Origin of the sequence: Sphingomonas sp. HMP9 (assembly GCF_013374115.1) — a bacterium.
Taxonomy (GTDB): domain Bacteria; phylum Pseudomonadota; class Alphaproteobacteria; order Sphingomonadales; family Sphingomonadaceae; genus Sphingomonas.
The window spans coordinates 3,735,879-3,960,455 of sequence record NZ_AP022673.1; the positions used below are offsets into that span (position 1 = coordinate 3,735,879).

At 65.9% G+C, this 224,577-nt stretch carries 216 protein-coding genes, 4 tRNA genes and 1 pseudogene (1 of these 221 cut by a window edge); 122 read left to right on the forward strand and 99 right to left on the reverse strand.

Annotated features, from left to right (window positions below; genetic code table 11):
- Nucleotides 1–300, reverse strand: the 5' portion of a protein-coding gene (locus HMP09_RS16915; protein WP_176501310.1) for a hypothetical protein. The gene continues 168 nt to the left of window position 1, outside the view; 300 of the gene's 468 nt are visible here — the first part of the coding sequence; it begins with the start codon at nucleotides 298–300; its stop codon lies beyond the left edge, outside the window.
- Nucleotides 301–421: 121 nt separating this feature from the next.
- Here HMP09_RS16915 and HMP09_RS16920 point away from each other — a divergent pair, with 121 nt between their 5' ends.
- From HMP09_RS16920 to zwf, 5 genes are all read left to right on the forward strand, one after another.
- Entirely contained in the window at nucleotides 422–1,822 is a 1,401-nt protein-coding gene (locus tag HMP09_RS16920; RefSeq protein ID WP_176501860.1) for an FAD-binding oxidoreductase, read from the forward strand.
- Nucleotides 1,823–2,073: 251 nt separating this feature from the next.
- Nucleotides 2,074–2,859 carry a SapC family protein gene (locus HMP09_RS16925; RefSeq protein WP_056047545.1) on the forward strand — a complete coding sequence of 262 codons (786 nt, stop codon included), beginning with the start codon at nucleotides 2,074–2,076 and terminating at the stop codon, nucleotides 2,857–2,859.
- Nucleotides 2,860–2,896: 37 nt separating this feature from the next.
- Nucleotides 2,897–3,457 carry a cytochrome b gene (locus HMP09_RS16930; RefSeq protein WP_176501311.1) on the forward strand — a complete coding sequence of 187 codons (561 nt, stop codon included), beginning with the start codon at nucleotides 2,897–2,899 and terminating at the stop codon, nucleotides 3,455–3,457.
- 244 nt (nucleotides 3,458–3,701) lie between these two features.
- Nucleotides 3,702–5,249: a cation:proton antiporter gene (locus HMP09_RS16935; protein WP_176501312.1), complete on the forward strand. Its 1,548-nt coding sequence runs from the start codon at nucleotides 3,702–3,704 to the stop codon at nucleotides 5,247–5,249.
- A gap of 84 nt (nucleotides 5,250–5,333) precedes the next feature.
- Nucleotides 5,334–6,833 carry a glucose-6-phosphate dehydrogenase gene (gene zwf, locus HMP09_RS16940; RefSeq protein WP_176501313.1) on the forward strand — a complete coding sequence of 500 codons (1,500 nt, stop codon included), beginning with the start codon at nucleotides 5,334–5,336 and terminating at the stop codon, nucleotides 6,831–6,833.
- Nucleotides 6,834–6,952: 119 nt separating this feature from the next.
- Here the strand turns inward: zwf and HMP09_RS16945 are convergent, their stop codons facing one another.
- Entirely contained in the window at nucleotides 6,953–7,258 is a 306-nt protein-coding gene (locus HMP09_RS16945; protein ID WP_176501314.1) for a hypothetical protein, read from the reverse strand.
- 28 nt (nucleotides 7,259–7,286) lie between these two features.
- Nucleotides 7,287–7,517 (reverse strand): hypothetical protein, encoded by a 231-nt coding sequence (locus HMP09_RS16950; RefSeq protein WP_176501315.1) that lies wholly within the window; start codon nucleotides 7,515–7,517, stop codon nucleotides 7,287–7,289.
- Between the two features lie 119 nt (nucleotides 7,518–7,636).
- On the opposite strand from HMP09_RS16950, the gene HMP09_RS16955 reads away from it, so the two are divergent.
- Nucleotides 7,637–8,698 carry an SDR family oxidoreductase gene (locus HMP09_RS16955; protein ID WP_176501316.1) on the forward strand — a complete coding sequence of 354 codons (1,062 nt, stop codon included), beginning with the start codon at nucleotides 7,637–7,639 and terminating at the stop codon, nucleotides 8,696–8,698.
- A 175-nt stretch (nucleotides 8,699–8,873) separates the two neighbouring features.
- Here HMP09_RS16955 and HMP09_RS16960 read toward each other — a convergent pair whose 3' ends face one another.
- Nucleotides 8,874–11,258 carry a hypothetical protein gene (locus tag HMP09_RS16960; protein ID WP_197942444.1) on the reverse strand — a complete coding sequence of 795 codons (2,385 nt, stop codon included), beginning with the start codon at nucleotides 11,256–11,258 and terminating at the stop codon, nucleotides 8,874–8,876.
- A 473-nt stretch (nucleotides 11,259–11,731) separates the two neighbouring features.
- Here HMP09_RS16960 and HMP09_RS16965 point away from each other — a divergent pair, with 473 nt between their 5' ends.
- From HMP09_RS16965 to HMP09_RS16980, 4 genes are all read left to right on the forward strand, one after another.
- Entirely contained in the window at nucleotides 11,732–13,084 is a 1,353-nt protein-coding gene (locus tag HMP09_RS16965) for a hypothetical protein (protein ID WP_176501318.1), read from the forward strand.
- Nucleotides 13,085–13,183: 99 nt separating this feature from the next.
- On the forward strand, nucleotides 13,184–13,699 hold the full coding sequence (locus HMP09_RS16970; RefSeq protein WP_176501319.1) for a DUF2975 domain-containing protein: 516 nt from the start codon (nucleotides 13,184–13,186) through the stop codon (nucleotides 13,697–13,699).
- Nucleotides 13,699–13,917 carry a helix-turn-helix domain-containing protein gene (locus HMP09_RS16975; protein WP_176501320.1) on the forward strand — a complete coding sequence of 73 codons (219 nt, stop codon included), beginning with the start codon at nucleotides 13,699–13,701 and terminating at the stop codon, nucleotides 13,915–13,917. The genes HMP09_RS16970 and HMP09_RS16975 overlap by 1 nt, the downstream gene beginning before the upstream one ends.
- The gene (locus HMP09_RS16980) at nucleotides 13,914–14,753 is read left to right on the forward strand and encodes a hypothetical protein (protein WP_176501321.1); all 840 of its coding nucleotides are present in this window, start codon (nucleotides 13,914–13,916) and stop codon (nucleotides 14,751–14,753) included. Before HMP09_RS16975 ends, HMP09_RS16980 begins: the two co-directional genes overlap by 4 nt.
- 161 nt (nucleotides 14,754–14,914) lie before the next feature.
- On the opposite strand, the gene rplL is transcribed toward HMP09_RS16980, so the two are convergent.
- The 9 genes from rplL to HMP09_RS17025 all read right to left on the reverse strand — a co-directional run bounded on the left by rplL (nucleotide 14,915) and on the right by HMP09_RS17025 (nucleotide 21,960).
- A complete protein-coding gene (gene rplL / locus HMP09_RS16985; protein ID WP_031392842.1) occupies nucleotides 14,915–15,289 on the reverse strand; it encodes a 50S ribosomal protein L7/L12 in 375 nt (124 codons plus the stop codon).
- Between the two features lie 64 nt (nucleotides 15,290–15,353).
- Complete coding sequence (gene rplJ / locus HMP09_RS16990) at nucleotides 15,354–15,869, reverse strand: 50S ribosomal protein L10 (RefSeq protein ID WP_055879768.1); 516 nt, start codon at nucleotides 15,867–15,869, stop codon at nucleotides 15,354–15,356.
- Between the two features lie 765 nt (nucleotides 15,870–16,634).
- Nucleotides 16,635–17,327, reverse strand: coding sequence for a 50S ribosomal protein L1 (gene rplA, locus HMP09_RS16995; RefSeq protein WP_176501322.1), 693 nt, complete (start codon nucleotides 17,325–17,327; stop codon nucleotides 16,635–16,637).
- Between the two features lie 4 nt (nucleotides 17,328–17,331).
- A complete protein-coding gene (rplK, locus tag HMP09_RS17000; RefSeq protein WP_031392847.1) occupies nucleotides 17,332–17,763 on the reverse strand; it encodes a 50S ribosomal protein L11 in 432 nt (143 codons plus the stop codon).
- A gap of 203 nt (nucleotides 17,764–17,966) precedes the next feature.
- Nucleotides 17,967–18,251: a hypothetical protein gene (locus tag HMP09_RS17005; protein ID WP_176501323.1), complete on the reverse strand. Its 285-nt coding sequence runs from the start codon at nucleotides 18,249–18,251 to the stop codon at nucleotides 17,967–17,969.
- A complete protein-coding gene (locus HMP09_RS17010) occupies nucleotides 18,241–19,482 on the reverse strand; it encodes an EAL domain-containing protein (RefSeq protein ID WP_176501324.1) in 1,242 nt (413 codons plus the stop codon). The genes HMP09_RS17005 and HMP09_RS17010 overlap by 11 nt, the downstream gene beginning before the upstream one ends.
- A 1,118-nt stretch (nucleotides 19,483–20,600) precedes the next feature.
- Nucleotides 20,601–21,137, reverse strand: coding sequence for a transcription termination/antitermination protein NusG (nusG, locus tag HMP09_RS17015; protein ID WP_055872668.1), 537 nt, complete (start codon nucleotides 21,135–21,137; stop codon nucleotides 20,601–20,603).
- A 13-nt stretch (nucleotides 21,138–21,150) separates the two neighbouring features.
- The gene (secE, locus tag HMP09_RS17020; protein ID WP_056047594.1) at nucleotides 21,151–21,348 is read right to left on the reverse strand and encodes a preprotein translocase subunit SecE; all 198 of its coding nucleotides are present in this window, start codon (nucleotides 21,346–21,348) and stop codon (nucleotides 21,151–21,153) included.
- 535 nt (nucleotides 21,349–21,883) lie between these two features.
- Nucleotides 21,884–21,960: transfer RNA gene (locus HMP09_RS17025), tRNA-Trp, on the reverse strand.
- Between the two features lie 168 nt (nucleotides 21,961–22,128).
- Here HMP09_RS17025 and HMP09_RS17030 point away from each other — a divergent pair.
- The 6 genes from HMP09_RS17030 to HMP09_RS17055 all read left to right on the forward strand — a co-directional run bounded on the left by HMP09_RS17030 (nucleotide 22,129) and on the right by HMP09_RS17055 (nucleotide 28,667).
- A complete protein-coding gene (locus HMP09_RS17030) occupies nucleotides 22,129–23,142 on the forward strand; it encodes an alpha/beta fold hydrolase (protein WP_232090446.1) in 1,014 nt (337 codons plus the stop codon).
- Between the two features lie 417 nt (nucleotides 23,143–23,559).
- Nucleotides 23,560–23,931 carry a 30S ribosomal protein S12 gene (gene rpsL, locus HMP09_RS17035; RefSeq protein WP_176501325.1) on the forward strand — a complete coding sequence of 124 codons (372 nt, stop codon included), beginning with the start codon at nucleotides 23,560–23,562 and terminating at the stop codon, nucleotides 23,929–23,931.
- Nucleotides 23,932–24,065: 134 nt separating this feature from the next.
- A complete protein-coding gene (gene rpsG, locus HMP09_RS17040) occupies nucleotides 24,066–24,536 on the forward strand; it encodes a 30S ribosomal protein S7 (RefSeq protein ID WP_055872660.1) in 471 nt (156 codons plus the stop codon).
- A 123-nt stretch (nucleotides 24,537–24,659) separates the two neighbouring features.
- A complete protein-coding gene (fusA, locus tag HMP09_RS17045; RefSeq protein WP_176501326.1) occupies nucleotides 24,660–26,756 on the forward strand; it encodes an elongation factor G in 2,097 nt (698 codons plus the stop codon).
- Nucleotides 26,757–26,970: 214 nt separating this feature from the next.
- Nucleotides 26,971–28,164: an elongation factor Tu gene (gene tuf, locus HMP09_RS17050; RefSeq protein WP_176501327.1), complete on the forward strand. Its 1,194-nt coding sequence runs from the start codon at nucleotides 26,971–26,973 to the stop codon at nucleotides 28,162–28,164.
- Between the two features lie 167 nt (nucleotides 28,165–28,331).
- The gene (locus tag HMP09_RS17055; protein WP_176501328.1) at nucleotides 28,332–28,667 is read left to right on the forward strand and encodes a hypothetical protein; all 336 of its coding nucleotides are present in this window, start codon (nucleotides 28,332–28,334) and stop codon (nucleotides 28,665–28,667) included.
- Nucleotides 28,668–28,763: 96 nt separating this feature from the next.
- Here the strand turns inward: HMP09_RS17055 and HMP09_RS17060 are convergent, their stop codons facing one another.
- Complete coding sequence (locus HMP09_RS17060; RefSeq protein WP_232090902.1) at nucleotides 28,764–29,081, reverse strand: endonuclease domain-containing protein; 318 nt, start codon at nucleotides 29,079–29,081, stop codon at nucleotides 28,764–28,766.
- A gap of 354 nt (nucleotides 29,082–29,435) precedes the next feature.
- Here HMP09_RS17060 and rpsJ point away from each other — a divergent pair, with 354 nt between their 5' ends.
- The 26 genes from rpsJ (at nucleotide 29,436) to HMP09_RS17190 (ending at nucleotide 46,367) form a co-directional block, all read left to right on the forward strand.
- Nucleotides 29,436–29,744, forward strand: a complete 309-nt coding sequence (gene rpsJ, locus HMP09_RS17065) for a 30S ribosomal protein S10 (protein WP_007406109.1) — start codon at nucleotides 29,436–29,438, stop codon at nucleotides 29,742–29,744.
- A gap of 288 nt (nucleotides 29,745–30,032) precedes the next feature.
- Nucleotides 30,033–30,779, forward strand: coding sequence for a 50S ribosomal protein L3 (rplC, locus tag HMP09_RS17070; protein WP_176501330.1), 747 nt, complete (start codon nucleotides 30,033–30,035; stop codon nucleotides 30,777–30,779).
- 2 nt (nucleotides 30,780–30,781) lie between these two features.
- On the forward strand, nucleotides 30,782–31,408 hold the full coding sequence (gene rplD / locus HMP09_RS17075) for a 50S ribosomal protein L4 (protein ID WP_056411256.1): 627 nt from the start codon (nucleotides 30,782–30,784) through the stop codon (nucleotides 31,406–31,408).
- A complete protein-coding gene (locus HMP09_RS17080) occupies nucleotides 31,401–31,715 on the forward strand; it encodes a 50S ribosomal protein L23 (protein WP_056047618.1) in 315 nt (104 codons plus the stop codon). Before rplD ends, HMP09_RS17080 begins: the two co-directional genes overlap by 8 nt.
- 4 nt (nucleotides 31,716–31,719) lie before the next feature.
- A complete protein-coding gene (gene rplB / locus HMP09_RS17085; protein ID WP_055872649.1) occupies nucleotides 31,720–32,559 on the forward strand; it encodes a 50S ribosomal protein L2 in 840 nt (279 codons plus the stop codon).
- 1 nt (nucleotide 32,560) lies between these two features.
- Nucleotides 32,561–32,836 carry a 30S ribosomal protein S19 gene (gene rpsS, locus HMP09_RS17090; RefSeq protein ID WP_031393761.1) on the forward strand — a complete coding sequence of 92 codons (276 nt, stop codon included), beginning with the start codon at nucleotides 32,561–32,563 and terminating at the stop codon, nucleotides 32,834–32,836.
- Nucleotides 32,836–33,213, forward strand: a complete 378-nt coding sequence (gene rplV / locus HMP09_RS17095) for a 50S ribosomal protein L22 (RefSeq protein WP_037529220.1) — start codon at nucleotides 32,836–32,838, stop codon at nucleotides 33,211–33,213. Before rpsS ends, rplV begins: the two co-directional genes overlap by 1 nt.
- The gene (gene rpsC, locus HMP09_RS17100) at nucleotides 33,213–33,920 is read left to right on the forward strand and encodes a 30S ribosomal protein S3 (protein WP_055872646.1); all 708 of its coding nucleotides are present in this window, start codon (nucleotides 33,213–33,215) and stop codon (nucleotides 33,918–33,920) included. The genes rplV and rpsC overlap by 1 nt, the downstream gene beginning before the upstream one ends.
- A 15-nt stretch (nucleotides 33,921–33,935) precedes the next feature.
- Nucleotides 33,936–34,370: a 50S ribosomal protein L16 gene (gene rplP / locus HMP09_RS17105; RefSeq protein WP_031393758.1), complete on the forward strand. Its 435-nt coding sequence runs from the start codon at nucleotides 33,936–33,938 to the stop codon at nucleotides 34,368–34,370.
- A 4-nt stretch (nucleotides 34,371–34,374) separates the two neighbouring features.
- Nucleotides 34,375–34,581 (forward strand): 50S ribosomal protein L29, encoded by a 207-nt coding sequence (gene rpmC, locus HMP09_RS17110; protein ID WP_176501331.1) that lies wholly within the window; start codon nucleotides 34,375–34,377, stop codon nucleotides 34,579–34,581.
- Between the two features lie 10 nt (nucleotides 34,582–34,591).
- Nucleotides 34,592–34,864, forward strand: coding sequence for a 30S ribosomal protein S17 (gene rpsQ / locus HMP09_RS17115; protein WP_176501332.1), 273 nt, complete (start codon nucleotides 34,592–34,594; stop codon nucleotides 34,862–34,864).
- 231 nt (nucleotides 34,865–35,095) lie between these two features.
- Nucleotides 35,096–35,464, forward strand: coding sequence for a 50S ribosomal protein L14 (gene rplN / locus HMP09_RS17120; RefSeq protein WP_031393755.1), 369 nt, complete (start codon nucleotides 35,096–35,098; stop codon nucleotides 35,462–35,464).
- Nucleotides 35,464–35,781: a 50S ribosomal protein L24 gene (gene rplX / locus HMP09_RS17125; RefSeq protein WP_176501333.1), complete on the forward strand. Its 318-nt coding sequence runs from the start codon at nucleotides 35,464–35,466 to the stop codon at nucleotides 35,779–35,781. The genes rplN and rplX overlap by 1 nt, the downstream gene beginning before the upstream one ends.
- A gap of 52 nt (nucleotides 35,782–35,833) precedes the next feature.
- Nucleotides 35,834–36,397, forward strand: coding sequence for a 50S ribosomal protein L5 (gene rplE, locus HMP09_RS17130; protein WP_082445098.1), 564 nt, complete (start codon nucleotides 35,834–35,836; stop codon nucleotides 36,395–36,397).
- A 199-nt stretch (nucleotides 36,398–36,596) separates the two neighbouring features.
- Nucleotides 36,597–36,902, forward strand: coding sequence for a 30S ribosomal protein S14 (gene rpsN / locus HMP09_RS17135; RefSeq protein WP_056015537.1), 306 nt, complete (start codon nucleotides 36,597–36,599; stop codon nucleotides 36,900–36,902).
- 10 nt (nucleotides 36,903–36,912) lie between these two features.
- A complete protein-coding gene (gene rpsH / locus HMP09_RS17140) occupies nucleotides 36,913–37,308 on the forward strand; it encodes a 30S ribosomal protein S8 (RefSeq protein WP_031393751.1) in 396 nt (131 codons plus the stop codon).
- A complete protein-coding gene (rplF, locus tag HMP09_RS17145; RefSeq protein WP_176501334.1) occupies nucleotides 37,308–37,841 on the forward strand; it encodes a 50S ribosomal protein L6 in 534 nt (177 codons plus the stop codon). The genes rpsH and rplF overlap by 1 nt, the downstream gene beginning before the upstream one ends.
- On the forward strand, nucleotides 37,841–38,197 hold the full coding sequence (rplR, locus tag HMP09_RS17150) for a 50S ribosomal protein L18 (protein WP_131585872.1): 357 nt from the start codon (nucleotides 37,841–37,843) through the stop codon (nucleotides 38,195–38,197). The genes rplF and rplR overlap by 1 nt, the downstream gene beginning before the upstream one ends.
- A 3-nt stretch (nucleotides 38,198–38,200) precedes the next feature.
- Nucleotides 38,201–38,992, forward strand: a complete 792-nt coding sequence (gene rpsE / locus HMP09_RS17155) for a 30S ribosomal protein S5 (RefSeq protein ID WP_232090448.1) — start codon at nucleotides 38,201–38,203, stop codon at nucleotides 38,990–38,992.
- 6 nt (nucleotides 38,993–38,998) lie between these two features.
- On the forward strand, nucleotides 38,999–39,175 hold the full coding sequence (gene rpmD, locus HMP09_RS17160; RefSeq protein ID WP_031393747.1) for a 50S ribosomal protein L30: 177 nt from the start codon (nucleotides 38,999–39,001) through the stop codon (nucleotides 39,173–39,175).
- Nucleotides 39,176–39,294: 119 nt separating this feature from the next.
- Entirely contained in the window at nucleotides 39,295–39,837 is a 543-nt protein-coding gene (gene rplO / locus HMP09_RS17165) for a 50S ribosomal protein L15 (RefSeq protein ID WP_176501335.1), read from the forward strand.
- A gap of 377 nt (nucleotides 39,838–40,214) precedes the next feature.
- Entirely contained in the window at nucleotides 40,215–41,579 is a 1,365-nt protein-coding gene (gene secY / locus HMP09_RS17170; RefSeq protein WP_055872627.1) for a preprotein translocase subunit SecY, read from the forward strand.
- Between the two features lie 52 nt (nucleotides 41,580–41,631).
- Entirely contained in the window at nucleotides 41,632–42,288 is a 657-nt protein-coding gene (locus HMP09_RS17175) for an adenylate kinase (protein WP_176501336.1), read from the forward strand.
- A gap of 598 nt (nucleotides 42,289–42,886) precedes the next feature.
- On the forward strand, nucleotides 42,887–43,579 hold the full coding sequence (locus HMP09_RS17180) for a winged helix-turn-helix domain-containing protein (protein WP_176501337.1): 693 nt from the start codon (nucleotides 42,887–42,889) through the stop codon (nucleotides 43,577–43,579).
- A 6-nt stretch (nucleotides 43,580–43,585) separates the two neighbouring features.
- A complete protein-coding gene (locus HMP09_RS17185; protein WP_232090449.1) occupies nucleotides 43,586–45,076 on the forward strand; it encodes a sensor histidine kinase in 1,491 nt (496 codons plus the stop codon).
- Between the two features lie 31 nt (nucleotides 45,077–45,107).
- Nucleotides 45,108–46,367: an MFS transporter gene (locus HMP09_RS17190; RefSeq protein ID WP_176501338.1), complete on the forward strand. Its 1,260-nt coding sequence runs from the start codon at nucleotides 45,108–45,110 to the stop codon at nucleotides 46,365–46,367.
- Between the two features lie 34 nt (nucleotides 46,368–46,401).
- Here the strand turns inward: HMP09_RS17190 and rsmD are convergent, their stop codons facing one another.
- The gene (gene rsmD / locus HMP09_RS17195; RefSeq protein ID WP_176501339.1) at nucleotides 46,402–46,938 is read right to left on the reverse strand and encodes a 16S rRNA (guanine(966)-N(2))-methyltransferase RsmD; all 537 of its coding nucleotides are present in this window, start codon (nucleotides 46,936–46,938) and stop codon (nucleotides 46,402–46,404) included.
- A complete protein-coding gene (locus HMP09_RS17200) occupies nucleotides 46,938–48,452 on the reverse strand; it encodes a pseudouridine synthase (protein ID WP_176501340.1) in 1,515 nt (504 codons plus the stop codon). The genes rsmD and HMP09_RS17200 overlap by 1 nt, the downstream gene beginning before the upstream one ends.
- A gap of 120 nt (nucleotides 48,453–48,572) precedes the next feature.
- Between HMP09_RS17200 and HMP09_RS17205 the strand changes: the two genes are divergently transcribed.
- Nucleotides 48,573–49,004 carry a response regulator gene (locus HMP09_RS17205; RefSeq protein WP_176501341.1) on the forward strand — a complete coding sequence of 144 codons (432 nt, stop codon included), beginning with the start codon at nucleotides 48,573–48,575 and terminating at the stop codon, nucleotides 49,002–49,004.
- A gap of 67 nt (nucleotides 49,005–49,071) precedes the next feature.
- The gene (locus HMP09_RS17210; RefSeq protein ID WP_176501342.1) at nucleotides 49,072–50,427 is read left to right on the forward strand and encodes an AmpG family muropeptide MFS transporter; all 1,356 of its coding nucleotides are present in this window, start codon (nucleotides 49,072–49,074) and stop codon (nucleotides 50,425–50,427) included.
- Here the strand turns inward: HMP09_RS17210 and HMP09_RS17215 are convergent.
- The 10 genes from HMP09_RS17215 to HMP09_RS17260 form a co-directional block, all read right to left on the reverse strand.
- Entirely contained in the window at nucleotides 50,417–50,881 is a 465-nt protein-coding gene (locus HMP09_RS17215) for a DUF6628 family protein (RefSeq protein WP_176501343.1), read from the reverse strand. The two genes, HMP09_RS17210 and HMP09_RS17215, sit on opposite strands and share 11 nt — an antisense overlap.
- Before the next feature lie 68 nt (nucleotides 50,882–50,949).
- Entirely contained in the window at nucleotides 50,950–52,269 is a 1,320-nt protein-coding gene (locus HMP09_RS17220) for a bifunctional folylpolyglutamate synthase/dihydrofolate synthase (protein ID WP_176501344.1), read from the reverse strand.
- A gap of 117 nt (nucleotides 52,270–52,386) precedes the next feature.
- Nucleotides 52,387–53,238, reverse strand: coding sequence for an acetyl-CoA carboxylase, carboxyltransferase subunit beta (accD, locus tag HMP09_RS17225; RefSeq protein ID WP_176501345.1), 852 nt, complete (start codon nucleotides 53,236–53,238; stop codon nucleotides 52,387–52,389).
- Nucleotides 53,235–54,047, reverse strand: coding sequence for a tryptophan synthase subunit alpha (gene trpA, locus HMP09_RS17230; protein ID WP_176501346.1), 813 nt, complete (start codon nucleotides 54,045–54,047; stop codon nucleotides 53,235–53,237). The genes accD and trpA overlap by 4 nt, the downstream gene beginning before the upstream one ends.
- Nucleotides 54,044–55,282 (reverse strand): tryptophan synthase subunit beta, encoded by a 1,239-nt coding sequence (trpB, locus tag HMP09_RS17235; protein WP_176501347.1) that lies wholly within the window; start codon nucleotides 55,280–55,282, stop codon nucleotides 54,044–54,046. Before trpB ends, trpA begins: the two co-directional genes overlap by 4 nt.
- Before the next feature lie 97 nt (nucleotides 55,283–55,379).
- Nucleotides 55,380–56,012: a phosphoribosylanthranilate isomerase gene (locus HMP09_RS17240; protein ID WP_176501348.1), complete on the reverse strand. Its 633-nt coding sequence runs from the start codon at nucleotides 56,010–56,012 to the stop codon at nucleotides 55,380–55,382.
- A gap of 162 nt (nucleotides 56,013–56,174) precedes the next feature.
- Nucleotides 56,175–56,849, reverse strand: coding sequence for an orotidine-5'-phosphate decarboxylase (gene pyrF, locus HMP09_RS17245; RefSeq protein ID WP_176501349.1), 675 nt, complete (start codon nucleotides 56,847–56,849; stop codon nucleotides 56,175–56,177).
- Entirely contained in the window at nucleotides 56,846–57,217 is a 372-nt protein-coding gene (locus HMP09_RS17250; protein WP_176501350.1) for a lipopolysaccharide assembly protein LapA domain-containing protein, read from the reverse strand. Before HMP09_RS17250 ends, pyrF begins: the two co-directional genes overlap by 4 nt.
- Before the next feature lie 106 nt (nucleotides 57,218–57,323).
- Nucleotides 57,324–59,612 carry a patatin-like protein gene (locus HMP09_RS17255; RefSeq protein WP_176501351.1) on the reverse strand — a complete coding sequence of 763 codons (2,289 nt, stop codon included), beginning with the start codon at nucleotides 59,610–59,612 and terminating at the stop codon, nucleotides 57,324–57,326.
- 35 nt (nucleotides 59,613–59,647) lie between these two features.
- Nucleotides 59,648–60,373, reverse strand: coding sequence for an endonuclease/exonuclease/phosphatase family protein (locus HMP09_RS17260; protein ID WP_176501352.1), 726 nt, complete (start codon nucleotides 60,371–60,373; stop codon nucleotides 59,648–59,650).
- 169 nt (nucleotides 60,374–60,542) lie between these two features.
- On the opposite strand from HMP09_RS17260, the gene HMP09_RS17265 reads away from it, so the two are divergent.
- On the forward strand, nucleotides 60,543–61,994 hold the full coding sequence (locus HMP09_RS17265; RefSeq protein WP_232090450.1) for a L,D-transpeptidase family protein: 1,452 nt from the start codon (nucleotides 60,543–60,545) through the stop codon (nucleotides 61,992–61,994).
- A 131-nt stretch (nucleotides 61,995–62,125) separates the two neighbouring features.
- Here HMP09_RS17265 and HMP09_RS17270 read toward each other — a convergent pair whose 3' ends face one another.
- The 5 genes from HMP09_RS17270 to rpsA form a co-directional block, all read right to left on the reverse strand.
- Complete coding sequence (locus HMP09_RS17270; protein ID WP_176501353.1) at nucleotides 62,126–62,551, reverse strand: DUF4112 domain-containing protein; 426 nt, start codon at nucleotides 62,549–62,551, stop codon at nucleotides 62,126–62,128.
- Nucleotides 62,552–62,556: 5 nt separating this feature from the next.
- Entirely contained in the window at nucleotides 62,557–64,050 is a 1,494-nt protein-coding gene (locus HMP09_RS17275) for an ABC transporter substrate-binding protein (protein ID WP_176501354.1), read from the reverse strand.
- A 47-nt stretch (nucleotides 64,051–64,097) separates the two neighbouring features.
- Nucleotides 64,098–64,181, reverse strand: a tRNA-Leu gene (locus tag HMP09_RS17280).
- Nucleotides 64,182–64,287: 106 nt separating this feature from the next.
- Nucleotides 64,288–64,566 carry an integration host factor subunit beta gene (locus HMP09_RS17285; RefSeq protein ID WP_176501355.1) on the reverse strand — a complete coding sequence of 93 codons (279 nt, stop codon included), beginning with the start codon at nucleotides 64,564–64,566 and terminating at the stop codon, nucleotides 64,288–64,290.
- A 172-nt stretch (nucleotides 64,567–64,738) separates the two neighbouring features.
- Nucleotides 64,739–66,457, reverse strand: coding sequence for a 30S ribosomal protein S1 (gene rpsA, locus HMP09_RS17290; protein WP_176501356.1), 1,719 nt, complete (start codon nucleotides 66,455–66,457; stop codon nucleotides 64,739–64,741).
- A gap of 275 nt (nucleotides 66,458–66,732) precedes the next feature.
- Between rpsA and HMP09_RS17295 the strand changes: the two genes are divergently transcribed.
- Nucleotides 66,733–66,990, forward strand: coding sequence for a SemiSWEET family transporter (locus HMP09_RS17295; protein WP_176501357.1), 258 nt, complete (start codon nucleotides 66,733–66,735; stop codon nucleotides 66,988–66,990).
- Between the two features lie 240 nt (nucleotides 66,991–67,230).
- Here HMP09_RS17295 and cmk read toward each other — a convergent pair whose 3' ends face one another.
- Both cmk and aroA read right to left on the reverse strand, forming a co-directional pair.
- Complete coding sequence (cmk, locus tag HMP09_RS17300; protein ID WP_176501358.1) at nucleotides 67,231–67,866, reverse strand: (d)CMP kinase; 636 nt, start codon at nucleotides 67,864–67,866, stop codon at nucleotides 67,231–67,233.
- A 1-nt stretch (nucleotide 67,867) separates the two neighbouring features.
- A complete protein-coding gene (aroA, locus tag HMP09_RS17305) occupies nucleotides 67,868–69,214 on the reverse strand; it encodes a 3-phosphoshikimate 1-carboxyvinyltransferase (protein ID WP_176501359.1) in 1,347 nt (448 codons plus the stop codon).
- A gap of 99 nt (nucleotides 69,215–69,313) precedes the next feature.
- On the opposite strand from aroA, the gene HMP09_RS17310 reads away from it, so the two are divergent.
- Nucleotides 69,314–69,640 carry a TIGR02300 family protein gene (locus HMP09_RS17310; RefSeq protein WP_176501360.1) on the forward strand — a complete coding sequence of 109 codons (327 nt, stop codon included), beginning with the start codon at nucleotides 69,314–69,316 and terminating at the stop codon, nucleotides 69,638–69,640.
- An 82-nt stretch (nucleotides 69,641–69,722) separates the two neighbouring features.
- Nucleotides 69,723–69,798 (forward strand) — tRNA-Ala (locus tag HMP09_RS17315).
- Nucleotides 69,799–69,842: 44 nt separating this feature from the next.
- On the opposite strand, the gene HMP09_RS17320 is transcribed toward HMP09_RS17315, so the two are convergent.
- A complete protein-coding gene (locus tag HMP09_RS17320) occupies nucleotides 69,843–70,736 on the reverse strand; it encodes a LysR family transcriptional regulator (RefSeq protein ID WP_176501361.1) in 894 nt (297 codons plus the stop codon).
- A gap of 108 nt (nucleotides 70,737–70,844) precedes the next feature.
- Here HMP09_RS17320 and HMP09_RS17325 point away from each other — a divergent pair, with 108 nt between their 5' ends.
- The 5 genes from HMP09_RS17325 to HMP09_RS17345 all read left to right on the forward strand — a co-directional run bounded on the left by HMP09_RS17325 (nucleotide 70,845) and on the right by HMP09_RS17345 (nucleotide 76,808).
- On the forward strand, nucleotides 70,845–72,011 hold the full coding sequence (locus tag HMP09_RS17325; RefSeq protein ID WP_176501362.1) for an isovaleryl-CoA dehydrogenase: 1,167 nt from the start codon (nucleotides 70,845–70,847) through the stop codon (nucleotides 72,009–72,011).
- 153 nt (nucleotides 72,012–72,164) lie between these two features.
- Nucleotides 72,165–73,766 (forward strand): carboxyl transferase domain-containing protein, encoded by a 1,602-nt coding sequence (locus HMP09_RS17330; protein WP_176501363.1) that lies wholly within the window; start codon nucleotides 72,165–72,167, stop codon nucleotides 73,764–73,766.
- A 4-nt stretch (nucleotides 73,767–73,770) separates the two neighbouring features.
- Nucleotides 73,771–74,253: a nuclear transport factor 2 family protein gene (locus tag HMP09_RS17335; RefSeq protein ID WP_176501364.1), complete on the forward strand. Its 483-nt coding sequence runs from the start codon at nucleotides 73,771–73,773 to the stop codon at nucleotides 74,251–74,253.
- A gap of 171 nt (nucleotides 74,254–74,424) precedes the next feature.
- Complete coding sequence (locus HMP09_RS17340; RefSeq protein ID WP_176501365.1) at nucleotides 74,425–76,347, forward strand: acetyl/propionyl/methylcrotonyl-CoA carboxylase subunit alpha; 1,923 nt, start codon at nucleotides 74,425–74,427, stop codon at nucleotides 76,345–76,347.
- Nucleotides 76,347–76,808, forward strand: coding sequence for a MaoC family dehydratase (locus tag HMP09_RS17345; RefSeq protein WP_176501366.1), 462 nt, complete (start codon nucleotides 76,347–76,349; stop codon nucleotides 76,806–76,808). The genes HMP09_RS17340 and HMP09_RS17345 overlap by 1 nt, the downstream gene beginning before the upstream one ends.
- Here HMP09_RS17345 and HMP09_RS17350 read toward each other — a convergent pair.
- Together HMP09_RS17350 and HMP09_RS17355 are read right to left on the reverse strand one after the other, a co-directional pair.
- Nucleotides 76,802–78,604 (reverse strand): IlvD/Edd family dehydratase, encoded by a 1,803-nt coding sequence (locus tag HMP09_RS17350; RefSeq protein WP_443026427.1) that lies wholly within the window; start codon nucleotides 78,602–78,604, stop codon nucleotides 76,802–76,804. The genes HMP09_RS17345 and HMP09_RS17350 overlap by 7 nt on opposite strands.
- A gap of 25 nt (nucleotides 78,605–78,629) precedes the next feature.
- Complete coding sequence (locus HMP09_RS17355; RefSeq protein WP_176501367.1) at nucleotides 78,630–79,775, reverse strand: aldose epimerase family protein; 1,146 nt, start codon at nucleotides 79,773–79,775, stop codon at nucleotides 78,630–78,632.
- Nucleotides 79,776–79,911: 136 nt separating this feature from the next.
- Here HMP09_RS17355 and HMP09_RS17360 point away from each other — a divergent pair, with 136 nt between their 5' ends.
- A complete protein-coding gene (locus HMP09_RS17360) occupies nucleotides 79,912–81,234 on the forward strand; it encodes a sugar MFS transporter (protein ID WP_443026428.1) in 1,323 nt (440 codons plus the stop codon).
- A gap of 161 nt (nucleotides 81,235–81,395) precedes the next feature.
- Complete coding sequence (araD1, locus tag HMP09_RS17365; RefSeq protein WP_176501368.1) at nucleotides 81,396–82,391, forward strand: AraD1 family protein; 996 nt, start codon at nucleotides 81,396–81,398, stop codon at nucleotides 82,389–82,391.
- A 2-nt stretch (nucleotides 82,392–82,393) separates the two neighbouring features.
- On the opposite strand, the gene HMP09_RS17370 is transcribed toward araD1, so the two are convergent.
- Both HMP09_RS17370 and HMP09_RS17375 read right to left on the reverse strand, forming a co-directional pair.
- Nucleotides 82,394–83,800 carry a sensor histidine kinase gene (locus tag HMP09_RS17370; protein WP_176501369.1) on the reverse strand — a complete coding sequence of 469 codons (1,407 nt, stop codon included), beginning with the start codon at nucleotides 83,798–83,800 and terminating at the stop codon, nucleotides 82,394–82,396.
- A 181-nt stretch (nucleotides 83,801–83,981) separates the two neighbouring features.
- Complete coding sequence (locus HMP09_RS17375) at nucleotides 83,982–84,647, reverse strand: response regulator (RefSeq protein ID WP_176501370.1); 666 nt, start codon at nucleotides 84,645–84,647, stop codon at nucleotides 83,982–83,984.
- Between the two features lie 112 nt (nucleotides 84,648–84,759).
- On the opposite strand from HMP09_RS17375, the gene HMP09_RS17380 reads away from it, so the two are divergent.
- Nucleotides 84,760–85,434: a hypothetical protein gene (locus HMP09_RS17380; protein WP_176501371.1), complete on the forward strand. Its 675-nt coding sequence runs from the start codon at nucleotides 84,760–84,762 to the stop codon at nucleotides 85,432–85,434.
- A gap of 63 nt (nucleotides 85,435–85,497) precedes the next feature.
- Here the strand turns inward: HMP09_RS17380 and HMP09_RS17385 are convergent, their stop codons facing one another.
- The 5 genes from HMP09_RS17385 to HMP09_RS17405 all read right to left on the reverse strand — a co-directional run bounded on the left by HMP09_RS17385 (nucleotide 85,498) and on the right by HMP09_RS17405 (nucleotide 90,394).
- Nucleotides 85,498–85,716: a hypothetical protein gene (locus HMP09_RS17385; RefSeq protein ID WP_176501372.1), complete on the reverse strand. Its 219-nt coding sequence runs from the start codon at nucleotides 85,714–85,716 to the stop codon at nucleotides 85,498–85,500.
- Nucleotides 85,713–86,846, reverse strand: a complete 1,134-nt coding sequence (locus HMP09_RS17390; RefSeq protein WP_176501373.1) for a PepSY-associated TM helix domain-containing protein — start codon at nucleotides 86,844–86,846, stop codon at nucleotides 85,713–85,715. The genes HMP09_RS17385 and HMP09_RS17390 overlap by 4 nt, the downstream gene beginning before the upstream one ends.
- Nucleotides 86,847–87,089: 243 nt before the next feature.
- On the reverse strand, nucleotides 87,090–87,983 hold the full coding sequence (locus HMP09_RS17395; RefSeq protein WP_176501374.1) for an SDR family oxidoreductase: 894 nt from the start codon (nucleotides 87,981–87,983) through the stop codon (nucleotides 87,090–87,092).
- Between the two features lie 59 nt (nucleotides 87,984–88,042).
- The gene (locus HMP09_RS17400; protein ID WP_176501375.1) at nucleotides 88,043–89,674 is read right to left on the reverse strand and encodes an OFA family MFS transporter; all 1,632 of its coding nucleotides are present in this window, start codon (nucleotides 89,672–89,674) and stop codon (nucleotides 88,043–88,045) included.
- Between the two features lie 45 nt (nucleotides 89,675–89,719).
- Nucleotides 89,720–90,394: a fumarylacetoacetate hydrolase family protein gene (locus HMP09_RS17405; RefSeq protein WP_176501376.1), complete on the reverse strand. Its 675-nt coding sequence runs from the start codon at nucleotides 90,392–90,394 to the stop codon at nucleotides 89,720–89,722.
- Between the two features lie 127 nt (nucleotides 90,395–90,521).
- Between HMP09_RS17405 and HMP09_RS17410 the strand changes: the two genes are divergently transcribed.
- A complete protein-coding gene (locus HMP09_RS17410) occupies nucleotides 90,522–91,616 on the forward strand; it encodes a catalase family protein (RefSeq protein WP_176501377.1) in 1,095 nt (364 codons plus the stop codon).
- Between the two features lies 1 nt (nucleotide 91,617).
- Complete coding sequence (locus tag HMP09_RS17415) at nucleotides 91,618–92,400, forward strand: metallophosphoesterase family protein (protein WP_232090451.1); 783 nt, start codon at nucleotides 91,618–91,620, stop codon at nucleotides 92,398–92,400.
- Nucleotides 92,401–92,547: 147 nt separating this feature from the next.
- Here HMP09_RS17415 and HMP09_RS17420 read toward each other — a convergent pair whose 3' ends face one another.
- The 4 genes from HMP09_RS17420 to rpoB form a co-directional block, all read right to left on the reverse strand.
- Nucleotides 92,548–93,336 (reverse strand): hypothetical protein, encoded by a 789-nt coding sequence (locus tag HMP09_RS17420; protein ID WP_176501378.1) that lies wholly within the window; start codon nucleotides 93,334–93,336, stop codon nucleotides 92,548–92,550.
- A gap of 90 nt (nucleotides 93,337–93,426) precedes the next feature.
- Nucleotides 93,427–94,710, reverse strand: coding sequence for a glycosyltransferase (locus HMP09_RS17425; protein WP_176501379.1), 1,284 nt, complete (start codon nucleotides 94,708–94,710; stop codon nucleotides 93,427–93,429).
- A 235-nt stretch (nucleotides 94,711–94,945) separates the two neighbouring features.
- Entirely contained in the window at nucleotides 94,946–99,232 is a 4,287-nt protein-coding gene (gene rpoC / locus HMP09_RS17430; protein ID WP_176501380.1) for a DNA-directed RNA polymerase subunit beta', read from the reverse strand.
- 166 nt (nucleotides 99,233–99,398) lie between these two features.
- Nucleotides 99,399–103,553 carry a DNA-directed RNA polymerase subunit beta gene (rpoB, locus tag HMP09_RS17435; RefSeq protein WP_176501381.1) on the reverse strand — a complete coding sequence of 1,385 codons (4,155 nt, stop codon included), beginning with the start codon at nucleotides 103,551–103,553 and terminating at the stop codon, nucleotides 99,399–99,401.
- Nucleotides 103,554–103,930: 377 nt separating this feature from the next.
- Between rpoB and HMP09_RS17440 the strand changes: the two genes are divergently transcribed.
- Nucleotides 103,931–104,413 (forward strand): hemerythrin domain-containing protein, encoded by a 483-nt coding sequence (locus tag HMP09_RS17440; protein WP_176501382.1) that lies wholly within the window; start codon nucleotides 103,931–103,933, stop codon nucleotides 104,411–104,413.
- 142 nt (nucleotides 104,414–104,555) lie between these two features.
- Here HMP09_RS17440 and HMP09_RS17445 read toward each other — a convergent pair whose 3' ends face one another.
- A complete protein-coding gene (locus HMP09_RS17445) occupies nucleotides 104,556–105,302 on the reverse strand; it encodes a M15 family metallopeptidase (RefSeq protein ID WP_232090452.1) in 747 nt (248 codons plus the stop codon).
- Between the two features lie 48 nt (nucleotides 105,303–105,350).
- Here HMP09_RS17445 and HMP09_RS17450 point away from each other — a divergent pair, with 48 nt between their 5' ends.
- The 4 genes from HMP09_RS17450 to HMP09_RS18500 all read left to right on the forward strand — a co-directional run bounded on the left by HMP09_RS17450 (nucleotide 105,351) and on the right by HMP09_RS18500 (nucleotide 108,463).
- Complete coding sequence (locus HMP09_RS17450) at nucleotides 105,351–106,055, forward strand: RluA family pseudouridine synthase (RefSeq protein WP_176501384.1); 705 nt, start codon at nucleotides 105,351–105,353, stop codon at nucleotides 106,053–106,055.
- A 16-nt stretch (nucleotides 106,056–106,071) separates the two neighbouring features.
- Nucleotides 106,072–106,497, forward strand: coding sequence for an alternative ribosome rescue aminoacyl-tRNA hydrolase ArfB (gene arfB, locus HMP09_RS17455; protein ID WP_176501385.1), 426 nt, complete (start codon nucleotides 106,072–106,074; stop codon nucleotides 106,495–106,497).
- 237 nt (nucleotides 106,498–106,734) lie between these two features.
- Nucleotides 106,735–107,217, forward strand: a complete 483-nt coding sequence (locus tag HMP09_RS17460) for a GAF domain-containing protein (protein ID WP_176501386.1) — start codon at nucleotides 106,735–106,737, stop codon at nucleotides 107,215–107,217.
- 127 nt (nucleotides 107,218–107,344) lie between these two features.
- Nucleotides 107,345–108,463: an RcnB family protein gene (locus HMP09_RS18500; protein ID WP_232090453.1), complete on the forward strand. Its 1,119-nt coding sequence runs from the start codon at nucleotides 107,345–107,347 to the stop codon at nucleotides 108,461–108,463.
- A gap of 1 nt (nucleotide 108,464) precedes the next feature.
- On the opposite strand, the gene HMP09_RS17470 is transcribed toward HMP09_RS18500, so the two are convergent.
- The 5 genes from HMP09_RS17470 to HMP09_RS17490 all read right to left on the reverse strand — a co-directional run bounded on the left by HMP09_RS17470 (nucleotide 108,465) and on the right by HMP09_RS17490 (nucleotide 113,827).
- A complete protein-coding gene (locus HMP09_RS17470; protein WP_176501387.1) occupies nucleotides 108,465–109,889 on the reverse strand; it encodes a hypothetical protein in 1,425 nt (474 codons plus the stop codon).
- 442 nt (nucleotides 109,890–110,331) lie between these two features.
- On the reverse strand, nucleotides 110,332–111,726 hold the full coding sequence (gene lpdA / locus HMP09_RS17475; RefSeq protein ID WP_176501388.1) for a dihydrolipoyl dehydrogenase: 1,395 nt from the start codon (nucleotides 111,724–111,726) through the stop codon (nucleotides 110,332–110,334).
- Between the two features lie 16 nt (nucleotides 111,727–111,742).
- Nucleotides 111,743–112,084 carry an acyl-CoA thioesterase gene (locus HMP09_RS17480; protein WP_107952653.1) on the reverse strand — a complete coding sequence of 114 codons (342 nt, stop codon included), beginning with the start codon at nucleotides 112,082–112,084 and terminating at the stop codon, nucleotides 111,743–111,745.
- A 44-nt stretch (nucleotides 112,085–112,128) separates the two neighbouring features.
- Nucleotides 112,129–112,353: a hypothetical protein gene (locus tag HMP09_RS17485; protein WP_176501389.1), complete on the reverse strand. Its 225-nt coding sequence runs from the start codon at nucleotides 112,351–112,353 to the stop codon at nucleotides 112,129–112,131.
- 118 nt (nucleotides 112,354–112,471) lie between these two features.
- Complete coding sequence (locus HMP09_RS17490) at nucleotides 112,472–113,827, reverse strand: pyruvate dehydrogenase complex dihydrolipoamide acetyltransferase (RefSeq protein WP_176501390.1); 1,356 nt, start codon at nucleotides 113,825–113,827, stop codon at nucleotides 112,472–112,474.
- A 122-nt stretch (nucleotides 113,828–113,949) separates the two neighbouring features.
- On the opposite strand from HMP09_RS17490, the gene HMP09_RS17495 reads away from it, so the two are divergent.
- Nucleotides 113,950–114,405: a universal stress protein gene (locus HMP09_RS17495; protein WP_176501391.1), complete on the forward strand. Its 456-nt coding sequence runs from the start codon at nucleotides 113,950–113,952 to the stop codon at nucleotides 114,403–114,405.
- 12 nt (nucleotides 114,406–114,417) lie between these two features.
- Here the strand turns inward: HMP09_RS17495 and HMP09_RS17500 are convergent, their stop codons facing one another.
- On the reverse strand, nucleotides 114,418–115,089 hold the full coding sequence (locus HMP09_RS17500) for a PAS domain-containing protein (protein ID WP_176501392.1): 672 nt from the start codon (nucleotides 115,087–115,089) through the stop codon (nucleotides 114,418–114,420).
- A gap of 169 nt (nucleotides 115,090–115,258) precedes the next feature.
- Here HMP09_RS17500 and HMP09_RS17505 point away from each other — a divergent pair, with 169 nt between their 5' ends.
- Nucleotides 115,259–116,548 (forward strand): M28 family metallopeptidase, encoded by a 1,290-nt coding sequence (locus tag HMP09_RS17505; protein ID WP_176501393.1) that lies wholly within the window; start codon nucleotides 115,259–115,261, stop codon nucleotides 116,546–116,548.
- 54 nt (nucleotides 116,549–116,602) lie between these two features.
- On the opposite strand, the gene HMP09_RS17510 is transcribed toward HMP09_RS17505, so the two are convergent.
- On the reverse strand, nucleotides 116,603–118,930 hold the full coding sequence (locus HMP09_RS17510) for a putative bifunctional diguanylate cyclase/phosphodiesterase (RefSeq protein ID WP_232090454.1): 2,328 nt from the start codon (nucleotides 118,928–118,930) through the stop codon (nucleotides 116,603–116,605).
- Nucleotides 118,931–119,131: 201 nt separating this feature from the next.
- Nucleotides 119,132–120,895, reverse strand: coding sequence for a fatty acyl-AMP ligase (locus tag HMP09_RS17515; RefSeq protein ID WP_176501395.1), 1,764 nt, complete (start codon nucleotides 120,893–120,895; stop codon nucleotides 119,132–119,134).
- 96 nt (nucleotides 120,896–120,991) lie between these two features.
- Here HMP09_RS17515 and HMP09_RS17520 point away from each other — a divergent pair, with 96 nt between their 5' ends.
- From HMP09_RS17520 to HMP09_RS18505, 5 genes and pseudogenes are all read left to right on the forward strand, one after another.
- Entirely contained in the window at nucleotides 120,992–121,705 is a 714-nt protein-coding gene (locus tag HMP09_RS17520) for a regulatory protein RecX (RefSeq protein WP_332103239.1), read from the forward strand.
- A gap of 92 nt (nucleotides 121,706–121,797) precedes the next feature.
- On the forward strand, nucleotides 121,798–122,373 hold the full coding sequence (locus HMP09_RS17525) for a cold-shock protein (RefSeq protein WP_176501396.1): 576 nt from the start codon (nucleotides 121,798–121,800) through the stop codon (nucleotides 122,371–122,373).
- 68 nt (nucleotides 122,374–122,441) lie between these two features.
- Nucleotides 122,442–122,867, forward strand: coding sequence for a DUF192 domain-containing protein (locus tag HMP09_RS17530; protein WP_232090456.1), 426 nt, complete (start codon nucleotides 122,442–122,444; stop codon nucleotides 122,865–122,867).
- A 323-nt stretch (nucleotides 122,868–123,190) separates the two neighbouring features.
- Complete coding sequence (locus HMP09_RS17535) at nucleotides 123,191–123,583, forward strand: NADH:ubiquinone oxidoreductase subunit NDUFA12 (protein WP_176501398.1); 393 nt, start codon at nucleotides 123,191–123,193, stop codon at nucleotides 123,581–123,583.
- A 197-nt stretch (nucleotides 123,584–123,780) separates the two neighbouring features.
- A pseudogene (locus HMP09_RS18505) lies at nucleotides 123,781–124,014 on the forward strand (DUF2155 domain-containing protein); the annotation flags it as partial.
- 35 nt (nucleotides 124,015–124,049) lie between these two features.
- Here the strand turns inward: HMP09_RS18505 and aat are convergent.
- The 4 genes from aat to HMP09_RS18575 all read right to left on the reverse strand — a co-directional run bounded on the left by aat (nucleotide 124,050) and on the right by HMP09_RS18575 (nucleotide 126,254).
- A complete protein-coding gene (aat, locus tag HMP09_RS17545) occupies nucleotides 124,050–124,781 on the reverse strand; it encodes a leucyl/phenylalanyl-tRNA--protein transferase (protein WP_176501399.1) in 732 nt (243 codons plus the stop codon).
- Nucleotides 124,778–125,500 (reverse strand): ParA family protein, encoded by a 723-nt coding sequence (locus HMP09_RS17550; RefSeq protein WP_176501400.1) that lies wholly within the window; start codon nucleotides 125,498–125,500, stop codon nucleotides 124,778–124,780. Before HMP09_RS17550 ends, aat begins: the two co-directional genes overlap by 4 nt.
- Nucleotides 125,501–125,624: 124 nt before the next feature.
- Complete coding sequence (locus HMP09_RS17555; RefSeq protein WP_443026429.1) at nucleotides 125,625–125,993, reverse strand: hypothetical protein; 369 nt, start codon at nucleotides 125,991–125,993, stop codon at nucleotides 125,625–125,627.
- 138 nt (nucleotides 125,994–126,131) lie between these two features.
- Nucleotides 126,132–126,254 carry a hypothetical protein gene (locus HMP09_RS18575; RefSeq protein WP_269473574.1) on the reverse strand — a complete coding sequence of 41 codons (123 nt, stop codon included), beginning with the start codon at nucleotides 126,252–126,254 and terminating at the stop codon, nucleotides 126,132–126,134.
- Between the two features lie 215 nt (nucleotides 126,255–126,469).
- On the opposite strand from HMP09_RS18575, the gene HMP09_RS17560 reads away from it, so the two are divergent.
- From HMP09_RS17560 to HMP09_RS17655, 20 genes are all read left to right on the forward strand, one after another.
- Nucleotides 126,470–127,438, forward strand: a complete 969-nt coding sequence (locus tag HMP09_RS17560; RefSeq protein WP_176501402.1) for a cysteine synthase A — start codon at nucleotides 126,470–126,472, stop codon at nucleotides 127,436–127,438.
- Nucleotides 127,439–127,515: 77 nt separating this feature from the next.
- On the forward strand, nucleotides 127,516–127,785 hold the full coding sequence (locus HMP09_RS17565) for a hypothetical protein (RefSeq protein ID WP_232090458.1): 270 nt from the start codon (nucleotides 127,516–127,518) through the stop codon (nucleotides 127,783–127,785).
- Nucleotides 127,786–128,241: 456 nt separating this feature from the next.
- Nucleotides 128,242–128,742: a division/cell wall cluster transcriptional repressor MraZ gene (locus HMP09_RS17570; RefSeq protein ID WP_176501869.1), complete on the forward strand. Its 501-nt coding sequence runs from the start codon at nucleotides 128,242–128,244 to the stop codon at nucleotides 128,740–128,742.
- Nucleotides 128,739–129,689 (forward strand): 16S rRNA (cytosine(1402)-N(4))-methyltransferase RsmH, encoded by a 951-nt coding sequence (rsmH, locus tag HMP09_RS17575; RefSeq protein WP_176501403.1) that lies wholly within the window; start codon nucleotides 128,739–128,741, stop codon nucleotides 129,687–129,689. Before HMP09_RS17570 ends, rsmH begins: the two co-directional genes overlap by 4 nt.
- The gene (locus HMP09_RS17580) at nucleotides 129,686–130,390 is read left to right on the forward strand and encodes a hypothetical protein (RefSeq protein ID WP_176501404.1); all 705 of its coding nucleotides are present in this window, start codon (nucleotides 129,686–129,688) and stop codon (nucleotides 130,388–130,390) included. Before rsmH ends, HMP09_RS17580 begins: the two co-directional genes overlap by 4 nt.
- On the forward strand, nucleotides 130,387–132,105 hold the full coding sequence (locus HMP09_RS17585) for a peptidoglycan D,D-transpeptidase FtsI family protein (protein WP_176501405.1): 1,719 nt from the start codon (nucleotides 130,387–130,389) through the stop codon (nucleotides 132,103–132,105). Before HMP09_RS17580 ends, HMP09_RS17585 begins: the two co-directional genes overlap by 4 nt.
- 10 nt (nucleotides 132,106–132,115) lie before the next feature.
- Entirely contained in the window at nucleotides 132,116–133,531 is a 1,416-nt protein-coding gene (locus tag HMP09_RS17590) for a UDP-N-acetylmuramoyl-L-alanyl-D-glutamate--2,6-diaminopimelate ligase (protein WP_176501406.1), read from the forward strand.
- 162 nt (nucleotides 133,532–133,693) lie between these two features.
- Nucleotides 133,694–135,073: a UDP-N-acetylmuramoyl-tripeptide--D-alanyl-D-alanine ligase gene (locus tag HMP09_RS17595; RefSeq protein ID WP_232090460.1), complete on the forward strand. Its 1,380-nt coding sequence runs from the start codon at nucleotides 133,694–133,696 to the stop codon at nucleotides 135,071–135,073.
- The gene (gene mraY, locus HMP09_RS17600; RefSeq protein WP_176501408.1) at nucleotides 135,074–136,144 is read left to right on the forward strand and encodes a phospho-N-acetylmuramoyl-pentapeptide-transferase; all 1,071 of its coding nucleotides are present in this window, start codon (nucleotides 135,074–135,076) and stop codon (nucleotides 136,142–136,144) included. It begins immediately after the preceding gene.
- The gene (gene murD, locus HMP09_RS17605; protein ID WP_176501409.1) at nucleotides 136,141–137,517 is read left to right on the forward strand and encodes a UDP-N-acetylmuramoyl-L-alanine--D-glutamate ligase; all 1,377 of its coding nucleotides are present in this window, start codon (nucleotides 136,141–136,143) and stop codon (nucleotides 137,515–137,517) included. Before mraY ends, murD begins: the two co-directional genes overlap by 4 nt.
- A gap of 26 nt (nucleotides 137,518–137,543) precedes the next feature.
- Nucleotides 137,544–138,758, forward strand: a complete 1,215-nt coding sequence (locus HMP09_RS17610) for an FtsW/RodA/SpoVE family cell cycle protein (RefSeq protein ID WP_176501410.1) — start codon at nucleotides 137,544–137,546, stop codon at nucleotides 138,756–138,758.
- The gene (gene murG, locus HMP09_RS17615) at nucleotides 138,755–139,909 is read left to right on the forward strand and encodes an undecaprenyldiphospho-muramoylpentapeptide beta-N-acetylglucosaminyltransferase (protein ID WP_176501411.1); all 1,155 of its coding nucleotides are present in this window, start codon (nucleotides 138,755–138,757) and stop codon (nucleotides 139,907–139,909) included. Before HMP09_RS17610 ends, murG begins: the two co-directional genes overlap by 4 nt.
- On the forward strand, nucleotides 139,906–141,336 hold the full coding sequence (gene murC / locus HMP09_RS17620; RefSeq protein WP_176501412.1) for a UDP-N-acetylmuramate--L-alanine ligase: 1,431 nt from the start codon (nucleotides 139,906–139,908) through the stop codon (nucleotides 141,334–141,336). The genes murG and murC overlap by 4 nt, the downstream gene beginning before the upstream one ends.
- Nucleotides 141,337–141,404: 68 nt before the next feature.
- Nucleotides 141,405–142,367, forward strand: a complete 963-nt coding sequence (gene murB, locus HMP09_RS17625; RefSeq protein ID WP_176501870.1) for a UDP-N-acetylmuramate dehydrogenase — start codon at nucleotides 141,405–141,407, stop codon at nucleotides 142,365–142,367.
- Nucleotides 142,364–143,302, forward strand: a complete 939-nt coding sequence (locus tag HMP09_RS17630) for a D-alanine--D-alanine ligase (protein ID WP_176501413.1) — start codon at nucleotides 142,364–142,366, stop codon at nucleotides 143,300–143,302. The genes murB and HMP09_RS17630 overlap by 4 nt, the downstream gene beginning before the upstream one ends.
- Complete coding sequence (locus tag HMP09_RS17635; RefSeq protein WP_176501414.1) at nucleotides 143,299–144,264, forward strand: cell division protein FtsQ/DivIB; 966 nt, start codon at nucleotides 143,299–143,301, stop codon at nucleotides 144,262–144,264. Before HMP09_RS17630 ends, HMP09_RS17635 begins: the two co-directional genes overlap by 4 nt.
- 1 nt (nucleotide 144,265) lies before the next feature.
- Nucleotides 144,266–145,528 carry a cell division protein FtsA gene (gene ftsA, locus HMP09_RS17640; protein ID WP_151991386.1) on the forward strand — a complete coding sequence of 421 codons (1,263 nt, stop codon included), beginning with the start codon at nucleotides 144,266–144,268 and terminating at the stop codon, nucleotides 145,526–145,528.
- A 113-nt stretch (nucleotides 145,529–145,641) separates the two neighbouring features.
- Complete coding sequence (gene ftsZ / locus HMP09_RS17645; protein ID WP_176501415.1) at nucleotides 145,642–147,219, forward strand: cell division protein FtsZ; 1,578 nt, start codon at nucleotides 145,642–145,644, stop codon at nucleotides 147,217–147,219.
- A 352-nt stretch (nucleotides 147,220–147,571) separates the two neighbouring features.
- Nucleotides 147,572–149,752, forward strand: coding sequence for a tetratricopeptide repeat protein (locus HMP09_RS17650; RefSeq protein ID WP_232090461.1), 2,181 nt, complete (start codon nucleotides 147,572–147,574; stop codon nucleotides 149,750–149,752).
- Complete coding sequence (locus tag HMP09_RS17655; RefSeq protein ID WP_176501416.1) at nucleotides 149,749–150,933, forward strand: deoxyguanosinetriphosphate triphosphohydrolase; 1,185 nt, start codon at nucleotides 149,749–149,751, stop codon at nucleotides 150,931–150,933. Before HMP09_RS17650 ends, HMP09_RS17655 begins: the two co-directional genes overlap by 4 nt.
- Nucleotides 150,934–151,053: 120 nt before the next feature.
- Here the strand turns inward: HMP09_RS17655 and HMP09_RS17660 are convergent, their stop codons facing one another.
- Nucleotides 151,054–151,347 carry a hypothetical protein gene (locus HMP09_RS17660; RefSeq protein ID WP_176501417.1) on the reverse strand — a complete coding sequence of 98 codons (294 nt, stop codon included), beginning with the start codon at nucleotides 151,345–151,347 and terminating at the stop codon, nucleotides 151,054–151,056.
- A 250-nt stretch (nucleotides 151,348–151,597) separates the two neighbouring features.
- Between HMP09_RS17660 and HMP09_RS17665 the strand changes: the two genes are divergently transcribed.
- The 4 genes from HMP09_RS17665 to HMP09_RS17680 all read left to right on the forward strand — a co-directional run bounded on the left by HMP09_RS17665 (nucleotide 151,598) and on the right by HMP09_RS17680 (nucleotide 157,549).
- Complete coding sequence (locus HMP09_RS17665; RefSeq protein WP_176501418.1) at nucleotides 151,598–153,136, forward strand: DUF1800 domain-containing protein; 1,539 nt, start codon at nucleotides 151,598–151,600, stop codon at nucleotides 153,134–153,136.
- Between the two features lie 2 nt (nucleotides 153,137–153,138).
- Nucleotides 153,139–154,293, forward strand: a complete 1,155-nt coding sequence (locus tag HMP09_RS17670; RefSeq protein WP_176501419.1) for a DUF1501 domain-containing protein — start codon at nucleotides 153,139–153,141, stop codon at nucleotides 154,291–154,293.
- A gap of 812 nt (nucleotides 154,294–155,105) precedes the next feature.
- Nucleotides 155,106–156,830 carry an arginine--tRNA ligase gene (gene argS / locus HMP09_RS17675; protein WP_176501420.1) on the forward strand — a complete coding sequence of 575 codons (1,725 nt, stop codon included), beginning with the start codon at nucleotides 155,106–155,108 and terminating at the stop codon, nucleotides 156,828–156,830.
- The gene (locus tag HMP09_RS17680) at nucleotides 156,830–157,549 is read left to right on the forward strand and encodes an SPOR domain-containing protein (RefSeq protein WP_176501421.1); all 720 of its coding nucleotides are present in this window, start codon (nucleotides 156,830–156,832) and stop codon (nucleotides 157,547–157,549) included. Before argS ends, HMP09_RS17680 begins: the two co-directional genes overlap by 1 nt.
- 424 nt (nucleotides 157,550–157,973) lie before the next feature.
- On the opposite strand, the gene HMP09_RS17685 is transcribed toward HMP09_RS17680, so the two are convergent.
- Nucleotides 157,974–158,243, reverse strand: a complete 270-nt coding sequence (locus tag HMP09_RS17685; RefSeq protein WP_176501422.1) for a hypothetical protein — start codon at nucleotides 158,241–158,243, stop codon at nucleotides 157,974–157,976.
- Nucleotides 158,244–158,519: 276 nt separating this feature from the next.
- On the opposite strand from HMP09_RS17685, the gene HMP09_RS17690 reads away from it, so the two are divergent.
- Together HMP09_RS17690 and HMP09_RS17695 are read left to right on the forward strand one after the other, a co-directional pair.
- Nucleotides 158,520–160,832 carry a ribonuclease R family protein gene (locus tag HMP09_RS17690; protein WP_176501423.1) on the forward strand — a complete coding sequence of 771 codons (2,313 nt, stop codon included), beginning with the start codon at nucleotides 158,520–158,522 and terminating at the stop codon, nucleotides 160,830–160,832.
- Between the two features lie 51 nt (nucleotides 160,833–160,883).
- Nucleotides 160,884–161,180, forward strand: a complete 297-nt coding sequence (locus HMP09_RS17695) for a hypothetical protein (RefSeq protein WP_176501424.1) — start codon at nucleotides 160,884–160,886, stop codon at nucleotides 161,178–161,180.
- A gap of 45 nt (nucleotides 161,181–161,225) precedes the next feature.
- On the opposite strand, the gene HMP09_RS17700 is transcribed toward HMP09_RS17695, so the two are convergent.
- Nucleotides 161,226–162,383, reverse strand: a complete 1,158-nt coding sequence (locus HMP09_RS17700; protein ID WP_176501425.1) for a saccharopine dehydrogenase family protein — start codon at nucleotides 162,381–162,383, stop codon at nucleotides 161,226–161,228.
- A 100-nt stretch (nucleotides 162,384–162,483) separates the two neighbouring features.
- Here HMP09_RS17700 and HMP09_RS17705 point away from each other — a divergent pair, with 100 nt between their 5' ends.
- Nucleotides 162,484–162,819 (forward strand): TfoX/Sxy family protein, encoded by a 336-nt coding sequence (locus HMP09_RS17705; RefSeq protein WP_176501426.1) that lies wholly within the window; start codon nucleotides 162,484–162,486, stop codon nucleotides 162,817–162,819.
- Here HMP09_RS17705 and HMP09_RS17710 read toward each other — a convergent pair.
- On the reverse strand, nucleotides 162,803–164,578 hold the full coding sequence (locus HMP09_RS17710) for an ABC transporter transmembrane domain-containing protein (RefSeq protein WP_176501427.1): 1,776 nt from the start codon (nucleotides 164,576–164,578) through the stop codon (nucleotides 162,803–162,805). The two genes, HMP09_RS17705 and HMP09_RS17710, sit on opposite strands and share 17 nt — an antisense overlap.
- 167 nt (nucleotides 164,579–164,745) lie before the next feature.
- Here HMP09_RS17710 and HMP09_RS17715 point away from each other — a divergent pair, with 167 nt between their 5' ends.
- Nucleotides 164,746–165,978 carry a polyhydroxyalkanoate depolymerase gene (locus HMP09_RS17715; protein WP_176501428.1) on the forward strand — a complete coding sequence of 411 codons (1,233 nt, stop codon included), beginning with the start codon at nucleotides 164,746–164,748 and terminating at the stop codon, nucleotides 165,976–165,978.
- 42 nt (nucleotides 165,979–166,020) lie between these two features.
- Here HMP09_RS17715 and HMP09_RS17720 read toward each other — a convergent pair whose 3' ends face one another.
- The 3 genes from HMP09_RS17720 to HMP09_RS17730 form a co-directional block, all read right to left on the reverse strand.
- Entirely contained in the window at nucleotides 166,021–166,503 is a 483-nt protein-coding gene (locus HMP09_RS17720; protein WP_176501429.1) for a pyridoxamine 5'-phosphate oxidase family protein, read from the reverse strand.
- Between the two features lie 412 nt (nucleotides 166,504–166,915).
- A complete protein-coding gene (locus tag HMP09_RS17725) occupies nucleotides 166,916–168,094 on the reverse strand; it encodes an acetyl-CoA C-acyltransferase (RefSeq protein ID WP_176501430.1) in 1,179 nt (392 codons plus the stop codon).
- Nucleotides 168,095–168,145: 51 nt separating this feature from the next.
- Entirely contained in the window at nucleotides 168,146–168,580 is a 435-nt protein-coding gene (locus HMP09_RS17730; RefSeq protein WP_176501872.1) for a MaoC family dehydratase, read from the reverse strand.
- Nucleotides 168,581–168,737: 157 nt separating this feature from the next.
- Between HMP09_RS17730 and putA the strand changes: the two genes are divergently transcribed.
- Entirely contained in the window at nucleotides 168,738–171,803 is a 3,066-nt protein-coding gene (putA, locus tag HMP09_RS17735; protein WP_232090463.1) for a bifunctional proline dehydrogenase/L-glutamate gamma-semialdehyde dehydrogenase PutA, read from the forward strand.
- Between the two features lie 247 nt (nucleotides 171,804–172,050).
- Here the strand turns inward: putA and HMP09_RS17740 are convergent, their stop codons facing one another.
- Both HMP09_RS17740 and HMP09_RS17745 read right to left on the reverse strand, forming a co-directional pair.
- Nucleotides 172,051–173,229, reverse strand: coding sequence for a mechanosensitive ion channel family protein (locus HMP09_RS17740; RefSeq protein ID WP_176501432.1), 1,179 nt, complete (start codon nucleotides 173,227–173,229; stop codon nucleotides 172,051–172,053).
- 11 nt (nucleotides 173,230–173,240) lie between these two features.
- A complete protein-coding gene (locus HMP09_RS17745) occupies nucleotides 173,241–174,209 on the reverse strand; it encodes a DNA topoisomerase IB (protein WP_176501873.1) in 969 nt (322 codons plus the stop codon).
- 194 nt (nucleotides 174,210–174,403) lie between these two features.
- Between HMP09_RS17745 and HMP09_RS17750 the strand changes: the two genes are divergently transcribed.
- The gene (locus tag HMP09_RS17750; RefSeq protein ID WP_176501433.1) at nucleotides 174,404–174,967 is read left to right on the forward strand and encodes a type 1 glutamine amidotransferase domain-containing protein; all 564 of its coding nucleotides are present in this window, start codon (nucleotides 174,404–174,406) and stop codon (nucleotides 174,965–174,967) included.
- A 94-nt stretch (nucleotides 174,968–175,061) separates the two neighbouring features.
- Here the strand turns inward: HMP09_RS17750 and HMP09_RS17755 are convergent, their stop codons facing one another.
- Genes HMP09_RS17755 through HMP09_RS17765 form a run of 3 tightly spaced genes read right to left on the reverse strand, consistent with a single transcriptional unit; the run spans nucleotide 175,062 to nucleotide 177,629 of the window.
- Complete coding sequence (locus HMP09_RS17755) at nucleotides 175,062–176,105, reverse strand: acyltransferase family protein (protein ID WP_232090464.1); 1,044 nt, start codon at nucleotides 176,103–176,105, stop codon at nucleotides 175,062–175,064.
- The gene (locus HMP09_RS17760) at nucleotides 176,102–177,484 is read right to left on the reverse strand and encodes a putative O-glycosylation ligase, exosortase A system-associated (protein WP_176501434.1); all 1,383 of its coding nucleotides are present in this window, start codon (nucleotides 177,482–177,484) and stop codon (nucleotides 176,102–176,104) included. The genes HMP09_RS17755 and HMP09_RS17760 overlap by 4 nt, the downstream gene beginning before the upstream one ends.
- Entirely contained in the window at nucleotides 177,477–177,629 is a 153-nt protein-coding gene (locus tag HMP09_RS17765; protein ID WP_176501435.1) for a hypothetical protein, read from the reverse strand. The genes HMP09_RS17760 and HMP09_RS17765 overlap by 8 nt, the downstream gene beginning before the upstream one ends.
- A 98-nt stretch (nucleotides 177,630–177,727) precedes the next feature.
- Between HMP09_RS17765 and HMP09_RS17770 the strand changes: the two genes are divergently transcribed.
- From HMP09_RS17770 to HMP09_RS17780, 3 genes are all read left to right on the forward strand, one after another.
- Nucleotides 177,728–178,936: a TIGR04063 family PEP-CTERM/XrtA system glycosyltransferase gene (locus HMP09_RS17770; protein ID WP_176501436.1), complete on the forward strand. Its 1,209-nt coding sequence runs from the start codon at nucleotides 177,728–177,730 to the stop codon at nucleotides 178,934–178,936.
- A complete protein-coding gene (locus tag HMP09_RS17775; RefSeq protein ID WP_176501437.1) occupies nucleotides 178,936–179,748 on the forward strand; it encodes a hypothetical protein in 813 nt (270 codons plus the stop codon). The genes HMP09_RS17770 and HMP09_RS17775 overlap by 1 nt, the downstream gene beginning before the upstream one ends.
- Nucleotides 179,749–179,848: 100 nt before the next feature.
- Nucleotides 179,849–181,429: a spinster family MFS transporter gene (locus tag HMP09_RS17780; protein ID WP_176501438.1), complete on the forward strand. Its 1,581-nt coding sequence runs from the start codon at nucleotides 179,849–179,851 to the stop codon at nucleotides 181,427–181,429.
- Between the two features lie 355 nt (nucleotides 181,430–181,784).
- Here the strand turns inward: HMP09_RS17780 and HMP09_RS17785 are convergent, their stop codons facing one another.
- Nucleotides 181,785–182,321: a superoxide dismutase family protein gene (locus HMP09_RS17785; protein ID WP_176501439.1), complete on the reverse strand. Its 537-nt coding sequence runs from the start codon at nucleotides 182,319–182,321 to the stop codon at nucleotides 181,785–181,787.
- Nucleotides 182,322–182,408: 87 nt separating this feature from the next.
- Complete coding sequence (gene thpR / locus HMP09_RS17790; RefSeq protein WP_176501440.1) at nucleotides 182,409–182,966, reverse strand: RNA 2',3'-cyclic phosphodiesterase; 558 nt, start codon at nucleotides 182,964–182,966, stop codon at nucleotides 182,409–182,411.
- Between the two features lie 122 nt (nucleotides 182,967–183,088).
- Between thpR and HMP09_RS17795 the strand changes: the two genes are divergently transcribed.
- The 4 genes from HMP09_RS17795 to HMP09_RS17810 all read left to right on the forward strand — a co-directional run bounded on the left by HMP09_RS17795 (nucleotide 183,089) and on the right by HMP09_RS17810 (nucleotide 185,922).
- Nucleotides 183,089–183,838, forward strand: a complete 750-nt coding sequence (locus HMP09_RS17795; RefSeq protein WP_176501441.1) for a Bax inhibitor-1/YccA family protein — start codon at nucleotides 183,089–183,091, stop codon at nucleotides 183,836–183,838.
- Between the two features lie 88 nt (nucleotides 183,839–183,926).
- On the forward strand, nucleotides 183,927–184,706 hold the full coding sequence (locus HMP09_RS17800; protein WP_176501442.1) for a transglutaminase-like domain-containing protein: 780 nt from the start codon (nucleotides 183,927–183,929) through the stop codon (nucleotides 184,704–184,706).
- Nucleotides 184,707–184,831: 125 nt separating this feature from the next.
- Entirely contained in the window at nucleotides 184,832–185,131 is a 300-nt protein-coding gene (locus HMP09_RS17805; protein WP_176501443.1) for a hypothetical protein, read from the forward strand.
- 236 nt (nucleotides 185,132–185,367) lie between these two features.
- Entirely contained in the window at nucleotides 185,368–185,922 is a 555-nt protein-coding gene (locus HMP09_RS17810) for a hypothetical protein (RefSeq protein ID WP_176501444.1), read from the forward strand.
- A gap of 18 nt (nucleotides 185,923–185,940) precedes the next feature.
- Here the strand turns inward: HMP09_RS17810 and HMP09_RS17815 are convergent, their stop codons facing one another.
- The 7 genes from HMP09_RS17815 to HMP09_RS17845 all read right to left on the reverse strand — a co-directional run bounded on the left by HMP09_RS17815 (nucleotide 185,941) and on the right by HMP09_RS17845 (nucleotide 191,387).
- Entirely contained in the window at nucleotides 185,941–186,660 is a 720-nt protein-coding gene (locus tag HMP09_RS17815; protein WP_443026430.1) for an extensin-like domain-containing protein, read from the reverse strand.
- A gap of 10 nt (nucleotides 186,661–186,670) precedes the next feature.
- A complete protein-coding gene (locus HMP09_RS17820) occupies nucleotides 186,671–187,441 on the reverse strand; it encodes an NUDIX hydrolase (protein WP_176501445.1) in 771 nt (256 codons plus the stop codon).
- Nucleotides 187,442–187,484: 43 nt separating this feature from the next.
- Nucleotides 187,485–188,459 (reverse strand): FAD:protein FMN transferase, encoded by a 975-nt coding sequence (locus HMP09_RS17825; protein WP_232090466.1) that lies wholly within the window; start codon nucleotides 188,457–188,459, stop codon nucleotides 187,485–187,487.
- Between the two features lie 10 nt (nucleotides 188,460–188,469).
- A complete protein-coding gene (locus HMP09_RS17830) occupies nucleotides 188,470–189,324 on the reverse strand; it encodes a DUF4198 domain-containing protein (protein WP_232090467.1) in 855 nt (284 codons plus the stop codon).
- Nucleotides 189,325–189,335: 11 nt separating this feature from the next.
- Nucleotides 189,336–189,845, reverse strand: a complete 510-nt coding sequence (locus HMP09_RS17835) for a DUF2271 domain-containing protein (RefSeq protein ID WP_176501446.1) — start codon at nucleotides 189,843–189,845, stop codon at nucleotides 189,336–189,338.
- An 11-nt stretch (nucleotides 189,846–189,856) separates the two neighbouring features.
- On the reverse strand, nucleotides 189,857–190,513 hold the full coding sequence (locus tag HMP09_RS17840) for a PepSY-associated TM helix domain-containing protein (RefSeq protein WP_232090468.1): 657 nt from the start codon (nucleotides 190,511–190,513) through the stop codon (nucleotides 189,857–189,859).
- Between the two features lie 106 nt (nucleotides 190,514–190,619).
- Nucleotides 190,620–191,387, reverse strand: a complete 768-nt coding sequence (locus HMP09_RS17845) for an SDR family oxidoreductase (RefSeq protein ID WP_176501447.1) — start codon at nucleotides 191,385–191,387, stop codon at nucleotides 190,620–190,622.
- A 241-nt stretch (nucleotides 191,388–191,628) separates the two neighbouring features.
- On the opposite strand from HMP09_RS17845, the gene HMP09_RS17850 reads away from it, so the two are divergent.
- Nucleotides 191,629–192,906, forward strand: coding sequence for a lipopolysaccharide biosynthesis protein (locus HMP09_RS17850; RefSeq protein ID WP_176501448.1), 1,278 nt, complete (start codon nucleotides 191,629–191,631; stop codon nucleotides 192,904–192,906).
- Between the two features lie 13 nt (nucleotides 192,907–192,919).
- Here HMP09_RS17850 and HMP09_RS17855 read toward each other — a convergent pair whose 3' ends face one another.
- Nucleotides 192,920–193,972 (reverse strand): glycosyltransferase family 2 protein, encoded by a 1,053-nt coding sequence (locus tag HMP09_RS17855; protein ID WP_176501449.1) that lies wholly within the window; start codon nucleotides 193,970–193,972, stop codon nucleotides 192,920–192,922.
- A 240-nt stretch (nucleotides 193,973–194,212) separates the two neighbouring features.
- Between HMP09_RS17855 and HMP09_RS17860 the strand changes: the two genes are divergently transcribed.
- Nucleotides 194,213–195,778: an amino acid permease gene (locus HMP09_RS17860; protein WP_176501450.1), complete on the forward strand. Its 1,566-nt coding sequence runs from the start codon at nucleotides 194,213–194,215 to the stop codon at nucleotides 195,776–195,778.
- A gap of 27 nt (nucleotides 195,779–195,805) precedes the next feature.
- Here HMP09_RS17860 and HMP09_RS17865 read toward each other — a convergent pair whose 3' ends face one another.
- Nucleotides 195,806–196,552 carry a hypothetical protein gene (locus HMP09_RS17865; RefSeq protein ID WP_176501451.1) on the reverse strand — a complete coding sequence of 249 codons (747 nt, stop codon included), beginning with the start codon at nucleotides 196,550–196,552 and terminating at the stop codon, nucleotides 195,806–195,808.
- Between the two features lie 129 nt (nucleotides 196,553–196,681).
- Here HMP09_RS17865 and HMP09_RS17870 point away from each other — a divergent pair, with 129 nt between their 5' ends.
- From HMP09_RS17870 to HMP09_RS17895, 6 genes are read left to right on the forward strand one after another with little or no spacing between them, the layout of a single operon-like run.
- A complete protein-coding gene (locus tag HMP09_RS17870; RefSeq protein WP_176501452.1) occupies nucleotides 196,682–197,308 on the forward strand; it encodes a hypothetical protein in 627 nt (208 codons plus the stop codon).
- Complete coding sequence (locus HMP09_RS17875; protein WP_176501453.1) at nucleotides 197,305–198,429, forward strand: hypothetical protein; 1,125 nt, start codon at nucleotides 197,305–197,307, stop codon at nucleotides 198,427–198,429. The genes HMP09_RS17870 and HMP09_RS17875 overlap by 4 nt, the downstream gene beginning before the upstream one ends.
- Nucleotides 198,426–199,382, forward strand: a complete 957-nt coding sequence (locus HMP09_RS17880; RefSeq protein ID WP_176501454.1) for an AAA family ATPase — start codon at nucleotides 198,426–198,428, stop codon at nucleotides 199,380–199,382. Before HMP09_RS17875 ends, HMP09_RS17880 begins: the two co-directional genes overlap by 4 nt.
- Entirely contained in the window at nucleotides 199,379–200,665 is a 1,287-nt protein-coding gene (locus tag HMP09_RS17885; protein WP_176501455.1) for a DUF58 domain-containing protein, read from the forward strand. Before HMP09_RS17880 ends, HMP09_RS17885 begins: the two co-directional genes overlap by 4 nt.
- Nucleotides 200,662–201,663, forward strand: a complete 1,002-nt coding sequence (locus tag HMP09_RS17890; protein WP_176501456.1) for a stage II sporulation protein M — start codon at nucleotides 200,662–200,664, stop codon at nucleotides 201,661–201,663. The genes HMP09_RS17885 and HMP09_RS17890 overlap by 4 nt, the downstream gene beginning before the upstream one ends.
- Nucleotides 201,656–202,528 carry an RDD family protein gene (locus HMP09_RS17895; RefSeq protein ID WP_176501457.1) on the forward strand — a complete coding sequence of 291 codons (873 nt, stop codon included), beginning with the start codon at nucleotides 201,656–201,658 and terminating at the stop codon, nucleotides 202,526–202,528. Before HMP09_RS17890 ends, HMP09_RS17895 begins: the two co-directional genes overlap by 8 nt.
- A gap of 434 nt (nucleotides 202,529–202,962) precedes the next feature.
- On the opposite strand, the gene HMP09_RS17900 is transcribed toward HMP09_RS17895, so the two are convergent.
- Together HMP09_RS17900 and HMP09_RS17905 are read right to left on the reverse strand one after the other, a co-directional pair.
- Nucleotides 202,963–203,037: transfer RNA gene (locus tag HMP09_RS17900), tRNA-Glu, on the reverse strand.
- 83 nt (nucleotides 203,038–203,120) lie between these two features.
- On the reverse strand, nucleotides 203,121–204,494 hold the full coding sequence (locus HMP09_RS17905) for a class II 3-deoxy-7-phosphoheptulonate synthase (RefSeq protein WP_176501458.1): 1,374 nt from the start codon (nucleotides 204,492–204,494) through the stop codon (nucleotides 203,121–203,123).
- Nucleotides 204,495–204,697: 203 nt separating this feature from the next.
- Between HMP09_RS17905 and HMP09_RS17910 the strand changes: the two genes are divergently transcribed.
- Nucleotides 204,698–204,862 (forward strand): hypothetical protein, encoded by a 165-nt coding sequence (locus HMP09_RS17910; RefSeq protein WP_176498642.1) that lies wholly within the window; start codon nucleotides 204,698–204,700, stop codon nucleotides 204,860–204,862.
- On the opposite strand, the gene HMP09_RS17915 is transcribed toward HMP09_RS17910, so the two are convergent.
- Together HMP09_RS17915 and cysS are read right to left on the reverse strand one after the other, a co-directional pair.
- On the reverse strand, nucleotides 204,856–205,794 hold the full coding sequence (locus HMP09_RS17915; RefSeq protein ID WP_176501459.1) for a D-2-hydroxyacid dehydrogenase: 939 nt from the start codon (nucleotides 205,792–205,794) through the stop codon (nucleotides 204,856–204,858). The two genes, HMP09_RS17910 and HMP09_RS17915, sit on opposite strands and share 7 nt — an antisense overlap.
- Before the next feature lie 150 nt (nucleotides 205,795–205,944).
- Complete coding sequence (cysS, locus tag HMP09_RS17920) at nucleotides 205,945–207,375, reverse strand: cysteine--tRNA ligase (RefSeq protein ID WP_176501460.1); 1,431 nt, start codon at nucleotides 207,373–207,375, stop codon at nucleotides 205,945–205,947.
- Nucleotides 207,376–207,551: 176 nt separating this feature from the next.
- Between cysS and rpsU the strand changes: the two genes are divergently transcribed.
- Nucleotides 207,552–207,758 (forward strand): 30S ribosomal protein S21, encoded by a 207-nt coding sequence (gene rpsU / locus HMP09_RS17925; protein ID WP_055878578.1) that lies wholly within the window; start codon nucleotides 207,552–207,554, stop codon nucleotides 207,756–207,758.
- 128 nt (nucleotides 207,759–207,886) lie between these two features.
- The gene (locus HMP09_RS17930; RefSeq protein WP_176501461.1) at nucleotides 207,887–208,483 is read left to right on the forward strand and encodes an FKBP-type peptidyl-prolyl cis-trans isomerase; all 597 of its coding nucleotides are present in this window, start codon (nucleotides 207,887–207,889) and stop codon (nucleotides 208,481–208,483) included.
- Nucleotides 208,484–208,961: 478 nt separating this feature from the next.
- Here HMP09_RS17930 and HMP09_RS17935 read toward each other — a convergent pair whose 3' ends face one another.
- On the reverse strand, nucleotides 208,962–209,195 hold the full coding sequence (locus HMP09_RS17935) for a hypothetical protein (protein ID WP_176501462.1): 234 nt from the start codon (nucleotides 209,193–209,195) through the stop codon (nucleotides 208,962–208,964).
- A gap of 199 nt (nucleotides 209,196–209,394) precedes the next feature.
- Entirely contained in the window at nucleotides 209,395–210,180 is a 786-nt protein-coding gene (locus HMP09_RS17940; protein ID WP_176501463.1) for a metallophosphoesterase family protein, read from the reverse strand.
- A 210-nt stretch (nucleotides 210,181–210,390) separates the two neighbouring features.
- On the opposite strand from HMP09_RS17940, the gene HMP09_RS17945 reads away from it, so the two are divergent.
- Nucleotides 210,391–211,410: a M48 family metallopeptidase gene (locus HMP09_RS17945; RefSeq protein ID WP_232090469.1), complete on the forward strand. Its 1,020-nt coding sequence runs from the start codon at nucleotides 210,391–210,393 to the stop codon at nucleotides 211,408–211,410.
- Here the strand turns inward: HMP09_RS17945 and wecC are convergent.
- Nucleotides 211,367–212,686 (reverse strand): UDP-N-acetyl-D-mannosamine dehydrogenase, encoded by a 1,320-nt coding sequence (wecC, locus tag HMP09_RS17950; protein ID WP_176501464.1) that lies wholly within the window; start codon nucleotides 212,684–212,686, stop codon nucleotides 211,367–211,369. The genes HMP09_RS17945 and wecC overlap by 44 nt on opposite strands.
- Entirely contained in the window at nucleotides 212,670–213,794 is a 1,125-nt protein-coding gene (gene wecB / locus HMP09_RS17955; protein ID WP_176501465.1) for a non-hydrolyzing UDP-N-acetylglucosamine 2-epimerase, read from the reverse strand. Before wecB ends, wecC begins: the two co-directional genes overlap by 17 nt.
- Nucleotides 213,795–213,903: 109 nt before the next feature.
- Here wecB and galU point away from each other — a divergent pair, with 109 nt between their 5' ends.
- Entirely contained in the window at nucleotides 213,904–214,776 is an 873-nt protein-coding gene (gene galU, locus HMP09_RS17960) for a UTP--glucose-1-phosphate uridylyltransferase GalU (protein ID WP_176501466.1), read from the forward strand.
- A 24-nt stretch (nucleotides 214,777–214,800) separates the two neighbouring features.
- Here galU and HMP09_RS17965 read toward each other — a convergent pair whose 3' ends face one another.
- The 8 genes from HMP09_RS17965 to HMP09_RS18000 form a co-directional block, all read right to left on the reverse strand.
- A complete protein-coding gene (locus tag HMP09_RS17965) occupies nucleotides 214,801–216,174 on the reverse strand; it encodes an exopolysaccharide biosynthesis polyprenyl glycosylphosphotransferase (protein ID WP_232090475.1) in 1,374 nt (457 codons plus the stop codon).
- Between the two features lie 181 nt (nucleotides 216,175–216,355).
- Nucleotides 216,356–217,123 carry a HesA/MoeB/ThiF family protein gene (locus HMP09_RS17970; RefSeq protein ID WP_176501467.1) on the reverse strand — a complete coding sequence of 256 codons (768 nt, stop codon included), beginning with the start codon at nucleotides 217,121–217,123 and terminating at the stop codon, nucleotides 216,356–216,358.
- Entirely contained in the window at nucleotides 217,120–217,545 is a 426-nt protein-coding gene (locus HMP09_RS17975; RefSeq protein ID WP_176501468.1) for a hypothetical protein, read from the reverse strand. Before HMP09_RS17975 ends, HMP09_RS17970 begins: the two co-directional genes overlap by 4 nt.
- Nucleotides 217,542–217,979, reverse strand: coding sequence for a dUTP diphosphatase (gene dut / locus HMP09_RS17980; protein ID WP_176501469.1), 438 nt, complete (start codon nucleotides 217,977–217,979; stop codon nucleotides 217,542–217,544). The genes HMP09_RS17975 and dut overlap by 4 nt, the downstream gene beginning before the upstream one ends.
- Entirely contained in the window at nucleotides 217,976–219,163 is a 1,188-nt protein-coding gene (gene coaBC, locus HMP09_RS17985) for a bifunctional phosphopantothenoylcysteine decarboxylase/phosphopantothenate--cysteine ligase CoaBC (RefSeq protein ID WP_176501470.1), read from the reverse strand. Before coaBC ends, dut begins: the two co-directional genes overlap by 4 nt.
- 9 nt (nucleotides 219,164–219,172) lie before the next feature.
- The gene (locus HMP09_RS17990) at nucleotides 219,173–220,318 is read right to left on the reverse strand and encodes a hypothetical protein (protein ID WP_176501471.1); all 1,146 of its coding nucleotides are present in this window, start codon (nucleotides 220,316–220,318) and stop codon (nucleotides 219,173–219,175) included.
- A 4-nt stretch (nucleotides 220,319–220,322) separates the two neighbouring features.
- Nucleotides 220,323–221,855, reverse strand: a complete 1,533-nt coding sequence (gene ubiB, locus HMP09_RS17995) for a 2-polyprenylphenol 6-hydroxylase (RefSeq protein ID WP_176501472.1) — start codon at nucleotides 221,853–221,855, stop codon at nucleotides 220,323–220,325.
- A gap of 265 nt (nucleotides 221,856–222,120) precedes the next feature.
- On the reverse strand, nucleotides 222,121–222,885 hold the full coding sequence (locus HMP09_RS18000) for a class I SAM-dependent methyltransferase (RefSeq protein WP_176501473.1): 765 nt from the start codon (nucleotides 222,883–222,885) through the stop codon (nucleotides 222,121–222,123).
- Between the two features lie 56 nt (nucleotides 222,886–222,941).
- Between HMP09_RS18000 and mutM the strand changes: the two genes are divergently transcribed.
- Both mutM and rpsT read left to right on the forward strand, forming a co-directional pair.
- The gene (gene mutM / locus HMP09_RS18005) at nucleotides 222,942–223,757 is read left to right on the forward strand and encodes a bifunctional DNA-formamidopyrimidine glycosylase/DNA-(apurinic or apyrimidinic site) lyase (RefSeq protein WP_176501474.1); all 816 of its coding nucleotides are present in this window, start codon (nucleotides 222,942–222,944) and stop codon (nucleotides 223,755–223,757) included.
- A gap of 107 nt (nucleotides 223,758–223,864) precedes the next feature.
- Complete coding sequence (gene rpsT / locus HMP09_RS18010) at nucleotides 223,865–224,128, forward strand: 30S ribosomal protein S20 (RefSeq protein ID WP_031394736.1); 264 nt, start codon at nucleotides 223,865–223,867, stop codon at nucleotides 224,126–224,128.
- Nucleotides 224,129–224,577 lie beyond the last annotated feature (449 nt).

Genomic DNA, 224,577 nt, shown 5'->3' on the forward strand with positions numbered 1-224,577 from the left:
CCGTGTCGTGTCGTCCATCACCAGATCCACCGCGCCGTCCTTGGTGAGCATGGCGCCGGCGATCTCGTCGACCGCGATGCATTTTGGTCCCTTATGCTCCTTCCACTCGGTCGACGGCGCGTAGGTGCGGACCGGGGCTCGGCTCATCCGGGGCACGCGGATGATGATGCGTTCGTGGATCGAGACCTGCGCGATCTGCATACCATCGAGCGTGACGCTGGGGGACGGCACATCGCGCATGGCCGCGACAAAAGGCCCCGCGAGCGCAAGCAGGGTGGCGGGAATCGCGGGATGGATCATGCTGGCTGGATCATGCTGACGTAACCGTTAAGGCCAATCGTTGAACGCGCGATGAATTTTGTTTAGCGGTTCGCGCGTGCCCGAAAATCAGACAGCAACCCTGACGCCTTCGCAAGCCGCGATGTTGGCCGCGCTCGCGCCGCATCTCGACGCCAAGGCGATCGTCACCGACCCCGTCGATATCGATCCCTGGCTGCACGATTGGCGCGGCCGCTTCCACGGCGCCGCGCCCGCAATGCTGTCACCCGCCTCGACCGCGGACGTCGCCCTGATCGTCAAGGCGGCAGCCGAGCACTGCGTGCCGTTGGTCGCGCAGGGTGGCAACACCTCGATGGTCGGCGGCGCGACCGCCCCCGCCGACGGCAGCGCGCTGATCCTGTCGCTCCGCCGCCTCAACCGGATTCGCGCGCTCGACACCGAGGCCGGGCTCGCGATCGTCGAGGCCGGCGTAATCCTCGCCGATGTCGACGGCGCCGCGCAAGCGCAGGGGTGGCGCTTCCCGTTGACGCTCGGCGCACGCGGAACGGCGACGATCGGCGGCCTCGTCTCGACCAACGCGGGCGGGACGCAGGTCCTCAAGTTCGGCACGATGCGCGGCCTCGTCGCGGGCGTCGAAGCGGTGCTCGCCGACGGGACCATCCACGACGGCCTGTCCGCCCTCAAGAAGGACAATCGCGGCTACGACCTCGACCAGCTGTTCATCGGCGCGGAGGGAACGCTGGCGATCGTCACCGCCGCCACGCTCCGCCTCGCCCCTGCGGTCGCGGCGCGCGGGACTGCGTGGGTTGGCATCGGCTCGCCTCAGACCGCGCTCAGGCTTTTGCGCACGATGCAGGCGAAGACCGACGCGATCGAAAGCTTCGAGATTCTCCCCGCCGAGTCGCTCGACGCCGCCGTCGCGCACCTCCCGAACGCCCGTGCCCCGCTCGCCGGCCGCCACCCCTGGCACCTCCTGATCGAGGCAACGTCCGCCACGACCGACGGCGAATCTCCCAACACCCTCCTCGAACGCCTGCTCGGAACCGCGTTGGAGGACGGCGCGATCGAAGACGCGACGATCGCCACCAGCGAAGCTCAGTCGGCGGCGTTCTGGCTGCTGCGCGATTCGCTCTCCGCCGCCGAACGCGCGCTTGGTCCGGCGACGCAGCACGACATCTCGATCCCGGTCGAGACGATGCCGCGCTTCATGATCGAAGCGGCGGCGGCGTGCGACACGCACTTTCCCGGCACGCACGCGAGCGGCTTCGGCCATCTCGGCGACGGCAACGTCCATTTCCACGTCCGCGCCGCGCCCGGTACCGATCCCGCGCACTGGTATGCCGAGGACGCGCCGGTCGTGACCCGCTTCGTCGGCGACCTGGTGACGGCGGCAGGGGGCTCGATCTCCGCCGAACACGGTATCGGGCAGATGAAGCGCGACGAACTCGAGCGCCTGTCGTCCCCCGCGCGCATGACCGCACTGCGCGCGATCAAGGCCGCGATGGATCCTCTGGGTATCCTCAACCCAGGCAAGCTCGTCTGAACGATCCTCTCCCGCCAGGGGGAGGTGGCAGGCGCCAGCCTGACGGATGGGGAGGTAAGGGTGAACCTCCCCCTCCGTCACCTTCGGCGACACCCCCCACCCCGACGGGGGAGGATCGAGAATGTTCGACGTCGCTTCCTGCCCCGACGATACTGCACGACACTTGCACCAACCCGCCCCGCACCATAGAGCCTCGCCCCAATCGGTGGCATGAGCCGCCGGCATTTCGACCGACCGATCCGGAGAGTAACATGGCCAGCACCGCGCAGCTTCCGCTTTTCTACAATGGCCTCGAGCCGCTTTCGAGCGACACGCACGCAAACTACAAGGTTCGCCCGCAGGACAGCGCGCCGTTCCTGGTCGGCCAGCACGCGATCCCAATCACCGTCGACGAATTCCCGCTGGTCCAGCGCCACATGCCGATCGTCTTCTCGGTCGGTGACGACGCGATCCCGCTCGCGCTGATGGGCCTGAACGAGGGCGTCAACGTGTTCGTCGGCGAAGACGGCAAGCTGACCGAGAACACCTTCTACGTTCCGGCGTACGTCCGCCGCTACCCATACATGCTCGCACGCCTGCACCCCGACGCGCAGGAGCTGTCGCTTTGCTTCGATCCGACCTCGCAGGCGATCGGCGATTTCGAGGACGGCGACGCGCTGTTCGAGAACGGCCAGCCGACCGAACTGACCAAGAACATCCTCGGCTTCAACGAGTCGTTCGAGCAGGCCGGTGCCCGCACGCAGAACTTCATGAACGAACTGCGCGAACTCGAGCTGCTGATGGACGGCGAAGTCACGATCCAGCCCGACGGCGCCGACCAGCCCTTCGTCTATCGCGGCTTCCAGATGATCAACGAAGAGAAGCTGATCGACCTGCGCGGCGATGCGCTGCGCAAGATGAGCAAGTCTGGCATGCTGCCTTTGCTGTACGCGCACCTGTTCTCGCTGTCGCTGATGCGCGACATCTTCGCGCGCCAGGCACAGCTCGGCATGACGCCGCAGCAGCAGATGCCGGCCCCCGCCCAGTTCAACGTCTGACCAGTTCAACGTCTGACTATGATGCGAGGAAATCAGCATGGCAGCGCAGGATCGTCCGGATCGCTACTCGTCGGATCGCTATTCTAGGGTAGCGATCTGGTTTCACTGGACGATCGCGCTGCTGGTGATCCTCAACCTCGCGGTCGGGCTGTTGCACGATTCGGTGCCGGCGTTGCGGAGTTGGATGGGCGCACACCAGGCGCTCGGCCTCGCGATACTGGCTCTCACCGTGGCCCGGATAGCGTGGCGGCTGGCACATCGTCCGCCGCCGCTTCCCGCCCGGACGGCCGTCTGGGAGCGCGCGCTCGCGCATGGCTCGCATATGGCGTTGTACGTCCTGATGCTCGGCATGCCGTTGACCGGGTGGTTGATGGTGTCGGGTGGCAAGCCGGGTGGCGTCAGCATTTTCGGCCTCTTCGATGTTCCGTATCTGCCGGTGTCGAAGGCGACCGGGCACCTCGGTCACAGTGCGCACGGCGTGCTGGGCTGGGTCATGCTGGCGCTGGTGCTGCTGCATATCGCCGCCGCGATGCGCCATCATCTGCTGCTTCGCGATACCGTGCTGACCCGCATCTCCCCGGTGCTGAACCGTCGTTGAGACGATCATCGCCGCGTCTCTGCGAAAAAATTTGCGGTGCGGTGCAACAAGGGTTGAACCAAAACGGCGCTCACCCATTTAGACCCTGTACGGCATCGTGTCCCCCCCTTTCGCGGCGCCGTACGGGACGCTTGTAGCGTCCCTCCTCCCTGAACCTAGGCCACTCCATGCTCAGCATGGGGTGGTTTTTTTTGGCCTGCGCGATGCAGTGGGCCCGTCCACTCCTCCCACCCGTTGCGTGCCTGTGGAATTATTCGAGAGCCTTGATGCGATCCTGCTCGCCGCGCTGGTCCTGCTGGTCCTCGCGCGCAAGCTGAACGTGCCGTATCCAACTTTGCTGGCGACGGCGGGGCTTGGTTTTGCGATCCTCCCGTTTGCGCCCAAGATCACGGTCGAGCCGCATCTCGCGCTGGCGCTGTTCATCGCCCCGGCGCTGCTCCACGCCGCGTATCACACCAGTCCGCGCGCCCTTCGACGCCACTGGTTCCCGCTGCTGTCGCTCGCCGTGTTCGCCGTGCTCGTCACCGCCGCGACGGTCGCACTGGTCGGCGTGACGCTCGGCGGACTCCCGCTCGCCGCCGCGTTCGCGCTTGGCGCGATCGTGGCGCCGCCAGACGCCGCCGCGTCTGAAGCGGTGCTCGGCGAGGTCGGCATTCCGCGTCGCGGGCTCTTACTGCTCCAAGGCGAGAGCCTGCTCAACGACGCTACGGCGCTGTTGCTGTTCGGACTTGCGGTCGCGTTCGCGACTCATTCCGACACGCCGGTAACACCGCTCGCACTGGCCGCCGCAGTGCCCGGCGGGATTGTGTTCGGCGCCATTGCGTCTTGGCTCTACCTCCGCGTCGTCCCGCTGTTCGCGGGCACGCTGGGCGCGGGCCTCGCCGATTTCGCGGTCACGTTCGGAATATGGCTGCTCGCTGAGCGGCTGCACATCTCGCCGGTGCTCTCGGTCGTTACGTTCGGGATGATCGTGTCGCAGCGCCGCCCGATCGGTCAGCCTGCGCGCGATCGATTGCAAGGCGCTGCGGTATGGTCGGCGGCGGTGCTCGTGCTCAACATCATCGCGTTCGCGCTGATGGGGCTGCAATCGCGCGACGTGCTGGTTGGTCTGCCCGCCGCCGAGCGTTGGCCTGCGATCGGGTTTGCCGCCGCGGTGCTTGCAACGGTACTCGCCACGCGAATTGCGTGGGTCTTCTTCGTGCGGTTCGTCGAGGGCGTGATCGCCGCCCGCTACGCGCCGTCATGGCTGCCCAAGCCGCCCCCGTGGAATGCGTCGATTATCCTGTCCTGGTCGGGCATGCGCGGCCTGTTGACGCTGGCGACCGCGTTCGCCCTGCCGCGGTCGGTGCCGGGACGCGACCTGATCGTGCTGGCGGCGTTCGGCGTGGTGATCGGCACGCTCGTGTTGCAAGGGCTGACGCTCGGCCCGCTGATCCGCCGCCTCGATCTCGGCGCGGACACCGGGCTTGCCGACGAGATCGCGCCGGCGCGCAAACGCCTGCTCGACGCGGGGCTCGCGGTGCTGCCGGCGCGTGAAGGCGAGGCGGCGGACGCGCTGCGCTTTCGCTACGGCGCGGCAGGCAAGGTCACCGCCGAAGCCGAGGATCCGCAGGCGAAATCGGAATTCGACGAGCTTCACCTCGAGATGATCGCCTGCCAGCGCGTCGTGCTCCATGAAATGCGCGACAAGGGCGAAGTGGCCGAGGATGTCTATCGCCGCCTTCAGGAGGAACTCGACTGGGCGGAGGTCGACGCGCGCGCGTTCGGCGACAACATCCTCACCGCGACCTGAAGGCGTGCCGGGAACATCGGTGCACGCTACGCTGTTTGAGGGAACCACCGTAGAAAGGGTCGAACCGATGTCCGAGGCGAATTCGTGAGCAAGTCTGTCAAGCCCGCCCCCCCGACGACGCTCGTGATCTTCGGCGCATTCGGGGATCTGACCCGCCGCCTGCTGATGCCGGCGCTGATCAACATGACCCGGCTGGGGCTGGTCGGTGACGATTTCCACGTACTCGGCGTCGGCATCGATGAAGGGAACGACCAGTCTCTGCGCGAGGCGCTCGGCAGTTTCGATGCGAAAGGCGGCGAGGGGGCGGGTGAGAAGGGCGATGCCTGGGCGCGGCTCAGGGACCGCGTCGGCTATCTCCAGGGCGACTTCACGCATGACGACGTCTACGATCAGCTTAAAGCGCGGGTGAGCGGCAACGTCGCATTCTACTTCGCGGTACCGGCAAAGTTCTTTGGCGACATCGTCGACAAGCTCGCCGACCACGGCCTGATGCGGGAAGCGCCGCACGCCTTCCGCCGGATCGCGATCGAGAAGCCGTTCGGCCACGACCTCGCCTCCGCGCAGGCCCTCAACGCGCGCATCCTGTCGAAGGTCGGTGAGGCGCAGGTCTACCGGATCGACCATTTCCTCGGCAAGGAAACCGTGCAGAACATCATGACCGCGCGGTTCGCGAACATGATGATCGAGCGCGTCTGGAACGCGGACTGCATCGCGCACGTCCAGATCACGGCCGCCGAGACGGTCGATGTCGGCACGCGCGGGAAATTCTACGACGCGACTGGCGCGTTGCGCGACATGGTACCCAACCACCTGTTCCAGTTGCTCGCGATGGTCGCGATGGAGCCGCCCGCGAGCTTCGATGCCGAGGCGATCCGCAACGAGAAGGGCAAGGTCCTCAAAGCCGTCCGCGTCTATTCACCGGGCAAGGCGAAGCGCAACGGCGTCCGCGGTGCGTACACCGCGGGCAAGGTCAAGGGCGTCGACGTTCCCGCCTACGCGGCCAGTCGCGACGTCGCGCCGGATAGCCGGACCGAGACCTATGTCGCGCTCAAGCTGATGGTCGACACATGGCGTTGGGCGGGCGTGCCGTTCTATCTGCGCACCGGCAAGGCGATGACCTGCCGCGACACCGAGATCGCGATCACCTTCAAGCCGGTTCCGTTCGCCTCGTTCCCCGGCGCCGCTGCCGACATGCTGCCCCCAAACCGGCTGATCATCCAGATCCAGCCCGACGAGGGGCTGAGCATGGACATCAACATCAAGCGCCCTGGTCTGGAAGTGGCGACCGCACCGATCGCACTCGATTTCCGCTATGCCGACGCGTTCGATATCGGGCACCTGACCGGATATGAGTCGCTGATCTACGACCTGTTCGTCGGCGACCAGACGCTGTTCCAGCGTGCCGACGCGATCGAGGCGGGCTGGGCGGCAGTGCAGCCGTTCCTCGACCTCTGGGCGCATGATGCGGGCATGCCCGAGCCGTACGCGGCCGGCACGCTGGGCCCGGCCGCCGCGAATGCGCTGTTGGCGCATGACGACCACGAATGGCACGAGCTCGCGCCGGCGGGACAGACGGTGGCGTAACGCATCCCTCACTATTCTCCCGCGAAGGCGGGAGCCCAGGGTCTCAGACGACAGGGCTCGTGACCCTGGACCCCCGCCTCCGCGGGGGAACAGCGATGGTCGGGACGATCAATGAGCGTTCAAACCCGCTCGGTCAGCTCGATCTCGCCCTCGACCTCCATCTCGTCCTCATCGCCCATCTCGTCCTCATCGCCCATCTCGTCCATGTCGGGCATCGTGAATTCGGCCTTCCAGTCGTAGACCTTCTCGACCCCGCCCTGCACCCAGACGCGCACTGCGCCCTCGGTGATCTCGCCGCCCATCGCGCCGACGAAGTCCGCCACCAGCGAATCCGCGGCATCCTCGTGATCGGTCGCGCCGGGGATCGTCGCGGGCGTCATCTCCTCGTCGAGTTCGATGATCTGCGCCCAATATTGCTTCGCCATGTGTCGCTCCTCAGGAATGGAATCGCCGTCAGCCGGCGGTGATAACGGGGTGATCCTCGCGCAGCCGGTCTGCCAGCCGCTCGACCGCGTCGACCTCGCTTGCGCTGCCCGACGGGGTTACCGCCCAGTTGCAATGCGGGTGCGTGGCGAGGCTGTAGACCTTCACGTCGCCGACGATCAGCCGCCACCGCCGCCGGTCGCCGCTATTGTACCGGACGAGGTTGGTGACGAACAGGCTCTGGAGATCCGATGCGGTCATCCGCGCCCCATAGCGACAAGTGCCCGCCCGCCGCCACCGCAAACGGGTGCCGTGGATCCCTTCCAAAATTCGGAGCGTTCGGAACGGAAGCAGATCATCACGGACGAAAGGAAGCGCACATGGCCGGAACGGCACTGATAGCGGGAACGAGCGGGATCGTCGGCAGCGCGACCGCGGCGGCATTGGTCGAGGCGGGCTGGACGGTCCACGGTCTCGCGCGGCGGCCGACCGAACAGGACGGCGTCCAGCCCGTCGCGGCGGACCTGCAGGACCCCGCCAGCCTTGCAAAGGCGCTCGCCGGTATCAGGCCCGACGCAGTCTTCATCGCCACTTGGTCGCGTCAGGACAGCGAAGCGGAGAACATCCGCGTCAACGGCGGTATGGTCCGCAATCTGCTGGGCGCTCTGTCACCCTCCGGCAGCATGCGCCATGTCGCACTCGTCACCGGCCTCAAGCATTATCTCGGACCATTCGAAGCCTATGGTAAGGGCACTCTCCCGCAGACCCCGTTCCGCGAGGAGCAGGGCCGCCTGGACGTCGAGAATTTCTACTACGCGCAGGAAGACGCCGTCTTCGAGGCGGCGGCCCGCGACGGCTTCGGCTGGAGCGTCCACCGTCCGCACACGATCATCGGCAAGGCGGTCGGCAACGCGATGAACATGGGCACCACGCTCGCGGTCTACGCGACCGTGTGCCGCGAGACCGGTCGCCCGTTCCGCTTTCCGGGCTCCGCGGCGCAGTGGAGCGGCCTGACCGACATGACCAGCGCCAGCCTCCTCGCGGACCATCTTTTGTGGGCGGCGACAACGCCCGACGCGCGCAACGAAGCCTTCAACGTGGTCAATGGCGATGTCTTTCGCTGGAGCTGGATGTGGGGCCGCATCGCCGCGTGGTTCGGAATCGAGGCCGCCCCGTTCGACGGCACGGTCCTGACGCTCGATGAACAGATGGCCGATGATGCGGGAATCTGGCGTGAAATCGCCGCCCGCGAGGGCCTCGCCGAAGCCGACCTGTCCCGTCTCGCCTCCCCCTGGCACACCGACGCCGATCTCGGCCGCCCGATCGAGGTCGTGACGGACATGAACAAGAGCCGCCGCTTAGGCTTCAAGGAATACCAGCCAACCGACGACGCATTCTTCGATCTGTTCGAACAACTCCGTGCGGACCGACTGATCCCGTAAGCGTCGGGAGCAAGTGAGATTACGCAGGCTGCGCTAATCCTCCCCCGCCAGGGGGAGGTGGCTGGCGGATGCCAGACGGAGGGGGAGGCAAGCGCAACCGATGTTCCGTGTCCTCCCCCTCCGTCACTTTCAGCGCGAATCCCCCGTGGCGGGGGAGGATCGAAGGACGGGACCTCTAGCTCTTCACTGCCACGGTCGCCGTAACCCCCGGATCGTCCCGCAACCGCAGGTACAGCATCCTCCCGACCGGCTTCGGCACCGCAAACGAGGCTCCGGTAAACCCCTCCGGCACCCGGGCCGCCGCCGCAAACCCCGCATTCGCTGCAACCGACTCGATTAGGAACAGATCCGTCCCCGCCAGCGTACACGCCTCTGCGCACGTCACCCCGGTAACATCCGGAACGCGCACCAAGGTCGTCAACGGTACCCAGTCCCCCGCGACCCCGCCCTGCACGAGCCGCCACTTGAGCGGTCCATGCGCCGACACGCCGAGCGCCTTGCCCGGCTCGACCGTCACCACCGCGATCCGATCGTCCTGCACGGTCAGCCCGCGCCCCGAGGCCACGCTCGTCGCCATCTTGCCATCCGCCGTCGCGATCTCGACGCTGTCGCCTGCGGAGAATCGCGTACCTTCGGCGCGCATGGAAAACGTCAGGCGAGCATCCTGCGTGATCGCCGTATCCCCCGCCAGCACGACTGCAAGCCCGGGGGAGGGGGGCACCGCCACGCTCTTCGCGATCAACGTGGCCTTGGGCCGCGCCGCCGCGACGGTGAACTTTACCGACCGCTTCCGCCCGTCCGTCAACGTCACGAGCGCCGTCTTCGTCTGACCCGCCACGAACGCCGGCGCCGTATCCGCGACTAGTGGCAGCCGATCCGCCTTGTCGGCCCGTACGACCTCGCCCGGCTTGAACGCCACCCCATCGACGCTCATCGACTCCACCAGATCCAGCCGTGTACCCGCCAGCGTCCCCGCGCCATCGCCGGCATATAGGGTAAGGCCGTCGATCCGCCCCGCCTCGGCAAGCGCGGTCAGCGCGATCCTGTCTGGCGCCTCGACCCCGTATTGCTTGATTAGCAGCGACAACTTCCCCGGCGCGGTCTTCGCCAGCGGCAGGGTGAGCCCGATCCGATCCCCCGTGGTCGTCCACGCCAGCGGCACCTGGCCTGCATCGCCGACCAGCGTCACCGCCTCGACGCAACTCGGCGTGGGCCCCGCCAGCGTCACCGCATTGTCGCGGCCCACGACCAGGCTCTCGGGATCGGTGTCGACCATCGTCCACCCACCGCCCCGCGGCACCTGGAGACGAAACCGCGGCCCGTCGAACGGCGTGAAGCCCCAGCGCCCATGCAGCGTCGCGTCGGTCACGCTGCCAAGCCCGGCCGTTCGCATCCCCACCTGATCGAGCACATAGCCGCCACGCTCGGCATCAGCCTCCACCGGCAGTTCCACGACGCCCCCCTGCGGTGTGGTCACCCGCAAGCTCATGTCGTGCGCGAATTTGGTCGCATAGATCAGCGGCGCCCCCTCGACCGGCAGCACCAGGTCCGGCCGCGCGGCACAGACCAGCCGGTCCGCTTCCGCCCGCCGCATCGTCGGGGTCTGCGGCGTACCGGTCTCGATCAGCGGCATCGCGACCACCATCACCGATTTCGGACTCGCGAACGACGGCGCCGCGTTCAGCAGCAGCGCCAGCCGATCGTCACGCGCCCGTGCCAGCGCCGGAATATACCGGAATTGCGTCGACTGGAACGCGCCGAAGATCTTCGCCAGATCGCGCACCACGCCGATATACGGACTGTAATAGCCGAGCCCGCCCTCCGGCGTCGCGCTCAGTTGCAGCGCCAGATCGGTCGGCGCACCCACCAGCGTATCCGCCAGCGTCGAACTCTGTCCGTCCGCCAACACGAGCGAATCGCGGCTTTGTGTGAGGCACGACGCTTGCAGGTCCGCCGCCAGATCGAGACACTCCGCCTTCAGCTTGATCGCCAGACTTCGCGACAACAACGGCGACACCGCCTCGATCCGTTCCGGCCGCGTCCGCTCCAGCGCGTGAATGCCGTCGAGGAAGGCGTCGAGCCGGGCGCGATCCAGTGACGCCTGATCCAGATCCTGCACTGCGCGCACGAACGCGCCCGGCTGCTTGCGCACCGCCGACACCACGGCATCGAACCCGCCGCTTTCGGGCACCAGAAACACCACCAACTGCCGCGCGCCGTCGGGCACGGTCAGCGCCAGCGCGTTCTTCTTCGCCTTCCACGTCTCGGCTTTGAAGAACCATGATTTCGATGGCGGCTCGGTCGCACCCCGGAGGAACGCTGCGACCAGCAGATAGCGCGCGCCATCGTCCTTCTTGCCCGTCGGCAAGTCCGCCGCGATCGACACGCGGTCCCCCGTCGCAAGCCTCGGCACCTGCGCGATCGGCAGCGTCGTCGTCGCATGCGTCACCGAGATCCGCAGGCTCGGACCGGTAAGGTCGAACGGCGCCGGGTCGGCGCACGCGGGCGTCGGCAAAAGCGTCGCGGCCAGCGCGCACAACGGAAGAAGGCGAAGCATCATCACGGGCGCTCTTATCGTCGAAAGTCCCTGCGATGACCGACATCGGTGTCGATAATAGGGCGACATCGTAACATGGATCGCTGCCCAGGGGGCTGAGGCCGAACGATCGCCCACTGGCCGAACAGCAACCTCGCATGCCAACCTGCGCAATCTGAAGGCTAATCTACCCATGCGCGGAAGGCGCGAGCGGACTGCGCTGCTCCGTTGACCCTCGCGCGACTGGTCGTAAGCGAGACCGTCACGTCCGCAAATACCGTCATGGTCACGGCGTTCCATCGGACTAGCTCGGTCGAGGGGAGAGCAGACACGACCATGCTCCGCGTCAGCGTCGTTGGATCGTGGCGGGCAGGCGCTCCCTGCTCCCACGTTTCACCGCTACTCCGGCGCGGCTCGTCGCATCGCGGGTTGCCGTTGGCCCGCGTTCAGCCTTCCCGGCGGACAACGCCGCGACGAACGCGCAGGGAATTTCGACGATGACGACCGATCGCGGGGCGCTTGCTGCCCTGCTTGCCTCCATGACCTTGCTGACGTTTGCCGCCGGCCCGGCCGCGGCGCAGACCGAGCAGGCCGCTCCGGTCCGCGGGCTGGAAGGACTTGCCCGTCCCGATCCACAGACGACGATCCCGATTCCCGAAGCGCCCAAGATCGTCCTGCCCAGCGAGACTCCAGCGCCCCGTCGCACGTCCCGGCCACGTACCACGGCGTCGCGGGACGTCGACAAGGCGGCTGCGGATAAGACAGCCGCGGACAAGACCAGTCCGGCCAAGGCGGGCTCCACGCGTCCCATCACGGACACAGGATCGCAGACGCGGCAAACCCGCACTGCGGTCGAACCGGCGCGTGCAGCGACCACTGGCGAACCCGCTCCGGCAGCGACGACGGCACCCGAGCCCGCACGGCTTCCATCGCCGTCCCAGACTCCCGCCGTTGACACCGCGCCGCAAGCCGCCCCTTCTCCGCAGGACGTTCCACAGCCTGCGCCGACGTCCGTTACGTCCACGGAATCGACCATCGCCGCACCGGAGACGGGCAGGGCGATGCCCCTCTGGCTGTCGCTCGCCGTCATCATCATCGTTCTGGCCGCATTGTGGGCGCTCCGGCGCAAACCTCGCGGTCGTCGGAATGACCAGCGTGATGACGTTGTGGAGCCTATCGAGCCGTCTCCAGAGCCCGTTCTAGCAGAGCCCGTTGCGCGTCCCGCGGCCGATCCCATCCCAGCGCCGCCGACGCCCGCAGCGATCCCGGCAACCCCCGTCGCCCTTGCCGTCGCCGCGCCGAGCTTCCTCGAGCCCCGCGCGAAGGCACCACCGCCGGCGGCTGCTCCGCTCCGGGCGCGGATAACGTGCGATCTTCGTCCGTTGCGCGCGGGGCTCAATCTCCTGAGCGCGACCGTCGAATGCGAGCTCGTCGTCGCCAACACAGGAGCTGTGCCCGCCGAAGCGGTCCGCATCGGCGTCGCCCTCCTTACCGCGCATGCAGGTCAGGATAGCGATCTCGCCCAGTTCAACGCTGCCCCGATCGCACGTCCCGCGACGCCGCCATTCGTGCTCGCCCCTGGCGAGACCCGAACGATCCGCGCCACCGTCGCGGTTGCCCGCGACTTGATCCAGACGATGACCGCCGCCAACCGCCCTATGTTCGTGCCCGTCGTCGCCACCAACATCGTCTACCGCAGCGCCGGCGACGAGGCGCAGATCGCGCGCGCCTGGGTCGTGGGTATCGAGCGTACCGACTCCGCCAAGCTGGCACCGTTCTGGCTCGATGGCCCCGCCAAGATGGTCACGTCCGTCGCCGCCCGGCCGCACGGGGCGATCTTCGAGCGCTAGCCTTCTATCGAGGCGCTTGAACGGGCGCAGACGAGCCGGATTGCCGTTGACGTTTATCGATAAACGATACATATCGTTTATCGATAAACGGAGGGCGTCATGCAGGATCGGTTTCTGGGTATCGCGAGTGGCTTGCTGCGGTTCGCGAACTGGCTGAACTGGACGTCCGCGATCGGTTTCGCCGGCGCGATCGTCCTGTCGTTCGTCTTCGGCGATGCGATCGCCGCGCATCTCGCGCTGAAATATCACGGCCGCCACGTGCCGGAGACGGTCGCGATCGTCCGGCTGCTGGGCGTTCTCTCGATCGTCGGGGCGGTCGCCGTTCGCCAGCTTTTCACCCGCCTGATCGCGATCGTCGAGACCGTGCGGACGGGTGATCCCTTCGTCGTCGCCAACGCCGACCGGCTCCAGCGGATCGGCTGGGCGCTCTTCGCGATCCAGATTCTCGATCTGTGCGTGGGCGGGATCGTGCTCGTGCTCGACCGGCTCGGCGTCGATCACGCGACCTGGGTTCCGGGCTTCACCGGCTGGATCGGCGTGGTGATGATCTTCGTGCTCGCCCGCGTGTTCCGGCTCGGCGCGGCGATGCGCGACGATCTGGCGATGACCGTCTGATGCCCGTCATCGTTACCCTCGACGCGGTGCTCGCGCGCCGCGGCATGACACTGACCGAGCTGTCGCAGGCCGTCGACATCACGATGGCGAACCTCTCGATCCTGAAGACCGGCAAGGCCAAGGCGGTCCGCTTCTCGACGCTCGAGGCGCTGTGCACCGTCCTCGACTGCCAGCCGGGCGAGATACTGAGTTTCATAGCGGAGGGGGAAGAAGCATGACGGACATGGACACGCGCGGCATCTGGGCAAGGACGGGCAGTGGGGTGCGCGGCGTGGGCCGCGCGGTGCTCGAGACCTATCGGCTGGGCGGGCGCATGGTGGTGGTGGCGCCCGCGATCCTGGCGATCGCCGTGTTGCCCGAATTGGTCCAGCATGTCGCCGAGATCCATCTCGGCATGTTCGAGTCCATCGACCGGTTTCGCGCGCTGGCGAACGATCCGGTGCGGTGGGGCTTCGGCTATGTGAAGGTCGCGGGCTTCGTACTCGCCATTCTGGCGACGGCACGGTTCTGGTCGGTCGGATCCGTCCGCCGGACACTGCTGGTGCCGCCGAAGACGCTGATGAAGGTTGTGGCAGGATTGGCCGTGGGCTTCGCGGTCGCGTCGCCATTCAGCTGGCTCGGCAGGCAAGGCCTGTCGCCTGCGATCAGCGGCATTGCCCAGATCGTCTCCGCGGTGCTGCAGGGCGGATTCATGGTCTATATCATCGGCGCGCTGCTGGAAGACAGGACAGTCACGCCGCGGCGCGCGATGACGTCGCTGCTGCCCGCCGCGATCCTGTTGCTCGTACTGGCCGCAGTCGCGTTCGCACCGTCGCAGGCGCTGCACATGGCGAACCACAAGATGGCCATGGGGCAGGCGCTGCCGATCGTCGGGCTGCTGATGCTGTTCGACGCACTCTGGGTGGGGCTGCTGGCCGCGCTGGTCGGGTCGGCAATGTTCGTCGGCACCAGGACCGGGCTGACGTGGCACGGCTGGACCGTCCATCCGCGCGATCTCCAGGAGACGGCGGGGCAGGGCACCGACGACGGCGTGCTTGAACCGCGGATCGCCTAAGCCGCGCAAGAAAAAGGGCGACCCCATCGCTGGGGCCGCCCTTTTTCTTAGCTGCGGCCAGCAGGGGCAGAGCCCCTGCTTCGTCGGTCGGCATAAATGCCGCCGGCCGGCCTTGCTGGAGTGCGATTTAGCCTAGGCCAAATCGTCTCTCCAGCTGCGGCTTACTTAACCTCAACCGTAGCGCCGGCTGCTTCGAGCTGCGCCTTGATCTTGGCGGCCTCGTCCTTCGACACGCCTTCCTTGACGGCCTTGGGAGCCGACTCGACCAGCGTCTTTGCTTCGGTCAGGCCGAGCGACGTGATCGCGCGGACTTCCTTGATGACGTTGATCTTCTTGCCACCGTCGCCGGTCAGGATGACGTCGAATTCGGTCTGCTCTTCTGCTGCAGGAGCAGCTGCGCCGCCGCCTGCTGCCGGTGCTGCAACCGCTGCTGCGGCCGAAACGCCCCACTTCTCTTCGAGCAGCTTCGAAAGCTCAGCTGCTTCGAGAACGGTCAGTTCGCTCAGGCTCTCAACGAGTGCGTTCAGGTCTGCCATGATAAATCTCCATCTCGGGGCATGTGCCCCATCAGTTCAAAAAGGTAACGAAAGCCCTGCAAGATCAGGCGGCTTCCTTCTCCGCGTAGGCGGAAAGCACGCGCGCGAGCTGCGCTGCCGGAGCCTGCGTGATCGTTGCCAGCTTCGTGGCAGGTGCCACGATGAGGCCAACGATCTTGGCACGCAGTTCGTCCAGCGAGGGCAGCGTTGCGAGCGCCTTCACACCGTCGACGTCGAGGGTCGTCGCGCCCATCGCCCCACCCACGATTTCGAACTTGTCGTTCGTCTTCGCGAATTCCACGACCACCTTGGCGGCCGCGACGGGATCGATGGAGCTGGCCAGACCGACCGGACCCGTGAGCATGTCGCCCAGCGAGCTGTAGTCGGTGCCGTCCATTGCGATCTTGGCAAGCTTGTTCTTCGAGACCTTGTAGGTCGCGCCGGCGTCGCGCATCTTGTTCCGCAGCACAGTAGACTGTGCGACGGTCAGGCCGAGGTTGCGCGTCACGACGACGACGCCGACCTCGGAGAAGGTGCGGTTCAGCTCGGCTACGGCCGCGGTCTTTTGATCACGATCCATGCCATTCTCCACGTTTTTGGACCGTTTGCCCAAAGGCAGACGATCCGGTCACTAACCGGAGGCGCGGACATCCCACGCTTCCGGGGTGTCTCATCGATGGGGCATGGGAGAGGGGCGGCGCACAGGGCAGCCGACAAAATCTCATTCCCCGTCTAGGTGGGAGATTAAGCACCGGCAAACCCTGTGCACCCACTGTCTCGGACGGAGTTCGACGCGCAAGCCCGCCGAACGAAGCTGCGCCTTAGCGGAATTTGCGGAGGAGTCAATCGGTGCAGGCGTAGAGATGGCCGGCTCTCCTCCATTCGTCATCCCAGCGAAAGCTGGGATCTCCCCGTGCGGCTCGCGGGGGCTGCCCCGAGGGAGACGCCAGCGTTGGCTGAGGTGACGGGCAGGAATGGGCTTGATGAGCGCTTTTTCGAGAACAGGTCTGGAACGGCGCTCTCCATTGATCGCGCGACCCATGCCGGACCGCCCGTCATACTGACGAAAGTCAGGACCCAGGGTTACGAACGCTAGCCTTTGCGGTTCTGGATCCTGACTTTCGTCAGGATGACGGGAGCGGGGGCAGGGGGTCACGGCAATTTTTATCGAACGGTCGGATTGTCGCACACGCAAAAAGGGCCGGGATCGCTCCCGGCCCTTTTCAATTCCAGCGCGGGGACGGGAATAAATCCCGTCCCCGTCTCTGGCACCGTCGGTCGCGGCTAGGCCGCGCCGGCCGGGCGTTCGCCGTCTCGTGATTAGCGTCCGCTAATCACGTGCGGCTTACGCCCCAGCCACCTCGGCCGTATCGACCTTGATGCCGACGCCCATCGTCGACGACACGGCGACCTTCTGGACGTACTTGCCCTTCGCGCCGGCGGGCTTCGCCTTCACGATGGCGTCGACCAGCGCGTCGAAGTTCGCGCGCAGGTCTTCCGCCGGGAACGACGCCTTGCCGATGCCCGAGTGGATGATGCCGGCCTTCTCGACGCGGTATTCGATCTGGCCGCCCTTGGCTGCCTGGACGGCGGCCGCAACGTTCATCGTCACCGTGCCGAGCTTCGGGTTCGGCATCAGGCCCTTCGGACCCAGCACCTTACCGAGGCGACCGACGATGCCCATCATGTCCGGGGTCGCGATGCAGCGATCGAAATCGATCGTGCCACCCTGGATGATTTCCATCAGGTCTTCGGCGCCGACGACATCTGCGCCTGCTGCGAGCGCCTCTTCAGCCTTCGCGCCGCGCGCGAACACGCCGACGCGGACGGTCTTGCCGGTGCCCTTGGGCAGCGTGACGACGCCGCGGACCATCTGGTCGGCGTGACGCGGATCGACACCCAGGTTCAGCGCGACTTCGATCGTCTCGTCGAACTTCGACGTGGCGCCCGACCGTGCGAGACCGATGGCCTCGTCGATGCCGTGCAGCTTGACGAGGTCGACCGTGACGGCCTTCTGCTTCTTGCTCAGCTTAGCCATGATCTCAGCCCTCCACCACTTCGAGGCCCATTGCGCGGGCGCTGCCTTCGATGATCTTCGTCGCAGCGTCGATATCGTTGGCGTTGAGGTCCTTCATCTTCGTCGTGGCGATCTCGCTCAGCTGCGAGCGCTTGATCTTGCCAGCGACGACCTTGCCCGGCTCCTTCGAACCCGACTTGAGACCGGCGGCCTCCTTGATCAGGTACGATGCCGGCGGGGTCTTGGTCTCGAACGAGAACGAGCGATCCGCATAGACCGTGATGACGGTCGGGATCGGCATGCCCTTCTTCAGTTCGCTCGTGCCGGCGTTGAACGCCTTGCAGAACTCCATGATGTTCACGCCGCGCTGACCCAGCGCAGGCCCGATCGGCGGCGCGGGCTTTGCCTCGCCTGCAGGCACCTGCAGCTTGATGTATCCGGTAATCTTTTTAGCCATGTCACTCTCTTTTCAAGGACGGCCAACGCGTTGGCGAGCCGACCGGTGAGTCTAGCGGTGATGACGGCCACCTCTCGGCAACCTCCCGCAGATTTCCAGCAATTACGGTGGAAGCTGGCGCGCATAGCCCAAAACGGGGGGAGCGGCAACTGGCGTTAACGGTGCATTCTCGAGGCGGCTATTCGAGACCGTTGGGCAGCGCGCTATTCGAAGACGTCGATCGGCCAAGCGATCTGCTTGGCGGCGGCATAACACGCCGCCCGCGTCGCGTAGCCATCGGAATAGGTGATCAGTCCGCCGGCCTCATGGAACAACAACCAGGCCCAGGCCCCCGCGAGAACGAGCGGTGGCGAAAGGTCGAGCCCCTCTACCTCGCACAATTCCACCCGCATCGATCGCCGCTCTCCTTCGACCGGATTTGTCGTGACGGGCTCAACCTCGTTGAGCGTCTGACCGATAAAGCGGCCGAACCGGTTGTCAGGCACCATGGCGGGGTACGATTGATTCGAGAGGCACGGGTTTCCCCCAATAGAAGCCTTGCCCACAATCGGCACCGAGAGTCCTTGCGAGGACCAGGTCGTCGGCGGTTTCGATGCCCTCGATCACGGTGCCGATCGTCCGACTTCGGCAATAATCGATGATTTCCTTCAGCAGCGAAGCGGGGAACTCGCCATCGCGACATTTCTGGAAGATCTTCCTGTCGATCTTGACCTCGGATACCGGCAGGTCGGAGATGCGATCGAAGTTGGTTGCGCCCTTGCCGAAATCGTCGAGGGAGATAGGCACGCCCATCGTACCAAGAACGCGCATGCTTTCCAGCAGGCGACCATCGAGCCCCGAATAGCTTATCTCCGTGAGCTCGATCCCGATCATTCCCGGGGCGACGTTATGGCGACGCAGCAGGATCGGTAGCGCGGCAACAAAATCCGGGTGCGCGAGCACCGCCGCGCTGCAATTCACCGCTATTGGCACGGGCCTGCCATCCGCGACCAGCGCTGCGAGCAACGATGCCGCCGCTTCTACCGCAAGCGATGTTGCCGCGATCTCCAGCGAAAGGATAGTGGACGGCGCGAAGATGTGCTCGGGGTTGATCGACGGCCGATTGCGCAACCGTGTCAGCGTTTCGTAGCCGGCGATCTTCTCGTCGAGCAAGCTGCGTTTCTCGTGAAATTCATGCCTGAGATTGGGCAGCAATCGGCCCTGCTGAATTAGCCACGACAGGAAATGACGGTCGCCGATATCGCCGTCATGCGGTTGCCGTGTAATATGCGGCAGGCGGTCGGCGATGTCCTGCGCGGTAAAGGGGGCGTCGAGCCAATCGACATGATCGAGGCCGGACTGTTCCGCCAAGGCAAGTGCGTCGGCAAAATGGACGCCTGGCCGCAACAGCGCCAGCGTTCCGGCAAACTGTTCTTTGTCCAGTAAGGCGATGAACGCGTGACGATTGCCGATCGAGGCATCCGGGTTCATAACGATCAGGTCCGGCTGAAACGCCAGCCCGGCACGTTCTTCGCTCGCCATGCCGATCCAGGCGATTTTGTTGCCCATCTCTTCGAGCTGCCGATGAACGTCGGTGGCCGCCGCATTCTCGAGGTCGAGGAACAAGATCCGATGGCCGGCCTCGGGGAAGTCCGAGGACGCGCAAGCCCCCGCAATGCCCGAACGCAAGTGATCGCCGTGCACATGCGATGGTTTCAGGGCGGTGATCGTCAGGGGCATCGGTCACTTCCTGTAGGCGGATCGCTGAATACGGGTGCACGAATGTCAAGCTGGTCACTGTGTACATAGCGAGTGTCAAAAACGCCGGACATCGCATTCGATTGGCATAGTGGTAACTACGCATCGTCTTGTACGTGGACTGTCGTACAAATATTAGCGCAATCTCACCGGTTATGGTTAGTTAATCGCAAATGCGATGTGTATTCTTACGGGTGACAGCGGGCGTGCTCGCCAACTCAATGATTAATAACAAATCTATGCAAGATAGGTCGGAAATTACCGCGTTCTACGGACGAAATATATTTCAATCGCCGGGTGATGTTTCGACGCAAGTAAAGCGGTTGACGAAAGCTGGTATCTAGCAGTGCGGAGCTGCAGCGTTGGCGCGCATTTTCGCCAATCTTCTTCATTGAGTAGTCGATCCCCGTCGGTGCGCAGTCGGCGGGTATAATGTAAGGCCGGACACCGAGTGGAGCGACTGGGCAATGGAGACCATTCCTGCAGTACTTGCCAGAGCACCGACAGCCTATCGCTACCTACGGCGTTAGCGCGTGTCGCCTTTTGGACGGCGATGGCAAGATGGGGCTCGTTTCTCGCGCCATGTGACACCTCATCTCCGTCATCCTGACGAAAGTCAGGATCCAGAGCCATGCAGGGCAGCGTTCCGTCACTCTCGATCCTGACTTTCGTCAGGATGATGGAGGAGGTGCGGGTCTGATATAAGGGGGGCACCCAAAGGCGCGCTGCGGGCATGAGTCCCGCGTCGTCAGTCGGACCGTTGGACAGCAGGCTGTTCGGTCGCCGGCGGACCGCCTACGGTTTTAGGTGTGTCGCTCTTTAGTCAGCGACGGCAAGATCCGAGTTCGTTTCTCGCGCCGTGCAACGCTCTCTCTCAGTCATCCTGACGAAAGTCAGAATCCAGGGCCAAGCAGGGCAGCGTCCCGTCACTCTGAATCCTGACTCTCGTCAGGATGACGGAGGAAGTGTAGGTATGATGGGTACCCCAAGGCGCGACGCGGGCGTTAATCCCGCGTCGGTTGGACCGTTAGCTAGTCGTGCGCCATCACGCGACTTGCTTGCGCCAATCGCGTGCCCTCGCAAGTCCAAAAATGCGCGCCTTACTTGCTGCGCTCGACCTGCTCGAATTCCAGCTCGACCGGGGTGGCGCGACCGAAGATCGACACCGACACCTTGACGCGGCTGCGATCGAAATCGAGTTCCTCGACTAGGCCGTTGAAGGTCGCGAACGGACCGTCGAGAACCTTGACCTGATCGCCGATCTCGTAGTCGACCTTGACCTTCTGCTTGGGGGCCGCGGCGGCCTCTTCCTTGCTGTTCAGCATCCGCGTGGCTTCCGCCTCGCTGATCGCCTGCGGCTTGCCCATGCTGCCGAGGAAGCCGGTGACCTTGGGCGTATTCTTGACGAGGTGATACACGTCGTCGTTCATGTTCAGCTTGGCGAGAACGTAGCCCGGCATGAACTTGCGCTCGACCGCGATCTTCTTGCCGCGACGCGCTTCGGTCGTGGTTTCGGTCGGGACTTCGATCTGCTCGACGAGCTGCTCGAGACCCATGCGGGTCGCCTCGGCCATGATCGAGTCGCGGACCTTGCCCTCGAAGCCCGAATAGGCGTGAATGATGTACCAGCGCGCCATGACGGAACCTTGCTTACTGAGCGAGTTTGAGGAGGGCGGAGACGATCGCTTGCAGGATCGAGTCGACGCCCAGAAAGAACAGCGCGAGGATCGTCGTCATGATCACCACCATCACGCCGGTCATGACCGTCTCGCGACGCGTCGGCCACGTGACCTTCGCGGTCTCGTTGCGGACCTGCTGGATGAATTCGAGGGGGGACGTCTTCGCCACGATGTTCTTCGAACCCGCTGATTGAGAAATTGAGATGCGAGACATAGACCCACTAGCCGCTCCCTGTGAAGGGTCGCGGCGACAGGTCCGTTCTCGCTGTCGGAAGCGCGGCAGATAGCTTCCACGTGTCGTGAAAGCAAGTGCGCGGCGGGAGAGGGGCGGAGCGGCGGTCTGCAAGCGTGGCCGCATGGCCGAAGAAGTGGCGGGGGAGAGCGCTTGGGTCACTCGATCCCCCGCACGATCGTCTTGCCGGTGCCGGTTTGACCGGCGGCTCCGCTCCCACGGTTTCTCTTTATCGTTCGGCTTGACGACGGCACGGATGGTGTACGCCGAACGCAGGCGAAAAAAAAGGCCGGTACAAGACCGGCCATGAAAGTTTTTAGGAGAGGATGCCTGAAAGGCCTGAGTGTTGTGCATCGCAGCAGATCATTTCTCAAGTGCGCAATCTGCATCAAGGAATGCAATTTCTGCAATCGTGCCGGACGCGGCAATACGCGGCGGATAATCGCCAAGAATTCCGAGAATTTGATGGGGGTGGCAGGAGTGCTCGGATTCGAACCGAGGGCCTTCGGTTTTGGAGACCGACGCTCTAACCAACTGAGCTACACTCCTACACGGACGCGCCCCTTACCCAGCGTTTTCGCGAAGGGCAAGCGTCTCGCGTGCAAATTGTCCCCCGGAGCTATCCGGGACCATCCTCGTAAGGATGACGCGTTGCGCGCCGCATGGTTTGCCCGTTAACCTTAAGTCTCAGCATAGGATTCAGGAAAGCGTAATCATATGAAGGCCGGATTGATGATGCTGGCGCTGCCGGTGGCGGCTCTGCTCACGGGGGCGGGCCCGGTACCGCAGGTGTCCGACCTCGGGCCGCAACTCGAACGCTTCACCTATCCGTGGCCGGTCCAGACGATGGAGGTCGATATCGTCGGCGTCCCCGCGCAGATGGCCTTCATGGATATCGCGCCGCAACGGCCAAATGGCCGCACGGTGGTCCTGCTCCACGGCAAGAACTTTTGTGGCGCCACCTGGGGCAGCGCCGCGCGGGCGCTCAGCGAGGCCGGCTACCGGGTGATCGTCCCCGACCAGATCGGCTTCTGCAAATCGTCCAAGCCCCGCGCGGCACAGTATAGCTTCGAAATGCTGGCGACGTTCACCAAGCGGCTCCTCGAATCGCGCGGCATCACGCGAGCGACGATCGTCGGGCATTCGATGGGCGGTATGCTCGCGATGCGCTACGCGATCCTCTACCCTGCGTCGGTCGAGAAGCTGGTGCTCGTCAATCCGCTCGGTCTGAAGGATCGCGGCGAGGAGGGCGTGCCCTACACCGATGTCGATACACTCTGGGCGAACGAGAAGAAGACGAGCTACGCGTCGATCAAGGCGTATCAGCTCGAGAATTATTATCACGGCGTGTGGAAGCCGTCCTATGATCGCTGGGTCTGGATGCAGGCGGGCATGTATCAGGGGGCAGGGCGCGATACCGTGGCGCTCGCGCAGGCCAAGACCAGCGAGATGATCAAGACGCAGTCGGTCGCCCATGAGCTCTACCGGATCACGTCGCCGACGACGCTTATTATCGGCACGCTCGACAAGACCGCGTTCGGTCGCGCGCAGGCGCCGGCGAATCTGCGCAAGTTCCTCGAGCCGGTGCCAATGGTCGCGCCGCGGGCGGTGAAGCAGATGCCGAATGCGACCCTCGTTACGCTCGACGGGCTGGGCCATTCACCACAGGTCGAGGACCCCGCGCGATTCGAAAAGACCCTCCTCGCCGTGATCGGCACGCGACCGCGGTAGCCAGAACTCACCGATCCTCCCCGCCAGGGGGAGGTGGCTGGCTCTTGCCAGACGGAGGGGGAGGAAAGGGATAGCACCGGTTGCGTGTCCTCCCCTTCCGTCACCTGCAGTGCCACCTCCCCCTTGTGGGGAAGGATTACAAAGAGGGGCGGTGGACCGTCGTCGCCGGGCTTCACGTCGGCGTTTTTACCCACCCGGAACCAGTCGCAGCCCCAATTCCGACCCGTTGACCCGAGCCGCGTCCTGACCTATAGGCGCGCCCTGTTCTTCGGGAGTCTTTCCCGCCGGGCATGCTTGAACATTGCTGGATGCATTCCAGGACCTGAGGGGCGCCGTGTGCGCGTCGATGGTCCTTTTTGTATTCTCAGGCGCCTCAATGGCTCCAGCAAAGTAACCACTTGAAAGGTGAAGGCTTCAATGCCGACGATTAACCAGCTGGTCCGCAAGGGCCGCGATCCGCAGAAGGCCAAGTCCAAGGTCCCTGCGATGGAAGCCAACCCGCAGAAGCGCGGCGTTTGCACCCGCGTCTACACGACGACCCCGAAGAAGCCGAACTCGGCTCTGCGCAAGGTGGCCAAGGTTCGCCTGACCAACCAGCGCGAAGTCATCAGCTACATCCCGGGCGAGGGCCACAACCTTCAGGAGCATTCGGTTGTCCTGATCCGTGGCGGTCGTGTCCGCGATCTTCCCGGTGTTCGCTATCACGTCCTGCGCGGCGTGCTCGATACACAGGGTGTGAAGAACCGGCGTCAGTCGCGTTCCAAGTACGGCGCCAAGCGTCCGAAGTGATCATGCCGGGGGCATGATCATCCCGGAAAGATCGCTATGAGCGGTCTTACCCGGGATCCACGCCTCGGAAGTTACGAAGCTTAGTAAGCCCCGGACGTGTTCCGGAATCGGCTGAAGTCTACAAGGAAATTGAAATGGCACGTCGTCGTCGTCCCGAAAAGCGGGTCATCCTGCCTGATCCCAAGTTCGGGGATGAGGTTCTGTCGAAGTTCATGAACAGCGTCATGCTGGACGGCAAGAAGTCCGTCGCAGAGCTGATCGTGTACGGTGCATTCGAAACCGTCGAGCAGCGCGCCAAGCGCGACCCGATCGGCGTTTTCCACGATGCACTGAACAACGTGAAGCCGGGCATCGAAGTCCGTTCGCGTCGCGTCGGTGGTGCAACCTACCAGGTTCCCGTCGAAGTGCGTCCCGAGCGTGCACAGGCGCTGGCGATCCGCTGGCTGATCGGTGCGGCACGTTCGCGCAGCGAGAACACGATGGCCGCACGGCTGTCGGGCGAGCTGATGGATGCCGCCAACAACCGTGGCAACGCGGTCAAGAAGCGCGAAGATACGCACCGGATGGCAGAAGCCAACCGTGCCTTCTCGCACTACCGCTGGTAAAAGCGGGCTTCGCAGACTAGCATTGGTAACCGTGTTACGGGCGGTCTTTCGTCCGTAACGCAAACACCTATATATTGGGGAGCCGGCACGTTCGGCTCCCCATATCCTTAAGGAAGCACGATCATGGCCCGCAGCCATCCGCTCGACCGTTACCGCAACATCGGCATCATGGCGCACATCGACGCCGGCAAGACGACGACGACCGAGCGCATCCTCTATTACACCGGCAAGTCCTACAAGATCGGCGAAGTGCATGAAGGCACCGCGACGATGGATTGGATGGAGCAGGAGCAGGAGCGCGGGATCACGATCACCTCGGCTGCAACCACCTGCAAGTGGCGCGCCGAAGAAGGTAAGGGCGAAGAGCACCTTATCAACATCATCGACACCCCGGGGCACGTCGATTTCACGATCGAAGTCGAGCGTTCGCTTCGCGTTCTCGATGGCGCGGTCGCGTGCTTCGACGGCGTTGCCGGCGTCGAGCCGCAGTCCGAGACCGTGTGGCGTCAGGCCGACAAGTACGGCGTGCCGCGCATGTGCTTCGTCAACAAGCTCGACCGCACCGGTGCCGACTTCTATTTCTGCGTCGATTCAATCATCGAGCGTCTCGGCGCGCGTCCGGCTGTGCTGTATCTTCCGATCGGCATGGAAGGCGGCTTCAAGGGCCTCGTCGATCTCGTCGAGAACCGTGCGATCATCTGGCTCGAAGAGAGCCTGGGCGCGAAGTTCGAATATGCCGAGATCCCCGAGGATCTGGTCGAGAAGGCTGCGAAGTATCGCAGCGAGCTGATCGAGATGGCCGTCGAGCAGGACGATGCTCTGATGGAAGCCTATCTTGAGGGTAACGAGCCGAGCGTCGCCGACCTCAAGAAGCTGATCCGCAAGGGTACGCTCAGCATGGCCTTCGTGCCGGTGGTCTGCGGTTCGGCGTTCAAGAACAAGGGCGTTCAGCCCCTGCTCGACGCCGTGGTCGACTATCTGCCTTCGCCGCTCGACGTGCCCGCAATTCAGGGCCTGAAGCTCGACGGCGTGACGCCGGACGAGCGTCCTTCGTCGGACGACGTGCCGTTCTCGGCGCTGGCGTTCAAGATCATGAACGATCCGTTCGTCGGCACGCTGACCTTCGCCCGCATCTATTCGGGCAAGCTGGAGACCGCATCGCAGGTCACCAACTCGGTCAAGGACAAGAAGGAAAAGGTCGGTCGCATGCTGCTTATGCATGCGAACAGCCGTGAGGACATCCAGGAAGCCTTTGCTGGCGACATCGTCGCGCTCGCAGGCCTCAAGGATACCACGACGGGCGACACGCTCTGCGCGATGAACGCACCGATCATCCTCGAGCGGATGGAATTCCCCGAGCCCGTGATCGAGCTGTCGGTGGAGCCGAAGACCAAGGCCGATCAGGAGAAGATGGGCGTCGCGCTCAATCGTCTCGCACGCGAGGATCCGTCGTTCCGCGTGTCGTCGGACCCCGAGTCGGGCCAGACCATCATCAAGGGCATGGGCGAGCTCCATCTCGAGATCCTGGTCGATCGCATGAAGCGTGAGTTCAAGGTCGAGGCCAATGTTGGCGCTCCTCAGGTCGCATACCGCGAGTATCTGAAGAAGCCGGTCGACGTCGACTACACGCACAAGAAGCAGTCGGGCGGCACCGGCCAGTTCGGTCGCGTGAAGGTCAAGGTCACGCCGGGCGAGCGCGGTTCGGGCATCACGTTCAAGGACGAGATCAAGGGCGGCAACATTCCGAAGGAATATCTGCCCGCGATCGAGAAGGGCTTCCGCGAAACCGCTGCGTCGGGTTCGCTGGTCGGCTTCCCGATCATCGATTTCGAGATCGTGCTGTATGACGGCGCGTATCACGACGTCGACTCGTCGGCACTGGCGTTCGAAATCTGTGCTCGTGGCGCAATGCGCGAAGTGGCACAGAAGTCGGGCATCACGCTGCTCGAGCCGGTCATGAAGGTCGAGGTCGTCACCCCGGAGGATTATCTGGGTGACGTCATCGGCGACATGAACAGCCGTCGTGGCCAGATCCAGGGCACCGACAGCCGTGGTAACGCGCAGACGGTCGAAGCGATGGTCCCACTGGCCAACATGTTCGGCTATGTGAACTCGCTGCGTTCGTTCACGCAGGGTCGTGCGAACTACTCGATGCAGTTCTCGCATTACGACGAAGTGCCGCAGAACGTCGCCGACGAAGTGAAGGCTAAGCTGGCGTAAGCCAAAGGCGCACGGAGCTAGGGCAACCTGGCTCCGAGACGCCGCAAGGCCGGCCGGCCTCGGGTTCGCCCGAGGTCCGACGACACGGAATTCACTTCCGTGTCGGCCCCCTTCGTAAGGCAGGGGCTGGCGCAACGCTTTAACAGCCGCTATTGGGCCGCGTTCGCGCGGTTCCCGGGGTGGCACCGGAATACGAATCAGAAGGTAGGAAACAATGGCCAAGGCAAAATTTGAGCGGAACAAGCCGCATCTCAACATCGGCACCATCGGTCACGTCGATCATGGCAAGACGTCGCTCACCGCTGCGATCACGAAGGTTCTGGCAGAGACGACCGGCGGTACCGCTGTCGATTTCGCAAACATCGACAAGGCTCCCGAGGAGCGCGAGCGCGGCATCACGATCTCGACCGCACACGTCGAGTACGAGACGACCGCACGTCACTACGCGCACGTCGATTGCCCGGGCCACGCCGATTATGTGAAGAACATGATCACCGGCGCAGCCCAGATGGACGGCGCGATCCTCGTCGTTTCGGCGACCGATGGCCCGATGCCACAGACCCGTGAGCACATCCTGCTCGCACGCCAGGTCGGCGTGCCTGCGATGGTCGTGTTCATGAACAAGGTCGATCTGGTCGACGATTCCGAGATCCTCGAGCTGGTCGAGATGGAAATCCGCGAGCTGCTCAGCTCGTACGACTTCCCGGGCGACGACATCCCCGTCATTCAGGGCTCGGCTACGGCTGCACTCCAGGACAAGCTGCCTGAGCTCGGCAAGGAAGCCGTTCTCAAGCTGATGGCTGCCGTCGACGAGTACATCCCGCAGCCCGAGCGTCCGCTCGACAAGCCGTTCATGATGCCGATCGAGGACGTGTTCTCGATCTCGGGTCGTGGCACGGTCGTCACCGGCCGCGTCGAGACCGGCATCGTCAAGGTTGGCGAGGAAGTCGAGATCGTCGGTATCCACCCGACCGTCCGCAAGACCACGGTCACGGGCGTCGAGATGTTCCGCAAGCTGCTCGACCAGGGCCAGGCTGGCGATAACGTCGGCGCGCTGATCCGCGGCGTCGCTCGCGACGAAGTCGAGCGTGGCCAGGTGCTCTGCAAGCCAGGCACGATCAAGCCGCACACCGACTTCAACTCGGAAGTGTACGTGCTGTCGAAGGAAGAGGGTGGCCGTCACACGCCGTTCTTCGCCAACTACCGCCCGCAGTTCTACTTCCGTACGACGGACGTGACCGGCACCGTCGAGCTGCCTGAGGGCACCGAGATGGTCATGCCAGGCGACAACGTGTCGCTCGGCATCAAGCTGATCGCACCGATCGCCATGGATGTCGGCCAGCGCTTCACGATCCGCGAAGGCGGCCGTACCGTCGGTGCAGGCGTCGTCAGCCAGATCGACAAGTAAGTATCTTCTCCTTCGGGAGGTGAACGAAAAGAGCCCGGCTTCTCGCGAGAGAGGCCGGGCTTTTTCGTGTTTTGGGTAGGGCGGGCGCTAAGCGGATCGGTCTTCTTGATCGGCGTGGTCCGCTTACGCCCATTTGCAGACATCCAATACGATCGGCAGAGCACCCCATGAGAAACATTTTGATTGTTGATGGCGCAATGAACGCGACCTTCAGCGTCTTCCAAGCCACGGATACGGAGTTCGCAATGCTCTTTCCGAACGGGGAGGAGATCGACGTAATCGAGGATGTCATCAAGCGCGTCGGAAACGCCATTGCCGACCAGATTTTCAGCCAAATATGGGAACGGCCTATTCTGAAAAGCGAGGCACACGGCATCCATGCCACCCTCATCTATAATGACCCGTCCCGGCGTGACCATTTGCCATCTTCACGGCGGGAGATAGATTGGGACGAGAGTTCGATCAACGAGGCACAGCGGCGCTTGTTTCGATCACGTCGATAACGTCCGCTTTCCACCCATACCCGGCCATTCGACTTCTGACCCAATCCTCCCCCGCTAGGGGGAGGTGGCGCCGTAGGCGTAGGAGGGGGAGGGCGATTAGCTCTGTATGGTGGCTCGCCGTTCGACTGCGACGGATGTGATCTGGCGGACGACGTCGTCGAGATTGGCTAGCATTTCGCGGGCTGAGTAGTGGAGGACGTGGATGTTTTGGGCGATTAGCCAGGCGTCGCGCGTTGCGTCTCGTTCGGGACGGTCGCCGTGGTTGTGGGCTTCGCCATCGACTTCAATCGCGAGTCGGGCTGGGGCGCAGTAGAAGTCGAGGACGTAGGGGCCTGCGGCGTGTTGCTTTCGGAAGCGGAGGCCTTCTCCGTTACCGCGTAGTGCTAGCCAGAGGGCTATCTCAGGCGGGGTCATCTGTTTTCGCAGATGCTTGGCGTTGCTGCGCCCGGGTAGGGATCCTTCGAGCCGCACCGCTTGCCTCCCCCTCCGTCGCCTTGGGCGACACCTCCCCCTGGCGGGGGAGGATCAAGTAGCGCCGCGATCTTAGCGGCAGAGCGTCGACATCTACAATCCTCCCCCGCAAGGGGGAGGTGGCGCCGAAGGTGACGGAGGGGGAGGCCAGGGCGCCCTTCGATAGTGCCTTCGCCCGGAAAACCCTCAACCCCCGGTTGCATTTCACCCGACTCTCCCGTAATGGCCCGCCTTCGGTTTAAACATCAACCAGCAAGAGCCCGGAAACGGGCCCGCTCTTTCGCATCGGTAGGGACTATGGACAGCAATATCCGCATTCGTCTGAAGGCGTTCGATCACCGTGTGCTCGATCAGGCCACTGGCGACATCGCCGACACCGCACGCCGCACCGGCGCGCTCATCCGCGGTCCGATTCCCCTCCCGACGCGCATCGAAAAGTTCACCGTGAACCGCGGCCCGCACATCGACAAGAAGTCGCGCGAGCAGTTCGAGGTGCGCACGTACAAGCGTATGCTGGATATCGTCCAGCCGACGCCGCAGACGGTCGATGCGCTGATGAAGCTCGACCTCGCCGCAGGGGTGGACGTAGAGATCAAGTTGGCCTAAGGGCTGGCGCGGCGCGGTCGACCAGCAATGGTCCCGCGCCGCTCTACATTGGGATACCGCCGCTGGTGAAAACCAGCGGGGCAGCGTCCCCCGTCACGCTCCTGCACCAGCAGGAGCACCAGCCCGGGACGGGGGCACGTTTCGTATATACCGGGTTGAACCGACTCCATTCAGGGCATTTGCCGGGGATGGGGTCAGGTGGATGCATCATGGAGCTCGCTCCGGACATGGTCCGCAAGCCCCCGAGGAATAGTCCGACGGGGCCTCTGTCTAGGAAGGGACAAGATCATGCGTACTGGCGTGATCGCGAAGAAAATGGGGATGACCCGCCTGTTCCAGGAAGATGGTCGGCACGTGCCGGTCACCGTTCTGGCACTCGAAGGCAATCAGGTCGTTTCCGTTCGCGAAATGGATCGTGACGGCTACACTGCCGTCCAGCTTGGTGCAGGTGTCGCCAAGTCGAAGAATGTTGCAAAGCCGCAGCGCGGCCATTTCGGCAAGGCCGAAGTGGAGCCCAAGGCTGTCGTCCATGAGTTCCGTGTGAATGCTGACGGCCTGCTCGACGTTGGTGCCGAGATTTCGGCAGACCACTACGTCGCAGGTCAGATCGTCGATATCCAGGGCAAGACCCAGGGTAAGGGCTTCCAGGGCGGTATGAAGCGTTGGGGCTTCGGCGGTCTGCGGGCAACCCACGGCGTGTCGGTCTCGCACCGTTCGCTCGGTTCGACCGGTCAGCGCCAGGATCCGGGCAAGGTCTTCAAGAACAAGAAGATGGCCGGCCACATGGGCGACAAGTATCGCACCCAGCAGAACCTCGAGATCGTATCGACGGACGTCGAGCGTGGTCTCCTGTTCGTCAAGGGTTCGGTTCCTGGCTCCAAGGGTGGCTGGCTCTTCGTCAAGGACTCGGTGAAGGTCGCGCGCCACGCCGACGCACCGTTCCCCGCCGGTCTCAAGGCCACCAACAGCAACACTGCAGCAGACACGCCGGCCGAAACGACCGACGCACCTGCAGCCGACGGCCAGGAGGGCTGAGCGTGAAGATCAAGGTTTCATCTTTCGCCGGTACCGACGCTGCGGACATCGAGCTCAACGACGAGGTCTTCGGCCTCGATCCGCGCGCCGACATCCTGCACCGTGTCGTCACCTGGCAGCTCGAGAAGCGTCGTGAGACGGCTCGCGGCACCCGTGAGCGCGCAGACGTTGCCCGCACCGGCAAGAAGTTCGGTCGCCAGAAGGGCGGCGGTACGGCTCGTCACGGCGATCGTCGCGCACCTGTGTTCATCGGTGGTGGTAAGGCTCACGGCGCCCGCGTCCGTGACTTCAACCCGTCGTTGAACAAGAAGGTTCGCTCGCTCGGTCTGCGCATGGCGCTCAGCAGCCACGCCAAGGCGGGTTCGCTGGTCATCATGGACAGCCTAGCTGTCGAGGGTGGCAAGACCAAGACGCTGCTCGGCGATCTCGCAAAGCTCGGCTTCGGCAAGCGTGCGCTCGTCATCGACGGCGACATGGTCGACACCAGCTTCGCATTCGCTGCGGGCAACCTGTACGAAGTGAACGTGATGCCGGCAGCCGGCGCCAACGTTTACGACATCCTGAAGCATGACACGCTGGTGCTGACGCGCGCCGCTGTCGAAAAGCTGGAGGCGCGCTTCCATGGCTAAGAAGCAGAAGGCGGGCATCGATAATCGTCATTACGACGTTATCCTGGCCCCGCACATCACCGAGAAGACGACGACTCTGTCGGAGTTCAACGCGGTTGTGTTCAAGGTGTCCAACGACGCCACGAAGCCCGAGATCAAGGCGGCCGTCGAGGCGCTGTTCGACGTGAACGTCGTCGGCGTGAACACGCTCGTCCAGAAGGGCAAGACCAAGAAGTGGAAGGGCACGAACTACTCGCGCTCGGACATGAAAAAGGCAATCGTGACGTTGAAGGACGGTCAGTCCATCGACGTGACGACGGGGATCTGAGGCCATGGCACTCAAGCATTATAATCCAACATCGCCGGCACGCCGCGGTCTCATCCTGGTCGACAAGTCGTCGCTCTGGAAGGGTCGCCCCGTCAAGGCGCTGACCGAAGGCAAGCACAAGACCGGCGGTCGTAACAACAAGGGCCATGTGACCTCGCGCGGCATCGCCGGCGGTCACAAGCAGAAGTACCGCTACATCGACTTCAAGCGTCGCAAGTGGGACGTCGAAGGCACCGTCGAGCGGATCGAGTATGATCCCAACCGCACCGCGTTCATTGCCCTGGTCAAGTACCCGGACGAGGAACTCGCCTACATCCTGGCGCCGCAGCGTCTGGCCGTCGGCGACAAGGTTCTCGCGGCCAAGAAGACCGACGTGAAGCCAGGCAATGCCATGGAACTCGGTCAGATGCCGGTCGGCACCATCGTCCACAACGTGGAGATGAAGCCGATGAAGGGTGGCCAGATCGCCCGTTCGGCCGGCACGTACGTGCAGGTCGTCGGTCGCGACAAGGGCATGGTGATGGTCCGCCTGAACTCGGGCGAGCAGCGCTACATCCGCAGCGATTGCATGGCGACGGTTGGCGCGGTCTCGAACCCCGACAACCAGAACCAGAACCTGGGCAAGGCAGGTCGTTCGCGCTGGATGGGTATCCGTCCGCTGACCCGCGGCGTCGCCAAGAACCCGGTCGACCATCCGCACGGCGGTGGTGAAGGCCGTACCTCGGGTGGCCGTCATCCGGTTACGCCTTGGGGCAAGCCGACGAAGGGTGCGCGCACGCGTCATAACAAGTCGACCGACAAGATGATCATCCGGTCGCGTCATTCGACGAAGAGGAAGGGCTAACATGGCTCGTTCAGTCTGGAAGGGCCCCTTCGTGGACCTTCATCTGCTCAAGAAGGCAGAAACCGCCCAGGACACCAACGCGCGTTCGCCGATCAAGACTTGGTCGCGTCGCTCGACGATCCTGCCGTCGTTCGTGGGCCTCACGTTCAACGTGTATAACGGCCGCAAGTTCGTGCCGGTCTCGGTCAACGAGGACATGGTCGGGATGAAGCTGGGCGAGTTCGCGCCTACGCGCTACTTCCCCGGCCACTCCGCCGACAAGAAGGGCAAGCGCTGATGTCTAAGCAAGTCAGCCCGCGCAAGGTCGCGGACAACGAGGCGCTTTCGGTCGGTACGCAGATTCGCGGTTCGGCACAGAAGCTCGGCCTCGTCGCTGCGCTCATCCGTGGCAAGAAGGTCGGCGATGCGATGAACATCCTCGCCTTCTCGACCAAGGGCATGGCGATCGAAGCCCGCAAGGTGCTGGCCTCGGCCATCGCCAATGCGGAGAACAACCACAACCTCGACGTCGACTCGCTGGTCGTCGCCGAGGCATCGGTTGGCAAGTCGATCACGATGAAGCGTTTCGCTACTCGCGGCCGCGGCAAGTCGACCCGCATCCTCAAGCCATTCAGCCGTCTGCGCATCGTCGTGCGCGAGCAGGAAGAAGCATAATGGGTCAGAAGAGCAACCCCATCGGTCTGCGTCTGCAGATCAACCGTACCTGGGATAGCCGCTGGTACGCCGAAGGCGCCGACTATGGTCGGCTCCTGCTCGAGGATCTCAAGATCCGCGCATTCATCATGAAGACGCTGCCGCAGGCCGCGATCTCCAAGGTGGTCATCGAGCGTCCGGCCAAGCTGGCCCGCATCTCCATCTTCGCTGCACGCCCCGGCGTGATCATCGGCAAGAAGGGTGCGGACATCGAGAAGCTGCGTTCGACGATCGGCAAGATGACGTCGTCGACCGTGTCGCTGAACATCGTCGAGATCCGCAAGCCGGAAGTCGATGCGCGTCTCGTCGCGCAGGGCATCGCCGATCAGCTCGAGCGTCGTATCGCTTTCCGTCGCGCTATGAAGCGTGCGGTTCAGTCGGCGATGCGTCTCGGTGCCGAAGGCATCCGGGTGAACTGCGGTGGCCGTCTTGGCGGCGCCGAGATCGCACGGTCGGAGAGCTATCGTGAGGGTCGGGTTCCGTTGCACACTCTGCGCGCGAACATCGATTATGCCGAGGCTACGGCGCACACGTCCTACGGCGTTTGCGGCGTGAAGGTCTGGGTCTTCAAGGGCGAGATTCTCGGCAACGATCCGACGTCGTACGACCGCATCATGATGGAGGCTCAAACCTCCGGCGTGCGGCCGCAGCGCGACGATCGTCGCTAAGGGGCAGGAACAGACATGCTGCAACCAAAAAAGACCAAGTTCCGGAAGGCCTTCAAGGGCAAGATTTCGGGCGACGCCAAGAGTGGCTTCTCGCTCAATTTCGGCTCCTACGGCCTCAAGGCGATGGAACCCGACCGGATCACCGCACGTCAGATCGAGGCGGCCCGCCGCGCGATCACGCGTCACATGAAGCGCCAGGGGCGTTTGTGGATCCGCATTTTCCCAGACCTTCCGGTCTCGGGAAAGCCAGCCGAAGTCCGCATGGGCAAGGGCAAGGGCGCGCCGGAATATTGGGCCGCTCGCGTCAAGCCGGGTCGGATCCTGTTCGAGCTCGACGGCGTCGACGGCAAGATTGCCGCTGAGGCATTCGAGCGGGCGGCCATGAAGCTGCCGATCAAGGTCAAGGTCGTTGCCCGTCTGGGCGACACCTCACATCTGGGAGGCGAGTAAGATCATGGCTCGTATCGATGACATGAAGTCCAAGAGCGCCGACCAGCTGTCGGAGTCGCTCGGCGAACTGAAGCGCGAGCAGTTCAACCTGCGCTTCCAGGCCGCCACGAACCAGCTCGAAAAGCCGAGCCGCGTTCGTGAGGTCCGCCGCGACATCGCTCGCATCAAGACCCTGCAGGCTCAGCGCACCAGCGCTGACGCCGCGAAGTAAGGAACGTATCATGCCGAAGCGCGTGCTGACCGGTCTGGTCGTGTCCGACAAGGGCAACAAGACGGTGGTCGTGAACGTCGAGCGTAAGGTGAAGCACCCGCTCTACGGGAAGATCATCCGTCGCTCGAAGAAGTATCATGCCCATGACGAGGGCAATGAGTTCAAGCAGGGCGAGACGGTTCGGATCGAAGAGACCGCACCGATCTCCAAGCTGAAGACCTGGAAGGTGATCGAGCGGGTCAATACCCACGCGACGCCGGAACGGGCTTCGGCCGAGGGCTGAACGGGGTTCTCGTCATCCTGACGAAAGTCAGGATCCAGAGCCAGGGGCGTAATACGCCATAACTCCGGATCCCAACTTTCGCGGGGATGACGGTTTGCAGTGGAACCTTGTGTTCTATCGAGAGAGCGGCTAAGCGGCCGCTCCTCCCCGTTGCGGTTTTGCCGCGGCGGGGTGATTTTTTAGGCGGGGTTCGGTCGGTATCGACCCCAAAGAGAGAAGGGATACGGATCCATGATCCAGATGCAGTCCAATCTCGACGTCGCTGACAACAGCGGCGCGAAGCGGGTGCAGTGCATCAAGGTGCTTGGGGGTTCCAAGCGTCGTGTTGCAGGCGTTGGCGACATCATCGTCGTCAGCATCAAGGAAGCGCAGCCACGTGGCCGTGTGAAGAAGGGCGACGTTCACCGCGCGGTGATCGTGCGTACCGCCAAGGATATCCGCCGTGCAGACGGTACGGTCATCCGCTTCGACGGCAATGCCGCGGTGCTGGTCAACAAGAACGAGGAGCCGATCGGCACCCGTATCTTCGGTCCAGTCGTTCGCGAGCTGCGCGGCAAGAAGCACATGAAGATCATCAGCCTCGCGCCGGAGGTGCTGTAATGGCTACCCAGCGTATCAAGAAGGGTGACAAGGTCATCATCCTGTCCGGCAAGGACAAGGGCAAGACCGGTGAAGTTACCGTTTCCATGCCAAAGACCGACAAGGTCGTCGTTTCGGGCGTGAACATCGCCGTGCGCCATACCAAGCCGACTCAGGGTGACCCGCAGGGTGGCCTGATCCGCAAGGAAGCACCGATGCACGTCTCGAAGGTCGCGCACGTGACCGCCGACGGCAAGCCGACCCGCGTCCGTTTCGAGACGCAGGATGGCAAGAAGGTCCGCGTGGCCGTCAAGACCGGGGATAAGATCAATGGTTGATCAGAACACTGGCGCTGATAACGCTGGCACCGAGGCCGTCTACGTTGCGCGTATGCGCAAGCTGTACGACGAGACGATCATCAAGGCGATGGTCGAGAAGTTCGGCTACAAGAACGTCATGGAGATCCCGCGGCTCGACAAGATCGTGCTGAACATGGGCGTCGGCGAAGCTACGCAGGACAAGAAGAAGGTCGACCAGGCTGCTTCCGAAATGGAGTTGATCGCCGGCCAGAAGCCTGTCGTGACGAAGGCCAAGAAGTCGATTGCGCAGTTCAAGCTGCGTGAAGGCATGCCGATCGGCGTGAAGGTCACCCTTCGCCGCGAACGGATGTACGAGTTTCTCGACCGTTTCATCACGATCGCTCTTCCCCGCGTCCGCGATTTTCGTGGCCTCAACCCGAAGAGCTTCGATGGCCGTGGCAACTATGCCTGCGGTATCAAGGAGCAGATCGTGTTCCCAGAAATCAGCTATGACCGGGTCGACAAGGTCCGCGGCATGGATGTGATCGTGACGACGACCGCAAAGACCGACGACGAGGCTCGCGAGCTTCTGCGTCTGTTCGGTTTCCCGTTCCCGATCGAAGACGACGCTGCCGACGAGAAGAAGGCAGCGTAAAAGAACTCCCTCTCCCCTGCTGGGTCCCATGAAAGTAATACTTTCATGGGTGCCCGCTCGGGGAGAGGGTTGGGGTGAGGGGGAGTGAGTCTCCCTCATCCCGCCCAAAAACTGGAGGCGTGGTCCTGCTGGGCTGCCCCTCACCCCGACCCTCTCCCCGGAGGGGCGAGGGGGCAGAAGAAAGAAAGAACTTAAGTCGATGGCGAAACTGAGTTCAGTCAACAAGAACGAGCGCCGCAAGCGCATGGTCAAGCAGTATGCCCCGAAGTACGCGGCACTGAAGGCAATCGCAGCGGACAAGACGCTCGACGATGGTGAGCGTTTGATCGCTCGCCTCAAGATGGCGGCACTGCCGCGCAACGCGAACCCGACCCGCATCCGTAACCGGTGCGAGCTAACCGGTCGCCCGCGCGCTTATTACCGCAAGTTCCGGCTCTGCCGTATTCAGCTGCGCGATCTGGCCAACAAGGGCCTGATCCCCGGCGTCACGAAGTCGAGCTGGTAAGGACTAAATCATGGCAGTGACCGATCCCCTGGGTGATTTGCTCACCCGTATCCGCAATGGCCAGCGCGCGAAGAAGGACTCTGTCCTGACGCCGGCGTCGAAGCTGCGCGTCCGCGTGCTCGACGTTCTGCAGCGTGAAGGCTATATCCGTGGCTATAGCGAAGAGCAGATGGGCCCCGCGGCCGGCCTTCGCATCGAGCTGAAGTATTTCGAGGGCCAGCCTGCGATCAAGCATGTCGCACGCGTCTCGAAGCCCGGCCGTCGCGTCTATTCCGGCTCGCAGGAACTCCCGCGCGTCCGTAACGGCCTCGGCATCACCATCGTCTCGACGCCCCGCGGCGTGCTTTCGGATTCCGAAGCACGTGAGCAGAACGTCGGCGGCGAAGTCCTCGCGGAGGTGTTCTGATGAGCCGCATTGGTAAGAAGCCAATCACGGTACCCGCCGGCATCACGCCGTCGATCGCCAACAAGCAGCTGACCGTGAAGGGCCCCAAGGGCACGCTCACGATGCCGCTGCGCGACGAGATCAGCTACACGCTCGAAGACGGCGGCATTTCGGTGCAGCCGGCCAACGACACCAAGCGCGCTCGCGCGTTCTGGGGCATGCAGCGGACCATGGTGCAGAACCTGGTCACCGGCGTGTCGGAGGGCTTCACCAAGAAGCTGCTGATCACCGGCGTCGGCTATCGTGCCGCAGCCCAGGGTCGCAACCTCAAGCTGCAGCTCGGCTACAGCCATGACGTCAACATCGACGTGCCGGAGGGGATCGAAGTCAAGACCCCCGACAACACGACGATCGAGATCTCGGGTTCGGACAAGCAGATGGTCGGCCAGCTGGCCGCGGAGATTCGTCAGTGGCGCAAGCCCGAGCCTTACAAGGGCAAGGGCATCAAGTACGACGGCGAGTTCATCTTCCGCAAGGAAGGGAAGAAGAAGTAATGACCAAGGGACTTTCTCTTTTCGCCAAGCGGCGTCGCCGCAACCGTACCGCGTTGCGTGCGCGCGCTGGCAGCCGTCCGCGGTTGTCGGTGCATCGCTCGGGCAAGCACATCTATGCTCAGGTGATCGACGATGCCGCAGGCACGACGGTCGCTTCGGCCTCGACGCTGGAGAAGGACGTGCGCGGCACGTCCGGCGCCAACATCGACGCGGCGACTTCGGTCGGCAAGCGCGTCGCCGAGGCTGCCAAGGCGGCGGGCGTGACTCAGGTCGTGTTCGATCGCGGCGGCTTCCTCTACCACGGTCGCGTGAAGGCTCTTGCCGATGCCGCGCGCGAAGCCGGATTGGAGTTCTAAGACATGGCTGACGAAAACAACACGCCAGCGGTAATCGCACCCGAGACGACCGCACAGGACGTCACGGCTCAGGCTGTGCCGCAGAGCACGGGCTATCAGGGCAACAACGGCGGTGGCCGTGGTCGTCCTGGTGGCGGCGGCGGTGGCGGTCGTGGTGGCCCCGGTGGCGGTCGCAGCGGTGGCCCGGGCGGCAACCGCGGTGGTCGTGACGGCGGTCGCGGTGGTCGTGACAATCGTGGCGGTCGTCCGGGTTCGGACGATGGCGGCGAAGAGCTGATCGAGAAGCTGGTGCACATCAACCGCGTCTCGAAGACGGTCAAGGGCGGTAAGCGCTTCGGCTTTGCAGCACTCGTCGTCGTCGGCGATGGCAAGGGTCGTGCAGGCTTCGGACATGGCAAGGCACGCGAAGTGCCGGAAGCCATCTCGAAGGCGACGGCTGCTGCCAAGAAGAAGATGGTTCGCGTTCCGCTCAAGGACGGTCGCACGCTGCATCATGACGGCAACGGTCACTTCGGTGCCGGCAAGGTCACGCTGCGGTCGGCGCCTCAGGGTACGGGCATCATCGCCGGTGGCCCGATGCGCGCCGTCTTCGAATCGCTGGGCGTTGCGGACGTTGTGACCAAGTCGGTCGGCACGTCGAACCCCTACAACATGATCCGCGCAACGTTCGAAGCCCTTGGTGAGCAGACCTCGCCCAAGGCCGTCGCACAGCGTCGCGGCAAGAAGATCGCCGACCTGCTCGGCCATGGTGGTTCGAAGACCGCCGAGGCCGATGCAGCTGCGATCACGGAGTAAGCGATCATGGCTACCATCAAGATCACGCAGACCGGTTCGCCGATCCGCCGCGAGAAGGATCAGCGCGCAACGCTGGTCGGTCTCGGCCTGAACAAGATGCACAAGACCCGCGAGCTGGAAGACAGCCCAGAGGTCCGCGGCATGATCCGCAAGGTGCAGCACATGGTATCCGTCGAGGGCTGAGCCTTCACGCTACCTAGTGACAAATACCGGGAAGGGGGCTAACGGCCCCCTTCCTTATTTCCGGATTCGGACCCGGCGATTTCAAACCAGCGCGTAACAAGCGAAAGCGAGTGCATACCATGAAGCTCAACGAACTCCGCGATAACGAAGGTGCCCGTAAGTCCAAGATGCGCGTCGGACGCGGCATCGGCTCGGGCAAGGGCAAGACCGGCGGCCGCGGCCAGAAGGGCCAGAAGAGCCGCGAGGGCGTGTCCATCGCCGGCTTCGAAGGCGGCCAGATGCCGCTCCACATGCGTCTGCCGAAGCGCGGCTTCAACAACATCTTCCGCAAGGACTTCGCAGAGGTCAACCTCGGCGCGATCCAGCTCGCGGTCGATGCCGGCAAGATCGAGGCGAACGCCACGCTCGACCACGACGCAATGAAGGCCGCTGGCCTGGCGCGCGGCGGCAAGGACGGCGTCCGCCTCCTCGCCAAGGGCGAGCTGACCACGGTCCTCTCGTTCACCGTCGACGGCGCGTCGAAGGGCGCGATCGAAGCGGTCGAGAAGATCGGCGGCAAGGTCGAGGTGATCCACTTCGTCCCCGCCGCCGAGAAGGCTGCCGCCAAGAAGGGCGTGAAGTACAAGGAGCGTGCGGCGCACAAGGCGTCGTTCAAGGCCTGACCTTGATGGGGGAGGCGGCGCCGAGTGCGCCTCCTCCCTTTTCTCTTTCGTGTTGCCTCGGGCTCAGCGCGAAGTCCGTTCCTCACTTTTTCCGTTCGTGCCGAGTAGAGGTCGAGCGCAGTCGAGACCTCGTATCGAGGTACAAGACCCAAGCGGGCCAGTCCTTCGATACGCCATCTCGACAAGCTCGACGGCTACTCGGGACGAACGGCACGGGGTGAGGACAACGACGCGGCGGTGGAATTGAAACGATCGGGTGATCCTATACCCGTCCATAACCGCCTTAGGCATTAGACAAGCGCGCTCCTGCGCCTATATGAGCGGCGGGGGCGGTCACAACGCATCCCGCCTTCTTTGTTTCCAGGACGATCACACGCATGGCATCCGCAGCCGACCAGATGGCGCAAAGCATCAGCCTTTCGAAATTCGCGAAGGCGACCGACCTCAAGAAGCGGTTGTGGTTCACGATCGGCGCGCTGATCATTTTCCGCCTGCTCAGCTACGTGCCGCTGCCGGGTGTCGACCCGACCGCGCTCGGCCTGCTCTCGCAGCAGACGCAGGGCGGCGTGCTCGATTTCTTCAACACCTTTTCGGGTGGTTCGCTCAGCCGCATGTCGCTGATCGCGCTCGGCGTGATGCCCTACATCACCGCCTCGATCGTGGTGCAGCTCGCGACCTCGCTGTCGCCGACGCTCGCCGCCATCAAGAAGGACGGAGAATCGGGCCGCAAGCGCCTCAACCAGTACACGCGCTACGGCACCGTCGGCCTGACCGCGGTGCAGGGCTATTTCATCGCCGTCGGCCTTGAAACGCTCGGCGCCGCACAGGGGATCCAGGCGGTCATCGAGCCCGGCATGATGTTCCGCGTCGCGGCCGTCATCTCGCTGATCGGCGGCACGATGTTCCTGATGTGGCTCGGCGAGCAGATCACCAGCCGCGGTATCGGCAACGGTGTCTCGCTGATCATCATGGCCGGCATCGTCGCGCATCTGCCCGTCACGCTCGTCAACCTGCTCGAAGGCGGCCGCTCTGGCTCGCTCGACCCGATCAAGCTGATCGGCATCGTCGTCGCGGTGGTCGTGCTGATCCTCTTCATCTGCTTCATGGAGCGCGCGCAGCGCCGCATCCTGATCCAGTATCCCAAGCGCCAGACGCAGCGCGGCATGCAGGCCGATCGCAGCCATCTGCCGCTGAAGATCAACACGGCCGGCGTCATCCCGCCGATCTTCGCGTCGTCGCTGTTGCTCATGCCGCTGACGATCTCGCAGTTCGCCGGCCAGCGCGTCGCGGGCGAATCGAAGTGGGGCGATTTCATCATCACCCTCAACCAGTATCTGCAGCACGGCAGCCCCGTGTACATGCTGCTCTACGGCGCCGGCATCATCTTCTTCTCGTTCTTCTACACCGCGGTCGTCTTCAACCCCGAGGAAACCGCCGACAATCTGAAGCGCAACGGCGGGTTCATCCCCGGCATCCGCCCGGGCAAGAACACCGAGAACTACTTCGATTACGTGCTGACTCGCATCACCGTGATCGGTGCGGCGTATCTGACGATCATCTGCCTGTTGCCCGAATATCTGGTGACTGCGCTGCAGATCCCGTTCTACCTCGGCGGCACCAGCCTGCTGATCGTCGTCAACGTGACGATGGACACGGTGACGCAGATTCAGTCGCATCTGCTGGCCCACCAGTATGGCGACCTGATCAAGAAGGCGAAGCTCAAGGGCAATCGACTTCGTTAAGTTGCGGGGCTAACCCGGTTTAATTCCTGCACGAACGAGGGGAGTGCGTTTCGTGAATATCATCCTTCTTGGACCGCCTGGCGCGGGCAAGGGCACCCAGGCCGCCACGCTCGTCAGCGAGCGCGGCATGGTGCAACTTTCGACCGGCGACATGCTGCGTGCAGCGGTCGCCGCCGGGACGCCGGTCGGCCTCCAGGCAAAGTCGGTGATGGAATCGGGTGGTCTCGTTTCGGACGAGATCGTGTCGGGCATCATCGGCGAGCGCCTCGACCAGCCGGACACGGCGAACGGCGTGATTTTCGACGGCTATCCGCGGACTGCGGCGCAGGCCGAGGCGCTCGACGGACTCCTCGCCGATCGCGGTCGCACGCTCGACTACGTGATCGAACTCGGCGTCGACGAAGCCGCGCTGATCGACCGCGTGGTCGGCCGCTACACCTGCGCGAAGTGCGGCACGGGCTATCACGATCGTTACAAGAAGCCGGTCGTGGCAGGGGTCTGCGACGTCTGCGGCTCGACCGAGTTCAAGCGCCGCCCCGACGACAATGCGGAAACCGTCCACAACCGCATGGCAGAGTATCGCGCGAAGACGGCACCGATCCTGCCGATCTACGACGCACGAGGCCTGGTCCACCGCGTCGACGGCATGGCGGATATCGCGCATGTCGGCTCGGCAATCGCTGCGATCCTCGACAAGAAGCAAGCGTAGGTAAGCGTCCGAAAGCGTGTTCTCCCGCGAAGGCGGGAGCCCAGCCTGGGCTCCCGCCTTCGCGGGAGAACAAGGCCCCAGACGCGACGATCTAGCCCTGTTTTCTTACCGTTCGGATTAGGGGGGCTCCGTGATCCCGTCCCCCCCCCCCTTTCGTCATCCCGGCGAACGCCGGGACCGATGGATACGGCGGACCAGGCGATAGCGCGCAACCACCACCCAACCCGCTACCATGGGTCCCGGCGTTCGCCGGGATGACGGGGGCGGGGGGTAAAGGGGAGTGGGGCGGAACGACGATAGCGTCGCTTCAATGTATCGTTCGCTCATCACCGGTCGTCCCTCGATGCATCTACGCGCGAGCACGACCGAAACAACATCAACATGACGAAATTGTCACCGCTCGGTCATCGCTCCGACCCCCGGCCGATCCTATAACAACCCCGTAGCCAGCAACGGCGACGCGAGTTTCCAGAGATCGGTGCCCGTCACTCCCGGGGGTACCGTGGGGGCCGGCGGGAAGGGTTCTTTCCGCCGGCCTTTCCGTTTATAAGGGTCGGAGATAGTGACCGAATTCGGTGGCAGGGAAGGTGATACCGCGTTGAGCCGCAAGATCCTGATCGTTGAGGACGACGCCTCGACGTCCGCCTATCTTGCCAAGGGGCTGGCGGAAGCCGGCCATGCCGTCGAGGCCTGTGCCGACGGTCGCGACGGCCTGTTCCTGGCCAGCGAGGGCATTTTCGACCTCATCATCGCGGATCGCATGCTGCCCGGCCTGGATGGCTTGTCGATGGTCAGCGCGATTCGGGCGGCCGGCATCGCAACCCCCGTCCTGATCCTGTCCGCGCTCGCCGCGGTCGACGACCGCGTCGATGGCCTCAAGGCAGGCGCAGACGATTATCTCTGCAAGCCCTTTTCGTTCGCCGAACTGTCCGCGCGTATCGAGGCCTTGGTGCGCCGCTCCGATCGCTCCGCGACCGAACCGCAAAAGACGAAGCTTTCCGTCGGCGACCTCGAGATCGATCTGCTCGCCCGCGCCGTCTCGCGCGCCGGCCGCTCGATCCCGCTTGGCGCGCGCGAATTCAACCTGCTCGAATTCCTCGCGCGCCATGCCGGCCAGGTGGTGACGCGCACGATGATGCTCGAGAAGATCTGGAACTACCATTTCGATCCGGGCTCGAACGTGGTCGACGTCCACATCGGTCGCCTTCGTCGCAAGCTCGAGGACGGCTTCCCCACGCCGATCCTGCACACGGTGCGCGGGGCAGGATACCGGCTCGCCGTCGAAGGCTGATTCTTGGTGGGGATCCGCCTTTCGGTCACCGCGCGGATCGCACTGCTGTCGATCGCGCTTGCGCTGGTGTCCAACCTCGCGCTGGTCGGCTTCGTCTGGAAGACCACCAGCGCCGACGCGATCGATGCGATCCGTCGTGAGACGACCGAGCAATCGGAAAGCTTGCGCGCGGTGTGGCGCAGCGGGGGGCTTCCTGCGGTCCGTCAGGCGATCGACAGTGCGGTCGTGCCGGGCGACGTGTCGCTCGTCCTCGCGGTCGTCGATCCAAAGGGCCGGGCCGTGGTCGGCATCGCCCCCGAACGCCTCGCCGTCCCGCTTCGCGTCACCCAGTTCCGGATTGCGCGATTGGGCGCCGACGAACTCTGGTCCGCGCGGGAGACGGGATATGCACTTCACCCGCTGGGCAGCTACTGGCTCCTGACTGGCCGCAACCTGGACCTGATCGCGGCGGAAGAACGGGCGATCGAACGCGCGCTCGCGGTCGCCGTATTCCTGTCGCTCGCGCTTGGCGTGGTGGGCGGACTGGTCCTTACCCGCTACGTCAGTCGCCGGCTCGACGGCATCGCCAAGGCGATCGAGGCCGCCGGAGAGGGCGATCTCTCCCGTCGTGTCGACATGATCGCAGGCGGCGGCGATGCGTTCGACCGTCTCGCCGCGCGACTGAACGTCATGCTCGGCAAGCTCGAAGGCGTGATGGCCGAACTGCGGATCGTCACCGACAGCCTCGCGCACGATCTGCGCTCGCCGCTCGCCCGCCTGCGCACCAAGACCGAGCAGGCGGTGCTGATCGCCGATCCTGACGCGCGTGAGGCCGCACTTGGCGGGCTGCTGGTCGAGACCGACCTCGTCATGCGGATGCTGACGATGGTGATCGAGATCAGCCGCTCGGGCTCGGTCTCGCGCGATCGCTTCATCGAGGTATCGCCCGCGGACCTTCTGGAAGAGATCGGCGAACTCTACGCGCCCGTCGCGGAGGACGCCGGGCTCGTCTTCATGATCGCGATCGACGACCGCCCGCCGCCGATGAAGCTTCACCGCGAACTGATCAGCCAGGCGATCACCAATCTGATCGACAACGCACTTCGCCACGGCGCGGGTGGTGGCGAGGTCACGCTGCGGATCGTCCACCGCACCGACGGCGTCGCGATCCAGGTCGAGGACCGCGGCCCCGGCATCGCCGCTGCGGACCGCGCGCAGGCGCTCAAGCGCTTCGGTCGCCTCGACAGCGCGCGCTCCACGCCCGGCGCCGGCCTCGGCATGGCGCTGATCGAAGCGGTCGCGCGCCTGCACGACGGTCATTTCGAACTGGCCGACAACGCCCCCGGCCTAGTCGCCCGCATCGTCCTCCCCTCTGATCCTCCCCCGCAAGGGGGAGGTGGCGCGAAGCGACGGAGGGGGAGGACACGGAACGCCAGTCATCGCTTACCGCCCCCTCCGTCTTGCAAGAGCCAGCCACCTCCCCCTGGCGGGGGAGGATCCTGCGCGGCAATCGGTTGACCGGAACCGCCTCCGCGGCGATGCCGTGACCATGACGACGCTAGCCTCCAACCGCCGCATCCTCGCCGCCAGCCTGGTCGGCACCGCGGTCGAGTTCTACGACTTCTACATCTACGCGACCGCCGCGGCGCTCGTCTTCGGGCCGCTGTTCTTCGCCGGACAGTCCGACTCGGCTCAGCTGCTGCTCAGCTATGCGACGTTTGGGCTTGCCTTCGTCGCGCGACCAGTCGGCGCGGTCGTGTTCGGGCATTTCGGCGACCGTGTCGGGCGCAAGTCGACGCTCGTCGCATCGCTATTGCTCATGGGCGGATCGACCGTGGGGATAGCGTTCCTGCCGACCTACGCACAAGTCGGCTGGCTCGCGCCCGCGCTCCTGTGCCTGATGCGGCTGGGGCAGGGGCTCGGGTTAGGCGGCGAATGGGGCGGGGCGGCGTTGCTCGCGGTCGAGAATGCGCCGGCGCACCGCAAGAACACCTGGGGCATGTTCCCCCCGCTCGGCGCGCCGGTGGGCTTCCTTGCGGCAAACGGTCTGTTTCTCGTGATCGGGATGGTGCTGGACGAGGCGCAGTTCCTGGCCTGGGGCTGGCGGATCCCGTTCCTGCTCAGCGCGGTCCTCGTCGGGCTAGGCCTATGGGTGCGTCTGAAACTCACCGAGACGCCGGCGTTCCTGGAAGCGGAAGCAACCGAAGCGCTCCCCAAGGTGCCGATCGCGACGTTGCTCACGCACCACCTCCGCGCGACGCTGGCGGGGACGTTCGGCGTCATCGCCTGCTTCGCGCTGTTCTACCTCGCGACGGCCTTCGCGCTCGGCTACGGTACGAAGACGCTCGGCTATTCGCGCGCGGCGTTCCTTTCGGTCGAACTCGTCGCGATCTGGTTCCTCGCGGGCGGGGTGATCGTCGCGAGCGTGCTGGCAGACCGCCATTCCGCGGCGCGGATGCTGGCGATCGGGTTTGCCGGCTGCATCGGTGTCGGCGCGCTGATGGGGCCGATGCTGGGCTCGGGCTCGCTGTTCACGGTGTGGCTGTGGCTGTCGGGCGCGCTGTTCGTGATGGGGTTCGCCTACGGACCGCTCGGCGGCTGGCTGCCCAGCCTGTTTCCGGCGGGGGTGCGCTACACCGGCGTGTCGATGACGTTCAATCTCGGCGGCGTGCTCGGCGGTGCGCTCGCGCCGATCGTCGCGGAGGCGCTCGCGCCGCGCGGGTTGTGGCTGGTCGGGGGCTATCTGATGGCGGCGGGCGTCTTGAGCCTTGGCGGGCTGCTGATCCTCGGCCGCACACCACACCGCTAGAAATGGTCTCCCGCCTTTGCGGGAGACCACCACATCAGATCGGACGGAGCAGAGTCAGCCGCGCCTTGCCGTGGACGCGCGTCGCGTCGACCTCGAAGCCCGCCAGCTCGACGACCTCGGCCTTTGCCGTCTCCAGGCTGATCCACGTCGCCGGCCCGACCCAACCCAGCCGCGACAGCTTGTCGAGCGCCACCAGCCCGGCCCCGGTATTATACGGCGGATCCATCAGGATCACGTCGAGCGCCACCGGTGCAGGCCCGAGCGCCATCACCGAGGTGGCGCGGACGTCGCCGCGGATCTCCAGCTTGGCGAGGTTCGCCTTCAGCGCGTCGACCGCCAGCTTGTCCGATTCGACGAACATGCACGTCGCCGCGCCGCGCGACAGCGCTTCGATGCCCAGCGCGCCCGAGCCGGCGAACAGGTCGGCGACCGCCAAGCCCTCGAAGCTCCCGACCCGGCTGGTCAGCATCGAGAACAACGTCTCGCGCATCCGGTCCGCGGTCGGGCGCGTAGCGTCACCCTTGGGCGCGACGATCGGGCGTCCGCGCCATTGGCCTGCGATGATCCGCATCAGCGTTTCCCTCCACGTGGGGTACGGGGCGGATGACCGCGCCCTCCCGATGGACCCTTGCCGGGCGCTGCAGGCCGGGTCGGCCGGACAGGCGCATCGGCGCGCGGTGGCCGCGGCTCCGCACCGGGACGTCCCGCCGCACTGCGCGCCGCACGCTTGTCGAGCGAACTCCGGCCGCGCGAGTCGTCAGCCTGCGGACGGAAGCCACGTGGCTGGTCCTGCCGCTGGCCCTGACCCTGACCCTGACCTTGGGACGCATCGGTCCGACGCGGTGTCACCACCCCGCTGGCACCGACACGCGACGGCGCGGCCCGCTCGCGCGGCGGCTTGGCGGCGCGGAAATGCTTGATCTTCGGGCTCGTGCTCAGCGCCTCGCCCCGATCGCGATCCTCGCGACGGTCCGGCCGCGCATTGCCGTCGGTCGGCTTGGCGGCATAGGCCGTGCGCGTGCCGTAGGCGGGCCGCGCATTTTGCTCGGGACGCGTCCAGGGATTGGCGACGTCGCCGCGGGTCTGCGCCGCGGTCGGGCGAATCCGCTCGGGCTTTGCCGACCGCGCGGGGCGCTCGCTGGTGAGCGTCCGGATCGGCGCCCGCGGCGAAGGGCGCACGGTGCGCTCGTCGGGTCGGGCCGCCGTCTTGGGCCGCCCACCGATCCCCGCGCCTGCGCCCGCGCTCGCGCTGATCCCGATATTGGGCCGCGCACCAAGCTCGGCAGGCTTGCCCTTGGCCAGGTCCTTCTGGAACGCGACGACGTCGTGCTGCGTCACTTCGCCGATCTGCCCCGGCATCAGGTCGCCGAGCACGAACGGACCGTAGCGCGTCCGGATCAGCCGCGAGACCTGGAGTTCGAGATGCTCGAGCACGCGGCGCACTTCGCGGTTCTTGCCCTCGGTCAGGATCATCTCGATCCAGACGTTGGCCCCCGTCCGCCGCTCGATATTGGCGTTGATCGATCCGTAGCGCACACCCTCGATCTCGATCCCCTCGATCAGGTCCTCGAGCTGCGGCTGCGTGATCGCCCCATAGGCCCGCGCGCGATAGGCACGCTCGACGCCCGACGCCGGCAGTTCGAGCTGGCGCTTGAGGCCACCATCGGTGGTCATCAGCAGCAGGCCCTCGGTGTTCATGTCGAGCCGCCCCACCGGCACGAGCCGCGGCAGGTCCTTCGGCAGCCGGTCGTAGATCGTCGGCCGTCCCGCGGGATCGCGCTCGGTGACGAGCAGCCCGGTCGGCTTGTGGTACAGGAACAGCCGGGCGGCGCTGGGCGCCTCGACCGGATCGCCGTCGACGGTGACGCCGGCAAGGTTGCGCAGGATCGTCGCAGGCGTGTCGAGGATGGTGCCGTTCAGCGCGACGCGGCCCTCGGCGATCATCCGCTCGATATCGCGGCGCGAGGCGATGCCGGCACGCGCGAGCAGCTTGGCGATCCGGTCGCCCTTGACGGGTGTGGCAGGGGTTGCAGGCGCGTCGGGCGACGGGCTGGCAGTCGGGTTATCGTCTTTTGAAGTCGTCATGGCGCGGCTGATACTATGGATCGGCCGCCAGCGCGAAAATATTTGCGACCGTTCGTGCAGCGGCGCGTTAGGACACGCAAGCGTAACGACGATGTACGCGCGTTCGGGGGCCTGTCGGCGATGTTGTTCGGGAAAAAAAAGCGGCAGATCGTCCGGCTCCTCGTGGTCGAGGACGAGCCATTGGTGGCTTTCGACACCGAATATTTCCTGACCGATGCGAATTTCACGATCGTCGCGACGATCGATCGGGTGGCCGAAGCGCTGCCGATCCTCGCGAGCGATGCGGTGATCGATCTCGTCCTGGTCGACGTCAACCTTGCGGACGGCTCGGGCATCGATGTCGCCCGTGCCGCGCACGCGCGCGGCGTGCCGGTGATGTTCGTCACGGGAAGCTGCCCGGTCGAGGCGACGACGCTCGCCGCAGGCTGCATGGCCAAGCCCTATATGCCGCGGGATCTGATCGCCGCGATCGAGGCGATCGAGGCGATGCTGGGCGGCGGCGAGCCGAAGCGTGTGCCGCAGGGGTTCACCTTGTTTCCGCGGACGGCGTGACGCCGAGCGGTATGACGCTGGGCGGCTAACGTCTTCCCTCGTTCGGACAGCGCGCTATGGTCGCCGCATGTCCACCGATACCGTCGAACGCCGCTCCGTTCTCGCAACGCTCGCACCCTACCTCCGGCCGAGGCCGATCGCCGCGTTGCTGCTCGGCATATCGAGCGGCTTTCCCCTGGCCCTGTTGCTTGGGACGATGGGCTATTGGCTGTCGAAGGTCGGCATCGACAAGAAGACGATCGGCTTCGCGATCGGCCTGACCACGCCGTACACGCTGAAGTTCCTGTGGGCGCCGTTCATCGATCGGTTCGAAATCCCTTTCCTGACCCGCTTGGTCGGACAGCGCCGCGCGTGGCTGTTCGTGGTCCAGGCGCTGTTGTTCGGATCGGTCTGGATGCTCGGGTTCAGCGCGCCGCAGGAGCATCTCGGCGTCTTCGCGTTCTGGGCGATCGTCACCGCGTTTCTCGGCGCGACGCAGGACATCGTCATCGACGCCTATCGTATCGAGATCCTGCCGGAGAACGAACTCCCGCATGGCACGGCCAACAACCAGTTCGGCTACCGCCTGGGCAATCTTGCGGCGGGCGTGGGGACGATCGCGATCGCCTCGTCCGAAGGCCTGGGGTTGGGCTGGGCGCTCGGTTACGGGCTGACCGCATTCTGCGTCATCCCCGGCGCGATCGCCGCACTGTGGGCCGGGCGCGGCCTGCATGACCGCGTCTTGGCCAAGCAACCGCACGAGACCGGCGGACGCTGGCTCGAGGACACGATCATCGGCCCGTTCCGCGAGTTCTTCCAGCGACGCGGCGCGGTACTGATCCTGCTGTTCGTGCTGATCTACAAGCTTGGCGACGCGATGGGGCAGGGGATGCTCAACCCGATGATCGTCGAACTCGGGTTCAGCGATACCGAATTCATCGCGATCAACAAGCTGGTCGGCTTCTGGGGGCTGATCGTCGGCACCGCGCTCGGCGCACCGTTCATGGCATGGCTCGGTCTCGGCCGTGCGCTGTTCGTGTCGGGCGTCCTGATGATGCTCAGCAACTTCACCTTCGTGATCCTGGCATGGCACGGCCACTCGAACACGTGGCTCACGATCGCGGTCGCGACCGAGCAGGTGACCAGCGGGATCGGTCTGACCGTGTTCGTGACCTATCTCTCGGGTCTGTCGAACCTCGCCTATACCGCGACGCAGTTCGCGCTGCTGTCGTCGTTTGCCGCCGTTGGCCGGACGTGGCTGGCGGCACCCGCCGGCTATGCTGCCACCGCGCTCGGATGGCCGGGATTTTGGATGCTGACGATGGTCGTCGCGGTGCCCGGCCTAGGGCTGCTGTGGATATTGTGGCGGCAGGGGTTCGTCGTCGAGAGCGTTCGCCGGGCGCGCGAAGACGAAACGCCGGACAGTCCCGCCGCTACATCGTGATCGGACGGCCCTCGTCGGCAAAGGCGGCAGCGACGGCGGCGGCGCTGGCGAGGACGCCGTCGATGCGACGGACGCCGAGCAGGTCGGCCATCAGGTAGCGCGCGGTTTCGGGCGCGGTCTCGACACGCGCGAGGACCGACAGCATCGCCGATTCGGCCGGCGTCATACGCGCGCAGCAGCACGGCGCGATTGCGATGGTGCCTGCCGAGGTGCCGGCGAGGTCCGCCATCAATGCCCTCAGCAAGACGAGCGGCCGACGAAAGCCTTGCCCGAACGCGGTGAACATCGTGTGCGAGGCGCGGGCGTCGGCAAGGCCATTCGCGCCCATCCGTCGCATCGCGAACAGAGCGATTCGCGCATTTTCACACAGCGGTAGCGCGTGCGGCAGCAACGAGGTCACGCTCGTGATCGTCTGCGTCGAGGCGGACGACGAATTGGGGCGGGTATCGGTCATTCTCGCGACTCCGTGGTGATGCCCACAAGGTCGCCTGTTGGTTATTGATAGTCAATAGCAATAAGAAATCAGTCGGGCGGTTGGTCGTTCGCCGCGAGCACTTCACCGGCGAGATAGAGCGAGCCGGCAATCAGCACGAGGTGCGGGGCGGCGGACTGGCGCGAGATGTTGGCCAACGCCTCGGTCGGCGAGGCGGCCGTCTCTGCGGTCCTGCCGAACGACCGTGCGATCGTCGCCAGGCTCTCTGGCGTGTGATGCGCGTGGCCTGGGACGGGAATAGCGATGACGTGGCCGACCGATGGCGAGAGGATGCGGATCACTGCCTCGGCATCCTTGTTGGCGAGCATGCCGAGCACCAACGTCACTGGGCGACCCTGCGCGAGCGTCCTGAGCGCACGCGCGACCGGTTGCGCGGCATTGGGATTATGCGCGCCGTCGAGCCACAATTCACTGCCGTCGGGCAGGCGCGCGAGAAGCGGTCCGGCGGAGAGGCGCTGCATGCGCGCAGGCCAATGCGCCCAGTCGGCGGCGGCGCGCATCGCGGCTTCGGGGATGTGCAGCACGCCCTGATGCCGCAACATCGCGATCGCCAGCGCAAGGTTGCGCGACTGGTGCGCGCCGACCAGACGCGGGCGATGGGTGACGACCGAAAAGCCGTCGTCCTCATACCGAACGCTCGAGCGTGCCGTCGCGCTGGTCCAGGCCAGACCGCGCGCGAACACCGGCGCGCCGGCGCTGTCGGCAACGGCCGCGATCTTCGCGCGGAGCGCGGCGGGATAGTCCATCGTGACGAGCGGCACGCCCCGCTTGGCGATGCCCGCCTTCTCGCCGGCGATCTCCAGCAGCGTGTCGCCGAGGAAAGACTGGTGGTCGATGCCAAGCGCGGCAATCCCGGTGACGATGGGGTTCGGGATGACGTTCGTCGCATCGAGCCTGCCGCCGAGACCGACTTCGACGATCGTCGCGGCGGCGGGTATGCGCGCGAACGCAAGGAACGCGACGGCGGTCGTGACTTCGAAGAAGCTGGCTTGCAGATCGGCCGCCTGGTCGAGCACCTCTTCCAGCAGAGCGGCAAGCAGCACGTCGTCGATCAGCGATCCGGCGAGACGGATGCGTTCGTTGAAGCGGACGAGATGCGGCGAGGAGTAGACATGGACGCTGTGCCCGGACGCTTCGATCGCCGCGCGGAGGAACGCGCAGGTCGAGCCCTTGCCGTTGGTGCCGGCGACGTGGAACACGGGCGGGAGCGACAGATGCGGGTCGCCGAGGCGGCTCAGCAGCGCGGTGATCCGCTCGAGGCCAAGGATGTCGGCGCCGGGCGACAGCGCGGTCAGCCGGTCGAGCTGCGCCTGAACCGCAGGGGACGAGGAAACGGCATGATCGGGCATTCTAGCTCCCTCTCCCCTCCGGGGAGAGGGCTGGGGGTGAGGGGCTGTTCCAGGCGCAGCACTGCTTGGCTGCCCCTCACCCCGACCCTCTCCCCGGAGGGGAGAGGGAGTAGTAGGTTACGCCGCTTCGCGCGCGCTGAGATACCCGATCACGGTACCGAGCTGCGCGCGCAGGTCCTTGCGGTGGACGACCATGTCGATCATCCCGTGCTCGAGATAATATTCCGACGTCTGGAAATCCTCGGGCAGCTTCTCGCGGATCGTGCTCTCGATCACGCGGCGGCCGGTGAAGGCGAGAGTCGCCTTGGGTTCGGCGATCTGGACGTCGCCGAGCATCGCATAGGCCGCCATCACGCCGCCCGAGGTCGGATCGGTCAGCACGACGATGTAGGGCAGGCCCGCGTCGTGGAGCATCTGGATCGCGACGGTGCTGCGCGGCATCTGCATGAGGCTGAGGATGCCCTCCTGCATGCGCGCGCCGCCCGATGCGGTGAAGATCACGTACGGCACGCGGTCCTCGATCGCCGCCTCGACGCCGCGCACGAACGCCTCGCCCACCGCGAGACCCATCGAGCCGCCCATGAAGCCGAAATCCTGCACGCCGACGACGACGCGGTGGCCGTCGATCGCGCCGCGGGCGTTGATCAGCGCATCCTGCTCGCTATTGTCGGTGCGGGCGGCCTTGAGGCGATCCGTGTAGCGCTTCTGGTCGCGGAACTTGAGCGGATCCTCGGGGACCTTGGGCGCTGGGAGTTCGCTGCAGCTACCCTCGTCGAACAGCTGCGCGAAGCGGACCTTCGGCCCGATGCGATCGTGATGATCGCATTTCGGGCAGACGTAGAGATTGTCCTCGAGCTCCTTGGTGAAGACCATCTGCCCGCAGCCCTTGCACTTGTGCCAGAGATTCTCGGGCGTCTCGCGCTTCGCGACGAAGGGCAGGACGTTGCGGACGCTGTTGAGCCAGCTCATGCGGGAACCTTTCGGGCCGACGCGATGGCATCGGCGAGAGACGTGATATAGGCGCGGACGGGCTCGGCCGCAGCGGCGCCGTGTTGCGCGACCAGTTCGACGATCGCCGATCCGACCACGACGCCGTCGGCGACGCGCGCGACGTTCGCCGCCTGTTCGGGCGTGCGGATGCCGAAGCCGACCGCGACCGGAATGTCGGTCTCCGCCTTCAGCCGCGCGACGGCATCCTCGATCGAGCCTTGCTGCGCCTGCTGGAGCCCCGTGATCCCGGCGACCGAGACGTAATAAAGGAACCCACTCGCGCCATCGAGCACGGTCGGCAGCCGCGCGGCATCGGTCGTCGGCGTGGCGAGGCGGATCAGGTCGATCCCCGCGGCGCGCAACTGCGGCCCGAGCGCATCGTCCTCCTCGGGCGGCACGTCGACGCAGATCACGCCGTCGACGCCGGCGGCGGCGGCGGCCTGCGCGAACCAGTCCGCCCCGCGCCGGAGCATCGGGTTGCCGTATCCCATCAGCACCAGCGGCACGTCCGGATGGCGCGCGCGGAACGCGGAGGCGGTCGCGAGGATGTCCGCGGTGCGCGTGCCCTGCGCCAGGCTGCGGATGTTGGCGGCCTGGATCGCAGGGCCGTCGGCCATCGGATCGGTGAACGGCATGCCGAGCTCGATCGCATCCGCCCCGCCCGCGACGAGCGCGTCGAGGATCGGACCGGTCGCCTCGGTGGTCGGATCACCCGCGGTGACGAACGCGACGAGCGCGGCGCGGCCTTGCGCGGCGGTCCGGGCGAACGTGGCGGCGAGGCGGCTCAAATCGCCACCCCGAGCGCTTCGGCGACGGTGAAGATGTCCTTGTCGCCGCGGCCGCACAGGTTCGCCAGGATGATCTGGTCCTGCCGCATTTCGCGCGCCTTCTTCGTCACGGTGGCGATGGCGTGGCTTGGTTCGAGCGCGGGGATGATGCCCTCGGTCCGGCACAGCAGCTGGAACGCGTCGAGCGCCTCGGTGTCGGTCGCGCTGTCATATTGCACGCGGCCGATATCGCGCAGCCATGCATGCTCGGGGCCGATGCCGGGATAGTCGAGCCCGGCCGAGATCGAGTGCGCCTCGGTGATCTGGCCGTCCTCGTCCTGCAACAGATAGGTCTTGTTGCCGTGGAGCACGCCGGGGAAACCGCCCGCAAGGCTCGCCGCATGCTGCTTGTCGAGCCCATGGCCCGCGGCTTCGACGCCGAGCATCTGCACGTCGGCATCGTCGAGGAACGGGTGGAACAGCCCGATCGCGTTCGACCCGCCACCGATCGCGGCGACGAGCATGTCGGGCAGGCGGCCGGTCCGCGCGAGCATCTGCGCGCGCGCCTCGGTGCCGATCACGCTCTGGAAATCGCGGACCATCTCGGGATACGGATGCGGGCCCGCCGCGGTGCCGATGATGTAGAAGGTATCATGGACGTTCGCCACCCAGTCGCGCATGCCCTCGTTCATCGCGTCCTTCAGCGTGTGCGCGCCCGACGTCACCGGGCGCACTTCGGCGCCGAGCAGCTTCATGCGGAACACGTTGGGCGCCTGCCGCTCGACGTCCTTGGCGCCCATGTAGATCACGCAAGGCAGGCCGAAGCGCGCGCAGACGGTCGCAGTCGCGACGCCGTGCTGGCCCGCGCCGGTCTCGGCGATGATCCGCGTCTTGCCCATCCGGATCGCGAGCAGGATCTGGCCGATGCAGTTGTTGATCTTGTGCGCGCCGGTGTGGTTCAGCTCGTCGCGCTTGAACCAGATCTGTGCGCCCATGCCCTCGGGCGCGGACTCGCGCAGCGCTTCGGTGAGCCGTTCGGCGTAATAGAGCGGGCTCGGGCGGCCGACATAATGTTCGAGCAAATCGTCGAACTGCGCCTTGAACGCAGGGTCGACCTTGGCGGCGCGATACGCCTCGTCGAGTTCGAGGACGAGCGGCATCAGCGTCTCGGCGACGTAGCGTCCGCCGAAGTCGCCGAAATGGCCGCGCTCGTCGGGCTGCGCGCGGTAGGAGTTGGGAGCAAGGGGAGCGTTCATGGGACGCGCTTTAGCACCTCGTGCAACCTCGCCAAGCCCTTGTATCCCCGTGAAGGCGGGGATCCAGTCTGGGCACCCGCCTTCGCGGGTGAACATTTCAGGCGGTGGTCGCCTTTAGGAATGCGGCGATCTTCGTCTCGTCCTTCTTGCCGGGCTCACCCTCGACCCCGGAAGACACGTCGACCAGTTCCGCACCCGTCCGCCGGATCGCTTCCGCGACGTTCGCCGGATCGAGCCCGCCCGACAGCGCCCAAGGCAGCGGGTGTTTGAACCCGTCGAGCAGATCCCAGTCGAACCGGAGCCCCATGCCGCCCGGCAACGCAGCCGAATCGGGGGTCTTCGCGTCGTACAGGATCCGGTCGGCAACCCCGGCAAAGCCATGCGCGGCATCAAGATCGCCGCGTGTGCGAACCGCCACGGCCACCCACGTCTCGATCCCGAACTTCGCGTGGATCGCGGCAGCCCGAGCCGGCGTCACCTTGTGAAGTTGCAGCACGTCGAGTGCAGCGGCCGCAACCGCCTGTTCGAGCATCTCGTCCTCGGGATCGACGAACACGCCGACCTTTGCGACATGACCCGGCACGCGTGCGCCAAGTTCTGCGGCCTTCGCAAACGTCACATGCCGCGGCGAGGCGGGGAAGAACACGAACCCGACATGGCTCGCGCCGTGCCGGATCGCAGCGTCGAGCGTCGTGGGGGTGGAAAGGCCACAGATCTTGGCGGTAGTCATGGTCTTCCTTCAGTGCCGTCGACGGGAATTGTATCGTACAGACAATTCCAACGGCCCCGTCATCCTGACGAAAGTCAGGATCCAGAGCCATGGCCGCCAGCATTCGTTACCCTGGATCCTGACTTTCGTCAGGATGACTTTCGTTAGGATAACGGCGCGCGCTCAGAGCGTGGCGCCGATCGCACGGGCGGCGGTGTCGGGATCTTCGGCCTGCGTGATCGGACGGCCGACCACCAGGATCGAGGCCCCCGCGTCCATCGCCTGGCGCGGCGTAACGACGCGCTTCTGGTCGCCGATCTGCCCGTCGGGCAGGCGCACACCGGGAACGACGAAGAACCCCTTCGGCCAGATCGCCTTTGCCGCCGCAACCTCGGCACCCGAGCAGACGATGCCGTCCACCCCCGCCTGGCACGCCAGTTCGGTCAGCCGCGAAACCTGATCGTGCGCACTGCCGGTGACGCCGGTGGCGGCAAGATCGGCCGCATCGAGGCTGGTCAGCATCGTCACCGCGATCACCTTGGTGCCGACAGGAGCGGCAGCCTTGGCGTCCTCCAGCATCGCCCGACCGCCACTGGCATGCACGGTCAGGATCGCCGGCTTCAGCGCGCCCAACGCCTGCACCGCCTTGGCAACGGTGTTCGGAATGTCGTGGAGCTTCAGGTCGAGGAAGATCGGCAAGCCGAGTTCCGCCATCGCATGCACGCCGGACTGGCCGTGCGCGGAGAAGAATTCGAGACCCAGCTTGATCCCGCCGACATGATGGCGGACGCGCGTCGCCATCGCCTTCGCGCGGGCCAGATCTGGCGTGTCGAGCGCGACGTAGATCCGGTTGCTCATTGCGCGCCCCCCGGCGCGACGGTGGTCGGCACGACGGAAGGGTGCCCGATCGGCGACGGTGTCGCGGGGCGCGTGGCGGACCCATCGATCGGCACTGCAACCACCGGCTCGGGCCGCGGCGTGCGCAGGTCGAGCAGCTCGCGCTCGCATGTCGAGAGCCGCTGGCGCAGCCGCCACCGGATCGCGTGATTGTACAGCATCGTCGGCACGAACCCGATCAGGAACGTCACCAGCAGCAATAGCGGCAGGTTCACGTCGGCGATCAGCCCACCCCAGAGCTGGATCTGGACGGCGTTCCAGTTGCTGATGGTGAAGACTGCGGCGATGAACGCCAGCAAGCACCAGAACAGGATTTTCAGGAACTGCATGCGGCGACCCTTTATCATTCCCCAATCGCGTCGAAACGCCATTGGCAACGCAGAGCTACCGCCCCATCGGCGTTTTGGCCAGTCTTCTACCTGACCAGAGGGGGCGTTAGCCGATTTCGGTCCGCAGCTGCGCGATCAGCGGCAGGATCGCGGTGAGCCTCGGCTCCTCCTCGTCGAGGATGGCGAGGAACGCGGCGCGCTTGATCGCCGCGACCCGGCCCGGCTTCATGCGGACGGTCGACGGCAGCGTCGAGACGGTAATGTCGATCATCCGCTCCGACCCGTGCAGCCGCCCCCACAGATAGTCGTTCTCGCGGTAGGCGCGGCTGAAGAACGCGCCGAACGTCCCGAACTGGATGCCCTTCAACGTCGCCTCCGCGCCACCGGAGCGGATCGCAGTCGCGTCGTCGGGTGCGATCCGGTCGACCTTGATCGGATCGAACTCGTCGAGGCCTTCGCCCTGCAGCAACGGCAAGGTCGCCGTGTCGAAATACGGAAAACCGAGATAGGCCAGCAACAGCGTTCGGCGCGTCGGCTTGGCGAGCGCGGCGAACGCCTCCGCCAGTCGCTGGTCGGTTTCCGCATCGAGGCGCTCGAGATCGAACGTCCGGCCCAGCGTCTCCAGCACCGCCGTCGCATCGCCGCGCATCGCTCGCACCGCATCGTGCAACCCGGTATGCATCTCGCCGCGAAGGCGATCGAGATACGGCGACAGCGACTCGTAGATCGCGTCGCGCATCGGGCCCAGCTCGGGCTCGTCGGCGGCGGTCTCCACTTCGGAGAGGCGCCGTGCCATCAACCGCAGCCGTCGAATCCGGAAGCCGATGTCAAAGGTCCGCAGGAACGCGATCGACGCCGCACTGGCCCCGCCCGGATGGCCCGAGCCAAGCTGATCCGCGCCCGACGCAGCGACATGCGCGACGATCGCCGCCCGGATCTGCGCCAGTCGCCGCGGCCGGTGGTGCAGTCCGGCATCGAACAACAGCAGCGCCAGCGTCTCGATCACCGCACTGCGCTTCAGATGGCCGTACGCGACGAAGCCATAGCCCGAACTCGCCGCGGCGGCCTTTTGCGCCCGTCGCCGCCAGGCGATCAGCCGCGGTGCGGTCGGTCGGTCGAGGAACAGCGTGTGACCGAACAGCGATTCGACATCGGCCTCCACCTCCGGCCGGATCGCGGTTAGAATGCCGCGCATCCGGTCGATCCGCGCGGAGCGTTCGGCGATCGCCTCCAGATTGTCGCGGATCGGCTGCTGGCGCGGAATGTCGCTGATCGCGCCGATGATCGTCTGGAAGAACCCCGGCGTCCCGCCGCCGCGATTGAGCCGCAGCTTGATGTCCGGCGAGGGGTCTATGTAGATGAAACGCCGGTCGATCTGGCGCCGCGCCGGTCGCTCCTTCAACGCATCGAGCGCGGGCCGGAACGGCGCGTTCGCAAGCACCGATCCGTCGATCAGCACCGCGCTCTCCGCCGCGTTCGCCGCAGTATGACGCGGCAGCACGCGCGCCAGGAAGCCGCTGCGCCCCGGCCATGCGATCTTGCGCTGCACCAGAACGCCATCCAGTTCGGCGACCGTGAACGGGGGAAAAGCGCCCGGGAAGCTCGACGTCGCCCGCGCCGCGAACGCCAGTTCCGCGGGCGGCGCGAGCGTATCGCACACACCGCCATTGTCGGTGAAATCGACCACCAGGCGATGCTCCGTCTCCACGACTTCCGCCGGCGAATTGAGCTGCAACCGTTCGGGATGCCCGGAAAAGTCGGTGACCGTCACGAACAGGTCGAGCGGTTGGCCCGGCGGCAACAGGCGCGGGCCGCGCTCGCTGGCCGCCATCGCGTCGAACGCATCGAGCAGCAGATTGGTGAAGGTCTTCCCCCCGAACGGCGGCTCGAACCAGCGCGAGCGGATGAAGTGCGACAGCTTGGTGCGCACCTCCTCGCGGGTCGGATCGTCGAGTGCGTCGACCTTGTCGGTGCTGCGCCCTGCCGCCATCCACGCGAGCGGCATCGCCCAGGCCTTGGAAAACCGCGATTTCGGCGCCGCTTCGGTATCGATCAGTGCCTCGACATCGGCCGACGTCATCCAGAGGTCGGTCAGCGGGTCGAGGCTCTGCCCGGTCGCGATCGCCTGCGCCAGGAAGATGCCGTTTATCCCGCCTGCGCTAGCCCCGGCGATGATGTCGGCGAGGACGCGGACGCGGATCGCGCCATGCGCCTCGATCTCCTGGAGCAGCGCGTGATACACGCCTTCGCTGCCGCTCCTGGGCGTGTCGCCGTCATGGAAGGCGCGACTGGCGCAGACGAGCCGCCAGATTTCCTTGGTGATGCCGTGCATGTAGACCGCAAGGCTGATCCCGCCATAGCAGACGAGCGCCAGTCGCAGTTCCTTCTCGCGCATTCTACATCCTCAATACCGACGGAACCGCTCGGGGCCTATCCGGTGGCCCCGGTCCGGTCCGTCGGTGTCTTCGTTGCCAGAATAGCCCAGATCGGCAAGTGATCCGAGGCTTTCCGCGCCGCCGGGCTCGCGTGTACGCCGCACTCGACCACGTTCAAGTCCGACGACACCATGATCCGGTCGAGTCGAGCGATCGCGCGCCGCGAATGGAAACTCGCCCCCGTCTCGGCGAACGCATAGTCGCGGCCGAAGTCGCGCAGGCACCCGGCGCCCGCGCTCCATTCGTTGAGGTCGCCCATCATCACCGTCGGATGCGCCTGCGCGCAGGTGTCGACATGGTTCATGATCGCGGCGGCCTGCTTGCGCCGCCACAAGCCGGACAGGTCGAGATGCATGCCGAGCACGCGCAACACGCCGCTCGCGAACTGGATATCGGCCATTACCGCCCCGCGCGGTTCGAGCGAGGGGAGGTGGAGCGGTTCGCTGTCGATCACCCGCGCCGACTTGCGGACGAGGATGACGTTGCCGTGCCAACCCATGCTGAGCGCGCGCAACCCGAAGTCGACCGGCTTCCAGTCGCTATGCTCTTCCAGCAGGTGATGCGGCAGCACGCAGGCCTTCGCCCCGAATCGCCGATCCGCTTCCTGCAGTGCGATCACGTCCGCATCGATCTCGCGCAGGACCTCGACCACGCGTTCGGGGTTGCGCCGACGGTCGAGCCCGATGCCCTTGTGGATATTGTAGCTGGCGACCTTGATCATGCGTGTGCCCTATAACGCGACGGGCGCGATCCGGGTTGCAGAATGACGGCACGCGCCATGCAAAAGGCACTGACTGTCGGTCGCCGGGAAGAATTGCGGTGCCGAAGCGCGGTCGTGGAGCGGAGACGCGCGCCGGCGCGTTGTGTGCCTGAATTGTGGGGGAATGCTGGTGCGTCTTGGTTTGATCGGTGCATCGCTGCTGGCGATGACGTGTGCACTCTCGGCCTGCGAAGTGAAGACGACGACGGCCTCCAACACGCAACAGCCGGCAGCGGCAGCGCCCGCGGGCGCCCCGACCGGATGGACCACGACCACCGCCGGCCAGTTGCGCAAGGCGATCGCGGCACGCGGCGCACATGGTCTCGACCGGATGACGTTCGATGCCAGCGCGCAACCGGGTGCCGGTGACGATGCCTTGACCAAGGCTGCGCTCGCATATGGCAAGGCCTTGTCGCAGGGCGCGACCGATCCGACCAAGCTGTTCGACGTCTATACCGTGCCCCGCCCGCAGGTCGATCTCGGCCGTGGCCTCGCGGCGGCGCTTCAGGCCGGCGATGTCGGCACGTGGCTTGCCGGGCTGGCGCCGCAGGATGCTAATTACGCGCGCCTGTCCAAAGCCTATCTCGCGACACCGAAATGGGAGCAGACGCCGGCCTCCGCGATTCCCGATACGGGCAAGCCGATCAAGCCCGGTGAGTCCGATCCCCGCGTGCCTGCGATCGCGCACCAGTTGGTTGCGTTCGATTATCTCGACAAGGCAGCGGCACAGGGCGATCGCCTGACCCCGGCGATGATCCTCGCGATCAAGAAGATGCAGGCGGATTACGGTATCAAGCCCGACGGCATGATCGGCAGCGCGGCGCTGGGCATCCTCAACCTGTCCGACGCGGATCGCGCGCGGGCGATCGCGGTCAATTTGGAGCGACTCCGCTGGCTCGATCGCAACGCGCCGACGACGCGGATCGACGTCAACCTTGCGGCGGCACGGCTGAGCTACTGGCGCGACGGCAAGCTGGTCGACAGTCGCAAGGTGGTGGTCGGCGAGCCCGACAAGGAAACGCCGCAGCTCGGGTCGCCGATCTTCCGGCTCGTCGCCAATCCGACCTGGACGGTGCCGCGTTCGGTCGAGAAGAAGGAGATGGCCGGCAAGGGCGCCGGATATCTGCGCGCCAACAACCTGGCATGGAAGAACGGCTGGCTGGTCCAGCAATCGGGGCCGAAGAACTCGCTTGGCTTGGTGAAGTTCGACATGTCCAACGATCATGCGATCTATCTGCACGACACGCCCGCCAAGCAGTTGTTCGCCGAAATCCAGCGCCAGCGCAGCCACGGCTGCGTGCGCGTCGAGGATGCGCTCGGGTTCGCCGAACTGCTCGCCAAGGACGAGGGCGTGACCGACCAGTGGCACGCCGCCCGCGCGACCGGCAAGGAGACGTTCGTCAAGTTGCCGAAGGAGATACCGGTCCGTCTGCTCTATCAGACCGTGCTGTTCGACGATTCCGGCGAACCCGTCATCCGCGCCGACCCATATGGCTGGAACGACCGCGTCGCGGTCGCGCTGGGGCTGGGGACGAGCGCGAGCTACAAGCCGGCGGCACGTGACGCCGACGTCGGGCCGTAAAGCCTGGTCTAGCGCGCCCTGTCCCAGTCACCCCGCGCAGGCGGGGATCCATTTTGGCGGACACGAGCAAGTTTCGTAGGGTCAGCTAAGACGGGTTCCCGCATGCGCAGGAATGACGGATATGTGGCCCGTTACCCCTCGAGCGTCGTCGTCGAGGGGTAATGCTTATCGAGATGCCGCTTGATGATCCGCAGATTGCGCGTGTTCGAGCGGAAGAAGAAGTCCGGGATCGCCCCCACGAACGGGATCATGCCGAACGCCCAGTCGAGCCCGACATTGCCGAACATCCGCGCCATCTGGATCTTCGACATGCCGATGTTGCGCGCTTCCCATGCCATCCACGCGCCGACCGCCGCCGCGATCGTGCTGCCGGCGAGCGGGATGAGGTCGAGCACGACGTCCAAGCCGACCTTGCGGTTGGTGCGGGGGATGACGAACAACCCCTCCATCACGCGCTCCATCGCCTCGACCCGGCGGCGCACCGACAGCGCGTCCTTGCCGAGCGGCAGCGTGTGTAAGATATTGCCGGGTGTGATGCGGGTGGTGTTCGGGTTCATCGATCCTAGTTGGTATCGGGGCGCAACCGGTTCAACGGGTGCCACGCGCGCGTGTTCGCCTGCCATTGGCTGAGCCGCGCCGTGACAAGCGACCAGCGCAAGGGCCGCGCCAAAGGAATGAACGCCACATCCTCGTTCATCGCGGCATCGGCGGCGGCGATGCGGACGCCGCGCTCGGCCAGCGTCGGCGCCTCGCGCGCCTCCTCGAGCGCGGCGCGGGCCGCATCGCCGCACGCGACGCAGGCCGCCGCCAGATACCAGCGTGCGCTGTCATAGGGCGCCACCGCATCGACCAGCTTCAGCTCGGCCGCGTCGTCGATCCCGACTCGCCGGGGGACGATCCCGATCGCCATCAGCGACGCCGCGACCTGCGCATACAGTAACGTCGCCCCGGGCCCGGCGGGAAGCGCGATGCGCAATTCGATCGGTCCCGGCGTCTGCCGCGTCCACGCCGCCACCCGCTGTCGCGCAGCCGCGCGGCGTTCGTCCTGCGTCAGCAACGTCCATGCCGGCACCTGCGGCAGCGCGGCGGAGTCGAGGATATCCGGCAGGATGCGATCCGCCGCGTCCCAGTTGGGCGCGATCGCCGCCGTGACCGCCGATCGGTCGATCGCGGAGGACACGGCGGCGCGGTTGGCGGCGTCGGCCATGAACCCGTCGCGCCGGACGATCGCCAGTCCGAACAGGCCTACCGCAGGATCCACGCGGATGCTCGCCGGCGTGATGTCAGTCGTGGCCAGCAGCGGCCAGTCGACGAAGCGGCCGCCGCTGACCAGGTCGGAATCGCGATTGGCGAACCGCGCGATCGCCCGCGCCGCGCGTTCGCCGATCAGCCGAACATCTTCCTGGGGCTTCGCCGCGCGCTGGTCGTCGGGATCCGCTTGGCCAGGATCGAACGCAGGACGCAACAGCGGCGCGCGGCCGCTGCGCGCGACACGGAACGGCCCGGTCCCGCCGGTCGGACGTAGTCGCAGCAACGCGAGTTCGGGTTGCGCGAACAGTTTCAGCAGATCGGGGCGCGGCCGCGACAGTCGCACCTCGATCACCTGCGGAGTCATCACGACGATTTCGTCGATCGCGGTGAGGAACGGCGCGAGCGGATTGCGCGCGCGCGCGCCTGCGCGTGCGTCCCCGGAGTCGGAGCCGCGGCCGCCGCCAATCTGTTTCTGGAGCATCGCCACGACCTGCTCGGCGGTCACTGGCGTCCCGTCGCCCCAGTCGCCCTCGCGCAGGCGGAAGATGTAGCTCATCCCGCTATCGATCACGATCCAGCGCTCGGCGATCCCCGGCTCGATCTGCCCCGCGGCATCGAACCGCACCAGCCCTTGAGCGGTCGAGGCCATCAGCAGGCGGGCAGGGGTATCGAGCGCAACGCGGCTCGCATCTGCGACATGCGGAACCCCGCCGATCGCGCTGACCACCACCGCGCCGGTATCCGGCCGTCGATCGCAGGCGGCCAGCAAAGCGCACCCGGCGAGCAGGCCCGCGGTCAACGGCATTTTCAAGCCCCAAGTGCGCAAGCCACGCGTCGGCAAGGCAAGAGAGTTGGTGCGGACGGCGGGACTCGAACCCGCACTCCTAGGGAGGGAGATTTTAAGTCTCCTGCGTCTACCGGTTTCGCCACGTCCGCACACGGCCCCAACAAGACGAGGTCGCGCGCAGGGTCAACCCATCTTGCTCGGTCATCGGCATATTCCTGTGCGTCCTGCGCGCAGGGCAGCTTGGAACGGTAGCGCTCACACGTTTAGGCGAGCGCGCATTTCCTTGCCCGGCTTGAAATAGGGTACACGCTTGGCCTCGACCTCGACCACTTCGCCGGTGCGCGGGTTGCGGCCGGTACGCGCGTCGCGCGCACGCGTGGAAAAGGCACCGAAACCACGCAGTTCGACACGACCGTCGGCGGCAAGTCGCTTCGATATCTCGTCGAAGAACGTGCTGACGATCAGTTCGACTTCGTTAGGCTGCAAGTCCGGATGCGCCTCGGCGATCTTAAGGACTAGTTCAGATCGGATCATTCGAGCCCCCGCTCATATAAGCGCTAAGAAATTGATACAGGTCAATATGCGAGTCATTAGCACCAAACGAGGAACAGTCAAAAACCAAAGTGGCTTGGACAAGAAAAAGCCCGGCATGTTCGAGACATGCCGGGCCGTTTCACCGATAAACCGTTAGGTCTTCGTTAAGGCTTTACTTCTTGTCGGCTTCCGTACGGGCCTTGAGAGCCTCGCCCAGGATGTTGCCGAGGGTCGCGCCGGAATCCGACGAACCATATTGAGCAACGGCCTGCTTCTCTTCGGAGATTTGCATCGCCTTGATCGAGAAGGTGGGCTTCTTCGAACGATCGAAGCCGGTGACCATTGCGTCGAACTTCTGGCCGACCTGGAAACGCTCCGGACGCTGCTCGTCGCGATCGCGACCCAGATCCGTGCGCTTGATGAAGCCGGTCGCGCCATCGTCGCCCTGCTGCACTTCGAGGCCCGCATCGCGGACTTCGAGAACAGTGACCGTGACGATCGCGTTCTTGTTCAGCTTGTCGCCTGCTGCTGCGATGCCGCCGGCCGAAGGCCCGCCACGCTCGAGCTGCTTCATGCCGAGCGAGATACGCTCCTTCTCGGCGTCGATGTCGAGCACGACGGCTTCGACGGTCTCACCCTTGCGATGCAGGTTGAGCGCGTCCTCGCCCGAAACGCCCCAGGCGATGTCGGACATGTGGACCATGCCGTCGACGTCGTTGTCGAGGCCGATGAACAGACCGAATTCGGTCGCGTTCTTGACTTCGCCTTCGACGGTCGAACCGATCGGATGAGCGGCAGCGAATGCCTCCCAAGGATTGGCCTGCGCCTGCTTGAGGCCGAGCGAGATGCGACGCTTCTCGGAATCGACTTCGAGGACCATGACGTCGACTTCCTGCGAGGTCGACACGATCTTGCCCGGATGGACGTTCTTCTTGGTCCAGGACATTTCCGACACGTGGACCAGGCCTTCGATGCCCGCTTCCAGCTCGACGAACGCACCATATTCGGTGATGTTCGTGACGCGGCCGGTGAGCTTTGCGCCGACCGGATACTTGACCATCGCGCCATCCCAGGGATCGCTCTCCAGCTGCTTCATGCCGAGGCTGATGCGCTGGGTGTCCTTGTTGATGCGGATGATCTGCACCTTGACGGTGTCGCCGATGTTCAGGACTTCGCTCGGGTGACCAACGCGCTTGTAGCTGAGATCGGTGACGTGCAGCAGGCCATCGATGCCGCCGAGATCAACGAACGCACCGTAATCGGTGATGTTCTTGACGACGCCGTCGATGATCTGGCCCTCGGCCAGGCTCAGGATCAGGCCCGAACGCTGCTCGGCGCGCGTCTCTTCGAGAACGGCGCGACGCGACACGACGATGTTGCCGCGCTTGCGGTCCATCTTCAGGATCTGGAACGGCTGGGGGATGTCCATCAGCGGGGTGACATCGCGCACGGGGCGGATATCGACCTGCGAACCGGGCAGGAACGCGACGGCGCCGTTCAGGTCGACGGTGAAGCCACCCTTCACGCGACCGAAGATCACGCCTTCGACGCGGGTCGTCTTGGAGAATTCGGTTTCCAGCTTGTCCCATGCGGCTTCGCGACGGGCGCGATCGCGGCTGAGCATCGCTTCGCCGTGGACGTTCTCGACGCGGTCGACATAGACTTCGACTTCGTCGCCGACCTTCAGGTCAGCCTTCTGGCCCGGCGCTGCGAATTCACGAAGCGGCACGCGGCCTTCCGACTTCAGACCGACGTCGATGACGGCCATGTCGTTTTCGATGCCGGTCACGGTGCCATGCACCACGCGGCCCTCGAAGCTATCGGCGTCGCCGAGCGTTTCGTTCAGCATCGCCGCGAAATCGTCGCGGGTCGGCATTACCTGGGTTGCCATAGAATTCAGTAATCCTAGTCTGTTTCCGGCCAAGCGGTTGGGTCCGCTGGTCTTGGCCTTCGTTGCCGCGACGACCGAACGCCGGCGCAGCATCCGGACGGCACGAGGCGCAGAGGACGTAGACGCTGAATGCGAAAACGGCGCGTGAGACTCATAGGTCTCCGCGCCTTCCTCCACGAGCATCGCTCGCCGGACGCCTCCATGTAGCGGAAACCGCGTCTCGGAGCAAGTTGGCTGCTGCTTCGTTAGGGGCCGCTCACAACAGGAGCGAAGATTTGAGCGAACGCGGCATTCTCGTGCTGGGCTGGATCGCCACGGCGACGGCTATCGTGATGTATCTGTCGTATATCGACCAGATCATGCTGAACCTTGGCGGGCAAAAGGGGTCGGTGGTCCAGCCGTTTGCGACAATGGTCAATTGCGGGCTCTGGGTGGCGTATGGCGTGCTGAAGCCAAAGCGCGACTGGCCGATCGCGGTGGCGAATTTTCCGGGTGTGGTGCTGGGGGCGATTACGCTGGCGACCGCTCTGTAGGGGGCGTTGGCTCTCAGCTTCTTTGTTCTCCCGCGAAGGCGGGAGCCCAGTCTGGGTCCCCGCCTTCGCGGGGAAACAATGTTGGTGCATGGGAGTCCACCTAAAGAGCCACCACCCCGGCGGAGGCCGGGGCCCAGTTGGGGGACGTCGCTAACGAGGGCCGGTCCTCCGTTACTGCGACCTTTCCACCTGGGCCCCGGCCTTCGCCGGGGTGGTGCACTCGCCCAGGTGGTCGAAGCCCTAAACCGAAGCCTTCTTCGCCCGCTGCGCCTCGACCAGCGCCACCGCACGCTGCACCGAAGCCTCGATCGACAGAAAACTCGTATCCAGCAAAGCAGCATCCGCCGCCATCACCAACGGCGCCGTAGACCGCCCGCTATCCCGCGCATCCCGCGCCCGAATATCCGCCAGCACGCGGTCCTTGCTCGCGGTCCCACCGCGCGCCTGCAACTCCGCATGCCGCCGCTGCGCGCGAATATTCGGGGTAGCCTTCACGAACAGCTTGGCGTCCGCATCCGGCGCGATCACCGTGCCGATATCGCGCCCATCGAGAATCGCGCCACCCTCCTGCGCCGCGAACCGCTTCTGCCGCTGCATCAGCGCCGCGCGGACCAGCGGATGCGCCGACACGATCGAGGCCAGCGCGCCGATATCGTCGTCGCGAAGTGCCGGATCGGTCATCATCGCATCGTCGAAATCGCACGCAGCGACCGCATCGGCTTCGCTCTCGGGATCGAGCCCCATCCGCGCCACGTTCAACGCGACCGCGCGGTACAACAGCCCGGTATCGAGGTAGGGAAGCTTGTAATGCTTGGCCAAGGCACGCGCGATCGTGCCCTTGCCCGATGCTGCCGGGCCGTCGACTGCGATGATCATCTTAATTCCCCTGGCCGGTAAGCGCATCGAGCGACCGGAAGAACACGGGGTAGCTCGTCGCCACCGGCGATACATCATCGATCGTGATCGGCTCGCGGCTCCCAAGTCCAGCCACCACCATGCTCATTGCGATGCGATGATCGAGTTTCGAGGCCACCCGAGCGCCGCCGCGTATCGCCGCGCCACCCGATCCGGTGATCGCCATGCCGTCCTCAAATTCCTCGCACACCAAGCCGCACGCCTCCAGAGCGATCCGCATCGTCGTGATCCGATCCGATTCCTTGACGCGCAGTTCGTGCGCACCGCGCGCGACCGTCGTGCCGGTCGCGAACGCCGCAGCGACGAACAGCACCGGATATTCGTCGATCATGCTCGGCGCCAGATCGGCCGGCACCTCGATCGCGGTCAGGGGGGCATGCCGCACGCGCAGGTCCGCGACGGGTTCGCCGCCGACGGTCCGCGGGTCGAGCTCGGTGATATCCGCCCCCATCATCCGCAACGCGGTGACGATGCCGATCCGCGTCGGGTTCAGCCCGACATTGCGCACGACGATATCCGACCCCGGCACGATCGACGCAGCAACCAGCCAGAAGGCCGAGGACGACGGATCGCCCGGCACGACGATATCCTGCGGCGTAAGCTCCGCATCGCCGGTGATCGAGATCACGCGGCCCGCGTCAGTCTCTTCGACGGTCAGCTTCGCGCCGAAGCCGGTCAGCATCCGCTCGCTGTGATCGCGCGTCGCGACCGGTTCGATGACCGTCGTAATGCCCGGCGTGTTGAGTCCCGCCAGCAGGATCGCCGACTTCACCTGCGCCGACGCGACCGGCAGCGTGTAGCTGATCGGCACCGCGGGGCAGATCCCGCGCACCATCAGCGGCAGCTTGCCACCGGGCGACGCAGTGATGTCCGCGCCCATCTGCGACAGCGGCTCGATCACGCGGCCCATCGGCCGCCCCGACAGAGATGCGTCGCCGGTAAAGGTGCAAGTGATCGGATGGCTCGACACCAGCCCCATCAGCAACCGCGTCGAGGTGCCCGAATTGCCCATCTCCAGCGCGGTCTCGGGCTGGAGCAGCCCGCCGACGCCGACGCCGTCGACGACCCAGATGCCGTCGTCCTGCCGTTCGATCGTCGCGCCCATCGCGCGCATCGCCGCTGCGGTGGCGAGTACGTCCTCGCCCTCCAACAAGCCGGTGATCCGGCTGGTGCCAACCGCGAGGCTCGCGAACATCAGCGCGCGGTGGCTGATCGACTTGTCGCCGGGAACCGCGATCGAACCGGTCAATGGACCGCGCGCGACCACGTCCAGGGGCTGGGGGAGCGCCGAAGAAGTAGAGTGTGTCATGGACCCGGGCTTTTGACAGTGGCCTTGCGCTATGGCAAGGCGCGCCCACTTTGCGAGGGTATCCCCCCGCAATCCATTCATCCGAAAGGTTCTATCGGCATGATCAAGCCGGAATGGGGCACGAAGCGTTCGTGCCCGAAATGCGCGACGCGTTTCTACGACCTCGAAAAAGCCGACCCCGTGACCTGCATCGAATGCGGGTATGCGTGGGAGCCCGAGGCCATCCTGAAGTCGAAGCAGCCGCTGCCGTTCGAGGTCGCCAAGCCCGACACCAAGAAGCCCGACGCGGATCTCGAGGGTGACGAGGAAGAGGACATCGCCTCGATCACCGGCGAGGACGAAGAGCCGTCCGCGGACGACGAAGTCGATCTCGGCGGCGACGACGACCTCGGCGTCGAGACGCCGCAGGACGAACACGAGCGTTAATTGAAAGAAATTTGGCAGGCGGCATTTACGCCGCTTGCCAACCCGGGCGGGTCCGGTTAGTGACCCGCCTCCCAACGGGAATGGGGCCGTAGCTCAGCTGGGAGAGCGTTCGCATGGCATGCGAAAGGTCAGGGGTTCGATCCCCCTCGGCTCCACCATTTCCGTTGATGACCGGTCCGCCGGGACAGCTTTTCAAATAGCGTCAGAAAATACCGTCCGCGTCGGCTCCCGTCGCGTAGAGGTCCCTGAACGTTTCCTCTATCGCCGTGACCATGACGCTTCCTTCGATGCGTGATGCGGAGTCATTGGCCACCAATATGCCTATGCGTCGGGTCGCATCGAAGCCGGTCAGCGGGATCATCGCGATTCCCTCACGCGCAAAACTCAGCGGCATGACCGTCATCCCGAGCCCCGCGCGGACATACGTCAGTGCGCGATCGTCGCTGACGGTGCGCGCAGCCATGAAGGGCCGCACGCCGCGGGCGGTGAAGAAGCGGCTCGTCTCGGCCAGCGCCTCGCAGTGGCGGCGGACGATCATCGTTTCCTCCGCGACGTCCGCGACTGCCAGCGTCGAGCGTCCCGCGAGCCGGTGGTCGTTCGACACCGCCACCGCGAAGCCCTCCTCGAACAGCACGCGCCCGCGCACATCGTCGCCGATCGCGCCCAGCATCGCGTCGATCCGCCCGCGGTCGAGCAGCGCGACGAGTTCACTGCTCCGTCCCTCGACCACTTCGAGCCGTTCGGTGGTGGACGCCTGCCGCGCCCGGCTGAGCGCGGCCGCGATCCAGGATGGCGGCAGCGTCGTGGCGATCCCGAGTCGGACGAGCTTGGTCGGAACGCTGTCCTGCAAATCCCGTTCGGCGGCGGCGAACTCGGCCTCGATCCGGCGCGCATGCACCGCAAACCGCGTGCCGGAGGGAGTCAGCTCGATCCGCCGGCTCGTCCGCAGGAACAAGGTCTGGCCGAGCGACGCTTCCAGCTTGGCGATGCCGACCGACAATGTCGGCTGCGAGATCCGGCACTGGGCCGCGGCGCGCGTGAAATTGCCCTGGTCGACGACCGCCAGGAAATAGCGCAGCACATAGCGTTCGATCATAGCCGCCTAACCATAGACACCATCTATCGCATGTGTTCGGTCGTATCAATTTCTCTCAGGCGCCGCGACAGGGTAACAAGGGCGCAACACAAGGTCTGGAGAGGCTGCATGATACCCGATTTCGACTTCGCGCTCGGCGAATCCGCGGACATGATCCGCGAGAGCACGCACCGCTTCGCCACCGACAAGATCGCGCCCTTGGCGGCGAAGATCGATGCCGACGACTGGTTCCCGCGCGAGCTCTGGCCCGCAATGGGCGAACTCGGCCTCCACGGCATCACTGTCGAAGAAGACTATGGCGGCCTCGGCCTCGGCTATCTCGAACACGTCGTCGCGGTCGAGGAGGTCTCGCGCGCATCCGCGTCGATCGGCCTGAGCTACGGCGCGCATTCGAACCTGTGCGTCAACCAGATCCGCCGCTGGGGCAATCCCGAGCAAAAGGCCAAGTACCTCCCGAAGCTCGTGTCCGGCGAGCATGTCGGCAGCCTCGCCATGTCCGAAGCCGGCGCGGGCTCCGACGTCGTCTCGATGAAGCTGAAGGCAGTGAAGACCGACACGGGCTACGTCCTCAACGGCACCAAGTTCTGGATCACCAACGCGGCCTATGCAGACACGCTGGTCGTCTACGCCAAGACCGGCGAAGGCTCGCGCGGCATCACCGCGTTCCTGATCGAGAAGGACATGCCGGGCTTTGCGATCGGCCAGAAGATCGACAAGATGGGGATGCGCGGCTCGCCCACGGCGGAGCTCGTGTTCACCGATTGCGAAGTCCCGGCGGAAAACGTCATGGGTCCCGAGAATGGCGGCGTCGGCGTGCTGATGTCGGGCCTCGACTATGAGCGCGCGGTGCTGGCCGGGATCCAGCTCGGCATCATGCAGGCGTGCCTCGACGTGGTGATCCCCTACGTGCGCGAGCGGAAGCAGTTCGGCACGCCGATCGGCCAGTTCCAGCTGATCCAGGCGAAGGTCGCCGACATGTACGTCGCGCTCAGCTCGGCTCGCGCCTACGTCTATGCGGTCGCGAAGTCGTGTGATGCGGGCAAGACCACGCGGTTCGACGCGGCGGGTGCGATCCTGCTGGCGAGCGAAAGCGCGGTGAAGGTGTCGCTCGAATCGATCCAGGCGCTGGGCGGGGCCGGGTACACCAAGGACTGGCCCGTCGAACGCTTCATGCGCGACGCCAAGCTGCTCGACATCGGCGCGGGCACGAACGAGATCCGCCGCATGCTGATCGGCCGCGAACTCATCGGCGCGGCGCCGAAGGTGATGCAGTGATGGCTGCACTAAACCCCTCTCCCTGCAGGGGAGAGGGAGGGGCCCGCACGGCGCAGCCGGGGGGAGGGTGAGGGCACGCGCGTACCTCGAGCGTGCCCTCACCCTCCCGTCGCTGCGCTCCTCCTTCCCTCTCCCCCGAGGGGGGAGGGACAAGTGACCGCCCCCGTCCTGACTTCCGCCCTGTCCCCCGACAGCGAAACCTTCCGCGCGAACGCAGCGCACAATGAAGAGCTGGCCGGGCGCCTGCGGTGCATGGTGGCCGATGCTGCGGTTGGCGGCTCCGACACCTCCCGCGCCCGCCACACGTCGCGCGGCAAGCTCTTGCCCCGCGACCGCGTCGAATGCCTGCTCGACCCTGGCTCGCCGTTCCTCGAAATCGGCCAGCTCGTCGCCAACGGCCTCTACGACGATGAAGTCCCCGGCGCGGGGCTCATAGCCGGAATCGGCCGCGTCTCCGGCCGCCAGTGCATGATCCTGTGCAACGACGCGACCGTGAAGGGCGGCACCTATTTCCCGCTGACCGTGAAGAAACATCTGCGCGCGCAGGAAATCGCACAGGAAAACCGGCTCCCCTGCATCTACCTCGTCGACAGCGGCGGCGCGAACCTGCCGCACCAGGCGGAGGTCTTCCCCGACCGCGATCACTTCGGCCGCATCTTCTTCAACCAGGCGCAGATGTCGTCGCTCGGCATTCCGCAGATCGCCTGCGTCATGGGCAGCTGCACCGCGGGCGGCGCGTACGTGCCCGCCATGTCCGACGAGACGATCATCGTCCGCGGGCAGGGAACCATATTCCTCGCCGGCCCCCCGCTGGTGAAGGCGGCGACCGGCGAAGTCATCTCGGCCGAGGAACTCGGCGGCGCCGACACGCACGGCCGCCGCTCGGGCGTGGTCGATCACGTCGCCGAGAATGACGAGCACGCGCTGACGATCGTCCGCGACATCGTCTCGACGCTGCAACCGCAGGCGCACACCGCGGTGAACCTCCAGCAGCCCAGGCCGCCGAAGTTCGCCCCCGAAGAGCTGTACGGTATCGTCCCCAGCGACGTCCGCGCGCCCTACGACGTCCACGAAGTCATCGCGCGGCTGGTCGACGGCAGCGAGTTCCACGAGTTCAAGGCGCTCTACGGCACCAGCCTCGTCTGCGGTTTCGCGCATATCTGGGGCATCCCCGTCGCGATCCTCGCCAACAACGGCGTACTGTTCAGCGAAAGCGCTCAGAAAGGCGCGCACTTCATCGAACTCGCGTGCCAGCGCCGCATCCCGCTGCTGTTCCTCCAGAACATCTCCGGCTTCATGGTCGGCGGCAAATACGAGGCGGAAGGCATCGCCAAGCATGGCGCAAAGCTCGTCACCGCCGTCGCCACCGCGACTGTGCCGAAGATAACCGTCCTCATCGGCGGCAGCTTCGGCGCGGGCAATTACGGCATGTGCGGCCGCGCCTATTCCCCGCGCTTCCTGTTCACCTGGCCCAACAGCCGGATCAGCGTGATGGGCGGCGAGCAGGCGGCGTCGGTCCTCGCCACCGTCCACCGCGACGCCGACAGCTGGACGCCGGACCAGGTAGAAGCCTTCAAGGCCCCCGTCCGCCAGAAATACGAGGACGAGGGCAACCCGTGGTACGCCACCGCAAGGCTGTGGGACGACGGCATCATCGATCCCGCGCAGACCCGCGACGCGCTCGGCCTCGCTTTCGCCGCAACGCTCAACGCTCCCATCCCCGAACGCCCTGCGTTCGGCGTGTTCAGGATGTAACCCGATGATCCTGCTGTCCCTTCTGCTCGCCGCCGGCCAGATCACGCCGGTCCAGCCGATCGTCCATGGAACTGGCCTGCCGCCCGCGCCAATGACCGAGGACGCCGGCGTCATGGTCCCGATCGACGCGCTGTTCGCCGCGCTCGCGGCCCGTGACGGCCAGGCGATCCTTGCCCAGGTCCGCCCCGACGGCGGCGCCACCGTCGCCGAAGAACGACCCGACGGCACGCGGACCGTCCGCCGCACGAGCTGGCCCGAGTTCGCCGCCGCGCTGAAACCGGGTCCCGAGCGCTACGCCGAACGCCTGACGGATCCCGCGGTCGACATCGACGGCGACATCGCGATGGTCTGGTCTCCCTATGTCTTCACGATCGACGGCACGGTCGCGCATTGCGGCACCGACCATTTCGACATGGTGCGGGAGGCTGGCCGCTGGAAGATCGCCAACATTACCTGGTCGAAACGCACCACCGGATGCGCGGGCTGATATGCGCTGTCCTACAAACCCAGCGACGGGCTATGCCGAGGGCATGACGGCGAATACTCCCCTTCTTTCCGTGTCTAACGGCGCCGAACAGACGTCATCGGGCGAGGAAACGCTACGCGTCCAGCGTCTGCACTTTCTATACTTCACTCTGGATCTCGGGGGTCCGACACGATGATCACGTCGCTCCTGATCGCCAACCGCGGCGAGATTGCCTGCCGCATCATCCGCACCGCGCGGGCACTCGGCATCCGCACGATCGCGGTGTATTCGGACGCCGACGCGACGGCGCTCCACGTCCGCCAGGCCGACGAAGCCGTCCACATCGGCGCCTCCCCGGCGCGCGAGAGCTACCTCGTCGGCGACCGCATCATCGCCGCCGCGCGGGAAACCGGCGCCGAGGCGATCCACCCGGGCTACGGCTTCCTTTCGGAGAATGCCGACTTCGCGCAAGCCGTGCTCGATGCAGGGCTGATCTGGGTCGGCCCCAACCCCGACAGCATCCGCGCGATGGGCCTGAAGGATGCGGCGAAGCAGCGCATGATCGCCGCGGGCGTGCCGGTCACGCCTGGCTATCTCGGCGAAGACCAGTCGCCCGACCGCTTGCAGGCGGAGGCCGACGCGATCGGCTATCCCGTCCTAATCAAGGCAGTCGCGGGTGGCGGCGGCAAGGGCATGCGCCGCGTCGACACCGCTACGGAGTTCGCCGACGCGCTCGTCTCGTGCCAGCGCGAGGCAGCCTCGTCGTTCGGCAACACCGACGTCCTGATCGAGAAATACATCCTCTCGCCCCGTCATATCGAGGTGCAGGTCTTCGGCGACACCCACGGCAACGTCGTCCACCTCTTCGAACGCGACTGCTCGCTCCAGCGCCGCCATCAGAAGGTGATCGAGGAAGCCCCCGCACCCGGCATCGACGCCGCCACCCGCGAAGCAATCTGCGCCGCCGCGGTAAAGGCCGCCAAGGCGGTCGACTATGTCGGCGCCGGCACGATCGAGTTCATCGCCGACGCCAGCGAAGGCCTCCTCGCCGACCGCATCTGGTTCATGGAAATGAACACCCGGTTGCAGGTCGAGCATCCCGTGACCGAGGAGATAACCGGCCAGGACCTCGTCGAATGGCAGCTCCGCGTCGCCAGCGGCGAACCGTTGCCCAAGCGTCAGGACGAACTGGCAATCGATGGCTGGGCGATGGAGGCACGGTTGTATGCCGAAAATCCTGCGACTGGTTTTCTGCCATCGACGGGACCGCTTGATCATCTCGAACTCCCCAGCATGGTCCGTATCGAGACTGGAGTCGAAGAGGGTGGCGAGGTTTCAACTTTTTACGATCCGATGATTGCCAAGATCGTCGTCCACGACGCAACCCGGATTTCCGCCATCCGCCGCCTTCGAACATCGTGCGAAGCTGTGGAATGTAGCCCGGTCCGTACGAACGCGTGGTTCCTCGCGCGACTGCTTTCCGAGCCGGCGTTTGAGCGCGGCGACGTGACAACAGGCTTTATTCAGGACCATGCCGAAATTCTAACCGCGCCGCCCGAGCCGAGTGACGCGCTGCTCGAGATCGCTGCGGATGCGCTGAGCATTTCACCCCCGCTGAGCAACGGTCGCCGCAGCGAAACGCAATTCGAGTTGATGGACGGCCTGCCGGGATTTCGGCTGAATGCGCCGCCGCAGCACAACATTAGGTTGAGTGTCGACGGGCAGCAGGTCGACGTCGCGATGACGATGACGAAAACGGAAAGGCAGGACGTCAGTTGGGATCGCCCGGCGATGCTAGGCGACGACGCTGGGCGTGTTCTAGCGTTCGAAGGCGGCGCTTTCTTTGATATTCGCTTGCCTCGCACCGACGGTGTGACCGCAGGCGCAGCAGCGGACGGTGCGATCCTCTCCCCCATGCCCGGCCGCATCATCGCGGTCGACGTGGCGGCGGGCGATACCGTCACCAAGGGCCAGAAGCTCGTCACGCTCGAGGCGATGAAGATGGAGCATTCGCTGACCGCGCCGTTCGACGGAACGGTCGCCGACCTCACCGCGATCGAGGGCGGGCAGGTGACCGAGGGCACGCTGCTCGTCCGTATCGAGAAGGATAACTGATGGCAGGCCGCTATTACGACGACTGGAGCATCGGCGACCGGATCGAGCACGAGATCCGCCGCACGGTGACCGAGACCGACAATCTCCTGTTCTCGACGATGACGCACAACCCGCAGCCGCTTCACCTCGATATCGAGGCGGCCAAGGCGAGCGAGTTCGGCCGGATCCTCGTCAACGGCACCTTCACCTTCGCGCTGATGGTCGGGCTGTCGGTCGGCGAGACGACGCTAGGCACGCTCGTCGCGAACCTTGGCTATGACAAGCTGGTGCATCCGAAACCCGTGTTCATCGGCGACACGATGCGCTGCGAGACCGAGGTCACCGACCTCAAGCCCAGCAAGTCGCGCCCGAACGCGGGCATCGTCACGTTTACCCACCGCCTGATCAACCAGCGCGACGAGATCGTCTGCCAATGCCTGCGCACCGCCCTCATCGAGCGGCACGCCGTCATGCCTCAGTGATTGTCGCGCGGTAGGCCCATCGTCTGGGCGATGCGCTGGTACTTCTCCGCGCCTTCGAGGATCGCGCCGGTTTCCATCTGGCCGACGGTGGCACGCTGGATTTCCTGCCAGGGCGTCTGCGAGCGCGGGAAGGCATAGCCACCCGCTTCGGTCAGCGCCCGGCGCCGCTCGGCGAGTTCCTCATCGGAGATCAGTACGTTGGCCGAACCCTTGCCGAGATCGATGCGGACCCGGTCGCCGGTGCGGATCAGCGCGAGGCCCCCCATCGCCGCCGCTTCGGGCGAGGCGTTGAGAATCGAAGGCGAGCCCGACGTCCCCGACTGGCGCCCGTCACCGATGCAAGGCAGCGCGTGGACGCCTTCGCGGATCAGATACGCCGGCGGCCGCATGTTCACGACCTCGGCCGCACCCGGATACCCGATCGGCCCCGCGCCACGCATGAACAACAGCGTGTCGGTGGTAATGCCGAGCGACGGATCGTCGATCCGGTGGTGGTAATCCTCCGGGCCGTCGAACACGACCGCAGGGCCCTCGAACGCTTCGAGATCGTCCGGATTGCTGAGATAGCGCGCACGGAACTCCGGCGAAATGACGCTGGTCTTCATGATCGCCGAGTCGAACAGGTTGCCGCGCAACACGATGAAGCCGGCATCCTCCAACAACGGCGTCGCGAACGGGCGGATGACGCGCTCGTCCTCGATCGTCGCGGTCCGGCAATTGTCGCCGATGCTCTTCCCGTTGGCGGTCATCGCGTCTTCGTGGATCAGCCCCTGCTTCATCAGCTCGGCCACGACCGCGGGGACGCCGCCCGCATGATAATAATCCTCGCCGAGATATTCGCCGGCGGGCTGCAGGTTGACCATCAGCGGCACCTTGTGGCCGTGCGTCTGCCAGTCGTCGATCGGCAGGTCGACGCCGATGTGGCGCGCAATCGCGGCGAGATGGATCGGCGCGTTGGTCGATCCGCCGATCGCCGAATTGACGACGATCGCGTTGTGGAACGCCTCCTTGGTCAGGATGTCGGACGGCTTGAGATCCTCGGCGACCATGTCGACGATCCGCTTCCCGGTCTTGTACGCGACCTCCTGGCGGTCGCGGTACGGCGCGGGGATCGCAGCCGATCCGGGCAGCTGCATGCCGAGCGCCTCAGCCAGGCTGTTCATCGTCGTCGCGGTGCCCATCGTGTTGCAATAGCCGGTCGATGGCGCGGACGAGGCGACGAGCTTGATGAAGCCCTCGTCGTCGATCGCGCCGGTCGCGAGCAGCTCGCGCGCCTTCCACACGATCGTGCCCGATCCGGTCCGTTCGCCCTTATGCCAGCCGTTGAGCATCGGCCCGACCGACAGCGCGATCGCCGGGATGTTGACGGTTGCCGCCGCCATCAGGCAGGCGGGCGTCGTCTTGTCACAGCCGATCGTCAGCACGACGCCGTCGAGCGGATAGCCGTAGAGCACCTCAACGAGCGCCAGATAGGCGAGGTTGCGGTCGAGCCCGGCGGTCGGGCGCTTGCCGGTTTCCTGGATCGGATGGACCGGGAATTCGAGCGCGATGCCGCCTGCCTCGCGGATGCCCTCGCGCAGCCGTTCGGCGAGCACGAGGTGGTGGCGATTGCAGGGACTCAGGTCGCTCCCAGTCTGCGCGATACCGATGATCGGCTTGCCCGAGCGCAGTTCCTCCAGGCTCAGCCCGAAGTTCAGATAGCGCTCGAGATAGAGCGCGGTCATGTCGATGTTCTCGGGGTTGTCGAACCACGCGCGGCTTCTGAGCGGCTGGGGGAGCTTGGGCATGTCGGTCATCGGGAAGCTTTCTGGAGATCGGATATCAGCGGGCGACGGAAAGGCGGTAGATCATCGCATGATGGTACGGCTTGCCCGGATCGACCCGTGCGGAGACGAAGTTGGGCTTGTTGGGCGCATCCGGGAATTTCTGGGGTTCCAGCGCGATACCGTCGCCCATCCGGTACATATGGCCCTTCTTGCCGATGAACGTGCCGTCGAGGAAATTGCCGGTGTAGAATTGCACGCCGGGCTCTGTCGTGAGCACTTCGAGCACGCGGCCCGATGCCGGATCCTCGAGCCGCGCCGCCAGTTCGGGCTTGGCGGTCAGCCCCTTGTCGAGGGCGAAATTATGATCATAGCCATGGCCATAGCGGATCTGCTGGTCGCGACCATCGCGAATGCCTTCGCCGACGATACGGCCGTTACGGAAATCGAACACGGTGCCAGCCACGGGTAGCAAGGCACCGGTCGGGATCAGCGTGCCATCGACCGGCGTGATCGCCTTGGCGGGGATTGTCAGTCGGTGGCCGTACGCGCCCATCGGCGAGCCTTCGCCGCCGAGATCGAAGATCGCATGGTTGGTCATGTTGACGATCGTCGGCTTGTCGGTCTTCGCGTCATAGGCGATGCCGAGATTGCCAGCTTCGTCGAGCGTGTAGGTGACGGTGATGTCGAGCGTGCCGGGATAGCCGGAATCACCGTCGGGGCTGCGATAGCCGAGCACGAGCGTCGCGGTCGGGCCGTTCGTCGCCGAGACGATCTTCCAGGCAACCTTGTCGAAGCCCTTTCCGCCGCCATGCAGCGAGTTGACCTTGTCGTTGAGCGGAAGCTGGTACGCCTTGCCGTCGAGCGTGAAGCGGCCACCGGCGATGCGGTTGGCGAAACGGCCGACCGTGACGCCGAAGAAATTGGGGTGATCGACATAGGAGGCGAGGTCGTCATAGCCGAGCATCACGTCGGCGATCTTGCCGCTCCGGTCCGGACCCGACAGCGATTGCAGCGTGGCGCCGTACGATAGGATGCGTGCGGAGACGCCGTGCGCGTTGGTAAGCGTCACTGCCTCGATCGCGGTGCCGTCCTTCAGGGTCCCGGCGGGCGAGCGCTTAGCCTCGGCCGCGTTGGCTGCTTGCGCCGAAAGCGCTGCCAGCAAGGTTGCCACGATGATCCCCGACTTTGTGATTGCACGCATTCCGGTTCCCGTCCTTAATCGCTTGGCGCCGTTGACGCGCCTTGTGTGGCTATATAGTCGGACAATATATTTCTGGGCAAGCCTTGCGGGAAAAGACTGTTGCGGTCACCGACACGGCGCGGAGGATGGAACGACTATGGCGATGCCGATACAGACGCAAAAGCCCGTTGATCTTGGAGCGGCGCATGCTGCGGGAGGCGCGCCGAGCTACCGTTCCGCGCTGACGTTGCTGGCCAGCCTGTTTTTCATGTGGGGCTTCATCACGGTCATCAACAACACGCTTCTGCCGCACCTGCGCAGCGTGTTCGACCTGAGCTATACGCAGACGACGCTGATCGAGAGCGTCTGGTTCATCGCCTATTTCTTCGCGTCGATTCCTTCGGCCAAGCTCATCGAGAGGGTCGGCTATCAGCGCGCGATGGTGTTCGGGCTGGGCCTGATGGCGGTGGGGGCGCTGATGATGGTGCCCGCCGCGCGACTGCCGAGCTACGGCGTCACCTTGGTCGCGCTGTTCGTGATCGCCAGCGGCATTACGCTGCTGCAGGTCGCGGCAAACCCCTATGTGGCCGTCGTCGGTCCGCCTGAGACCGCGTCGTCGCGGCTGAACCTCGTGCAGGCGTTCAACTCGGCCGGTGCGACGCTGGCGCCGTTGTTCGGTGGCTATCTGATCCTGGGTCGTTCGACCTCGGGCACGGCGGCTGCCGGTTCGACCGCGGTGCTGACGCAGGCGGAGCGTGTTGCCGATGCGCAGTCGGTGGTGCTGCCCTATGTGATCGTCGCGGCTGTGCTGGTCGTGCTTGCGATCGTGATCGCGCGTTTCCCGCTGCCGGCGATGGGCTCGGCGACGCAGCGGTCGGCCAAGGCGGATCGCAAGGGGCAGTCGCTCTGGTCACACCGCAACCTCGTCTTCGGCATCCCGGCAATCTTCATTTATCTGATAGCCGAGATCGGCGTCGCCAATTTGTTCATCAATTTCGTCAGCCAGCCGAACATCGGCAACCTGACGCACGAACAGGCATCGCATTATCTGTTCATCCTGTGGGGCGGGATGATGGTCGGCCGCCTGATCGGCAGCGTCGTGATGCGCACGATCCCCGCCGAACGCGTCCTGGCGTTTGCGAGCATCGGCGCCTGTGTGGTCATGCTCATCGCTACCTTCACGACCGGCCACGTCGCGATGTGGGCATTGATCTCGGTCGGTCTGTTCCACTCAATCATGTTCCCGACGATCTTCACGTTAGGCATCAAGGGTCTCGGACCGTTGACCGAAGAGGGCTCCGGCCTCCTGATCATGGCGATCGCAGGCGGCGCGCTGGTCATCGTGCAGGGCTGGCTCGCAGATACCTACGGTTTGCAGAACTCGTTCCTGCTGACCGCGGCGTGCGAACTCTATGTCTTGTTCTACGCCGTTTGGGGGTCGCGTACGACTAATGCGCTCCCTGAGCAGACGGCGCTTTAACCGCAAAATCGGAACCGTGTTCGTGGTCTGACAATTCGGCGTCGATTTAGGGGATAATATTTGTCAAATCGCTTTGTGGATCTCCCGATCATAGTCGTCGACACCATTTTAAGGTCTGAGTAATGGACCTCAATATAATTTGGCCCAATGGAGAAGCGAAAATGACCGGATTGCGGCTTTTGCAGCACCAGGCGGCGGACGGCACACGATCCGTCATCGCCGCTACCGATGACAGCGCGAACTTCGTCTGGGGCGTGAACAGCGTCCGCGATCTGGCGATGCGCGCCATTGCCGTCGGATGCGATCTGCCGACCGCGGTCCGGGCATGCGGAACCGGCGCAGCGGTAGACATCGCGGCTGAACTTGCCGCTGGCCGACTGGTATCGCCGATCGATCACGTCGACCCCGCGCACCTGATCATGACCGGCACGGGCCTCACGCATCTCGGCTCGGCCGAAGGGCGCGACAAGATGCACCGGGCGGCGCAGGCGGCCGAGACGCTCACCGACTCGATGCGAATGTTCCTCGATGGCGTTGCTGGCGGCAAGCCCGAAGCCGGCGAGACCGGGCAGCAGCCCGAATGGTTCTACAAGGGTGACGGGTCGGGTCTGGTCGCGCCGGACGGCGCGCTCACCAGTCCGGCGTTTGCACAGGACGGCGGCGAGGAACCCGAACTTGCCGGCATTTACCTGATCGGTCCGGACGGCACGCCGTTCCGCCTCGGCATTTGCCTTGCCAACGAATTCAGTGACCATGTCACCGAGCGGCACAATTACCTCTGGCTCGCGCATTCGAAGCTGCGTCAGGCGGCGCTCGGTCCCGAACTCCTGACTGGTCCGATCCCCGACCATGTCGAGGGCATGAGCCGCATCCACCGCGACGGCGCGCTGCTCTGGGAAAAGCCGTTCCTGTCGGGTGAGGCGAACATGTCGCACACGATCGCCAACCTCGAGGCGCATCATTTCAAATACGACCTGTTCCGGCGGCCGGGGGACGTCCATGTCCACTTCTTCGGCACGGCAACCTTGTCGTTCAGCGAAGGCGTGACCACGCAGGAGGGCGACGTGTTCGAGATCGAGGCGGCACCGTTCACGCTGCCGCTGCGCAACACGCTGGCCAAGGCGTCTCCGTCGCCCGTCGTCGTCCGCGCGCTGTAAGATCAGCGGCGCTGGGGCAGCGTCAGGCGGACTAGCAGGCCGCCAAGCACGGGGGACCGGTCGAGCGTCACCGTGCCCCCGTTCAGTTCGGCAAGCTCGCGCGTGATCGACAAGCCGAAGCCGTGGCCATCGCCGCGTTCGTCAAGACGACGGCCGGGCAGCACCGCTTGCGCCATCGCGGTGTCGTCGAGGCCTTGGCCGTCGTCGGCGATTTCCAGCGTGACGGCGCCGTCGATCGAGGTGGCGATGATCGAAACTGCGGCGCGCGCGTGACGCCACGCATTATCGAGTAGATTGCCGATCATCTCGTCTAGGTCCTGCGGGTCGATTGCCACTGCAAGCTTGTCGGGAACGACGATATCGAGCGTCATCGGGCGATCGGCGTGGATGCGACGCAACACGGCGACGAGGTCGGCGACAGCGGGGGCAATCGGTGTACGCGTCCGAGCCCCGCCGGTCGCATCGGTCCGGGCGCGGCCCAGGTGATGGCGAACGCGGCGGTCGATCTGGTCGACCATGTCCCGGACATCGGCATCGGCGTTGGCTTCGGCGAGTTTGAGCGACAGCGCGGCGAGGGGGGTCTTCAGGCCGTGCGCCAGATTGGCGACATGCTGGCGGGCGTGGACGAGACCGGCCGCGTTCTGATCGATCAGCGCGTTGAGTTCGGCGACGAGCGGTTGCAGTTCGCCGGGCTGGTCGTCGGGGACGTGCTGTTCGGTGCCGGCGCGCACGGCGGCGAGCGCGGTCCGGAGTTCGCGGAGAGGACGCAGGCCGAAGCGTAGCTGCACGAGCGTGGCCAAAGCGAGACCGGCGCCAAGCAAGGCCAGCGAGCCGAGCAGCGGGATCATTGCCTCGCGAAGGGGCTCCTCGACGATCCGGCGCGGGCCGATCGCTTTGATCGTCACCGTGCCGCGGGGCGTCGTGATGTCCATGGTTCGCGAGTGGAGCCGCTCGCCGCTGTGGTCGCGCGCTTCGCCGGGATGGATTCGGTGATCGTCGGGGCCGAGCGGGCCGGGTGGACGTGGGCGCTCCCCAGCGCGTTGTGGGGTGGGTGCCGGCGGCGGGGAATTGATCGTGGCCGGTCTTACCACGGTCGGAGGCGGTGTCGTGCCGCTGGCGACGCGACCAGCGGGACCGTCGACCTGCCAGGACCATCCCGAATCGGGTTCACCGAACTCGGGCAGGTCGATCGCGCGTGATCGGTCGAGCGAACCATCCGGGCGGACGGCACGCGCCAGCACTGCGACCTGTGCATCAAGCCGCTCGTCGAGCCCGCGCGTGACGAAGCGTTCGAGGACGTGACCGATCGTTATGCCGGCGAACAGCAGTGCGATCCCGGTCGATAGCGCGGCGATCGCGAGCATTCGGCCGAAGAGCGAGCGTCGGATAAGGCGGAAGCGTTTTCTCATCGCAGTCGCGCATCGGAGCAGGCTGATCCGTCCACCGCATACCACTCCGGCGAAGGCTGGGGTCCAAGTGGAAAGGCTTCCATGGCGGCGGGCAGTGCCTCGTTACCAATGCATGCCAACTGGGGCCCGGCCTTCGCCGGGGTGGTCCGGTGGTCGCGGTGGCGGGTTTGCGGGACCGTCATCACGATCCATCCGCCGTCAGCCGATACCCGCGACCCCGGACCGTTTCGATCATCTGCGGGCCGATCTTCCGTCGCAGCCGACCGATGATCACCTCGATCGAATTCGAGTCCACGTCCGCATCGCCTTCGTAGACGCGCTCGATCAGGTCGGCGCGCTCGATCACGATTTCGCGACGCAGCATCAGTGCCGTCAGGACGCGCCATTCGAACGCGGTGAGCTTGAGCGGCAGGCCGTCGCGTTCGAACGTCCCGAGTTGCGCGTCGAATGTCAGCGGTCCGCAAGTGACGCGCGAAGCAGCATGGCCGGCGGCGCGACGGACCAGCGCCCGTAGTCGCATCACGACTTCCTCGACGCGGAACGGCTTCACGACATAATCGTCGGCGCCGGCCTTGAAGCCCTCGACCTTCTCGGACCAGCCATCGCGCGCCGTGAGGATCAGGACGGGCAGGTCGCGTCCCGCTGCGCGCCAGTCGCGCAAGACTGACAGCCCATCGCGCTTGGGCAGACCGAGATCGAGCACGGCTGCGTCGTACAATTCGGTCGCGCCGAGATGGCCGCCGTCCTCTCCGTTGCGCGCGACGTCGACTGCGAAATGCTCCGCGCGCAACGCTCGCGCCAGCGCGTCGGCGATCGCCGCATCGTCCTCGACCAATAATACCCGCATGCGCATGTCCCTATGTCCAAGGGCACAACGGAATCTGAACGGCTTGGTTCAGCGGGCGTCGGCACAGTGCGCCTAGACGGTGATTCGTCAACCAATGAGAGGAACGACGTACGTGACCGAACATTCGCATAGCGCGCCTAGCAAGCGCTTCAATCTCCGCCGCAACCGTCTGGCCCTCGCCGCCGCCGGCCTGCTGGTCGTTGGCGGCGCGGCCGGTGCCGTCACCGTCGCCGCTACCCGCCCCAGCGTGACGATGGCGCCGGCTACCCCGGTCGCGATCCGCTCGCTCCAGTCCGACGGCATCGTCACGATCCGCGGCACCGTCGCCGAAACCTACGGCAACAAGTTCGTGATGGCCGATCGGACCGGTCGAGCGCTGGTCGATCTCGGACGCGAGGGCGACGGCAGCAATCTCGTCGTAGCCGGCCAGCCGGTGACGATCCAGGGCCGGTTCGAGGATGGCTTCGTCCACGCCTCGTTCCTGGTCGCACCCGGCGGCAAGGTGACGGCGCTGGGCCCGGTCGGTGGCCCGCCGCGTGGCCCGCATGGTCCTGGCCCTGATGGCCCCGGTCGCGATGGTCCCGGCCGCCCAGGTGGCCCTGGCGGTCCCGGTGGTCCCGGCGGCCCCAACGCTCCCCCGCCGCCGCCAGCGGGCGTCGCACCGCCTCCGCCAGCCGGCATGGCACCGCCGCCGCCGCTGATGGCTTCCGGTGCAGCCGCCGCCGCGCCCGCTCCCGTCGGTGCACCGCAAAGCGCACCGGCTCGGCAGGCTACGCCGGCAACCTGACGTTCTCCGCCCGAGCGCGGCGTCCTCACACTGATGCGGGGCCGGTATCATGCCGGCTCCGCGTTACCGTGTCGGAGCGGTCTGCAAATGCTGGCGGCGCTGCACCTGTTCGGGCGGGCGCACCCAATAGCGGCCGGTCACGACCAGCGGCAACGTAAGCAGAAGACCTGCGCCGACGTCCCACACGCCGTCGCCGATAAGCCCTGCGCCCAACCCCGCAACGGTCGACACACCCAGCAGGATCGGCAGCGCGAAGATCTGACGGTTGGTCTTGTGGGTCATGCGATTTCTCCCGCCATCACGACTTCGCGGACGCGCTGGTCGCTCGGACCGCCGCGACGACGCAGCCAAAGATACAGCCCGCTGCCGAGCACGATGATCGTCAATATGTCGAAGATCGCCCAGACGATCTTCATCGCGAGGCCGCCGTAATTCCCGAAATGCAGCGGCTGTGCGATCAGCATCGCCTGCATGTACCAGGGCATAGGCACGACCGCGTCGAGCCGTCCGTTCGCGGCATCGACGAAGCCAGGCAGCAGTAGCTTCGACGTCAGCGGCGTCGCGCCCTTGAGGAAGACGGCGTAATGATGCTGGCTGCTGAACACGACGCCGGGGAAGGCGATGAACTGCGGCTTCATATCGGGCGCCTTGCGCTGAACGGCGTCGAGTGCAGCCTGCACCGAGGCGCGCTTACCCCCGAGCGGCGTGCGCGTCTCGCTGGCGATGATCTCGGCAAGGCCGTTCGCCTTCCAGACCGCGGTGATCGGCACGACGAAGGTGTTGATCGTGCCCGTGACGCCGACGACGCTCGCCCAGACGAGCGTCACGATGCCGAGCAAATTGTGGCGATCGAGCCACCCGAGCCGCTTGCTGCGCCCACGCCGCAACGTGCCGAAGTCGAGCTTGGCCATGAACGGTGCATAGAGCACCACGCCCGAGACGATTGCGGCGAAGAAGAGCAGGCCCATCACGCCGAGGAAGATCTCCGCCCAGAAGCCGAGCAGCATGTCGGTGTGGAGCTTGAGGATGAACGCCATCACGCCGGGGACATAGGGCGGCATCTTTGCACCGCTGCGCGCGTCGAACGCCAGGAAGTGCATCGCCGCGGGGGCGGCATCGGGCGTCGGGCCCGTCGTGACGTATACGATCGGGCGTTCGTCGTCGAAGCTGATGTAGAGCGGCAGTTCGCCGGGGGCGACCGTTGCGGCGCGTGCGAGAATCGTATCGAGCGACAGCGAAGGCGTACCCGCGGGCAGAGCCGCCATCGGCGCGGGCGGATTAAACCAGCCGTCTATTTCTTCCTCGAAGATCAGCGGCAGGCCGGTCACGCAGAGCATTAGCAGGAACGCGGTGCAGATCAGGCTCGTCCATTTGTGGACGAGATACCAGGTCTTGATCGTGCCGCGTGTCATGCTCGAGGGGCAAATACGTCATAGGAAAGGTGCTGCCGGCTGGTCACCAGCTCACAGGTACAGATTTGATAACGATGTGCAATAGCGACGTAGGCGCGGGCCCCGTCAACTGATCCTCCCCGCCCAGGGGGAGGTGGCTCGCACTTGCTGGACGGAGGGGGGAGAAAGGGTAACTGCTGTTGCGCGTTCCTCCCCCTCCGTCACCTTCGGCGACACCTCCCCCTTGCGGGGGAGGACTAAGCGCTAGGCCACCCCTGCGCCGCCCGTGACGCCGTAGACTTCACCCGTAATGTAGCTTCCCTCCTGCGAGGCGAGCAGCACGTACACTGGCGCGATCTCCACCGGCTGGCCGGGGCGGCCGAAATGGCTTTTCGACCCGAACGTCACGACCATCTCCTGCGGCTGGCCACCGCTTGGCTGCAGCACCGTCCAGAACGGCCCCGGCGCGACGACGTTGGCGCGGATGCCCTTTTCGATCAGCTGCTTGGCGAGCCCCTTGGTGTACGCGACGATCGCTGCCTTGGTGGTCGCATAGTCGAGCAGATTGTCCGACGGGTCATAGCCCTGCACCGATGCGGTCGTGATCACCGCCGCGCCGACCGGTAGATGCGGGACGGCGGCCTGCACGAACCAGTGGAGCGCATAGACGTTGGTCTTCATCGTCTGGTCGAAATCGTCGGTCGAGATATCGGCGACGGTCGGCCGCGTCTGCTGGCGACCTGCGTTGACTACCAGCACGTCGAGCGCGCCGAACGCATCGACCGTCTGCTGGACGGCCGCGCGACAGAACGCCTCGTCCTTCACGTCGCCAGGAAGTGCGAGCGCCTTGCGCCCCTCGGCCTCGATCAAGGCGACGACTTCCTTGGCGTCCACCTCCTCGGCGGGCAGATAGACGATCGCAACGTCGGCGCCTTCGCGGGCATAGGCGATCGCGGCAGCGCGGCCGATGCCGCTGTCGCCGCCGGTGATGAGCGCCTTCCGCCCTGCCAGCTTGCCCGAGCCCGTGTAGCTGGTCTCGCCGTGATCGGGCTTCGGATCCATCTTCGACGCGATGCCCGGTGCTTCCTGCGGCTGTTGCGGGAAGGGGGGCTGCGGATATTGTGTGCGCGGATCCTGCATGGTGAGCCGGTCGGCCATGGGTTGCTCCTGTGAAGATTGAGCAGGGGCAACCCATGTCGGCACGGATAGGTTGCGTCTTATTTGAACAGGATCAACGCCTTCGACAGCGTCATGTAGATACCCCAGAGGATCGGCAACCCGACCGCCAGCCATGCGAAGACGATGATCGGCGAGGTGCCGACCGCCGTAGCGACCGTATTGCTGGCGACCGTTTCCACCGCGATCGGCCGGTCATCCGCCGCCATGTGGAATTTGGCCGCGACCGGCCGGACGAACAGATTCGCGACGAACCCCGCGATTAGCATCGCCGCCAGCACCCAGAAGATCGGCGGGTAGATATCGCTGCGAGGCACGCCTGCAGCGATCGCGCGATCGCGCATGTTGGCGACGAGCAGCGGCCCGACCACGCCCGCAGTCGACCAGGCGGTCAGCAACCGTCCGTGGATCGCGCCGACATATTTCGTCCCGAACAGGTCGGCGAGATACGCAGGCACGGTCGCGAACCCGCCGCCGTACATCGAGGCGAGGATGCAGAAGACCAGGATGAACAGCCCCAGCGTCGTGCCAGCCAGCGCCGGTGCCGCGAAGCCGTAGAGCACGGCGCCCGCAGCGAGGATCGTCGCGAATAGAGGTTTGCGGCCGATGCGATCGGACAGCCATGCCCAGAAAAACCGCCCACCGATGTTGAACAGGCTGATCGCGCCGACGAACCCTGCGCCGACCGCCGCTGCGGCCTTCTTCTGGTCGTCGTCGAACGCGGTGAACAGCACGCCGGGCGCATCGATCAGGCGTCCGCCGAACAGCTCCTGCAACATCGGCGAGGCAATGCCGATGATGCCGATCGACGCGGACACGTTGAAGAACAGCACCAGCCACACGAGCCAGAATTGCGGCGTCCGGTGCGCGTCCGACAGCGCGACGTTGAAGCGGCTGATCGAGGCCTTGGCGCTGGTCGGTGCGGTCCAGCCCGCGGGTGCCCAGCCCTCGGCGGGGACGCGGTAGCCGATCGCACCTGCCATCATGAACACGAAGTAGACGCAGGCGAGGACGAGGAACGTCTGCCAGACTCCGACGCCCGCCCCTGTGCCAGCTGCGCGCGCGAAATGCTTCATCAAAAGGTCGGCGAGCGGTCCGCCGATCATCGCGCCACCGCCGAAGCCCATGATCGCCATGCCGGTCGCCATGCCACGCCGATCGGGAAACCATTTGATCAGCGTCGAGACGGGCGAGATATACCCGAGTCCCAGCCCGATCCCGCCGATCACTCCCGACCCGAGCCAGATCAGCCAGAGCTGATGCGTCGCGATCCCGATTGCGGCGATACCCATGCCGCCGCACCAGCAGAATGCGGCGACGATGCCGGCCTTCCGGGGTCCCGCCCGTTCGAGCCAGCCGCCCCAGATCGCCGCAGCGGCACCCAGCACGACGAAGAACAACGTGTAGGTCCAGACAAGATCGCTGATCCGCCAGTCGCAGGTCGTGGTGGTCAGCGCGCCGAGCAGCGAGAGGTTGGGGCAGGCGACCGGGTCGGTGATGCCGATGGCGCGCGACAGCGGCAACCAGAACACGCTGAACCCGTACGCCATGCCGATGCACAGATGGATCGCGAGCGCGCAGGGGGGCACGAGCCAGCGGTTGAACCCGGGCGCGGCGACGGTTCGCGCCCTGCTGAGGAAGCCCTCCGCGGCCAAGTCTCTGGTGTCCGGCATGCAACCCCCCTGCTTACTATATTTTATGCGCCGGACGATGAGCGATCACGCAGAGAATGTCACCTCCAGTGTTTCGAACCCGTCGATCGTCGCGCGCACGGTTTGTCCACGCTGGATCGCGCCGACACCGGCGGGCGTGCCGGTGAAGATCAAATCTCCCGGCGCCAGCGCAACGAACGTCGACAGCGTCGCGATGATTTCGGACACGTTCCAGATCATCATCGACATGTCGCCCGACTGACGCGTCTCGCCGTCGATCGCGAGCGCGATTCCGCCCGTGGCCGCGGGGATGCCGGGCGTGAGCGCGCCGACGGGGGCGGAGTGGTCGAAGCCCTTCGCCATGTCCCAAGGCCGCCCGGCCTTCTTCGCTACTGCCTGAAGATCGCGCCGCGTCAGGTCGATGCCGACACCTGCGCCGAAGATCATCGCCGCAGCATCTTCGACGGCGACGTCCTTGCCGCCCGTACCGAGCGCGACGACTAGTTCCACCTCGTGATGGAGGTCTTTGGTTTGTGGCGGGAAGGGCAGGGCACTGCCGTTTTCCACCACCGCGTCGGCGGGCTTCGAGAAGAAAAACGGCTCCTGCCGATCGGGATCCGAGCCCATCTCGCGGGCATGGTCGGCATAGTTCTGACCGACGCAGAAGATCCGGCGGACGGGAAAGCGGTCGGTCGTGCCAGCGATGGCGACGGTCGGGGTGGTGATCGTGGGAATGTGCATGGAGGCTCCTTCCGCGCCGTCATCCCGCGTTGGCGCCCGGTTTGCAACGCAAGCGGCCCGGTTTGCGGCGGATGCGGAACGTCCGTCGGTTCAACGGGTTACCGATGCGTACCCAAAGGAGATACCCATGCCCAGCAGCCAGCCCGTCCGTTTCGATCCCTCGGTCGAAACGATCGCTCCCGATGAGCAGGAGACCTTGCAGGGTATGAAGGACTCATTCCAGGAGATCCTCGAGACGACTTCGCAGGATTACGGTCACGCGGTTCGCTCGGTTCACGCCAAGGCACACGGCATCGCGCGCGGCACGTTCACGATCGCCGACATGCTTCCGCCCGAACTCGCACAGGGCATCTTCGCGACGCCCGGCACGCATGAAGCGATCATCCGCATCTCGACCAATGCCGGCGATATCCTCGACGACAGCATCAGCCTTCCGCGTGGGCTGGCGTTGAAGATCCTCGATGTCGATGGCGCGCGCCTGCCGGGGTCGGAAGGCGACACGACGCAGGACTTCATCATGGTCAACGGTCCCGCGTTTTCGGCGGCGGATCCCAAGGCGTTCGCCAAGAACCTGAAACTCCTGGCGAAGACGACCGATCGGTTCGAAGGCGTCAAGAAGGCCATGTCCGCTACGTTCCGCGTCGTCGAGTCGGCGCTGGAAGCGGTCGGCGGGCAATCGGCGACGTTGACCACGCTTGGCGGCGCCAAGCCCGTCCACCCGCTCGGCGAGACCTATTATTCGCAGACGCCGTTCCGCTTTGGCGAGTATATCGCGAAGGTTGCGTTGTTTCCGGTATCGCCCGAATTGACGCGGCTGACCGGGGATCTGGTCGACATCACCGCGCGCCCTGACGCGCTGCGCGAAGTCGTCCGCGAGGAACTGGTCGAACATGGCGGCAAATGGGAGTTCCGCGTGCAGCTCAATACCGATCTCGACGCAATGCCGATCGAGGACTCGTCCGTGGCCTGGGACGAGACAAAGAGCCCGTTCGTCACGGTCGCCACGCTCGACGTGCCGCCGCAGCTCTCATGGGAACAGGGCGTCACTGATCATACCGACGACGCACTGTCGTACAGCATCTGGCACGGCATCACTGCGCATCAGCCGCTCGGCGGCGTGAACCGCACGCGTAAGGACACGTACAAGCAGTCGGCGGATTTCCGCGGCACGTTCAACGGTTGCCCGATGCACGAGCCGGCCAAGCTGTCCGAACTCGCCTGACATGACCATGGGGGGCGATACACTGAAGCTGTTCCACGTCAGCGACGTCCATTTCGGTGCGGAGGACCCGGCGGCGATCGCCTGGTTCTCCGAACGCGTTGCGGAAGAAAAGCCCGACGCGGTCATCATGACCGGCGACCTGACGATGCGCGCGACCAAGGACGAGTTCCAGCAGGGCGGCGATTGGCTGCGTTCGCTCGGCGTGCCGGTAACGCTGGAAGTCGGCAATCACGACATCCCTTATTACTGGGACCCGTTCCGGCGGCTGTTGGCGCCTTACCAGCGCTACGCGGCCGTGGAACAGATGATCGAGCGACCGCTTCAGCTTCCCGGCGTTACCGTCGTCCCGCTGAAGACGACTGCGCGCGCGCAGTGGCGCTGGAACTGGTCGAAGGGACGCGTGAGCCCTGGCTCGCTCAAGCGCGCGCTGACGATGATCGCGGACGTGCCGAAAGGCAATCTGATCTTCATCGGCGCGCATCATCCGCTGATAGAGGGCGGTACGACCGGGACTGCCAAGACGCGCAACGGCGACGAGGCGCTGACGGCACTGGCTGAAGCCGGCGCCCATGCAGTGCTGTCGGGGCACGTCCATGATCCGTTCGACGTGCCGGTCGACCGCGCAGGCCGGATCATCCGCATGATCGGTGCGGGGACGCTGTCGAAGCGCACCCGCGGCAGTCCGCCGGCATTCAACGAAATCCGCATCGAGGGCGGGCGGTTCGAGACGTTGGCGCGAACGCTATCGGACGAGGCAAAGTATTCGATCACTAGCACAGTGTAAGGCGTTGGATCGCGCCGACCAGCTTCGCGTCTCCGTCATCCGGACGAAAGTCAGGGTCCAGAGCTACGAACGCTGACTTTTGTAACCCTGGGTCCTGACTTCCGTCAGGATGACGACGTGTATTGCGCTACGTCTGCAGACTGCCCCTTAGTCCGGCGCAGTACCGGAATTGAACTCGATATCGATCTCGACCCAGCCACCGAGAATCTGCTTCCCACCAACGCGCGGGGGGCGGACGCGAAATTGCCAAGCGGCCTGACGCATCGCGCGGGCAAGCCCCGAACCGACCGGGGACTCGCTCAGCGCCCGGCAGTTCTCGACCTGGTAATTCGCGATCATGCGACAGGCGATCTTCGCCCAGCTGTTCGGGGGCGGCGCACTCTTCAGATACCCGTTGAGTTCGGCATCGGTCGGGCGGCGATACCATTCGACCTTGTACAGCCGCTCGCCACCCGGGCCTTCGCCAGGGCCATATGCTGAACCGCTGTCCTTCCCCTTGCCCGATCCGCTTCCGCCGTCACCGCCAGCAAGCTGGTCATCAGGATGCGAGGGCATCTTCGAGATATCTGCCGCATCGAACATTTCCATGCCGCCGAGCATTTTGATCGGCAACGGCGGCGGCGATTTCGGCGGGGCAGGGGGCGCCTGTGCCGACGCGACACGCGGCGCGGCGCGCTGCGGCGAACCACCGCTCGCGCGCTTCTCCCGGGTCGCCGACGGCGTGCGCTTCTGCGGCGTCGGCGTGGTCTGGTCCGGTGCGATCTGGAACGTCACGGGATCGCGGCGCTCTTCCGGCTTTACGACGGCGGACGGCGCCAGGCGCAACAGCAGCAGCAGGATCAGGACATGCGCAATGACCGTCAGCACGAACGCGCCACTGCGCCGTCGCGTCGCGCCACGCGTCTCGATCGACGAAGGATGGTACGCCGACCGCATCGGCAGTCCGCCTAGACCCGCGGACGCGCGACGGCAACGCCCCGCGTCGCCGATCTTTTTCGCAATATCCACTGCAGAATGCCTGTCGGTTCAGCCACGCGCAATCAGCAGCGCGGCGATCTCGTCCGCGGCGGCGTCCGCACCATTCTCCAGCGCGACCTGCGCTCCGATTTCCGCGGCCTTCGCTTTTACACGCTCCGTGAGAATTGCGGTGATCGCAGGCCCGGCGCGCGCGGTGGTGAATCGCTTCACCGATAGCGTGCTACCCACGCCGATCTGGTGGATGCGGTGGGCGTTATCGTGCTGATCGCCCATGTGCGGCACCACGAGCTGGGGTTTGCCAGCGCGCAGCGCCTGACCGGTGGATCCCGCGCCGCCATGGTGGACAATCGCGGCCGCCCGCGGGAACAGCAGCGAATGCGGCGCATAGCGGCAGACGTAAATATCCTCGCTCGCTGCGGTGCGATCGTCGCTGCCGGTGAGCAGGACCGCGCGCAGGCCGAGCGCGCGCGCGGTCGCCGCCGCGGTGGCGTAGAAGTCGCCCGGCGCAAACGTGGCGAAGGACCCCAGCGTGAAGACCAAGGGCGGCGCACCCGCGTCGAGGAATGCCTCAAGCGCAGGATCGAGCGTTTCGGGTGTCCCCGTATCGCTATCGAATATCGCAAAGCCGGTGACACGGGCAGTGTCCGCAAGATGAAGCGGGCGTGGCGCGATGGCTGGCGAATAGCAGCACAGCGTCAGGTCGGTCACCGCGGGCGTTTCCAGCAACAAGGCCTGGCGCGAGGGCGGCAGGCCACGCGCTGCGCGAACCACATTGACGTGCCGTCCATGACGGTGACGCAGGACACCGCGCATGACCCGGTATACGGACCGGTTCCACGCACGCCCCATCGGCCCGGTCGGCGCGGGGACCATCATCCGAAAGTCCGGCGTTCTCGGGGGCGCATAGGCGGAAAAAATCGCCATGGGTTGAAGCAGGACGTTGATCAGCGGAACCCCGCGCGCTTCCGCGACGATCGGCGCGGCGAACACGAACAACGAGGCCACAAGCGCGACCGCGCCGTCCATGGCGTCATCCAGGGCCGTCATACTGTCGGCCAGCCACGGCATCAGGATCCTGTTCATCAGATAGGTCTGATCCGCCATGATCCGTCGTGCCGCCTGGTCGGGGGGCAAACCCAGCGCCTCGGCGAGCGTATCGAACCCCCCGGCGATCGCTACGCTGGTCAGTCCGGCGGCGTCGACCTTACCGACATGATCGGCCGGTACCGCCAGCACGACCGCGAACCCGCGGGCCTTGAGCGCAAGGCCGATGGCGATGAAGGGATGGAGGTCGCCGAGCGAGCCGATCGTGGCGAGGACGATCTTTCGCATCGGCTGTGAATGGTCCTTCCCTGCCGCGTGGATCGACGGCTGCTCAGGGCTACGAAATTTTCATGTCGGGAACATTGCAGTCGAGGACTGGGCGTGGACGGGCCGCGGACCGGGGCGGCCGGGGGCATCGATACCGACTAGGCTCTGCAGTTCGCCCAAACGAAGAAGGCCGCCGCCCGGTATCCCGGACGGCGGCCTTTTCCTTGGTCAGCGCCGAAGCGTCTGGCGAAACCGATTACTCGGCTTCGTTCAGATACTCGCCGGCATCCGCATCGGTGCCAGTGCCCGAGGTGACGACCGCTGCGAGCGGATCCTCACCGACGCCGCCGGCGTCACGCGGGCTGCGCGCGAGTTCGGCAGCATGCTCGTCGGCAGCCGACATCGGAGCCACGATCGACACCTCCGCCATCTTGCGCTGCTGGACGCGCATCGCAGCATCGCGGCTGTTCGCCACGACCCGCAGGCGGTTGAGACCTGCGCCGGTGCCTGCCGGGATGAGCCGGCCGACGATGACGTTTTCCTTCAGGCCCATCAGCATGTCCTGCTTACCCTGGACAGCCGCTTCGGTGAGGACGCGGGTGGTCTCCTGGAACGAGGCCGCCGAGATGAAGCTGCGGGTCTGCAAGCTCGCCTTGGTGATCCCGAGCAGGATCGGCTTACCCTGTGCGCGGGTCTGCTTCTTCTCCAGCTTCTCGTTGGTCGCGTCCATTTCCTCGCGATCGACCTGCTCGCCCTTCAGCAGCGTGGTGTCGCCGCCGTCGGTGATCTCGACCTTCTGCAGCATCTGACGAACGATCGTCTCGATGTGCTTATCGTTGATCTTCACGCCCTGGAGACGATAGACCTCCTGGATTTCCGACACGAGATACTCGGCGAGGGGCTCGATACCCATCGTCTCGAGGATGTCGTGCGGATCGGGCGAGCCGCCGATCAAATTGTCGCCGCGCTTGACGTAATCGCCTTCCTGCACGTCGATGACCTTCGACTTCGGCACCAGATACTCGACGACGTCGCCGCCATCCTCGGGCTGGATGCCGATCTTGCGCTTCGCCTTATAGTCCTTGCCGAACACGACGCGGCCCGAGATCTTGGCGATGATCGCCGAGTCCTTGGGAATGCGCGCCTCGAACAGCTCGGCAACGCGCGGCAGACCACCGGTGATGTCGCGCGTCTTGGCGCTCTCGCGGCTGACGCGGGCAACGACGTCGCCGCCGAACACCTGTGCGCCGTCCTCGACCGACAAGGTCGCACCGATCGCCAGCATGTAGCGGCCGGTCTCGCCCGACGTCTCGTCGAGCAGGGTCATGCGCGGACGCAGATCCTCCTTCGACTTGGTCGCCGCACGATATTCGATCACGACGCGCTGGGCGATACCCGTGGCTTCGTCGGTCTGCTCGGTGAGCGTCTTGCCCTCGATCAGGTCGACATACTTGATCGTGCCCGGGTTCTCCGTGATCACCGGCATGGTGAACGGATCCCACTCGGCCATCCGGTCACCGCGCGACACGATGTGGCCATCGTCGAACAGCACGTACGCACCGTAGGGGATGCGGTCGACCGAGAGCTCGCGGCCGTCCATGTCGACGATCGCGATTTCGCCCGAGCGGCTGAGCACCACGCGACGGCCACGCTGGTCGACGATGATACGCAGGTCGCGGAACTGCACCGTACCGTCGGCATGCGCCTCGAGGTTCGACGTCTCGTTGAGCTGCGCTGCACCACCGATGTGGAACGTACGCATCGTCAGCTGCGTGCCCGGCTCACCGATCGACTGCGCGGCGATGACGCCGACAGCTTCACCGATGTTGACCGGCGTACCGCGGGCGAGATCGCGCCCGTAGCACTTGCCGCAGACGCCGATCTTCGATTCGCAGACCAGCGGGCTGCGGATCTTGCACGACTGCGTGCCGAGGCCCTCGATCGTCGTGATCATCGGCTCGTCGAGCAGCGTGCCCGACGGGATGATGACCTTGCCGGTCTTCGGATCGACGATGTCTTCCGCGGTCGTACGACCCAGGATGCGCTCGCCGAGGCTTGCGATCGTCGAACCACCCTGGAGAATGGCCTTCATTTCGAGCGCGCGCGTGGTGCCGCAATCCGGCTCGATGATGACGCAATCCTGCGACACGTCGACCAGACGACGGGTGAGATACCCCGAGTTCGCCGTCTTCAACGCCGTATCCGCGAGGCCCTTACGAGCGCCGTGGGTCGAGTTGAAGTATTCAAGGACGGTCAGGCCTTCCTTGAAGTTCGAGATGATCGGCGTCTCGATGATCTCGCCCGACGGCTTGGCCATCAGGCCGCGCATGCCGGCTAGCTGCTTGATCTGCGCCTGCGAACCACGAGCACCCGAATGGGCCATCATGTAGATCGAGTTGATCGGCTTTTCACGGCCGGTTTCCTCGTCGACCTTCACCGCACGGATCTCGTCCATCATGGCGTTCGCGACCTGGTCGCCGCAACGGCTCCAGGCGTCGATCACCTTGTTGTACTTCTCCTGCTGCGTGATCAGGCCGTCCTGATACTGCTGCTCGAAGTCCTTCACGAGCGCCTTGGTGTCGTCGACCAGACCAATCTTGGCGTCCGGAATGATCATGTCGTCCTTGCCGAACGAGATGCCGGCGCGGAAGGCGTGGCGGAAGCCGAGCGACATGATCGCATCGGCGAACAGCACGGTCTCCTTCTGGCCGGTGTGACGATAGACCTCGTCGATCACGTCGCCCACGTCCTTCTTGGTGAGGAGGCGGTTGACGGTGTCGAACGGCACCTTGTGGCTATGCGGCAGGCACTCGCCCAGCAGCATGCGGCCCGGGGTCGTCTCATACCGCTTGAGGTACTGCTTGCCCTTCTCGTCGGTCTGCGGAACGCGGCTGATGACCTTGGTGTGCAGCGTGACCGCCTGCGCGTTCAGCGCCTGGTGCACTTCGGCCATGTCGCCGAGCAGCATCCCCTGGCCCGGCTCGTTCTCCTTCATCATCGACAGATAATAGAGACCGAGGACCATGTCCTGCGACGGAACGATGATCGGCTTGCCGTTGGCGGGCGACAGGATGTTGTTCGTCGACATCATCAGGACGCGCGCTTCGAGCTGGGCCTCGAGGCTCAGCGGGACGTGCACGGCCATCTGATCGCCATCGAAATCGGCGTTGAACGCGGAGCAGACCAGCGGGTGAAGCTGGATCGCCTTGCCCTCGATCAGCACCGGCTCGAACGCCTGGATGCCGAGACGGTGAAGCGTCGGCGCACGGTTCAGCATGACCGGATGCTCGCGGATCACCTCGTCCAGGATATCCCAGACTTCCTTGCGCTCCTTCTCGACCCACTTCTTGGCCTGCTTCAGGGTCATCGACAGACCCTTCGCATCGAGACGCGCGTAGATGAACGGCTTGAACAGCTCGAGCGCCATCTTCTTCGGCAGGCCGCACTGGTGCAGCTTGAGCTCAGGCCCGGTCACGATGACCGAACGACCCGAATAGTCGACGCGCTTGCCCAGAAGATTCTGGCGGAAGCGGCCCTGCTTGCCCTTGAGCATGTCGGACAGCGACTTCAGCGGACGCTTGTTCGCGCCCGTGATCGTGCGACCGCGGCGACCGTTATCGAACAGTGCGTCGACGGCCTCCTGCAGCATGCGCTTCTCGTTGCGGACGATGATGTCCGGCGCGCGGAGCTCCATCAGGCGCTTCAGGCGGTTGTTGCGGTTGATCACGCGGCGATACAGATCGTTCAGATCCGACGTCGCGAAACGACCACCGTCCAGCGGCACCAGCGGGCGCAGCTCGGGCGGGATGACCGGCACGACCTCGAGGATCATCCACTCGGGGCGGTTGCCCGAATCGATGAAGCTCTCGACGACCTTCAGGCGCTTGATGATCTTCTTGGGCTTCAGCTCGGACTTGGTGACCGCGAGCTCTTCGAGCAGCGCGGTACGCTCACCGACGAGGTCGAGCGATTCGAGCATGATGCGAACCGCCTCGGCACCGATACCGGCCGAGAACGCGTCCTCGCCATACTGGTCCTGCGCGTCGAGGAGCTCGTCCTCGGTCATCAGCTGGTACTTTTCGAGCGGGGTCAGGCCCGGCTCGATGACGATGTACGCCTCGAAGTACAGCACGCGCTCGAGCTGCTTGAGCTGCATGTCGAGCAGCAGGCCGATGCGCGACGGCAGCGACTTCAGGAACCAGATGTGCGCGACCGGTGCGGCCAGCTCGATATGGCCCATCCGCTCGCGGCGAACCTTCGAGACGGTAACCTCGACGCCGCACTTCTCGCAGACGATGCCCTTGTACTTCATACGCTTGTACTTGCCGCACAGGCACTCGTAATCCTTGATCGGACCGAAGATGCGCGCGCAGAACAGGCCGTCACGCTCGGGCTTGAACGTGCGATAGTTGATGGTCTCGGGCTTCTTGATCTCGCCGAACGACCAGCTGCGGATCTTGTCCGGCGATGCGATGCCGATCTGGATCTGGTCGAACGTCTCGGTCTTGGCGACCGGATTGGCGAAGGGGGTCATCTCGTTCATTTTATTCTCCATTCCCCTTCCGCGTCGCGGGAGGGGCTAGGGGAGGGGATGTCGTAGCCTCTTCGGGGTGCGCCTGGATCAGGCCCTCCCCCGACCCCTCCCGGTAGGGCCCCGTCAAAGTACTACTTTGATGGGAACCCAACGCGGGAGGGGAGGAAGTAGAGGCCTACTCCGCCGCGATCTGGATGCCGTCGCTGTCGTAGCCGGGCTCCGACTGCTTCAGGTCCACATTCAGGCCGAGCGAGCGCATTTCCTTGACGAGCACGTTGAAGCTCTCCGGGATGCCGGCCTCGAACGTGTCGTCACCCTTGACGATCGCCTCGTAGACCTTGGTGCGACCGACCACGTCATCGGACTTCACCGTCAGCATTTCCTGCAAGGTATACGCCGCGCCGTAAGCCTGGAGCGCCCAGACCTCCATCTCGCCGAAGCGCTGACCACCGAACTGCGCCTTACCACCCAGCGGCTGCTGCGTGACCAACGAGTACGGCCCGATCGAGCGTGCGTGGATCTTGTCGTCGACCAGATGGTGCAGCTTGAGCATGTAGATGTACCCAACCGTCACCTTGCGATCGAACTGATCGCCGGTGCGACCATCGAACAGATCCGACTGACCCGACGTGTCCAGCCCCGCCAGCGCCAGCATCGCCGAAACGTCGGCTTCGCGGGCACCGTCGAACACCGGCGTCGCCATCGGCACGCCGCCCTTCAGGTTCTTGGCCAGCTCGACGATCTCGTCACCCGAGCGGGCGTCGATTTCCGCGTGATACTGCTCGCCATACACCGTCTTGAGACGATCGCGGACCGCCTCCGGCATCGCGCCGGGCTTGGCGTCCGGGTTCTCCTCGCGCCACGTCTCGAGCGCCGCGGTGATCGACTGACCCAGACCACGTGCGGCCCAGCCCAGATGCGTCTCGAAGATCTGCCCGACGTTCATGCGCGACGGCACGCCCAGCGGGTTGAGCACGATATCGACCGGCGTACCGTCGGCGAGGAACGGCATGTCCTCCGCCGGCAGGATGCGGCTGATGACGCCCTTGTTACCGTGACGGCCGGCCATCTTGTCGCCCGGCTGTAGCTTGCGCTTCACCGCGACGAACACCTTGACCATCTTCAGCACGCCCGGCGACAGCTCGTCACCACGCTCCAGCTTCTCGCGACGATCGTGGAACTTGTCGGTGATCAGCTTGGCGGCATCGTCATACTGGATCTTGACCGCTTCGAGATCGCCCTGGACCTTGTCGTCGGCGACCGCGAACTTCCACCATTCGTGGCGGTCGACGCTGTCGAGCAGATCCATGTCGATCACGAAGCCCTTCTTGACGCCCTTCGGCGCCGAGGTGGCGGTCTGATCGAGCAGCATCTCGCGAAGACGCGACCACGTCGCACGGTTCAGGATCGAACGCTCGTCGTCCGAATCCTTCTTCAAGCGCTCGATCTCCTCGCGCTCGATCGCCATCGCGCGCTCGTCCTTGTCGATGCCGTGACGGTTGAAGACGCGAACGTCGACGACCGTACCCGACACGCCCGGCGGCAGGCGAAGCGACGTATCGCGCACGTCGCTGGCCTTCTCGCCGAAGATGGCGCGGAGAAGCTTCTCCTCCGGCGTCATCGGCGATTCACCCTTCGGCGTGATCTTGCCCGCGAGAATATCGCCCGGCTCGACCTCTGCGCCGATGTACACGATGCCCGCTTCGTCGAGGTTGCGAAGCGCTTCCTCGCCGACGTTCGGGATATCGCGCGTGATGTCCTCCGGCCCGAGCTTGGTGTCGCGCGCCATCACTTCGAACTCGTCGATATGGATCGACGTAAACACGTCGTCCTTCACGATCCGCTCGGATATCAGGATCGAATCCTCGTAGTTGTAGCCGTTCCACGGCATGAACGCGACGAGGCTGTTGCGACCCAGCGCCAGCTCGCCGAACTCGGTCGACGGACCGTCGGCGAGCACGTCGCCTGCACGGACCGCGTCGCCCACCTTCACCAGCGGGCGCTGGTTGATGCAGGTCGACTGGTTCGAACGCTGGAACTTCATCAGCGTGTAGATGTCGACGCCCGACTTGCCAGCATCGATCTCGCCGGTCGCTCGGATGACGATACGCGCCGCGTCGACCTGGTCGACGATGCCCGCACGCTTGGCCGAGATAGCTGCACCGGAGTCACGCGCGACCGTCTCTTCCATGCCGGTGCCGACGAACGGCGCCTCGGCCTGGACGAGCGGCACGGCCTGACGCTGCATGTTCGAGCCCATCAGCGCGCGGTTGGCGTCATCGTTTTCCAGGAACGGAATGAGCGATGCGGCGACCGAGACGAGCTGCTTGGGGCTGACGTCCATCAACGTGATGTTGTCGGGCAGCGCCATCAGGAATTCGCCAGCCTGACGCGACGAGACCAGTTCCTCGACGAAGCCGTTCGACGAATCGAGCTCGGCGTTGGCCTGCGCGATCGTGTGCTTGGCCTCTTCCATCGCCGACAGGTACACGACGTCGTCGGTCACCTTGTGGTCGACGACCTTGCGGTACGGAGTCTCGATGAAGCCGTACTTGTTGACGCGCGAGAAGCTGGCCAGCGAGTTGATCAGACCGATGTTCGGGCCTTCCGGCGTTTCGATCGGGCAGATGCGGCCATAGTGGGTCGGGTGAACGTCGCGGACTTCGAAGCCAGCGCGCTCACGCGTCAGACCACCTGGTCCAAGTGCCGACACGCGACGCTTGTGGGTGACTTCCGACAGCGGGTTGGTCTGATCCATGAACTGCGACAGCTGCGACGAGCCGAAGAATTCGCGGACCGCGGCAACCGCAGGCTTCGCGTTGATCAGATCGTTCGGCATGACGGTCGAGACGTCGACCGACGACATGCGCTCCTTCACGGCGCGCTCCATGCGGAGCAGGCCGACGCGGTACTGGTTCTCGAGCAGCTCGCCGACCGAACGGACACGACGGTTACCGAGGTTGTCGATATCGTCGATCTCGCCCTTGCCGTCCTTCAGGTTCACGAGCGTCTTGATGACCTCGAGAATGTCCTCGGTGCGCAGCGTCGTGACGGTGTCCTCGACGTCGAGGTCGAGACGCATGTTCAGCTTCACGCGACCGACGGCCGACAGGTCGTAGCGATCGGGATCGAAGAACAGACCCGAGAACAATGCTTCGGCCGTCTCCAGCGTCGGCGGCTCGCCGGGGCGCATCACGCGGTAGATGTCGGACAGAGCCTGCTCGCGCTCTTCGGCCTTGTCGACCTTGAGCGTGTTGCGGATCCACGGACCCGTCGCGACGTGATCGATGTCGAGCAGGTCGAGACGCTCGATGCCTGCCTGGTCGAGCAGTTCGAGGTTCTCGGCCGACACTTCGTCACCGGCTTCGATGTAGATGCGGCCGGTCGACTCGTCGATCAGGTCGTATGCCGAATAGCGACCGAAGATTTCCTCGGTCGGGATCAGCAGGTCGGTCAGGCCGTCCTTGAACGCCTTGTTCGCAGCGCGTGGGGAAATCTTCTGGCCGTTCGGGAACACGACTTCGCCGGTCTTGGCATCGACGATGTCGAACATCGGCTTCTGGCCACGCCAGTTCTCGACCTGGAACGGAACGATCCAGCCACCCTGACCGCGGACGAACGTCACGCGGTTGTAGAAATAGTTGAGGATCTCTTCCGACGTCATGCCGAGCGCATAGAGAAGCGCCGTCACCGGCAGCTTGCGCTTGCGATCGATGCGGACGTTGACGATGTCCTTGGCGTCGAACTCGAAATCGAGCCACGAGCCGCGATACGGAATGACACGCGCGGCGAACAGATACTTGCCCGATGCGTGCGTCTTGCCGCGATCGTGATCGAACAGGACGCCCGGCGAACGGTGCATCTGCGAAACGATGACGCGCTCGGTGCCGTTGATGAAGAACGTACCGTTCTCGGTCATGAGCGGCATGTCGCCCATGTAGACGTCCTGCTCCTTGATATCGATGACCGACTTGGCCTCGGTATCGGGATCGACCTCGAACGCGGTCAGGCGCAGCGTGACGCGCATCGGCGCGGCGTAGGTGATGCCGCGCTGGCGGCATTCCTCAACGTCGAACTTCGGCGGCTCAAGGACGTAATCGTCGAAATCGAGATAGGCGGTGCCGGCAAAATCCTGGATCGGGAACACGCTGCGCAGCGTCTTCTCGAGACCCGAGACGTGGCCGATCGACTTGTCGGAGCGCAAGAACTGCTCGTAGCTCTCGCGCTGGACCTCGATCAGGTTCGGCATCTGCACGACTTCGTGGATGTTGCCGAAAACCTTGCGGATACGGCGCTTTGCAGTGCCGTGTTCGATCGCCTTGGATGCCATAGGTTTTGTTTCGCCCTATAAAAACTGACGGATCAGTCGTAATTTCGTGCTTGGGAACCCCCAAGCGGGACGCACGTTCACGCAAAAAGGCCGCGCGCATCAGGTGCGGCGGCTCTCAGCGTATGAAACCTCGGTATCCAATACGATCGACACGCTGCGCGACGGCATGTCATTTCCCGGATGCTGTGGTGAGCGACGGATATAGGCGCGGCCCAGCGTCATGTCAAAGGGCAGGTGTTACATGGCCGTTTCGACACGGTCGAACTGCCCGAAATACTATAGCGATCGGTCCTTGGGCACCGCTATCTGCATCCATGAGTAGGCGTAACGCGTAGTTGTAACGGTACCGGTGACATTCGCAGGGGAGTAGCGGCGTCATGAACGATAGGATCTCAGCACGGACAGTATCCGACCAGGACCGTGCGAACTGGACTCGGCTGATCGACGATCACGAAAAGATCGCCGGACAGTGCGCCGACCTCGTGACCCTGTCGCGACAACCCAAGACGCAAAGTGCGATCGCATCGCGCAAGCTGATCGAACTTGCGGTGACGGTTGCCGATCATCTCGGCGTCGAGGACGAGGTCATCGATCGCACTGTCGTTGCGATGGAGGCGCATCGCTCGGCTGACACGATCGCGATGATGGAGGAGGATCTCGACATCCTGCGTTCGGACTGGACGGCGTTCATCGGTCGCTGGCTGCCGACGATCTCGCCGAAGGACTGGGCTGCGTTCTGGGTACAGGCGGAGTCGATGCTCGATCGGTTGTCGCACCAGGTGAAGCTGGAGACCGAACTGCTGTACGATCACGCATTGCGCGACGGCGTAATGCGACCGGGCGGTCTGGTTCTGCACTAAGGTGCTTATAAATCCTCCCCCGCCAGGGGGAGGTGGCTGGCTCTTGCCAGACGGAGAGGGAGGAAAGGGCTGGGCGCCGTTTCGTGTCCTCCCCCTCCGTCACCTTCGGCGCCACCTCCCCCTGGCGGGGGAGGATCAAGCATCAGCGGCGCTTCTTCTTCGCGGGCACAGGGGCCACCGGCGCCGCCGGTACCGGCGGCTGCACGGTAACCTTCACCACCAATGGTAACACCCCAGGATCAGCCGGATACAGGCGCCGCGCCCGTCCAAACACGAACCGCGCCTTCGCCGCCCCAGGCGCACTCTCGCTCACGCCGACCCAGCGCCAATGCCACGGCTCCCACTTCACATGCTGCTTGTTGCCGCCGGGAAAGCTCTGCTCGAACCCGAACCGCGGCGCGTTCGACCGCAGCCAGCGCGCGGCAGGCGTCGCGGCCATGCAGGCCTCCGCATCGGGACACCCGTTCGCCGGCCGGACCGCGAAATCCAGCGCATAGCCTGTCGAATGCTCGCTATACCCCGGCGGCGCGACCGAGATCGCGCGATCGGCCGGGCTGCTCGTCTCGCCGCGGCAGAATACGCTGCGCTGGCGGGCGATCGACCGCTGGCACGACAACGCACGCAGCTGGCCCATCACCGACGGATCGCCCTGCGCCGCCGCGAACAGCCGCAACAGGTCGGGCAGGATGTCGGCGCGTACAACGCACGGATTGCCCACCGAATATTCGGACGGCAGCGTGACGAGTTCGGTTTCGGGCGCATCGCCGTACGGCAAATGCCCAAAGGCACGGCCGTCGGGGGCGATCGCCGCGCTCTGCCCCTCGCAGAGTTGCGCGTCCGCGATGGTCGGGGCGAAGAGGAGCGCGAGGGCCAGCGTGCGGTGCAACATCGACGCAAGCTCTGGCACGCAGGCGCTAATGATGGCAAGGGCGGCACCATGCATGGTGAACGCGTACTCTTCCTCGACGGCGAGGCCCTGGTGATCGACAAGCCCGCAGGGCTGCCGGTCGATCCGCCCCGCGATGGCTCGTTGAGCCTCGAAAATCATCTCGATAGCCTGAAGTTCGGTTTTCAGCGCTGGCCCAAGGCGGTGCACCGGCTGGATCGCGACACGAGCGGCTGTCTGCTCCTGTCACGCAATCCGAAGGCGCATGCCCGCTTGCAGCAGGCGTTCGAGCAAGGCCTCGTGTCGAAGCGCTACGTCGCGCTGCTCGACGGCGTGGTCGAAGGCACGTCCGGCTTGATCGAAATGGCGCTCGGCAAGGTCAGTACGGCCGAAACCGGCTGGCGGATGGTCGAGGATCCCAACGGCAAGAAATCGCGCACCAAGTGGCGCGTGCTCGAGATCAAGGACGGGCGCTCGTTGGTCGAGTTCCTCCCCGAGACGGGGCGCACGCATCAGATCCGCGTCCATGCGGGAAGCGGCCTCGGCGCACCGGTGGTCGGTGACGGCGTCTACGGCAAGGCCGATGGCCTCGGCATGATGCTCCACGCCCAACGGCTGATCGTCCCGCGCGCGGGCAAGCCCGACGTGCTGGCCGAAGCGCCGTTGCCAGAGCGGTTCGCCAAGGCCGGGTTCGCCGACGAGGCGGCTCCGGTCGCCGTTGCCGAAGTGACGACGCCCGACTCCGCCGACGGCTGAGCAAGGCTAGGAGCTGATGGTCGCGATTCCGATCACCCGATCGATCTCGATCGACGACAGCGAACTGATCGAGAGTACGACGCGTGCGGGCGGTCCCGGCGGTCAGCATGTCAACACTACCGACAGCGCGGTGATCCTGCGCTTCGACGTCGGCCTGTCGCCCGGTTTGCCGCTCGCGGTGAAGAACCGCATCGCGGTGATTGCCGGATCGCGCCTGACCCGCGACGGCGTGCTGGTCTTGCGCAGCGAGGGCTCGCGGTCGCAACTGCTCAACCGCCAGGAAGTCCGCGAACGCCTCGTCGCCCTGATCAAAGAGGCAACGATCGTCCCCAAGGCGCGACGCGCGACCAAGCCGTCCAAGGCAGCGAAGGCACGACGGGTCGATACGAAGAAAGTGCGGAGTGGGGTCAAGGCGGGGCGCGGCAAGGTCCGCGACGACTGAGTGGTTGGTCCAGAGACCGACCGATATACTTCTTCGTTCTCCCGCGAAGGCTGGAGCCCAGGCTGGATCCCCGCCTTCGCGGGGAAGCAGGTCTTGCGTCGTTGAGAGGGAGGAGCACCGACCCCGTTATCCCGGCGAAAGCTGGCGTATGCTTGAGGAACGGGCAACGGGCGCCAACATGGATCCCCAGCTTTCGCTGGGTGACGGGTATTACGTCCCCCGACCAAGGAAGAAGTCATGTACCAGTTCGATATTTCAGCCGGCACCAAGGCCGATCTCTACCGCGACCTGCTCGCCGCGCTCGACGCGCTGACGACGGACGAGACCGATCCGATCGCCAACATGGCCAACGCCGCCGCGCTCGTGTGGGAGTATCTCCCCGACTTGAACTGGGCGGGTTTCTACCGGCTCGTAGAGGGCGAACTCGTGCTCGGGCCGTTCCAGGGCAAGGTCGCGTGCATCCGCATCCCGGTCGGCAAGGGCGTCTGCGGAGCCGCTGCCGCGACGTTGACGACGCAACTGGTCGAGGACGTGCACGCGTTCCCAGGCCATATCGCCTGCGATGCCGCGAGCCGCTCCGAGCTGGTGGTGCCGGTGACCAAGGATGGCATATTGATCGCAGTGCTTGACCTCGACAGCCCCGAACCCGCGCGGTTCGACGCCGAGGACGCGGCAGGGTGCGAGGCGCTGGCGGCATTGCTCGCCGACCGGTTGGCCTAGCACGAGGCCGACGCGCCCCGTTTCGGGACAGCACGTCGTCTGGCGACTCCTCGGCGCGCTTGGTAAGCAACGCCTTAAGAAATCCGGCGTTTGCGCTGGATCGGGTGGCACAACCAGGGAGACGGACATGCGAAGGCTTTTGATCGCGAGCGCGGGGCTGGCGCTGGCAGGCGGTGCGGCAGAGGCTCAGCGACCGGCCCCGGGTGCGAGCTATCCTGTGCCCGGCACCGCCCGCGGCACGGCGATGCAGGCGCCTATGGCACGCCCCAGCCGTCCAGGGCCGATCGCCGCGCAGATGCCCGTCGTAGAGGCGCCGACGCGATCGGTCCCTGGTCCTCGGTCTTCGCGCTGGGGCAGCAAGATCGGCGGGCGCTGGTGGGCGGGCGCAAACGCGCCCGGCGGCTGGGCCGGCTATCGCCGTCCGCACCGCGGCTGGGCGGTGCCTGCCTATTGGAATGCGCCGCGCTTCTACGTCGGCGACTGGTCGAACTACGGCCTCGCGCAGCCACCCCAGGGCTATAACTGGACTCGCTATTACGATGATGCGGTGCTGATCGACGCGCGTGGATCGGTCTACGATACGACCAGCGACATCGATTGGGATCGTACCGGCGGTGGCGGCTATGTCGCGGCCGACCCGCGCGCCTATGCGCGGAACGATACGGTCTATTCGGGCCCGAGCGAGCGCGGGTACGTCGCGCCCTACACGGATCGCCCAGTGCCCCATCGCGACACCGGTCTGGGTGGCGCGGCGATTGGCGCTGTCGCGGGCGGCGTCGCTGGCAACGTTATTGCGGGGCGTGGCAATCGGCTCGGCGGGACGTTGATCGGGACCGGTCTCGGGGCTGGGGCCGGCTATGCGATCGACAAGGCAGACGATCGTGGTCGCCCAGTACCGCCGCCGGTTCCTGGCTATGGCGTCGGTTACGCGCCGCCGCCCGCGGACGCCGCCGACGATGCGCCGTCGTCCTACGCAGCCGACTACCCGCCGTCGTCCTACGCAGCCGACTACCCGCCGTCCTATGACGCCGGATACCCGCAATCCCGCAGCCATACCGTGGCACCGGGGGGCAGCTGGACGTCGCCGGATGGTCTCACCACGGTGACCACGACCAGCGGTCGCGCGTACCCGGCCGGCTCGACGACGGTGGTCGTGCAGTCCGTGCCGGTGACGACGACAACCACCACCACCGACTATTACGACGCGGCGCCCTATCCGCGGAAAAAGCTGCCCCGCCGTCGGTAGCTCAGCCGAGCATGCCAGCGTAAGTCTGCGGCGGTTGGGGCAGCAGGACGCGTGCCGCAATGCCGCTGCCGGCGACCAGAAGGAGCGTTCCTGCGCCCACCGCGAATATCCTGCGCGGTGGCAGGCGATCGGCGAGTAGCACGGTCGCCACCGCGGTCGCGATCATCGGCCACAGGTGATAGCGCAGGTCGGACGCGATGCTCAGGACCGCGAAGCTCGCCTCGAGCGCCAGCGCGGACACGAGCAGCGCGGTCGCGAGGTCGCGGACCGGATCACGCGGACGCGACAGGCTCGCGGCAAGTGCGGTGATCGCGACGACGATCCACGCGATTGGCCAGCCGAGCGGCGTCTCGACGACGACGGCGGTTAGCGCCTCCCACGCGCGCCCGCCGACACGGGGGTTGGCGAGGCCGAGCGTGTTCGGCTCGGACGCGGCGGGCGGTGCTGCGCTCGGCCAGTGGAACGGGACCAGCCAGCGGTCGGTCGAGTTCAGGTGCGCGAGGCGGTGCCCGGCATAGGCGATCGGATGATGCAGTGCCGCCGATGCCAGCGTCACGTATAAAGTCGCGGTCGGCAGTGCGCGCAGCCTTGTCATCGTCGTCCCGCAATGCGCCTCGTCGCCCAGCGGATCCCAGAAGAACGGCTTCGCGCACCGCCGGGCGATCACGGTCGCCGTTTCCGACCGGGTCAGGCCGGTGGTGTCGCTGTCCGGCGCGCGTGCGGCGATACCGGCAAGGTCGTAAAGTGCCTGAGTCGCTTCGACCCCGCTATGCTGGGCGCGGAGGATCTGGTGGTTCACGACAGGCGCCACGCCGAGCACGAGGACTACCGCCACGAAACCGGTCACCAGCTTCGCCAACGGGTGCGTTGGGCGCGAAGCGAGGGCGATGACCAAAGGCACAACGATAAACACGGCATTGGCGCGGACCAGCACCGCATAGACGAGCAGTAGCGCCACCAGGACCCGCATCGCGCCGGGAAGGGGGCGACGGCCAAGCCGCCACCAGCCGATGATGCCGATCGCGGCAAGCAGCGCGCCGGCAAGTTGCGCGTCCTTGAGGACAACGCCCTGCCAGCCGAGGAACGGCGGGAGCAGCCCGATCGCAAGGATCGCTGTTGCGCTGCGAGCGCGGCCAATTTGGGCCAGTGCAGCCGCGATCAGCCCTAGGCCAAGCCAATAGGTGGCAAGCTGGACGACCAGCATCGGCGTTGCACCGGGCCCGAGCGGTGCGAGCAATGCCCAAACCCGCGCCATCGCCGGCGGGTGCCAGTCGTCGTACACCCCCGAAAGGACCTGCCGATATTGCGCGACGGTGTCGTACATCGCGGTGCCCGGCCAGAAGAGCGCGAGCGAGGCGATGCACAGCGCTGCCGCCGCGATGGCGATGTGGCGCTGGGTAATCCGGGAGGCAGGTTCGATCGACATTCGCGGGTCCTGCACCATTGGCTTTCGGCGCCACATAATCCCGAGGGCAGGGACCTTGTGGACGGCGCGACCTTTTGATGCGTCTCGCGCGAGGGTCAAGCGATATAGGGCCGATACGGGATAGTTCGCCCGGATAGGTCGGTCGGATATTGGAATGATCGCAAGGTCTGGCACGACCGAATGCCCCGCGATAACCCCGTCATCCTGACGAAAGTCAGGATCCAGAGTTACAAAGAGCTGCGATCGGTACCCTGGATCCTGACTTTCGTCAGGATGACGCGGGATAGGGTGCGCGCCATACCCCTTCTGATCCTCCCCGCCAGGGGGAGGTGGCGCCGAAGGCGACGGAGGGGGAGGCCACGAAACCGAGGTTTCTCCTGCCGCCCTCTCAGTTCGGCAATAACCAGACACCCCCCTGGCGAGGGAGGATTGAGAGATTGCTTCAGTAGTGGATCGACCGGCCGTACGCGCCGAGAACGCTTTCGTGCATCATCTCGCTGAGCGTCGGATGCGCGAACACCGTCTCCATCAGCTCGGCCTCGGTCGTCTCGAGCTGGCGCGCGACGACATAGCCCTGGATCAGTTCGGTGACTTCTGCACCCACCATGTGCGCGCCGAGCAGCTCGCCGGTCTTCGCGTCGAACACTGTCTTCACGAAACCCTCGGCCTCGCCGAGCGCGATCGCCTTGCCGTTGCCGATGAACGGGAATTTCCCGACCTTCAACTCGTAGCCGGCTTCCTTGGCCTTAGCCTCGGTCATGCCGACGCTCGCGACCTGCGGGCGCGAATAGGTGCAGCCAGGGATGTTGGCCTTGTCCATCTGGTGCGGCGAACCGCCCGCGATCTTCTCGACCGCGATGATGCCCTCATGGCTGGCCTTGTGCGCGAGCCACGGTGCGCCGGTGACGTCGCCGATCGCCCAGATGCCGTCGACATTGGTGCGGCCATAGCCGTCGGTCTTGATGTGGCCGCGGTCGGTTTCGACGCCGAGCGCTTCCAGCCCGATATTCTCGGTGTTGGGAACGATCCCGATCGCGACGATCGCGTGGCTGAACGTCTCTTCGACGACCTTGCCGTCCTTGTGCTTGATCTTCGCGGTGACGCCGTTGCCCGACGGTGCCAGACCTTCGAGGCCGGTGCCGGTCAGGAGCTTGATGCCCTGCTTGGTCAGCGCCTTGTCCATGAACGCGGAGACTTCCTCGTCCTCAACCGGCAGGATCCGCGGGAGCATCTCGACGATCGTCACGTCGGCGCCCATATCGTTGTAGAAGCTGGCGAACTCTACGCCGATCGCGCCCGATCCGATGACCAGCAGCTTGGTCGGCATCTCGGTCGGCACCATCGCGTGACGATAGGTCCAGATGACCTTGCCGTCGGCTTTGGCGAACGACAGGTCGCGCGCGCGGGCGCCAGTGGCGACGATGATGTTTTTGGCTTCGAGCTCGACGGTCTTGTCGCCCTGCTTGACGCTCAGCTTGCCCTTGGCGGTCACGGTGCCGACGCCTTCGACGACGGTCACCTTGTTCTTCTTCATCAGGCCTTTGACGCCTGCGTTCAGCTGGCCCGCGACCTTGCGGCTGCGGTCGACGACCTTGGCGAGATCGAAGCCGACATTGTCCGCTTTCAGGCCATAGCTCTCGGCGTTCTGCATGTAATGATAGATTTCCGACGTGCGCAGCAGCGCCTTGGTCGGGATGCAGCCCCAGTTGAGGCAGATGCCGCCGAGGCGCTCACGCTCGACGATCGCGACCTTGAGGCCGAGCTGCGACGCGCGGATCGCGGCGACGTACCCGCCGGGGCCCGAGCCGAGGATGACGAGATCATAGGTATCAGCCACGGGATAGTCCTTTGGATTAGTTGGTTTCGGGCGGCACGGGCCGCGGTTTGCGGTCGTCGCCGACCGCCACGAAGATGAAGCGCGCCTGGGTCACCTTGCAGCTGTCGTTGCTGTGGCGCGCGCGGCGCCACGCCTCGACCTCGATCGTCATCGACGTACGGCCGACCGCGATCAGGTGTGCGTAGACCGACACCTCGTCGCCGACGACGACGGGCATGTGAAATTTCATCGCATCGGCGGCGATCGTGACGGCGCGCCCGCCGCTCCGCCTGGATGCGACCGAACCGGCTGCGAGATCCATCTGCCCCATCAGCCAGCCGCCAAAGATGTCACCGTAAGGGTTGGCATCGGCGGGCATCGCCGTGACGCGGATCGTCGGCGCCGTGTTGGGGGGTAGGTCGGTCACGCTTCACTCCTGCGGGTCTGGCCGCTGTTCCCGGTGTCGAGGCGGCGAGCACGACGCAATGGCCCCACGCCCATCAGCACGGTCGCCACCATCGCTGCGGCCCCGCACGTCCAAATCACGTCCTGCCCGAGCGGATAGGACCATGCCGCCGCCCAGGTGATCGCGACTGCCACCCCGAGTCCGACGAGGATGTGCAAGATTTCGATGGTCGTCTTCGTCATGTCGAGCCCGCCCTAAACCGTCGGTGCCCGGCAAAGCCGAGGCGCATGAGACTCATGCGCCTCGGCTTCGATCAGGGCGAACGAGGTGGGAGGGAAGGTCGCGGTCATGCCTTTCAGCTTACGCCAGCATGCCCAGCGGGTTCTCGACGAGATGCTTGAACGCCTTCATGAACTGCGCACCGTCCGCACCATCGATCGCGCGGTGATCGAAGCTGCCGGTTGCCGACATAACGGTCGCCACGATCAGTTCGTCGCCCACCACATACGGACGCTTCTCGCCCGCGCCGACCGCGAGGATCATCGCCTGGGGTGGGTTGATGACCGCGTCGAACTGCGTGATGCCGAACATGCCCATGTTGCTGATCGAGGCGGTGCCGCCCTGATATTCCTCGGGCTTCAGCTTGCCGTCGCGGGCACGAGCGGCGAGGTCCTTCATCTGCGTCGAGATCGACGACAGCGAGGCGGTGTCCGCGCCGACGATGATCGGCGTGATCAGACCCGACGGCGTGCTGACCGCGACCGAGATGTCGGCGCGTGCGAACGTGATCAGCTGGTCGGGCGTGAACATCACGTTGCAGCTCGGCACCTGCATGAGTGCGACGGCCTGCGCCTTGATCAGCAGGTCGTTGACCGACAGCTTCACGCCGCGCGATTCGAGGCTCTTGTTCAGGTCGCCGCGCAGCTTGAGCAGCGCGTCGAGGCGGATGTTCACGGTCAGGTAGATGTGCGGAACGGTCTGCTTCGATTCGGTCAGGCGACGCGCGATCGTCTTGCGCACGTTGCTGAGCTTGGTCGCCTCGTGCGGGATATCCGGCACGGTCGCAGGCTTGGCGGCCGGTGCGAGCGCGCCAGCAGCGGCAGTCGGCGCAGCGTCGGTCTTCGCCTCAACGGGTGCCGCACCCGGCTTTGCGCTCTCGACGTCGGCCTTGACGATGCGACCCTTGGGGCCCGAACCTGAGACAGCGCCGAGATCGATCCCCTTGTCGGCGGCCAGGCGGCGGGCGAGCGGGCTCGCCTTCACGCGGTCACCACTGGCGGGAGCGGATGCGGACGCAGCGCCGGCGTCCGCGGGACGACCGTGATCCTCAGCCGAAGCCTCGGTCCGCTGGACCGGCTTGGCCTCGCTGCCGGTATTGTTCGGATCCTTGGGGTCGGGCCTGGCTTCCGATTCCTTCGCGGCGGGCTCTGGCGTCTCGCTCTTGGTCGGTGCCGACACCGACGACGCATCCTCGCCCTCTTCGGCGATGATCGCGATGACCGTGCCGACCTTCACATTGTCGGTACCCTCGGCGACGAGGATCTTGACGACGGTGCCTTCATCGACGGCTTCGAATTCCATCGTCGCCTTGTCGGTCTCGATCTCGGCCATCAGGTCGCCGGATTTCACGACGTCGCCCTCCTTGATCAACCATTTGGCGAGGGTACCCTCCTCCATGGTCGGGGACAGCGCAGGCATCTTGATCTCGATCGACATGGATTTCCCCAGGGCGTGACGTAACGGCATGCCTACTCGCGCCCTCGTCCGCTCGGGTCAACCCCGCCGCACTTGCGTATCGACCCGCCGCGGCCCAATTACCGCCAATAACGGGGGCGAAAATGCGCATTTATCTGGTGGTGATCGACGACAGTCCCGAAGCGGGCATCGCCCTGCGCTTCGCCGCGCGCCGCGCGGTGAAGACTGGCGGCGGCGTCGAGATCCTGACGGTGATCCCGCCGCAGGAGTTCATCGCGTTCGGCGGCGTCCAGGCGACGATCGAGGAAGAAGCGCGCCTGCATGCCGAAGGGCTGGTCGCGGGTGCTGCGGGCACGCTGCTGGAGGAGTCCGGCTTACGTCCGTCGATCACCGTGCGTGAAGGCGAGAGCCCGAAGATCATCCGCGAGATGATTGCCGCAAACCCGGATATCGCGGCGCTGGTGCTCGGCGCTGCGGCGACCGGTGCCCCAGGCGAGCTCATCGCGCATTTCGCAGGCACCGATGCGGGCGCGCTACCCGTGCCGGTCATGATAATCCCCGGATCGCTGACCCGCGAGGCGATCGACCGGCTCAGTTGAGCGTGGCGGCGTTCAACTGAGCGCCATCGTCGCGTGCGTGCTCAACAGGCGTTCCACGCTGTCGATCCCGGTCTTCGTCAACTGCAACGCGTCGAGATCGCGGTCCGGCGGCTCGATCAGGGACTTGGCCTGCAATACGCGTATCCAGCGACCGAGCGTCGATCGGGACAGGCGCAGCTGGTCGGCAACAAAATCGACGCAGGCGATCCGGCTCTCGGCTTCTGCGACGTACACGATCAGCAATGTCGTCCAGGCATGATCGGCGAACAAGTCGGACCCAAGCACCGCGTCGCGAGCACGGATGATATCCAGCAAGTCCTTGGCGCGGCGCCAAAGATGATGAGGCATGCCCCCGCCGTTGATATGGTCGGCCAGGGTAGGCGCGGTGCACAACGTGCCGATCAGTCTTCCCGACTGCCCGTTGCCGAGTCGCGAAACCTGGACTTCGAGGGTGATGACGTCGCCTTCGCCACCGATATAGCGTTTTCGGATGCGGGCGGAATTGCCGTTAGGCTGCAATGCGGCAATATGCGTCAGGTTGCGCATGACGTCCTCGGGATGCGTGATCGAGAGGTAGGACACGCCCAAAAGCTGTTTCTGCGTGCGTTGCAGCACCGTGGCGACCGGTTCGTCTATCGCCAGGATTACACCGTCGCCGTCCGAAACAGAATGGCCAATGATCATTTTCGGTCCTTGCACGCTCGATCGTCTAATAGCGCTTAGCTTACAAAGTCTCAAACATCTGATCGGTTCATTTTTTAATAACATCTTGGTGTCGCGGCAAATTATCGGGCCGTTACAATTGCAGCGCTACCCTCTTGAGCGCGACGCGAGATCAGGCCACGATGCGTGCATGCCTATTTTTGCCGTTCCGCTGCTTCTCGCCGCCGCCGCCCCTTATCCTGCTCCATCGCCGGTTCGCCTGAAGGCGGACGTCACCACGATGGTCGGCTTCGGTACGCGGCACACCGCGTCGATCACCACCGACCCGAAACGCGGTATCGGTGCCGCCCGCAACTGGGCCGCCAGCCGGTTCCAGGCGATCGCTGCGACGTGCGGCGGTTGCATCACCGTCGATCGTATTTCGCGCCGCTTCACGGGCCCGCGTGCACCGACCGGCGTCATCGTGGAGGATGTGCTCGGCATCCAGAAGGGCCGCGATCCGAACCGCGTCGTTATCGTCGGCGCGCATATCGACAGTCGTGTCACCGACGTGATGAACGTCACCTCCGATGCGCCCGGCGCGAACGACAATGCGTCGGGCGTCGCGCTGGTGCTGGAGGCGGCGCGCTTGCTGTCGCAACGCCAGTTCGACGCGACAATCGTGTATGCCGTGTTCTCCGGCGAGGAGCAGGGCCTGTGGGGTGCCGAACTGCTCGCCGACACCGCGAAGGCGCGCGGCTGGCAAGTGTCTGCGATGCTCAACAACGATATCGTCGGCAATACGGTGGGGCAGGGCGGCGTACGCGTCGCCGACACGGTACGCGTATTCTCGGAAGGCATCCGCGCATCGGAGGATCTGGTCGCCCAGCAGGGGCGCCGCGCGGAGGGGGGCGAGGATGACGGCCCCAGTCGTGCGCTGGCCAAGGCGATCGACGGCATCGCCGTGGGCATTCCCGGCGGCCTCGATGTCATAATCGATCGCCGGCCGGACCGGTTCGGTCGTGGCGGCGATCACGAACCTTTCCTGAAGCTTGGCTATCCCGCGGTACGGTTCTCGGTGGCGGCGGAGAATTGGGATCGCCAGCATCAGGATCTGCGCACCGAACAGGGCGTGCTCTACGGTGATACGATCGAGGGTATGGACTTCCCGTATCTCGCCAAGGTCACCGCGATCAACGTCGCGACGCTGTCGCGGATCGCCAGCGCACCTGCTGCGCCCGAAGACGTGTCGATCGCCGGCGCGCTGTCCCGCGACACGACGGTGAAGTGGACTGCGGTACCGGGCGCCGCCGGCTACCGCGTCCGGTGGCGTCGCAACGACGCCCAGACCTGGGCGGAGACCCGCGACGTTACCGGGACCGGGACGGTCCTGACGCAGGTGCCGGTCGACGACAATTTCGTCGGCGTCTCCGCGCTTTCGGCCATTGGCGCGGAAAGCCTGGTCAGCTTCGCGGGACGCGACCGCCGGCCGACCCGGTAACCGCACGTCCGCCCGACCATCTGCCGCCCTGGCATCGGTAGGTCATGCGGCGGGTCATGCGGCGGCCGAGGCTCTCCAGCGCCCGTTTGCCAGCGCGCACGCCTGTTCGCAGGGCATGGGGCGGCCTAAATAAAAGCCCTGGACGTTGGTGCAGCCGATCGCCTGCGCCATGCGGTGCTCGGCTTCGGTCTCGACGCCCTCGGCCGTCGTGCTGATGTCGAGGCTGTTGGCGAGCGCGATCACCGCGTGGACGATAGCGACCGCTTCGCGCATCCCGGCGGCGGCATCGCGGACGAAGCTTCGGTCGATCTTGATCGACGAGAACCGCGTGCGGCTGAGATAGCCCAGCGAGGAATGGCCAACGCCAAAATCGTCGAGGCTGAGCCGGACGCCCAGATCGAGCAGGCGCTCGAGGACCTTGGTCGCGCCGAGAGCCTCGGTCAGGAACACACCCTCGGTGACCTCGAGTTCGAGGCGATCCGCGGACAGGCCGGTGTTCGCCAGCGCGGACGTGACCGTCGTTACGAAATTGGGGTTCTGGAGCTGGTCGGCGGATACGTTGACCGCGACGCGGATGTCGGACGGCCATTTCGCCGCTTCCTCGCACGCGGTGCGCAGCGCCCACGCCCCGATCGGCGCGATCAGGCGCGCGTCTTCGGCGAGCGGGATGAACTTCTCGGGTGCGATGATCCCGAATCGTGGGCTCGTCCAGCGCAGCAGCGCCTCGAACGCGACGAGCGTTTCGCCGCGGGCATCGACCACCGGCTGATAGTCGAGGTGCATCTCGCCATTCTCGAGTGCGGTGCGAAGCGCCATTTCGAGGACGCGCCGCTCCTCTGCCTTCACGTGCAGTTCGGGCTCGTAGGTGCGATACACCCCGCGGCCGGCGTCCTTGGCACGGTAGAGCGCGAGATCGGCAGAGCGGACGAGCATCTCCGCGGTGCGCCCGTCGCGCGGGCCGATCGCGATGCCGACGCTGGCACCGATGTACAGCGTATGCGCGTCGATCTCATAGGGTTGCGACAGCGTCTCGATGATCCGCCGTGCAAGGTCCTCGATCGCGCCGGCGTCGCTCGCACCCCGCACGATGACCGCGAACTCGTCGCCGCCGAGGCGCCCGCACAGGCTCCCGTCCGCCATCAACGTCTCAAGCCGCTCGGACACGCAACCCAGCAGGCGATCGCCGATCGGATGGCCCAGCGTATCGTTGACCGCCTTGAACCGGTCGAGATCGAGCATCATGAACGCGTAGCGCCCGCCCCGGGCGTCGGCGTCCGCCATCGTCCTGACGAGCGTCTCGTTGATCATCAGCCGGTTGGGCAGCCCGGTCAGCACGTCGAACCGCGCCATCCGGTTGATCCGGTCTTCCGCCGCGCGCAACTCGGTGATGTCGGACGTAACGCCGCGAAATCCGTAAAATTCCCCATCGTCGCCGAACCGGGGGGAGGCGGCGATTTCCCACCATCGATCCTGCCCGTTGATCGTCACCGGCAGGCGGACGTCGCGGAAGCTGTCGCGACGGCGCAATTTCTCGGCAAGCGTCCGCAGTTCGGGCGCGAACGCTCCACTATCCCAGCCCGGACCGGCCAGCAGTTGCAGCAACGGCATGCCGTCGATCTCGCCAGGTTCGAGCCCGCACGCGACCGCGAATCGCGACGATGCGCGAACGATCCGGCGCATCGCGTCGGTCTCCCACAGCCAGTCCGCGCCGGTATCCTCGAACTCGCGCAGGAGCAGGCTCACGGTCTCGTCGCGTTCGTTCAGCACGATCTCGTTGGCGCGGATCAGGACGAGCGCACGGGCGCGGCTGATGCATCCCGCCATCAGCAAAAGGGTGAAACCCAGGATCCCGAACGCTGCCGAGGTCGTACCCGCGATCAGCAGTTGGATGACCATCGACGCGCCAAGATAACCCAGGAAGATCAGCGTCGCGAGCGCAAGCGGCGCCATCGCGAACGCCGCAGCCGTCATCAACAGGGTCAGCGTGATGCCTAGCCCGGCAGTCGTGCCCGAGGGCGCGTGCGTACAGAACAGGATCGGTACGCACGACCAGCCTAGCCCGAGCGCCAGACCCTCCCACCCCGTTCTGCGCAGGTCGCGGACGCTCGCCTGGCTTTCACCGATGTGGGGGACCGCCAGACGACGAAACCCGACCGAGACGGCAATCGCGACGAGCAACGCGGACCATGTGGTGATCTGCCATGCCGGAATGGTCGCGCTGACCAGGAACCCGGTTACCAGTATCGCCGCCAAATTGGCGGAGAGCAGGCCCAGCGCCATCTTGCGTCCGGCGAACAACTGCGCAGCACGGATACGGCTCCATTCGACATGGTCCGCCCCGCCGCCGCGAAGCCCCAATAGTCTGGGGAGATCGGCGGTCACGTGGCGTGACGGAGAAGGCGATGCAGGGCTCACGGCGTCGGTCATAGATCAGCTTGGTTATCAGATGGTTCTTATCAACCGTCGTGACTGCAATTTAGTTCGATCTGGATCAATCCACGCGGTCGCGTACGTCCTCGCACAGTTTCCTTCGCGTGTCAGCGGCGGCGGCGTGTACCGCTGCCCATCTCGGGCAGGGCGGTCTCAGGCTGCGATGTCGTACGGCTTGATGTCGCCGCTCAGATACAGGTTGCGCGCCTTGGCACGGCTGAGCTTGCCCGACGACGTACGCGGCAATGTGCGCGGCGGGATCAGTTCGATCAGGCAGTTCATGCCCGTCACCGAACGCACCCGCTCGCGGATCTCGTCGCGCAGGCGCAGACGTTCGGCTTCGTCCGAGCTGCGGCACTGGACCAGCACGGCAGGGGTTTCCTCACCGCCCGGCGTGGTGATCGCGAATGCGGCGATGTCGCCGGCCTTGAACCCGGGCAGCTGTTCCACTGCCCATTCGATGTCCTGCGGCCAGTGGTTCTTGCCATTGACGATGATCATGTCCTTGGCGCGGCCGACGATGTAGATGTAGCCGTCGGACATATAGCCCATGTCGCCGGTATCGAGCCAACCGTCCGCCATGCACGCTTCGGTCGCCGCATCGTCGCGGAAATAGCCGACCATCACCGACTTGCCGCTGCACCATACCTTGCCGATCGCGCGCTCGGGAAGCGGCGTGCCGTCCTCTTCGCGAATCTCGATCCGCATGTCGCGAACGGGCTTGCCGCAATTGACGATCGCGCGATACCGCTGCGGACGGTCACCACCACGGCTGCCACCGGACAGCTGGGTTTCCTCGACCAGCTCGACGCGGATGCCCTCGCCCGGCGGCATCAGCGACACCGCGAGCGTCGCTTCGGCGAGCCCATAGCTCGGCAGGAACGCGCTGGCCTTGAAGCCCGCATCGGCAAACGCATCGACGAACGACTGCATGACGTCGGGGCGGATCATGTCGGCACCGTTGCCCGCCACGCGCCAACGCGACAGGTCGAACCGGTCGCTCGCCTTGGTCTGGCTCGACATGCGGCGTGCGCAGATATCGTAGCCGAAGGTCGGCGAATAGCTGAGCGTCGTGCCCGTGTTGCGGCTGATCAGATCGAGCCAGGCGAGCGGACGCCGCGCGAAATCCTCGGTATTGAGATAGTCGGTCGAGACCTGGTTGGCGATCGGCGACAGGAAACAGCCGACCAGCCCCATGTCGTGATACCAGGGCAGCCACGAGACGCAGCGATCGGTGTCGCAGACTTCCATGCCGTGGCTATGCGCGGCGAGATTGTTCAGAAGCGCTGCGTGCGTGATGACGACGCCGTGCGGAAAACGCGTCGAGCCGCTCGAATATTGCAGATACGCGATGTCGTCCGGCTTGGCCTCGGGCAGCGTCGCCGCAGGCGCCTCGCGCGTGACGAATTCGGACCAGTCGATCCCGACGGTGCCCGACAGGCGTGCCGCTTCGCCCGCCATCTGCGCGAGTTCGGGCGGGAAGATCAGCATCTTCGGATCGCAGCTCGCGAGCTGGACGCGGAGCTGCTCGATATACGAATCGCGGCCACCGAACGACGTCGGCAGCGGCAAGGGCACCGGCCATGCGCCCGCATAGACGACGCCGAAGAACAACGCGGCGAACTCGGGGCCGGTCTCCGCGACCAGCGCGATCCGGTCGGCAGGCGCCACGCCGGCGGCGATCAGGCGATCGGCCATCGCGCGCGCATCGGTGCGGAGTTGCGCATAGGGGTAGGGCTGCGACAACGTGCCACGCGCGTCGTGGAAATTGAGCCCGCGGCTACCGCTGGCTGCGTAATCGAGCGCTTCGCCCAACGTACCGAAATCGGCGAAGCGGCGCGGCAGGGCGTCTTCGGTCGGCGTCGCAACGATCGCCGATACGGTCATGCCGTCCTTGTTGGCCGTGTCGGTCGTCATCGCAGTTCCTGCCTTGGTTCGTCGCGGCACTCGCGCACCACGCCTATCTTCAGTCTAGCCGTTCAACTTCGGGTGCCAGTGTGGCACAATGATGGCGTGACCGATGATAGCCACAGCGAAAGCACCGCGTTTTCACCGTCGCTGGACGCCGGCGACCAGGAAAACGACGCGTGCGGCAATGGCGGCAATGGCGGCGGCAGCCGGCGTGGTGGCAAGAGCTGGGGCAAAGGCGGCGCCAAGTCCGGCGGCAAGGAGCGCGGCAAGGATCGGGCACGCGAACGTCCTGCACCGAAACCGCTCGACGCCGCGGCGCTGGAGCAGATGGCGCTGCGCTACGTCGAGCGGTTCGCGACGACGCGGGGGCGGCTGACCGCGTATTTGATGCGCAAGATCCGCGAGCGGGGCTGGGACGGGGGCACCGGCGCCGCGCTGGCCGAGCCCGGCGAACTGGCGCAGCGTATGGCCGATCTCGGTTATGTCGACGACCGCGCCTTCGCCGAACAACGGGCTGCTGCGATGCAGCGACGCGGGCTGGGGGCACGGCGTGTCGCCGGGGCGTTTAGAGAGGCGGGCATCGACGAAGGCGACGCCGAGTCGATCGCGCCGGCGATCGCCGACCGTGCGATCGAATCAGCGCTCGCCTTCGCGCGGCGCAAACGAATCGGGCCCTACGGCACGGGCGAAGGCGACCGGAAACTTCATGAGAAACAGCTCGCGGCGATGCTTCGGGCGGGTCACCGTTTCGATCTGGCACGCAAAATTGTTGCTGCACCGCCGTCCGACACCCCCGAATCGATCGATTTCGACTGAGGATCGCAAGGATTCGTTGCGGCTGCGACGAACCGTGCTAGCAAGGCGTTCAGGGGTGTAACAATGCGTAACGACACGCAGCAGGTGCTGACATGCCGGTAGAGGTGGGGCCAGTGGAAGCGGGACCGACGATGCTCGAGGGCGTCGGCGCCGCAGAAACGCGCGCGATCGGCGGCGTCATCAAATGGTTCGACGTGACGCGCGGGTTCGGCTTCGCGGTGGCGGACGACGCAACGGTCGGCGATATCCTGGTGCACTTCTCCGTCCTGCAACCGCACGGTCGCCGAAGCCTTCCCGAAGGTACGCGGGTCGAGACCCTGTCGGTGCAACGCGGCCGCGGGTTCCAGGCGCGCGAGATCCTGTCGATCGACCTGACCAACGCGGTCGAGGAACCGGTCCGGGCACCGATATCGCCAGACCGGATCGATCCGATCGCAATGATCGACGCGGCGGGCCCGTTCGAGGCGGCGTCGGTGAAATGGTTCAACCGGTTGAAGGGCTATGGCTTTCTGGTACGGGGTGCCGATGGCAGCGACATCTTCGTCCACATGGAAACGCTACGCCGCGCCGGGATCGAGACGGTCGAACCCGATCAGCCGCTCCGCGCACGCGTCGTCGAAGGGCGTAAAGGGCCACTTGCCGTCGCGGTCGAAGAGGATCTTGGATGACGTTCGTTGCGAAAGCCGTGTTGGCGGGAGTGTTGGCACTGGGTGTCGGCGCAGGGGGTGTCGCATACATGAATAGCGGTGCTAAGTCGGACGCGACGACGGTCGCCACACTGCCGCTCACGATAAAGAGCGCGAACGGGACGCATGCGTTCCAGGTCGAGAGCGCGAAGACGGAGGTCGAGCAGGCGCGCGGACTGATGTTCCGCACCGACCTGAAGCCCGATGGCGGGATGCTGTTCTGGCCCTATCCCGCGACGGGCGGGGGCCCTGCCGCAGCGAACTTCTGGATGAAAAATACGCCGAGCCCGCTCGATATTGTCTACATCCGCGCGGACGGTACGATTGCCCGGATCGCCGAGAACACTGTGCCGTTTTCGGAAGCGCCGATCCCCTCGGGCGAGCCGGTCGGCGCGGTCCTGGAACTGATGGGCGGCCGTGCGGCGGAACTGGGGATCGCCGAGGGTGATCTGGTGACGTGGGACAAGGAAAAATAGGCAGTAGCCGTCTGTCGAACGTGTTCTGACGATCTCGTTCGGCCCGATATCGTAGAAGCAATCATACCGTCCCAGCCTGCGCCGGGGTAGGATATGTGGCTAGCCAACGTCTTCAGCGAAATGTTTCCCCGCGAAGGCGGGGACCCAGACTGGGCTCCCGCCTTCGCGGGAGAACAAGGAAGCGGGAACCGTTATAGACAACGGGGCTAACCTACACGGCGAACCTTCACGTTCCTCTCTGGCGGGGGAGCATAAGGTCCACGCAACGGCTTCCCGCAACGATCGAGGTTGAAGCCCGCCCCCACTCGGGTTAAGCGCCAGCCATGGGCTTTCTCGCATCGACTTTCACGTGGTGGAACGGCGCCACCCTCGGCACCAAATTCGGCTTGCGCAGCATGGCGAAGATGGGCGAGGACGCGCTTGGCAACGTCTATTACCAGGGCGGCAAGGATACCGCGGGCAACCCGCGCCGCTGGGTGATCTATCAGGGCGCTACCGACGCGAGCCGCGTCCCGCCGGCCTGGTTCAGCTGGCTGCATCACCAGGTCGACGACGTGCCCGATCGCGCGCTGCCGCCGATCCGTGCCTGGCAGAAGCCGGCGGTGCCGAACATGACCGGCACCGCGCTCGCCTATCGTCCGTCGGGGGCGCTCGAAAAGGGTGGACACCGTGCGGCTGCAACGGGTGATTACGAAGCCTGGACGCCCGAAGGGTGATCATGCGCTGGCTCGCTGCGGCCGTGTTGGTCGTGGCGTTGGCGGTGGGCGGCTGGTTCGGATACCGCGCGCTCACCACGCCTGCGACGCCGGTTGCCACGGTCCAGCAGGACCTGCCCGGCGCGGAGGACGCGGGCAATTCCTCGATCGAGACGATCGATACCGGGGGCGCGGCGATCGCCAATGGCGGCACGCCGATGGCGCAGCGCGTCGCGGTGCTGGGCCTGCTCAACAAGCGTAACGGCGAAACCCGCGAAGTGAGGCTGAAGCCCGGCCAGGCGACGCGGATGGGCGACGTTGTGCTGCGGCTGCGCGCCTGCGAACAGACTGCGCCATGGGAGCAGGAGCAGCTGACCGGCGCGTTCCTGCAGGTTCTGGTGCGCGGTGCCGATACGCATTGGCGACGGACGTTCTCGGGCTGGTTGTACAAGGAACGCCCCGCGCTGAACGCGGTGCAGCATCCGATCTACGACGTCTGGACCAAGAGCTGCGCGATGACCTTTCCCGCGACCGGCCCCGATACCGCGCCACTCGCGGAGGCCTTGCCCGCCAAGCGATCGAGTGCGCGGAAGTCGCCGGCGGCCGACGATACGCCTGCGACAGAGGATGGCTTGAGCGCACCGCCGAGCGCCGCGCCCAGCAACGCGACGTAATCCGCGCGATCGATCTCGATCGCGCCGAGCGAGGCGAGGTGCGAGGTCTGGAACTGGCAATCGAGCAGCGTGAAACCACCCACCCTGAGCCGGGCGACGAGATGCGCGAGCGCCACCTTCGAGGCGTCGGTGGCGCGGCTGACCATGCTCTCGCCGAAGAATGCGCGGCCGAGCGACAGGCCGTAGAGCCCACCCACCAGCATGCCGTCGTCCCAGCATTCGACCGAATGCGCAAAGCCCATCGCGTGGAGCGTCTGGAAGACGCGTTCGATGCCGTCGTTGATCCATGTCTCCGGGCGGCCCTCGACGCTTTCGGCGCACAGCTGCACGACCCGTGCGAACGCGGTGTCGACGGTAACCTGGAAGCGATCGGCGGCGATTGTCTTCTTGAGGGATCGGGAAAGCTGGAAGCCGTCGAGCGGCAGCACGGCACGGCGACGCGGCTCGACCCAGTAGACGCTGGCGGCGTCGCGGCTGTCCGCCATCGGGAACACGCCGACCGAATAGGCGCCGAGCACCATTTGCGGGTCCAGGATGTCGCTCATGCCGTCAGCCGGTGTTCGATCCGCCGCCAGAGATCGGCGAACGCCTGTGCGGCGGCGGACTTGGGTGCGAACACGCCGACCGGCGCACGCTTTACCGCCATCGACTCGATCCCGCTCGCCATCGGGATGACCGGCCAGTCGGGATGGCGGGCCAGCGCCTCGGCATGAAGCGCGCGGCGCTTGTCGACCATGACGTGCACCGGGAGCAAGGCGGTGCGGCCGCCGAGATGCTGAACGACCGCGTCATAGGCGCGTGTCGAGAGCGGGGAGGGGATGACGGGAACGACGATAAGGTCGGCGGCGCGCATGACCTGATCCGCGGTTTCGGTCAGCCCCGGCGGGCAGTCGAGGATGACGCGGTCATAGCCGGCAAGCTCGCCCAGCAGCTTGGCGAGCCGCTTCTTCTTGTCGAGATCGTGAAACAGCTGGTCGAGCCCGCGCAGCGATGCGTCGGCGCCGACTAGATCGAGGTGGCGATAGGCGGTCGGCCGCGCCTGCTTGGCGACCGCGACGTCCTTTGAGAACATCGCCTGCGCCTGATCGACCTTGCCCCCGACCCCATGGGGCCCGCCGAGCACCCAGGTCGACGCAGCCTGCGGATCGAGGTCCCAGAGCAACGTGCGGCGCGCGGACAATGTCGCGGCGCACCACGCCAAGTTCACCGAAAGCGTCGTCTTCCCGACGCCACCTTTGAGGCTGTAGATCGCAACTGTTGCCATCAGCCTAGCCTGCCGGTCCGCAGCGGCGAGGGCAAGAGCATGCGGCGCAAAGAAAAACGGCCGGCGGAGGATCCGCCGGCCGTTTCAGGAACCATCGACGTCGATGGTTTACGCGCGGGATGATTTACGCGTGGCAGATCTGAGCCGACTTGCCCGGCGCGGTCAGCGTGACGCTCGATTCGTCACCGGTCATTGACCAGCCGCCCTCGGCAGTCTTGGGCGATCCTGCGACGTCCGACTTGAGCGTCGTCGAGGGGCCGTCCTTCTTGGTGCGGACCACGGCCTGCTTGTCGCCCTGGAAGAACGTCACATACAGCAGGCTGTTGTCCTTGCAGCGCAGCGTCTTCTCGGACTTGATAGCAGGCGGCAACTCGACCGGCGCGGCGTTGGCGAGCGTGTTCGCCATCGGATCGGGGTTGCTATCCAACACCTCGGGCGAAGCGGGCTTGGAGTTGCAGGCAGCCAGCACGAGCAGCGCGGCGACGGCGGTCATGGGGAGGATTTTCATAGCGGTATCTCGCTTCGCGCATGCAGCATGGAGCGTCAAGGCTTATGGTTTGCGGTACCATCGCATCGCGACGAACGGCGCCCCGGGAAAGACGGACGCGAGCCGCGTTCGCGCATGCACGCTTTAGTCGTGCAGCGGGCGACCTTGGTTCGTCACCTCGTCCCCGGCACCAATCCGTTCTTCGACCATCGCCAGCGGCGTCGCGATATGCGCCGCGATCAGCGTGTCGCCGATTGACTCCATCAAATCTGACGCCTCCGACAACAAGGCCAACGCATGCCGATACCGTTCCATCACCCTGCTCCACCAATTTCGGCTTCCTTAACATGGGTCATCTATCGGCTGGAATGAACCCTGGATGAAAACCGTGTCATGCGGCTAGCGGAGACCGTTTACCGGCGTTTAAGCGTGCAAAGTTTCGCTCGCTTGCCCTGCGCAAGGCGCCACGCCACATAGCGGGCATGCACACGACACCTGATACGCTCGCCTTGATCGGCAATACGCCTCTCGTTCGCCTGAAGGGGCCGAGCGATGCGACCGGTTGCGATATCTTCGGCAAATGCGAATACGCCAACCCCGGCGCGTCGGTGAAGGATCGCGCAGCGCTCTTCATCGTCGAGGACGCTGAGCAGCGCGGATTGCTCCAGCCCGGCGGTACGATCGTCGAGGGTACGGCGGGCAATACCGGGATCGGGCTCGCGCTGGTCGCCAATGCGAAGGGGTACAAGACGATCATCGTCATGCCCGAGACGCAGAGTCGCGAGAAGATGGACACGCTGCGCGCACTGGGGGCCGAGCTGGTACTGGTGCCGGCCGCTGCGTTCTCCTCGCCGTGCCATTTCGTCCATACCTCGCGGCGTATCGCCGAAGAGACGCCGGGTGCGATCTGGGCGAACCAGTTCGACAACACCGCCAATCGCCGAGCGCATATCGTCGGGACCGCCGAAGAGATCTGGGCGCAGATGGACGGGCGCATCGACGGCTTCACCTGCGCGGCGGGGACCGGCGGGACGATCGCCGGCGTCGGGCTTGGGTTGAAGGCGAAGGACGAGAGCGTCTGCATCGCACTCAGCGATCCGCACGGCGCCGCGTTGTATAACTATTACGCGCATGGTGAGTTGAAGGCGGAGGGGTCGTCGGCCGCCGAGGGTATCGGGCAAGGGCGTATCACGGCCAACCTGGAGGGCGCGCCGATCGACACGCAGTTCCGGATCTCGGACCAAGAAGGCTATGCCTGGGTCCGTCGCCTGCTCGATGAAGAGGGGCTTTGCCTTGGGCTCTCGTCGGGAATCAACGTCGCGGGTGCGGTTGCGCTGGCAAAGCATCTCGGGCCCGGCAAGCGGATCGCGACGATCCTGTGCGACACCGGCTTCCGCTATCTCTCCACGCTGTACGATCCCGAATGGCGTCAGGCGAAGGGTCTGCCTTGACTGGCCCGGTCCTCAAGAATGGCTTGGATCCCGAGAATCGACAGATGGGCGGTAGTCGGGTATCGAGGCGGGGCAAGATGAAGTCCTCCCACGACCCTTCCCAGACGATGCAGCGCATCAAGGTCGGCATGATCGGCCTCGCCGCGGTCGTGCTGCTGATCGGTCTCGCAAGCGCGATCATCGGTTCGACGAATCGCGAGCGGCCGGTCGCGACGGCGGGTACCGCGCAGGCGGACGTGGTGGCGAATATGGGCGTCTCGAACGTTACCGAAACGGCGGGTGCAGGCGAGCCGCTCGCAGAGATGGGCGTGGCGCCGAGCGCCAATGCGCAGGCGCCCGCGCAATAGGCTGCGACATTGCGCGCTGAACACGCGCGCGCTTCCGTCATTATACACCACCCCGGCGAAGGCCGGGGCCCGGTTGGGAGGGTCGCAATTACAGCGTGCGCCCTACGTTATCGGTTGTACCCCGGCCAAAAATGTTCCCCGCTGAGTGACGGTTTCAGGCCGCATGCCCTGGATCTGGAAGGCTTGACGTTCGTCCAGATCCCCGAATGTCCCCACCCCCGATTGCCCGGCGCAGCCCATCACATCCACTTCGCACGCAAATTCCCCAGGACTGAGCGTCGAAACCGGTATCGAATCCGTCCAATCCCCAAAAATCCCGTTGCGTCCCCGAAGCGCTATGGTAGATGGAGGTTAATACAGGGGCACGTTCACCGTTTGCTGACAGCGCGGTCGGAACGCGACGAGGGTCGTGTTTCGAAACGGTGAAGCGTGTGCGCCATTTCGAAGGGTTTTGGCGTGTCGGTACGAGGTCGTTATCAAGGAGACGGTATCGGCCTTGTCGACGACAAGGGCCGGGTAGCCATCCCCTCGGCGCTCCGCACGACGCTCTCCGCAAATGCGCCCAAGGCGAACGGCAAGGACGGCGGGACCATCATCATCGGCGCGCATCAGAAGAATCGCTGCCTGGTCGCGTATGATCCGGGCTATGTCGACATTCTTGCCGAGCGCCTCGACCGCCGCGAATCCGAGAACACGTCCGAGACCGGCGAATACGACTATAACATCAAGCGCGCCGCCGCGTCGGGCGAAGCGGTCCCCTTCGACGGCTCCGGTCGCTTCATCATGCCGGCATTCCCGCGCTTCTATGCAGGCATCAAGGGCCATGCGTTCTTCTATGGCGTGCTCGACTATATCGAGATCTGGGACCCCGCGACGCTGATCGCCACCGACGGCATGCCCCCCGTCGTCAAGGAAATGGCGCGCTTCTACATGGCCGAGAAGGGGATCCAGCTGTGAGCCGTCCTGACGCTCCACACATCCCCGTCCTGCTCGACGAGGTTCTGGCCGCGCTGGCGCCCGAGCCCGGCGAGACGATGGTCGACGGCACGTTCGGCGCCGGCGGCTATACGCTGGCGCTGCTCAAGTCGGGCGCTCGCGTGATCGCGTTCGATCGCGACCCCGATGCGATCACCGCCGGCCGGACGATCGAGGACGCCGAAGACGGGCTGACGCTGATTTCTGCGGACTTCTCGGCGATGGCCTCCGAGCTCGAGACGCGCGGGCTGGCGCCGGTCGACGGCGTGACGCTCGACATCGGCGTGTCGTCCATGCAGCTCGACCAGGCGGAGCGCGGCTTCTCGTTCCAGTCGGACGGGCCGCTCGACATGCGGATGGCGCAGGCCGGTATGTCGGCGGCGGACTTCGTCAACGAGGCGGACGAGAACGAGATCGCCGACGTGCTGTATCAATATGGCGACGAGCCCAAGTCGCGGCGCGTGGCGCGGGCGATCGTCGCGGCGCGCCCGCTGACGCGGACCGGCGAACTGGCGCACATCGTCCGCCGCGCGCTGGGCTACAAGGCGCACGACAAGAAGGACCCGGCGACGCGCGCGTTCCAGGCGATCCGCATCCATGTGAACCGTGAGCTGGGCGAGCTGGCGGACGGGTTGCTGGCGGCGGAGCGCGTGCTGAAACCCGGCGGTCGGCTCGCGATCGTGACCTTCCACAGCCTGGAGGACCGGATGGTGAAGCGCTTCCTTCGTACCCGGTCCGGCGGGGCGCCTTCAGGCTCCCGTCATCTTCCGCAGGTGAAAGCCCCGGTAGACCCTAGTTTTTCTCATGTCGGCCGCGGTGTGCGCGCCGGCGAGGCCGAGATCGCACGCAACCCGCGCGCGCGCTCGGCGACATTACGGACGGCGCGGCGGACCTCCGCGCAACCCTGGACGGAAGAGGTGACGACATGACGGCGGCGTATCGGATGAAGGGTGTGGGCTGGTTCGGGGGCTGCGTGGCCGTCGTGCTCGGTTTCTACCTCGTGTCGCTGCAGGTCGCCGCCGAGCGCAAGAAGCTGGAGGCGGTCAACGGTCAGATCCGCTCCGCCCAGCGCGACATCCGCGCGCTGGAGACCGAGTTCGACACGCGCGGCAACCTCGCGCAGCTCGAGCGCTGGAACGGCGACACGCTGGCGCTGTCGGCACCGACCGCCGGGCAGTTCGTCGTGAGCGAGGCTGCGCTTGCGGCGCTCGACGTCAACAGCCTAAGCGCGGACGGGGTCCAGACCGCCGCGCTGTTGGTGCCGTCGGGGGCAGGGTCCGTCGTGTCCACGTCGATCGTGCCGGTGACCGCCGCTCCGGCGGTCGTGAAGCTTGCTCCCGTTACCGTTGCGCCGGTGCAGATGGCACAGGTTACCGCGCCGCGTGCGATGAACGTGGCGATCCAGGCCGCATCGAAGACCGCGCTCAAGCCGGTCGTGATCCGCGCCTCGGTGTCGACGCCGCGGTCCGCCGAAGCCGCACTCGTCCGGGCCGCCAAGACCGATCGCCTCGCAGCGGTCGCCAAGGTCCGTCCGCAGGCGGTCGCGATGCTCGACCGGAAACTCCTGTCCGATACGACGCTGGGTGACATCATGAGCGGGGCCCGCTCCGAGAGCCGCAAGCGGCGGTGACCGCATTGGTCGCCCGGCCTGTCTCGCAGCAACGTAGCGCCAACCAGCGTCATGCACTGGTGGCGACCGCGCACACGCGCCTGATGATGCTGATGTTCCTGTTCGGCGCGGCGGTGCTGGTGGTGATCGGGCGGCTGGGGATGCTGGCGGTGCAGGCGTCGCTCGCCGATCCGCAGGCGCGCGCGGCGACGATCGCGGCGCGCGGCGACATCGTCGATCGCAACGGCGCGCCGCTGGCGCGCACGATCGATGCGTGGACGATCGCGGTCCACCCCAAGAAGCTGATCGGCGACCCGACCGAGGTGGCCAGCAAGCTGGCCGCGCTGATGCCCGAGGCGGGCGACCAGGCGCATTATTATGCGCTGCTGACGTCGGGCAAGAGCTTCATCTATCTCCAGCGGCGCGCCTCGCCCGCGCTCGTCGAGCAGGTCAATGCGATCGGCGAACCCGCGATCGTGTTCGACCGCGACACGCAGCGCCTGTATCCGCAATCGACGATGGCGGCGCATGCGCTGGGCTTCCTGTCGACCGCGGGGCACGGGATGAGCGGGATGGAACGCGTGCTCGACGAGCGGCTGACCAACCCGGCGCTCAACGGTACGCCGGTCGCGCTGTCGCTCGACAACCGCGTCCAGGCGGCGATGGAGAGCGAACTCGGCCGGGCGATGACGACGTTTTCCGCGCGCGGTGCGGGCGGCATCGTCCTCGACGTGGCGACGGGCGAGGTGATCGCGATGGTCTCGCTGCCGACCTTCAACCCCAACCGGGTCGGCATGTCGGGCAGCGAACAGCTCCGCAACATCACGACGCAGAGCGTGTTCGAGCTTGGCTCGACGTTCAAGCCGATCACGATGGCGACCGCGATGGATACCGGCGTCGTCACGTCGTTCGCGCGGCGGTTCGATGCGACGCACCCGCTGCAGGTCGGCCGCTTCACGATCCATGACGAGCGCGGCGATCCCAAGCGCTGGCTCAACATGGCCGAGACGCTGATCTATTCGTCGAACATCGCCACCGCGCGCGTCGCCGACGAGGTCGGGCCGGCGCGGATGCAGACGATGTTCAAGAAGCTGGGCTTCGACACCAAGCCCGATATCGAACTGCGCGAGAAGGGCCGCCCGTTGTGGCCCAAATACTGGGCACGCACGACGACGATGACGACCGCCTATGGCCACGGCATCGCGGTGACCCCGCTGCATCTGGCCAGCGCCTATGCCGCGCTGGTCAATGGCGGGATCTGGCGGCCGGCGACGTTGCTGAAGGTCGCACCGGGTCATGCGCCCGTTGGTCGCCGCGTGATCAGCGAGCAGACGAGCGCGCGGATGCGGCAGATGCTGCGGCTGATCGTGCAGCGCGGCACCGGGCGCAAGGGCGATGCGCCGGGCTACCGCGTCGGCGGCAAGACCGGCACGGCCGAGGCGGCGGTGTCCGGTGGCTACGATCACTCGCGTAACGTGGCGACGTTTGCGGCCGCGTTCCCGATGGATGCGCCGCGTTATGTGGTCCTGGCGATGCTCGATTCGCCGCTGGGCACGAAGGAAACCGCCGGGTGGAAGACGGCTGCGTGGAACACCGCGCCGGTCGTGGGCCGCACGATCTCGCGCGTCGGCGCGATCCTGGGCGTGGTGCCCGATGCGCACCGCGACATCGACGTGTCTGACATCGTGCCGACTTTGTGGCAGGACCCGACCCGCACACAGCCGACCGGGCAATGAGGACTATTGCATGAAACTCGCAGCGCTGACCGACGGGACGGAAGAAGCGCAGGTGACGGGGTTCGCGATCGATCACCGCAAGGTCGCGCCGGGCACGGTATTCGGCGCGTTCGAAGGCGCGCGCGTCAACGGAGAGGACTATATCGCCGACGCGATCCGCTCGGGCGCGATTGCGGTCGTCGCGCGGCCGGGCCTGACGGTCGAGGGGGCCACCTACATCGCCGACGACAATCCCCGCGAGCGGTTCGCGCAACTGGCGGCCAAGTTCTTCGCGCCGTTTCCCGAGACGTCGGTCGCGATCACGGGCACGAACGGGAAGACGTCCTGCGTCGAGATGACTCGGCAGCTGTGGCGGATGGCGGGCTTTCATGCGGCGTCGATCGGCACGCTGGGGGTCACGACCGCCGACGAGCGGGTGACGACCGGCCTGACGACGCCCGACGTGGTGACGTTCCTGTCCAACGTTGCTGGGCTCGCGCGTGAAGGTGTCACGCACCTGGCCTTCGAGGCGTCGAGCCACGGGCTGACGCAATACCGCACCGAGGGACTGAAGGTCGCCGCCGCCGCGTTCACGAACCTCAGCCGCGATCATCTCGACTATCATGGCGACATGGCGGCATATTTCACCGCCAAGATCCGGTTGTTCTCCGAAGTGCTCTCGGCCGATGGCGCGGCAGTGGTCTGGGCGGACGATCCCCAGTCGGCGCGCGTGATCGACCTGGCCCGCGAGCGCGGCAACCGGCTCGTGACGGTCGGCACGCAGGGCGTGACGCTGCGGCTGGTGGGACGCGATCCGACGCTGTTGGGGCAGCGGCTCACGATCGAGGCTGACGGCCGGACCTACACCGTGACGCTGCCGTTGATCGGGGCGTATCAGGCGGCGAACGCGCTGGTCTCGGCCGGACTGGTGATCGCGACCGGCAGCGATGTGGCGGCGACGATCGCCAACCTCGCGCGTCTGCAACCGGTGCGCGGACGGCTCGAACGCGCGGTGATCGCGAAGTCGGGCGCACCGGTGTACGTCGACTACGCGCATACCCCCGATGCGCTGGAGGCTGCGATCGCGGCGCTGAAGCCGCATGCAGGCGGCAAGTTGATCGTCGTGTTCGGGGCCGGCGGCGACCGCGACACTGGCAAGCGCGAGACGATGGGCCAGGTCGCGGTGCAGCATGCCGACCGCGTGATCGTCACCGACGACAACCCCCGGACCGAGGACGCCCGCGCGATCCGCTGCGACGTGCTCAAGGGCGCGCGCGGTGCCGAGGAGATCGGCGACCGGCGCGCCGCGATCGGTGCCGCGGTGCGCGAGGCGGGACCTGAGGACATCGTGCTGATCGCAGGCAAGGGTCATGAGCAGGGCCAGATCGTCGGCGACATGGTGCTGCCGTTCGACGACGTGACCGTCGCGCGGGAGTGTGCGGCGTGAGGGGGGCTTTCTCTTCATTGCCGTTCCGTTCGTGGGATGAGACAGCAATTCTGCTCCCCTCCCATTTATGGGAGGGGTCGGGGAGGGCGCGACGTACGTACTGGCGTCCGGCGTGTTTGGTCAGCCTCTCCCCCGACCCATCCCGCAAGCGGGAGGGGCGCAGTGAACCTTTGGAATTCGACCGAGATCGCGGCCGCCACTGGCGGCGTGGCGTCGGGGGACTTCTCCGTCACGGGAGTCGCGTTCGATTCGCGCGAGGTTGGCCCGGGCGATCTGTTCGTGGCGATGAAAGGCGAGGCCAGCGACGGCCATCTTTTCCTCGACCAGGCCTTCGCACAAGGCGCGGCAGGCGCGATAGTCTCCGAGCCATGCGACCACCCGCACGTGCTGGTCGCAGACAGCTTCGTCGCCCTCAACGCGCTCGGCGCCGCGAGCCGCGCGCGCTCGTCCGCCACGATCATCGGCGTCACCGGCTCCGTCGGCAAGACCAGCGCGAAGGAGGCGCTGTTCGCTTGCCTCGACCGCGCCGCGCCCGGCGAGGTGCACCGCTCGGTCAAGAGCTACAACAACCACACCGGCGTACCGCTGAGCCTCGCCCGCATGCCCCGCGAAGCGACGTTCGGCGTGTTCGAGATGGGGATGAACCATGCCGGCGAACTCGCCGACCTGACGCAACTCGTCCGCCCGCATATCGCGATGATCACCGCGATCGCGCCCGCGCATACCGCGTTCTTCCCCGACGAGAGCGCGATCGCGGATGCGAAGGGCGAGATCTTCGCAGGGCTCGAACCGGGCGGCACCGCGATCGTCCCCTATGACAGCCCGCACCGCGACCGGCTGCTCGGGCACTCCGCACCGCATGCCGCGCATATCGTGACGTTCGGCAGCGACAAGGGCGCCGACGTCCGCGCGATCGAGGCGATGCGGCTGCCGACCGGCGGGACGTTCGTTACCGCGCGGATGGGGCAGGGGGCCGAGCACGAACTGAGCTTCACGATCGCACAGCCCGGCGCGCACTGGGTGTCGAACGCGCTCGGCGTCCTGACCTGCGTGCAGGCGGCCGGGGGCGATCTCGGACTCGCCGGACTGGCACTCGCCGAACTCGGTGGCTTGCAGGGGCGCGGCGCGCGATCGATGGTCGAGGTCGGCGACGGGCAGGCGCTGGTGATCGACGAGAGCTATAACGCCAACCCCGCCTCGATGCGCGCGACGCTCAGCGTCCTTGGCCACGAGCCGGGGCGCCACATCGCGGTGCTCGGCGAGATGCGGGAGCTTGGCGACGCGTCGGACGAGTATCACGCCGGACTTGCCGAACCGATCCTCGCGGCGCGCGTCGAAATGGCGCTGCTGGTCGGTGAAGCGATGGCGCCGCTCGTGCAGGTGCTTGAGGGACAAGTCGAAACCGTCCATGTGGGCGACGCTGCGGCCGCGCTCGCGTCGTTACGGACGATCCTGGCGCCGGGCGATGTCGTGCTCGTCAAGGGATCGAACGGGGTGGGCCTCGCTCGCGTAGTGGCTGGCCTAAAAGGCGGGATTAACTGAATGTTGTACTGGCTCGCCGAGCATCTGGGGTTTCCCGGTCTGCTGAATCTCATCCGGTACCAGACGGTGCGGACCGGTGGTGCGGTCGCGACCGCGCTGATCATCGGCCTGATCATCGGACCCAAGTTCATCGGCTGGTTGCGCGTTCGGCAGGGCAAGGGCCAGCCGATCCGCGCCGATGGCCCGCAGACTCATCTCGCCAAGCGCGGCACGCCGACGATGGGCGGGCTGATGATCCTGACCTCGATGTGCGTCGCGATCTTCCTGTGGATGGATCTGAGCAATCCCTATGTCTGGGCGTGTCTGTTCGTGACGCTCGGCTTCGGGACGATCGGGTTCCTCGACGATTACGACAAGGTGCGGAAGGCGAGCACCGCGGGGATCAGCGGGCGTACGCGGCTGCTGCTGGAATTCGCGATTGCCGGCATCGCGGCCACGATCATCATGTCGCAGAACGGGCCGCATCTGTATCTGCCGTTCACGTCGCGCATGTACCTTGATCTGGGCTGGTTCTTCCCCGTGTTCGCCGCGTTCACGATCGTGTCGTTCGGCAATGCGGTGAACCTGACCGACGGGCTCGATGGGCTGGCGACGATGCCGGTGATCATCGCCAGCGTGGCGTTCATGCTGATCGTGTACCTGGTAGGGAACGTGAAGTTCGCCGATTATCTGGGCATCCCGCACGTCCCGCGAGCGGGCGAACTGGCGATCTTCTGCGGGGCGATCGTCGGGGCGGGGCTCGCGTTCCTGTGGTTCAATGCGCCGCCGGCGGCGGTGTTCATGGGCGATACCGGGAGCCTCGCTCTTGGCGGTGCGCTCGGGACGATCGCGGTCGTCGCGCATCACGAGATCGTGCTGGGGATCATCGGCGGGCTGTTCGTGATCGAGGCGCTGTCGGTGATCATCCAGGTGTTCTTCTACAAGCGCACCGGCAAGCGCGTGTTTCGGATGGCGCCGATCCACCATCATTTCGAACAGCTCGGCTGGGCCGAGGCGACCGTCGTGATCCGCTTCTGGATCATCGCGCTGGTGCTGGCGCTGGTCGGCCTTTCGACGTTGAAGCTGCGGTGATCATCGCCAATGCCTGGCGCGGGAAACGCTTTGCGGTGCTGGGGCTTGCGCGGTCGGGTAGCGCGACGGTGCGTGCGATGGTGGCTGGCGGGGCGAGCGTTGTTGCTTGGGATTCGGATGAGGCGAAGCGTGAGGTTTTTGCTCCCTCTCCCCTGCGGGGAGAGGGTTGGGGTGAGGGGCCGCCCAGCAGCGCTGCGCCCCTGGCGGCCCCTCACCCAACCCTCTCCCCGGAGGGGAGAGGGTTCGTGGATGTTGCGCCGCTGGAGGATCTTTCAGGGTTCGACGCTTTGGTCGTGTCGCCGGGGGTTCCGCTGAATACGCATCCGCTCGCCGCCGTTGCGCGCGGGGCTGGCACGGCCACCATCGGCGATATCGAGTTGTTCGCTCAAGCGCGCGGCGACCTGCCGCAGCACAAGGTCGTCGGCATTACCGGCACCAATGGCAAGTCCACCACCACCGCGCTTGTCCACCACATCCTCAAGACCGCCGGCACTCCCACGCTGATGGGCGGCAATATCGGCCTGCCGATCCTCGAGCAGGAGCCGCTCCCCGAAGGCGGCGTATACGTGCTCGAACTGTCGAGCTACCAGATCGACCTGACGCAGACGCTCGACTGCGACGTCGCGGTGCTGCTTAATATCACGCCCGATCATCTCGACCGGTATGACGGCTTCGACGGCTATGCGGCGTCCAAGGCGCGGCTGTTCGCGATGCAGTCGGCCGAGCACGACGCGATCATCGGGATCGGAGATGCGCCGTCCGCCGCGATCGCGCGCGGGCTGTCCGCGAAGGGCGAGCATCTTACCAAGATCGCGCCCGGCGTGTGCATGTTCCAGGGCGACTGGCCCGCGCTCCAGGGTCCGCACAACGCGCAGAACGCGCTTGCCGCGATCGCCGTCGCCAAAGCGCTCGGCGTCAGCGAAACCGATATCGATCGCGCGCTCGCAAGCTTTACTGGCCTGCCGCACCGGATGCAGCAGATCGCATCATATGGCGGCGTCGCCTATTTCGACGACAGCAAAGCGACCAATCCCGAGAGCACCGCGCCCGCACTCGCCGCGTTCGATCGGGTTCACTGGATCGTCGGCGGTCGCGCAAAGGGCGACGACCTCGATGCCTGCAAGCCCGCATTCGGTCACGTCGTCCGCGCCTACACGATCGGCGAGGCCGGGCCGCGGTTCGCCGAGATATTGAAAGACTCGATGCCGGTCGAGAACGTCGGCACGCTTTCCGAGGCCGTCGCGCGCGCGGCGCTTCAGGCCAAACCCGGAGACACCGTGCTCTTGTCGCCGGCCTGTGCTAGCTTCGACCAGTTCAGCGACTATGAGGCCCGCGGCGCTGCGTTTCGGGCCGCGGTCGAGTTGCTGGCATGACCGATATGCGCGCTGGGGCCCTGGATATGTCCGAACCCAAGACCGGTATGGTCGCGAAGATGAAGCGGCGGGGCGGCCGCGGCGATCAGTCGCCGCTCGGCACGTGGTTCTGGGATATCGACCGGATGCTGCTGCTCCTGACGCTGTTCCTGATCGCGATCGGGCTGATCGCGGTGGCGGCGGCGTCGCCGGCGAGTGCGGTCCGCTATTCGGGCGAGCATCACAAGATCGCGCCGCTGTATTATTTCTGGCGGCAGCTGATGTGGGTCAGCGTGTCGCTGCCCGTGCTTTTCGGCGTATCGATGATGCCCGTCTCGATGGCGCGACGAATGGCGATCGGCGGGTGCGCGCTGTTCGTGCTGATGCTCATGGTGACGCCGTTCATCGGGGTCGAGGCGAACGGCGCACGGCGCTGGCTGGGTTTCGGCTTCGCGCAGTTCCAGCCCTCGGAATTCCTCAAGCCGCTGTTCATCGTCACGGTTGCGTGGCTGCTGTCGCTCCGTGCGAAGGATGCCGAACTGCCGACCGTGCTGATCACCGGCGCGATGACTGCGGGCGTCGCGGTGCTGCTGATGCTGCAACCCGATTTCGGCCAGACGATCATCTTCTGCACGGTGTGGATGACGCTCCTGATGATCGCGGGCACGCCGGCCAAGGTGCTGTTCGGGCTCATGGCGATGGCGCCGGCCGGGCTGGTTGCGGCCTATATATTCTACGGCGTGGCGCGGTCGCGGATCGACGCGTTCCTGTTTCCGGGCGTCGAGGGCGAGGGCGCGGGCGATCATTTCCAGACCAACGCCGCGCACAATACGCTGACCGCCGGCGGCTGGACCGGCACTGGACCCGGTGCCGGCGCGGCGAAGTTCGGGCTGCCCGAGGCGCATACCGATTACATCTTCTCCGTGATCGGCGAGGAATTCGGGCTGATCGCCTGTTCGGTGATCGCGGTGATCTTCCTCGCGATCGTCGTGCGCGTGTTCGTCAAGCTGCTGGACGAGCAGGACGAATTCAAGCTGCTGGCGTCTGCCGGGCTGGCCACGCAGTTCGGCGCGCAGGCGCTGGTGAGCATGGCGGTGAACACCGGGCTCGCGCCGTCGAAGGGGATGACGTTGCCGTTCATCAGCTATGGCGGATCGTCGATGATCGCGCTTTCGGTCGGCATGGGGTTGCTGCTGGCGTTTACCCGGCGCAATCCGTTCCTCACGCGGAGCCCCTATGTCGTCCGCTGGAGTGGTGAATGAACGTTAATAAGCCTCGGCATTATGTCCTCGCAGCCGGTGGGACCGGGGGACACATGGTCCCGGCGGCGGCGCTGGCGGCCGAACTGACCAAGCGTGGCCACCGGGTGGCGCTGGTCAGCGACGCGCGCGGCGTCCGCTTTCCCGGGCTGTTCGACGAGATCCAGACGCATGTCCTCCCCGCGGGGCGCTTCAGTGGTGGGCCGCTCGGCTGGGCGAAGGCGACGCGCGAGATGTGGCGCGGGCGGGCGATGGCGCGCGAGCTGTACGCGACGTTCAAGCCGGCGGCGGTGATCGGCTTTGGCGGCTATCCGGCGCTGCCCGCGCTGCTGGCGGCGTTTGCGGACAAGATCCCGACTGCGGTGCACGAGCAGAACGCGGTGCTGGGGCGCGTCAATCGCTTCGTCGCGGGGCGCGTCGATGCGATCGCGACCTCGTCCGAGCCGACCGAGCGGCTGGCGACCAAGCTGCTGGGCAAGACGCATCTGGTCGGCAATCCGGTGCGCGAGGCGGTGCTGGCTCTGCGCACGAAACCCTATCCGCTGCTCGAGGAAGACGGCATCTTCCGCGTTCTCGTGACCGGCGGCAGCCAGGGGGCGAGCATCCTGTCGCAGGTGGTGCCCGATGGCCTGGCGATGCTGCCCGTGACGTTTCGGCGGCGGCTGCAGGTGACGCATCAGGCGCGGATCGAGGATATCGATGCGGTGCGCGCGAAATATGCCGAGCATCATATCCCGGCCGAGCTGGCGACGTATCTGCCCGATATGCCCGAACAGCTCGCCTGGGCGCATCTCGTTATCGCGCGCGCGGGCGCGTCGACGATTTCGGAGCTGACCGCGGCGGGGCGTCCGGCGATCCTGGTGCCGCTGCCGAGTGCGACCGACGATCACCAGACCGTGAACGCGCGCGAGATGACTCGGGCAGGCGGCGCGCGGACGATCGCGCAGGGAGATTTTACCGCAGTGGAACTGGCCAAGCAGATGCAGAAACTCGGGCTTGACCCGGCCGCGTTGCAGAACGCGGCGGGACGTGCGCGCAGTTGCGGGCGGCCGAATGCCGCGAGCGATCTTGCCGATCTGGTCGAGAGCCTCGACGCGCCGGTGTCGCGGATCCCGGTCGGTGCGCCGTCCAAGCCGAAGGCGCAGTTCGCATGAAGGGTGTCGCAACGGATATCGGCACGATCCATTTCGTCGGGATCGGCGGGATCGGCATGTCGGGCATCGCCGAGGTGATGAAGAATCTCGGCTACCGCGTGCAGGGGTCGGACGTCGCCGAGGGCTATGTCGTGCAGGGGTTGCGCGACAAGGGGATCCCGGTGGCGATCGGCCATGCCGCGGCGAATATCGGCGATGCCGCGGTGGTGGTCGTCTCGACCGCGATCGTGCGCTCGAACCCGGAGGTCGAGGCGGCGCTCAACGCGCGCGTGCCCGTGGTGCGTCGCGCGGAAATGCTCGCCGAGCTGATGCGGTTGAAGTCGACGGTTGCGGTCGCTGGTACGCATGGCAAGACCACGACGACGTCGATGGTGGCGGCGTTGCTCGATGCCGGTGGCGTCGACCCGACGGTGATCAATGGCGGGATCATCAACTCCTATGGCTCGAACGCGCGGCTGGGCGCGAGCGACTGGATGGTGGTCGAGGCGGACGAGAGCGATGGCAGCTTCCTGCGATTGGACGGGACGATCGCGGTCGTCACCAACATCGATCCCGAGCATCTCGATCATTACGGATCGTTCGACGCGGTGAAGGATGCGTTCGTCGAGTTCGTGGAGAACGTGCCCTTCTACGGCGCGGCGTTGCTGTGCCTCGATCATCCCGAGGTGCAGGGGATCCTGCCGCGCGTGCGCGACCGGCGGATCGTGACCTATGGCTTCTCGGCGCAGGCGGACGTGCGCGGTGTCGAGGTGACGCCGATTCCGGGCGGCAACCGCTTCGACTGCGTGGTGCGGACGCGCGACGGCGCGACGCGGACGATCGCGGGAATCGAGATGCCGATGCCCGGGCGGCACAACGTCCAGAACGCGCTGGCCGCGATCGGCGTCGCGCTGGAGCTGGGTATCGAGGATGCGACGATCCAGCAGGGCTTTGCCAAGTTCGGCGGCGTGAAGCGGCGGTTCACCAAGGTGGGCGAGGTTCCGATCGAGGGTGGCGGCGTGGCGATCATCGACGATTACGGCCATCACCCGGTCGAGATCCGCGCGGTGCTGGCCGCTGCGCGCGAGGGCGCGAAGGGGCGCGTGATCGCGGTCGTGCAGCCGCATCGTTATTCGCGGCTAGGCAATCTGATGGAGGATTTCCAGACCGCGTTCAACGACGCCGACCGGGTGCTGGTGACGCCGGTCTATGCAGCGGGCGAAGCGCCGGTCGAGGGCGTCGATGCGGCGGCCTTGGTCGAGGGGCTGAAGCGGCGCGGACACCGGTTCGCGGGTGTGGTCGCAGATGCGGACGCGCTGGCGGTCGAACTGGCGGCGACGATCGAGGCGGACGACATGATCGTTTGCCTCGGGGCTGGCGACATTACCAAGTGGGCGGCCGGGCTGTCGGACGCGATCGCGGTCGAGCGTGCGAAGGTGCCGGCGTGAGTTCTGCATCTCCTTGTGTCCCCGCGAAGGCGGGGACCCAGACTGGGCTCCCGCCTTCGCGGGAGAACATTCGGGGAAAGGTCGAGGCTGGTGGTTCGCTGGCGGACTTCACCTGGTTTCGGACCGGCGGGCCTGCCGAGTGGCTGGTGCGGCCTGCGGACGTCGAGGATCTGGCCGGGTTGTTGAAGACACTCGATCCTGCGACGCCGGTTCTGCCGGTCGGGGTGGGCTCAAACCTGATCGTGCGCGACGGTGGCGTGCCTGGGGTCGTCGTGCGGCTGCCCAAGGCGATGGCGAAGGTGTCGGTGCAGGACGGTCGCGTTCGTGCCGGGGCGGGGGCGATGGGGATTACGGTCGCCAGCGCGGCGCGCGATGCGGGGATTGCCGGGCTGGAGTTCCTGCGCGGGATTCCCGGAACCGTGGGCGGCGCGGTGCGGATGAACGCGGGGGCCTATGGACGGGACGTCGGCGATATTCTGGTCGAGGCGACCGTCGTGACGCGCGAGGGTTCGGTCGAGACGTGGCCGGCGGCGCGGTTCGGCTATGTGTATCGGCATTCGGACCTGCCCGCGGGCGCGGTGGTGGTCGAGGCGGTGTTCGCGGGCACGCCCGGCGAGCCGGCGGTCATCGGTGCCGAGATGGACCGTATCGCGGCCGAGCGCGAGGCTTCGCAGCCTCTGCGATCGCGGACCGGTGGATCGACCTTCAAGAATCCCGAGGGACACAAGGCCTGGGCGCTGATCGACGCCGCCGGATGCCGAGGCCTCACGCGCGGCGACGCGCAGGTCTCCGAGAAGCATTGCAATTTCCTGCTGAACCTCGGGTCCGCGTCGAGCGCGGAGATCGAGGCGCTGGGTGAAGAGGTACGGACCAAGGTGAAGGCGCATTCTGGGGTGACGTTGGAATGGGAAATCCAGCGGGTGGGGGTGGTCCGTCATCCTGACGAAAGTCAGGATCCAGAGCAAAATGGGGTGCGCGCAGTAACTCTGGATCCTGACTTTCGTCAGGATGACGAAAGGGTGGCGAAGTGAGCGGTCCTCTTCACATCGCAGTCCTCATGGGCGGCTGGTCGGCGGAGCGTGAGGTTTCGCTGATGTCGGGCAATGGGTGTGCCGATGCGCTGGAGTCGCTCGGGCACCGGGTTACGCGGATCGACATGGGGCGTGACGTCGCCGCCCGGTTGGCGGAGGCCAAGCCCGATCTCGTGTTCAACGCGCTGCACGGGACGCCCGGCGAGGATGGTTCGGTGCAGGGGCTGCTCGACCTGATGGGCCTGCGCTACACGCATTCGGGGCTTGCGACCTCGGTGATCGCGATCGACAAGGTGCTGACCAAGCTGCTGCTGGTGCCCGCAGGCATCCCGATGCCGGGCGGGCGGATCGTCAAGTCGGCGGACCTGTTCGAGGGCGATCCGATGGCGCGGCCTTATGTGCTGAAGCCGGTCAACGAAGGCTCGTCGGTCGGCGTCGCGATCGTCACCGATAGCAGCAACTACGGCAACCCGATCGCGCGCGACAGCGTCGGGCCGTGGACCGATTTCGAGGAGCTGCTCGCCGAGCCCTATATTCGCGGGCGCGAGCTGACGACCGCGGTGCTGGGCAACCGGGCGCTGGGAGTCACCGAGTTGAAGCCCAAGACGGGCTGGTACGACTATGAGTCGAAATATACCGACGGGATGACCGAGCATGTCTGCCCCGCGGAGATCCCCGACGAGATCGGCGAGGCGTGCAAGAGCCTCGCGCTCGAGGCGCACCGGCTGCTCGGCTGCAAGGGCGCGTCGCGGTCGGATTTCCGCTGGGATGACGAGCGCGGAGTCGACGGGCTGTTCCTGCTCGAGGTGAACACGCAGCCGGGAATGACTCCGCTCAGCTTGGTGCCCGAACAGGCGCGGCATATCGGCATGAGCTATGCCGACCTGGTGCAGGCGATCGTCGACGAGGCGATCGCGGACAATCCTTCGCCATGAGCCGGACGATCAAGCGCGGTCCGCCCCCCAAGCGGCCCGCCCCGCGGCGGAAAGTCGCGGTCAAGAAGGTGTCGGCGATGGACCGGTTGGTCGGGATGCTCCCGGTCAGCGAGGACACGCTGCGCAAGATCGCCACCTGGTCGATCCTGGGCGCGGGCGGCGCGGTGGCGATCGCGGCGGCGACGTGGATCGGCATCCCCGGCATGATCGGCGCGGCGCTAGCCGAAGGTGCCGGGCGCGCGGGCTTCAAGGTCGAGCAGATCGAGGTCACCGGCCTGAAACGGATGGACCGGATGTCGGTCTATGCGGTCGCGCTGGAGGACAAGCAGAACCAGACGTCGATGCTGTCGGTCGACCTGGAGGCAGTGCGGCAGAAACTGCTGCGCTATGGCTGGATCGCGGACGCGCATGTCTCGCGGCGGCTGCCGAACACGATGCTGGTCGATATCGTCGAACGGACGCCCGCCGCGGTGTGGCAGGACAATGGCCAGCTGACGCTGATCGATTCGTCGGGCGTGCTGCTCGAACCGGTCCAGCCCGAGGCGATCCCGAACCTGCCACTGGTGATCGGGCCGGGTGCGGATCGGCAGGAGGCGTCGTACCAGACTCTGCTCGCCGCCGCGCCGGCGTTGAAGCCGCGCGTGAAGGCGGCGACGTGGGTCGGCAATCGGCGCTGGGATTTGACGTTCGAGAGTGGCGAGACGTTGGCGCTGCCCGAAGACGGCGCGCCGCGGGCGCTGGTGAAGTTCGCCGAGCTGGACGGGGCGCGGCCGTTGCTGGGGCGCGGCTGGATCCGGTTCGACATGCGCGATCCGACCAAGCTGGTCGCGCGCAAGCCGGGGGCGAGTCTCGCGCACAGCGTCGACGTACCCGCGCCGGTGACAAGCGAAACGAATTCGAGCGACATACAGACGACTCCGTCGCAAACGGCGGGCGCGAACGTAACGGGCGGGGAGGGATGACATGGCGAAGGTGGCACCGGAAGGGCTGATCACGGCGCTCGATATCGGGTCGTCGAAGGTTTCGGCGATGATTGCGCAAAAGGGCGACGGGGGCGAGCTGATCGTGCTCGGCACCGGTCAGCGCGAGAGCCGCGGCGTCAAGCGCGGCTATATCGCCGACATGGCGACGACCGAGGCGGCGGTGCGCGAGGCGGTCGAACAGGCCGAGCGGATCGCCGGGATCAATATCGAGAATGTCTGGGTCGGGTTCTCGGCCGGCGGGCTCGTGTCCGACGTCGCCGAGGTCGAGTTCGAGCTGGGCGGCCACCGCGTCGAACAGCAGGATATCGATGCGTTGCTCGCCGCGGGGCGCAATTCGATCGACCCGCAGGGCCGCATGGTGCTGCACGCGCAACCCGCGCTCTATACGCTCGACGGGCTGACGGGGGTGAAGACTCCGCTCGGGTTGCATGCCGACCGGCTCGGGGTGCATATCCATGTCGTCGCCGCGGATGGCTCGCCGGTGCGCAATCTTGATCTGTGCGTGCGCTCGGCGCATCTCGAGGTGAAGTCGATCATCGCGTCGCCGGTCGCGACCGGGCTCGCGTGCCTGAGCGACGAAGAGCGCGAGCTGGGCGTCGCGCTGGTCGAGATGGGCGCGGGGATCACCAACGTGTCGCTGTTCGCGGGCGGCATGCTGGTCGGGCTGACCTCGATCCCGATCGGCGCTCAGGACATCACCGACGACATCGCCAGCGCATTCGGGACGCGTCGGCAGAATGCCGAGCGGATGAAGTGCTTCCACGGATCGGCTAATGCTTCCCCTCGCGACAATCACGACATGATCCCGGTCATGCCGATCTCGGCCGAGGACGGCGCGGGCGAGGGTGCGCAGATCACCAAGGCGCAGCTGATCGGCGTAATCCGCCAGCGGCTCGAGCATCAGATGGGCGAGGTGCGGAGTGCGCTCACCAAGCTGAAGTTCGAGGGGCCGGTCGGGCGGCAGGTCGTGCTGACCGGCGGCGGCGCCGAGCTGAAGGGGGTCGCCGATTATGCGCAGCAGGCGCTGGGACGCTCGGTGCGGATCGGTCGACCGCGCGGGTTGACCGCCCTGCCAGAGGCGCATGGCGGACCGGCGTTTGCGACGCTAGCGGGGTTGGCCTTCTATGCGGCGACCAACCCGATCGACCTTCGCGGGCTCGCGCCGCAGCGGACGACGGTGCACCGACCAAAGGGCATGGGCATGGTCCGCAAGTTGATTCAGGCGGCGCGCGCGAATTATTAAGAGTTTCGAGGGTGCTGGCGTTATTTCGGCTGGAACCGGCCGTGACGTTGGTGCACACAGATTTATCAGGGGCCCGGCCGTAGCGTATCTACCGGGTTGTGCGGAGAACGGCGATGAGCATCGAATTCCTTAGTCCCGAAGTGGACGATCTGGCCCCCCGCATCGCGGTGATCGGCGTCGGCGGCGCAGGCGGCAACGCGATCGCCAACATGATGCGGGCCGACGTCCAGGGCGTCGACTTCCTCGTGGCGAACACCGACGCGCAGGCGTTGAAGCAGTCGACCGCGCCGCAGCGAATCCAGCTGGGCACCAAGATCACGCAGGGTCTCGGCGCCGGTTCGCGTCCCGAGATCGGCCGTGCGGCTGCCGAGGAGACGATCGACCAGCTCGCCAAGATGCTCGAAGGCGCGCACATGTGCTTCATCACCGCCGGCATGGGCGGCGGCACGGGCACGGGCGCGGCACCGGTCATCGCCAAGGCGGCGCGTGACATGGGCATCCTGACGGTCGGCGTCGTGACCAAGCCGTTCGCGTTCGAGGGCAACCGTCGCGCCAAGTCGGCCGAGGGCGGCATCGACGAACTGCAGAAGTATGTCGACACGCTGATCGTCATTCCGAACCAGAACCTGTTCCTCATCGCCAACGCGAACACGACCTTCAAGGAAGCGTTCACGATGGCGGACGAGGTGCTCCAGCAGGGCGTCCGCAGCATCACCGACCTGATGGTGATGCCGGGCCTCATCAACCTCGATTTCGCCGACGTCCGATCGGTGATGCAGGAGATGGGCAAGGCGATGATGGGCACCGGCGAGGCGAGCGGCGACAACCGCGCGCTCGAGGCTGCGCAGAAGGCGATCTCGAACCCGCTGCTCGAAGGCGTCAGCATGCGCGGCGCCAAGGGCGTCATCATCTCGATCACCGGCGGCGACGACATGCGCCTGCTCGAAGTCGACGAAGCCGCCAATCACATTCGCGACCTGGTCGATCCCGATGCCAATATCATCTGGGGCTCGGCGTTCAACCAGGAGCTCGAAGGCAAGATCCGCGTCTCGGTCGTCGCGACCGGGATCGACGCCGATGCGCGTCCGCCCGAGACTGCGCCCGAGCCGACGCGCTCGTTCAGCTTCGGATCGCGCAAGACCGACGAGAATACGTCGTTCCGTCCGAGCGAGCCTGCCGCGTCGTCGGCGGCGCCCGCCGCGTCCTCCGCTGATGAAGAGCCGCTCGACCTGAACGCGTCGTCGGAAGTCGAGCCGTCGTCGTCCAAGTCCGATGACGAACTGGTGCTCGGTGCAGAGACGATCGTGCCGCAGGCCGCACCTGCGCCCGCCGCCCCGGCACCGCAGCCGGCGCCCGCGCCGCGTACCTATGGCGAAGAGCCCTATGGTCGCGGTCCGATCGCCCGTCCGGCGTCGGCATCGACCGTGCCACCGTCGCGCGCGCCCATCGCGCCTGCGGTTCCGGTACCGACCCCGGCGGCCGACGAAGGTGGCGCCCGTCGTCGCTGGCTCGCTCCGGGTGCCGAGGCTGCGCCCGAGGCCGTACCCGCTGCACCACGCGTGAAGCTTGGCGGCACGTTGTTCGAGCGCATGTCGAATGCGGCACGCGGCGCTGCGAAGGAAGACGGCGAAGCAGCCCCCCAGGACCCGCTCGACATCCCGCGCTTCCTGCACCGGCAGAACAACCAGTAAGTCTGGGCGCCGTTCTCTCGGTCTGTCGGGAGAACGGCTGGGCCAAACGGATTGGTGGATGTATCGTTCTCCAACATCGCCTCCCCGGCGAAGGCCGGGGCCCAGTTGGCAAGGTTGATGTAACGGAGCGCTTTCCATCGTTATTTCCGTGCGCCAACTGGACCCCGGCCTCCGCCGGGGAGGCGGCGTTTCAGCAGGAACGCTGTTTCAAGATCACATATGTCGAATCCGCAGATCGTAACCCTCGCCCGTTGCATGCTCCTTGGCGCTTTATTCGTCGCCGCTCGGGCCCAGTTCGCCGCGCGCCTGCGTCGGAGACATTGCCGGTTCGCTCGAGCTGGGGTCTAGACAGATGATCCTCATGACCCGGTCCTCGCATCATCTCCTGACCGCCGCGCTGGCCCTCGTGCTCGCGGCCGTGCCATCCGCCGCGTCCGCGCAGGCCGTCGTCCAGGCGATCCCGGGAACGACCGATGCGGACAGGCTCGGCGACGTCATGCGCCAGCTCGCCAGCAACCCCCGCAACGTCGACGCGCTGATCAAGGCCGGCGATCTGTCGATGGGGCTGGGCGATCTCAGCGGTGCCGCAGCCTTGTTCGCGCGCGCCGAAAAGGTGAACCCGCGCGATGGTCGGGCGAAGGCGGGGATGGCGTCCATCCTTGTCCGGTCGGAACGTCCGGGCGAGGCGCTGCGCTATTATGCGCAGGCGGAAGGCCTCGGCCTCGACCCCCGCAATTTCGCCGCGGATCGCGGTCTCGCTTATGACCTGATCGGCCAGCAGGATCGGGCGCAGCGCGATTACCGCGTCGCGCTGCGCGATGCGCCCGATGACGAGACCATCAGGCGCTATGCGCTGTCGCTCGGCATTTCGGGAAAGCCGGAGCTCGCGATTCAGCAACTCAACCCGCTGCTGCTCAAGAGCGATCGCGGTGCTTGGCGTTCGCGCGCGTTCATCATCGCGATGAACGGCGACGTCGCAGGAGCCGAGAAGATCGCGACCACGATGATGCCCGCCGGTACCGCGCAAGGCCTGCAACCCTTCTTCCGGCGCCTGCCGAGCCTGCCCGCGAGCGACCGCGCGTTCGCGGTACATTTCGGCGAAGTCCATGCAACGCCCGCGCGGCTGGCGGATGCGCGGATGGCACCGCCGCTCGGCATCCTCGCCGCGGACCCGACCGCACCGGTGATGTTGGCCGCGGTGACGCCGCAACCGACCGTCGCCGCGACTACGGGCAAGAAGGATAAGCGCGATCGGCGCGCCAAGCCCGACCGAGTCCAGATGGCGGCGGTAACGCGCGCGCCCTCCACGCCGGTGCCCGCGCCGATGTCGGGAGCGATCCCGACGACGACCACACCGCGTACGACGACGAGCGTCCCCGCTCCAACTACGTACACAGCGCCCGTCCAGCTCGCGGCAGCGCCCATGCAGATGGTCCAGCCGCTTCCGGCCCGCACGGCCCAGCCTGCTCCGCAGCCAAGCTATCCTGCACCGACGGTCGCAGTCCAAGGTGCCCGTATCAACCCGGCGGCGGAAGCGAACTCGGTGGTCGCGGCGACCATCCCGTCGAGTACAGCGTCGGTACCAGCGGCATCGGTCGCGCGTGTGCTACCCGCACCGTCGACGGTGGGAACGCTTCCCCAGAGCGTAACCACGCAGATGGCGGCGATCCCGGCGGGACAGCCGCGGATCGATCCCACGCGCGCGGCCAATGCGCTCGCGGCGTCGGCGTCGGCGTCGCCTGTTTCTTCGGGTTCGGTACAGCCGAGTCCGATTCAGCAGGTCCCGCTGCAGCAATATGCGCCGGTCCAGAGCGCCAGCACGGCAACGCCGACGCCCGGCTTCACCAGTTCGTCCACGCCTGCGCCGGTGGCCCCGACTGCGGTCGCCGCCGTAGCGCCCCGGACCCACGCAGTCGCGGTGAGCGAGGACTCGATCCTCGCGCGGATCGTCGCGGGCCTGTCGATCCCCGCGTCCGAGCTCGACGTCGCGCCGATGCATCCGGTGCCGGTCGTGACGCCCGCCGCGCTACCGGTCTCGGACGATGCCGAGCGCGTGCTCGCCGAGGCGAAGGCCAAGACCGAGCGCGATGCGGCCGCAAAGGCCATCGCGGCGGACAAGAAGGCGGCGCTCGACAAGAAGGCGGCCGCGCGCAAAGCCATCGCCGACAAGAAGGCGCTCGCCGAGAAGAAGGCCGCCGCCGCCGAGAAGCTCGCCACCGACAAGGCCGCCGCCGAGGAAAAGCGGATCGCCCGCGCCAATCCCGAGCGGATCTGGGTCCAGGTGTCGACCGGCGCCACCGAGGGCGACCTGCCCAAGGCGTGGAAGAAGGCCAAGGCCAAGGCACCGACCGCATTCGGCAGCCGCGCCGGCTGGACCGCGCCGTGGAAGGCAACCAACCGCGTCCTCGCCGGACCGTTCAAGACCGATGCGGAGGCGCGCACCTTCGTCAATCAGCTCGCCAAGGACGGCGTCCCGACGTTCACCTTCACCAGCGATGCGGGTGAGATCATCACGAAGTTGCCGGCGAAGTGAGTTACCGCGCGCCTTGGGCATCGGACCCGGCGCGCAGCAAAGGACGGCTTCACGAGGAACAGAACGGGTCCACGCGGGGGCCGCGCGATGCGTTTCAACGCGACCGCGACCGGATCATCCACTCGATCAGCTTCCGTCGCCTGCGTCACAAGACCCAAGTCTTCATGGCGCCCGACGGCGATCATTTCCGCGTCCGCCTCACGCACAGCCTTGAGGTGGCGCAGATCGGCCGGACGATCGCGCGGACCCTGGCCTTGAACGAAGACCTGACCGAGGCACTGTGCCTCGCGCACGACATCGGCCATCCGCCGTTCGGCCATGCCGGCGAGGATGCGCTGAAGGCCGCGCTGATGCCGTCGGTCGAGGACGGCGGGCAGGGCGGGTTCGATCACAACGGCCACACGCTGCGCACCTTGATGACGATCGAGCGGCCCTATCCGATGTGGAACGGGCTGAACCTCACTTGGGAAACGCTCGAAGGCCTGGCCAAGCATAACGGCCCGGTGCGGCACCCGGGCTGGGCGCTTGCCATCGCCGACGCGGAATATCCGCTCGCGCTCACCAGCTTCTCATCGCTTGAGGCGCAGGTTGCAGCGATCGCCGACGACATCGCCTATGACAATCACGATATCGACGACGGTCTGCGCGCCGGACTGTTGACGCTCGATCAGATGCTGGCGGTGCCGCTGGTCGCGCGCGGCTGGGACGACGTGCGCCGCCGCTTCCCCGACGTCGCGCCGAAGCGTCTGGTCGGCGAACTCGTCCGCACGCAGATCGGGACGATGGTCAACGACCTCATCGCCGAGACCCGCCGGCGGATCGCGGCGAGCGGCGTCGCCAGCGTCGACGACGTCCGCGCCGCCGGGCAATGCCTGGTCGGCTTCTCCCCCGAGATGCGCGACGCGGAGCGCGACCTGAAGCGCTTCATGTACGCCAACCTCTACCATCATCCGCGGCAATTGGCGGCAGCGGACGCGGCGCACGGCATCGTCTCCGGGCTGTTCGCGGTATATCGCGATGATCCCTCAACGATTCCCGAGGAATGGCGCGAGCGGCTACCATCGGACGACCCCGATCGCAGCCGGCACATTGCCGACTTCATCGCCGGCATGACCGACCGGTACGCCGTATCCCGCTACCGCGAGCTGGTCGGCCCGATCGACCTGCCTGAAGGGTTCTGAGGCCAATGTAGCGCGATCCTCCCCCGCCAGGGGGAGGATCGCCAAGCTTTCCGGACCAAACGCAAAACGGCGGCCGGACCGAAGCCCGACCGCCGCTGCATTCACCAAAAGCCGTTTAGCTTAGCGCGTAACCGAAGCGATGCCGCCGGCAGCGCCGCTGGCCTCTGCGGTCTTGAACGCCACCGGAACGCCGCCCGACACACCCGAGACGCGGTTGCCGCGGACGATCAGGTGGAACTTCTGGCCCGACGGATACCGACGACCGTCGATGACCTGGCGGCCACCGTCCTGCGTCGAGGTATAGACGTACGTGCTGCCCTCATGGACGAAGCTCTGCTTCGCGTCGGCGGCCATGCCGATCGTCGAGGTAAGGGCGGCTGCGGCGGCGGCGATGATCTTGATGGTCGTGCGCATGATCGTATCTCCCGAAGTGCGTGGAGCCGGATCACGTCGTCACCCAACTCTCGAGCCAGAGAAATATTGCGGTGCAGCATCAGTTGCAATTGCAAACCTATCCGTCGCGATTGCACGCACTGCATCGACGATCCCGATCCTCGGCGCGCCGGACCTCAGCGACCAACGGCTGCGCGCATGCGACGAGCGGAGCGCGTGACATACTTCCACGACAATTGATGCGTACAACCGTCAGCGAAGGAGAAGTGTCGTGTCTGCTTCCAGTATCGCGCTCAATCGGTTCGGTCTCGGCGCAAGGCCTGGTGATGCCGTTGCCGGTGATCCCGCGAAGTGGGTGTTGGCGCAGTGCGAACGGTTCAAGTCGCGCCCGGCGGTAGTCGCCAATGCCCCCTCGACCGCTGGCATTTCGGTAGGGCTCGTTGCCTATTATGCGCAGGAAAAGGCGATCAGGGCGCAGTTCGGGCCGCGCATGCCGAAAGCCCCAGCCGGTATGGACGCGAAACCGGATGTCGCTGCCCCGACGATGTCCGGCGCGATGAGTCCCGGGCCTTTGGCGCCCGGCGCGTCGCCGGCGATGGCCCAGCCCCCCGCCATGCCGGGCGCGATCGATCCGGGCACGGCCGCGCGACAGGAGGCGCGACAGGCGATCGGCAAGCAAAGTCGCAACGATTACGGTGCGGCGGTCGCGGCGCGGACGATGGCGGCGCTGACCGGCGACGCGCCGTTCGTCGAGCGGCTCGTCCATTTCTGGGCGAACCATTTCGCGGTCTCTACCGAAAAGTTCGAGGTGACGGCGCTCGCCGGGCCGATGGAATTCGAGGCGATCCGCCCGCACGTGCTTGGCAATTTCGGTGACATGCTGAACGCGGTCGAGCGGCATCCGGCGATGCTGCTCTACCTCGACCAGGCGGTGTCGATCGGCCCGGATAGTCCGTTCGCCGTACGCAAGACCAGGCGGCGGACCGGACTGAACGAAAATCTCGCGCGTGAGATCATGGAGTTGCACACGCTCGGCGTTCGCAGCGGCTACAGCCAGGCCGACGTGACGGAATTCGCACGCGCGATGACCGGCTGGACGGTCGCGGGCATCGGCCGCGGCCCCGGCGCGCGTATCCAGGATGATTCGCGCGCGGGGGCGTTCCTGTTCCTCGACGACGTCCACCAGCCCGGCGATCGGACGGTCATGGGCAAGCTCTACCCCGCAGCGGGGGAGGCGCAGGCGCAGGCGGTGCTGTCCGATCTCGCGGTCCATCCGGCGACCGCAACCCACATCGCCACCAAGCTCGCGCGGCATTTTGCCGGCGATACCCCGCCCCCGGCGATGGTCGCGCGGCTGAAGACGGCCTTCCTCAAATCGGGCGGCGACCTGCCGACGGTCTACCGCGCGCTCGTCGCGTCGCCCGAGGCATGGGTGGCGCAGCCCGTGAAGTTCAAGTCGCCTTGGGAATGGTATGTTTCGACCCAGCGGGCGCTTGGCACGACGACGGTCCAGCCCGGCGTGACGGTGGGGATGATGAACCAGCTCGGCCAGCCGATATGGCAGCCGGGCCAGCCGATCGGCTATGACGACGTCGCCGCCGCCTGGGCCGGGCCCGACGCGATCATGCGACGGGTCGAGGCAGCGGAGCGGTTCGCGGCACGCGCCGGCCCGGTCGATGCGCGGGCGTTGGCGCCGACGCTGTTCCCCGCCTCGATCAGCCCCTTGACCGCGCAGGGCCTCGCGCGCGCGGAAAGCCCGGCACAGGCGCTCGCGCTGTTGCTCGTCGCCCCCGAATCGATCCGGAGATAGTCATGCTCGACCGTCGTTCCTTTCTCTCGACCGGTACGCTCGGCGTGCTGGCGTCCGCCTTCGCCCCGCGTATCGCTTTCGCGCGCGCGGCGACCGACAAGCGGTTCGTGTTCGTCATCCAGCGCGGGGCGGCCGACGGTCTCGGCATGATCGGCGCAGTTGGCGATCCGGCCTTCGCAGGCGTGCGCGGCGATCTTGCGACGGACTTCGCCACGGGTACGAAGCTCGACGGCATGTTCGCGCTGCATCCGGCAATGACCGCGAGCGCCGGTCTCTACAAACAGGGTCAGGCGCTGTTCGCACATGCGATCGCGTCGCCCTACCGCGACCGCTCACATTTTGACGGCCAGAACGTGCTCGAGACGGGGGGCGCGAGTGCGTACCAGGTACGCGACGGCTGGCTCAATCGACTGCTCGGCGTGCTGCCTGTTGAGGAGGCGCGCGCGATTGCGGTGGCGGCGACCGTGCCCATGGCCTTGCGGGGGCTGCGCGAGGTGGCGTCCTATGCCCCGTCGAACCTGCCCGACGCGTCGGACGACCTGCTGCAACGCGTCGCGATGCTGTATGACGGCGACCAGCAACTCCACGGCCTGTGGAGCGAGGCGATGGCCACACGCCAGCTCACCAGCGATCTCGCGCAGGACGGCGGGCGCAACGCGGCCGCGACCGGTGCGCTCGCCGCGCGCTTGCTCAAGCCCGACACCGGCGCGCGGATCGCGATGATCGAGACGGGCGGCTGGGATACGCATACCGGCCAGCGCGGGCGCCTGACCGCGCAGTTGAAGGGCCTCGATGCGATGGTCGCCTCGCTTCAGGCGGGGCTGGGGCCGTTATGGGCGGACACCATGGTGCTGGTCGCGACCGAGTTCGGACGAACCGTCGCGGTCAACGGCACCGGCGGCACCGATCACGGCACGGGCACCGCGGCGATGCTGTTCGGCGGCGGCGTGAAGGGCGGGCGTGTGGTATCCGACTGGCCCGGCCTCGCACCCGCCGCTCTGTACGAGGCGCGCGATCTCAAACCGACGATGCAGCTCGACGCGTTCATCGGCGGTGCGGTATCGTCCCACTTCGGTGTGGAACCAGCCCGCGCCATGGCCGCGCTGTTCCCTGCGAGCGCGAAGACTGCGGCGATCGACGGCCTGGTGCGGGTCTAGGGGAGGCGGGCAGCGTAGCCGCTATCCCGCTTGGTTTCACCGGCCTAGCCGAACCCGTCACCACACCCGTCATCCTGACGAAAGTCAGGACCCAGAGTACCAACCGCCGCCTCCAGTAACCCTGGATCCTGACTTTCGTCAGGATGACGAAAAGTAGCGAGTATAATCTCGGGAGGCCGTACCCGCTCGCCCAAGATCAACGGTGCCGCGCCGACAAACGTCGACACCGAAGTCGACCCTCACGCACGCTTCACCACACCCGTCATCCTGACGAAAGTCAGGACCCAGAGTACCAGTCGCCGCCCCCAGTAACCGTGGGTCCTGACTTTCTTCAGGATGACAAAGAGTAACGAAGTATCATCCCAATAGGCAGTACCGTTCGCTCACAGTCCTGGGAGCCTCGCCCACCCGCGCCGCCCTCGCCGCCGCCCACACGCGCACCCCACCCGTCATCCTGACGAAAGTCAGGATTCAGAGTACCAGGCGCTGTCCCCCGTACCCCTGGATCCCTGCTCAGAATGGCAGCGAGTGGCGGGTTATGCGCGAGATCTGTCCGGGCCTCCTGTTCCCTCGCGCATGCTGGTGGCCAGGATCTGGGCGGTGGACGTGGTTCAGCTGGGCCCCCGCGTCCGCGGGGGAACAGCCAGAGCGTATCCCTGTGACGGATAAGGCATACCGGATAAGGCATAGCGGATAAGGCGTGACGGATAAGCCCGCGCGCCCCCTAACGACCATCCCGCCAACGGGATTAAAATTGAGCGCCGCGCCGCGATGGTCTAGAGCGCGCGTTTCCTTGACGTACCGGGACTGCCATGACGCTCTACACCCGTTTCGCCGCGCATATCGATGCGGCGCTCGACACGCTGACCGCGGCGGGCACGCTGCCGGCCGGGCTCGATCGCAAGAACGTCACGGTCGAGCCGCCGCGCGACACCAGCCACGGCGATCTCGCGACCAACGCCGCCATGGTGCTCGCCAAGCCTGCCAAGACCAATCCGCGTGTGCTGGCCGACGCATTGGTCGTCGAACTGTCGAAGCTCGAGGACGTCGCCTCGGCGAGCGTCGCAGGCCCCGGCTTCATCAACATGAAGCTCACCGACGACGCCTGGCGGGCCGAACTGGCCGCGATCCCGGCGGGGGGCGCCGATTACGGTCGCTCGAAGCAGGGCGACGGGATTACCGTCAACATCGAGTATGTGTCGGCCAACCCGACCGGCCCGATGCACATGGGCCATTGCCGCGGCGCGGTCGTCGGGGATGCGCTTGCCAGCCTGCTCGAGTTCGCCGGCCACAAGGTGATCCGCGAATATTACGTCAACGATGCCGGTGGTCAGGTCGACGTGCTCGCGCGCTCGGTCCACCTGCGCTACCGCGAGGCGCTCGGCGAGACCGTCGAGATCCCCGAGGGCCTGTACCCCGGCGACTATCTCGTCCCCGTCGGCCAGTCGCTCGCAACCGAGTTCGGCGATCGCTACGTTGGCGCGCCGGAGAGCGAATGGCTGGTCACCTTCCGCACGCAGGCGGTCGCCGCGATGATGGTCATGATCCGCGCCGATCTCGCGCTGCTCGGGATCGAGCACGAGGTGTTCGCGTCGGAAGCCGAGCTTCAGGCTGCGAAAAAGCCCGAGGCTGCCGAGGCAGAACTGCGGTCGCGCGATCTCGTCTATGACGGCGTGCTCGAGGCGCCGAAGGGCGAGACGCCTGACGATTGGGAGCCGGTCGAGCTGCCGCTGTTCCGCTCGTCGCAGTTCGGCGACGATCAGGATCGTCCGATCAAGAAGTCGAACGGGTCCTGGACCTATTTCGGCGCCGATCTCGCCTATCATTTCCAGAAGAGCCAGAGCGCGGATCAGCTGATCGACATCTGGGGTGCGGACCATGGTGGCACGGTCAAGCGGATCGTTGCGGCAGTGGCGGCGCTGACCGGCGGCAAGACGCGGTTCGACGTCAAGCTCGTCCAGATGGTCCGGCTGCTGCGCAACGGCGAGCCGGTGAAGATGTCGAAGCGCTCGGGCAATTTCGTCACGCTCGCCGACGTCGTGCGCGAAGTCGGCAAGGACGTGGTGCGCTTCACGATGTTGACGCGCCGGTCCGATGCCCAGATGGATTTCGACTTTGCGAAGGTGGTCGAGGCGTCGAAGGACAATCCGGTGTTCTACGTCCAATATGCGCACGCGCGTATCGCGTCGCTGCATCGGCGTGCGGAGGAGGCGGGGATCACGCCGATCTCGGCCGACCTGTCCCGGCTTGATACGGACGAGCTGGCGCTGGTGCAGCTCGCGGCACAGTTTCCGCGGCTCGTCGAGATCGCGTCGACGGCGCGCGAGCCGCACAGAATTGCGTTCTATCTCTACGACTTGGCAGCGGCTTTCCATGCGTTGTGGAATGTCGGCAACGACCGTCCCGATCGTCGTTTCCTCGTGATCGAGGATCCGCAGGCGACCGCGGCACGGCTTTTCCTGGCGTCCGCGATAGGGCAGATCATCCGCAACGGCCTCGCGATCATGGGCGTTGAGGCGGTTTCGGAGATGAAGTGATGGCCAACGACATGGATCTGCGCGAAGAAGACCGGCTTCCCTGGCTCGAAACCGTCGAGCCGGACGAACAGGACACGGTCGGCATCGGCCGCGTCATCGCGCTGGTCGTGCTCGGGCTTGCGGTGCTCGCAGCGATCATCTTCGGCATCTACAAGCTTCAGCAGCGGGCGCCCACGGGCGATGGCCAGCTGATCGCTGCGCCGGAGGGTGACTACAAGGTCAAGCCTGATGACGCTGGCGGCTTGAAGGTCAAGGGCGAGGGCGATTCGGCGATCGCGACCAGCGCGGGCAAATCGGGCAACGGCGCGATCGACCTGCGCGGCGTGCCCGAGGCTCCGGTGGTGGGCAAGCGCGCGACGGCCCTCAAGACGGATGACGCGGCGGGGCGCAACGCGGTCGCGCAGGTGCCCGCATCGGGTGGTCGGCTTGTCGCCGCGGCACCGTTGACGTCATCGAAGCAAAACGATGCTGGAACGACAACCGGTGGTTCGCTGGTCCAGCTGGGGGCTTATCCGAGCGAGGCGGTCGCCAACGCGGCATGGACGAATTTCTCGAAGCGGTTCGCCTATATCGGCGCGCTCGGCAAGTCGGTGCAGCCGGTCGCGACGGGTGGCCGCACGCTGTATCGGTTGCGCGTGAATGCGGGCAGCGCGAACCAAGCGGCGGATATCTGCGGTCGGTTGCGGGTCGCAGGCGAGACTTGCTTCGTCGCGAGCTGACCGTATGTCTCTCGACCGGTAGCGGCTCGGTCGGGCCGGTCGAGCCAGCCAGCGCGGATCAATCTTCGTCGATCTAAGCTGCGCTGGGCGAGCAGCACCTGTCGCTCTGGATCATTTAGCAATATACCCCATCGAGACAAAGGCAGCCTGTCTCCGCAAAGGTAAGAGATCGACGCTCCCGCCATCGGAAGGGCGTTGACTGACGCGGGCTGCAATCTCGTCGTCGGTACGTCGGAGCAAGCCTCGGGAGCCGCGCCTTCTAGGACCGCACCCCTTCTGACGTTGCATCGCCGATCATCGTCGACGGTATGACGCGTGCACGGTCGGATAAGCTGCAACTACACAGGTTTATCCCAAATGGCGGAACGCTTCATAAACGCGACCGGCGCTCCGTCCTCATCCACTGGCCTGTCTTAGCTACGAACTAAATCGAGCGACGATGCTTCCCGCCATATTTACGGCCGATATAGTCGCCGATCTGCGCGACTTCGGTTGCTGCAGCGCGCGCGCCGTCCTTCTGGCAGGGAAGCGGATCGCTGTCGTGATTGGCAACCCGTGCCTGAACCTTGTCGCACAGCTCTTCGATATCGGCGCGCGACAGGACGTTCTTCTCGCGAAGCAGGCAAATCAGGCTCTGCAGGATCACGAGGTTCTTGTCCTCCGGATCCGCTTCGAGCTTCAGGGGCGTTGCCATGATCTCTCTCCTAGAATGTTTTCAACAGACTATGCCGATCTGGCCCCGTTGCAACTGCTAAAGTGCAAATGGCATACTGATTGCTGGAAATGCGGAGCGATGACGTGCCATAGCGATGAGGTTCACGGAAATCCTGCATACCCTATCGGTCATATGATGTCGCATCGGTAGGCAAGTGGGATGCCTGGACTGTCTTCGGGTCTGGATAAGATATGCGCTCTTGGGACGGCGCGGTTGCGGGGTGACGGAACGGGTCGGCGTGCTTATCTCTGTGCCATGTACAAACCAAAAGCCGGTCTTCCGACGCGCGAGCAGATCCTCGACTTCATCGCCACCTCCGACGTGCCCGCGGGCAAACGCGAGATCGCCAAGGGCTTCGGGCTCAGCGCGCAGGACAAGATCGGGATGAAGGCGCTGCTGAAAGACATGGCCGACGAGGGGCTGATCGACAGCGCCCCCGGTCGCGCGTTCCACAAGATGGGCGGCATCCCCAAGGTCACGGTGCTGCGGATCGCCGATGTCGACGATGGCGGCAACGTCTGGGCGGTGCCCGAGCGCTGGGAGGCGGAAGGCGTGCCACCGCCGCGGCTGCGCGTGCGCGAACGCAAGCGCGGCGCGCTGGGTGTCGGCGAGCGTATCCTGGCGCGCACCGAGGAGGCCGGGAACGGCTGGATCGCGCATCCGATGAAGGTGCTCGCGCCGGCCTCCGAACAGGTGCTCGGCGTGTTGCGCGAAGACGGTGGGCGGCTCTGGCTGACCGGCGTCGACAAGCGCGAGCGGCGCGAGTTCGCAGTCGCCGATGCGGGCGGTGCGGCGCCGGGTGATTTGGTGCTGGCCGAGCTTGCGGGCAAGCCGCCGAAAATCGCCGCGCGTGTCGTCTCGAAATTGGGCGATCCGTTTGCAGCGCGCAGCTTCTCGCTGATCGCGATCCACAAGCTGGGTATTCCCGACGTCTTCTCGCAAGAGGCGCTCGACGAGGCGGAGCGTGTGTCGAAACTGCCGCTGGGGGAGGGGCGCGAGGATCTGCGCAATGTGCTGATCGTCGCGATCGATCCCGAGGATGCGCGCGATCACGACGATGCGGTGTGGGCGGAGGCGGACGACGATCCCGCCAATGCGGGCGGCTGGAAGGCGATCGTCGCGATCGCCGATGTCAGCTTCTACGTCCGGCCGAAATCGGAGGTCGATCGCGAGGCGCGGCGGCGCGGGAACTCGGTGTATTTCCCCGACCGGGTCGTGCCGATGCTGCCCGAGATCCTGTCGGCGGAGGTGTGTTCGCTGAAGGAAGGCGCGGATCGCGCGGCGCTGGCCTGCCATCTGCGGATCGGCAAGGATGGCGCGCTGCTGTCGTGGCGCTTCACGCGCGCGGTGGTGCGGATCGCGGCGAACCTGGCCTATGAAGAGGCGCAGGCGATCATCGACGCATCCTCCCCTCCCGCTTTGCGGGAGGGGTCGGGGGAGGGCGGTGCCTCGCTCGATGCAGCCGAGAGTCCGGAAGCCCCTCCCCCAACCCCTCCCGTAAACGGGAGGGGAGACATGTTGGCCGTGCTGCGCCCCCTCTGGGCGTGCTGGCACGCGCTGGCGAAGGCGCGCGATGCGCGGGCGCCGCTCGATCTCGATTTACCCGAGCGCCGGGTGGTGCTCGACGAGCAGGGGCGGATCATGTCGGTTTCGCCGCGCGAACGGCTCGACGCGCACCGGCTGATCGAGGATTACATGATCGCCGCCAACGTCGCCGCCGCCAAGGCGCTCGAGGCGAAGAAGGCGCCGGTGATGTACCGCATCCACGAGCCGCCGAGCCGCGAGAAGATGATGGCGCTCAAGGAGTATCTCGAGACGTTCGACGTGCCGTTCGCGCTGGGGCAGGTCGTCCGGCCGGCGACGTTCAACCACATCATCGAGCGGATCGGCGATGCCGATTTCCGTCCGCAGGTGATGGAGCAGATTCTCCGCACGCAGACCCAGGCTTATTATGCGCCCGGCAACCATGGGCATTTCGGGCTCAGCCTGGGGAGTTACGCGCACTTCACCTCGCCGATCCGGCGCTATGCGGATCTGCTCGTGCACCGGTCGCTGGTGTCCGCCTACGGCCTGGGCGAGGGCGGGTTGCCGGCGGACGACGCGGCCAACATGGAGTCGGTCGGCGAGATCATCAGCCGGCTCGAGCGCCGCGCTATGGAGGCCGAGCGCGACACCACCGATCGCTATGTCGCGGCGTTCCTGTCGGAGCGAGTCGGGCAGGTGATGGATGTCAGGATAACCGGGGTCACCAATTTCGGCTTCTTCGCGACGGTCGAGGGGATTGGCGGCGACGGGCTGATGCCGGTCCGCGATCTGGGCGGCGAGTATTTCCGCTTCGACGAGGTCGCGCGGACGCTGACCGGCGAGCATAGCGGCGACGTCTTCGCGCAGGGCCAGACGCTGGAACTGCGGCTCGCGGAGGCGAACCCCGTGTCAGGGGCGCTGCGCTTCGAGATGCCCGAGGGGAAGGGGGCCGCTCCTCCGATGCGCGGCGGGCGCAAGCCGGTGCGCGAGATCAAGCATCGCGGGCGACCCATGAACATCCGTCACAAGGGCAAGCGCCGTTAGGATTTGGACAAGCTCCCCGCGCTATGCGACCCTGGCGCAGGGGAGACTGGCATGCGGGGATATATTCTAGGCCGGTCGCGGCGGCGGATCGTCAGCGATTTCGTCGCGGCGAAGGCGACGGCGGCGGATCGTGCGATCGCCTATGAGGCGGACGATGTCGGCACGTTCCGTCGTCTGTGCAGCTATGGCGCGATCGTCGAGGATGGCGCGGGTCGCTATCATCTCGATGCGCGCAAGCTCAGCGCGTTTCGCGGGGCGGTGCGCCGGCGGGCGGCGGCGATCGCGGCCGCATCTGGCGTCGTGGCGAGTGCTGCGGCGGCAGCGACGGTGTTCGCGCTGGCGGAGTGATCGGGTTTTCCGGTCGGGCCCGCCCGCCGGTATCCGTTGCGCGGATCACCCGACCGTGAAAGTCAGTCCCGCCTTTGCCACGAGGCGATCGCGCAGTTTCGTGCCCATCAGCGCACCTGGCGTCCAGATACCGCCATCGCCCTGCACATCCTGCACGAGACACAAGGCCGCCTCCGCGATCATCTTGCTTGTCGAGCCATAGCCCGGATCGCGGTCCCCCGTGACGACCGCGTCGATCCGCGCGCCATCGGGCATGATGCCGACGAACAGCAGGTCGTAATGTCCCGCGTCACGGTCTTCCTTCGACGGACCCTCACCGGGTTTGGGGCCCTTGTCGCCCGCGAACGGATTGAACTTTGCGATGGCTTCGGCCGCCATCTTGCCCATGTCGCCGAGCCCCGCGACCATCATCTCGTCATAGACGAAGTCCGCGCCATACGCCTCGCCGAGCAGGAAGTTTGTGCGGTGGACGTTCTTGGTGTTGATCGGCGCCATCACGAACGGCGCGACCCACGTCGAGAGCGTTGTGTCATATTCGGGGAGCAGCCCGGTCGGCTGGTGCGGGCCCTGGAAGCCCGGGGTGAGCGCGAACGGGCTGGTCAGCAGCTTGACGATGCCGGGATCGCGCGCGGCGGCGGCGAGCGTCGCCTTGAGGCTGGCCGCGGTGCCGCCCGAGAACGTCCCCTGCATTTTTCGCACGCGACCTTTCACGCGGGGCGCGGGGATGCCGTATTTGGCTTTTGCCGCGTCCTGCAGCGTCAGCACGCCGAGATCGAAGGGGATGCTGTCGAACCCGCAGGAGAAGACGATGCGCGCGCCGGTGCGCGTCGCCTCGCCTTCATGCGCGTCGATCATGTGGCGCATCCAGGCGGGCTCGCCGCACAGATCGACATATCCGGTGCCGGTCGCGGCGCAGGCGGCGACGAGCGCGCTGCCGTAGAGCTGGTAGGGGCCGACGGTCGAGATGACGACGGTGGCGCGCTCGGCCATCACGCGGAGGCTGGCGGGATCGTCCGAGTCGGCGGTGACGAGCGGCGTGTCGGCGGGTGCACCGATCAGGTCGCGCACTTCCTGAAGCTTCGCCAGGGAGCGGCCGGCCATCGCCCAGCGGACCCCGCTCGGATAGGTCTGCGTCAGATATTCGGCGACCAGCCGGCCGGTAAAGCCCGTCGCGCCATAGATGACGATGTCGAAGTCGCGCATATCCGCCTCCTGTTTGCGCCGGTTCTGCGCTCCCGCTCAGGGCATCGCAAGCGAAACGCAGTGACTCGCCAAGGCCGCATGGATCTGCGAGCATCGCCCGATGGCATCCGATCGCAAAACAGTCGCGTTCATCGTCGAGCAGCTCGCGGCGGCGGGCGACGTCTCGGCAAAGCCGATGTTCGGCGAATATGGCGTCTATTGCGACGGCAGGATGGTGGCGCTGGTCTGCGACGATCAGCTGTTCGTCAAGCCGACCCCCGGTGGCCGCGCATTCGCAGGGACGATCGACGAGGCGCCGCCCTATCCGGGCGCGAAACCCTGCCTGCTGGTCGATGCCGATCGCTGGGATGACGCGGACTGGCTTGCCGAACTTGTCCGGATCTCGGCGGCGGAACTGCCGCTGCCCAAACCCAAAAAGGCTAAGCCGCCTCGTTGAACTGCAGGCTGGCGAGCCGCGCGTAGAGCCCGCTGTTCGTCATCAGCGAGCCGTGCGAGCCCTCCTCGACGATCTGCCCGTCGTTCATCACGATGATCCGTTCGGCGGCGCGGACGGTGGCGAGGCGGTGCGTGATGACCAGCGTGGTGCGGTTCGCCATCAGCCGCTCGAGCGCCTCCTGCACCAGCCGCTCGCTCTCGGCGTCGAGCGCGCTGGTCGCCTCGTCGAGCAGCAGGATCGGCGCATCGCGGAGCAGCGCGCGCGCGATCGTCACGCGCTGGCGCTGGCCGCCCGACAGGCGCGCGCCGCCCTCGCCGAGGAAGGTGTCGAGCCCCTCGGGCAGCTTGCGCAGGAATTCGGCCGCGTTGGCGGCCTCGGCGGCGGCCCAGAGCTGGTCATCGGTCGCGGTCCAGTCGCCGTAGCGCAGATTGTCGCGCGCCGACGCGCCGAAGATGATCGTCTCCTGCGGGACCATCGCGATCCGCGCACGCACCGCGGCGGGATCGGCGTCGCGCAGGTCGACGCCGTCGAGCGTCACGCGGCCCGCATCGGGATCGTAGAAGCGCTGGACGAGCTGGAACAACGTCGTCTTGCCCGCACCCGAAGGCCCGACGACCGCGACCGTCTCGCCCGGCTTGATGTCGAGCGAGAAGCCGTTGAGCGCGGCGACGTCGCGGCGGGTCGGGTAATGGAACTGCACGTTTTCGAACGCGAGCGCGCCGCGCGGTGGCAGGGGGAGCGCGACCGGGATGGCCGGGGCGGCGATCTCGGGCGTCTCGCGCAGCAGTTCGGACAGTCGCCCGGCGGCACCCGCGCCGCGCAGCAGGTCGCCGTAAACTTCGGTCAGCGCGCCAAACGCGCCCGCGACGATCCCGCCGGTCAGCACGAACGCGGCGATCGCGCCACCGCTGATCCGCCCGGCCGCGACGTCGATCGCGCCTTCCCACAGGACGAGCGTGATCGATCCGAAGACCAGCCCGATGACGATCGCGGTCATCACCGCGCGCAGCAGGATCCGCGCGCGGGCCGCCGCGAAGGTCGCGCCGACCGCATCGGCGAACCGGATCGCCTCGCGGTCTTCCTGTCCGAACGCCTGCACGACCTTCATCGCGCCGAGCGTCTCGGTCGCGATCGAACCGACATCGGCTACCCGGTCCTGCGAGGTGCGCGAGTAATTGCGGACGCGTTTGCCGAGCAGCGCGATCGGCAGGATGATCAGCGGGATGCCGATCATTAGCAGCCCGGCGAGCTTCGGCGAGATCGCGAACAGATAAATCAGCCCGCCGATCCCGGTGAAGGTGTTGCGCAGCGCGATCGACACGGTGCTGCCGACGACTTGTTCGATCAGCGCGGTATCCGAGGTCAGCCGCGAGGCGATTTCGGACGGGCGATTCTCCTCGAAAAAGCGCGGCGTCAGGCGGAGCAGGTGGCGTTGCACGTTGGTGCGGATGTCCGCGACGACGCGCTCGCCGAGCCACGAGACGTAATAGAAGCGCACCGCAGTCGCCAGCGCTAGCACGACGACGATCATCAGCAGATAGTGGAACGACGTGCCGACCGACCCGATGGCGCCGGGGCCGAAGCCGCGATCGATCACGCGTTTGAAGCCGTAGGGGATGCCGATCGTTGCGGCTGACGTCATCATCAGCGCAAGGCCGGCGAACGCGATCTGGCGCGGATAGTTGGCGGCGTGACGCCACACCATCGCGAGATCGCCGATCCGGCGGGACGTCTTCTCTTCGGGGTTCGGCTTGGCCATGCGGCACCGCGTAGCAGCCGTGGGGGTGGCGCTCAACGACAACCGCCGATGCCATGTGCGGCGCCTGTGGGGATGGCTGGCCTTGCGCAATAGGGAGAGCCACGCGTTGCACTGCGGCGCTTTTGCGTTACGACCGTTATCGCCTATATAGAGGCGAAGGATACCGCATGCTCTACGATGCTTACGAATTCCAACGGTCGATGATGTCAGGTGCCAGCAAACTGGCGAGTTTCGGCGCGGAAATGCTCAACAACCCGGCAAACCCATTCTCCTATTTAGGGGGCGGGGCGGTGATCGGATCGGCGCTGGAGGTGTTCGCACACGCGAATGCGACTCGCGGAAAGCCGGCGTTCGGGCTCGACCGGACGGTGATCGACGGGCGTGACGTCGCGGTGTGCGAAGAGATCGTGCTGCGGAAGGATTTCGGCCAGCTGAAGCGGTTCGTGCGTGACGGCGTCGAGGGCGGCCCCAAGCTGCTGATCGTCGCGCCGATGTCGGGCCATTATGCCACGCTGCTGCGCGGGACGGTCGAGCGGATGCTCCCGTTCGCGGACGTCTACATCACCGACTGGCGCGATGCGCGCAGCGTGCCGCTGTCGGCGGGCCGTTTCGATCTCGACGATTATGTCGATTACCTCATCGCGTTCCTCGAGCAGGTTGGCGCGAACGAAGGGCAGGGCGGCACGCATATGCTCGCGGTCTGCCAGCCGTCGGTGCCCTGCTACGCCGCGGCGGCCCTGATGAGCGCGGACAAGAATCCGTGCCGGCCCAAGACGCTGACACTGATGGGCGGTCCCGTCGACACGCGTGAGGCGCCGACCGCGGTCAACACGCTGGCGACCGAGCGGCCGCACGCCTGGTTCGAGCAGAACGTGATCGCGACGGTGCCGGGCAATTATCCCGGCGCTGGGCGCAAGGTGTATCCCGGGTTCCTGCAGCTCGCCGGGTTCATGTCGATGAATCTGGGCAACCACATGGTCTCGCATTGGGAGATGTATAAGCATCTCGTCCAGGGCGACGATGCGAGCGCGTCGCAGAGCCAGGATTTCTATGAGGAATATCGCTCGGTCTGCGACATGACTGCGGAATTCTATCTCCAGACGATCGATGTGGTCTTCCAGACCCACGCACTGCCGCGCGGCATCCTGACGCATCGGGGTCGGCTGGTGGATCCTGCAGCGATCACCGACATCGGGCTGCTGGCGATCGAAGGCGAGCGTGACGATATTTCAGGTCTGGGCCAGACCAAGGCTGCGTTGACGCTCGCGACGGCATTGCCGGATGCGAAGAAGCGGTATCTGATCGCGGAAGGCGCGGGGCACTACGGCATCTTCAACGGATCGCTCTGGCGCGACAAGATCGCGCCGGTAGTGGAAGAGTCCATCACCGCGAACGGGTGATGATTATGGGCAGCCCCAATCGCGGGGCTGCCCATAATCAGGTTAGGCGACCGAGTCGACGACTGCGTGGCTGCTCGACTCGTCCGAGCGGATCGTGCCGCCGAACAGCATCTTCAGGCGACCACCGATCGAGATGTCCGTCTCCCACAGCTCGGCGCTGTCGATGTCGAAGCGCAGCAGCGTGAGGTTGGGGTCTTCCTTACCGCCCGGAAACCATGCCTCGACCTGGTTGTTCCAGAGCTTGTCGATCTGCGTGCGGTCGTTCGACGTCGAAACGTCGCCCGACATGCAGGCGAAGAAATCATGGCCCTTGCCGACGAACTGCGCCATCGCCGTGCCACCCTTGGCGATGCGGTTGTCGCGACCGGCGAAGAAGAACAGCGTATTGGGCTGATCGTCGTCGATCTGCGCGGTCATCGGCTCGGAATGCTGACCATCCTCGAGGCCGATCATTACGAACGGGCTCGACTTCAGCTTGTCGATGAACTTCGCTGCGATTTCCTGCGGGGTATCCTTGTCGGCCATCGTCATTCTCCTATGGGCTTGGATTGCCTGTGAGAACGGGTGGGGCGGGCGTTGGTTGCGCGCTCTCGGCCGAACCGCGTCTTGTAGAGAGCCTCTCTGCACTACGGGCTCGTTGTCGATATCAGCTATGCCAGGAATACCGGCCTTGGCGGTAATCATGCCGTCAACCGAAGGGAGATAGCATGACCTTTGCAGATACGTGTCTATTCCTCGGCGTGCTGATTGCCTTTGCGACGCTGGTCGTAAAGGTGATCGAAACGGCGCGTAAGAGGTAAGCACGCGGGCGGGGCTCGGTCTGCAAGCCGAGCCCCAAACGATTAGAGCCCCAGTCGCTGCAACGACTGAGGCTCATCGAAAGGAGTAGACAACCTTTGTAGCGTCTAATTACGCCTGCTTGAAGCGAATTTCAAGTTTACAGGACTTCGAACAACCCTGCCGCGCCCATGCCGCCGCCGACGCACATCGTAACCACGACATACTTCGCGCCGCGGCGCTTGCCTTCGATCAGCGCGTGGCCGGTCGCACGGGCCCCGGTCATGCCGTAGGGGTGGCCGATCGAGATCGCGCCGCCGCTGACGTTGAGCCGCTCGTCGGGGATGCCGAGTTTGTCGCGGCAGTAGAGCACCTGTACCGCGAATGCCTCGTTCAGCTCCCACAGGCCGATATCGTCCATCTTGAGGCCGAAGCGCTTGAGCAGCTTGGGGATCGCGACGACCGGGCCGATCCCCATCTCGTCGGGCTCGGTGCCGCCGACCGCGATGCCGACATAGCGACCGAGCGGCTGGAGACCGCGCTGCGAGGCGATCTTCTCCTCCATCAGCACCGACGACGACGAGCCGTCCGACAGCTGCGACGCGTTGCCCGCGGTGATCGTGAAATCGGGGCCCATCACGGGTTTCAGCGACTGGAGACCCTCGAGCGTGGTGTCGGCGCGATTGCCCTCGTCCTTGGCGATCGTCACGTCCTTGTAGGTGACCTCCTTGGTCTCCTTGTTGACGATCGCCATGTTGGCCTCGACCGCGACGATCTCCGCGTCGAAATAGCCCGCGGCCTGCGCGGCGGCGGTGCGCTGCTGCGACTGGAGCGCATAAGCGTCCATCGCGTCGCGGCTGATGCCATAGCGCTTGGCGACGACCTCGGCGGTCTGCAGCATCGGCATGTAGACGTCCTTGTGCATCGCGATCAGCTGGGGATCGGGGGCAACGCGCATCTGCGGGGTCTGGACGAGGCTGATGCTCTCGACGCCGCCGCCGATCGTGATATCCATATTGTCGGTGATGATCTGCTTGGCAGCAGTGGCGATCGCCATCAGCCCGCTGGCGCACTGGCGGTCGACGGACATGCCCGACACGGTGACGGGAAGCCCCGCGCGGAGCAGCGAGGTGCGCGCGATGTTGCCGGCCTGGTGACCCTGCTGGAGCGCACAGCCAAAGACAACGTCGTCAACTTCGGCGCCATCGATGCCGGCGCGCTCGACTGCGGCCTTTATCGAATGCGCGGCGAGCGTGGGGGCGGGGGTGTTGTTGAAGCCGCCGCGATAGGCACGGCCGATGGCGGTGCGGGCGGTGGACACGATGACGGCTGAACGCATGGGTATATCCTTTTCTGCTGCCCTCCCGCTCGCGGGAGGGGAATCGGTAAATCAAACGAAGATCTGGCTGATCCATTCGGCGATCAGGGCGGGTTTCTCCTGGCCCTCGATCTCGACGGAGAAGGCGTTGGTCTGCTGCCACTGGCCGGGGCGCTTTTCGTCGAACGACAACAGCTTGAACCGGCCGCGTACGTTGGAGCCCGATCGGACCGGGGATAGGAAGCGGACCGAGTTGCCGCCGTAATTGACGCCCATCTTGGCACCCTCGATCGTCGGCGCGTCCGGCACCTTCGACGAGAGCAACGGCATCAGCGACAGCGTCAGGAAGCCGTGCGCGATCGTGCCGCCGAACGGAGTCTGTGCCGCGCGAACCGGATCGATGTGGATGAACTGGTGGTCGCCGGTCGCGTCGGCGAATGTGTCGATCATCGCTTGCGTGACCTCGACCCAGTCGGAAACCGTCTCGGTGCCGATGCGCTGTTGCATCTGCGCGGTGGTGATCGTCGCCACGGCATTCCCCTCAAAGCTCATTTGGCGCTAAGCGCTGAAATGTCTCTAGGCGTACAGGCGAGCGGATCGCAAGCCTCACCCAACCGGAAGCTGGAAAATGTCGACTGCCGTAACGTCCAATCCCCGTGATATCATGGCCAAGCTGTACCGCGCGAGCGAACCCGATGTTCTAAAACCGCTGCTGGACCGCGCCGCGCTCGATTCGGATTCGCGCGAGCGGGTGATGGGCCATGCGCTGGGGCTGCTCGCGGATCTGCGGGCGGCACAGAGCAAGGGCTGGGTGAACCAGTTCCTGCAGGAATACCGCCTGAATTCGTCGGAAGGCGTCGCTTTGCTGTCGCTCGCCGAGGCGTTCCTGCGCGTGCCCGATCCGGAAACGGCGGATCTGCTCATTGCCGACAAGCTTGGTGATGCGGACTGGCGTGCGCATGCGGGCAAGTCCAATTCGAAGCTCGTCAATTCGGCGACCTGGGGGCTGGTGGTCGGCCGGGTGCTGGTCGGCGAGGGATCGACCGGACCGCTGCGTCGCCTGATCAGCCGCGCGGGCGAGCCGTTCGTGCGGCAGGCAGTCGGCGCGGCGATGAAGATGATGGGCGAGATCTTCGTGATGGGCCGCACCATCGACGAGGCGATGAAGCGGATGCGGCGCCCGGAGAACAAGGGCTTCACCGCCAGCTTCGACATGCTCGGCGAGGCGGCGCGGACGCATGCCGACGCGCAGCGCTATTTCCAGGCCTATGTCGGGGCGGTCGATGCGGTCGGGCGCGATCCGGCGGCGGGGCATTCGATCTCGGTCAAGCTGTCGGCACTGCATCCGCGGTACGAGGTCGCGCGGTGGAGCGAGTGCGTGCCCGCGCTGACCGAGATGCTCGAGGCGCTCGCGGTGCAGGCGGCGTCGAAGGGCATCGCGCTGACCGTCGATGCGGAGGAATCCGAGCGGCTGGAGATGAGCCTCGACATCATCGGTGCGGTCGCGGGGCTCCCGTCGCTGAAGGGCTGGGACGGGTTCGGCATGGCGGTGCAGGCCTATGGCAAGCGCGCGCGGCCGGTGATCGCATGGGCGAACGGGCTCGACCGCGTGATGAACGTGCGGCTGGTGAAGGGCGCCTATTGGGACAGCGAGATCAAGCGCACTCAGGTCGAGGGGCTGGCGGACTATCCGCTGTTCACGCGCAAGGCGGCGACCGACGTGTCGTATCTCGCGGTGGCGAAGGACATGCTGGCGGCGGAGAATATCCGGCCGGCGTTCGCGAGCCACAATGCGCTGACGGTCGCGACGATCATGGAATGGGCGGGCAACAGCCGCGAGTTCGAGTTCCAGCGGCTGCACGGCATGGGCGATGGGCTGTACGAGCGGCTGGTGCAGGAGAACGGCTATCATTGTCGCGTCTATGCGCCGGTTGGCGGGCACCGCGACCTGCTCGCCTATCTGGTTCGGCGGTTGCTGGAGAATGGCGCGAATTCCAGCTTCGTGCACCAGCTTGCGGACGAGCGACTGACCGAGGCCGAGATTCTCGCGGATCCGGTGGCGAAGATCGCGGCGGTCGGGGGGAAGCGGCATCCCAGCATTCCGTTGCCGGTGGATTTGTTCGGGGCCGGGGGGCACCGGAATTCGGCCGGACTGGATTTGAGTGATGTAGGGACGCTCGAGGCTAGCGTTGCGGCGGTGAATGCGCCGTTGCCGCATACCCCGGTCACTCCGTCAGGGCACCACCCCGGCGAAGGCCGGGGCCCAATTGGGCGCGGTGATTTGGCTGAGGACGGTGCGTCGTCACGGCAGCCTGCCCCATTGGACCCCGGCCTTCGCCGGGGGGGAGCGGAAGGCGATGAAACGCGCAGCGTGGCGGCCGCCATTACACGGGCACATGCGGCGTTTCGGGGGTGGTCGACCACCCCGGTCGACGAGCGTGCGGCATGCCTCGAACGGCTCGCCGATCTGCTCGAGAAGCACCGCGACGAGCTGATGGCGATCTGTGTGCAGGAGGCGTTCAAGACGATTGCCGACGCGATCGGCGAGGTGCGCGAGGCGGCCGACTTCTGTCGCTATTATGCGCAACAGGCGCGGTTGAACCTGCACCCGATCGAGCTGCCGGGGCCGACGGGCGAGCGCAACACGCTGCATATCGAGGGCCGCGGTGTCTGGGCGACGATCGCGCCGTGGAACTTCCCGCTGGCGATCTTCCTCGGGCAGACGGTGGCAGCGCTGGTCACCGGCAACACCGTGGTCGCCAAGCCTGCACCGCAGACCCCGCGGATCGCGGCGCGTGCGGTGGAGCTTGCGCATGAGGCTGGCGTGCCGGGCGATGCGCTGATCCTCGTGACCGGCGGGCCGGAGGTCGGCGCAGCGCTGACGGCGGACGTGCGCATCCAGGGCGTCGCGTTCACCGGGTCGACCGCGACGTCGCGGAAGATCGCGCGCTCGTTGCTTGACGACGAGACGCGGCCGATCGTGCCGCTGATCGCCGAGACCGGCGGGATCAACGCGATGATCGTCGATTCGACCGCGCTGCCGGAGCAGGTGGTGGCCGACGTGATCGCATCGTCGTTCCGTTCGGCGGGACAGCGTTGCTCGGCGTTGCGCCTGCTGCTGGTGCAGGAGGATATTGCGGACGGCGTGATCGAGATGCTGTCGGGCGCGATGGAGACATTGCGGATCGGGCGGTCGGGCGATCCTGCGACCGACGTCGGGCCGGTGATCGATCAGGCCGCGTATGACCGGCTGATGGCGTACCGCGAGAGCGTGAAGGCGAAGATCGTCAAGACGCTCGATGCGCCCACGGACGGGCTGTTCGTGCCGCCGACCCTGGTGCGGATCGGCGCGATCGAGGAACTGAACCAGGAGTGGTTCGGGCCGATCTTGCATGTAGCGACGTGGGAGGCGGGCAAGCTCAGCGAGACGATCGCGCGGGTCAATGCGAAGGGCTACGGCCTGACGATGGGCCTTCACAGCCGCATCGCGCGCGCGGCCGAGGTGATCGAGGCCGAGGCCGCGGTGGGCAATCTGTACATCAACCGGTCGATGATCGGCGCGGTGGTCGGGTCGCAACCCTTCGGCGGCGAAGGGCTTTCGGGGACCGGGCCGAAGGCTGGCGGGCCGCGGTACCTGTACCGCTTCTGTGCGGAGCGGGCGGTCTCGGTGGATACGACGAGCGCGGGCGGGAATGCCACGTTGCTGTCGTTGGACGAGGGCGGGATCTAGCCTCAGCTCGGCCTCAACTAGCGTTCGCGCGGCTCATAGAGCACCACCCCGGCGAAGGCCGGGGTCCAATTGGGGAACGGTGTTGACGGCTGTCGCGCTTCGTTATTGCGACCTTGCCAATTGGGCCCCGGACTTCGCCGGGGTGGAGAATGAAAGAAAATACAGGCTGTTCTCCCGCGAAAGCGGGAGCCCAGGGTTTCGAGTGCAAGCGTTATGACCCTGGGCCCCTGCTTTCGCAGGGGAACGGTCAGGCACCAGTCGTCGCTGGCTCGCGAGACGTCCCGATGTCTGGATACGGCATCACCACCGAGCCATCGGGCGCGGCCATCATGTTGACCTGAGTGGGGAAGGCGATCTCGATCTTCTCGTCGTTGAAGCGCTTCAGGATCGCGATGCCGACCGCGGTGCGGCCGTCGTAGAAGCTCGCATAATCCGGGCCCTTGCTGTCGAACTGCACCTCGAAATCGAGGCTCGACGCGCCGAACCCCGTGAAGCCCGCGCGCGTGAAGATCTTGTCGTTGGCCTCGACGATCTCCTTGAGCATCGCGGGAATGCGCGAGCAGACTTCCGGCGGCGTCGAATAGGTGACGCCGATGACGAACTTGGCGCGGCGGTGATTGCGCTGCGTGTTGTTGAGGATCTCCTTGTTGAGGAGGTTCTTGTTCGAGATCACGCGCTCCTCGCCGTCGATGCCGCGGATGCGCGTCGATTTCAGGCCGATCGCCTCGACGCTGCCCGAGGCTGTGTCGTAGCTGATCGAGTCTCCACGGCGGAACGGGCGGTCAAAGATGATCGCGAGCGCGGCGAACAGGTCGGCGAAGATGCCCTGCGCGGCCAGGCCGATCGCGATGCCGCCGACGCCGAGCCCTGCGACGAGGCCGGTCACGTTCACGCCGAGATTGTCGAGCACGACGACCAGCGCGACGGCGAACACCACGAAGGTGACGAGCAGGCGGATCAGGCCCATCGCGGAGAGCAGCGCCTCGCCTGAGTAATGCTCGGACTGCGTGCGGTGTTCGATCGCGCCGAGGATGATCTCGCGCACCCACACGGCCGCCTGCAACACCGCGGCAACGGTGAAGAGGAAGTTGATCGTCGTCGCGACTTCGCCGGGGGCGGCGGAATAGCCGGCGACTAGCTTGGCGGCGAGCATCACGATGAAGAAATTACCAGTCCGCGCGATCGCCTTCCCGACGACGATGCCCCAGCCGTTCATTGCGCGCGGGCGTTCGCACAGCTTGCTGCCGAACCGGCGCGCGGTGTGGAGCACGATGACGATCACCGCGCCGATCCCGAACGCGATCAGGATCTGGAGCCAATATGCCTGGACCCAGGCGATGCTGGCCGTGACGAAATCCTGGGCCTGGTTGCCGACGTCGCCCGCGTCGAAGATCGGTTGCTTGGCGGCGGTAGTGGAATTGGACATGAAAATACTCGTCAGGCCGCTTGGGCGCGAGGGGGTGCGATGATCGCGGTCTGGCACGCGCCGGCTTCGAGGAAAGTGATCAGGCCACATTCCTCCCGGCTCAGATAGCGCTTGGCGCGCGGGAGGCGGAGTGCCTTGCGGAAGGTGGATTGGCCGGTCTTCACCAGCGCGATCAGCGACGGGTGGACATAGCTTTTCCGTGCGATCGCGTGCGTGTTGCCCAGGCGAGCGACGACGGGCTCTAGCATCGTCTTGAGGCTCAGGTCGCGTTCGGCCGACGCAAGCGCTTCGAACGCAGCGACGCTGGCCGCCCAGGTGCGGAAGTTCTTCGCGGTGAAATCGGTGCCCGTGACGTCGCGAATGTAGCAGTTGACGTCGGTGGAGGTAACGGGGTGCGCTACGCCCGCGTCGTCGAGCCACGCGAACAAATGCTGTTCGTCGAGGTCCTGGCATTTCTTGACGAAGCTGCTGAGCGACCGATCCGTGATCTTGAGCGTCCGCATCTTGCCGGACTTGCCCTTATACTGGAGCTTGAGCGTCGCGCCCTTCACTTCACCGTGGCGCTTGCGCAGCGTGGTCGCGCCAAAGCTCTCGTTCGCCTCTGCATAGGCTTCGTTGCCGATACGGATATGGCCGCCGTCGAGCAGGCGGATGACGGCAGCGACCGCGCGTTCGCGGGTCAGTGAGCGTTTGCGCAGGTCCGCCTCGACCGCCTTGCGGATCTTGGGGAGCGCATGGCCGAAGTCGGCACAGCGCTCGTATTTGGCGGCCTCCTGCGCTTCGCGGAAGCCCAGGTGATAGCGATATTGTTTGCGCCCCTTCTCGTCCCAGCCGACCGCCTGGATATGGCCGTTGGGCTTGGGGCAGAACCACGCGTCTCGATAGGCGGGGGGCAGGCCGACCGCGTTCAGCCGGTCGATCTCGTCGCGGTCGGTGATGCGATCGCCCTTCGGATCCCAATAGCCCCAGCCGTTCCGCATCTTCTTGCGGGTGATGCCGGGCTTGGAGTCATCGGAATACACAATCTTGATGGGCAATGCGGTGGTCCCTCGGGGGCGCCGTTGAAACGGGCGATTTCTGGCTGTCTTTGGAAATGTTCGGGAAGGCGCATCGTTCCGGAACGACGGGCGCGGCGCGGTGTTGAGGGGGCACGGGATTTCACTGGAGACATGACATGGCCGATCTTTCCCAAGCTCGCGTATTGATGCTCGCTGCCGACGGTTTCGAGACCGTCGAACTGTTCGAACCGCGCAAGGCACTGGAGGCGGCGGGCGCGAAGGTGACGCTCGCCTCGATCAAGACCGATCCCATCCAGGGCATGAAGGGCGACATTAACAAGGCCGAGACGGCGACGCCCGACCTGACGCTCGACGAGGTCGATACCGACGATTACGACGCGCTGGTGCTGCCGGGCGGCGTCGCCAACCCGGACACGATGCGCCAGGAAGAGCGCGCGATCGAGATCATCACCGAGTTCATGGAAGACGGCAAGATCGTCGCCGCGATCTGCCATGCGCCGTGGTTGCTGGCCGAGGCGGACGTGATCGACGGGCGTCGGCTCACGAGCTTCCCGTCGATCCGCACGGATCTCGAGAATGCGGGCGCGGACGTGGTGGACAAGGAGGTCGTGGTCGACGGCAACCTGATCACCAGCCGCAAGCCGGACGATATCCCGGCGTTCAACAAGGCGATCATCGAGGCGCTGGAGGAAGAGCTCGCCGACGAACCGGTCGACTGATTGAAAGAGTGAAGCACGCTCTTCCTTGTTCTCCCGCGAAGGCGGGAGCCCAGACTGGGTCCCCGCCTTCGCGGGGAAACAAGGAGGCGGTGGGCTAGCGCCTGTTGAGCCAGCGTTGGGCCGGGCGTTCGACCAGGTGATACAGGGCGATCGAAGCGGCCAAAACTATTGCGAGATACAGCGCGATCGTCGTCGGCAAGACTGCGTTAGCGTTGCTGACGAACACGAGTTTGAACGCCTTCCACAGGATGAAGTGGCTGAGATACGTCGCGTAGCTGATCTCGCCGAGATAGTGGATCGTGCTGGTCTCGAACGGGTTGTGCGATCGGCCCGTGGTGAGGGCCAGCAGCAGGAGCAGCGTGGCGAACAGCGCCGGGACCACGAGCGTTTCGGGCAGGCCTGCGATCCATATGATGATGAGCGCTATGGCGATGAATGTGGCCGCTTCAATCGCCGCACGCGCGGTGCGCCAGCGTAGCCAGAGCGCGCAGACGATACTGCCGGTGGTGAACTCGACCAGGCAGCGGAGCAGGCCGTAGCGCGGGATGTCGGTGCCGAGCGTCGGCGAGCCGATCGCGAGGTGCAGCGCCAGCAACAGCAGGCCCGCCAGCGCCAGCAGTACCGCGCTCGGCAGACGTCGCCAGTCCACCGCCATCACCAGCAGCGGAAACAGCAGATACGCCCCCAGTTCCGCGCTGATCGACCAGGCCGGGTCGTTCCAGGCGAGATGATGCGTGAAGCCCCAGTTCTGGAGCAGCAGGACGTGCAGCGGCAATTCGGGAAACGCGAACTGCGGATCGCTGCGGCCGGTCGCGCGGAACAGCAGGGCGAGCGCCACAGCGCCCCCCAGGGTGACCAGATGCAGCGGCCAGATACGGGCGATGCGTTTTTGCAGGAAGCGGGGGATGCTCGCCCTGCCGCCGGAACGGATGCGGTCGGACCAGGTCAGCCAGATCACGAAGCCGGACAGCAGGAAGAAGAAGTCGACCGCCAGATACCCCTTGGCGAAGACCTCACGCAGCACGGTCGGCAACCCCGCGATCGACAGGCGGATGTGGTAGAAGACGACGAACCACGCGGCGATCCCCCGAACGCCGGTCAGCGCGCGCAGTTCGTGGACCGGGGCCCGGTCGATCACGCCGAGAGCGCACCGGGCGCCGCAGGCTCGGTGCCCGCGGCGGCACGGTGCATGGGCCGGAACGCCTGCTCGTCCCGCTTGCGCGCGAGATAGGTGTCGAGGCCGATCTGCGCGCCGATCAGCATGTAGATGAACGGCTGGAACGCGATTGCGATGAAACCCGCACCGAGCAGGTAGACGATATGCCCGCTCTGGAGCGCGGCTGCGAGCGGTCCGGCCCACGCGAAGTCGCCGTCCGGATCGCGGTAGCGGCGGCGGATGAATTCCATGCGGACGATGCCGATCAGGTTGATCGCAAGCCACAGGGCAAGCCCGGGATACCCCTGCTCGCCCAGCATCTCGAAATAGGCACTGTGATAGGCACGCGCCTTATCAACCTCGACCTTAGGCGTTGCTGCGGCAGTAGGCCCGCTCGTTCCGGGCGCGGTCTTCAGGTCATAGCGGATGTGGTTCCCCAGATACGCGTTGAAGCCCCCGCCGAACGGATGCGCCTTTGCGTATTCGATCGTCCATTTCCACACCGCAAGCCGCGTCGAGGCGGATTCGTCCGCGTCGTACGTCTTGATCGTGTTCATGCGGTTGGTGAAGGTCGACGGCAGGAACGGGATCGCCGCCACGCCGAGCACGCCGAGCATCGCCAGATACGCGACCTTGCGCTTCACGTTGCGGATCGACAGCAGCGCGAGCAGGCCGATGCAGAGCAGCCCGGTGCGCGTCGACGTGCCGACCGGGATCAGCAGGCACGCGAAGACGAGCGCCAGGCAATAGGCCTTCACGCGCCAGTCCGGCCTGAAGATCGTGCCGTGGTGCATGAACCAGATGATGATCGGGACGATCGCGATCGCCACCGCGCTGATCGTGCTGCCCTCGTACAGGCCGGAATTATTGTCGACCATCAGGTTCAGCTGGCCGTAGCCGCCGCCGCCGCTGGCGATCGTCTTGATCCCGCCGACGACGATGATCGACGACGCAGCGAGGATCATGAACAGCAGCAGCGCCTCGATCCGGACGCGCGTCCGCAGCGTAAGCGGCAGGAACGCCGCGAAGGCAAGCGCCTTCCAAACCCAGTCCCATTTCTCCTTGGCCTCGGCGGGGAAGTCCGCGGCAATCGTCGTGCCCCAGCAATACAGGAGCAGCAGCACGATCAACACCTGGCGTCCGCCGACCCGCGTGTCGCGCTTGTCGTCGGCCATGATCCACCCGCCGACCGCCAGCGCGACCGCGATCAGCGAGATCGGCACGCTGTTGAGCAGGATATATGTCAGCCGCTGCGGCGAAACGATATCGATATAGACATACACGAGCACGAGCAGGAACGGCCGCTTGAACCCCATCGCGAAGAACGCGAGCAGGAAGGCGATGAAGGCGAGATCACGCACCGAAGCGGGGTTTCTTGACGACAGGCTTCGCGTCCCCCGCGTCGTGCGGGCCAACCTCGCGATCCAGATCCGGACGCTTGAGCAGCAGGAACGCGGCGAGCATCATCAGCCCGTGGCTGAGGCCGAGCGCGAGATTGTCGATCATGGTTCGGCCTCCTTTCGATATGACGAACTAACGGCATTCGTCTGTAGGTATAGTCAGTTGACGCGCCGTTAAGCGATCTGTGGCAGACGACGTCCACGATGCGTATCCTTCATATTCTCGATCACGGCCTGCCGCTGCAAAGTGGCTACACGTTTCGCACGCGGGCGATCCTCAAGGCGCAGGAGGCGCTCGGCTGGACTGTCGCGGCAGTCACCGGTCCGCGACACGGTGTCGCGCCTGCCTCTGTGGAGGCAGTCGACGGGCTGACCTTCCATCGTACGGATGCGAGCTTGAAGCCGGGGCCGGTCGGTGAGGTCATCGGGATTGCGGCATTCGCCAAGCGGATCGAGGCGGCGGTCGATGCCTTCAAGCCAGACGTCCTCCACGCGCATTCGCCGGTGATCGATGCGCTCGCTGCGCTGATCGTCGCGCGAAAACGCAAGCTGCCTTTGGTCTACGAGATTCGCGCGTTCTGGGAGGATGCCGCAGTCGGCAACGGGACGGGGACGGCAACGTCGCTGCGGTATCGTGCGACGCGCGCGCTTGAAACCTGGGCGGTGCGGCGGGCGGATGCGGTGGCAGTGATCTGCGAAGGCCTTCGCGGCGATCTGGTCGCGCGAGGAATCGACGCGGACAAGATCATGGTGTCGCCCAATGGCGTCGACCTCGACCTGTTCGGCAGCGCGCCGCCGCGCGACGATGCCTTGGGTGCGGACCTCGGCCTCGATGGCGCGGACGTCGTCGGGTTCATTGGCAGCTTCTACGATTACGAAGGGCTCGACGACCTGATCGCGGCGATGCCGGCGCTGGTGGCGGTGCGGCCAAGGGCCCGGCTGCTGATGGTCGGCGGCGGCCCGATGGAAGCCGCATTGCGCGCGCAGGCGGAAGCGTCGCCGGTGGCGGACGCGATACGCTTCGTCGGGCGTGTGCCGCACCAGCAGGTCGAGCGCTATTACGGGTTGGTCGACATTCTGGCTTATCCGCGCAAGCGCATGCGGCTGACCGATCTGGTCACGCCGCTGAAGCCGCTCGAGGCAATGGCGCAGGGTCGGCTGGTCGCGGCATCGGACGTCGGCGGGCACCGCGAGTTGATCCGCGACGGCGACACTGGCACGTTGTTTCCGCCCGACGATCCGGGAGCGATCGCGAGCGCGCTCGCTGGAATGTTCGCGGATCGCTCGCGCTGGGACGAGCGGCGCGCGCGGGGGCGTGCATTCGTCCAGGAAGAGCGTAACTGGTCATCAAACATTCGTCGCTATGCGCCAGTCTATGAGCGGCTGATCGCAGCCGCGGTACGGGAAGAGTGATGGCTGCGTTTGATCTCCAGACTTTGCGGCGTCCGAGCCTGACGCGCGCGCTTCCGATCATCGGCGGGGTTGCCGGGGGGGTGATTGCGGCGGCTGGCGTGATGCTGTTGTCGAGTGATGCGCTGGAGGCGTTCGTATCCGACACGGGGATCGCGACGCTGATACCGATGGCGGCACCGCCGCTCGGGGCGACCGCGCGTGCGATGATCGCGCTGGGCGCGGGGGCGTTGGTTGCCGCGATCCTCTGGTCGTCGCTCTACCTGGTGTTCGGGCCGGGCGGAATGTTCGCCGGCGCGGGACGGCGGGAGGACGGCGTGCCGATGATCCGTCGTGCCGATGCTCACCCCGATGCTCCGCCGCGCAAGCCGATGTCGGCGGCCGATCTCGGCACGCCTTTGATGGAGGTCGGCGTCGCGGGCGCGGGATCGATCGATAGCGCGTCGCGCGCCGAGCGGACCATTCCTGCCGACCTCGACTTGCCGCTTGCCGCGTATGATCCGAAGGCGATGCGGCCCGTGCCAATGGAGCCGACTCGACCGGTTGCGCCGCTCGCACAGCCGACGATGGTCGCGCCGGTGATCGCGATGTCGCCGACCGCCGAGCCGGAAACGTTCGTGACCGCGCCCGCGCCAAAGCCTGTCGAGCCGCCGATCGCCGTCACGCCTGTACCGGCCGAGGATGTCCACGCGTCGGCGCCAATCGCGCGGCCTCTGCGCGCGCCAGCCGAACCGACCACGCCGCCGACGATCGAGACGCTGTTGCAGCGGCTGGAGCAGGGGGCGCTACGCCGGGGGCGGATCGGCTCGCACTGAGGGAAGGGCGCCGTTGCGGACGTACCCGCTTTATCTGAAAGCGCTTTTTCTCTCTCGTTCGCTCTGATACCCATAACTCGAAAATCATCGGGGAGGGGTCATGGCAGAGGCAGAAATCATCGCTGGCGAGGCGGGGGCGGCGGTCGAGCGGGGGGCGTCGAAATACGCTTGGTATGTGCTGTCGATCCTGTTCCTCGTCTATGTTCTGAACTTCGTCGATCGGCAGATCATCTCGATCCTGGCGGAGGATATCAAACGCGACCTGGGGCTGAAGGACCAGGATCTCGGCTTCCTGTACGGCACGGCGTTCGGCGTGTTCTATTCGCTGTTCGGTATCCCCTTGGGGAGGTTGGCGGACAATTGGCACCGTGTCAGGCTGATGACGATCGGACTGTCGCTCTGGTCGGTGATGACCGCACTCTCGGGATTGTCGAAGACCGGCGGGCATCTTGCCGCCGCACGGATCGGCGTGGGAATCGGCGAGGCGACGGCGAGTCCGTCGGCCTATTCGATCATCTCCGATTATTTCCCGAAACGCCTTCGCGCGACGGCTTTGTCCATTTATTCGGCTGGACTGTACGTCGGCGGCGGCTGTTCGTTGTTCATCGGCGGGATGATCGTGCAGGGCTGGAACACGGCCTATCCCGGTGGCGGGCCGCTCGGGCTGGTCGGCTGGCAAGCGGCGTTCATGGCGGTCGGCGTGCCCGGACTGCTGCTCGCGCTCTGGATCGCAACGCTGAAGGAGCCGATCCGCGGGCTCGTCGAGGGCTTGCCCGAGCCGGAGAAGCATCCGGCGCCGTTCCGCGCCTTCGGTGCCGAACTCGTGACGATCGTGCCGCCGCTGACCTTGATCGGTGCCGCCATGGGGGGTGCGCGGGCGCTCGGGTATAATCTCGTCGCGCTCGCAATCGTGTCCGCCGCCGTGACGGGCCTGATCGAAGCGGGCGAGCCCTGGCCGCAATGGGTCGCGGTCGGGATCGGCGTGTATGCGGTGTTCTCATGGGCGTCCGCGCTGAAGCGGCGCGATCCGCCGACCTATGCGCTGATCGTCGGCACGCCGGCGTTCCTGTGTACGGTGGTGGCGTATGGGCTGAACGCGTTCCTGAGCTATGCGGCGAGCTTTTGGGCGGCGCCCTATGCGTTGCGCGAGCTTGGCGCGACACCGTCCTCGGCAGGGTTCATGATCGGCAGCCTCGGCGCGACCGCGGGGTTCCTTGGGCTGACGATCGGCGGCGTCGTGTCGGACCGGTTGCGCAAGGGCAATCCGGCGGGGCGGCTGTGGGTGGTGATCTTCGGTGCTGTGGTGCCGGTGCCGTTCCTGATCCTCGCCTTCACCGCGTCGTCGCCGGCCGCATTCTATACGGGCATCTTCCTTGCGCAGCTGACCGCGTCGTGTGCGCTGGGCGCGGCGGCGGCTACCACGCAGGACATGGTCCTACCGCGGATGCGCGGCACTGCGACGGCGACGTTCTTCATCGGGACGACGCTGATCGGGTTGGCGCTCGGGCCGTATATGGCAGGGCGGGTGTCGACGCTGACCGGGAGCCTGTCGACGGGCATGCTGTCGTTGCTGGTGGTGACGCCGATCACGCTGGTTTGTGCGGTGATGGCGTACCGGTTGGCGCCCGGGGCCGAAGCGACGCGGGAGGCCAGGGCGCGGGCGGCGGGGGAGGCGGTCTGAGCGGTGTCTTCCGGAACGGGGCGTTCGGCGGCGTAGGGGACACGGAAGAGGCTTGATCGCTTACTTCCCCCTCCGTCTGGCAAGTACCAGCCGCCGCGCTGGTGGGGGAGGGGCGTACGGTTGGTTGGGGGTTATGGGCCGTTGTGGGCCGATTCGCTGCTCCTGAGCGCTGGCCGTACCCGGCGGTTACGGTCGCTACTCGGCACGAACTGAGGAAGGGCGGGCTCTGCTCGCGCGTCCGAACTCGCCCATCTTCAGCTAGCCCTTTACTCTGAACCTGTTCCGTGGATGTCGGAACGAGCCCGGCACCACGGAGCGGCGTGCGGGCGGGGCTTAATCGCCCGCACGCCTACGGTTACCCCGCCTGGAACACGCCGCAGGCGATGCGCCCGCCGCTGTTGCCGGCGGGATCGGTCATCAGGTCGTCCGGACCTGCGTGAACCACGAATGCCGAGCCGTCGGTATCCATCAGGCCAGCCATCGTCGCGCCCGGGATCGTGATGCCGATCGTGCCGCGACCATCTGTGCCGATCACGAGGTTGGGTAGATCGCCCTCATGCGGTCCCTGCGGGTTCATGCTGCCGTGCTTCATGCCCGTCGGGTTCCAGTGGCCGCCCGCGGTCGTGAAGTCGGGGGCGTCGCAACGGCCGACCATGTGGATGTGCGCGCCGTGCGTGCCGGGGGGCATCGCCTTGGCATCGAGCGTGAAGCGGAGGCCACCCGCGACTTCGGTGGCGGTGGCGCGGCCGACGTCCCCGCCGGTCGCGGTCTGGAGCGTCGCGGTGGCGCGCTGGCCACCCGCCATCGGCGTGCCGGTCTCCATGCCGCCCTTTTCGCAGGCGGTCAGCCCGATCGTCGCCGCGCCGAGCAGCGCCAGTGTCGCAATCCGCATTTCGTTTCTCCCTGTTGATACCGTCGCGTCGATGCCGTGGTGTTTGATACCGTCGCGTTGATCTCTTGGCGAACCCTCCGCCGCCGCTCAGGTTCCACCCGCGACGCCCAGCGCCGAGCGTGCCACCGGTTCGTACGTTGCGCCGTCGCGGCCGATATGGCTCTGGTACAGCACGAGATGGGGTAGCGGGAAGGGCGCGCTCGACAGTGCGGCATGGGTGGCGAGCCATTCGTCGATCGCGAACCCGACACCGGCCGATCGCGCCAGTCGTGCGACCGTGATGTGCGGGAGGTAGGCACGGTGTTCGGGCGCAAGGCCGGCACGGACGCACGCCTGGTCGACCTTGCGGTGCAGCGCCGCGAGCGCACCGTGCGGCGTCACGCCGGCCCAGAGCGTATCGGTCCGCCCGCGCTTCTCGAACCGGCCGACTCCGGTCAACGACACGCTCGGTACCGGCGCGCCGACCTGGCTCAGCGCCACGGCGATATCCTCCGCGACGGGGCGTTCGACCTCGCCGATGAACCGCAGCGTCACATGCAGGTCGTCATCGTCCTGCCACCGGGCGGCCGGAACGCCTTCCATTATGTCGAGCAGGCTCTGACGGATAGCCGGCGGCGGGCGGAGGGCGACGAAAAGGCGGATCATGGATTGCAGCAGGTTAACCGCGAACCACCGGGCCGATGCAACCACTCTGCTTGAAAAACGTCCTGTAAGGGACGATATTCACCGTAACCGGCACCATGCCGGGCAAAGGAGCTAATTTCACAATGGCTAATTGGTCTGACCCCCGGCCCAGCGCCACGCCGTTCGGCACGACGGCGACGGGCCAGCGTACCGAGGCCTATGACGCTGGTCTTCGGTCGTACATGCTGTCCGTGTATAACTACATGGGCTCGGCTGTCCTGCTGACCGGCATCGTCGCGATGCTGTTCGCATGGGGTGGCGCATCCTCGCCCGCCGCACAGGTGTTCATGAGCGGCGGCATCCTGAAGTATGTCATCATGTTCTCGCCACTCGCGATCGTGTTCGGCATGAGCTTCGGCCAGAACAAGATGTCGACCGGCACGATGCAGATACTCTTCTGGGGCTTCGCCGTCCTGATGGGCCTGTCGATGTCGACGATCTTCCTGGTCTATAGCGGCACGTCGATCGCAGGTGCGTTCTTCGCCACCGCCGCCGGTTTCGCCGGGCTGAGCCTGTTCGGCTACACCACCAAGCGCGATCTCTCGGCGTTCGGGACGTTCCTGATCATCGGCGTCGTCGGCCTGCTGGTCGCGAGCCTGATCAACATGTTCCTGCAGTCGGGCGTGATGCAGCTGGTCATCACCGGCGTCGGCGTGCTGCTGTTCGCAGGCCTCACCGCCTACGACACGCAGCGTACCAAGAGCCTGTATGCGCAGGTCGCGGGCACCGACATGGTCGGCAAGGTCGTGATCATGTCGTCACTCAGCCTGTACCTCGACTTTATCAACATGTTCATGTTCGTGCTGCGTCTGTTCGGTAGCAGCCGCAACTAACTCCCGCTAAGGGTGTGACGAACGCAGGGCTCGGCGGGACACCGCCGGGCCCTTTTCTTTTGGCTTTAGAACAGGAATGGGACGCGCGATGCGGCTCTCGATCGACGTGCGTCTGGATTACGGGATCGGCGGAGATGCCGATGTGCTGCTCCAGATCGAAGCCGCGGCGATGGCCGACCAGACGATCGAGTCGGAATCGCTGACGATCTGGTCCGACAGCCCGATCCGGGCTGTCCGCGGCGAGGACGGAATCGGCCAGCGCTGCTGGTCGCGCGGGCATGGACGGTTCACCGCGGAGTATAAGTCGATCGTCGCGGTGTCGCGCGAGCGCGTCCAGCTCGAGCTGTATCCGGCGACTCCGCCGCGGATGCTCGATGGTGAGCTGACGCCGTATCTGATGCCGAGCCGCTATTGCCCGTCGGATCGCTTCGAGGGCTTTGTCGCGCGCGAGTTCGGGGGGCTGGAAGGCGGGCCGCTCGCCGCCGCGCTGACCGAGTGGGTGTACCAGTCGCTCGACTATCGCTGCGGATCGAGCAGCGGCGAGACGACCGCGCTAGATACGTTCGCGTCGCGATCGGGGGTGTGCCGCGATTATTCGCATCTGCTGGTGTCTCTGGCGCGCGCGGGCGGGATCCCGGCGCGGTGCGTGTCCGCCTATGCGCCGGGCGTCGATCCGCCGGATTTCCACGCGGTCGCGGAGCTGTGGCTGGCGGGCGACTGGCGGCTGATCGACGCGACCAAGATGGCGACGTGCAGCGATATCGCACGCGTCTGCGTCGGGCGCGATGCGACCGATATCGCGTTCATGACGGTGTTCGGCCAGGCGTATCTCTGGGAGCAGACGGTGAAGGTCACGCCGCTGGATTGAGGCGCTCGCCCCCGCGGACTTGTTCTCCGGCGAAGGCGGCAGTCCAGTCCGGATCGCCGCCTTCGCGGGGAAACAAAACTCACTTCGACCGTTAGTCATCGCCAAGACTAAAAAGGGACGTCGCAATGACCGACATAGACAAGAGCGCGCTGGATAGCCTGTCCGTAGCGCCCGACGACAAGGATGCCGAGGGCAAGAGCTCAGGTCGCGATCCGCGCCAGGAAGCAGGCCAGGACAAGTCGATCGCTAAGCGCCTGCAGAAGAACCCCGACAGTGCGGACGCGCGTCTCGACAACGGGCTCGACGAGTCGATGGACGGCAGTGACCCGATTTCCGCAACCCAGCCTGGGTCCGGCAGCGAGCCTGCGAAATCGTCGGGCTATGACGAGGATGCTGAGCAGGCACTGCGTGAAAAACAGGCGTAACTCTCCTTTCTGCTGAACGAACAGGCGTCGGTCGGCAACGACCGGCGCTTTTTTGTTGCCTAAACGCCGCGCAAGACGATCAAATCGCATAGTTTCGTTCGGTTCGTCGCAGCCTTGTTGCAGCGCAGCAGCTTTCATGGTGGCTTGGTGTTACGGAAAGATGACGCGCGATAGGGTCGTTGTTAACCATCCGAGCGCATAGTCTGCCGGTTCCTTGACGAGAGCGGGGTGACGACATGGCTTCCAGAATGAAACCGGCACAGGGATCGATGACCCTCGCCGAGATGAAGGAATTCGCGGCTTTTCCGAGTTCGACGCAGCGGTATATCCGGCGTTCGCTCGATGTAGGCTTGGACCGCGAGGACGCAATGCAGCGCTGGTCGCGCGACGTGGTCGAGTCGGCCAGCATCCGGGCGCAGGCGCGGCTGTACAATACCCTTCCCGATCTTCGCGCGATGGTCCCCGACGACAGCGGTCTCGACGCGATCGAGCCGTTCCTGGCGCCGCTGATGACGCTTGTCGCGTTCGATCTGGGGCAGGGGCGGCTGACGAGTTTCTCGGCGTTGCGGTTCCTGTACGAGCGGTTGCTGGGTGCGGAAGTCCGGCCCTGGTTGCCGTCGGCATTCTGTGCCGCGGCTGCGCTGCCGCATCTGCATCCGGAATTGCGCCGCAAACTGCTCCAGTCGATCAGCGAGGCGGCGGCGACCGCGTCGGGCTGGTCGAACCGTCAGCCGGCATTCTTTCCGTATTGGGTGGAGAAGGTGGATTCGGGGACGACGCTGGCGAGTTGAGTCGATCGGCCGACAGCATCACCGACAGGCGCGCCACCCCATCGACCCGCGGTTCGCCTGGTCGAGGTGCAGGTGATCAGCATGTGCCGCATTATAGTCGGGGGACAGCGTCGTGGCGAACACCGTACACGCGCCATCGCGGACTTCGCGCAGGAAGGCCGACTTCGCGTCGCCGCCCTTCCAGTCCCGCGCAACCGTGATGCGCGTGCCGTCGGTCAAGCGGAAGCCCGCGACGTCGACCGCGTCGGCGGTGGAGTGTTCGCTCCAGGTCCCGGCATCGCGACCGTAGATCCGTCGGCAACTATAGCTGCCGAAATGATCAATGCTGGCGACGCGCGCGCCGAAGTGCTTGAGCGCAGCGGGCTGCACCACGTCCCATTCCCACATCGACAGCGCCGCCGCGACGGGGCAGGCGACGCCTAACCCGGCAGGTGCAAAGGCGATCTTGCGCGCACCGCCGGTCAGGCGCACGCCGTCGGCATAGCCGCATTGGCCCTCGCCCTTGCGCGGCGGCAACAACGTGTAGCGAACCCCGGCGCGGTCGAGCAGCGCACGGCACTGCGGGAAATCCTCGGTCAGCGCGGTGAGCTTGCGGCCGGTGAACAAGCCGATCGGCTGGCCGAGGTCGAGCGGTGGCCAGGGCAGGTCCTGCGGTCGCCCGCGCGCCATGGACCAGAGCATCAGCGCGAGCGTCGCAACGATCGACAGCCCGACCAGCCAGCCCAGGGTCCGCCGCACGGCCCCCACGTCAGCCGCGCACGGCTTCGGTCATCGGCTCCGACGTGATCGGGTAACCCAAGTCGTCCGGGATGCAGAGGTGTTCGACACCATCGCGGATTTCGGTCCACGGCGTCACGGTGCGGATCGGATGCGCGCGCGCGTCGGCGATCGCGGCGTCGACATCGGCAAAGCGGGCCAGCCGCTCGAGATTGCGCCGGGTCGGGAAGATGATTGTCGCGCGTCCCGCATCGGCATCCGCCAGGACCTGCGTCGCCGTCGCCCAGAACAGCCGCACGTTCTCGGTCGCGTCGACCCGCGGCGCGGGGGCATTCGCCGGCAACCGCGCAAGATAGAAGCGCGTGTCGAAGATCCGCGCATGCGCATGCGCCGGCCGCCAGCGGGCAAAATACGCGAGCGCGGCAAGGTCGAGATCCGTGTCGGCTGCAGCCAGCGCTTCGCCGAGTGCGGTGCCCGCATGGAGTGCCGCGCGCAGTGCCTCGAACGCGGCGGGGGACGGCATTGGTGACAGGCCGATGGGAAGGCCGGCCTCCTCGATCGTCTCGCGGATCGCGGCGATGCGCGCGGCGGTTTCGTCGTCGGGCGCGCCGAGCACTGCCGCCAGCGCATGATCGCCGGGATCGACCCGACCGCCGGGAAACACCAGCGCACCGCCCGCGAACGCCATGGCCTTGGCGCGCTCGACCATCAGCAGTTCGGGCTTGCCGCCGTCCGTCTCGCGAAAAATCACGAGCGTCGCGGCGGGTATCGCAGGGGTCAGGGGAGGCGCGTCGTCGTCCATGGCTTTGGGGTAACGCGCGACGCGGCGATCGGGTAGCGGCGTTCTAGTCGACCAGCATCGCCGTGAGGGCAGGGGTCAGATACTCGCGCACGTCGCCGTCGATCAGGGTGACGATCCGCGCGGCGATCCGGCGATTCTCGGCCAGGGACAAGCCTTCGTCCGGGCCGAGCACCGTGAGCGCGGTCGCCCAGGCGTCGGCGTCCAGTGCAGTGGCGTGGATGACGCTGACCGAGACCACGCCGGTGTCGATCGGACAGCCGGTGCGCGGATCGAGCGTGTGCGCGCCGCGGCGGTAGTCGCCGGAGGTCGCCACCGCGAGGCCGTGTAGTGCGACGCGAAGCGGCGGTAGCGTCAGGCCGGGCGGGCTTTCGAGATGGACCCACCAGGGATCGCCGTCCGGCCCGATCCCGCGCCCGACAAGCTCGCCGCCGATCTCGACCAGCGCGTTCCGGATGCCCGCGTCGTGCAGCAAGTCGGCGATCACGTCGACAGCATGGCCTTTCGCGATCCCGGACAGGTCTAGCGCTACGCCGCCGGGCTGGTGAAGATGCCCACCGGTGGTCGAAAGTGTCAGCCGCGAGCAGCCGGATGAGGCGCGTGCGGTTCCGCCCGCCCCCGCGTTCGGCGGCGCGGATACGGTGAAGGGACCGAAACCCCAGGCATTGACGAGCGTGCCGATCGCCGGATCGAATGCGCCGTTGGTCGCCTCCGCGATCGCCAGGCCACGCGCCATGACCCAAGCGAAATCGGGTGGGAGCGTCGTCCAGGTGCCGCGCGGCGACCGGTTGAAGCGCGAGAGCAGCGAATCCGGTGCCCAATGGCTCATCTCTGCAACCAGCCCGGCGAGTCGCGCGACGATGGCGGCGCGGACCGGCGTCGGATCGGTGCCGGCGGGGGCGGCGAAGCGTAGGCTCCACGACGTCCCCATCGTCTCGCCGTGCAGGTCGAGCAGCACTGCCGACGGATCGCGCGCCGCGAACGCCGCGGCGTCGATCGTCGGCGGCAGCGCGATCCTCACGCCGGACGCATCAGGGCGTGAGGACTTCGAGCGTCGTGACGTAGCTCATCCGGCGTTCGGTCGCACGCGGCGCGGTCGCCTTGGCGTCGGTCAGCGTGGCGTTGAGCCAGTACATCCCCGCAGTAGGCCATGAGACGCTCAGCACGCCATCCGCGCCGGTGGTCAGCTCGCGCGCGCCCTCGTCGTTGCGATACCGCTTGCCGCCTGGGATCACCGTGACCTTCAGGCCGGACGCGGGCTTGCCGTCGACCAGGAAGCGGAACTTCGCGGTTTCGCCCGCCACCAGCTCGTCGGGGTGCGTGATCGGTGCGAACTCCAGGCCTTTGCCGGTCGTCTTGAAGACGGTGGTGGTCGGCGCGCCCGCGGTCACGAAGATCTCGTTGCGGCCCGAGACCTCGGTCACCTTCACGTCGGTCGCGTTGGCGGGGATATCCGCGACCGTCAGCGGAGCGGGCGCATTCGGCTGGGGCGGGCCGCGACGACCGCCGAGACGCTTCTCGACGCCATCGACCTTGAAGCTGCCCATGACGGCAGACATCTGCGTGCCGATCTTCCACGTGCCGGGCTTGTCGAGCTTCACGTCGAACACCGACCGATAGCGGCCCGTCGCGCCGTTCTGGAGAATGCCCTCGCTGCCGTCCGGCTGCCACACCTTCATGCCGTCGAGCCGGAGCGGCTGGTGATCGAAGAAGAACAGGTCGTTCGAGACCGCGGCGTCGACCGTCACCCAGCCGTCGGTCCCCGAGAACACGGTGGCGGACGGCAACAGCCACATACGGTGTGCCGACAGCCCGGCGGGAACCGACAACAGCGCCGCAGCGGTCATCAGGCGTGCCGAAAACGACTTCATGGCGAATGGCTTCATGACGTGATCCTTCAGCGGGCGGAAAGCGAGATGGCGCCGAGCTCGGTCTTGCCCGAGGTTCGGGCCCCGGCGGCGAGCGGTACGGAGACGAGTTCGCGACCGCCGGTTTCGCGGGCGGCCTCGACGTTGAGGACATACTGACCGGGCTTGAGGTCGGCGGGCAGGGGGATGGTGTATTGTCCCGGCGTCCGCGTCGCGCCGCTGATGCCGTCTGCGGGCATCGTCATGCTGCGGCCGCCCTTGCGCCACCATGCGCGAAGGTCCGCCAGCCATTTGGTGCCGGGGTCGTTCCCGCGCTTCTTCAGGTCGTACCAGACCGCGAGCGTCCGCGGCGTACCGCCACTGACCGGCTCCAGCCACACCGCGACATAGGGGCGATGATATTCGGCAACGTCGAGCCGCGGGATCGTGATCGTCACGGCGCCCGGCGGCGCGGCGTCGGCCGGCGACAGGAGGGCCGGCGAGAACAGGGCGGGTGCGGTGATCGCCCCGCCGAGCAACAGGAACGCGGTAGGACGCATGGCGAAACCCCTCAATGGACGAACAGGATGGCGAGCAAGACCGGCAGCGCGAGTCCGGCGGCGACGATCGGCCAGGTCGACGGCCGGTGCCGCGCGTGAAGCTGAAGCAGCAGGAGCCCAGTCAGCGTGAACAGGATGCACGCGCCCGCGAAGACGTCGATGAACCAGAACCACGCCGCACCCGCGTTGCGCCCCTTGTGCAGGTCGTTCAGGTACGAGATCCAGCCGCGGTCGGTGGTCTCCGCCGTGATCGCCCCGGTCGCGCGCGCGATGCTGACCCAGCCATCGCCGCCAGGGCGGGGCAGCGCGACATAGGCGTCGCTGTCGGACCATTCGACGGGCTTGCCGGCAGGATCGAGCCCGACCGCCGCTGCGACCGCCTTGGCGACGGGAATTGGGAGCGGCGCATCGGCACTATGCGGCGCACTGAGCATCTGGAGAAGCGGCCGTGGCAATGTGCCGCTCTTTTCCACGACGATCGGTTTGGCGCCGATCGACGCGGCGTGATTGAGCGTGATCCCGGTGATCGCGAACAGCAGCATCGCGGCCAGCGACAGTGCCGCGCTGATCCAGTGCCAGCTGTGCAATTGCTTGAGCCACCACCCCCGCCACTTGCGTTTGCGCCGGGTATTCGTCGCGGGCGACACGGAGATTTGGGACGAGTTCACACTCAACCGCTATCCGCTACCAACGGCCAGATCAAGGCTATTGAGAATAGTTAGCAAAAAAGAGCTGGCACTCGACGGTGTTAGGAAACCGTCGAAGCGTCAGCGATCAGTCGCCGCGGCGCGCGCGCTCGGCCATCTCGTTCAACTGCACCACGGCTTCCGGAAAGCGATGATCGGCTTCGGCGTTGCGCAAGGGGCGAACGCGTTCGACGAGGATCTCGTTCGGCGTCGGCTGCTGCGTCCAGAGCGCCATGACCTCGTCCGCAAATGCTTCCAGCGGCATGTAACCCGGGCGCGTCTCCTGCCCGGGGGTAAGCGCGGTCTGCACGCCGGGAGGCGCGATCTCTAGGACCTCGACCTTGCCGTCCAGGACTCGCCGCAGGCTGACGGTGTAGGAGTGTATGGCCGCCTTGGTCGCCGAATAGGTCGGCGCCGCGGTGAGTGGCACATAGGCCAGGCCCGAAGTCAGGTTGACGATCGTGCCGCCGGACTGGGCCGAGAGGTGGTCGACCAGCGCATTGGTCAACCGGATTGGCCCCAGCAGGTTCGTGACGATCGTCGCCTCGGCATCGGCGAGATCGCGGCGAGTCGAGGCATCCTCCAGCTTCATAATGCCGGCATTGTTGACCAGCACGTTGAGCGACGGATGCTCGGCGACCAGCCTCTGCGCGAAGTCTTCGATCGCGGCGGAATCGTCGATGTCGAGCGTCATCGCGGTCATGTTCTCGCGCCCGGCGATAGCCTCTTCGAGCGCCTCTCGACGCCGGCCGGCAACGATCACCGTGTTGCCCGCGTCGTGGAGGCGCTGCGCCAGCGCGGCGCCGATACCCGACCCGCCGCCGGTGATGAGGATGGTGTTGCCGGTCGGGTTCATGCCGCGTCTCCTGGTGATAGCGGCCGTATAACGCAGCGACGCGTGTTCGGTGCCGTCCTGCATCACCGCTCGTCCTCGGTTGCCGCGCCTGTGGTCAAGCGATCATCGTCCCATCGGCTCGGACGACGACCCTCTCAGCTCGAGTGATAATGCGACGCTTGTGACGCGGGGCCGCCCCCGGTAGGTCGAAAGCATCATGTCCAGCGTTCAGCGTCCTCCGATCCAGCGATCCCGCGGCCATGTGCTACGCTCGATCGGGCACAATCTCGGTTGGCTCGTCGGCAGCCGGGGCGTCGTTGCCGTCCTGTCGCTCTTGTATCTCGGCATCGCGGCGCGCACGCTGGGCGTGACCGGTTTTGGTCGATTTTCGTTGATCACCGGGGCGGCGCAGGCACTCGCGACGCTGGTCGCCTTCCAGAGCTGGCAAGTGATCGTCCAGTTCGGCGTCGGCCTTTCGCATGGCGAGGACGAGCCCAAGCTCGCGCGCCTGTTTCGCGGCAGCTTCGTCCTGGACCTGGGAAGCGCGTTGATCGGCGCCGCGCTGGCGATCGCCATCCTCGAACTCTGGAGCGATGCCTTCGGGATCGGCGCAACGCTCAAGCGGGCCGCGCTCATCTTCACCGTCGTCCAGCTCGTGACGATCCGGTCCGCCGCCGTCGGCATACTGCGGCTGAGGGACAAGTTCAGGCTGGCAGCGATCGCCGACAGCATAACGCCCATTGCGCGCGCGATCGGCGCCATACTCGTCATGATCGTTCATCCGACCGTTCAGGCGTTCCTGGCGGTCTGGGCCGTCGCCGAGGTGCTCACATCGGCCACCTATTGGGGCATGGTGGCGCATATCGGCGACCTGAAGCTCTTGTGGAACGGCATCGGCTTCAAGCGGATGATCCGGGAGAATGACGGCATATTGAACTTCGCGCTCAGCACGAACGCCAGTTCGACGCTGGCGCTGGCGAGCAAGCAATTGCCGCTGTTGGCGGTAGGCAACGAACTCGGCGTCGCGGCGGCCGGTACGTTTCGCCTTGCCGCCCAGCTGGCGCAGTCGCTCGGGAAGATCGGCCAGCTCATCTCGCGGGCGGCGTTCCCCGAAATCGTGCGCGCGCTGCAGGAGGCGAAGGATCATGCGGTGCAACGGATCGTCCTGCGAACCGTGGTGATGAGCACGGTCGCGGGGGCGGCCATCATGCTGATCGCGCTGCTGTTCGGGAAATCGGTGCTCAAGCTGGTGGGCGGGCACGTGTTCGGTCAAGGCCATCTGGTGCTGGTGTGGATGGCGGCGGCGGGCGCGATCGACCTGGTCGCGGTCGGTCTGGATACCGTGTTGACCGCGCGCGGCTATGCCGGACGCATCTTCCTGATCCGGATCGTCAGCGTCGCGGTCATGCTGGCGACGGCGCTGGTCACGTTGCCGCTGTGGGGGGAAGTCGGGATGGCGATCGCCGTCGTCGCCGGTTCGGTCACGGTGACGAGCCTGCTGTTCGCCATAACCTATGCCAAGAAGAGCCAGTCGGTTTAAGGCGCGTGCAGTGTCAGGCCGCGCGGCGTCGATTGGCAGCACCGGGCAGGTAGGTCGACCATGCACTGCCGATCCATTGCCGGGCGCTGGGGCCCAGCAGGTTGGTCGGCAATCGCGTCAGGAACGCCTTGATCGCCTTGGCGCGGCCGATCTTCGGGATCATGGCGCGGCAGGCGAGGAGCCAGAAATAGTCGCTCGCCGTCGCAAGCGCGTCCTGGTCGAACACCTGCGTGGCGTCGTTCGCCTGGCGTAGCCGCGCCAGCCATTGCCGGGCCCAGACCAGGAAATCCTCATCGACATCGGCATCGCGCAGATCGGCAAAGCCGAGCAGGACGTGTCGTTCGATATCTTGGCGGGTGGCATCGATCCGCAGCGATTCCAGCATCGGCTGGATCAGGGTTTGCCGGCTGGTCAGGATTTCGCCGCGAAACTGGCGGACGGTCTGCTCCGGGTGCAGGCGACGGTCGATCAGCGTCTCGGGCAGGTTCGCAAGATCATGGTCCCGCTGTAGGCGGACGAACATGTCGACGTCCTCGCAGACGCGGTAGCGGGGGTCGTATCGATACGCCTGCAAGATGTCGGCGCGCCCGGTGACGGAGGATTGCTGGAAGGCGGACCGGAACACCAGCCAGGCAGCGATCATCGGCGGGCTGAGCGGCGGCATGCGAGTGCCGCGCTTGTGCGATCCGTCGCTGTTCATCTTGCCGGCGGCCGATCCGACCATGGCGATAGCAGGATTGTCGCGCAGGAAATCGACCTGATGCTGCAATCGGGTCGGTCTTGCCGTGTCATCGCTGTCCAGCCAGGCGATGTAGTCTCCGCGTGCGGCGGCAAGGGCGGTGTTCCGCGTTTCCGGGATGCCGCGATTGGCGTCGTGGCGCAGGTATCGCAGGCGCGTATCGGCAAAGCCCGCGATCAGGTCTGGCGTGGCATCGGTCGATCCGTCGTCGACGACGATCACCTCGGTATCGGGCAGCGTCTGCGCAAGCGCGCTGGCGATCGCATCGCCGACATACTGGGCGCGATTGAACGTCGGGATGAGAATGGATACCGTTGGTTTGCGCATCCCCACGGCTTAAGCGAATGCCTTGCCAAACGCCAACGCCGCCCCGGCTCTGCGTCGGCGGCGACCCGGTCACGGCTGGACTAGACAGCCAGGTGGCGCTGCATAACCGCGGGAGCGGCGTGCGGCATCCTGCCACCTGCTATCCCTTAAACGCCCAGTTTCACTAAGAAGATTGCGTCGTCCCGGTTGTCCGCTAGGCTCGAACGGGATTGGTTGGATCGTTTTGAATCCGGGGGAACTATGGCAATTCAAGCCCGGAGGGGCATTGTCGAACGGATGTTCGCGCGCAAATCCATCGCGCAGGTGCAACGGGAAACCGCGTCAAGCGAACTGAAGCGGACGCTGGGCAAATGGAACCTGCTGATGCTGGGCATCGGCTGCATCATCGGCGCGGGGATCTTCGTGCGGACCGGGTCCGCCGCTGCGCTGCATGCCGGGCCGGCGGTGCTGTTGTCGTTCGTGGTGGCAGGCATCGTCTGCGCGTTCGCCGGGCTGTGCTATGCCGAGCTGTCGTCGACATTGCCCGTGTCGGGATCGGCCTACACCTACGGCTACACCACGCTCGGCGAGTTCGTCGCGTGGATGATGGGCGCGCTGCTGCTGCTCGAATACGGGCTGGCGGCGTCGGTCGTGGCGGTCGGCTGGTCGGGCTATGTCGTCAGCCTGCTGGCGGATTTCGGGCTGCACATTCCGCCGCAGTTCACGGGGCCGGCGGGGTACCCGCTGATCCGCGGCGGCGTGCCGGTGCTCGTCGACGGACAGCCGGTGACGACGATCTTCAACCTGCCAGCGTTCCTGATCTGCCTCGCGCTCGCCGCTCTGCTGGTCCGCGGCGTATCGGAATCGGCCAAGGTCAACACGATCATCGTCGCGATCAAGGTCGGCGTGCTGGTCGCCTTCATCGCGGTCGGCGGCACGATCGTGCTGACCCACCTGAACGAACTGGTCGCGCGCAACTGGACGCCGTTCATCCCCGCCAACCAGGGCGAGGGCAAGTTCGGCGTCGACGGCGTCATGCGCGCCGCCTCGATCGTATTCTTCGCCTATGTCGGTTTCGAGGCGATATCGACGGCGGGGCAGGAGGCCAAGGATCCCAAGAAGGACATGCCGTTCGGGATCATCGGCGCGCTGATCGTCTGTACCCTGATCTACATGCTGGTCGCCGCGATCATGACGCTGCTGGTGCCCTATACCGCGCTCAACGTGCCCGATCCGGTCGCGGTGGTGGTCGACAGTTTCGGCCCGACCTGGAGCTGGCTCGCCAAGATCATCAAGATCGGCGCGATCATCGGCCTGACGTCGGTGGTGCTGGTGCTGATGTACGGCCAGACCCGGATCTTCTACACTATGGCGCGCGACGGCCTGTTGCCGCGCGTGTTCGCGACCGTGCATCCGGCGTTCAAGACACCCTATGTCAACACGGTGCTGGTCGGCGTCATCACCGCAGTGGCGGCAGGGTTCTTCGACATCAACGTGCTGGGCGACATGACCTCGGTCGGCACGCTGTCGGCGTTCTCGATCGTCTGCCTGTCGGTCATATATCTGCGCCGCGCAGCACCCGACCTGCCGCGCGGCTTCACCGTACCGCTCTATCCGGTCGTGCCCCTGCTGGGCATCGCGTCGTGCGTCTACCTGATCACCACGGTGCCGATGAAGGTGCTGGTGTTCTTCCTCTGGTACATGGCGGGCGGGGTGGTGCTGTATTTCGCGTACGGCATCCGCCACTCGAATCTGCAGCGCGGCGAATTGCAGGAGGATGCGCCCGACATGGGCGAGTATGTCGCCCCGGTCGGGGAGCAGCCCTGAGCCACTCCCCGCGACCCGCCGCGCGCGTCAGGCGAAGATCGTTTCCAGATCGCTTGGCGCGGCGCCTTCCTTCACGTCGCGCAACTCGACGTAGATCGCGGCCTGGACGGTGCACAGGACCATCGTCGTGACGACACCGACAGCGGTCGTGATCAGGACGCTAAGCGTGGTTGGAGTCTGCGCCGCTGCGTTCAGCAGGCCGGCCGGCGCCTGGAGGACCAGGATGACGATCCAGCAGACCAGCAACAGCCCGAAGATCTTCCACCGCGATCCCTTGGTCAGCGCACGGCTGCGACCGAAGCTCTCGACGACGCCGACGCGTTCCTGGACATAGGCGGGGACGGCGACCGACCAAGCCACGTAGAGCATGACCCCCGGCACGAACAGCAGCATGAAGCCCAGGCCGATGCCGAGGCCCATGAGGATCGTCAGTCCGATCATCGGCAGCAGCATCGCGAAGCCGGCCTTCAGGCAGCCGGCGAACCCGGGGCGCTCGCCGACCAGATCGCTGATCGTCGCGCGGGTGATCGCGACCTGGAGAACCGCCGATCCGACCCAGGCGAGAAGACCGCCAACGACCGCCGCGATCACGGACGGGCCGGCGAACCCCGGTCCGCCGACATCGACGCGCCAAAGTCCCGCGATCAGTTGCGGTATGCCCGACAGGATCGCGGCCAAGCCAATGAAGAGCGCCGCGTTGCGCCCGATCGCGCCGAAGGCGCGGCTCAGGACGCGTCCCATGTCGAAGGTTTCGGCGATCGCAGTACTGGCCATGTGTCTTTCCCCCCGGAACGGCATTCGCGCCGCAAGTCGCAAGTCGCAAGACGTAACGCGACAGCGATCCTTGTCCAGCCTGTTCCGCGCGCTTCCCACCGCCGCCGGACATGCTAAGAATGCCCGTCGATGGGGCAGGTCACACCACAGCAGGGGCAGCCGCCGGTCGACGGCGACATCGCATCGGCATGGGCGCGGACCCGCGCGGATACGTCAATTCAGTTCGACCTGCCTGCGTTCACGCCGCCCGAACCACCGCAGTGGCTGCGATGGTTGCTGGAGCATCTCGACGGGATCGGGGCCGTCGGCAAGGTCCTCTTCTGGATCGCGCTGGTCGCGGCGGGGGTCGCGCTGGTCGCGTTGATCGTCCGGCTCGTCCGACGCTTCACGTTCCGTGGGTCGGCATCGCAGGATACGAGTGCACCCTGGCAGCCGGAGGCAAGCGCCGCGCGCGCGTTGCTCGCCGAGGCCGATGCGATGGCCGACGCGGGACAGTATGATGCGGCGGCACGGCTGTTGCTGCATCGCAGCCTGGAGGACGTCGCGCGGCATCGCCCGGCGCTGGTCCGCCCCGCTGCGACGACGCGCGAGATCGGCGGCGCCGACGCGTTTCCCGTCGCCGCGCGCGGCGCCTTCACGCCGATCGCCACGGCGGTCGAGCGAAGCCTGTTCGGTGGTCGCGCGCTCGCCCGCGAGGACTGGGACGCGGCGCGTACCGCCTATCGCGACTTCGCCTTGCCGGGGGCGTGGGCATGAGCGCCACGCCGTTTGCGACGTTCGGCACGGGGCGGACGATGGGCATCGTCGTCGCCGTCGCGGTCATCGGCTTTGCCGCGTTCCTGCTGCTGACGGCCTATGCGCCCGATCTCCGGCCTGGGCGCGATGGTGGTGGCCACGCGCTGTCGACCTCGGCTGTCGGGTTCAAGGGCGTGGTCGACCTGATGCGCGATACCGGCACGCCCGTCGCGCTGATCCGCGATCCCGCGGCGTTGCGGGGGCAGGCGCTGGTGATCGCCACGCCCGGAGCGGAGGTCACGCCAAAGGCCATGCGCGAGTTCCTGACCGCGCGGGGTGGCCGGCCGACGCTGATCGTCCTGCCGAAATGGGCGGTGCGACGGCAGACGACCAATCCCGCCTGGGTCGAGCAGTCGGGCATGCTGCCCGAGACCGCCGCGATCGCACCTGTCCGCGGTCTTGGCGGGATTGCAGCCTGCCGGACGGGAACGCGCCAGTTCCTGTGCGGGCCGGGTGCCAAGCCGGTTCTGGGAACGGCGGACGGCGTCATGTTGGCGCGGATCGGCGTTCGCCCGCTCTGGGTTCTGGCGGATCCCGATATTCTCGATAATCACGCGCTTGCGACACTGGCCGGCGCACGGCGGGCAGTTACGGTTCTGGGCGCCGTCTCGACCGAGCCCGAACGTCCGATCGCGTTCGACCTTACGCTCAACGGGTTCGCGCGCCGGCCCAATCTGCTGAAGCTCGCGTTCGAGCCGCCCTTCTTTTCGCTGACGCTGTGCCTATTGGCGGCGGCCGCGCTCGCCGCCTTTCATGCGTCGGTGCGCTTCGGCGTGCCCGAACGCGAGGATCGCGCGCTGGCCCTCGGCAAGCTTGCGCTGGCGGACAACGTCGCTGCACTGCTGCGCCTGGCGAAGCGGTCGCATCGCACGGGCGCCGCCTATGCGACGCTGGTCGCGGACGATGTCGCACGCGCGACCGGGACGCGGCTGGGGGGCGATGCGCTGGTCGCGTATCTCGACGGGCTGGGCTCGACACCGACCTACTCATCGCTCGCCCGCACCGCCGCCGAGGCGCGCGACGATGCCGAACTGCTCGCCGCCGCGCAGGCGCTCCACCGCTGGAAGGAAACGATCAATTGACTATCGATGAGGTCCGGCAGCTTGCCGACGCGATCCGCCGCGAGATTGCCCACGGCGTCGTGGGGCAGGAGGATGCGATCGAACTGATGCTGATCGCGCTGTTCGCGTCGGGTCACATCCTGCTCGAAGGGCCGCCCGGCACCGCCAAGACGTTTCTCGCGCAGTGTTTCGCGCGCGCGGTCGGGCTGGAATATGGCCGGATCCAGTTCACGCCCGACCTGATGCCGGGCGATATCATCGGCTCGAACCTGTTCAATTTCCAGACTTCGACGTTCAGCCTGACACGCGGGCCGATCTTTACCGAATTGCTGCTGGCCGACGAGATTAACCGGACGCCGCCCAAGACTCAGGCGGCGCTGCTCGAGGCGATGCAGGAACGGACCGTGACGATCGACGGCACCTCGCACCCGCTCGCGCGGCGCTTCATGGTCGTCGCGACGCAGAATCCCATCGAGAACCAGGGGGTCTATCCGCTTCCCGAGGCGCAGCTCGACCGGTTCCTCTTCAAGCATGAGGTCCGCTATCCCGACCTTGCCGAGGAACGTCGGATCGTCGCGGCGCACGGCAACCGCTTCGGCACGCCGCGCGCCGCCGACTGGGGCGTGTCGACGGTCGCCGACCGCGCTGCGATCGACGCCGCCTGCGATACGGTCGCGGCGATCCGCGTCGCGGACGAGGTTGTGGACTATGTCGTAGCCCTCGTCCGCGCAACGCGCGACGCCGGCGACCTGCAGACCGGCGCGTCGCCCCGTGCCGCGGCGATGCTGGCGGCAGCGGCGCGGGCGAAGGCCGCGATCGACGGGCGCGATTTCGTGCTGCCCGACGATGTGAAGGCGCTTGCTCCTGCGGCGCTGCGCCACCGGGTCACGCTGGCGCCGATCGCCGAGATCGACGGGCGATCGGCGGATGCAGTGATCGCGGCGCTGGTGGAGCAGGTCGAGGCGCCGCGTTGATCTATCCGACCAGACGGGCGGTGCTGGCGACGGCAAGCGGCGCGCCGGTCGCGCTGCTGCTGTCGGTCGCCGTGCCCTCCGCCTGGGTCGCCGCGCCATTGTGGGTCGCGGTCGTGCTGGCGCTGGTCGCGATCGATGCGGTCCGCGCGCCCGCGCCGCCGGTGTTGCACGTTACCGCGGCTGGCGCGGTCGGCGTGGGTGCGCCGGTGTCGGTAACGCTCGCGCTGGATCGAGCGACGCCGGGGGCGGAGGTCGCGCTGGAGACAGGGCCCAAACTGGTCGCCGCTGATGTCCGGCCGATCGTTTTCGACGACGGGCTCGCCACGACGCGCATCTACCGGACGATCCGGCGTGGCACCGACGGCGTGTCGCGCGCGTGGCTGCGCTGGAGCGGGCCGATGGGGCTGGCGTGGCAACAGCGGACGCTGGCGATCGACCACCGGATCGTGATCACCCCCGATATCCGCCCGGTCCGCGACGAGGGCGCGCTGTTGCTGCGCAGCGCGCAGGCCGGCCAACTGGCGCGGATCGATCGTGGCGAGGGGAGCGAGTTCGAGGCGTTGACCGAATGGCGATCGGGCATGGATCGGCGCGCGATCGACTGGAAACAGTCCGCGCGCCACCATGTGCTGCTCGCCAAGGACATGCATGTCGAGCGCAACAACCAGATCGTCTTCGCGGTCGATGCGGGGCGGGCGATGGCGGATCCGGTCGACGGCGTTCCCCGCGTCGACCGGGCCGTCACCGCGGCGTTGCTGGCCGCCTATGTTGCGCTGAAGCTCGGCGATCGGGTATCACTGTTCGGGTTCGACGCGCGCCCGCGGATCGCATCGGGGGCAGTGACGGGCGTGCGCGCGTTCCCGGCGTTGCAACGCCTCGCGGGCGACCTCGACTACAGCACCGCGGAAACCAACCACACGCTGGGCTTGTCGACACTCGCCGCGGGGCTGTCTCGCCGCGCACTGGTCGTCCTCTTCACCGAGATCACCGACCAGACCGGTGCCGAACTGATGATCCAGGCGGTGGATCACCTGCTCGCCAGCCACCTGGTGCTGTTCGTCCTGATCGATGATGCCGAACTCGACGCGCTGGCCGCTGCGGCACCCGTGGATGTCGACGCGGTGTCGCGCGCGGTCACGGCCGCCGCGCTGCTCCGCGAGCGGCGGCTCGTCATGACCCGGCTGCGCCATCTCGGTATCCACGTCATCGAGGCACGGCACGATCGCATCGGCCCGGCGCTGGTGCGTGCCTATCTCGATTTCAAACGGAGGAACCTCCTGTGAGCACTCGCCTTGCGACCGGCCTCACCGAGACCCGCTTCCGATCCGCGCGCGAGGGCGACTGGGTGCGGCTGGAGGCACTGCTCGACCGGATCGAGCGCGGCAAGCTGAAGGCGCTGTCGGACGACGACCTGTTCGCGTTGCCGGTGCTGTACCGCGCGGCGCTGTCGTCGCTGTCGGTCGCGCGCGAGACCTCGCTTGACCGCGAGCTGGTCCGCTATCTCGAAGCGCTGGCGATGCGCGCCTATTTCGTGACCTACGCCGTGCGCGCGCCCTTGCGGGGCCGGATCTTGCAGTTTTTTGCACGCGACTGGCCAGCCGCCGTAATGGCGCTGCGCCGCGAACTTGCGGTATCGGTGCTGCTGATGGTCGCGGGCGCGATCGTGGCATGGATCCTGGTCGCGCAGGATCCGGCATGGTTCTATGCGGTCATCCCGCAGGACCTAGCGGGAGGGCGCGATCCTACCGCCTCGACCGCCACGCTGCAACGTGCGTTGGGCGGCAACGAGAACGGGTTCCTCGGCCTGTTTGCGACGTTCCTGTTCACACACAATGCGCAGATCGCGATCATGTCGTTCGCGCTCGGCGCTGCGCTCGGGCTGCCGACGTTGCTGTTGATCGTCTATAATGGCTGCATGGTCGGCGCGTTCATGGCGCTCTACGCGAGCCGCGGGCTGGGGCTCGAGATGGCCGGCTGGTTGTCGATCCACGGGACCACGGAGCTGTTCGCGATCGCCATCGCTGGCGCGGCCGGCTTGCGGATCGGCATGGCGGTGGCGTTCCCCGGTCGGCTCGACCGGTTGACCGCGGCGACGCGGGCCGGGCGTGTCGCCGGTCTCGCGATGATCGGCGTCGTGCTGATGCTGTTCGTCGCGGGCGGGCTGGAAGGGATCGGGCGGCAGGTGGTCACCGCGACCGCGGGCCGGTTCGCGATCGGTGGCGCGGCACTGGTCGGATGGCTCGCCTATTTCTTCGGCGCCGGGCGCGCGCGACATGGCTGAGCGACCCGCGGATCCGCGCTTCGTGCGCAGCTTCGTGACGCCCGAGGGCGTCGACCTCCGGCTGGTGCTGGGGCAGGGGAGCGAACGGCTTAGCGCCTTCATTCTCGACATCGTGATTATGGGTGGGGGCATGATCGTATTGAGCATCGTCGTCGCGCTCGTCTTCCTCGGCATGGGCGCGATCATCGGGCAGATCCTGGGCATGATCTGGCTGCTCGGGTTCTTCCTGCTGCGGACGGGGTATTTCATCGGTTTCGAACTCGGTGGCCGTGCAGCGACGCCGGGCAAGCGGATGCTCGGCCTGCGCGTCGTCGCGCGTGATGGCGGCCCGCTGACGGGCGCGGCGATTGTCACCCGCAACGCGTTGCGCGAACTCGAGATCTTCGTGCCGCTGTCGTTTCTCGCCTATCGTGCCGCCGACAGCCAGGCGGACCTGTGGACCGGCGTCGCCGGCCTCGCCTGGGCGGGCGTGTTTACCGCCTTCCCGCTGTTCAATCGCGATCGGATGCGCGTGGGGGACCTGATCGCCGGGACGTGGGTGGTCCGTACGCCACGCCGCCGGCTCGCCCCGCCGGTCGCGACCGAGATCGCGACGCCGGTTGGGCCCCAGTTCGACTTCACCCCGCAGCAGATCGATGCGTATGGCGAGTTCGAGTTGCAGACGCTCGCCGATGTGCTGCGCCGGGGCGACGTCGATGCGATGACAATCGTCGCTGGCAGCATACGGCGCAAGATCGGCTGGACCGGCGACCAGCGCAACGACGCGGCGTTCCTCGGCGCCTATTACGCAGCGCTCTGCGCCAAGCTCGAACGCGGCCTGCTGTTCGGCCGGCGACGCGTCGACAAGACCCACGCGGGGGGTTGACGATTCCGCACTGGCCGCGACATCAGCCGGGGCAAGGGCGGCAGGGTTCTGATAAACTGAGTGCGCATAGAAACGGCTGCCGGGCATCGGCGTTGAATCGGCAGGCTACGGTACCGGGTCCAATCTGGACGGTAATAGCGTGCTATTAGATCGTGACTTGAAACCACACCAAGGCTTGACCGCGGCGATTGACGGTCAGGTCGGCGCAGTGGAGCCGGGTATCGCCATTTGTGCCAACTTCCCCTGTATTCTTAGAAAGCGCGCCGGAGGATTTTATGCCTTGATATACGTCGTGCTGCAGCGGGACTGTTCGGGTTTGCTCGTTCCAAGAAAGCGGTTGACGCAGCAGAACCGCACGGCCGCGATCGACCACAGACAAACCATCAGGCCGAACCAAAGAACTGGTGAACTGTGCAGTCCAGCGGCTGTACGGCTGGTGACCCCTACGAGAATCGAACTCGTGCTTACGCCGTGAGAGGGCGTCGTCCTAACCGCTAGACGAAGGGGCCGTTAGCAGATGCGGGCGTGTACGGAATGGGGTGGCGGCCGTCAAGACGGTTGCCGCACATTCCGTAAACGCCTGCGCATTTTATCAGGCCGCGACCTTCTTGCGCTCGGCCATTTCCTCGTTGAGCATCTCGGCTAGCAGGAAGGCGAGCTCGAGGCTCTGGCTAGCGTTGAGGCGCGGGTCGCAGTGCGTGTGGTAGCGATCCGCCAGCGATTGCTCAGTCACGTCGATCGCGCCGCCGGTGCATTCGGTCACGTTCTGGCCGGTCATCTCGGCGTGGATGCCGCCGGCATGCGTGCCCTCTGCGCGGTGGACCGCGAAGAAGCCGCGGACTTCGGCGAGGATCCGGTCGAACGGGCGCGTCTTGTAGCCGTTGGCTGCCTTGACGACGTTGCCGTGCATCGGATCGCAGCTCCAGACCACCGGATGGCCCTCTCGCGTCACGACACGGACCAGGCGGGGCAGGTTCGCCTCGATCTTATCATAGCCATAGCGCGTGATCAGCGTCATCCGACCGGGCACGCGGCCGGGGTTCAACGTGTCGAGCATCCGCAGCAGCGCGTCAGGCTCCAGGCTCGGGCCGCATTTGATGCCGATCGGGTTGCCGATCCCGCGGAGATATTCAACATGCGACGATCCTTCGAAGCGCGTGCGATCGCCGATCCACAGGAAGTGCGCGCTGGTGTCGTACCAGTCGCCGGTCAGCGAATCCTGCCGCGTCAGCGCCTGCTCGTACTGGAGCAGCAGCGCCTCGTGGCTCGTGTAGAAATGCGTCTGGGCGAGCTGCGGCACGGTCTCGGGATCTATCCCGCACGCCGCCATGAACTCGAGCGCCTCGCCGATCCGGTCCGCGGTCTCGGCATATTTCCTCGACCAGGGGCTGCGACCCATGAAATCGTGCGTCCAGCGGTGGACCTGGTGGAGGTTGGCATAGCCGCCCTGTGCGAACGCGCGCAGTAGGTTAAGCGTGGCGGCCGACTGCGAATAGGCGCGGATCATGCGCTGCGGATCGGGCGCGCGCGCTTCGGGCGTGAAGGCGATGTCGTTGACGTTGTCGCCGCGGTAGGACGGCAGCTCGACGCCGCCGATCGTCTCGGTGTCGGTCGAGCGCGGCTTGGCGAACTGGCCGGCCATGCGGCCGAGCTTCACGACCGGCAGCTTCGACGCGAAGGTCAGCACGACCGCCATCTGCAGGATGACGCGGAAAGTGTCGCGGATGTTGTTCGCGCTATGCTCGGCGAAGGACTCGGCGCAATCGCCGCCCTGGAGCAGGAACGCCTTGCCGGCGGCGACTTCGGCGAGGCTCGCGGTCAAGTTGCGCGCTTCGCCGGCGAAGACGAGCGGGGGAAACGTGGCCAGCTGGTCGGTCGCCGCGGTCAGCGCGGCGGCGTCAGGATAGGTGGGGAGCTGTCGTGCTTCGTGACGCGTCCAGCTGTCGGGGGCCCAGTTCGCGGCCATATCATGTCGTCCGATTGGTGAATTGTGACGCCAGCCATGCGCGAAATCACCTTTTTGCGCAACGAAGTAAAGCTTGGGACGCCGCGGCGAAATGCTGCTTGGGTGCGGTCGACTGGATGGGGTGGATAACTCCATTCATATTAGATTAAATATACATGTCGTCTTCGCTGTCCAATTGGCATTGTCCCCGCATGGGCATGCCAATGCGTATCATCATCGCGCTTTCGATCATCGGCGGAGGCATCTTGGCCGGCGTACCGATCCTGATCATCTACTCACGTCGCCGCCGTGCCGACAAACTGCGCCGCCGGCGCATAAAGAGCTATGATCGCAGCCGACGCCCGGCAACGACCCAGATCGGTCAGTAACCCGCGTCGAGATCGGCGACGTTCTTCATCGGGCAACCCGCGAGGAACGCGGCGAGGTTTTCGAGGAACAACGCCGCTCCTCGCGCGAACATCGTCGTCTGGCTACGGCCCGACAGGTGCATCGTGACGATCGCGTTGGGCGTCGACCAAAGCGGATGATCCGCGGGCAGGGGCTCCGGATTGGTCGGGTCGAGCACCGCGCCGGCAATCGTCCCGTCAGTGAGCGCGGCGATCAACGCGTCGTCGTCAATCATGTCTCCGCGCGCGATGTTGATCAGCCACGCGGTCGGCTTCATCCGCTGTAGTTCTTCAGGGCCGATCATCGCCTGCGTCGCGTCGGTCGAGGGTGCGGCCAGGATCACCCAGTCGAAGTCGCCGAGCCGAGCACGCCAGGCATCCGGCGTGATCGTGCCATCGCGGCCGGTGCGCGTCACGCCGGTCACGTCGACCCCGAACGCGACCAGCCGGTCGCCGATCATTTTGCCGATCGTGCCATAGCCGATGACCAATGCGCTAGTGCCGGCTAGTTCGATCTTGCCCGGTGCGTCCTTTAACCAGTCGTGGCGGTCCTGCGCGCGCAGCACGGTGTCGAAGCGCTTGGCGGCGACGAGGACGGCCATCGCCGCATATTCCGCGACGGCGACCGCGTTGATGCCGGCACCGTTGGTCAGCGTGACGCCGTTGTCGCGCAGGGTGTCGAGCGGGAACGCGTCGAGCCCGGCGTAGATCGTGGAGACCCATTTGAGGGTCGGCCCGGCATGGCGGATCGCGTCGGCGACGAGCTCGGTCGGCTGCATATCGACCCAGGCGATGTCGGCGTCGGCGATCATCGCGTTGGCTTCCGCGGGCTTGGCGAACCAGGCGGTTTCGAGCTCTGCGGGCAGATGCGGTTCGAGGAGCGGGCGGGCGGCGGCTGGGAGAACGGCTTTCATTGGATGAGCATCGGCGTGCGGCGGGGCAAGTCAAGGTGTGTCGGATTAGAAGGGCAGCGAGGATGCGTACCCCTGATCACTTGCTTTATCTCCCCTGGCGGGGAAGGATGTGATGATGTCCGTGTCGCTGCCTATGCTTGTCAGCAAATCCTAAAGCGCGATCTTCCAGTCCCAGCCTAGCGAATCGCCGTCCATTACCTCGACGCCTGCGACGGCGAGGTCGTCGCGGATCGCATCCGACCGCCGAAAATCCTTCGCGGCGCGCGCATCGCGGCGCTCCGCCAACCGCGCGGCGATCATGTCCTCGTCGATCGTCGCCGTTACCGGGCGGATACGCAGATCCTCGCGTCGGATTGTTGCTAGGTTCAACCCGAGCACTGCGTCGAAATCTTCGAGCGCTGCGATGCGATCGGCTGGTGCGACGCGCTTGTCCGCGAGCAGTTCGTCGAGAATCGGCAGCGCGCGCGGCGTCGCAAGATCGTCCGAGACCGCCTCCTCCAGTCGGTCGGCATAGCCCATGGCGCTGCCGGAGGGGCCGCCTGGCTGACGTGCCCGCAACGTCTCGACCGCCTGTACCATGCGCTTCAGGCGGATCGCTGCCGCCGCGAGGTTCTCCCATGAGAATTCCAGTTCGCTGCGATAATGCGCCTGAATGCACATCAGGCGGTAGGCGAGGGGGTGGAAACCTCGGTCGACGATCGTTTGCATGGTCGTGAACTGGCCGGTCGATTTCGACATCTTGCCGGCGCGCTCGACGAGGAAATTGTTGTGCATCCAGACGCTCGCGCCGGTATCCGCGCAATCGCAATGCGCCTGGTTCTGCGCGATCTCATTGGGATGGTGGATCTCGCGGTGGTCGATCCCGCCGGTGTGGATGTCGAAATGGGCGCCGAGATAGTGCTTACTCATCACCGAGCATTCGAGATGCCAGCCCGGCGCACCGCGCCCCCAGGGTGAATCCCATTCCATCTGACGGTTCTCACCGGGTGCGGACGTGCGCCAGATCGCAAAGTCCTGCGGGTTGCGCTTGCCAGCGACGGGTTCGATCCGGCCTTCGACATCGTCGTTGCCGGCGCGGGCGAGGCGGCCGTAGTCCGGTACAGTGGCCACATCGAAATACAGCCCGCTGTCGAGTGCGTAGCAATGCTTCGGCGCAATCTGTTCGGCGAACGCGATCATCTCGGCGATATGATCGGTCGCGACGGCCCAGCGGGCCGGTGATACGATGTTGAGGCGCGCCACGTCGCGCTTGAACACGTCGGTATAATAGGCCGCGATATCCCAGATCGAGCGACCTTGCGCGGCGGCGGCCTTCTCCATCTTGTCGTCGCCGACATCGGCGTCGGACGTCAGGTGACCGACATCGGTGATGTTGATGATGTGGGTCGTCGGCCACCCCTTCCACCGCAGCACCCGGCCCAGCGTGTCGGCAAACAGGAAGGCACGCATGTTGCCGATATGCTGGTAATTATAGACGGTCGGGCCGCAGGTGTAGAGTCCGACATCGGTCGGATCGATCGGCCGGAACGTCTCGAGCTGGCGCGAGAGGCTGTTATACAGGGTCAGTGGGATGCGGGTCATGGGCCGCTCTTAGCGTCGCATGGGCCCTCCCGCAAAGGCGCTGGCGTCTTGTACGGGCTCGCTGGAAAAGCTGTCTGGGTTGAAACGAGGGCGCTACGCTGATAGGGGCCCCGGTTCATGCGGCGCGGACCTGTTCGCGACGGCAAAAATCTATTCGACCGGAGCTTAACGGGTTTATGCAGATCATCGTACGCGACAACAACGTCGACCAGGCCCTTCGCGCGCTTAAGAAGAAGCTGCAGCGCGAGGGCGTGTATCGCGAGATGAAGCTGCGCCGGCATTACGAAAAGCCGTCCGAGAAGCGCGCACGCGAGCGTGCAGCAGCGATCCGTCGCTCGCGCAAGCTCGACCGCAAGCGCGCAGAGCGCGACGGCGCACGGTAAGATTTGGTCGGCCACACCCGGTGGATGGGTGGGCCGATAGACGGGGGGTGTCGTGATCGACACCCCAATTTGCTTTCCTACGGCACGCGCGGCGCTCCGGCGTGACCAGATGACCGGGGCCTGATCCGATGTCGACCGTCACCGCAGTGCCGCTGCAGCCAACCAAGCGCAGCTACCTTGTCTACCTTTGGATCGGTATCGCGCTTGCGCTGATCGCCGCAGTAGCGCTCGCGCGTCAGGGTGATGATCCCCTGGCTCGCAATGCGCGCGCGCGGGGCGTGGTGGTTACCGCATCCGGCCTTCAGTATAAGGTGATCGCGCCCGGTAAGCCTGGTGCGGCAAAGCCGACCGACGCGGACGTCGCGCTGGTCAACTACGAAGGCAAACTGCTCAACGGCACGACCTTCGACAAGTCGCAGCAGCCGACGCCGATGCCCGTCACCGGTGTGGTCCCGGGGTTCTCGGAAGCGCTGAAGCTAATGCCAAAGGGCTCGAAGTATCGCTTCTGGATGAAGCCGGCGCTTGGCTATGGCGACAAGGCTACCGGGCCGATCCCGGCGAATTCGACGCTGGTGTTCGACGTCGAGCTACTCGACTTCCTGCCGCAGAGCGTGGTGCAGCAGATGCAGGCACAGGCCCAGATGGGTCGCGGTGCGCCTGGTGGCATGCCCGGCGGCGCGCCGGGCGGCGTGCCGGGTGGTGCGCAGACGCCGCCTGCGCAGTAAGCGGGACCCTAGCGGTATGGGGTGACCCCGTACCGCGCCTGACTATCGGATTTGCAACGCGTCTCGCTTCACTGCGGGGCGCGTTTTGCATATGGAACGCGAGATTTGCCGAGGATGGGCGAAGGAGGCTCGCGCATCTGGCGGGCGGCTAAGCGAGTTACCTAGCTAGGCCCGAGGCTTCCTCCCGTTGTATTCCGAGAAAGCACGGCATTCGCACGCTCTTCACGGTTCCGTGCGGTTCGATGTGTTCGTTGCTCGCCGACGAACCTTGCGAGGCGCCGGCTTAGTCAGCCGCGTGGTGTCGGCTACCGAACGGTACGGCCATCGATGGTATCGCACTGATCGGCACAGGGTTGCGGTTCACGTGCGGCACGGTGGTGCCTCGTGGTAGTCTTGCCCTGGCTCGGTCATCTCACGGACAGCAGGCAAAAAAATAGCGGCCCGAAGGCCGCTATTTCTCGAACTAAAGTCGTAAGACTTAGTTGCTGTCCGAATCGTCGTCGTTGTCTGCAACGATAACGATACCGGCGATAACTGCAGCTGCTGCGAGAACCGCAACGATGATGCCGCCGCCAGCGAGCTCGTTCTTGTCAGCCGAAACCGAACCCGAGCGAACCGAATGTGCAACCGACAGGTTTGCCGGTGCTGCCATGGCCGGAGCAACTGCCATCGTGGCTGCTGCTGCGGTCAGGAGATACTTCCCAAGACGCATGATGAACTCCCTTTGTGCTCGTCGCGGCAGGCAATGGCATAAAACCTTACCCAACGCAACTAAGGCCCTTTGTAACAATGCGAAGTAGATCGCACTGTTGCGGCAGTGCAACACACACTTCCGCTGTTTCTCTATAGCGGAGGCGCGCAACGAAGAAAGCGTGCGCGTGCGAACTGCATGATATTCGCGGTGAGATGCCTCAGTTCGTCTTCGGTCCGACGGCAGTGCCGGTTTGCAACGACCAGGTTTCCGTGCCTTCCATGCCGAGTGCGGTCAGGCGGCCGGAGGCATAGGCACCGGTATCGATGCCGATTCGGTGCCCGCGCCGCTCGATCTCGTCGGTCATGGTGTGGCCGTGGACGATGGTCTTTTCCAACGTCGAACGATGATCGAGGAACGGATCGCGAATCCATCGCAGGTCCGACGTGCGTTGCAGGTTGAGCGGCGTATCGGGACGCACGCCGGCATGGACGAACGCATAATCGCCGATGACGATCATGTCCTCGAACGCCCGAAGAAATTCGCGGTGCTCGTCGGGCACGAGCGTTTCGAGGCGTTGCACCAGCTCTTCATAGTCGAGCCGCTCGTATTCCGCGGCTTCCATGCCGTAGCTCAGCACGGTCTCGCGTCCGCCGATGCGACAGAACAGCCTGAGCGCCTTGGGTTCGCCGTCGAGCGCCCCGAGGAAGATCTCCTCATGGTTGCCGAGCAGAAAGCGTACGTCGGAGCGAGCGTGCGCCAGATCGCGCAACCGATCGATCACGGCCGCCGAGGCGGGTCCGCGATCGACGATGTCGCCGAGGAAAATCACGGTCGAGTCCGCTGCACCGCGCTCGCGCTCGTCCGCCTCGATCAGCCCGATCAGCTCGTCGAGCAGATCGGCGCGGCCGTGAATATCGCCGACGGCGTAAACGCGGCGACCGGGGGGAACCTGCGATTGAGTCGGCTTGGCAACGCTACGGGACTTGAAAAGCTTTGAAATCATGCTGCAATCGATGTGGGGAGGAGGATGTATGAGACCTGATCGAACGCGTCATTCGACCGCGCGGGTGCACGGGATCGCATAGGATGTTCCGGCAGGCGTCGCAACGCATCGCCACGACGCCCTGCCGCGACGCGCCCTGCCGCGACGGGGCGCGCTGGGCATGCGGTCATGTAGCATGACGCGCAGGCGCGCGACGGCTAAGGGAGCACGATGTCGATGACCTCCCGCCTCGCGCCATTCCTCATCCTCACGGCCGCCGCGCCCACGGCCCTGCCTGCTGCACCGGTGCCCGTGGCGGATGCGGCGCCTTCGGCGGCGTTCTTCGACACGTTGCGCGCCGCCGATCTCCGGCTAGCGACGATCGCCTATCGGTTGACCACGGCGAATGCCGCATTGTGCGACCGCGTCCAGCCGCAAATCGGCATGCCGATCCATGCGCTGACGCAATATGCACCGGCCGCGCGCAAGGCTGCGACGGCGACATTCGGGTTCGAGTCGACGATCGGTGTCGAGGCGGTCGTCGCCGGCGGCCCCGCGGATCGCGCCGGGGTCCGTCCCAACGATTCGATCGTGGCGATCGACGATCGTCCGCAACCTGGCCTGCCATCCGCCGATGCCCCCGAAAGCGCGGCGGCACGCGATGCGGCGGAGGCGATCATCACCCAGGCGCCGGCCGGAAAGCCGCTACGGCTGACCGTGCTGCGCGACGGCAAGCGCCTGCCGATCACGATCAGCCCGGTAACCGGATGCCGGTCGCGGTTCGAGATCCTGTTGGGCAGTGGCCTGGACGCAAGCGCGGACGGGGCGATCGTGCAGCTCGGCGAACGGTTCTTCGAAGGCTATACCGACGAGGAGATCGCCGTCGTCGTCGCGCACGAACTTTCGCACAATATCCTGCGTCACCGTGCCCGGCTCGATGCGGCGAAGATCAATCGCGGCTTGCTCGCCGAACTCGGGCGGAACGGCAGGTTGATCCGCGAGACCGAGGACCAGGCCGATCTGCTCGGCATCTATCTGCTCGCCAACGCCGGCTACGATCCGATGTCGGCGCCCAGATTCTGGCGGGATAAGGGTGGCGCGATCGACGGCGGGCTGTTCCGCAGCCGGACCCACGCATCGTCCAAGGCACGCGCCGCAACGCTGGAAGTCGCCGCGCGCGATATCGCGGCGACCCAGACCCGGCCAATCATCCCGCCAGTCGTTGCGACTCGAAACGTGCCGCTGCGCTGACCGCGGGCAGAGTCGCGCGCGGCTGGTCCGGCCAGATGCCGCGCGTATCTAGCACGGCCTTGTCGATGCGCTCCTCGAGCGGGATCGACTTGAAGACGTCGTGGTCGACCAGCACGATCATGATCGAACACGTCTCGATCGCGGTATCGACGTCGATCAGCGTCGCGCCGGTGTCCGCCAGCACGGCCGGCAGCGTCTGCGCATAGGGCTCGACGATTCGCACGCGGTCGCCGAACTGCCGCGCGACGGCTTCGGCGACCTTGAGGGCAGGGCTCTCGCGGAAGTCGTCGATGTTCGCCTTGAACGCCAGGCCCAGGCACGCGACCGTCGCGTCAGGCGTGGCTTCGACAAGGGCTGCGACCTGCGCGATGACGTGATCGGTCTTGCCGTCGTTGACCTCGCGCGCGGTGCGGATCAGCGGCGTCTGGTCGGGGGCGGCGTGGACCAGGAACCACGGATCGACCGCGATGCAATGCCCGCCGACGCCCGGGCCGGGCTGCAGGATGTTGACGCGCGGGTGACGGTTGGCGAGGCGGATCACCTCCCACACGTCGACGCCCATCGTGTCGGCAATCAGCGACAATTCATTGGCGAACGCGATGTTCACGTCGCGGAATGCGTTCTCGGTGAGCTTGGTCATTTCCGCCGCCCGCGCGGTGGTCGTCACGCAGGCGCCGCGGACGAAGCGACGGTAGAAGGTCAACGCCTTGCGTGCGCATCGTGGCGTGATCCCGCCGATGACTCGGTCGTTGTCGATCAGCTCGACCAGGATGCGGCCTGGCAGGACTCGCTCCGGGCAATAGGCGATCGCGATATCCGCCTGGTCGCCGGTCTTGCCCGGTACGCGCAGATCGGGGCGCAAGGTCGCCAGAAGATCGCGGACCTTCTCGGTCGTGCCGACCGGCGAGGTTGATTCGAGAATGATCGTATCGCCCGCCTTCAGCACGCTGGCGATGGTCGTCGCGGCGTCGAGGACGTAGCGGATGTTGGGCGCGTGATCGGCGTCGAACGGGGTCGGCACCGCGATCACGAACACATCCGCAGGCTCGATCGCGGTCGAGGCGCGCAACGTGCCGCGCGCGACGACGCCCGAGACGAGGCCGTCGAGATCGACCTCCTCGATATGCACGCGGCCGGAGTTGACGGTATCGACGACCGATTCGGTGACGTCGACGCCGAGCACTTGCGCGCCCGTCCGCGCGATGATCGCGGCGGTGGGCAGGCCGATATAGCCGAGCCCGAGGACGACGACGGCGAGGTTAGAGTCCGACAGCATGCGCAACGACCTTTGCGATTTTGGCGGCGGCATGGCCATCCCCGAACGGGTTATGGGCGCGGGCCATCGCGGAATAGCGCGACGTGTCGTCGAGCAGGGTGAAGATTTCGGAAACGATGCGGTCCTCGTCCGTGCCGATCAGCCTGGCGGTGCCGGCCGCGACGCCTTCCGGTCGCTCGGTGGTCTCTCGCATCACGAGCACCGGCTTGCCGAGCGCAGGCGCCTCCTCCTGTACGCCGCCGGAGTCGGTCAGGACGATGTCGGCCATGCCGAGCGCGCGGACGAAATGCGGATAATCGAGCGGTTCGATCCGCGCGACGTTGGCGCGGTCGCCGAGGATGTCGTCCATCACCGACACGACGTTCGGGTTCGGATGGACCGGGAACAGCACCGCGACGTCGTCACGCCCTGCAATCCGGCCGATCGCCCGCGCGATCGCGGCCATGCCGTCGCCGAAATTCTCGCGGCGATGCGTCGTGACGAGGATGATCCGCTTGCCGGCGAAGCGCGCCGCGATCACGTCGAGCCCCACGGCGAGCGCCGGGTCCGCCGCGACGCGGTCCGCGGTCCAGTGCAGCGCGTCGATCACCGTGTTGCCGGTGACGTGGATCCTGTCCTCGGCGATCGTCTCGCGCCGCAGCGCCTCCGCGGCGGTCTCGGTCGGTGCGAAATGCAGCGCGGCGATCGGCGCGACGATGCGGCGGTTCACCTCTTCGGGCCAAGGCTGGTAGATATCGCCGGACCGCAGCCCCGCCTCGACATGCGCGACCGGCACCTTGCGATAATAGGCGGCGAGCGCACCCGTCATCGCGGTCGCGGTGTCGCCCTGCACGATGACGAGGTCGGGCTGCTCGGCATCCATGACGTCGCCGAGCCCGACCAGCAGCCGGGCGGTGAGACGATCGAGCGTCTGCCCGGGCTCCATCAGGTCGAGATCGATGTCCGGCACGAGATCGGCGATCGCGAGCACCTGATCGAGCAGTCCGCGGTGCTGCGCAGTGACGCAGGTGCGGACGGTCAGGCCGGGGATCGCGCCCAGCGCCCGGACCACCGGGAAGAGTTTGATCGCTTCGGGCCGCGTGCCGAATATGACGAGAACTTTGGGCATGATGCATTCCCTAGACCAACGTCTTTAACGACGCGCTAATTCACTGCGCCGATTTGCGCGCGGGCGTACCGACCGGTAGACGATCCCGCGAGATCAAAGGGAGCATCGAATGACCATAAAGCCGCTGCGCAAAGCCGTATTTCCGGTTGCCGGACTGGGTACGCGCTTCCTCCCGGCCACCAAGGCCATGCCGAAGGAAATGCTTACCGTCGTCGACAAGCCGCTGATCCAATATGCCGTCGAGGAAGCGCTCGAGGCGGGGATCGAGCAGATCATCTTCGTGACCGGGCGCGGCAAGGGCGCGCTCGAGGATCATTTCGATATCTCGTACGAGCTCGAGGATACGATGCGATCGCGCGGCAAGTCGCTGGACGCGATCAGCAATATCCGGATGAAGCCCGGTTCGCCGGTCTATGTCCGCCAGCAGGAGCCGCTTGGTTTGGGCCATGCGGTCTGGTGCGCGCGCGAGATCGTCGGCGACGAACCGTTCGCGGTGCTGCTGCCCGACGAGCTGATGGTCGGCAAGCCAGGCTTCATGAAGCAGATGGTCGAAGCCTATAACCAAGTCGGCGGCAACGTGATCGGCGCACTCGAAGTGCCCGATTCGGAAACCGACAAATACGGCATCATCTCGCCGGGCGCGATCGACGGTCGGCTGACCGAAGTGACCGCATTGGTCGAAAAACCCAAGCGCGGCACCGCGCCGTCGAACCTGATGATCCCGGGGCGCTACATCCTCCAGCCCGAGGTTATGCGGATCCTGGAGACGCAGGAAAAGGGGGCCGGCGGCGAGATCCAGCTGACCGACGCGATGGCGCAGCTGATCGGCAACCAGCCGTTCCACGGCTTCACCTTCGACGGCCAGCGTTACGACTGCGGCGACAAGGGCGGTTACATCCAGGCCAATCTGGCGATCGCTCTGGCCCGCGACGACATCGGTCCGGGCATCCGCGAATTCGCGACGAACCTGCTGGCGCGCTGAATTAGCAGCGCGCGCACCGGAACGTCAGAAGGCGTTCCGGTGCAGCAGGACGCGGAAGGTAAGGACGATGATCTTGATATCGCGCCAGATCGACCAATGCTCGAGATACTCCAGATCCGCCTGGAGCCGGTTGCGCAAGTCGTCCTCGTACAGCGTCGCGCCGCGATAGCCGCGCACCTGGGCAAGGCCTGTCAAGCCGGGCTTGGCGGCATGACGATGCCAGTATCGCTGGTCGACTTCCCAGAATAACTTGTCCGCCGCGCGCGATCCGAGGGCGTGCGGGCGCGGGCCGACGATGCTCATGTCCCCCTTGAGGACGTTCAGCAGCTGCGGCAGTTCGTCGATGCTGGTGCGGCGGATGAACTTGCCGACGCGCGTGATCCGATCGTCGTCGCGCGATGTCGAGCGCGCACCTGCGCCGTCGCTATGATCGACGCGCATGCTGCGGAACTTCATCAGGCGGAACATCTGGTTGCTGCGACCGATCCGGATCTGGCTGAAGAAGATCGGTCCGGGCGAATCAAGCTTCACCGATAGCGCGATCAGGATCCAGATCGGCATCAGCGTCACGAGCGCACCGCTAGCCAGCATCACGTCGAAGCTGCGCTTCACGAAGCGGTCGAACAGGACCAGTGGGCCGTTGGCGATGATCACCGTCGGCGTGTCGCCGTGCGCGCTGATGCCGAGCGGCGCGAGCACGTTGAGCTCGGGCATGAAGATCTCGCTCTGGATGTTCGCACCCTTCAACGCCTGTGCCCAGGCAAGTCGACGCTCGGGACTGCACGCGACGATCACCCGGTCCGCACCCGACAGCGATTGCGCGAGGCGGTCGTACATGACGGGATCATGGTGATCGGGGTCGAAATACGAGTCCGCGGCGATGACCGCCGAGAAGTCCCCGCGGGGGATCTGCTGACCGGAATCGTACAGCAGGACGATGCTGAACGGGTTCCCGCCAATGATCGCCGGCATGTGCCGGACGAACAGGAACCGCCCTAACGCAAGGGAAACAATGGCGAATGCCGACCCAGTGGCGACAACAAGACGCGGGAACGTATCGCTGGCCTTCAGGCAGAAGGCGATGAAGATGACCGCGGAAATCGCGAGTGCATAAGCCTGCAATCCGCGCGCGACGGACCGGAAAGGATCGCGTAGATTTGTGGCTGCATAGCTGTCGTTATTGAGCGTCGTAATAACGAAGACCGGAATCAGCATCGCAAGGATTACGATCCAGGCGGTGTCGTTCTCGAATACCCCACGCAACGCGGCAGCCGCCAGATAACTGACAATAATGCAAGTGGTATCCACGATCAGCATACCGAGGATCAGGCGAACCCGCAGCGACGATGCGCTCGGTCGCCAAGTCCGCCCGGCCTTCTTGCCGCGCGATGGGACCATAGCGCGCCTCAAGACACCGCTTTCCATATTCATGAACTTGTCGGACGCACGCGAAGTCCCTCCTACGCAAACCGATACCGCGAAATGCCGCAATGCAAAAGAATTACTGTTCGCCGTTCACAAGACTTTAGTTTTTATTTTTCCAATTCTGTCCGCGGCGAAACAGAAACCCGCCGCTAACTCACCGCGAAGTCCCGCTTTTGGCGCAAGCTGTACACCCCGGATCCTTGGGTAGACGAATCGTGCGAAAACGGAGCGCAAGCAGGTCGATCAGCAGCAATTTGCCGGCAGGATCGTCACCGAACGGTGCGATCCCCCGCAATACCTCGAGCGCGGCGAGGCTGCCGATCACGCCGGTGACCGGGCCGAGCACGCCGTCCTCTGCGCAACTGGTCTCGGCGCGCTCGGGATCTTCGCCAACGAAGCATCGGTAACACGGTTTGTCCGCCTCCCAGCCGCGATAGGTGGCAAGCTGTCCCTCGAACTGGCCGACTGCCGCCGAGACAAGCGGGATCTTCGCGGCATGGGCGGCATCGGCGACGCAGAAGCGCGTCGCGAAATTGTCGCACCCGTCGAGCACGACGTCCGCACGCGCCAGCAGCGCGGCGACGTTGCCGGCATCGATGCGTACGGCGTGCGTCTCGACCGCAACGTGCGGATTGAGGCGGTTTACGGCGGCCGCTGCGGCGTCGACCTTGGCTATGCCGGTATCCGCAGTCGTGAAGATCGTCTGGCGCTGAAGATTGGAGGGTTCGACTCGGTCGTCGTCGATCAGGATCAGGCGACCGACCCCGGCGGCACCCAGATACTGAATCGCGGGCGAGCCGATACCGCCTGCGCCGACGACCGCAACGGTCGCCGCTTTCAGCCGCGCCTGACCGGTGCCGCCGAATTCCTTGAGGACGATATGGCGCGCATACCGGGTGAGTTCGTCATCGGAGAGGATCATGCGCCCCAGGCGAACTTCAGGCTGGTGCGGTACCAGGTGTCGGTGTCGACATCGACGACATCGATCGAATCGCGCGCGCCCAGGATCACGCCGGCGGCATATTGTTCGACCGTCGGGCAGTCGATCGCGCGCGGCGTCACGCGCCGGACTCGGCCGTCGGGGGTGAGAAGCACGGCAAGGTCGACGGTCAGCGTCCAGCCTTGCGGCATGCGGACGACACGGGCGCAGCGACCGGCGACCACTTCGCCGTGCACGTAAGCAGAGGTGTTGGCGAGCGTCGTCGCCAGCCCGCGAATGCGCAGGGCCGGCAGAATACTCCAGTCCTGTGGCGGCAGCGTGGTGCTTACCGGCGCGGTCGGCGCGGCGGGAACCAGAGCCGGCGGCGCCATCGTCTGGAGCATCAGGAACAGTGCGGCGATCATCGGCCGGTCGATCCGAACCCGCCTGTGCCGCGGGCGGTGTCGTCGAGCGTCGCGACGTCGTCGAGCGTGGCGCGGAGGACGATCGCGGGGACGAGTTGCGCAATGCGGTCGCCGCGCGCGATCGCGAACGGCTCCTGGCCGAGGTTGGCCAGGATCACCCTCACTTCGCCGCGATAGTCGCTGTCGATCGTGCCGGGCGTATTGAGGCAGGTGACGCCGTGCTTCAGCGCGAGACCGGAGCGGGGGCGGACCTGCACCTCGTGACCGGCGGGAATGGCGATCGCAAAGCCGGTCGCGACGGCGGCGCGTGCGCCGGGGGCAAGCGTCAAGGCTTCGGCAGAGACGATGTCCATTCCCGCGGCACCCTCAGTCGCATAGGCAGGCAGCGGCAGGCCCTCGCCGTGCGGCAGGCGCTTCAGTTCGATACGGATCATGACGCGGCTTCTAGCGCATCCGCGATGCGGTCCGCCAGTCGTGCGGCGACGGCGTCTTTCGGCAGGCGCTCCCAGCTCTCCACGCCGGCCTCGGTAACGAGGTGGACGGTGTTGTCCGCGCCGCCCATCACGTCGCCCGATACGTCGTTGGCGACGATCCAGTCCGCGGTCTTGCGCACGCGTTTGGCCATCGCGTGCTCGATGACGCGCTCGGTCTCGGCGGCGAACCCGATCAACAGGTGCGGGCGGCGCGGGCTACGGGCTAGGGTCGCAAGGATGTCGGGGTTTTCCACGAGGGTCAGTGTGGGCGTGACGTCGCCCTTCTTGATCTTCTGCTGCGTGGATTCGACATGCCAGTCCGCGACCGCGGCCACCATGATTGCGGCATCGGCGGGCAGGGCGTGGTCGACCGCGTCCGCCATCTCCCGTGCCGTCTCCACATCGATCCGGTCGACGCCGTGCGGCGTAGCCAGCGTCACGGGGCCGGCGACGAGCGTCACGCGCGCGCCAAGCCGTGCCAGCGCCGCGGCGATCGCAAAGCCCTGTTTGCCCGACGACCGGTTGGCGATGTAGCGCACCGGGTCGATCGGCTCATGCGTCGGCCCGGCGGTGACAAGGACATGGCGTCCTGCCAGGCGCTTTGGCGGGGCAGGGGCGAGCATCGCCTCGATCGCGGCTACGATCGCGGGTGGCTCTGGCAGGCGCCCGGGTCCGTACTCGCCGCACGCCATGATCCCCTCGTCCGGCATCATCACCGTTACGCCGTCGGCGCGCAGTTGGGCGACGTTGCGGACGGTCGCCGCATGGCTCCACATGCGCACGTTCATCGCCGGCGCCACAAGGACCGGCGTGTCGGTTGCAAGCAGCAGCGTCGTCGCGAGATCGTTCGCTAGCCCCGCCGCCATTCGCGCCATCAGGTCGGCGGTGCCGGGCGCGACAACGATCAGGTCTGCCTCGCGGCTGAGCTGGATATGACCCATCTCGGCCTCGTCCTTGAGATCCCAGAGCGTGGTATAGACCTTGTCCTCGCTAAGTGCGGCGAGCGTCATAGGGGTGACGAAATGATGCGCGGCCTCGGTCATCACGCACCGGACTGCGTATCCGCGCGTCTTGAGCAGGCGGATCAGTTCGGCCGCCTTGTAGGCGGCGATCCCGCCACCGACGATCAGGAGGATGCGTTTCATGCCGCCGCTCTAGCGGATAACGCGCGTCACCGTAATGCGCCGCGTATCGCGCGCGGCGGCGATCATGTCGCGCAGGCCGTCGACCGCGAACACCAGCCCGACGAGCAGCACTGGCGTGGTCATCAGCGCCCAGTAGAAATTGTCGCTCCGTGCGAACAGCGAGATCAGCGCGGCATAGGCGGCGAATACGACCAGCGCGCGTGGTGCGACCGCATCGCGCCATGCTAGCCAACCGAACAGCGCCATGCCGAGGACGAGCGAGGCGAGCCATTGCGGCAGGATGTCGAGACCTGACGAGATCGTCGCGAGCCTTACGTAGAAGCCGAATCCTTCGAGCCCGCTCCACCCCTGCGACACGCGGTCGAGGGGGCCAGTGACGAGGGACACCGCGTGCGCATGCGCGGCAAGGACCGCGGCGAAGATCGCGATTCCCGCGAGCCAGCCCAGCGTCTCACGGCGCTCGCCCTCTAGCCATGCGAACACCGTCATGATCGCGACGTACAGCAGCGCGGTCTCGCGGATCAGCATCGCCGATAGCCCGACCGCGACCGCGGGCAGCCAATGGCCGGGGCGGCGTAGCGCGAGCGACAGCGCGATCAGCGGACCCGCCCAGACCTCGTGGAACACCACGAAACTCGCGTCCAGGTTCACGTAGAGGCCCGCGATCACCAGCAGGCCTGCTGCGCCGAGCGGAACCAGGCCCGTCATCGCCGGACGAAGTCGCGCGACCCAGGCGAGGATCGTACCGACGCACAGCGCCAGTAACAGCAGCTTGACCACTAGCGGGGGCAAGTTTGCCTCGACGACCGCCAGCGTCGGCAGGCGAACCGTGAAAAACGGTTTCAGCGGGTAATGGCCGCTGCGCTGCGTCTCGGCGGCGACAGCGTAATAGGGGGATCCGCCACGGACTCCGGCGACGATCGTCTCGTACAGCAGCAGGTCGGTCTGTCCTGGTGGCGGGGCGTCGGGTGCGACCGCGGTCGATGCGGCCCCTCCGTCGACGCTCGGCCGCGGGCCCGGCGAAACGATCGCGCTGAGGCAGGCGACCAGGAATACCAGGACCAGCACAAGGCCGATCCGCGCCTGCGCCGACGGCATCCCCGCGAACCGGGTTCCGCCGGTGACCCATAGCGGAGCGCCGCGGCGCGTCTTCATGTTCTCATCCAAACAGCAGCGTCGTCACGACCCCGGCGGCGGCGGCGAGCACCGCGACCAGACCGTAGCGCCAGCCGCCGCCGATCCGGATGACCTCGATCTCGCGCAGCGGCATCGTCGGCGGCGCGCCACCGGGGGCGGGGTAATGCGCCTCGATCCGGCGGACCAGTTCGGGGAGGCGAGTGAGCGTGCGGAAATCCTCGATCAACCGGTCGGCGATCATCGCCTCGGGGCCGAGCTCGCCGCGAATCCAGTCGCGGACGAACGGCTCGGCGGCTTCCCACAGGTTGATGTCGGGGTTGAGGCTGGTCGCGACGCCCTCGACCATCACCATCGTCTTTTGCAACAGGAGCAGATGCGGCTGCGTCACCATGTCGAAATCGCGCGTGATCGAGAACAGGCTGTCGAGCATCATGCCGATCGACATGTCCTTGACCGGCAGCCCGCGCATCGGCTCGCCGACTGCGCGCAGAGCGGTCGCGAACTCGGCGACGTCATGGTGCGCGGGGACGTAGCCCGCCTCGAAATGGATCTCGGCGACGCGCTTATAATTGCCGGTGATCAGGCCGTAGAGGATTTCGGCAAGCCAGACGCGCGCGCGACGGTCAATCCGGCCCATGATGCCGAAATCGATCGCCGCGATGCGGTTGCCGGGCAGTGCGAACAGGTTTCCCTGGTGCATGTCGGCGTGGAAGAACCCGTCGGCGATCGCTTGCCGCAGGAACGCGCGGACCAGCGTGTTGGCGAGGCCGGGCAGATCGTAGCCGGCGGCGACGAGCGCCGGGCGGTCGGACAGCTTGATGCCGTCGATCCACTCGATCGTCATGACCTTGTTGGTCGATCGCGCCCAGTCGATCGCGGGGATCACGAAATCGGGCTCGGCGGTCATGCCCTCCGCGAGTTCGGAGGCGGAGGCGGCTTCACGACGGAAGTTGAGCTCTCGCATCGTCCAGCGCTTGAATGTCTCGATCGTCAGGCGCGGGCGCAGGCGCATCGCCTCGGGGCTGAGCGCCTCGAGCTGCGCCGCAGCCCAGCCATAGGTGTCGATCGCGCGCGCGAAGTCGTCCTCGACACCGGGGCGCAGGACCTTCACCGCGACCTGGCGGCCGTCGGTGGTCGTCGCGCGGTGGACCTGCGCGATCGACGCGGCGCCGACCGGGACCTGCTCGATGCGGGAGAACAGCGTATCCAGCGGCTTGCCGAAGCTCGCGAGCATCGCCGCCTCGATCGTCGCGTAGGGGACTGGGGAGAGCTGGTCCTGCAACCTGAGCAGGTCGTGTGCCGCGTCCTCGCCGACGAGATCGGGGCGCGTTGCGAGCGTCTGGCCGAGCTTGATCGCGGCGGGGCCGATCGCCTGAAACGCATCGGCATAGCGCGGCACCACCGGCACGCGCGCGCCGAACCGCGCAATCCGCGCAAGGCGACGGACCGGGGCGGGCGTGTTCGGGTCGCGCTCGATCCCGCGCAACGCGCCGTGGCGAGCGAGGATGCGACCCCATTTCAGGAGGCGCCAGACGTGGGTGGTCGAGGCGGTCACTGGCCGCGTGCGCCGGATAAAGAGATTAGCTCACGCGAAGGCGCGAAGGCGCGAAGATAAGGGAGAATGGGTTCGCGCGGAGGCGCGGAGGAGCGGAGGGCGCGCGCCCCGCCGCGGCTGCGGCTTTTCATCATCACCGATGAGGGAGCAAAGCGCTGTCGCGCGGACTCCACCCTTACCCTCCGCGTCTCCGCGTCTCCGCGTGAACCACTCTTCGCGCCCCTTCGGCGCAGCTCAGGACAGGCTCCGCGCCTTCGCGTGATCACTAGATCTTCCAGCCCGAGTGAATCGCGACCAGACCGCCCAACAGCGGTTCGACCTTGGTCTGCACGAAGCCCGCATCCGCGATCATGCCCTTGAACTTGGGCATGTCCGGGAAACGCCGGATCGACTCGATCAGGTAGCGATAGCTGTCGGCATCCTGTGCAAGCAGCTGCCCGAGCTTCGGGACCATCTTGTGCGAATAGGCGTCGTAGACCTCTGCAAAACCGGGCCATACCGTCGTCGAGAATTCGAGGCAGTAGAACCGCCCGCCCCGCCGCAAGACGCGGTGCGCCTCGCGCAGCGCCTTCGGGATATCGGTCACGTTCCGGATGCCGAAAGCGATCGTGTAGGCGTCGAAGAACTTGTCGGGGAAGCTCAGCGTCTCGGCATTGGCTTCGGTCCAGACCAGGCCGTCGAGGCCGCGCTTCTGCGCGCGTTCCATGCCGACTTCGAGCATCTGCGGGTTGATGTCGGCGACCGTGATCGATGCGCCCGACGGCTCCATGCGGAACGCGATGTCGCCCGTGCCGCCCGCCATGTCGAGGATATGCTCGCCCTCGCGCGGTTTCACGCGGCGCACGAAGCGGTCCTTCCACAGCCGGTGCATGCCGCCCGACATCGCATCGTTCATCAAATCATATTTGCCCGCGACGTTCGAGAAGACGCCGCCGACGCGGGCGGTTTTCTCGGTGGCGGGAATGTCTTCGTAGCCGAAGGAGACGGTATCGGGCGTTGAAGCAGGCGCGGGCGCGATCAAGTCGTTCATATCCTGTGCTCTAGCCGCGCCTTGTGGCGCGAGCAAACGCAACCTAGCTGCAAACCGTGCCAGAATTACCCGAAGTCGAAACCACCGTGCGTGGGCTGGAGCCCGTGCTCAAGGGCCAGCGCCTGACCTCGGTCGAGCCGCGGCGTGCCGACCTGCGCAAGGCGATCCCGGTCGACCTGCGCCAGCGGATGACAGGCGCGACCGTTACGACGCTTGGGCGACGCGCGAAATACGGGCTGATCGATACCGATCGCGGCGATACTCTGGTGTTTCACCTCGGCATGTCAGGACGCTGGCGAGTCGATCCGAGCGAGCTGCTCGCGCATGATCACCTGCTGATCGGCACCGAGGCCGGGCGGACAGTCGTGCTCAACGATCCGCGGCGATTCGGCTTTCTCGATCTCTGGGCGACCGACGATATCGCCAATTACCCGCCGTTCCTCAGCATGGGACCTGAGCCGCTCGGGCCCGACCTGACCGCGGCGTATCTGCTGGAAGCGCTCGAAGGGCGGGGTGCGTCGATCAAGGCAATGCTGCTCGACCAGCGAATCGTCGCCGGGCTCGGCAACATCTACGTGTGCGAGGCGCTGCACATGGCGAAAATCGCGCCGAGCCGGGCGGCGGGGCGGATCTCGCTGTTTCGCCTCGAGCGGCTCGTCGATGCGATTCGCACGGTACTGACCGCCGCCATTCTGGCAGGCGGCTCCTCACTTCGCGACTATGTCAGACCGGACGGCGAGCTCGGCTATTTCTCCAAGCAATGGCGAGTCTATGGACGTGAGGGCGAGCCATGCGAATGCGGTGCTACGGTCAAGCGGCGTACCGAGGGCGGTCGCTCAACGTTCTGGTGCGCGAAGTGCCAACGCGGTTGAGCGTTTTGGTTGACGCACAAGAGCAAAGTGGGTAGGGCCGCGGCTTCGAGAGGGCGTAGGAGCAATCCGGCGCCCCTTTTTATTCATTCGAACATCCAGAGGGCTTCATGGCGAACACGCCGCAGGCGAAAAAGCGTATCCGTCGCAACGACCGTCGCGCGGAAGTGAACGGCAACCGCGTTGGCCGTATCCGTACCTTCATCAAGAAGGTCGAGGCTGCATTGGCTTCGGGCGACAAGGGCGCAGCGACCACCGCACTCGCGGCCGCACAGCCTGAGTTGCAGCGTGGCGTCGCCAAGGGCGTGCTGCACAAGAACACCGCGAGCCGCAAGTTCGCGCGTCTGACCAAGGCCGTGACCGGGCTCGCATAAGCGCTCCGGCATTGCTGCGTAGATCACCCGCCGGGGGCTTCCCCGGCGGGTTTTTTGCGTGTGCGAACGAAACCTAGGATAAGTCCGCATAACCCGAGGATTCTCCACGATTCGAGTGATGTGCGATTACGTCATGGCAAGTCCAAATTCACAAAAAATACGTAAACACAGCAACTTATAAAAATATCGACGCATTTCCGCGGCTTGATCAAGTCAACCCGCTTTATTTCGAAAATGTGACGTATCCAGCCCTTGCTCGGATCGCCGATCGCTTCATAACAGGGCTCACAGCGACGGTGGTTTCCACCGCTGCATCAAACAAACAGGGCGAAGATGCCGGATGACCCTTGGGTTGTTTCGGGGGTCCATTTTCTGTCGGAACTATATCACCCGCGCGAGCAATTTCGCGGGGTCGGAGAAGTGTGCGCGTGACGAAGTGGCAAGGATCG

Bases quoted from the DNA above. Each gene is read 5' to 3' on its own strand.
- HMP09_RS17515 (WP_176501395.1), bottom strand. From the start codon at position 120,895: ATGACGACCGACACGGCCAACAAGGACGGCATGACCGTATCGGCGATC.
- HMP09_RS17795 (WP_176501441.1), top strand. From the start codon at position 183,089: ATGGCTAATTGGTCTGACCCCCGGCCCAGCGCCACGCCGTTCGGCACG.
- HMP09_RS16950 (WP_176501315.1), bottom strand. From the start codon at position 7,517: ATGACCGCATCGGATCTCCAGAGCCTGTTCGTCACCAACCTCGTCCGG.
- HMP09_RS17785 (WP_176501439.1), bottom strand. From the start codon at position 182,321: ATGCGGATTGCGACACTGGCGCTGCTCGGCGCGGCGACGATCGGGCTG.
- dut (WP_176501469.1), bottom strand. From the start codon at position 217,979: ATGATCCGTATCGAACTGAAGCGCCTGCCGCACGGCGAGGGCCTGCCG.
- rpsH (WP_031393751.1), top strand. From the start codon at position 36,913: ATGGCAGTGACCGATCCCCTGGGTGATTTGCTCACCCGTATCCGCAAT.
- rplA (WP_176501322.1), bottom strand. From the start codon at position 17,327: ATGGCTAAGCTGAGCAAGAAGCAGAAGGCCGTCACGGTCGACCTCGTC.
- accD (WP_176501345.1), bottom strand. From the start codon at position 53,238: ATGAGCTGGCTCAACAGCGTCCGCAACGTCCTGCCCTTCGTCGCGAAG.
- rplX (WP_176501333.1), top strand. From the start codon at position 35,464: ATGGCTACCCAGCGTATCAAGAAGGGTGACAAGGTCATCATCCTGTCC.
- rplL (WP_031392842.1), bottom strand. From the start codon at position 15,289: ATGGCAGACCTGAACGCACTCGTTGAGAGCCTGAGCGAACTGACCGTT.
- rpsE (WP_232090448.1), top strand. From the start codon at position 38,201: ATGGCTGACGAAAACAACACGCCAGCGGTAATCGCACCCGAGACGACC.
- HMP09_RS17660 (WP_176501417.1), bottom strand. From the start codon at position 151,347: ATGCGCACGACCATCAAGATCATCGCCGCCGCCGCAGCCGCCCTTACC.
- HMP09_RS17485 (WP_176501389.1), bottom strand. From the start codon at position 112,353: ATGACGAAGACGACCATCGAAATCTTGCACATCCTCGTCGGACTCGGG.
- HMP09_RS17670 (WP_176501419.1), top strand. From the start codon at position 153,139: ATGCTCGACCGTCGTTCCTTTCTCTCGACCGGTACGCTCGGCGTGCTG.
- HMP09_RS17080 (WP_056047618.1), top strand. From the start codon at position 31,401: ATGGCTAAGAAGCAGAAGGCGGGCATCGATAATCGTCATTACGACGTT.
- HMP09_RS17055 (WP_176501328.1), top strand. From the start codon at position 28,332: ATGAGAAACATTTTGATTGTTGATGGCGCAATGAACGCGACCTTCAGC.
- HMP09_RS17720 (WP_176501429.1), bottom strand. From the start codon at position 166,503: ATGGCCGACAAGGATACCCCGCAGGAAATCGCAGCGAAGTTCATCGAC.
- HMP09_RS17255 (WP_176501351.1), bottom strand. From the start codon at position 59,612: ATGCGCGAGAAGGAACTGCGACTGGCGCTCGTCTGCTATGGCGGGATC.
- HMP09_RS17555 (WP_443026429.1), bottom strand. From the start codon at position 125,993: ATGACCGCCGTCGCCGCGCTGCTCGTGCTGGCTGCCTGCAACTCCAAG.
- HMP09_RS17730 (WP_176501872.1), bottom strand. From the start codon at position 168,580: ATGCAACAGCGCATCGGCACCGAGACGGTTTCCGACTGGGTCGAGGTC.
- HMP09_RS17405 (WP_176501376.1), bottom strand. From the start codon at position 90,394: ATGCACATTCCCACGATCACCACCCCGACCGTCGCCATCGCTGGCACG.
- HMP09_RS17375 (WP_176501370.1), bottom strand. From the start codon at position 84,647: ATGCGGGTATTATTGGTCGAGGACGATGCGGCGATCGCCGACGCGCTG.
- rplF (WP_176501334.1), top strand. From the start codon at position 37,308: ATGAGCCGCATTGGTAAGAAGCCAATCACGGTACCCGCCGGCATCACG.
- rpsL (WP_176501325.1), top strand. From the start codon at position 23,560: ATGCCGACGATTAACCAGCTGGTCCGCAAGGGCCGCGATCCGCAGAAG.
- HMP09_RS17205 (WP_176501341.1), top strand. From the start codon at position 48,573: ATGTTGTTCGGGAAAAAAAAGCGGCAGATCGTCCGGCTCCTCGTGGTC.
- HMP09_RS17190 (WP_176501338.1), top strand. From the start codon at position 45,108: ATGACGACGCTAGCCTCCAACCGCCGCATCCTCGCCGCCAGCCTGGTC.
- HMP09_RS16970 (WP_176501319.1), top strand. From the start codon at position 13,184: ATGCAGGATCGGTTTCTGGGTATCGCGAGTGGCTTGCTGCGGTTCGCG.
- rpoC (WP_176501380.1), bottom strand. From the start codon at position 99,232: ATGAACGAGATGACCCCCTTCGCCAATCCGGTCGCCAAGACCGAGACG.
- HMP09_RS17875 (WP_176501453.1), top strand. From the start codon at position 197,305: ATGAGCGCCACGCCGTTTGCGACGTTCGGCACGGGGCGGACGATGGGC.
- HMP09_RS17445 (WP_232090452.1), bottom strand. From the start codon at position 105,302: ATGTTGCACCGCACGCTGGCCCTCGCGCTCCTCTTCGCCCCGACCATC.
- HMP09_RS17565 (WP_232090458.1), top strand. From the start codon at position 127,516: ATGAAGTCCTCCCACGACCCTTCCCAGACGATGCAGCGCATCAAGGTC.
- HMP09_RS17915 (WP_176501459.1), bottom strand. From the start codon at position 205,794: ATGAAAGCCGTTCTCCCAGCCGCCGCCCGCCCGCTCCTCGAACCGCAT.
- HMP09_RS17320 (WP_176501361.1), bottom strand. From the start codon at position 70,736: ATGATCGAACGCTATGTGCTGCGCTATTTCCTGGCGGTCGTCGACCAG.
- rplN (WP_031393755.1), top strand. From the start codon at position 35,096: ATGATCCAGATGCAGTCCAATCTCGACGTCGCTGACAACAGCGGCGCG.
- HMP09_RS17745 (WP_176501873.1), bottom strand. From the start codon at position 174,209: ATGCGGAACGGCTGGGGCTATTGGGATCCGAAGGGCGATCGCATCACC.
- HMP09_RS16960 (WP_197942444.1), bottom strand. From the start codon at position 11,258: ATGATGCTTCGCCTTCTTCCGTTGTGCGCGCTGGCCGCGACGCTTTTG.
- HMP09_RS17810 (WP_176501444.1), top strand. From the start codon at position 185,368: ATGGCTTCCAGAATGAAACCGGCACAGGGATCGATGACCCTCGCCGAG.
- coaBC (WP_176501470.1), bottom strand. From the start codon at position 219,163: ATGAAACGCATCCTCCTGATCGTCGGTGGCGGGATCGCCGCCTACAAG.
- rpmD (WP_031393747.1), top strand. From the start codon at position 38,999: ATGGCTACCATCAAGATCACGCAGACCGGTTCGCCGATCCGCCGCGAG.
- HMP09_RS17830 (WP_232090467.1), bottom strand. From the start codon at position 189,324: ATGAAGCCATTCGCCATGAAGTCGTTTTCGGCACGCCTGATGACCGCT.
- galU (WP_176501466.1), top strand. From the start codon at position 213,904: ATGACCATAAAGCCGCTGCGCAAAGCCGTATTTCCGGTTGCCGGACTG.
- HMP09_RS17590 (WP_176501406.1), top strand. From the start codon at position 132,116: ATGAAACTCGCAGCGCTGACCGACGGGACGGAAGAAGCGCAGGTGACG.
- HMP09_RS17425 (WP_176501379.1), bottom strand. From the start codon at position 94,710: ATGCGAAAGATCGTCCTCGCCACGATCGGCTCGCTCGGCGACCTCCAT.
- HMP09_RS17550 (WP_176501400.1), bottom strand. From the start codon at position 125,500: ATGGCAACAGTTGCGATCTACAGCCTCAAAGGTGGCGTCGGGAAGACG.
- HMP09_RS17215 (WP_176501343.1), bottom strand. From the start codon at position 50,881: ATGACCGATACCCGCCCCAATTCGTCGTCCGCCTCGACGCAGACGATC.
- cysS (WP_176501460.1), bottom strand. From the start codon at position 207,375: ATGACCCGCATCCCACTGACCCTGTATAACAGCCTCTCGCGCCAGCTC.
- rplV (WP_037529220.1), top strand. From the start codon at position 32,836: ATGTCTAAGCAAGTCAGCCCGCGCAAGGTCGCGGACAACGAGGCGCTT.
- murG (WP_176501411.1), top strand. From the start codon at position 138,755: ATGAACGTTAATAAGCCTCGGCATTATGTCCTCGCAGCCGGTGGGACC.
- HMP09_RS17740 (WP_176501432.1), bottom strand. From the start codon at position 173,229: ATGTCCAATTCCACTACCGCCGCCAAGCAACCGATCTTCGACGCGGGC.
- aat (WP_176501399.1), bottom strand. From the start codon at position 124,781: ATGAGCGACATCCTGGACCCGCAAATGGTGCTCGGCGCCTATTCGGTC.
- HMP09_RS17385 (WP_176501372.1), bottom strand. From the start codon at position 85,716: ATGACCCACAAGACCAACCGTCAGATCTTCGCGCTGCCGATCCTGCTG.
- HMP09_RS17250 (WP_176501350.1), bottom strand. From the start codon at position 57,217: ATGCAGTTCCTGAAAATCCTGTTCTGGTGCTTGCTGGCGTTCATCGCC.
- HMP09_RS17335 (WP_176501364.1), top strand. From the start codon at position 73,771: ATGATCCTGCTGTCCCTTCTGCTCGCCGCCGGCCAGATCACGCCGGTC.
- HMP09_RS17420 (WP_176501378.1), bottom strand. From the start codon at position 93,336: ATGCGGTCGGCGTACCATCCTTCGTCGATCGAGACGCGTGGCGCGACG.
- HMP09_RS17370 (WP_176501369.1), bottom strand. From the start codon at position 83,800: ATGAGAAAACGCTTCCGCCTTATCCGACGCTCGCTCTTCGGCCGAATG.
- HMP09_RS17820 (WP_176501445.1), bottom strand. From the start codon at position 187,441: ATGGACGACGACGCGCCTCCCCTGACCCCTGCGATACCCGCCGCGACG.
- HMP09_RS17525 (WP_176501396.1), top strand. From the start codon at position 121,798: ATGCCGGTAGAGGTGGGGCCAGTGGAAGCGGGACCGACGATGCTCGAG.
- aroA (WP_176501359.1), bottom strand. From the start codon at position 69,214: ATGACACACTCTACTTCTTCGGCGCTCCCCCAGCCCCTGGACGTGGTC.
- HMP09_RS17710 (WP_176501427.1), bottom strand. From the start codon at position 164,578: ATGGCCAAGCCGAACCCCGAAGAGAAGACGTCCCGCCGGATCGGCGAT.
- HMP09_RS17770 (WP_176501436.1), top strand. From the start codon at position 177,728: ATGCGTATCCTTCATATTCTCGATCACGGCCTGCCGCTGCAAAGTGGC.
- HMP09_RS17855 (WP_176501449.1), bottom strand. From the start codon at position 193,972: ATGCGCAAACCAACGGTATCCATTCTCATCCCGACGTTCAATCGCGCC.
- HMP09_RS17845 (WP_176501447.1), bottom strand. From the start codon at position 191,387: ATGAACCCGACCGGCAACACCATCCTCATCACCGGCGGCGGGTCGGGT.
- HMP09_RS16945 (WP_176501314.1), bottom strand. From the start codon at position 7,258: ATGGCGAAGCAATATTGGGCGCAGATCATCGAACTCGACGAGGAGATG.
- rplB (WP_055872649.1), top strand. From the start codon at position 31,720: ATGGCACTCAAGCATTATAATCCAACATCGCCGGCACGCCGCGGTCTC.
- HMP09_RS18500 (WP_232090453.1), top strand. From the start codon at position 107,345: ATGCGAAGGCTTTTGATCGCGAGCGCGGGGCTGGCGCTGGCAGGCGGT.
- HMP09_RS17270 (WP_176501353.1), bottom strand. From the start codon at position 62,551: ATGAACCCGAACACCACCCGCATCACACCCGGCAATATCTTACACACG.
- HMP09_RS17010 (WP_176501324.1), bottom strand. From the start codon at position 19,482: ATGCCCCTGACGATCACCGCCCTGAAACCATCGCATGTGCACGGCGAT.
- HMP09_RS17535 (WP_176501398.1), top strand. From the start codon at position 123,191: ATGGGCTTTCTCGCATCGACTTTCACGTGGTGGAACGGCGCCACCCTC.
- HMP09_RS17390 (WP_176501373.1), bottom strand. From the start codon at position 86,846: ATGACACGCGGCACGATCAAGACCTGGTATCTCGTCCACAAATGGACG.
- araD1 (WP_176501368.1), top strand. From the start codon at position 81,396: ATGACCGGATTGCGGCTTTTGCAGCACCAGGCGGCGGACGGCACACGA.
- HMP09_RS17275 (WP_176501354.1), bottom strand. From the start codon at position 64,050: ATGCCGTTGACCGCGGGCCTGCTCGCCGGGTGCGCTTTGCTGGCCGCC.
- HMP09_RS17750 (WP_176501433.1), top strand. From the start codon at position 174,404: ATGGCCGATCTTTCCCAAGCTCGCGTATTGATGCTCGCTGCCGACGGT.
- nusG (WP_055872668.1), bottom strand. From the start codon at position 21,137: ATGGCGCGCTGGTACATCATTCACGCCTATTCGGGCTTCGAGGGCAAG.
- HMP09_RS17340 (WP_176501365.1), top strand. From the start codon at position 74,425: ATGATCACGTCGCTCCTGATCGCCAACCGCGGCGAGATTGCCTGCCGC.
- HMP09_RS17360 (WP_443026428.1), top strand. From the start codon at position 79,912: ATGGCGATGCCGATACAGACGCAAAAGCCCGTTGATCTTGGAGCGGCG.
- HMP09_RS17835 (WP_176501446.1), bottom strand. From the start codon at position 189,845: ATGCGTCCTACCGCGTTCCTGTTGCTCGGCGGGGCGATCACCGCACCC.
- argS (WP_176501420.1), top strand. From the start codon at position 155,106: ATGACGCTCTACACCCGTTTCGCCGCGCATATCGATGCGGCGCTCGAC.
- HMP09_RS17530 (WP_232090456.1), top strand. From the start codon at position 122,442: ATGAATAGCGGTGCTAAGTCGGACGCGACGACGGTCGCCACACTGCCG.
- HMP09_RS17940 (WP_176501463.1), bottom strand. From the start codon at position 210,180: ATGATTTCAAAGCTTTTCAAGTCCCGTAGCGTTGCCAAGCCGACTCAA.
- HMP09_RS17350 (WP_443026427.1), bottom strand. From the start codon at position 78,604: ATGACCGACATGCCCAAGCTCCCCCAGCCGCTCAGAAGCCGCGCGTGG.
- HMP09_RS16930 (WP_176501311.1), top strand. From the start codon at position 2,897: ATGGCAGCGCAGGATCGTCCGGATCGCTACTCGTCGGATCGCTATTCT.
- HMP09_RS17210 (WP_176501342.1), top strand. From the start codon at position 49,072: ATGTCCACCGATACCGTCGAACGCCGCTCCGTTCTCGCAACGCTCGCA.
- HMP09_RS17060 (WP_232090902.1), bottom strand. From the start codon at position 29,081: ATGACCCCGCCTGAGATAGCCCTCTGGCTAGCACTACGCGGTAACGGA.
- HMP09_RS17345 (WP_176501366.1), top strand. From the start codon at position 76,347: ATGGCAGGCCGCTATTACGACGACTGGAGCATCGGCGACCGGATCGAG.
- murC (WP_176501412.1), top strand. From the start codon at position 139,906: ATGAAGGGTGTCGCAACGGATATCGGCACGATCCATTTCGTCGGGATC.
- HMP09_RS17685 (WP_176501422.1), bottom strand. From the start codon at position 158,243: ATGGCAACGCCCCTGAAGCTCGAAGCGGATCCGGAGGACAAGAACCTC.
- HMP09_RS17560 (WP_176501402.1), top strand. From the start codon at position 126,470: ATGCACACGACACCTGATACGCTCGCCTTGATCGGCAATACGCCTCTC.
- HMP09_RS17580 (WP_176501404.1), top strand. From the start codon at position 129,686: ATGACGGCGGCGTATCGGATGAAGGGTGTGGGCTGGTTCGGGGGCTGC.
- HMP09_RS17680 (WP_176501421.1), top strand. From the start codon at position 156,830: ATGGCCAACGACATGGATCTGCGCGAAGAAGACCGGCTTCCCTGGCTC.
- rpsA (WP_176501356.1), bottom strand. From the start codon at position 66,457: ATGGCAACCCAGGTAATGCCGACCCGCGACGATTTCGCGGCGATGCTG.
- HMP09_RS17440 (WP_176501382.1), top strand. From the start codon at position 103,931: ATGAACGATAGGATCTCAGCACGGACAGTATCCGACCAGGACCGTGCG.
- rsmD (WP_176501339.1), bottom strand. From the start codon at position 46,938: ATGCGGATCATCGCAGGCCAATGGCGCGGACGCCCGATCGTCGCGCCC.
- trpB (WP_176501347.1), bottom strand. From the start codon at position 55,282: ATGAACGCTCCCCTTGCTCCCAACTCCTACCGCGCGCAGCCCGACGAG.
- rplP (WP_031393758.1), top strand. From the start codon at position 33,936: ATGCTGCAACCAAAAAAGACCAAGTTCCGGAAGGCCTTCAAGGGCAAG.
- HMP09_RS16975 (WP_176501320.1), top strand. From the start codon at position 13,699: ATGCCCGTCATCGTTACCCTCGACGCGGTGCTCGCGCGCCGCGGCATG.
- HMP09_RS17005 (WP_176501323.1), bottom strand. From the start codon at position 18,251: ATGGTGCCTGACAACCGGTTCGGCCGCTTTATCGGTCAGACGCTCAAC.
- wecB (WP_176501465.1), bottom strand. From the start codon at position 213,794: ATGCCCAAAGTTCTCGTCATATTCGGCACGCGGCCCGAAGCGATCAAA.
- thpR (WP_176501440.1), bottom strand. From the start codon at position 182,966: ATGATCCGCCTTTTCGTCGCCCTCCGCCCGCCGCCGGCTATCCGTCAG.
- HMP09_RS17715 (WP_176501428.1), top strand. From the start codon at position 164,746: ATGCTCTACGATGCTTACGAATTCCAACGGTCGATGATGTCAGGTGCC.
- HMP09_RS17325 (WP_176501362.1), top strand. From the start codon at position 70,845: ATGATACCCGATTTCGACTTCGCGCTCGGCGAATCCGCGGACATGATC.
- HMP09_RS17990 (WP_176501471.1), bottom strand. From the start codon at position 220,318: ATGAAGACGCGCCGCGGCGCTCCGCTATGGGTCACCGGCGGAACCCGG.
- HMP09_RS16925 (WP_056047545.1), top strand. From the start codon at position 2,074: ATGGCCAGCACCGCGCAGCTTCCGCTTTTCTACAATGGCCTCGAGCCG.
- HMP09_RS17895 (WP_176501457.1), top strand. From the start codon at position 201,656: ATGGCTGAGCGACCCGCGGATCCGCGCTTCGTGCGCAGCTTCGTGACG.
- HMP09_RS17775 (WP_176501437.1), top strand. From the start codon at position 178,936: ATGGCTGCGTTTGATCTCCAGACTTTGCGGCGTCCGAGCCTGACGCGC.
- rplJ (WP_055879768.1), bottom strand. From the start codon at position 15,869: ATGGATCGTGATCAAAAGACCGCGGCCGTAGCCGAGCTGAACCGCACC.
- rplR (WP_131585872.1), top strand. From the start codon at position 37,841: ATGACCAAGGGACTTTCTCTTTTCGCCAAGCGGCGTCGCCGCAACCGT.
- mraY (WP_176501408.1), top strand. From the start codon at position 135,074: ATGTTGTACTGGCTCGCCGAGCATCTGGGGTTTCCCGGTCTGCTGAAT.
- pyrF (WP_176501349.1), bottom strand. From the start codon at position 56,849: ATGAGCAACCGGATCTACGTCGCGCTCGACACGCCAGATCTGGCCCGC.
- HMP09_RS17470 (WP_176501387.1), bottom strand. From the start codon at position 109,889: ATGTCGATCGAACCTGCCTCCCGGATTACCCAGCGCCACATCGCCATC.
- rpsG (WP_055872660.1), top strand. From the start codon at position 24,066: ATGGCACGTCGTCGTCGTCCCGAAAAGCGGGTCATCCTGCCTGATCCC.
- HMP09_RS17415 (WP_232090451.1), top strand. From the start codon at position 91,618: ATGACCATGGGGGGCGATACACTGAAGCTGTTCCACGTCAGCGACGTC.
- HMP09_RS17030 (WP_232090446.1), top strand. From the start codon at position 22,129: ATGAAGGCCGGATTGATGATGCTGGCGCTGCCGGTGGCGGCTCTGCTC.
- HMP09_RS17910 (WP_176498642.1), top strand. From the start codon at position 204,698: ATGCGTATCATCATCGCGCTTTCGATCATCGGCGGAGGCATCTTGGCC.
- HMP09_RS17285 (WP_176501355.1), bottom strand. From the start codon at position 64,566: ATGATCCGATCTGAACTAGTCCTTAAGATCGCCGAGGCGCATCCGGAC.
- HMP09_RS17705 (WP_176501426.1), top strand. From the start codon at position 162,484: ATGGCATCCGATCGCAAAACAGTCGCGTTCATCGTCGAGCAGCTCGCG.
- rplE (WP_082445098.1), top strand. From the start codon at position 35,834: ATGCGCAAGCTGTACGACGAGACGATCATCAAGGCGATGGTCGAGAAG.
- ftsA (WP_151991386.1), top strand. From the start codon at position 144,266: ATGGCGAAGGTGGCACCGGAAGGGCTGATCACGGCGCTCGATATCGGG.
- HMP09_RS17650 (WP_232090461.1), top strand. From the start codon at position 147,572: ATGATCCTCATGACCCGGTCCTCGCATCATCTCCTGACCGCCGCGCTG.
- rplO (WP_176501335.1), top strand. From the start codon at position 39,295: ATGAAGCTCAACGAACTCCGCGATAACGAAGGTGCCCGTAAGTCCAAG.
- HMP09_RS17930 (WP_176501461.1), top strand. From the start codon at position 207,887: ATGTCGACCGTCACCGCAGTGCCGCTGCAGCCAACCAAGCGCAGCTAC.
- HMP09_RS17460 (WP_176501386.1), top strand. From the start codon at position 106,735: ATGTACCAGTTCGATATTTCAGCCGGCACCAAGGCCGATCTCTACCGC.
- rpsT (WP_031394736.1), top strand. From the start codon at position 223,865: ATGGCGAACACGCCGCAGGCGAAAAAGCGTATCCGTCGCAACGACCGT.
- HMP09_RS17765 (WP_176501435.1), bottom strand. From the start codon at position 177,629: ATGATCGACAATCTCGCGCTCGGCCTCAGCCACGGGCTGATGATGCTC.
- HMP09_RS17965 (WP_232090475.1), bottom strand. From the start codon at position 216,174: ATGGTCCCATCGCGCGGCAAGAAGGCCGGGCGGACTTGGCGACCGAGC.
- HMP09_RS17505 (WP_176501393.1), top strand. From the start codon at position 115,259: ATGCCTATTTTTGCCGTTCCGCTGCTTCTCGCCGCCGCCGCCCCTTAT.
- HMP09_RS17200 (WP_176501340.1), bottom strand. From the start codon at position 48,452: ATGACGACTTCAAAAGACGATAACCCGACTGCCAGCCCGTCGCCCGAC.
- rplC (WP_176501330.1), top strand. From the start codon at position 30,033: ATGCGTACTGGCGTGATCGCGAAGAAAATGGGGATGACCCGCCTGTTC.
- rpoB (WP_176501381.1), bottom strand. From the start codon at position 103,553: ATGGCATCCAAGGCGATCGAACACGGCACTGCAAAGCGCCGTATCCGC.
- HMP09_RS17865 (WP_176501451.1), bottom strand. From the start codon at position 196,552: ATGGCCAGTACTGCGATCGCCGAAACCTTCGACATGGGACGCGTCCTG.
- HMP09_RS17450 (WP_176501384.1), top strand. From the start codon at position 105,351: ATGCATGGTGAACGCGTACTCTTCCTCGACGGCGAGGCCCTGGTGATC.
- HMP09_RS16920 (WP_176501860.1), top strand. From the start codon at position 422: ATGTTGGCCGCGCTCGCGCCGCATCTCGACGCCAAGGCGATCGTCACC.
- ftsZ (WP_176501415.1), top strand. From the start codon at position 145,642: ATGAGCATCGAATTCCTTAGTCCCGAAGTGGACGATCTGGCCCCCCGC.
- HMP09_RS17800 (WP_176501442.1), top strand. From the start codon at position 183,927: ATGCGGCTCTCGATCGACGTGCGTCTGGATTACGGGATCGGCGGAGAT.
- rpsS (WP_031393761.1), top strand. From the start codon at position 32,561: ATGGCTCGTTCAGTCTGGAAGGGCCCCTTCGTGGACCTTCATCTGCTC.
- HMP09_RS16965 (WP_176501318.1), top strand. From the start codon at position 11,732: ATGACGACCGATCGCGGGGCGCTTGCTGCCCTGCTTGCCTCCATGACC.
- HMP09_RS17870 (WP_176501452.1), top strand. From the start codon at position 196,682: ATGGGGCAGGTCACACCACAGCAGGGGCAGCCGCCGGTCGACGGCGAC.
- HMP09_RS17410 (WP_176501377.1), top strand. From the start codon at position 90,522: ATGCCCAGCAGCCAGCCCGTCCGTTTCGATCCCTCGGTCGAAACGATC.
- rpsC (WP_055872646.1), top strand. From the start codon at position 33,213: ATGGGTCAGAAGAGCAACCCCATCGGTCTGCGTCTGCAGATCAACCGT.
- HMP09_RS17945 (WP_232090469.1), top strand. From the start codon at position 210,391: ATGTCGATGACCTCCCGCCTCGCGCCATTCCTCATCCTCACGGCCGCC.
- cmk (WP_176501358.1), bottom strand. From the start codon at position 67,866: ATGATCATCGCAGTCGACGGCCCGGCAGCATCGGGCAAGGGCACGATC.
- HMP09_RS17905 (WP_176501458.1), bottom strand. From the start codon at position 204,494: ATGGCCGCGAACTGGGCCCCCGACAGCTGGACGCGTCACGAAGCACGA.
- putA (WP_232090463.1), top strand. From the start codon at position 168,738: ATGGCCAAGCTGTACCGCGCGAGCGAACCCGATGTTCTAAAACCGCTG.
- arfB (WP_176501385.1), top strand. From the start codon at position 106,072: ATGGTCGCGATTCCGATCACCCGATCGATCTCGATCGACGACAGCGAA.
- HMP09_RS17700 (WP_176501425.1), bottom strand. From the start codon at position 162,383: ATGCGCGACTTCGACATCGTCATCTATGGCGCGACGGGCTTTACCGGC.
- HMP09_RS17695 (WP_176501424.1), top strand. From the start codon at position 160,884: ATGCGGGGATATATTCTAGGCCGGTCGCGGCGGCGGATCGTCAGCGAT.
- HMP09_RS17495 (WP_176501391.1), top strand. From the start codon at position 113,950: ATGCGCATTTATCTGGTGGTGATCGACGACAGTCCCGAAGCGGGCATC.
- HMP09_RS17355 (WP_176501367.1), bottom strand. From the start codon at position 79,775: ATGCGTGCAATCACAAAGTCGGGGATCATCGTGGCAACCTTGCTGGCA.
- rplK (WP_031392847.1), bottom strand. From the start codon at position 17,763: ATGGCTAAAAAGATTACCGGATACATCAAGCTGCAGGTGCCTGCAGGC.
- HMP09_RS17480 (WP_107952653.1), bottom strand. From the start codon at position 112,084: ATGCCCGCCGATGCCAACCCTTACGGTGACATCTTTGGCGGCTGGCTG.
- HMP09_RS17260 (WP_176501352.1), bottom strand. From the start codon at position 60,373: ATGATCAAGGTCGCCAGCTACAATATCCACAAGGGCATCGGGCTCGAC.
- HMP09_RS17935 (WP_176501462.1), bottom strand. From the start codon at position 209,195: ATGCGTCTTGGGAAGTATCTCCTGACCGCAGCAGCAGCCACGATGGCA.
- HMP09_RS16980 (WP_176501321.1), top strand. From the start codon at position 13,914: ATGACGGACATGGACACGCGCGGCATCTGGGCAAGGACGGGCAGTGGG.
- tuf (WP_176501327.1), top strand. From the start codon at position 26,971: ATGGCCAAGGCAAAATTTGAGCGGAACAAGCCGCATCTCAACATCGGC.
- rpmC (WP_176501331.1), top strand. From the start codon at position 34,375: ATGGCTCGTATCGATGACATGAAGTCCAAGAGCGCCGACCAGCTGTCG.
- fusA (WP_176501326.1), top strand. From the start codon at position 24,660: ATGGCCCGCAGCCATCCGCTCGACCGTTACCGCAACATCGGCATCATG.
- rpsQ (WP_176501332.1), top strand. From the start codon at position 34,592: ATGCCGAAGCGCGTGCTGACCGGTCTGGTCGTGTCCGACAAGGGCAAC.
- wecC (WP_176501464.1), bottom strand. From the start codon at position 212,686: ATGCTGTCGGACTCTAACCTCGCCGTCGTCGTCCTCGGGCTCGGCTAT.
- HMP09_RS17975 (WP_176501468.1), bottom strand. From the start codon at position 217,545: ATGATCGCCGCACTGTTCCTGATGCTCCAGACGATGGCGCCGCCGGCT.
- HMP09_RS17610 (WP_176501410.1), top strand. From the start codon at position 137,544: ATGTCCGAACCCAAGACCGGTATGGTCGCGAAGATGAAGCGGCGGGGC.
- HMP09_RS17805 (WP_176501443.1), top strand. From the start codon at position 184,832: ATGACCGACATAGACAAGAGCGCGCTGGATAGCCTGTCCGTAGCGCCC.
- HMP09_RS17780 (WP_176501438.1), top strand. From the start codon at position 179,849: ATGGCAGAGGCAGAAATCATCGCTGGCGAGGCGGGGGCGGCGGTCGAG.
- HMP09_RS17635 (WP_176501414.1), top strand. From the start codon at position 143,299: ATGAGCCGGACGATCAAGCGCGGTCCGCCCCCCAAGCGGCCCGCCCCG.
- HMP09_RS17400 (WP_176501375.1), bottom strand. From the start codon at position 89,674: ATGCCGGACACCAGAGACTTGGCCGCGGAGGGCTTCCTCAGCAGGGCG.
- HMP09_RS17240 (WP_176501348.1), bottom strand. From the start codon at position 56,012: ATGACTACCGCCAAGATCTGTGGCCTTTCCACCCCCACGACGCTCGAC.
- HMP09_RS17860 (WP_176501450.1), top strand. From the start codon at position 194,213: ATGGCAATTCAAGCCCGGAGGGGCATTGTCGAACGGATGTTCGCGCGC.
- HMP09_RS18000 (WP_176501473.1), bottom strand. From the start codon at position 222,885: ATGAACGACTTGATCGCGCCCGCGCCTGCTTCAACGCCCGATACCGTC.
- HMP09_RS17490 (WP_176501390.1), bottom strand. From the start codon at position 113,827: ATGTCGATCGAGATCAAGATGCCTGCGCTGTCCCCGACCATGGAGGAG.
- HMP09_RS17395 (WP_176501374.1), bottom strand. From the start codon at position 87,983: ATGGCCGACCGGCTCACCATGCAGGATCCGCGCACACAATATCCGCAG.
- HMP09_RS17500 (WP_176501392.1), bottom strand. From the start codon at position 115,089: ATGATCATTGGCCATTCTGTTTCGGACGGCGACGGTGTAATCCTGGCG.
- secY (WP_055872627.1), top strand. From the start codon at position 40,215: ATGGCATCCGCAGCCGACCAGATGGCGCAAAGCATCAGCCTTTCGAAA.
- HMP09_RS16955 (WP_176501316.1), top strand. From the start codon at position 7,637: ATGGCCGGAACGGCACTGATAGCGGGAACGAGCGGGATCGTCGGCAGC.
- rpsU (WP_055878578.1), top strand. From the start codon at position 207,552: ATGCAGATCATCGTACGCGACAACAACGTCGACCAGGCCCTTCGCGCG.
- HMP09_RS17310 (WP_176501360.1), top strand. From the start codon at position 69,314: ATGATCAAGCCGGAATGGGGCACGAAGCGTTCGTGCCCGAAATGCGCG.
- HMP09_RS17690 (WP_176501423.1), top strand. From the start codon at position 158,520: ATGTACAAACCAAAAGCCGGTCTTCCGACGCGCGAGCAGATCCTCGAC.
- rpsJ (WP_007406109.1), top strand. From the start codon at position 29,436: ATGGACAGCAATATCCGCATTCGTCTGAAGGCGTTCGATCACCGTGTG.
- rpsN (WP_056015537.1), top strand. From the start codon at position 36,597: ATGGCGAAACTGAGTTCAGTCAACAAGAACGAGCGCCGCAAGCGCATG.
- HMP09_RS17970 (WP_176501467.1), bottom strand. From the start codon at position 217,123: ATGATCCTCTCCGATGACGAACTCACCCGGTATGCGCGCCATATCGTC.
- HMP09_RS17725 (WP_176501430.1), bottom strand. From the start codon at position 168,094: ATGCGTTCAGCCGTCATCGTGTCCACCGCCCGCACCGCCATCGGCCGT.
- HMP09_RS17220 (WP_176501344.1), bottom strand. From the start codon at position 52,269: ATGCCCGATCATGCCGTTTCCTCGTCCCCTGCGGTTCAGGCGCAGCTC.